We start from the raw sequence: 230,686 nt of genomic DNA on the forward strand, positions 1-230,686 counted from the left end.
AGGTGTAAAGATGATCTACGGAACTATATTACTTGAATCTGATACTGAGCTGTTCATCGCAGCACTAACACAAACACCTGTTTACGTTTGGTCACTAGACCCTCTCGGCGTCTATTATCAAGTAGATTCAGGTTTTATCGTCAAATATACACCCGATGAAGTAAGAATACACAGCGATCGTGAAGAGAATGGACATGTACCGCGATGGTACTCCAGAGATACGACTGAACTCAGCATTCGTTCATAACAAAACGAAACCGCCAGCGCCTGCTTGAAGCAGACTGGCGGTTTTTTCATTCTCCTTCAGAAGGAGATGTCTCCAATCGGGCTACATCCTGATGTTCAATCGGCAACAACACGTCGATCATGGTACCTTTACCAATTGTACTTTGAATGTGCATCGTCCCCTTATGGGCTTCCACAATCTTGAAACACATCATCAGACCGAGCCCGGTCCCTTTCTCCTTTGTCGTATAGAATGGTTCTCCCAACTGTTTCAATCTCTCCTCCGGAATGCCGCAGCCGTTATCCGTTGTGCGAACGAGAATATGATCATTCCCATGCATCGCGACCGTAATCCGAATGTGTCCATCCTTGGGAATCGCTTCAATCGCATTTTTAACCAAATTAATAAACAACTGTTTCAAATGCATTTCCGAACAAACAATTTCCGGGAGGTCCGTCTCAAATTCCAGAAGGAGTTCCGCGTTGCAAAGGACGGCTTGAGTTTCAAGTAGAGCCATTACCGTCTGCAAAATGTCTCTCAGATTACTCCGTTTATAGTGAATCGCTTCCGGTTTTGCAATAACGAGGAATTCACTAACAATGAAATTAATGCGATCAAGCTCCGAGAGCATAATGTCAAAATAATGCTGCTTACCCTTCATATCGCTCTGCAGCAGCTGAAGAAAGCCGCGCAACGAGGTAAGCGGGTTGCGGATTTCATGCGCGAGCCCAGCCGCCAATTGGCCGGCCACCGAGAGCTTGTCGGATTTGCGCAGCAGCTCCTCCGTGCGTTTGCGCTCTGTAATATCCCGCGCAATACCCGCGAAACCGATGATGTCGCCTTTTTCGTTCTTGATCGGCGTCTTGGTCAAGCTCACGTGAACCAGTTGGCCGTCTTTACGCTGCCGCACGGTCTCAAGGCCTGAGATTTGCTTCCCGGCCCTCAGCATATCGTAGATTTCTTTGCGTTGCTCTTCCATGAAATCCGGGTATATAGGCAATCGCTGATCCTTCAACTCTTCCTGCTTCCACCCGAATACGTGCTCGTATGCGGCATTCACCGAAATAACTCTCGCCCTCAGATCGAGCACACAGATCGCATCGGTTGTATTATTGATAAAAGATTCCAGCAGCTCTTTGGTTTCCCTGAGCTCCGTTTCCATTTGTTTACGTTCTGTAATATCCACGCAGGAACCGATTACTTCAATCACTTTGCCTTGTTCAAGAATCGGCCGCAAGGAAGTTAAATAGGTAATTCCGCGGAATGTTGCTTCATAGATCACATTTTCTTCACCGTTCCAAGCTCTTCGGTAATACTTTTCAATATTTGCCGCCATGTAAAACGGCCAAATTTCATATAACCCATTGCCAATAATGTGAGATGGTTTGTACCCGAGCCGATATAGCAGTTCCCCATCGCACAGCGTGTGTATAAATTTCCCCCTCATCTGTCTAAACTTCATCGTCATGCCTTGCTGTCTTCGAACCGTATCATGAAGGTCCTGCTGAGCGATTCGCAGCTGTTCTCGATCTTTGTTATGCTGGGTAATGTCTCTGGCAATGATATACATGCCTTCCATAATGTCATTCACAATGATGGGCACATTTTTAAGCCCGAGAATGATGGTATCGCCATTTTTATGTCTTACGCTAAGCATATAATTATCCGCTTCTTGAAAGATAAGGCTATGGGCTGACGACGCCCCACCGCTCGTCTTGTTCCCCCAAAAGCGTTGGATGGAATGGCCGACCATCTCCATTTCCATGAAACCAAGAATCCTTTCCATGGCAGGATTAATGCTTTTGACCACACCGTTTAAATCACAGGTCAGGATGCCTGCGGGGTTATGCTCGATCAGAGACTTGTACCGCTGCTCGCTTTCGGCCAGCTTGCGTTCCATGTCCGTTCCTCGTGAGATGTCCCTGTAATGAGCAACGAAGTACAAAGGAACACCTGTCACATCACGGACAAGAGACATGCTGCATTCAACCCATACAGCCTTGCCCGACTTATGATTGAATCTTGTTTCAAGTTGAAAGGAACCTAATTTACCAGAGAGCAATTGTTCCATAAGCGCAAACTGTTTCTCATGGTCTTCCAGCAAAGAAATGCGATGAATTTCGGTATATAGCAGCTCTTGGCTGGAATATCCTGTAAGGGCGCTAAAATAATTATTCATTTTTATCCAGAAGCCATTTGGTGAAATCAATGCCATCCCGATCGCAGCGAAATCGAAGGCCGCGCCAAAACTCGGCTCCATATCCGTAATGAGCTTCTGAATATGGTCTGGATATTCACCTTTCTTCCAGTACAGCGGCTTATTCATCATTGTTCCCTATCTCCCATCTTCAAAAACATTTGATGGTTTCCATCACCGTTTGTTGAATTCGACGATTAGCATATTATTCCTGCCTTAGGAACAGTTGGATTAGAAATTATGCACGAAATGTGCCCTCATTGTCGAAGTTTGTGGTAGAATGTAACGGGCTGACGAAGCCTCTTTTTCTCTCAAAACACGAAGTTTATGCTAAGGAGTGACGGCTATGCCTAATATATGGACACACCTCATCTTCGGTCAAGAGCTGCTGACTCAGATGGGGCATCAACACGTTCTGAATGATAAACAGTTGCGTCAAGTTTTCTCGTTGGGCTGTCAAGGACCTGATTTTTTGTTTTATCATAACTTTCTGCCTTGGCAGAAGGATAAGCGGCTTAATCAGCTTGGCAGTCGCATGCATACCGATGCTTGCGGTCCTTTTTTGCTTGAACTTATAGGTCAAGTACAGGGAAGAGGCTTGTACAATCCGGCAGTCATGTATGTGCTTGGCTTCCTAACCCATCACATTTTGGATCGAAATATGCACCCCTACGTCTTTTACAAATCAGGCTTTAAAAAATGGAACCACCAACGCTTTGAAATTATTATGGACACCATCATCGTTAAGCAGAAACGGGGACTTCAAACATGGAAAACACCGGTATGGAAAGAAATTTACGTTGGTGATGCATTTCCGCTTGGCATCGTACCCGCTCTCGCGCATGCAGCTTCTCTTCATTACCCCGATATTGCTGCAAGTTTGACAGAAAATGATTGGAATGATGCTTATCGTGATATGATCCGCGCGCAGCGTTTATTTCATGATCCGAAAGGATTCAAACGCGTGTTGACCCTCGGTCAGATCGCACCTCTTGTCTATACTAAAAAACCGGCTCCGCTCGATTATATGAACGAAGCCAAGGAGGTATGGAACTGTCCCACATCATTAGAAGAAACTTACACGTTCAGCGTATGGGACTTATGGGATATTGCCATCGAAGACGGACAAACCGTCCTGCAGGCTGCAATAGAAGCACTGCAAAACGGTCTCCCCTCTCATTTAGAAGCGCTGCAAGACGTTCTTGGGAACCGTTCCTATGAAACAGGGAAGCCATGCGAGAGTGGACTGGAAATCGTCCATGTACAACCGATCATTTAAAGTTTGGTATCATCCACCTGATCGAGCCATGCTTCGATATGTCCGATTACGGAAGCGACGCAGCCTTCCTTGAATGGAGAAATGAGATCAGCAACGCCAACCAGCTCCGTAAATGATTGACTTCCGCCCTTCTTGCACAGTCGCAGGTAATCCTGCCAAGCTTGCTCCGGATGCTCGTTAGCCCGTTTCCAGAATTGCAACGCACAAACCTGAGCAAGCGTATAGTCGATGTAATAGAACGGGCTTTTGAAAATATGCGGCTGTTGCTGCCAGAAGCCCCCTCTTTCCAGATACGCCTGGTCATCGTATACGCGATGCGGCAAATATTTACGCTCAATCTCGCGCCATACTTGCTTGCGCTCAGTTGGAGTCAGCTCCGGCTGTTCATAAACTCTGTGTTGAAATTCATCGACCCCAACGCCATAAGGAATGAACAACAGCGATTCGCTTAGATGTTTGAATTTATACTTGTCGGTTTCTTCTTCAAAAAATAACTCCATCCACGGCCATACAAGAAATTCCATACTCATCGAATGAATTTCACAAGCTTCCAGCGTTGGGAATATGTATTCAGGCACTTGGTATTCACGACTGCTGTAGCCTTGGAACGCATGGCCCACTTCATGGGTCAAAACATCGATATCCCCTGACGTTCCATTGAAGTTGGAAAAGATGAACGGCGCTTTATATTTACTTATATAGGAGCAATATCCGCCTACTCGCTTGCCTTTCTTCGCGACAAGATCCATTAAACCATTCTCAGTCATAAACGTATAAAACTCGTTCGTTTCGGGAGAAAGCTCTGCATACATCTTGCGGGCTTGTTCTACAATCCACTCTGCATCGCCCTTAGGTTCGGCATTTCCCGTCGCGAAGCCATATTTATCATCATAATAGTGTAGAGCATCTACGCCGATTCTGGATCTTTGACGCTCCTTCAGCTTTGTTGCGGCAGGCACGATATGTTCCAGCACCTGCTTACGAAATGCTTCTACGCCTTTAGCATCATAGTCAGAGCGATTCAAACGAATATAAGCTAGTTCTACAAAGTTGTTAAAGCCAAGCTTTCGGGCTATTTCAGTGCGAATTTTCACCAGTTTGTCGTAGAGCTCATCCAGCTTCGCTTCATTTTCCTCGAAGAATTTATATTTTATATCATTCGCATCTTTGCGCACAGATCGGTCCGTCGATAACTGAAAAGGCACTAATTGCGACAGATTGCGTTCTTCGCCCTCAAACATCAATTTGGCCGAAGCAAGCAGCTTGGAATATTCGCTAGCCAGCTTATTTTCCTGTACCAAATCTTCGACAATTTCAGGTGCAAACGTTTTCAAGGAAAGCTCCGCAATCGTGAACAGTTGTTTGCCCCATTTGGCTTCGAGCTCGCTGCGGTAAGTAGAATGGACCAGTGCACGATAATAATTCGTAATCAACCCTTGATAGAGGGGTTCAATTTCATCGAGAAACTCCTGCTCCGCCTTATAAAATTCATCTGTCGTATCAATCGTATGCCGAATTCGTGCAATCGCTTCCATCGACTCGTGCTCGCCACGCAAGCTGACGATCGCTTCCATCGCCTTATCCTGCTCCGAGAAAGAGCTTGCTTGCTCAAAACGTTCAAGCAGACTGTTAAATTGCTTTTCGAAAGCGGTAAAGCCAGGTCTCTCATAAACAAAGTCTTGGAATTTCATGTGTTACGCCTCCTTATGATAACGGTCAAATAAATTTAACCATTGGTACATATTTACTTTACAATAAGTTGAGTAGGTTGGAAATATGAGAGTAACGAAAAATGCGGGATTTTTTTGAAGTAAAAAGTGAAAATTTTTACACGCTTTATATGTTCGGAATCTGCCAATCAATTTCAGAGCTGCCAAGCTCACGAAGATACTTATTGGCTCTTGAAAATGGCTTGCTTCCAAAAAATCCGCGATAAGCCGACAGCGGACTCGGATGTGGCGATTTGATGATCCGATGTTTGTCCGTATCGATTCGTTTTTGTTTGGCTTGTGCATGGCTGCCCCATAACAGAAAAACGATCGGCTGCTCTCTTTCGCTTAACGTTTGAATGATAGCATCTGTAAAGCGCTCCCAGCCTTTATCTTTATGGGAATTCGGCGTATCCTCGCGCACCGTAAGCACGGTATTCAGCATGAGAACACCCTGTTCCGCCCATTTGACAAGGTACCCGTTATTAGGGATGTAGCAGCCTAAATCCGTGTGCAGTTCTTTATACATATTTTGCAAGGATGGCGGTGTGGGGATGCCCGGCTTGACGGAAAAGCTGAGGCCATGGGCTTGGCCTCTTCCGTGATATGGGTCCTGTCCCAAAATAACCACCTTGGTATCGGCATAACCAGTCAAATGAAGCGCGTTAAAAATATCATCCTTTTGGGGATAAATAACGTTGGCCTGATATTCATCCGCAAGAAATTGTTGCAGCTCCATGTAATATGGCTTTTCAAGCTCCGCTTCTAACAAGGCGGACCAATCATTCTTAAAAATATGCATATGCCTCTCCCTTTAGTGTTACTCTATCTCCGTTCCAAGTTCCCCGGTGTTAGGATCTTTAAGGACTATGCGCCCGTCTACCGATGTACCGTCGGCCAGTACCAGCTTGAGCTTGGCTGTTTTCCCTTTTTGAACAAGCGCTTGAATTTGTGTATCCGTCAGACTTCGTCCGAAGCTTTCTTTCCAGATTACGAACTTACAGCCTTCCTTATAATGCGAGCAGCCATAACCTTTACGTCCCATGAACAGAGTTCCTCCGCAGCCGGGACGCGGGCACGTTGCTAGGTGGCTTGGTGAGCTAGCAGGCTGTTTGGCAGCAGCTTGTGTTTTTCGGCTAGAATCCGTTGCGCCGGTTCCTGCGGTCTCTTCAACCGGCTTTTTCCGTGCTGTTGAGGCAGCACTTGATTTACCCGACCCGCGTTTTCCGCCTTGAGCCGCCGGCGTTTCTCCTTCGAAAGCCGTCTTCGAAGCTCTGGGCTGCACGCGCACTTTATTCACGATCAGCGTGGCGAATTTTTTGACATTCTGCATAAACTGCTCGTCCGATGCCGCGCCTCTGGAGATTTCGTTCAGTCTCCGCTCCCATTGTCCCGTCATTTCCGGTGAGGTTAGAAGCTCGATGCCTGCGCCGCGTATCAATTCAACAGCCATGCGCCCTTTCTGTGTGAGGACGATTTTCTTGCCCTGCATATCCACATAACCGACCTTTTTCAATCGTTCGATCGTGGCCGCACGGGTCGCCGGGGTACCAAGACCGGAGTCCTTCATCGCATCGCGCAGCTCCTCGTCCTCAATCTGCTTGCCTGCGCTTTCCATGGCTTTGAGCAGCGTACCTTCCGTGAAATGCTTAGGCGGCTGCGTATCCTTTTCCTTGACGACCGCATCGCTGCAAATGACGCCGCTTTGCGGATCCACAGAGAAGGGTTCGTTCACTTCTACTTCTTCTTCCTCCTCTTCTTCCTTGTCTTTGCCTTTAGCGCTTTTGGGCTTTTCTTTTTTCTGATCGGCGTAAATGATTTTCCACCCTAGTTGCAGCAGCTCTTTAACTGTCGTTTTAAACATTTCCTGCTCGGCTTCCGTCATGACCGTATGCATTTTGTATTCCGCCGGCGGATAAAACTGCGATAAGAAGCGTCTAACGATCAAATCATACAATTTCTGTTCATCCGGTGTGAGCCCGGTCGCTTTACGGTTCGTCGGAAGAATGGCATGGTGATCTTCGACCTTACTCGGGTTGCAAATGGATTTATTATTTTTATGCACCAGATTGCGGTTGGCTCCTTGTACAAGCTCGTTGTAGGCCGTTCCTTGCAGAGCCGAAAGCGATCTGTGCATTTCCGGTATATTTTGCTCAGTTACATAGTTGGAATTGGTCCTTGGATATGAAATAACTTTATGCTTTTCATAGAGTGCTTGCGCTGTATCCAGCGTCTTTTTGGCGGAAAAACCGAATTTTCCATTCGCTTCCCGCTGCAGCAGCGTCAAATCATAAAGCTTGAACGGATACTCTTTCGTATCCTTCACTTCATAGGAAACAATCCGCGCCGGCTTCCCTTTTACTTTGGCGGCCAGCGCCTCGACCTTCTCCCGGTCGGTCATACGTTCTCCCTGCCACATCCCCTTATAGGTCGTGTCGCCTTGGGTGAAGTAACCTTCCAGCTCGAAAAACTTCAAGGAAGAGAAAGCTTCAATCTGCTTCTGGCGGTCATAAATAAGCGCAAGCACTGGAGTTTGTACCCGTCCTACGGACAGAAGCACATTGTGCTTGGTTGTAAAAGCGCGCGAGCCGTTCATTCCGATAAGCCAGTCCGCTTCACTGCGCGATCTGGCTGCACGCGTCAAATTTTCGTATTCAACGCCGTCTTTCATCGTTTCAAATCCGGTACGGATCGTCTCCGAGGTTAAATCGGAAATCCAAAGCCGTTTGACCGGATGCTGCAGTCCAAGATGTCTTTGAATCAACGAAAAGATATGCTGTCCTTCTCGCCCGGCGTCGCAAGCATTAACGAGCTTGTCGCATTTTTTGGCGAGCTCCGCGATGACTTTCAACTGATCATAGGTGCGCGGATTGGGAACAAGCTTAAACGCATCAGGAATAATCGGCAGATGATCGATGCTCCATTTTTTATATTTAACATCGTATTGATCAGGCTCAGCCAGTTCGATCAAATGACCGATCGCCCAAGTGATGATGTAGGATTCACCTTCCAGATAGGAACGTTTATTGACGGCTTTGGGTTCGATGGCGGACGCAATATTGCGGCCCATATCGGGTTTTTCAGCGATTACTAAAGTTTTCACAAACATACCTCATGTCGAATTTTGCTGTATTCTTTCATGCTCAACTATCTTCTATTCGCTTTTGAAATGCAAAATTCCTCTTTCAAAAATGAATGGACTCAGCCGAACACTGAAAGGTATTTTTTCCCATACGTCGAATTAATGGTATAGACTTTTCATAAGGAGGGCTATGATGGCAAAGCGCGTTCGACTGCTTATCGGCACAAATAAAGGAATCTTTATTTACTCTTCAACGGTGGAAAGACAGGACTGGTCGCTGCAAGGACCTTATTTACCAGGTTGGGAAGCATATAGTGTACTTGGGGATAGCCGATCCGGAAATCTGCTCTATGCCGGAACCTCGCATGCCGCTTATGGAGCAACCATTCGGATATCCAGGAATGAAGGAGAAACGTGGGAGCAAATCGCGGAAGGTCCGCGGTATAGCGAAGAAAGCGGATTTAAGTTAAACCGTATCTGGCAATTAGCGCCTGGTGCCGAATCGGAGCCAGGCACCCTCTTCGCCGGTAGCGAAGAAGCTGGCATATTCGTCAGCCGGGACAATGGTCAGACCTGGAAAGAAATGAACGGTTTGACGAGCCATCCCACCCGTCCGGAATGGTTTCCTGGAGCTGGCGGCATGTGCCTCCATACGATTCTGATCGATCCGAATAACTCACATCGGATGTGGGTTGGCATATCGGCAGTCGGGGTTTTCCGTACGCTGGACGGCGGTCAAAGCTGGCATACCTGCAATAAAGGCTTAAACAGGGTACCTACCGGACAGCCAAGTCCGGAAGTCGGGTATTGTGTGCATAAAATGGTGCTCGACCCTACCAACTCCGATATCTTGTATATGCAGGAGCATCGCGGCGTTTTCAAATCAACCGACGGCGGAGATACCTGGAACTCCATAGAGGAAGGATTGACGCTTCGCGAGGGCGATGCGCCATTCGGATTCCCAATCGCTGTCTCACCCAATGGCGACTTGTTCCTAGTTCCTCTTGAGAGCAGCGAGCAGCGTTCCATGCGCGACGGCAAACTGCTTGTCTACAGAATGGCAAGAGGCGAACAAAGCTGGAAACCAATCGGCGACGTGCTGCCTGAAGAAGAACGCCACGTCAGCGTATTGCGCGACGCCATGTCCGTCGATTCCTTGGAACCATATGGACTATACTTCGGTACAACCTCAGGCGAAGTGTTCTGTTCATTGGATCGCGGCGAAAGCTGGAATCGTCTTCCTGGTCAATTCTCACGTATCCTGACCGTGAAGCCGTGGATCGTGGAGGACTAGTATGCGAATTACAGTCAGCGTCCCCTCCCTGCTTCGGGATTGTACGGGAGGGAACGTTACATTTGATTTGGAAGCGCATACCCTGCAAGATGCAATGGATGAATTATTCGTAATATATCCCATGCTGCGAGTTCATTTATTTACAGAGGCCGGACAAATCAGAAAGCACGTTCTGCTATATTATAACGATACGAATTTGGCTTGGCTGGATCATTTCGACCATGTTCTTCAGCCCGGAGATCAGCTCATTGTTTTTCAAGCTGTCTCCGGCGGTTAATTGATAATTGCAGAACCGACGGTGGTGTATGTCTCACAGCTTGCTATCGTAGAAGTAAATCTGAGCATCAATAGTCTCACTTAATTCAATGATGCCGTATGAGTAGCGCGGCTGCCTTCTTTTGTCGGTTGGCGAGCCTGGATTAAACATGAATATGCCGTCAATTGTATGTTGAAAAGGAATATGCGAGTGCCCGAAAATAACGATATCCGGCCGCTGCGTCAGGAACGCTTCTCGGGCTCTTTCTTCTGTCGTCTTCCGGTAGCCGTCGCCATGGATGAGTCCGATCCTAAATCCGCCTAGCGAAAGCAGCTTCTTATGTCCGAATCGGCCCACGATGTCGGGTCCATCATTATTCCCCGCCACCCCTTCACATGGCGCGATTTGCTCTACAAGTTCTATAACGCGAGGGCTAGTCCAATCGCCTGCGTGCAGAATGAGCTCAACTCCTTGCAAACCCTGGACCAAGGCGTCAGGCAGCTTCTCGACCCGGTCGGATAAATGGGTATCCGAAATGATTCCAATGCGCATATACATCACATCTCCAGCTTACAGTTTTGGACATATTGTATCATATTCGATGTTTGCCCGGCAGTTTGGTACAATGAAACTTACAAACTAGACCTTGTACTGGGGGATCAGCCAAATGAAAGAACCAATCGTCGTGCAAAATAAATTAAGAGAAGCGATGGGACATCTGGAAAAACGGTTCATGGAACGCGAAGAACTCATTCGCGTCCTGCTATTAGCTCTAATGAGCGGCGAAAATGTCCTGCTGGTCGGTCCTCCCGGCTCAGCCAAATCCCAGCTGGCACGGGCAGCCGCTCAATTGTTCGGGAATGAACCATTTTTCGACTACTTGTTAACGCGTTTCACAACGCCCGACGAGCTGTTCGGACCGGTTTCGCTGCAAAAACTGAAGCAGGATGAATATGTCCGGCTGACGGACGGCTATTTGCCCAGCGCACGCTTTGCATTCCTGGACGAAATTTTCAAAGCAAATAGCGCCATTCTCAACTCGCTGCTCTCGGTCTTGAATGAACGCGTCTTCTTTAATGGCCGGAATAAACAGATGACCCCGCTGCTCTTCTTAATGGCGGCTTCGAACGAGCTGCCGGAAGATAATGAACAGTTATCTGCCCTATATGACCGCTTCTTGTTCCGATATGAAGTCGAATACGTGAAACAAATCGCGAGCTTCGAACTGATGTTCGGTGCACCCACCTCATCGATTCCGACTTTATTGTCCACGGATTTGGTTAAGCAAATCAAAGCTCAAGCAGCAGATGTCACCTTGCCGGAGCCAATCATATACATGATGTTTCAGTTGAAAACCGCTTTAGAGGAAAAAGAGTATGTGCTCTCCGACCGCCGCTGGAACAAAATCGGCCACACATGGAAAATATCCGCCGCGATCCATGGCCGCGGCATCGTTAACGTATGGGACACTATTTTGACACCGCATATGCTTTGGGATTTCCCAGAGGATTTAGTCGAGTTGAAAGAAGTGTTTCACGATCTCTTCCAAGAGATGTTGAAAAAGGAAATGGAGCAAGAACTTCCGCTACAGCATTATAATCAGACAGTACGCAAGTGGCTCGATAAAGAAGATGAACTCCATGCCTTTCAATTTAAAAAAGAAGTCGGTGGCGCGCTCAGCAAAGACGCCGCCGAGAGGTTGAAAGCAGCGTTAGAGGAATGCCGCGCCGAATTGGAAGAAACCGCGAGAAGCTTACGCGGAAGACTCATCTCCTGGCAAGAAAAGGAAAACAAACTACCCGAATGGATCGCCTCTCAGTCCGTCTTTCTTCAATATCCTGAGCAGTATGCCGTAAAATTCACGCATCTGCGAATTCAAGGCGAGCGCATCTTGCAATCCGTCCAAGGCTTGTACCGCACATTGTTTGACCGGGAAATACCAGGTATCGTGTATGATTATACGTTATAAGAGGATAGAGCCATGATTATACGCTGTACCCGAGTCGACCGTTATGTCTTTGACGGCTATGTTCACTCCTCCCGCGTCGCTCAGGAATGGATGCGCGAAGCGGTGCGGCAGGCTCCTTGGTTTAACCTGGAGCTGTTTGCCGACTTTTTCATGTGCTTTTATTTAACGAAGCCGGACATCGACGGCACCGTGGAAGAAACGCCGTTTCACCGCTGGCTGGTCATCACACTGCGCAAGCAATACTTTTACGTGTCCATCCATCCCCGAACCGTCGGTCAAGTGAATGCATCCTTCAAAACCGCGCTTAAAGCGCTCATGTGGCTGACCGAATCCTATGAGAAAGAGGTCAAGCGCAGACACAAGGAGCAGCAGCAGCTCGGTGTGGGCATGAAAGATAAGCAGCAGCATACCGGTCAAGAAGAAGCTAAAGTGAGCGAGCGGCTGACGGACAAGCAGATCGAGAAGCTTCGGCTTGTCGGTTATACGCTCCAACAAGGCAAGCGTACCGTTGAAGACAAGCAAGAGGCGATCGACTCCCGTCCTCTCGTCGCCGAAGAGATACGTGCGCTCAAGCAGCGCATCCTGGAGCTGCAAGAAGAGATGCGCACGGAGTTCATGAAGCGCGACAAGCTGAAAGCGAAGCTGCGCAAGGCCGAAGAGGAACTAGGTTCCCGCGAGCGGCAGATGGATCGGATGGCCGCGCGAGAGCTTGCGGCCATGAAGGAGATCGAGGACGAGCTTGGCGACTGGCTTGGCCGGTCTTTGAAGGAAACGCTGTCGCTCGAAGAGGCGGACAGCTTCAATGTGCACGAGCTGGTGCAGGCAAGCCAGCGCCTGGCGAACCGTCGCTGGGGCAGCGAGCTGGGCAAGCTGCGCCGGCAGACGTTCGAGCACTACATGCAGTGGATCGAGAAGCTGAAGAGCAGCAAGGATCTGGTCGCCTTCCTGCAGGAGGTGGGGCGCAATCTCCATCATCTCCGGGTAAAGCGCAAGAAGCTGCGCTCGCCTTACATCCCGGAAGCCTACGATGATTTGCGCCAATCCGGCGACATCGCCCACCTCCTGCCCAGCGAAGCCAGCTTGCTGGCCGATGAGGACTTTGAGCCTTATTTTCTCGTTAAGTGGATGGAAAATAAGCTCATGACCTATAATTACACCGGCTCTCTCGATGAGCCACAAAAAGGTCCTGTCATCTGCATGCTTGATACGTCGCACTCGATGAAAGGAAGTAAGCTAAAGCTGGCACAATTGTTCACAGCAACCTTCGCTTCCTTCACCTTGCTTGAGCGCCGCGACTTTGTTTTGCTGTTGTTTGGAGCTAAGGGCGAGATTGTCGAGCACGCACTCTACCATAAGCGGCCTGATTGGGATCGCTTCTATGCCTTTGCACAGCTTGCTTTTGGCGGCGGCACGAACTTCGACGCTCCGCTAGCGCGCGGGATGGAGATTGTCCAGCACCAGCCACAGTTCCACGATGCCGACTTTGTCATGGTCACTGACGGTGTCGGACAAATTTCATCGGGGGTGCTGCAGAAGCTGAGCACTTTGGGTCAGAAGAAACAATTAAGGCTGCACTCCCTGATCATCGGCTCCGCTCGCCAACACCTGGTTCAAAAGTATGAAATTGTGGGCGTCTCTCACCAGGTGAGGTTCGCAACAGCATGGGATTTCCAAGATCCCGCCAAGGACGAGCTGCTTCTGAATGTGTTTGCTAAACATGGCGTAAACGCTTAGCCGAATGATTAACATCAAAAGTCCCTGTCTGGTTGCTCTTCCGGCAACGAAACAGGGACTTTTTATAATCAGGCTCTTAATAATTCTTTAATCGTTTGCAGCGAGACGCCCGTTTGGTGGTATACCTCCAACATGGTGGCTCGCGGGTTGGTTCGAACGAAATCCTTAACTTTGCGCGTATCCATAAGTAAAAGCTGGGAACACGATTTACAACGCTTCTCGTAGTTGGTTATGATTACTTGTCCACATTGTTCGCAATTGCAAATTGACATGCCGCCACACCTTCCATTTATGCTAAATCCTTATCATCCATAAAATTCGAAATGAAGTACATGTTTTGTGGGGGTGTTAAAAATCAAATTTGAATTTCAACCTGATCTCCAACTTTCAGTTCACCCGGACGCTCAACGTAAGCGACGATTCCTCTCATCTTCTGAGCGAGTTTGACAAATCGATGCGTTAAATCCTTATCTCCATAATGATTCGCAATTTGTTTGCCTGGCCCTGTGCACGGCTCATTTTCCCCTTCACAGACAAGCCCGCCACCGCTGGGTAATACCATACGGATACCCATCGGAAGCTTGGTTAGCTCCGGAATGCCGCTGACGACGATATTGGCACCCAACCACTCGGGTCTGATTTCATCTACGCCTAAACGTTCGGCAATGCCGCGAAGCTCCTCCACTGATACAATACTGAGTTGACGACGATTCATAATCTCGGTACCTTTTGGGTACATGGGCTGACGGGAGTCCGCCTTCGCAGTAACGCCGAAATGACGATCACCTTCAATACCGCCAAAGCGTAAATCTACCTTTTCCAATGCTCTGGTCACGAAAGTTGAAGGATCGTCCGCGATCAGAACAGCCTCTATTTTTGCAAATAAAGCCATGTATACACCTGCCTTATAACTAATTATACATCTTCTGCCAGAAATCCTTCTTTGATCGAAGCCTGATTCTCGGAAGGCCACAGAATGCCATCACGCCAGCCAAGAACGAAGGCCTCGTATCTGCGCTCTTCCGGGAATGTATGGAGGTCACCGAAGTACTTGGCAATAGCCACATGTTGAGAGGCGTGCGCGCGTAATGCAGCAGCTTTCACATCCCAACCCGATTCGGTATCGATCCTAATCGATGGTACATGACCCGCGCTGCGCAGAGTAGCGCTTGCCGCATAGTATAACTTCTTCACCGTAGGACATTTCCCGCTAAGTACCGCCGCTGTCGTCGCCTTGGAAATGGCTACATGGTCGGGATGACCGTTCCCGCCATCCTCTGCAAACGAGAAGATAACGTTCAACTCGTGACGTTGTATGAAAGAAATAACGCCATCTACCAGTTCATCGAAAGAAATATGTCCGAGCTGTCCATCTGGCCAGCCTAAGAATTCGACGACAGATATCCCCAGAATGCTTGCTGCTTCCGTCATTTCCTGCTCCCTGAGCGCCGCCAGCTCCTCTTTGTTCGCTGCTCGTTCGGTCCCTAATCTCCCTGCTTCGCCTCGAGTAGCTATTAGGAGCGAAGGACTTTGCCCTTGATCAGCAAGCTGTCGGATGAGACACGCGCTTAGAAATGTTTCATCGTCAGGATGCGCATAAATAAAGCCGAATCGTGTTGCCATACGTTTTTCACCTGCTCTTTTCTCCAGTACTTCTTTCATAGTACCATATTTAGCTGGTAATGTTTAACATGCAACCACTCAGGTGAAATTGGCCGGAGGATAAATGCGTTCAATATAGTAAATAGCCTTATCCATCGGCATGACGATTTCACTTTGCTCGTACATATCCTTTAATCTCACGGCGTTTAATGCCATTTCGTCCGAGCCGATAAGGATTACGAATCGGGTTCCTTGATCCGAGACACTAGCCAACAGTTTTTTCAGCTTTCGCTTCTCGCTGGCCATTCTGGCGCGAATTCCCGCAGCTCGTAACTCGCTTGTCATGCGAAATGCTTCCCCAGCAGCTTCCTGGCCTAGCGGTACTACAACAGCAAGCGTGCGGCTCCCTTGGCTCTCTCGGTTCCGCAGCATCTCCATGATCGATTCCAAGCCGAACGATAGACCAACCGCCGGAACATCAACATCCTCGCTGCCTACGAGTTGACCGACAATTGCATCATATCTTCCGCCTCCGCCAAGACTGGAACTATAAGCGCAGGTGGCATCCATAATTTCATAAACCGTTCCTGTATAGAAGGACAATCCTCTTGAAAGAAAAGGATCAAATCTACATACCGCACCAAGATCCGTTTGGGAAAGAAGCAGTTGCAGCTCCTGAACTTCCCTAGCTCCACAACTTTGATCAAGCTCAAATATCTCGATCATTTGTTCAAAAGTTGGCTTTTCCTCGTGGATCAGCGTAGCAATTCGAGTCCATACCCAGTCACTCAGCCCTTTTGCAGCAAGCTCATTTTGGACCCCGTCCGCTCCAATCTTGGCTAATTTATCAAGAGTGAGCATGACCGATAGCTGTAAGTCATTCGGCACCCCGACTTTATCAAGCCATTCAGCCAGAAACTTGCGGTTATTCCATTGGATCACAATCGGTATATTTAACTTCACGAATGCTGCCGCCGCAAGGTGCATCAATTCTGCTTCTCCCTCCGGACCTGCGATCCCCATGCAATCGACATCACACTGAGTGAATTCCCTGAGCCGTCCCCTTTTGACCGGACCATCCCGAAATACTTTGCCAATCTCGTAGCGTTTGAAAGGCAGTTGTAAAGCGGGCTGAGAAGCCGCAACTTTAGCAAAGGGAATCGTGAGATCGTAACGCAGCGCCAAATTTCGTTTGCCTTGATCGCGAAGCCGGTACATCTCCTTTAAAATCTCCTCGCCGCCTGCGTATTTCGAAGCCAAAAGCGATTCTTCATTCAGAATCGGTGTTTCCATACTTTCAAAATCATAAAGCTCAAACATTTCCTTGAGCATCGTTTCAACCTTCTGTCTCAGCGTCTGTTCCTCGCCCCAATAATCGTTCGTTCCTTTTACGTTTTGCATCTTACCCATTCCCTTCCGCTCCTTGAGCACGAGATTAAAATAAAAATCGCGCCGGACCTCTTGGTCCCGCGCGATTTGCTATCCCGCAGGGAGGCCAACGCGAAGTGCGCTAGCCCACCCTGATCAGTTACAGGTGTGTGCTAACGCTTTTCAAAATAATGAAATTGTACGAACCTTGAGCGATACATAGGATTCGTCTCCTTCAATTCAATGATTATTCTGATTATAGCGAGTGCCTGTTAGATATGCAACAGACATTTTTATTTTTTAAGCTAATAGCACCTCAATATCGGGGGCAATATCTTCCGGAAGTGTGCTCGCACTATATTGCTTCACGATGTTTCCATTTGCATCCACCAGGAATTTGACAAAATTCCATTCGATGTCGCCCGTCCGATAGGGTTCAGGCGTATGATTGACAAGGTATGTAAACAATGGATGAGCGTGCTCGCCTTTCACATCAATTTTCGCAAATAATGGGAATGTTACGTTATAGTTCAACTCACAAAAGCTTTGTATGTCTTCGTTTGAGCCTGGCTCCTGTCCGGCAAACTGGTTGCAAGGGAACCCTAGCACGACTAGTCCTCGGTCCTGATATTGCTCATACAAACTTTGAAGCCCTCTGTAATGAGGCGTCAGTCCGCAAGCGCTGGCAGTGTTCACAATGAGCAGAACTTTTCCTCGGTAGTCGGCCATCGACTTGGTTGCACCCGTGATCTTTTGCACTTCAATATCGTATAATGACATGGTCTCATTCTCCTTTATATGAATAATTGTCCTCTTCGCCCATTATAGCATGATTTGCCAACGTCTCCCAAACATTCAGCGCATGTGAGTGAAGCTTTCCTATTGCTTGCGGATGTGATATATTGTTTATCTGTTTTATTTCCAGAACATGCTAAATGGAATTCACAAAAAACTCTCTTAGGAGGTAACTGATCTTGGACACAAAGACTCAAAGTGCCTATCAAGAAGAATTGCAAAGGCTCGAACAAACGAGCGCAGAGATTGATCGACAGCTAAACCGCCTTCAGGCCACACCTGTTTATTACGGACCCGACCTGACCGAACAAGCGCTGGAAGTCGCGCGCGAGCAAGGTCGGCATAACTTGACCAAAGCCGTGGAAGAACCTTATTTCGGACGACTCGATTTTCAGGAGACGGGTACCGCAAATGCAACCCCGCTCTACATAGGAAAAGCCGGCGTCGAAGACGAACGCACGGGGCGGCTGCTTGTGATTGACTGGCGGGCTCCCGTGGCGAGTCTCTTCTATTCGTTCACCGGCGGACTTGACGTCGCTTCCTACGATTCACCGGACGGCCTGATCGACGGCCTCGTTTATTTGAAGCGCAACCTTGTTGTGCGCAAACAAATTTTGCAGCGGGTCGTGGACACCTACAATCGGGACGAAGATTCCCTCGCAGTCGGCGATGAATTTCTGCTCTACCGGCTGGGTGAGAACAAAGATAATAAGCTGCGCGATATCGTATCGACCATCCAAGCCGAACAGGATCGCATCATTCGTGCAGCGAAAAATACAGCACTCATCATTCAAGGGGTTGCAGGCAGCGGGAAAACAACCGTCGCCCTCCATCGTCTAGCGTTCCTGCTCTATCAGTATCGCGAGCAAATTCGCGCTGAGCGGATGATTATTTTTGCGCCTAACTCCATGTTTCTCGACTACATTTCCGGCGTATTGCCTGAATTAGGGGTCGGCAACATTCAGCAGAGCACCTTCACCGACTGGGTACTGGATATGCTGGATCAAGAGGTAAAGCTTGCAGATCCTGCGTTGACGCTGCAAACCTGGTTTGCTGTCGGCAGCAAGAGACCGTCCGTTGATGATAATGCGCCAGGTCGATTCAAAGGCTCCATTGCTTTTCAGCAGTATTTGGAAGATTGCCTGAGGCGTTTTGAGGAATCCTATGTTCCCGTTACAGACTTCCTCCCCTGGGAAGGCGCAAAGCTGCCGATTGCTACGATACGCGAATGGTTTTTCGTAGAAAACAAACACTATCCGCTTGCGAAACGTCGCGAACGCGTCATCGCACGGATCAAACGCTGGATGGAAATGCAGCTCGACAAGATCTGGGAGCAAAGCCGGAAGAAAGAGCTGAAGAAAAAATCGTCACAGCGCTTACGTACTTATTTAACAGGGTGGCCGGAGCATACGGCGTTCACCTTTTACAAAATGCTGTTCACTGACACTGGACGTCCCGCAAGCTTGCCTTCTGAGCTGCTCGCACAGATCCCGGAGTCAATCGTCACAGCTTCTGTTAAGCTCTTCAAGAAAAAAGAAGTGCAGCTCGAAGATCTCGCTCCACTTCTGTATATCCATACGCAGCTCAACGGCATTTCGTCGGATCGGATGTTCGACCACGTCGTCATTGACGAAGCCCAAGATTTTTCACCGTTCCAAGTCGCCGTTCTTGATACTTATACGCGCAATCGTTCGTTTACGATACTCGGGGATTTGTCGCAAGGAATCCACGCTTATCAAGGCATTGTCGACTGGAAGGAATTTTCCGGCTTGTTTCAAGAAGATGAAACGGGCTACTTCGAGCTAGAACGCAGCTATCGGTCCACGATGGAAATTATTCAATTCGCCAATTCTGTACTGAAACGAGGCGTTGAACATCCCCTTCTGGCTGTGCCTGTATTCCGAAGTGGGAACAAAGTTCGCGTGCTGCAGACCGATGCCAAAGGCCGTTTGCCGCTTCTCAAGCAAGCCCTTGCATCCTTGCAGCAAGGCAGCTCCAGTACCATCGCCGTTGTTGCACGGACGGAGAAACAAGCCCAAGAGCTGCATGAAGCACTAACGGAAGCCGGCGTCTCCACGAACCTGATCACAGCGAAGCAGCGGGTCTATCGGGGCGGCATTTCCGTACTTCCCGTCTATCTAACCAAAGGGCTGGAGTTCGATGCCGTCCTGCTAATGGATGTCACCGCCCAACATTACGAAGCGACTCTGATCGATGCCAAGCTGCTGTACGTAGGTTGCACTCGCGCCTTACACGAGCTTTGGTTGATCGCTGCAGGTGAATGGTCACCGCTTATCGATACCACAGATACCGAAATCGTAACGACCGAGAATCCACGCTAAAAGAAAGACACGCGTTTGCCTGATGACGAGATCAGACTAGCGCGTGTCTTTTTTAATACAATCGTTTGGTATAGCTCTCATGAAGCGACTTCTCGACTTCCTCCGGCGTCACGACCTCATCCGGAAGTTGAATATGTGCTGCAAGCATATGCGGAATGGAAGGAAGATGTTCGTCGGTTAGCCAAGTGTCCGGTTGCCAAAGCCCCGAACGCTTCAACGCCTTGGCGCAGTGGATATAGCACGCTTCAACTTCAACGCCAATGCCGACAATAGGCACTTTACCCAGTACCGCCATCTCCTCTAATATCGCTCGATCTCGGATAACGCAGCCCCGGCCATTGATCCGGAGCGTTTCGCCGAGTCCAGGGATCAGGAATAGCAACCCGATTCTTGGATTCTCAAGCAAGTTAAGTAAGGAGTCGAACTTCCGATTGCCTGGCCGCTCGGGAATTACAAGGTGTTTGTCATCAAGTACTTTTACGAATCCAGGTGCATCTCCACGGGGCGAAGCATCGCAATTTCCTTGAGAATCCGAAGTCGCTATGACAAGAAACGGAGACTTCGCGATATAGTTACGGCAGTGATCATCCAGCTTCAGGATCGTTTTGTTTCCCGCAAGCTTGCCCGGATATCCGAACAAATCTCTTAACTCTTCTTCCGAATTTACCAGATGGTTAAAGGGATTAACTTGACTCATCATTCACCACTCCTTACCTCTTTCCGCAAGAAAGCTTGAACCATCAATAAGCGACCAGCACGCCGCCCTCTCCAGCATATGTGCCGATAACGGTCCCCATGTTCGAAAACAGAACATGACGAAACGGGTATTTCTCAAGCAGTTGGTTTAGCACGGCCCGTGCCCGCTCCTCACAGTTGCTGTGCGCGACAGCGATTACATCGCGATCGTAATCATGGCGGGTCTCGCCGATTTTCTCAATTAATCGCTTTAGAGCTTGCTGAGTACCGCGAATTTTCTCAATAACTTCAATTGAACCTTCATCGCTGGCTTTCATCAGCAGCTTAATGCCCAGCACAGAAGCCACAGCGCCCCGAACCCGGTCAAGCCTGCCGCCTTTGATAACGTTTTCTAATGTGTCCAAGAAAAAATAAGTGCCCGAAGTATTTACGGATTGCCTAAGCCCGTTCACAATTTCACCAAACGAGACCCCGTTTTCTGCCATTTTAGCAGCCTTATAGACGAGTACCCCTAACCCTAGCGAAGCTGTTTTGGAATCTATTACTTCTATATTCCCTGTGAAGCCATCGTCAAGCAGCATATCTCTGGCCATCATCGCATGATTGTACGTACTGCTTAACCCTGAGGAGAGACAAAGGACAAGAATATCTTGCCCCGCATGTGCTTGCTGATAAGCCGCAAGAAAATGAAGAGGAGACGGACTTGACGTTTTCGGCAATTCGCTCTCTGTTTTCATTTTCGCATAAAAATCGCAAAGCTCCATGTGAGGAGGCATGCATTCCTCGCCAAAATGTACGGATAATGGAACGATGGAGATATCCAGCTCCTCCGCCAGTTTTTTCGGAAGATCGCTGCTGCCATCTGTGATAATCTTGATTGTCGTCATGCTTAAGCTCCACTCGTTATTTATTTTTTGGCGAATATAATACCTACGGTACGGGGGCCGCAGTGGCTGGAGATGACGCAGCCGGTTTCAGTGATATATACCTTTTTCACGCTGGTAGACTGCTCGATCTTGTTCTTCAGGTAATTAGCTTCTTCAGAAGCCATGGCGTGGGTAATGAACATAAATTCCTCGTCCATAAGATCTTTTTGCGCTAAGGCGTTGTTCAAAAGCTGATCCAGCGCTTTCTCCCGCTTGCCTCTCACTTTATCCGTGGGCGTCATGGCCCCGTTAATCACTTTAACCAATGGACGAATTTTCAAGAGACTGCCGATAAAAGCTTGAACGCTAGAGCAGCGCCCGCCTTTATGCAAATACTCCAACGTATCGATGACGAATTCCACTTCAATTTTGGCGGTTAGAGATTCAATCAATGCCCGTATCTCTTGCGCACTCTTCCCTACCTTGGCCGCCTGCGCCGCTTTCAACACAAGCAGTCCGATCCCGGTGGAAAGATTTCTAGAGTCGATAACCGTGATCCTGCCTTCCTCGAATTGAGAAGCTGCAATGGTTGCATTTTGGATGGTAGATGATAAAGCGGACGAAAGTCCAATATAGACGATATCGTCCCCAGCTGCTATATAAGGGGCAAAAGCTTGTTCAAAATCCGTCGGCGACGGCGCAGCGGTTTTGGGCAGCTTTCCCGTTTGATCGACTCTCTGGAAGAGTCTGTCCGGCTTTATGGTGACGCCGTCTTTATATGAATCCCCATCAAAAACTACATAAAGAGGCACGACTTCAATCTGATGAAGTTGTCGCAACTCATCGCTTAAATCGTTCGTGCTATCCGTAAAAATTTGAATCCGAGACATGACCATGACTCCCACCTTGTCGCTGCAAACTTGTCTGAATCTACTATAGGCACACTCTTAGAATTTAGTTTAGTATAATTGATCAGGACTAAAAGCTCAATCCTATAGAAAAAAAGCCAAATAGGCAACATGCGCTACTTGGCTTGTATGTATTTCGTTGCGACTTATTTTAACCCATAGTCCTTTTTTATGGCGTCAAGCTGCTTGTCATCATCAAACTCTTTGATCAAGACATTACCATGCAGGTGCAGCGCTTGTCCGTCTTGCTCATCGAATGAAACGAGTCCTTTCGATAAGTCGAGCGTCTCATTTTGCAGAACCCAGTACTTGGTGGGCTTGTTGTTCGCATCCAGCAGCATCACAACAAAGCTTCCATCCAAACTTTCGCCGTTGTCGGTAATGACGCTCTGCATCCATTTATACGAGCTGATCACATAGCTAACGAGCATCACCAATAAAACAATGCACGATATTCCAATCAGAAGCTCTTTCTTTTTCACATATTTTCCACCTTATATGCATGATAAAGAGAGTGCGTGCACCATTTATTTTAACGCTTTGATCTTGGCTTGAAGCCTTTTCTCGGCCGCTTCGAAAGCTTTAAGTCTTTTTTCATATTTGGTTATTTTCGCTTGATTTTTCGATGTCTTCGCTTGCTCCAGTAATTTCTTCGTACTTTCGATCGATTTTTGGATTTTGGCAAGCTGACTTTCCAGATTTTTTTTCTGGGATTGCACCGTGTGAACCGGTTTGGAAGTATGTACGACTTTGTGAGGGGTTGTTGATTTGGTAGCAGCGAAAGCGGACAACGGGAACGCAGCCATAAGTCCGGTTATCGCTGTAAGAAGCACGATTTTTTTCATTTTTTGTTTAAACACGAATATCCCTCCGATTATTCCTCAATGGTTAAGCGCAATATGAAATTCAGTATAAACCTGGAACATTAAAATTAGATGAAAATCAATGTGATTTTGGTTTAAAGGTAAATAAAAACTCCCCACTGCTATAGCAGGGAGAGTTGAGCAAACCTCATTTTGCTCGGTTCAACCATTTTTTGAAATTCACATACCAACTGTCTTTAAGCATACCGCATTGTCTGGACTCTATAAATTGTTCGACATTAATAGGATTTTCCCACATTGTCATTCATCCCCTTCGTGCTAATCGTTCTTGTTTATAGAACTATCTTAGCACTGAAAAGGAGTCCCATCGTCGGCGTCATGAATGAGTTGGCGCTACGCAAATGGTCTAACAAGAACCAGTGTTGAGGTCGTACGACCAAAGTCGTAGATGGTTTTGCTTGAATGTGCAACCTGGCCAAAGGGATTACGTGCTTATCCCTTTCTTAACAGCATATATGGCTGCCTGCGTCCGGTCAGACAGCCCGAGTTTGCTAAGCAAGTGGCTCACATGGGTCTTAACCGTCTTCTCCGTAATGTGGCACTGAGCGGCAATCTCCTTGTTGCTCTTGCCTTCGGCGAGCAGCATAAGCACTTCGCGCTCGCGCGCCGTCAGGCTGTCGATGCAGGATTCGCCTGCCACGGCAGGTGCTGGCGCTGCCAAATGAGCCATCAACTGATCCGTGATGCGCGGATGCAGCTGAGCTTGCCCCGAGTGCGCGCCGCGAATCGCAAGCACAAGCTCCTCAGGCTGAACATCCTTGAGGAGGTAGCCGTTTGCTCCTGCCCGAATAGCCGGAAGCACGTGGTCTTGATCGGAAAATGTCGTTAGCACGATGACCTTCACGTCCGGATACAGCTGCTTCATCCGCTTCGTCGCTTCGATGCCGTTCATGACAGGCATGATCAGGTCCATAACAACGACGTCCGGTCGGAGCTCCTTCACTTTTTGCAGTGCTTCCTCGCCGTTCGCGGCTTCCCCGATCAATTCAATTCCAGCTTGAGTGCCAAGAAAATACTGCAGTCCTCTTAGAACTACAGCATGATCATCAACGAGTAACACTCGAATAGACATCGATTCTCCACCTTTCTCATGCATTCTTCATAATGGACAAAGGCAAAGCAATTTGAATCAATGTCCCTTTTCCCTTATGGCTTTGAACGACGAACGAACCGCCAAGCGCTTCCGCCCGCTCCCGCATCGTATGCATGCCAAACTTTACATGTCGAATGCGCCGATCTTTGGTAAAGCCGACACCATCGTCTTTAATTTCAAAATAAACGTGATCCGGCGTAGAACAGAGGCTGATGAATGCGTTCTTTGATCGCGCATGCTTAATCACATTGTTGAGCGCCTCTTGCCCGATGCGCCACAACGCCTCCTCCACCATGCGCGGGAGCTCTCTTACGCCTTCCACTTGCGTTGTTATCGTCAATCCGATTTGCCTCCCGTACTGCGCGAGACCGGTTAGCAGCCCGCGCTCTAACCCGGCCGGCCGCAGCTGGAGGATAAGGGAACGCATCTCCGTGAGCGAATTTTGCGATAGTTGCCGAATATCCGTCAGCGCTTCCTTCACAAGCGGCTCCGTTTCGCCAAGCATGCTCTCCAGCCCCCGCGAAGTCAGGTTGAGCGAGAATAGCATTTGACTGACTGAATCGTGCAAATCTCTTGCTAACCGATTCCGCTCTTCGCTGCGCGCCAAATCCCGGCGCTGCTCATATACTCTGGCATTCTCATAGGCGAGAGCAATATGATCGGTAAACGCTCTGGCGACTTCAGCATCAACCGCATCGAAGTACTGCTTCTGCGGGCTGCCAATGAAAAATACGCCGATTGGTTCATCCCGTAAAATAATGGGAACGGCAACACCGGAGCGGATTTCAGGATAAAGCACCTTCGTTTTGGTGTTGGTATTATCCATAATCGGTCTATCAAACCGAATAACCTCCTGCTGCCGATAAGCTTGGGCGATCGGTCCTAGGCTGCGCATCGAATACGAGCTGCAGCACGAATATACCTTGCCATCCATAAATTCCATTCGCGGCGATAAGTTGTCGCCCTCTTGAATGAATACCGTTACCAGCGGGATATCAAAGGCTTCGCCAAATCGTTGGACAGACTCTCCGGCTATTTTTTCAGTCGCCAGCAGCCGTCCTAGCGACCTGGTGATTTCCCCGAGCTTGGCAAAATAAACGGCGCGCTTCTGCTGCTGTCGATACAGCATCGTCCGTTCTATCGCCGTCCCGATCTGAAAAGCGACCGATTGGAGCAGCGCAAGCTCCTCCTCGCTAAAATGCTTCTTCCCTGGAGAAGCCACATTCAAAATACCGAACATCGACTGCCCGGCCCAGAGCGGAATCGTCGCATGATGGCTGACGCCTTCCGTATCTCCAATCGCGATCAGCATTTCTTCTTCCAATCGCTCGCAGCTTAAAATATTAATGGCATGTTTCAGTCTTCCATCCCGGAACCGGTCGATGCACCAGCACGATTTCGCCTTGAGTGGCACCATTTCATCGCGGGCGAGCGCCTGTGGAATCCCTTCTGCAGATAAGCAGGAGTGCCCCAGCTCGGGGTCTTTACTGACTTGAAATATCCAACCGGCTTTTAAATTCGTCAGTTCCAAGAGCTTGGTTAACACTAGGGAAAGCACCGACTCCAATTCATTGGATTGGTTCAGCGTTTCTGCAATAGTTTTCAAAATAACAAGCTCATTCGCGCGGATCTCTGCTGACATTGGAAGCGCCTCCCTTAGAAACCGTAGATGGTCATGCCCCCATCGACAAATAAGGTCTGTCCCGTAATGTAATTCGCTGCGTCTGAAGCCAGAAATACAGCGGGTCCTACCAGTTCTTCGAGCTCACCGACACGAGCAAGCGGCGTGCGAGCTACGATTTCCCCGAGATAAGCCGGGTCGGCAAGCAGCTTTTCCGTCAATGGGGTTTTGAAATACCAGGGACCGATACTATTGACGTTGATCCCAAATTTGCCCCATTCAAGAGCAAGCACTTTGGTCATTTGAATCATTGCAGCTTTCGTTGCCGCGTATACAACTCCGGTTCTCAGGGCAACCTGTCCAGCAACGGAAGCTATATTGATAATTCTTCCATATCCCTGCTCCTTCATCAGGCTGCCTACTATTTGTGAGCATAAAAAAGCGGATTTCAAATTTGTCTGCATGATCCAATCCCATTCTTCATCCGTGACAGCCAGTGCCTGGCTTCGAATGTTCATGCCGGCATTATTGATAAGGATATCGATCCGGCCCGTTTCACGAACCAAACGCTGAACCGATTGTTCAATCTGATCCCTGTTCGTGACATCTGCTACGAAAGGATAAGCTTTGCGTCCAAGCGCGTGAATTTCAGCGGCAACCTGATCAATATCTTCTGCTGTGCGAGCTATGAGCGCAACATCGGCGCCGGCTTCAGCTAGACCGATCGCAAGAGCTCGGCCGATGCCTCTCCCCGCTCCTGTGACAAGTGCAGTGCGATTATGTAATTGAAATGAAGGTAAATACATCGATTCATCGTCCTATCTATATCAAATGGAAAGAAGGCTAACTATATGGATTACTCCGTTCGCGAAGAAAGAGCCAATGCCATCAGTCATGGCATCGGCGTGCTGCTCAGCATCGCAGCTCTCATTCTGCTCATCGTTCAGGCCAGCTTGCGCGGTGACGCTTGGCACATTGTCAGCTTCAGTGTTTTTGGCGTTGCACTGGTTACATTGTACTCCTGCTCCACTTTGCTGCATAGTGTCCGGCACCCGAAATTAAAAGATCTGTTCGAAATCTTGGATCATTCCGCGATTTATTTACTTATTGCCGGCACCTATACCCCGTATTTGCTTGTCACCTTAAGAGGACCTTTCGGTTGGACCTTCTTCGGCGTCATCTGGGGGCTGGCACTCATCGGTATGGTACTTAAAATCTTTTATGTCAAACGTTTCATGATCGTATCGACAATCTGCTACATATTGATGGGCTGGCTGATCGTAATCGCATTTAAACCGCTTTATATGAATTTGCCTTACGGCGGGATCGTGTGGCTTGTTGCAGGCGGCCTCCTTTACACTTTCGGCACTATCTTTTACCTATGGCGGCGCGTTCCTTATCATCATGCGATTTGGCATACATTCGTATTAGCCGGAAGCATTTCACATTTCATTTCAATCTACGGTTACGTGATGCCGAAAGTTTGAGTCCAGCTTTCATCTGATCAGCTGCTGAAGCTGGTCAAACGGCACTGTGCTTTCCACCTGACGAGCGAGTGCCTCATACCCTTGCTCGTTCGGGTGAATGTTATCCTCGGCCAAATAACAGCTGTCATTCCCCACGAAAGCGTCATACACCTGCACTATACAAATATTAGGTTTCTCCAGCTTACGCAAAAACAAGTTGAAACGCTGCACCCAGTAAGCGGCATCCGGTACTTGCGGCAAAGGGTTATATAGACCTATTAATACAATGACACATGGTGTCGATACTTCTTGACGCAAATCCTGTATACGTTCAATCAGCTTCCGATAGTTCGCTTCGTACATTTGCAGCGCAGACTTAAGGTACTGTGGATCATCTTCATAAAAGAAGGGGATAGCCGCTTGGATTAAATCGTTACCGCCAGCCGTTATAGTGATCAAATCCGCCTGCCTGACATGCAGTTGGAGTTCTTGCTCCGATTCAAGCGTTTCCAAAAGTTCTGAAGTTGTCGCACCGTTTGTACCGGCATGATACAAAGTAACAGGCACATTTAACAACTGCTCCACCCATTGTCGGTACAAAGAAACGAAGCCAAGACCAGCCGGATCTCCAAAGCCGACAGTTAACGAGTCACCGAATGCCAGATAATTGATCGTCTTCTCCATCGCTATCCTCTCCTCACACACTGACATATTACCAATGTATGCGCATGCGCCCATTTTGGGCATGTCCCTGCGGGAGGCATTGCGAAGTTTTTCTAAGCCACAATCGGTTGGACAAAGCTTTCGATCTGCGCCTTTTCCGTCAAAGTAAATTGGTATTCGCAATCACAGCCTTCATCTTGTAAGACGATCTGCACAATGTCTCCTTCTTGGTTGCAAATAACGAGAACCGACGGAGCAAGCAGGTCCTCGGGGAAAGATTCCCCATTCTCCATATGAATGCCAAGGTAAATATCCTGCCACTGCCCTCTTGGTTCCATTTCCTTGAAAGATAACGTAAACCGGTGCTCTACGGGTTCTGCGCCATATTTCATCATCGCCATTCTCTCCTTCATCATCTCGGATATGTTCATTTATTGTACCTCAGTGCCCAGAAAAGTGGTAGTTCACCTTCCTTTATACTACAATGAGGTTAAGTACTGATCAATAAAAGGAGCATCCTCTATGAAATCTACGATTGCACAAACGATTGATCTCCATGCCGAGAGATTCAAAGCGATTTCCAGCTTCATCGGAGCTAACCCCGAATTGGGTCATGAAGAATTCCTTGCATCCGCTCGTTTAACCGAAGAGCTGGAGAGCCAAGGATTCCATGTTGAACGCGGAATCTTGGATATTCCAACCTCCTTTCTGGCAACTTTCGATTCCGGAAAGCCGGGGCCGATCATCGCCTTCTTGGCCGAATACGACGCCTTGGCGGATCTAGGCCATGCCTGCGGCCACCACCTCATCTGCATGATGAGCATCGGCGCAGCCGTCGGCCTGAAGTCGGTCATCGCCGAAACCGGCGGGACGATCCGCGTCTATGGCACACCCGCTGAAGAAACAAGTGGCGCCAAAGTGCCTATGGCAGCTGCCGGACTGTTTAAGGATGTAGATATCGCCTTGATGGCGCATCCTTACTACACTTTCGAGAAATCAGGCGAATCACTGGCGATGGACGCCATCCAGTACGAGTTTTTAGGACGTTCCGCGCACGCCGCCGCTCAACCCTATGAAGGCGTGAACGCGTTAGACGCCGTTCTTCAACTGTTTAATTCCATTAATGCGCTGCGCCAGCAGGTAAAGTCCGATGCACGCATCCACGGCATCATCAGCGAAGGCGGCAAGGCGCCTAACATTATCCCGGATTATGCAGTGGCACAATTCTATATCCGTTCCGCTACCCGAACTTATACGAATGAACTTGTCCAGAAGGTGCTGCGGTGTGCAGAAGGCGCTGCGCTCCAAACCGGCTGCACGCTCAAGACGTCGAACTATGAGTTCTCGTATGATGAGCTGCGGACCAATGAAACTTTGTCATCCGTATTTACTAACAATCTATTTGATATGGGCGTTCAACCCGAAGAGATCGAAGTCGGCAAAGATCACGGTTCCCTGGATCTGGGCAATGTATCGATCCAATGTCCGACAATTCACCCATATATCAAGGTCGTTGACGAGAAACACCTGCTGCACACGAAAGAATTCCGCGATTTGGCCATGCAGGATCGAGCGCTGGACAGTATGATCTTTGCAGCTAAGGCATTGGCATATACAGCTTACGATGTATTGGCCAACCCAGAGCTGCTTCAACAAATAAAAGCCGAGTTTGCCGCAAAAGTAAAATAAGTCGCTAAAACTACAAAAAAGACCGATCTACATCGCTGTAGAAAGGTCTTTTTTTGATCGATAGTTAAGCCGTTACATTTGTCGAAGCGTTATGAAATACCTGGGTGCCTGCTCTTCGCGCTTCAAGCCTCGCCAATATGGAATAGAACATAATCATGCCGACGAAGCCGCACAATGCAATAAGCGATGCCATCATCCATGAGGACAAATAACCTCCAAGAATAACGCCTCCGCCGCCTAACAGCATAGCTCCTTTGTACACCATTCCATTTAAAGCCATATAAGAGCTTCTAGCGTGATCCGGTGCAAGATCGCCTAAATACGCTTGTTTGATCGGCACGTACATCAACTCTCCAACTGTCGCTATAAACATCGCTAGAATAAGCAGCCATGGCTGATTGCTATAGGCCAAATAGCTGTAACCAAGTATGTAGCAGGCATATCCGATAAACAGCACTTTGCTGTCGGAAAATCTTCGCATGATGACGCCCATGATGACCGAAAGCACGACAACGAGAACGGTATTTTCAGTTCGAATAAAACCGAGCATTTTCAGCCCGTCAATTTGAAAAGTCTCCTGTCCCCATATGAGAAATGGGACATTCACCATTTCTTTTTCCATACGGACACCGACATAATTCCCCAAATGAAATTCGACGGATACAAGCAGTAGCGAAGCGGCCGTGAAAATCATAAACGTGGAGTCTTTCAGTACGGTTTTATAGTTTGACCACATGGAGTTCGCTTTTGTCCGGCTGCCGCTGATTGCTTGACTTGCCACCGGCTTGTAAACCTCTTCAATGAAGAAATAAGTGATCATCAATGAGATCAACCCTATGACGGATAAGCCGATAAACAGCTCGAACAAGTAGGATTTGAATAAGAACGCACCTGCCAAGCCGGCAATGGCGAAGGACAAATTGTTCATCCAATATGAGATCGCATACATAAATTTGCGCACTCCCGGTGCCGTTACATCAAGCAGCATCGCATCATTAGCAGGCCCATGGATTCCCCAGAACATACTAACCAAAATCATGAGTACAAAAGTAATGCCCGGCGATTCAAACCAAGGGGAGTTGGAAAGCGCCATCCCCAAGAAGGACAGCATCCAGCCGACTTCAGCGGCTAGCATGAGCTTTTTACGGCCAATCCGATCCGCATAATAGCCTCCTATGATGCCTGCCATCAAGCCAGCGATAATTCCCAGAATAACGACTAGACCAGCACTGGTATCCCCCAACTTTCCGGAGAAATAAATAGACATGAACGGAAGAACCATATTGTTGGCGGTTCCCGATAAAAAAGATAAGCCGATACGAATTTTAACGTTGCGATGAAAATCCCGAAACCTCACACTGCACCTCCAATAAAATGATCATGAGAATGAAATAATTAACCTTTGATCAATAAAATCGCAAAAAAAATCTAGGCCACCTCATTGCTTCTTAAAAACATGCCGACCCCAACGAGGAGTAAGCAACCTGCCAAGAGCTGCATCACGGTAATCGTTTCGCCTAACAACACGTACGCCAAAAGAGAAGCGCCGAGCGGCTCACCCAGAACTGTCATCGAGATCGAAGTCGCTTTCATATACTTCAGCAGCCAATTGAATACGTAGTGACCGAATACAGTAGGCACAATCGCCAACAGGAAAAATATGCCCCATTCTTTCACCGGGTAAGCTGTAAATGAAGCGCCTGCGGCCATATTATAAACGGCAAGAACGCCGCCCGCGAACAAAAAGACAAAAAAGCTGTAAACAAATGCGGATACGTGCTCCCGGATACTTTTGCCCAAAAGCATATGCATCGCTACGGCCACTGTACCAAGCAGTGACAACAGATCCCCTTTCAAAGCAGCGCCTGAAAAACGGAAATCTCCCCACCCAATGCAGATAGCTCCAATAATGGCAATCACCATGGAAATCAATGCCGTGCGGCTTGTGTGCTGCCGGTACAAAAGGAACGCGCCTAGCAGAACAAAGATGGGTTCTAAGGTTAAAATCGCTGTTGAACTCGCCACAGTAGTGAAATTGAGCGAATCCATCCAAAATAAGAAATGAAGGCCAAGCCCAACGCCGGAGGCTAGGGTCCGCAACCACTCTTTTAAGCGGATTTGCGAGATTTCATGTCCATAACGCCATAAAAATGGCAGCATGAGCACATTCGTCATGAACAATCTATACATGGCAATAACGGAAACAGGCGCTGATGACCATTTGATAAAGATTGAAGAAAATGAGATGGCTATTATTCCGATAAATAGAAACATAGAAACGGGGATTCTTGTTTTGTTCATTGCATTCATGCTGAAAACTCCTTGGATAAACTGGTAGTCGTTGCCGTATTAGTATATAGGAGGAACCGGTCTTTGCCAACTATTTTCAAACCATGTTCAAAGATTCACAGATTTTGTCGAATTCGCGATCTAATTGTCAAATTTTATATTAAAATTTATGCATACCTCCCACATTTTCATATATAATGAAAACAGAATCAGTGTTTTGTTATCGGAGGTTGCAACATTGACGTCATCTTTCAGCATGGAACGAATGAATAAGCTTGAGCAGGATCTTCATTATACGCAAGAGGTTGTTGGGGTATTAACGGGGCATGCCGAAGTAGCTTTCGTTGTTTGCGATCTCGACAACCGCGTTCAATATAGCAATGAGAAGTTTAGCCGCACCTTTGGCTGGAGCGCCACGGAGCTCCTCGGCTATCCTTTGCCCACAGTTGCTGACGCGGATCGGGAGACGTTCAATGAGCTTCTATCCGCTAATCATTGGAATTTTCATGCGACAGAACATCGTAGAAGATGTAAAGACCAATCAGTACGTGTTGTGAACGAGACTTACACGCCTATTCGTGATCAAGAAGGCATCATAACGGGTTATGCGTGTATTGTATTGAGCCCTGAAGAGGCCAACAAAGAAGTGGAACGGAAACTGACGGAGAGCAGACAACAACTTCAGTCTTTATTCGACAATAACCCGGACGCCGTCATTTCCATGGATATGAACGGTCATCTTACGGGGATGAATCCGGCTACCCATAAATTGAGCGGATATACCAGAGACGAGCTTAGTCAGTTCTCACTGATCTCTTTATGTTTGCCTGAGCACCTAGATCGTTTAAAACAACGTTTCGAGCGTACACTGCGCGGGCGAGCGCAAAACTTTGAAATCGCCATCATACACAAAAACGGTACCCGAGTGGAGCTGAATCTGACGCTCATCCCCATTTCTTATGAAGGTACCATTAACGGTGTTTACGTCATCGCCAAAAACATTACGGAACGCAAACAAGCTGAGGATCTCATTCAATATATGGCGTACTATGACGCATTGACGGATTTGCCGAATCGCCGGCTCTTTGAGCGTAAAGTGATGATGCATATGAATGAGGCGGATGAGAAGCGGTCGAAGATCGCGATCCTGTATTTAGACCTGGATGGGTTCAAATTCATCAATGATTCGCTTGGCCACGGCGTCGGCGATCAAGTTTTAAAAGAAGTCGCAATCCGGCTCAAACGAAGCACGCGAGAACCAGATACAGTCGGCCGCATGGGTGGTGACGAGTTCACTATATGCTTACCTTTCGTCCCGACGTTCGAGGACGTTCAGCCGATTGCCGAGCGGATTTTACATGAGCTTAGACAACCGTTCCACTTGCAGGATCAAGATTTCTATCTAACGGCTAGTATCGGTGTTGCTTTCTATCCTGATCATGGTCACCATGCCGAGATGCTGATGCATCATGCAGATACGGCTCTCTATAAGGTTAAAGAGCACGGCAAGAACCATATAAAGGTTTATTCCAAGGCAATGAACGAAGAAGCGATCCGCCGACAACAGTTGGAAAGTGAACTGCATAAAGCGCTAGACCAGAACGAATTTGTCGTCCATTATCAACCACAGATTGATGTGCAAACGAATAAAATTATCGGTATGGAAGCGCTGGTCCGTTGGGACCATCCGGTACGCGGTCTGTTGTACCCGGGAGATTTCATTGCCATTGCTGAAGAAACGGGTCTCATTGTGCCTATCGGCTCTCAAGTACTCGACATCGCTTGCAGACAATGCAAAGAATGGCATAATGATGGGTTTTCCAACCTGCGAATCGCGGTCAATCTTTCACAAATCCAACTGAGGCAGGACAACTTGGTAGAAACCGTTGCGCATACCCTGCAAAAAACAGGTCTGCCCCCTGCTTCCTTGGAACTGGAAATTACTGAAAGCATAGCCATGCATAATGCGGATTTCGTCGTTGCACAGCTGCATAAATTAGTTGCATTAGGCATCCAGATATCGATAGACGATTTCGGAACCGGATTCTCTTCGCTAAGCTATTTAAGCAAATTTCCGATTCATCGGATTAAAATTGACCGTTCGTTTATTACCAATATTTCCAACAATACCGAATCCGCGATTATCACTTCAATCGTCGGGCTTGCCCAAAACTTGAATCTAAGCGTCATTGTCGAGGGTGTAGAAACGGAGCTGCAGAGAAATGTATTGCCGAAACTTGGATGCAATGAAATGCAAGGCTATTTGTTCAGCAAGCCTCTTCCTCCGGAAGTTTGTGTGCCTCTGCTCCAAAAATGCCGTATATGAATAAAAGCCCTTAGAAATACGCTCAGCATGCGAGCTGCTTCTAAGGGCTTCTGTTTGTTTAATCCAATACAGCACTTATATGTTTGGTTGTTACTGACCAATGCGAAGTATTCCAAATCGATTCTTTATCTTTAAAATAAAGAATTTGCGGGGAAGCGTGCTTAATCCCAAGGTCTTCTGCGATTTGATTGGAAACCGGGCGAGATTCAATGACTTTCACCATGTAATAGTCGACATCGCCATTCGGCTTTCCTGCCAAGTACTCCTCATACTCTTCCATAGCGCTCGCACTTACAGGGCATGTTGTGCTGTGCTTCAGCACGACTGCCGGTTTCTCCGACGAGCGATCCAGGACTTGCTGCCATTCTTCAAGTGTCGTTAACTCTTTCCAAGCCGACATGCGAATATCTCCCTTCCCATCTTAATGAGAATTATTATAAATTAATAGACGCGCTTATGCAAATGAGGATATGCACAATTCGCGCAACCTATTTTCTTGCTGTTATAATGGAAAAAGGTAAGAGTATCCAGCAGCAAAGGAGGCACATATGGTATGCAGCCATCACCACCGATCACCAGACGTGCCTTTCTCAAAAAAGGATTGCGTCTGGCAACCTCACTGATTGCAACAGGCAGCCTTTTCGGCGGTTATTCAGCTTTCCTGGAGCCGCGATGGTACGACCTGACAAGAGTGACGATACCCTTAAGACGTCTGCCAATTGCCTTAAGCGGGATTACAATCGCACATATTAGCGATATCCATATGGGACATCATTTTGAATTAAAGCATCTGGAGACGGTCGTCAATCTCGTTCGCCAAGAGAAGCCCGATCTGATATGTTTTACCGGAGACTTGTTTGATACCGAAATCTCAGAAGATCCTAAAAGAACAAGCAGCTTGCTAGCGACCATGGAAGCGCCGCTCGGCAAATGGTCCGTTCTTGGCAACCATGATCGGCTCGCAGGTAACCTCGAAACGGCTGCCATTCTTGAAAACGGCGGTTTCAAAACCTTGTTCAACGATTACCGAATGATTCGCAGCGGAGGACAAGCGATCCAAGTTGTCGGCGTCGAAGATATGCTGACGGGCAACCCGAATCTGGCTAAAGCCCTCCATGGGACATACAAGCAAGTTTTCACCTTACTTCTATCTCATTGTCCGAATTTCGCAGATATCGCTGCAAATGAATCGATCGATTTGCAATTATCCGGGCATAGCCACGGCGGACAGATTCGCTTGCCGCTGCTCGGTGCCGTTGTAACGCCGCCTCTCGGCAATAAATATGTCAGTGGTCTGCATACTGTTGCGGGCTCCGACCTGCAAATCTATACAACACGCGGGATCGGGACAACAATCTTCCCGTTACGTTTTTTATGCAGACCTGAAATTGCGGTCATTACGCTGAAAACAAGGAACCCCTGAGCGCCTCAACAATGGCCTTCAGGGGTTCAATTATTATTGTCGGACATGTAAAAATTGACGGAATAAGAACACAGCTTTCAACTTTAACAGGTCGTTCACTTTCTTGAAATCAACCTGCAGCAGGTCACTGATTTTCTCTAAGCGATAAGTGACTGTATTGCGGTGAATGAATAATTGCTTGGCCGCCTCGCTGACTTGACCGTCATTGCGGATGAAAACCTCTAATGTGCGAATCATCTCTTGTGAGTATTCGGCATCTTTCTCAAGAAGCGGCCGCAAAATTTTGGTGCAGTAATCCTCCATGACATCGGAAGAAACATGCTGGAACAGATGGGCGAACTCGATCGTTTCGAAATGAAGCACGCGATCCGGCAAACCTAATCGGCTTGCCAGCCGTTGTGTCTCCACACATTCCAAATATGCTTCTTTAAGCGCAATGGGCTTCGATTTCACCGGACTCACATAAAAGGCTACTTCCCCCGTTTCTTCCAAACAAGCCGCATCTCCAGCGTACTTCGCCAGAAGTTGGGACAGTTCTTCCTCCGGAAATCCCTCGGTTTGAATTGCCGTATAGATGGACAGCAGCTGATCCTTCAACACAAAATGATTGGCCCGCAGATTCGTCGACTTGGGATGAGACTCCATATACTGCTTCAACTCTTTGAGTTTCCCGACAGGCGATTCTTCGATAGATGAACAGTCGCTGTCGCGCTTGATTTTGGCAAGGACACACTGATAAGCACCAGTAAAAAGGTTCATGCCGCGCGTTTGTGCCAGCTCCATGAATTCCTCTAGCGGCGCTCCTTTCTCCAAATAACGAAGAAGATTGTTTTGCAGATCGCGAAGCGCCGATGCCTCAATATGAGAACGGAATGTGAATCCCATATGGAAAGCAAGGATGTCAGCCGCCTGTTGGAACAACCCTTCCTCCACATTGGCAAGCAGTACGGCGTCCGGCATGACCAGCAGGCTGCCAAGCTGTTCATCATCCTGCTGAACTAACGCTACGCGGTAAGCACGGTCTTTACCAGCGTGAACCCAGCCCGCTCGACGCTTCCACGGCCAGTTCTGTTGCAGCTGATCGTTTGACCACGCGCTTGTATTATAAAGAATTTGCCCTTTGGCATCCAAGATCGCCATCGGGTATCCGATAATGCCACTGATTAATTGAAACATCGCGACGATGTCGTCCTGTTTCAAGCCGAACTGCATCAGCTTTTTCTGCTTCTCCAGCACGCTTTGCAGCAATTGTGTGTTGCGGCGATATTCCGCGTTAAAAAGTGCATTCATTTGATCAGAAAACGTGAATTGGAACGGCATCTCGATAATGGGAAAATGAAGCCGATCGGCTTCTTCAACAACAATCTGCGGCAGTTCCGTCCAGAACCTCCCCAATTTAATGCCCAGCCCGGCAGCTCCGCGCTCATTTAATTTACGCAGCAAATTAACGGTTTCCTGAGGGCTGTCTTTCATAGCAAAAGCTGTTGTAAAAAGCATTTCCCCGGATTTCGTCCAATCCGCGATATCGGGAGCGTCCATCACATTCACCGATTTGACGATACGCGTTTCTCCTTGTTTGCCGGCGACCAATTTCGCTTCAGTTAAAGGATATATGGTTAAAGCCTCACGGATCGTAAGATGCATTACGTATTCCCCCTCATGCCTTTTTTACGATTATAGGATGAGGTTTCCAAACAGTCAATGATTTTATGTTAGAAAACATGACATTTACGATTATTTAATGAAAATTTCTTGAACAAATCCATCTTTATGTTAGTTAATGTAACATATAAATTTCATTTCAACACAAAGAGGCATGCACCGTGCACGCCTCTTTGTACATAGAAGAGCCAACTAGATCACCCGAAACGTACCTGTACCGATTGTCCCGAGATTGCCCTCGCTATCGGTCACTCGACCTTGAGTTGTAATCATTTTGCGGGATTGATGGACGATTTCCGCAGTGACGAAAAGCTTTCCTTCTTTAAGCGGAGATACGAAATGGACATTCAGGTTCGTTGTCACCACTTTCTCCTCGGGCCTGGCGGTCATGATCACAATCCCCATGGCATTGTCCAACAGTGAAGACAGCACACCTCCATGCACGATCCCGATGAGGTTTAAGTGATGTGGCTTGGCATCCAGAGCGACCGTAACCACACCCGCCTCCATGCTGACGAATTCACAGCCCAGGAAGCCCCAGAATGTGTGCTCTGCCGATGCAGCCAAACGCTGCAGCCTCTGCTCTACTTCCGTTTTTGATACATTCACAGGGTCTCCTCCTCTCTCTATCTCTCTGGTTCAGGGACGAATCTCCGATTGGGCTGCCACTTAAGAAGATTGTTTGTGCTCTTCCTCCAGCAGTTGTCTGCGCAGCACCTTCCCGACCATCGTCTTTGGCAGCGAATCCCTAAACTCGACTCTGCGAGGTACTTTATAAGCAGCAAGCCGTTCACGGCACCAAAGTTCTAATTCCTGTTCCGTCAATAACATGCCCGATTTCAGGACGACAAATGCTTTCACTGTCTCCCCGCGATACTGGTCTGGAATTCCCACGACCGCCGCTTCTTGGATGGCTGGATGCTCATACAAAATTTCTTCGATTTCCCGAGGATAAATGTTGTAGCCTCCGGCAATAATCAAATCCTTTTTGCGATCCACAATGGCAAAGAAGCCATCTTCATCCATCCGTGCCATATCCCCGGTGTACAGCCAACCGTCCCTGAGCGTTAACGACGTCTCACGTTCGCGGTTCCAGTAACCTTGCATGACCTGGGGGCCTCTTATAATAAGTTCCCCAATTTCACCGACCGGCAATTCCTCCCCGCTGCCCGAATGGACCACTTTCGCTTCCGTATCCGGAAACGGGATGCCGATCGTACCGATTTTGCGGAAGCCCCAGATCGGATTGGCATGAGTAACGGGAGAAGACTCCGTCAAACCGTACCCTTCTATTAATCTTCCGCCTGTCAATTCCTCAAAGCGTTCCTGCACCTCAAGCGGAAGCGGCGCTGAACCGCTTACACAAATGTTGATGGAAGAAATATCATAATCCTTAATTCGCTTATGGTTGATTAAAGCCACATACATGGTGGGCGCGCCCGGGAATATCGTCGGTTTCAAATCATTAATCGTATTCAGAATCAAATCGATGTCAAATTTCGGGATAAGAATCAGCATTCCCGCCCGAAACATCGCCTGATTCAGCAATACCGTCAGGCCGAAGACATGAAAACATGGCAGAGCGCCTAAGAAGCGTTCTTCGCCTAATCGCACTTTGTAACACCAATTGCTTGTTTGATACGTATTGGCCACCATATTATAATGCGTCAGCATAACGCCTTTGGATATGCCGGTCGTCCCTCCTGTGTATTGCAGGAGCGCAAGGTCATTTTCAGCATCTACGTCCACACAGATCGGGGATGCCGACGATCCGCGAAGAAACTTTTTGAAATGGCTGACACCATCGCCATAAACGACGTCCAGCTTGGCGCCGTCTTTTTTCATTTTAATCGGATATAACAGATTCTTGGGAAAGGGCAAATAGTCCTTAATTGACGTTACGATAATATGTTTTACTGGCGTTTTATTTTGAGCCTTACGAACACGATCAAACAGCAAATCCAGTGTGACGATAACCGTCGCCCCGGAATCGGAGAGCTGGTGAACCAGCTCCCGTTCCATATAAAGCGGACTCGTCTGGACGACGATCCCTCCCATCATTAACGTACCGAAGTAGGCAATGACCGCCGAAGGACAGTTCGGCAGCATAACCGCAACGCGCTCTCCCGGGCCGATACCCATTCCCTTTAAACCATTAGCGAAACGGTACGAGGCTTCCAGCAATTCTTTGTAACGCAGCGTTTTGCCCATAAAATGAAGAGCAGGCCGATCTGGAAATTTCTTCGCCGTATGAACCAACAAGCGGGCAAGATTATGCTTCGGGTACTCGTAAGTCGGAGCTACTTCATCTGGATAATGGCGCAGCCAAGGCTTTGCGGAACTCATACAAAACCATCCCTTTCAGGTTCTTGAAGTTAGTGACTATACGATGTATTTCTCGCCTTGAATAACACGGGCGGCAATGTCGCGTTTCAATCCAACCGTATTGACGCTGCTGCGTCGGGTCAGCTTCTTCAAAATCGAAAGCTGCGTACGAAGCACATCCCCTTCTTCCATCGTACTAAGCGCTTCCTTGGCATATGCTTCGATTTTGTCAAAAGCTTCGTGAACGAAGACGGTTGTCATTTGAATGGCGTTTTTCGCCTTTTCTTCCCCTGCTTTTTCTATCTGTTTCCATGTGCGAAGGAGTCCGCTCTCCGCAGCGAAAATTTGGATCATCATATCAGCGAGGTTGCTGAGCACTTCTTGATTTTTCTCCAGTGCCATGCCATATTTCTGGACCGCGAGCCCGCCGGCCATTAGGAAGATCTTTTTCGCCATGGAGACGAGATGAGTCTCTTCGGCAAGCGTACCTTCGAATGTTTGGCCTGGTACGAGGGAAAGAAGCTCGCCTTGCAGCGCCTGCGCTTTTTGCAGCAAAGGAAGCTCGCCTTTCATAGCCTTCTTCACTAGCGTCCCAGGGATGAGCAGACGGTTAATTTCATTCGTACCTTCGAAAATGCGGTTAATCCGCGAATCCCGGTAAATGCGCTCCACTTTATATTCTTGAATAAAGCCGTAGCCCCCGTGGATTTGTACGCCCTCGTCTGCCACATGATCCAATACCTCGGAAGCGAAAACCTTGTTGATTGAGCATTCCAAAGCATACTCGGAAATGCCTTTGGCGGAATGCTTGCCGGCATCCAAACTCGTATGATCAATATCCTTTAAAATGCTGTCAAACAATCCGCTCGTTCTGTACACCATGCTCTCCATGACGTAAGTTTGAATATTCATTTCAGCCAGCTTCTTGCCGATTAGCGGGAACTTGGAGATCGGCGTGTTGAACTGCTGACGCGTATTCGCATATTTACTCGATAATTCAATCGTCTCTTTTGCGGCACCGACACAACCTGTAGCCAATTTGAAGCGACCGATGTTAAGGATGTTAAAGGCGATCAAATGGCCTTTGCCCATTTCGCCGAGCAAGTTTTCCACCGGAACGCGGACATCTTCAAAAAAGAGCGGTCGCGTCGAGGAGCCTTTAATGCCCATTTTCTTCTCTTCCGGGCCTAATGTAAAGCCGGGCAGACCTTTTTCGACGATAAAAGCGGTAAAGTCGGTACCGTTGATTTTCGCATAAACGATGAAAATATCGGCGAATCCGGCATTCGTAATGTAAAGTTTGGAACCGTTAAGAATATAATGCTTGCCGTCGTCGGATAGACGGGCCGTTGTTTTGGCGCCGAGCGCATCGGAGCCCGAAGTCGGCTCAGTTAAGCAGTAAGCGGCAATTTTCGTGCCGGTTGCGAGGTCAGGCAAATATTTTTTCTTCTGCTCCGGTGTGCCGAAAAACACGATCGGCAATGTGCCGATACCCACATGGGCACCGATCGAAAGCGCGAAGGAAGAGGCTCTCGCGAGGTTTTCGCTAATGACCGTAGAACTCACCTTATCCAAACCGAGACCGCCATAGATCTCCGGCACGTCCGCTCCGAGCAAACCGAGCTCGCCGGCGCTGCGCATAAGCTTCACCGTAAGATCATAGTCCAGCTTTTCCAGATGCTCATCATTCGGCAGCACTTCGCCATTAACAAATTCGCGGGTCGTTTCCCCGATCATGCGGGTCTCTTCCGTAAAATCCTCAGGCGTTACGATGCTGTGAAAATCCGTATCCGAAATGACGAAACTTCCGCCGATTACTTTGTTTTCCATTTTCATCTCTCCCTGTTTGAATTTAGTATATTTTTGAAGGAAAACCTACCGTTAATTTCGATGTATATAGGGCAATGAGCAAATTAGCAGGAAATTCTCCCGTTAACAGGGCTGTTTTTACCAAAAACTCTCTAACCTGGAGTTTTTAGCTGGAGGAATTCCATGTAAATGAACAAAACGGATTGAACCGGACAAATTAATGGGAGGTTTTCCAGTTATTTTTAGATCAGTTTACCCGCCGGAGATTTATTAGCAACTCCTAGTCCGTTAAGCATGGACTTCGAAGACGCCTGCGGCGCCCATCCCGCCGCCAATGCACATGGATACGACGCCGTAACCGCCGCCTCTGCGCTGAAGCTCATGGATCAGGCTCGCCGTCAGCTTCGCACCCGTACAGCCGAGCGGATGGCCGAGCGCAATCGCGCCCCCGTTTACGTTAACCAGTTCCTCATCTAAGCCGAGCTCGCGGATGATATGCACGCATTGCGAGGCAAATGCTTCGTTGATTTCATAGAGGTTCACTTGGTCTTGCGTGATCCCCGCCATATGCAGCGCCTTCGGAATCGCCTTCACCGGCCCCACCCCCATAATTTCCGGTTCCACGCCGGAAAGGGCGAAAGAACGGAACGTCGCCAGCGGCTTCAGCCCCAGCGACTCAGCGCGCTCACGGCTCATCAGCACCGCAGCAGCTGCGCCGTCGGACGTCTGTGACGCGTTGCCCGCCGTCACCGTGCCGTTCAAGCTGAACGAAGGCTTCAGCTTGGCGAGCCCTTCCACGGACGTATCCGGGCGAACGCCCTCATCCGTGTCGAACGTGTACTTCTTCTCGAACGCCTTGCCGCGTTCGTCGATACCTTTCACGCTCGTAGCCACCGGCACGATCTCATCTTTGAACTTGCCGGCCGCAATCGCTGCAGCCGCCTTCTGATGGCTGCGCGTCGCGAAGCGGTCCTGGTCTTCGCGCGAGATGCCGAAGCGCCTGGCGACCTCTTCGGCCGTATGCCCCATGCCCATGTACACTTCGGGCATGTCAGCCACGATGCCAGGGTGCGGCGAGAGCTTGAAGCCCGTCATCGGGACGTGGCTCATGCTCTCTACGCCTCCGGCGACGATCACCTCCGCGTGACCCAGCATTATGCGCTCCGCCGCATAAGCGATGGCTTGCAGCCCGGAGGAGCAGAAGCGGTTGACCGTGATCGCCGGCACGGTCACAGGAAAGCCCGCATAAAGCGACATTGTGCGGGCGAAGTTCAGCCCTTGCTCGCCTTCGGGCATCGCGCATCCGATGATGATGTCCTCGACATCCTCTTTATTCAATCCTGGAGCACGACGAATCGCCTCCTCCAGCACCGCTTTACCGAGATCCTCCGCCCGCGTCTGGGCGAAGCTGCCTTTCTTCGCGCGACCGACCGCCGTACGCGTAATGGATACAATGACTGCTTCCTTCATCGGTTTCACCTCATTATTCATAATAGTGGTGGTGGGTTAATTGCGAAGCGCTTTCCCTTTGGAGAGCATATACTGCATGCGCTGCTGCGTTTTCGGCTCGCCGCAAAGGCTGAGGAACGCTTCACGTTCCAAATCGAGCATATATTGTTCAGTGACCAGCGTGCCGGCAGGCACGTTTCCGCCAGCAAGCACATGCGCCAATTTATTGGCGATCAACTGATCGTGGTCGCTGATAAAACCGCCTTGGCGCATCGTATAGGCGGCAATTTGCATCACAGCTTTGCCGTTCTCGCCAACGACACGGAACTTTTCTTGCGGCTGCGGCTCGTAACCCGCTTGCTCCATACGCAGCACAGCTTGCTTGGCTTCATAAATCCGATGATCCGAATTGATCACAACTGTATCTTGCGCGCGCATATAGCCCAGCCGCTTCGTATCGTGGCCACTGGTGGACACTTTCGCCATCGCGATCGTTTCAAACACAGAATTGATAAACGGTTGAAGATCTACTTCAGGATCCGCAATGTGCTGACTGGCGCGACGTGCCAATTCTTTACACCCGCCACCTGCAGGGATCAAACCAACGCCAACTTCAACAAGGCCGAAATACGTTTCCGATGAATAAATAATTTGATCGGCCGGCATACAAGCCTCTACACCGCCGCCCAACGTCATCCGATGCGGAGCTGCTACTACCGGTTTGTCGAGTCCTTTCAGCTTCATCATCGAATTCTGGAACAAACGGATGATGCCGTCGACTTCATCCCACTCACCGTCCTGCGCTTCCATGAGCAATAACATGACATTTGCCCCTACACAGAAATTTTTGCCTTCGTTCGCGACGACGAGGCCACGGTAGTTGCTGCGGACTTCATCCACACTTTGCCCAATCATTGTCAAAATATCGGCGCCAATCGCATTGTTCGGCGAATGGAATTCGAGACAGGCAACGCCGTCGCCGATATCGATCAGGCTCGCACCGCTATTGGAGCGAATGACTTTGTTCTGCTGTTTTAATGCCTGCAAGGAAATAAGTTCGGGTCTCGATTCCAGACCGCTGTATTCATTTTTCAAATAATAGAAGGTACATCCTTCACGTTGTTGATAGAAACTTTCGTTGCCTGCAGCAATCCACTCTTTCACCCATAAAGGGACAGTGCTGCCCTCCGCTTCCATACGTTCCACAGAGCGCTTTAAGCCAATGGCATCCCACGTTTCGAATGGCCCGAGGTCCCAGTTGAAGCCCCATTTTAGCGCATTATCGATTTCAACAACTGAATCGGCGATTTCGCCTAATTTTTCGGCGGAATAAATAAGAACCGGTTTTAAAATGTTCCACGCCAGATCGGAATAACGATCTTTCGCGCCAAGCAGTGCCTTCAGCTTCGCAGGCGTCCCCTTCGCTTGCTTGGATGCTTCGAGCGAAGACGAACTAATTTTGCGACTTGTCGTATATGCCATCGTTTTCAGGTCGAGTGCTTGAATCTCTTTACCTGCTTCGGTTTTAATCTTCTTGTAAAAGCCCTGACCTTGCTTCTCTCCGATCCAGCCTTTTTCTACCATGGTCCGCAGAATCGCAGGCGTATTGAAAACCTCTTTCTCTACAGGCTCGGAGAGGAGTTCGAACACATTATTGGCTACGTGGACGAACGTATCGAGACCTACCAAATCGAGCGTACGGAATGTCGCGCTCTTCGGACGGCCCATCGCCGGGCCTGTAACTGCGTCCACTTCTTCGACGGTATACGCGTTAGCGAGCATCTCGCGAAGCGTTACGAGCAGCCCGTAAGTGCCGATGCGATTGGCGATAAAGTTCGGGGTGTCCTTAGCCTGAACGACCCCTTTGCCAAGCTTCTTCTCGCAAAAATCGGTCATGAAGGCAACGATGGCAGGGTCTGTTTGCTCCCCTGGAATCACCTCCAGTAATTTCATATATCGAGGCGGATTAAAGAAATGAGTACCCAAGAAATGCTTTTTAAATTCGATGCCCGCATTCTGGACCATGGCGTTGATCGAAATACCCGACGTATTGGAGGTTACAATCGTCCCATGCTTCCATACCGTTTCAATGCGGCTGAGCAACTGCTGTTTTATCTGCAAATTCTCAACGACTACTTCAATGATCCAATCCACGCCGCCAAGTTTATCCAAGTGGTCTTCGAGATTGCCCGGAGTAATCCGTTCGGCAAAGGATTCGCTGTAAAGCGGAGCTGGGTTCGTCTTTTTCAACTTTTCGATTGCATTCACGGCGAAGCGATTACGAACCTTCGGATGCTCCAGCGTAAGCCCGGCTGCTTCCTCTTGCGGCAGCAATTGATTAGGTGCCATATCTAGAAGCAGAACAGGGATGCCTACATTCGCTAAATGGGCAGCAATACCGGAGCCCATCACTCCGGAGCCGATGACGGCCGCTGTATGGATTGTTGTCATTTTGGGATTGCCTCCTTAGAGTTTTCGTAAGAAAACTTACTTCGTAAGAAATTGCTGAGTTTTTCGCTAGAAAAACTGGCTTCGAAAGCATTAACTATGAGTTTTTCGTAGTACCAAACACCGACAATTCAAGAATTTCAGCGATATCACGCGCTTTGACCTGCTCTTCAACCTCCTTCAACTTGGTGCCGTCTTCCACCATCGTTAAGCAATAAGGGCAAGCCGAGCTGATGATAGTCGGGTTCACGGTTAAAAGCTGCTCGGTGCGCGCCACATTGACGCGCGTTCCTGCCGTTTCTTCCATCCACATCATGCCGCCGCCAGCACCGCAGCACATGCTGTTCTCGCGGGAGCGCGCTTGTTCAACCAGTTCGACGCCCGGTATGGATCGAAGCACGTTGCGTGGCTCTTCATACACTTCGTTGTAACGCCCAAGGTAGCAGGAATCGTGGTAAGTAATGCGCTCACGAACTTCGTGCTGCGGATTCAATCGCCCTTCCCTCACCCATCGATCGAGCAGCTCGGTGTGATGGAATACTTCTGCATCCAGTCCGAATTCCGGGTATTCGTTTTTAAATGTATGGTATGTGTGCGGGCATGCCGTTACGATTTTCTTCACGTTGTACTTTTGGAAAGTCGCAATATTGTCCGCACACAGCTGCTGGAATAAGAATTCGTTCCCCATTCGACGCGGGGTGTCGCCGGAATTTTTCTCCTCGTTGCCCAGAATGGCAAACGAGATGCCGGCTTCGTTCATCAATCTTACGAAGGCACGCGTAATTTTGCGGCTGCGGTTATCGTAAGAACCCATCGAACCGACAAAAAGCAGGTATTCGAAATCGGGGTTTTCTTTCACCGTACGCACCTTTAATTCATCTTCCGGATCAACTTCTTTGACCCATTTCACGCGGTCGTTGCGGCTGATGCCCCATGGATTGCTTTGTCTTTCGATGTTCTGCAAAGCGCGCTGGCCGTCATGCGGCATGCTGCCTTGCGTTAAAACGAGATGCCTGCGCAGATCGATAATTTTATCGACGTGCTCGTTACCGACCGGACATTGATCCTCACAATTGCGGCACGTCGTGCAGGCCCATAGCTCTTCTTCCGTAATGACATCGCCAATCAATTCAGCTTCCAACGGATTTTGTCCGCCATGTCCGGCGAATGCGAAAGCGGGTACCCACGGCGATCTCGACGTGATGGCAGCGCCTTTGTCTGTCAAATGATCGCGCAGCTTCGTTATGAGGTGCATCGGCGAGAGCATTTTCCCTGTCGTATTCGCAGGGCACATACTGGTGCAGCGACCGCACTCCACACAAGAGTAAAAATCGAGCATTTGCTTTTGCGTGAAATCTTCAATCTTACCGACACCGAACGACTCGGCATTCTCGTCTTCCAGATCAAGGGAAGCCAGCTTCCCAACAGGCTCTGAGCGGCGAAGCAAAATGTTGATCGGCGCAGTAATAATGTGGAAATGCTTTGACTGCGGAACATAAATCAAAAACGATAAAAGGATGAGTAAGTGAGCCCACCAACTTATATAGAAGCCAACAGTTGCAGCCGTATGCGACATTCCGCTAAACGCTGTTGCTAATAAAGAAGTGATCGGCGCGAAAGCGGATGTCTCCATCCCTTCACGGACTCTCTCAAAACCGCCGCTCACCAGAACGGAAAGCATCAGAAAGAAAATGAAGAAAATAACGATGCTCGGCTTCCAGCCGCGTTTCAGCCTTTTCAATTTTTCAATATAGCGTCTATATGTGGCGTACCCCATCGCTAACAAGATAAGAGCGACCGTAACTTCCTGAATAAGTGTGAAATAGTCGTAACCTGGAATTGGTAACCCTTGGCCAATTAATCCTTTTAAAATGAGATCTAGCGCGCCAAGCTGCAAAATAATGAAGCCGTAAAAGATAACAATATGCATAATGCCGCTTTTTTTATCTTTCAGCAGCTTAGTCTGGCCGAACACCTGAATGGCGAATTCCTTCAACCGCGCTTTCGCTTCTTTTTTCAAATTCACTGACTTGCCAAGCCTGATGTACAAATAGCGGTGATATACGACTTTTCCGAACAGATAAACCGCATACCCGGTAACCGCAAGGAACAAAATAAACTGAATGAGTGAACCGGCCATTGGGATCATCCTCCTGATCAAATATTTGTTTCCCCATATTCAATTGCATAACCTTTATTAATAAAAGCGCTTTCATTGAGTTTTCGTAAAAAAGCATGTTCTCAGGATCTTAACTCCATTAGCGAAAATGCTTCATGACTTCTTGCTGCCGCCTTACATCAAGTAATAAGTCGTTGACAAGGTGATCTGCGTATTTTATGATGAGAATGAAAAATGAATGAGTATTCATTCACCGATAACTGTATTCTAACACCGAGGTGATCCGCTTGACAAGTAGCAAAAAACCAGACAAATATTACGCGATTCTCGAAGGCGCTTTAAAAGTGTTCGCCGAGCATGGCTACCACAAATCCCAAGTATCGCGCATCGCCAAAGAAGCCGGTGTTGCAGATGGAACCATCTATTTATATTTCAAGAAGAAGGAGGACATTTTAACGGGCCTGTTTCAAGAAAAGCTAGGCGAGCTTGTCGTGAAGTTCAATCAAGGAATTACCGACGAAATGACTGCCAAAGAAGCGCTCCGAAAAGTTTGCGAAATCCATTTCTCGGAATTGGAAGCAAATATCCCACTCGCCTATGTGACGCAAATCGAGCTTCGCCAGAGCGATCTGGGTCTGCGCAAAGAGATCGGTCAAGCGGTCAAGAGATATATTGTCTTCATCGAAAATATACTTGAAAAAGGAAAGCAGGACGGCAGTTTTCGCGCCGACATCGATGTGAAGCTGGTAAGGCTTCTTATATTCGGTGGTATGGATGAAGTCGTGACATCCTGGCTCATTTCCGGACAAAAGTACTCACTAACCGCACAGGTCGGCAGTACGGTTGATTTTTTCATGAGAGGCATCGAGTCATAAGTCCCTTTATATCATGTATATTCAGAAAGGAGCTTGGCTATGGACATTTTTGTATTGGTGAAGCAAACGTTTGATACGGAGGAAAAAATTACACTGCAAGGCGGAGCTGTTGCAGAAGATGGCGTTAAATTCGTGATCAACCCTTATGATGAATATGCGGTTGAGCAAGCGATTCAAATTCGCGACGACTTGGGCGGCAAAGTAACCGTCATTTCCGTTGGGCCTGACCGCTCAGCGGAAGCGCTGCGCACGGCGCTGGCCATGGGCGCGGACGAAGCCGTACTCATCTCCGATGAACGCATACAAGGCGACGAGTTCGAAGTCGCTGAAGTATTGGCTGCGTATCTGCGCGGACAGTCCATAGATTTGCTGCTGGGCGGAAACTTCTCGGTAGATAACGGTGCCGGTCAGGTGGCCATCCGCCTATCTGCCCTGCTTGGCTTGCCGCACGTCGCTTCCATCACGAAGTTGGAACTCGCAGATGGCAAAGCAGTTGCGCACCGCGATGCCGAAGGTGACGTAGAGGTTATTGAGGTGCCGCTGCCCGCTCTGTTCACCGCCCAACAAGGCTTGAATGAGCCTCGTTACCCTTCTCTGCCGGGCATTATGAAAGCAAAGAAAAAACCGTTTCAGCATTTATCCCTAGATGATATCGAAGGCGCGGCAGCAGCCGCTGCAAAGACAAGACGCGTAGAGCTAACTTTGCCGCCGGAGCGGAAAGCCGGGCGCATTCTTAAAGGCGAAATCGCTCAGCAAGTCACCGAGCTCGTGCAAGCATTACGCAACGAATCCAAAGTGATATAAGATACCCCACAAACGAACAATAGGAGGCTATAACCATGCCAAAAACATTTCTCGTTGTTGCAGAAGCTCGCGGCGGCAAGCTTCGTCAAGTATCCTTTGAATCGTTACGCGCTGCACAGTTGTCGGCTGATGCCGGCGATTCAATAGCTGCGGTATTGCTTGGCGGCACCGGAAGCAAAGCTCTTGCCAGCGAACTTGCGGCCTATGGTGCCGGCAGCATCTATGTTGTTGAAAACAGCGCTTTGGAGAGCTATAGCTCTGAAGCGTATCTTCACGCTTTGCTTGCGGCCATTGACACCGTTAAGCCAAGCGCCGTCTACTTCGGCCACACCGCGGCAGGCCGGGATCTGGCTCCGCTGGTCGCAGCGATGCTGGAAGCCGGCCAGCTCTCGGATGTGACGGCTATCGAGCGCAGCGGCGACAGCGTGTTGTTCACGCGTCCGCTTTACGCCGGCAAAGCCGTCGAAAAGAAAGCGTTTACCGACCCGAACGGTACCTGGGTCGTCACGGTAAGACCGAACAACATCCCAGCCCTGGAGCCAGACGCATCGCGTCAAGCCGAGGTCATCGATGTTGACTATCCCGCTCCCTCCCTCCGATCCATCATCCGGGAGGTCGTGAAAAAAACGTCCGGCGCCATCGACTTGGCGGAAGCCAAGATCGTCGTCTCCGGCGGACGGGGCGTGAAGAGCGCCCAAGGCTTCCAGCCGCTCGAAGAGCTGGCGGCCGTCCTTGGCGGCGCTGTCGGCGCTTCCCGCGGAGCCTGCGACGCGGGCTACTGCGAATACGCGATGCAAATCGGCCAGACCGGCAAGGTCGTGACGCCGGAAATCTACATCGCGTGCGGCATTAGCGGCGCCATTCAGCATTTGGCGGGGATGAGCAGCTCGCGCGTTATCATCGCGATCAACAAGGATGCGGAGGCGCCGATCTTCAAAGTCGCCGACTACGGGATTGTCGGCGACCTGTTCGAAGTCGTACCGCTGCTGACGGAGGAATTCCGGCGTTTGCTGCAATAGATACAAGCGAACCAGCCTGCTTTCAGATCTTCAAGATCTGAAAGCAGGCTGGTTTGCATATTGTGCAGATGTTATTTACACCTTCTATTGAATTTCCCGATGCTTATCTTGTACACTTAAAAATACAAAGAAAAGCTATGGAGGAACCGGCGATGCTGCTACCCTATGAAGTTGTAAGTCATTTTTTTGAGAAGGTCCGTTCCGGGCTGGAGCCTGATGCTGCACATCAATACATGGCTGAGCAGGTGTTGGCGCACCAAATGACTGCAGAGAACGAAACAACCGTTCACCGCTCCCCCGGCAACTATGCCGATCACGTTCGAGAGATGATCGAAGCCTACGGAACGTTCACCCTTGAAGTTCAAGAAATGATCTCCCAAGAAGATCGGGTATATGTGCGTTGGAAGCAAACCGGTACACATGTCGGCCAAGTGGACGGCTTCGCCCCGACAGGCAAAGCGATCATCGAGATTGCCAGCGCGGTATACCGGGTAGAACGGGGTAAAATCGTGGAGTATTGGATACAGATCGACCGTGAAGGTATTCGCGTGCAATTAGAGCGGAATGCTTCATAAGCGTTAAGAGAAGCTGTTCCTTGGGTAGGTTGTTCTACTTAGGAACCGCTTCTTTTTATTTCTGTTTCGTCAAAATTCGATTCACTTGGGAATCCAGCCATGCCAAGATATCTTGCATCACTTCATCCCGATTCACTTCATTCAGCATTTCATGCCTTCCGCCAGGGTACAGCTTACTGGTCACGTCCTTTAGGCCCAATGCCTCATACATGCCGACTAGCCTGCGTACCCCTCTGCCATATTCACCAACAGGATCCTCGTCACCGGAAAGCACGAGCACCGGTAACTCCTTTCGAAGTTTACTTACATGATCGGGACGGTGAATCTCCTTCAATCCTTTAAAGAAGTCTCTGAAGTAAACCGAAGTGAATGTAACGCCGCAATAGGGGTCGGCTTCGTAGGCATCAACTTCAGCCGTATCCCTGCTGAGCCAATCCGACGGCGTCCGATTCGGGGCGAGCTTTTTATTATATGCGCCAAATAAAAGTGCCGTAATCAGGTTACTTCGGTGATGGTCGCCCCTGATTGCAGCTTCCAAAGAGGATAAGACAATCCCGGCATTCAACGAAATACCTTGTTTGCCGTTGGATCCGGATAAAATAATGCCTTGAACCTGTTCCGGATGTTCATTCACGTAAGACACCATATAGTGCTGCGTCAAAAAGGAACCCATACTATGGCCGAGTACGAAAAGCGGGAGATCCGGTTCATATAATGAACGAATATGATTGGTAATCCCCCCCATATTCTCCACCATCCGATGAAAACAATCCTTCTCAAATTTGCCCACCCGATCCGGTGAACCTGCCGTTAAGCCATGACCTAAATGATCGTTCGCATAGACGGCATAGCCTTGCTTCGTCAACATGGCGGCAAGCCGCTCATAGCGTGAAGCGGTCTCCGACATCCCATGTGCAATTTGGACAATCGCTTTAATAGGCTTATGCTCCCCCGGCAGCCATTCATATATAAATACATCGGTATCTTTCGAGTCTTTCCAAATAAAGCTCTGATTCTGCATTGGGGACCCCCCGCATCATTTAAGATAATCTAAGTATACTGCTTATTCCCCATGAAAACAGCCCTCTTTCCGAAGAAGGAGGGCATTTTGTACATACGCATGAGCTACGCTTTGTTGGATTGTTTAGTTCCTTTTACTGCAACTAACGAAGACTGGGACGATGCAGAATCGAACCGTTTTCTTTCTGTTTTATCGATTTGCGCGATTTTCCCGTCATGAACGACAATTTGTACCGAACCGTATTCCAACCCGTTTAACATTTGTTTGATTCTTTCCATCCATACTTCATCTAATTCCAATGGCTTCGCCACACCGATTCCTCCACTCTCTAATCAGATCGTCCAGTCATTCCATTCCTTTTTCCTCTTTTGTATAAATGCAAGCCAGTTCACCGTTTTCTCCAGTAAATCTTTTGTCGATTGCGATGTTGAATACGTATGATCAGCCTGATAAATAAGCTCGATGTCACATTGACCTTCTTTGCGCATCCAGAACATTTTTTGGTACAAAGGCGCATAATCAACAGGAATGATTTCGTCGGCAGTCCCGTGGATCACGAGAACATCGCCATTAAATTTGCGTAACTGCTCAAAAGGTTGGTGCTGCGATAATGAATTGAAAAATCGGCTTGTCAGCTGATAACTATGATGATCAATGGTTCCGCCGAGCGGCAATTTCTCATACTCGCTTTTACCAACGATACGAACGATATCATTGTGAGGATGAGCAACTGCGGACCAAAGGACCAGTGTCTTGACGCGGTGATCTTTTGCAGCGGTCAACAAAGCCGTAGCGCCTCCAAGGCTGTGTCCGACTAAGACGACTCTGCTCAAATCGACACAGTCAATCGTCAGCGCGTAATCAATGACGCTCCGCGTCTGATCGATCAACACATCCAAGCCGCCGGCACCATAATCTCCAGTACTTTCGCCGCAACCCCCATAATCAAAGCGGAGGACAAGATAGCCTTGCGAACTGAACTCACGAGCTGCCTTCACAAACAGCCGATCCACACCAATCCGGCTTCCGATAAAGCCGTGACAAATGATGATGAGCGGCCAGCGCTGACAATCCGCTTGAGTGGCTCCTGGTTGATTCGTCGGGTAGTGCAGCGTTGCGGCCAATTCAGCGGTTTCGCTTTGTATTGTGATTGCGTGCTCCATGGTACAGACTTCCTTTCATCAAGTTATAATGAACTCTGACAGCGGCTTCATTCCAGCTCGCAAGAATCGGGTTCTTTCCCCTTATTCATTTCCACCACTTATCGTTTCCAGCGGTAGGGAACGATATCCGATTAACAACACCTCTCCGTGCGTTCAACAAAATTCCATTGAATGAATGAGTTGATTCATCTTCACGCGTGTTATCGTTCTTCTCCGGAGGTCCGGTGGATGATAATAAATAATTCCGATAAGTTTACTAAGGTTTATTTATAAAATAATATTAGCATCACCAAGATTTGGTGTCAATGCTGTTTTCGCTTATTTTCGGAGAGGAGAAATGACGGCCCCATGTTAATCAAAAGAATTGAAAAAACTCCCCCAAGAAGCTCTCATGAGGGAGCCAGCATTTAAAAGAAAGGGTTCAATGTCTCTTCACATGCTGTTTGAACTGATAATAGATGGTGCATCCAATACAATAGCCTAACAAGGCCGCTCCAGCAGCCAGCAGCAGGAATCCGGCGAATATATAGCCAACTGCTACCCAATCTAGAGCAAACGAGAAGAGCGACAGCGTTAAAAATATAACGGCTAGGACATTATTAAACCGCGTTAACTCCTCAGCCTGAGTTTCTGACTTATAGCCCACAGAAGCAAACTGTTTGTATAACCAAACGAATGGGTTCCGCTGCCCGCCGAGCACCAAGCCTATGATCTGAATCATCCATAACAGGGCAATCAACCAGGGCTGAAGCAGCGCAAATGACAAGATAATTAGAACCACAATGCCTGTTTGATTAGCCTTTACAAAAGCGAGCGGCACTTCTTTCATGCTCCGGCCTCCTTTCGACTCTTCTCAGCAGTTATCTGACTAGCCAGTCGTTAATCGCATAGTCCTTTTTCGCCAGTCCTTGATCTACAAGAAATTTCTTGGCCTCTTCCAGCAGCTTTATCCCTTCCTGTGAGGTAGCCTCCTCAGGCCATTGTTCGATCTTAAACGAAGCTTTCACTACATCAAGCGGGTAACCTGATGCTTCCGCATAGAATTTGAAATATTCTTCACTATTTGCGCGAATTTCTTTAATCGCCTTGGATCTGATGTCGTTCCAGAGCTTAGGGAACTTTGGATTTTTTGCCAAATAGTCCTCGGTAACGACAGTAACGCTTGAGCCTTGAAGCGCAGGATGTTTGGCCGCTTCATCAATTGCAACATACCCTTTATTGATCAACAACGGCCCGAATCCGGTCGGATAGGCAAAAGCGGCGATATCGCCGCGGGCGAGCGCAGCTTCAGCATCCGCAGGAAGCAAATGGAGAATTTTCACATCTTTATCCAGCCCCTGTTCCTTAATCAGACTAGTCAAATAGCGGCTCATGTAGGAGCCTTGTGACGTGGCCACCTTTTTCCCTTTGAGTTCGGCTACTGTTTTAGGGCCATCGTTTTTGGCAACCAGCCAAGCGTTCATATTAATTTGTGTTTGGTTAATCAAACGTGTTTTGAGCCCCGCAGCTTTCCCGTTAATCGCAGGCGTATCTCCGTAGATGCCCACGTCCAATGTTCCGGCCGTAATGGCCTCATTCAGGTTCGGTCCGTTCGGAAAGGTGAAATACTTAAATTCTTTAACGCCGTATTTTTTTAGTTCGCTTTCCAGATATCCCTTTGATTGCGCCCAACCTTCAGGACCCGTGATCGTTTTCGTATTATTGGCGGATATAAAACCGATTCGAAGTGTTTCCGGTAATGCGATTTGAGCCTCTTCGGACCCTTTCGCGTTAGCAGGTGCGGATTTATCGCCTTTTGTTCCGCAAGCAGCGAGTACCGCAGTAATCAAAACAAAAATAAGTACTGAACTGATCCATTTCACATTTCTCTTTTTCATAAAGATTCAGACCCCTTCGCGTATAGATATGAATTAATGGGAAGCCCGCATACGTTGAAATATGACATAAGAGCCATCTGCCGATGCTGTTGAACGCCTGCCCTTGCCCCAACCTACATTCTCTTTATAACTGCCTAATAATCCTTGATGAACAAGCGTATCTTCCTGCACATCCGCCGTTTGCTCAGCAAGCGGAGTCACATAAAGAGCATCCGTCGGACAGTATAATTCGCACATAAAGCAGCTCTGGCAGTCGGATTGTCTCGCAATGACAGGGATATCCCCAGCTACAGCTTCAAAGACATTCGTCGGGCAAACAGATACACACTGATTGCAGCTAATGCACCGATCTTTACTCAACAGTTCAATCATGATATTGCCGCCTCCCTTAATGTGGATTGCACAGGTTGTTCAATGAGCGGTTGAGCCCAAGTATGGTCCAAGCCGCCGCTAAAGATCCGATAATGTTGATTAGCGTCTAAGTTCGGGAAATCTTCACGACGGTGCATGCCGCGCGTTTCTTTGCGCTCCAGACCGCTGGTATACATCCATCTCACCGTCGCCGTCATGGCGGCGGCTTCGCGGACGCGAACGATGTTCCCATCGCTTGCCTGTATGCCTTGTTTCAGTTCCTGCCAGAGTTGATTCAAACGGCTAAGCGACGCTTGCAGCCCCTCACCTGTCCGAAACCAGTTTCTGTCATAAGGGAACACTTCGTTCTGGACGGCCTTAATAATTTCCTGCGTATCCGCAGCATCCGATCGCGCCGACGCTTGCTTCGGGATACCGCTGGCTTCCGATAAGCCCCTAGCATTTCGGTTCGACGCATTTGCTCCTTGCTTCAATGCGTAATTGGCGGCAGCTTCGCCCGACCAATAGCCCGAAGACATCGCCCACGCCGCGTTATGACTTCCGCCACCTGTAAAACCTCCGCAAATCAGCTCACGCGTTGCCGCATCGCCGGCCGCGTAAAGGCCAGGCACTTTCGTCGCGCACGTTTCATCGACGATATGAATACCGCCCGTTCCCCGAACCGTACCTTCATAGCGAAGGGTAACCGGGAACTTCTGTGTAAATGGGTCGATCCCAAGCCGATCGAACGAAAGGAAAAAATTCGGCTGCGCTTGGCGCATCGCCTGCTTGACGATCTCGTCCGCTTTATCGATTCTTGCATAGACGGGCTGGGTTAATAGCGTACGGGCAATGACCGAACGACCTCGCTGAGAGCCTGCCCCTTCAATTACCCTGCCGTCTTCATAATAAAAAGTCGCCCATGTGTAGAACGCTGATTTCGTTACCGGCGAGAATGCCGGGGCTAATGAGTAAGCGGTAGAAAACTCCATGCCGGAAAGATCTGCCCCCGCTTCGGCAGCAAGCAGGTAACCGTCTCCGGTAAGTACATTCGTACCTAATGCTTTGCTTAGAAATGCGCAGCCTCCGGTTGCAATGACGACTGAAGTCGCGTCTACTCTCCAGCTCGCTTTCGTCTGATTATTGATGCCAGTTGCCCCGGCAACGCCATGTTCATCCGCAAGCAGCTCCAGTGCCGGACTGTGGTCCAGAATTCGTACGCCGGCTTTTTGAACCTGTTTACGCATCAATTTCATATACTCAGGACCTTGGAGACTTTTCCGATGAGAGGTGCCTGTTTCGTCGACGGGAAACGGATATCCCCAGGCGGCTATCTGATTGGTATTCCTATACGTCTGGTCAAGAACTCGCTTCATCCAACCTCGATCAGCTAAATAACCCCCCAACGCTTCCCTGCTCTTCATCGCTTCTTCGCGCTCATTAGCATTAGGATTCACGTACCAGACTCCGGTGCCCGAAGGCGCCGTCGCTCCGCTTGTTCCGCAGTACCCTTTATCGACAAGAACGACTTTCGCGCCCTCTTTCGCGGCTGTAACGGCAGCCCACGCACCCGAAGGCCCGCCACCGATAATTAGCACATCCGCTCGCAGATGCAAATCAAAGTGACTCATTTTATGTCCTCCCTTTTCCTATTGAGTTTGGATCGTTAAATGGAAAATCCATCAACACTGCTCTTCACAAGCTCATATTCCTGTTTTACCAATAATCGATCCAATATCGTTTTTTCGAAATATGCAAACCCGCTGTCATGCTCTCTTGGACGGGGTAGCGAGATTCGCAGATCCAGTCCGATTTTCCCGTCCTCAATAACAATGACGCGGTCCGCTAAGGCGACAGCTTCGCTCACATCATGGGTAACCAACAGTACGGTAAATTGTTGCTCCAGCCATAGTCTTTCTATAAGCTGCTGCATTTCAATACGGGACAAAGCATCCAATGCGCCTAATGGCTCATCCAGCAACAATAACCTTGGATTTCCCGCCAGCGCTCTAGCCAAGGCAACACGCTGTCTTTGGCCGCCGGAAAGAACAGCCGGCCAGTCCTTCTCCTTATGTTCGAGGCCAACTTGTTGGAGAGCTTCCCGCGCTGTCTTCGTATCCCCGTTTTTCACACCGATACGGACGTTATCAATGTTCTTTTTCCAAGGCAGCAGCCTTGAATCCTGAAACAGCACCCGAGTATCTGGATGGATCCCATTGATCGCCTGCGCATCTACGAGAATCGTACCGCTTGAGGTTTGGTCCAAGCCTGCGATTAATCGGAGCAATGTGCTTTTCCCGCATCCGCTTCTTCCGACGATCGCGATGAATTCCCCCTGTTTGATGTTCAAGTCAATACCGGACAATACTCGTGTCGGTCCGAATGTTTTGCTCACGTTGCGAATATGAAGTTGAACGCCGCTTACTTTATTGCTCATGATCGCTTCCCTCTCTTCTAATTTTTCTGAATATAATTGTGGTGCCATTGTAGCCAACGTTTCTCGCAAAATTTGGCAATGAGATCCGATAACTTGCCTAAAAGCGCATAAAGAATGACGCATAAAACAACGATATCCATCTGCATAAACTCTCTGGCATGCGTTGCCATGTAACCAATCCCGGAATCCGCTGCAATCGTTTCCGCAACAATGAGGCTAAGCCACATGATTCCTAGAGAGAATCGGATGCCCAGCAATATATTAGCCAGCGCACCAGGCAAAATAACTTTGGTAAACAAGGAAAATCCTTTAAGTCCATACACCTTGCCCATTTCGATCAGCCCCGGGTCAACCGAGCGTATACCATGAAACGTGTTGAGATAAATCGGGAATGCGACCCCTAAGGAGACAAGAAAAAGCTTCGAGGTTTCGCCAATGCCAAACCACATAATCACTAAGGGAATCATCGCCAAGTGCGGGATGGTGCGGACCATTTGCACCGAAGAATCGATATAGCGTTCAGCAATCGGAAAAATGCCATTCAGAAGGCCTAACAAGAAAGCGATACTCCCTCCAATGAGAAACCCTAGAAAAGCACGTTTCGTACTGATCGCGACATATTCGAAAATCGTACCGTCTCGAATCACTTGGATAAGCGCCGTTATCACTTCCAAAGGTGTAGGCAAAATTCGTTGCGACAACCATCCCGTCAGTCCAAGCACCTGCCAAAGTACAAGAATCACGATCGGGATCACCCACGGCTGCCAAAACTTGGAGTTGCTAATTGTCGTTCGGTTTCCATGCATTCGAATCCCACTTCCTTTCGATAATAAACACGATAGAAAACAAAAAGACTCCCTACCCTGCTTCATCATGCGAAGCAAGAAAGGAAGTCTCCAGTCGTCTGGTTGACTCGGTTTTTACATATTATAACAATTCACACCTATTTACTTGGATTTAATTTGTTTCCTATCTTATCATTGCTTTTTTCAAGCGTCAACGATAAATTTTCCATGCCAATACTACCTGCAATTATAATTAAATCTGATGAATAAAATAAAAATAGATGATTGACAAAGAAGCCCATCCATTGATATAGTCATCGTATAATTCCAAGTATTTCACTATGATTAATAATTTTAGGTGGTGTAACGTGGGTAACAAAGTGTTAAAAGCTACGGTTCGCTCTGTGCTTATTGGCTATCTGATCGTTCTTCTGTTGCTGCCAATCGGATCCATCTATGTGAAAGGATTTTCACTCGGTTGGGAGCCTTTCTGGAAAGAAGTTACTGGACCTTTAGCCTGGAAATCCATTTTGCTGACTGTCAAACTCAGTATCGTTTCGACTTTGATTGAGGCTGTAGTCGGCAGCATTATCGCCTATGTCCTTGTGCGATATACGTTTCGCGGCAAAAGCATTTTGAACAGTATGGTCGACCTCCCTTTCTCGCTTCCGACTTCAGTGGCGGGTCTCATGTTCCTCACCTTACTGGGGCCAAAAAGCCCGCTAGGCATTTGGCTGGATCACTTCGGCATCACGCTGTTATACAATCAAACTGCTATTATTATCGGTCTTGTCTTTGTCACTTTTCCGTTTGTGATCAGAACCGTTCAGCCACTGCTAGAGCAGCTTGATCCTGCGGAGGAACAAGCAAGCTTTACCTTAGGCGCCGGAAGATTCTATACATTCTGGAAAATCATCTTCCCTGCCATTTTCCCGGGGATTATCGCCGGAAGCATGCTTGCATTTTCAAGATCTCTTGCCGAGTTTGGCGCCATCTCCCTCATATCGGGTAATATCCCCGGTAAAACGATGGTTGCATCGGTTTATATATACGGTGAGACACAGAATTATAATCCGGAAGGCGCTGCTGCGATTTCCATCGTTCTGCTGACATTGTCTCTCGTCATTCTTTGGATCATTAACGTATTAACACGCGGAAAGGGGCGGTTAGCTTGAGAAAGCTTCTGATCGGCATTTCCTTTCTCGTCATCTTCCTTCTCATAATATTACCGTTTCTCGGTATTACGGCTGGAGCTTTCCAGGAAGGCGTCGGTGCGTTCTTCGAATCATTGGTTCGTCCTGAAGCCCTTCACGCCATGTATATTTCACTCATCATCGTTGTTGCTGTCACCCTGCTTAATGCCATTGTCGGCATCTATCTTTCATTGGAACTGGTCCGCGGGTCTTGGATCTCCAGATGGATCAAACCGTTGATTAACGCATTGATCGATCTGCCGTTCGCGGTATCGCCAATTATTGTTGGGTTAATGGTCATTCTTATTTTCGGACCCAACACGGCGCTCGGCACCTTTTTTGAATCTCATGATTTAAAAATCGTCTATGCGCTGCCCGGCATGATTTTAGCCACGATGTTCATTACCTTCCCTTTGATGGTGCGTGAAGTCGTTCCACTATTAGAAGAGATCGGCACCCAGTCGGAAGAAGCTTCTGCAACACTCGGCGCAGGTTCATGGCGTACCTTCATTCAAATTACATGGCCTGCCATTCGTTGGGGCGTCCTTTATGGATTAATTTTAACCATCGCGAGATCACTTGGTGAATTCGGCTCCATTCTCGTTGTATCCGGCAATATCATTAACCAAACGCAAACTGCAACGACGCTTGTGTACCAAGACGCTGAAAATTTCAAGCTGGTTGCGGCCAATAGCCTCGCATTCGTACTTGGACTTATATCGATTGCTATTTTATTAATACTGGAATGGATGAAGCATCGGAGCGAGCGGTTAAGAAGCTAGGTTTCCCAAAATTGATTATGATGCCAGGCTAACGCCTAATCTTATGCTTACGAAGAAAGTTTTCCTACCGAAAACTCTTAGGAGGAATAAACATGCACATCGAGGTCAAGAACCTAAATAAACATTTCGGACAATTTCATGCGATCAAAGATGTCAACTTCAGCATTACAAAAGGTCATCTGGTCGGCTTGATCGGTCCTAGCGGCGGCGGTAAAACATCGATTCTCCGGATGTTATCCGGGCTAGAGAGCCCGACAGCCGGCGAAATCTATTTTGACGGCAAAGAAGCTACCAAGCTTTCCGTGCAAGAGCGCGGCATCGGATTTGTTTTCCAGAACTATGCGCTTTTCAAGCATATGACCGTTTTCGATAATGTCGCCTACGGACTGAAGGTTTTGAAAAAAAACAAAGATTTTATCCACGAACGGGTTACGTACCTGCTTGGATTGATGGGATTGGCGGGCAGCGAGCGAAAGTACCCGCACCAACTCTCCGGCGGGCAGCGCCAGCGGGTCGCTTTTGCCAGAGCGCTTGCACCTGAGCCGCAACTGCTTCTACTTGACGAGCCTTTTGCCGCTATCGATGCGAAAATCCGTAAGGAACTGCGTTTGTGGTTGCGCAACCTGATTGACGAATTCAAAGTAACCACTCTATTCGTTACCCATGATCAAGATGAAGCGATCGAAGTTGCCGATGAGATCATTATTGTGCAGCAGGGTAAAATCGAGCAGCAAGGCAGTCCATGGGAAATTTATACGAAGCCGGCTACCTCCTTCGTCGCCTCTTTCATCGGCGAATCGAACGTGATCCCGCACTATGTCCCACTGCATGGTTTCCCATACTTGCAAGAAATCCAACAAGACGGCAAGTGGCTTCCTGATACGAATGTACTCATTCGTCCTGAGTCAGTTGAAGTCCGCCCTCACGATACCGCTCACCTGGCTACGGCAGGCGAGCAAGGGAAAGTGACGCATGTTCATTTCCGCGGTGATTCCTGGTATCTGGAAATCGAAACAGGTCCGATTAAGCTCTTCGCCTATCAGTCTGTGAAGGATCGGCTTTATAAGGTTGGCGATGAAGTGAACATCCTGATCCATCAAATTTCTGTATTTACGAAGACGGAAAATAAAATTCTTGAAAATCAGGCCAAGCAAGATCCAATGCCTGTTTTTATATAAAACATACGAAGGGGTATAGAAATCATGAAAAACAAAAAAACGTTAGGCGTACTCACAGCAACCTTATTTACGGCAAGTATCGCACTTACAGCTTGCGGGACAACTAGCAAACCGGCAGCTTCTACGGCTCCGGCAGCAAGTGCAGCAGCTACCGCTGCTGCGAGCAGTACGGCGAAAGCAGCTGAAGGCGGCAAAGTTACGATCACAATCGGCGCTTACTCGATCCTGAAAGATTCTTTTGATCAGATTTTGCCTAAGTTTAAAGAAGAATGGAAAAAGAAAACCGGCCAAACCGTAGAGTTTCAAGAGTCTTACCAGGCTTCAGGTTCCCAGGCCACAGCAATCATTCAAGGATTCGAAGCTGACATTGCACCGCTTTCCTTAGAAGGAGATATTCAAAAAATCGTTGAAAAAGGTTTGATCACAAACGACTGGAAAAGCAAACCCCACAACGGAAATATCACGGCCTCAATCGCTGCTATCGGCGTTCGCGAAGGCAACCCTAAAGGAATCAAAGACTTCGCTGATCTAACAAAACCAGGCGTAGAAGTACTGATTCCGAACCCTAGTACTTCTGGCGGAGCGAAATGGGATATCAATGCGATTTATGGCGCGGGATTGAAAGCATCGGAAGCTGCCGGCAAAAAAGATCCGGCCCAAGCAAAGGATCTACTTGCTAAAGTATACAAAAACATTAAAGTACTGGATAAAAGCGGCGCCGATTCCCTCACTACTTTTGATAAAGGTGTAGGTGATGCGATCGTTACTTATGAGAACGAGCTGATCGCCCGTATCCAAAGCGGCAAAAAATACGTAGAAGTTGTTCCGCAATACACAACATCGATTGAGAATCCTGTCGCCCTTATCGATAAAAACGTGGATAAACATGGAAACCGCGAAGCAGCTCAGGCATTCCTTGATTACCTTTGGAGCCCGGAAGCACAAAAAGTATTTGCTGAAAAAGGATTCCGTTCAGTCGATCCAACGATTGCCAAACAATATGAGAAAAATTATCAAACACCACCGGGCCTTTTTGATATCAACTATCTCGGCGGCTGGACGCAAGTGAACAAAGATCTTTACGGCAAAGGCGCCCTATGGGAGACGATCCTTGCTGAAGGCGGAGCGAAATAATACATCACTCATGAGAAAAGAAAAAGCGCGGTTATGACATTCGAATGTCAACCGCGCCTTTTTCTTTGAAAACCTATTTATCTTCCATCCCCATCAAGCAAGTTGCCTAGCCCACCGAGAATGCTTCCTTCTTCTTTTCGTCCACCCGGACCTGCTGCAGAAACGATCCGGTCGGCTAGTCTGCTGAACGGAAGCGTTTGAATCCAGACGCGCCCCGGTCCCCGAAGTGTAGCGAAAAATAGGCCTTCGCCGCCAAACACTGCGGTTTTTATGCCTTTGACAAATTCGATATCGTAGTCTACATCATCCGTCATGGCGACTAAACAACCTGTATCGACACGAATCATTTCACCTGGGCGCAGCACGCGCTCAACGATGGAACCGCCGGCATGTACGAAAGCTAAACCGTCGCCTTCGATCTTTTGCATAATAAAGCCTTCACCGCCAAAAAATCCGGTTCCCAGCTTACGCTGGAAAGCGATGCCCACGGAAACGCCCTTCGCTGCGCAAAGGAAGGAATCTTTTTGGCAAATCAACCTGCCGCCTAGATCCTGTAAATCCATAGCCAAAATTTTACCCGGATATGGAGCGGCAAACGTTACCTGCTCTTTGCCATTATAACTGCGGTTCGTGAAAACCGTCATAAACAAGCTCTCGCCGGTCAACAGACGTTTGCCTGCTCCCAGCAACTTGCCCATAAACCCTTTGTTATCACTGCTTCCATCACCGAAAATGGTTTCCATTTGAATGTTCTGATCCATCATCATCATGCTGCCGGCTTCGGCGACGACGCTTTCCCCTGGATCAAGCTCAATCTCTACATATTGCATTTCGTTTCCAAGAATTCGATAGTCAATCTCATGTGCATTCATTCTTTTCTTTTCCTCCTATTGTGACAACTCCCATATACACTTTGTATACGAGTTGAAGAAAAGATGGTTTCAAATGTCATGAAAATACGATTAAGATAGCATCGAATTCCGTTCCGCTTTGCGCAATTTTCGGGCTTCGTAGCGCGCTTCCGCCGTTTCAAACAATCGCTTCTCTTCCTCTGTCTCCGGGATGATTGCCGGTACCGGGCAAGGTTGTCCCGTTTCATCTAAAGCAACGAAGGTCAGGTAAGACGTGGCCGTTGTCTTCTTTTCCCCAGTGAGCAGATTCTCAGCCTCGACCTTGACATAGACCTCCATTGAACTTCGATGTGTCCAAGTCACAAAAGCTTCCAATTGAATGGCCTCACCGAGCTTCACAGGCGCAAAAAAATCCAAACTATCGCTCGAAGCCGTTACGACGCCCTTTCGCGAATGTCGCATTGAAGCAATAGTAGCAACCTTATCGATGTATTGCATAACGCGACCGCCAAAGACGGTATGATGGTAATTCGTATCGGCCGGTAAAATGATTTCCGTCAACACGGTTCGGGAGAGTCTTGCCGGTTTAGCTTCCACTGTGTATTCCTCCTGATGACTGTTTTTTGAAACCTCTACCGCTTACTCATAGTTAAGCTTAAGCGAACCTGCTGCCTGCTTCGCAAGTTGGCGGGCTTCTTCCACCGTATCCGCACTGCTGAGCGCAACGGCCATCCGGCGCCCTACTTTCGTTTCCGGCTTACCGAATAGGCGAACCTGCGTATGAGGCACCGATAACGCCTCTTCTAAACCGCTGATCGTATAGGAGACGTTTTCCCGGTCTGCTTTCAACGTATAACTCGCACCTGGAGTAAGCAAACGGACACCTGTAATCGGCAATCCCAGAATCGCTCTAGCATGAAGCGCGAACTCGCTCAAATCCTGTGTCGCCATCGTAACCATTCCTGTATCGTGCGGTCGAGGTGAAACTTCACTAAAGTATACGCCCTCTTTCGTAAGAAACAACTCAACTCCATAAAGACCGTAACCGCCAAGAGCGTCGGTTATTGTTTTTGCGATATGCTGAGCCTCTTCAATTTGCTGCTCGCACATCGCATGAGGCTGCCAGGATTCGATGTAATCGCCGTCTTTTTGAATATGGCCGATCGGCTCGCAATACGTTGTTCCTGATACGGAACGCACTGTTAGCAGCGTAATCTCCGAATCGAAATGAATGAATTCTTCGATAATGACACGAGCATTTTTCGCGCGTCCGCCTTCCATCGCATAGTTCCACGATTGTTCCACATCCTCCGGCGTGCGGCATACGCTTTGCCCTTTGCCCGAAGAACTCATGATCGGTTTAATGACACAAGGTGTTCCAATCTCAGCTACTCCTGCCCGCAACTCTTCTAAGCTGTCGGCAAAAGCATATTTGGCGGTACGAAGCTTCAGCGTTTCCGAAGCAAGTCGGCGAATGCCTTCGCGGTCCATCGTCAGTCTGGATGCCGTTGCAGTAGGAATGACTCGATAGCCCTCCTTCTCCAGATCAACAAGCACAGGAGTTGCAATGGCTTCAATCTCCGGAACGATAAGGTCCGGACGCTCTTGCTCGATAAGCGCACGAAGCTGCTCGCCGTCCAGCATATTAATGACATGACTACGATGAGCGACCTGCATCGCCGGCGCATTCGCGTAACGGTCTACGGCAATCGTCTCGATACCGAGTCGCTGCGCTTCGATAACGACTTCTTTGCCAAGCTCGCCGGATCCTAGCAGCATGATTTTCTTTGCATTTTGGGATAAAGGTGCTCCGTACATGAAATGAAAGTCCTCCTTGGAATTAAAAAAATGTAATGAAAGACGGGAATGAATATGAGACAGCCACCGAAGGACTGAGGAGTCCTTTGGTAGCGGGAACCGAGATGATCATTCGGAAAAGGCTGTCGGAATTATACGCTGAATGGTTATGTAGGCTAAAGCCCTTCTAGCCAATTGAGCTGGGTTGGGCTCGATTTCCGTGGCTGTAAGTGCCTTTTTGGGCCTTTCGGGCGGGCTCAAGGCAGATTTCGCTTCTGTAACGCCCAAAATGGGCGCTACAGATCATTTGGAACCCGAAGGAGCTCGTTTTCCGGGCTGTAAGTGCCTTTTTAGGCCTTTCGGGCGGGTTCAAGGCGGATTTCGCTTCTCTGTAACGCCCAAAATGGGCGCTACAGATCATTTGGAACCCGAAGGAGCTCAGTTTCCGCAGTGGCTGTAAGTGCCTTTGAGGCCTTACAGGCGGGTTCTAAAAAAAGAAATGGTAACCCGTTATGTGCCGGGTTTCGATCTGAATCGACATCCTGTTCCATTGTAAAGGATTTAATTGCTAAAAGATAGATTTCAACAACAGTTTGCGCAAAATCGGCGTTAATTGCTGAGGCAGTTCCTCCACATTAGGCACTACGATGCTGCTGCGCCCATACATATTGCGCATCGTTATACGCTGCGTTTCATGCACAGTACCGCTGGCTAAAAAGACGCTAATCACTTCAATGCCTACGCGTCTGGCTTGTAGTACGGCTTCATAAGTGTCGAGGATGCCTGCATCGTTGTAATTCGCTGCCGACGGCTCGCCATCCGAGAACACCAGTAGAATACGCTGCCGTTCCGGGCGCCGCAGCAGCCGGTCTGTCATGCGACGGATCGCAAAGCCGTCGCGATTGTCTTGCTGCGGCTCAAGCTGCAGCAGAGCCGCGCCGCGTCCGGCCGTGCAGGAGGAGCCGAAGTCGACCGCAACCTGGAACAGGTTCGGCGCTTCCTGCTCCGTGACACGGTCGGCGTCTTCCCAGAATCCCACCACCTCGTGGGGGATTCGCAGCTCGCGCAGGGTCTCGTGGAACAGCACGAGACCGAGCTTGGTTTCGTCCATCTTGTCATACATGGACGCAGAGCAATCGACGAGCAGCGCGAACGCCGCGTCGAGTTGGGGCACGGGCGCGCGCTTCTTATAGAAAAGGCGCGGTGCTTCTTGCGTGACGGCTCGCGTCAGCCGCTTGTCGAGCCGCCCAAACAGCCGATCGCCCTGCGGCGCGATCCGCTTCCGCTCCAGCGTGCGCCGAATCGCACGCTGCAAGGGCTTCGCGAGCGGCGCCACGCGCTCGCTGAGGTGCCTGTAGGCGGCCTCCTGCGCAGCAGTCGGCCGCTCAGGCGCCAGCCACGTCGCCGTCGCCGCAGCGTTGACGGCGCCCTCCCCGTGCCCCGCGGCTGCGGGCACGCCGAGGCTTTGGCGCCGCTCGCCGCCGGCGGCGCCGGTGCGCTGCGCGCGCAGCGATCGGCCCTGCGCGATCGCGAGCGCTTGGTCCGCGGCGTCGCCTTCGCGCGGCGCATCGCCGGGCGCGGCCATGCGGGAGCCGCGCTCGAGCTCGAACCGCAGCAAGCCGGGGCTGCGGTCGCTGCTTTCACGGTGCCAAGTCGGCATACGCTCTTGGCCCGGAAGCTGTCGCTCCCCCTTCTTCTCGGGGAGCACATCATCATTAGCGAGTCGTTTCGCCCGCTTCAACTCGCCTTCATAACGCGCTGGCAGCGGTTTCTCCACGCCGCTGCCCGGCTGCATCCAAAAATATTGCGCTTGAGCATCCCGCTCCAGCCAATAGACCAGCGAATCCATTATCGCCTCGCAGCAAGCCGCAACCTCCGTCGTATGTTCTGCCCCCTCAACTTGTTCCAGCAACATATAGATGCCAGACAGTCGGGATACCCATTCCTCATCCTGCACTTCCTGCATGATGGTCCCTTCAACGCCTGTGAACCAGCCATAGATCAGCAGAATGATCGCTTCCGCCTGTTCTCCCTTTTGCAGGTGCATTCGTAATTTATGTTGATAATACGCTGTAAGAATGCGATGCCGATGCTTAAACACACGCACCGTTCCCGGTCGTCGCTTTCGGCATATTCGCTCCAATCGCATATCTTCGCATAACGCAAACAATTGATTAGCAAGCTTCGGGAGGGTCACAGATTGAGCATACGTGAAATAGGCTTTCACAGCTTCTGATCCTGTATACCAGGCACTACCGATGCCTCGCAGGTATACATCGCTTTTCATCCCAGCTATCTTATCCTCTGTGTCAAAATCCCTCCAAAACTGACTTACGGTTATTCGTCCCTCCGCTTCTTCATAAGTAGCGTGAAAAGCTGGCTCGACTTCGAGTTCTTTACGTTGGGTAAACAGGCGAGCCAGATCCACAAGCTGCATGTGGAGAAGGGAATCGATTTTATCATCCAACAAGCTCAATTTGCCGACAAACATACCGTTAGAACAACGTTTCCGCCGTATTCATGACGGCAGCACGTTCCCTTTCATCCTCCAATTTATCGGCGATCGCCCGTGCAACGGCCCGAACGGGAGGTATGTATGCACTCAAATCACAAGCATCCAGCAGCGCACGAATCGAACCTGCTTCATCCGGCAACTGCCCCATCTCAATTAACGTTAATAGATCAGCCGACAATTGTACGAAGATTTTAAGCAGCTTTTCCTCCTGCAAAACGGATTTGCTTCTCAACAACTCCAGCAGTGAAGCGCCTTGCAAATAAGGCACATCTATGGTAACAAAACGGTTCTTCAATGCTTCATTCAGCGGTACCGTACCGATATAACCTTCATTAATGGCCGCGATGACATGAAAATCGGCATGTGCCGTAATGACCTCCCCTGTAAAGGGATTCGTAATCGATCTCCGATGATCCAAAACTCCATTAATGAGCGGCAGCGTCTCCGGTTTTGCCATATTAATTTCATCTATGTAAAGGAAGTGCCCTTTGGTCATCGCCTTCACTACAGGACCGGGAATAAACTCAATGCGAGAGTTACCTTGTTCATCGTAGGTTAATGTTTTAAAACCCAGCAGTGCTTCCGCGTCAAGATCCGTAGAACAATTCACTGCATGCAAAGGCTGACCAAAAAGTGCGGAGATGTGTTCGGCAAGCTTGGTTTTACCTGATCCGGTAGGTCCTTTAAGCAGCACATTTTTGCCTAAGACTAGTGCAATAACCGCATCCTGCAAGACTTCCTCGCGCGGATTCTCAAATTCAGCTGAACCTACCAGCTTGCGGTCTTCTGCTGTAAGTCTCTCTTGGGTATACTGTTTACTTTGTTCTATACGCTGCAATATTTCAGAGGGTATTCCTAATGACAACATAATCATCGTTTCCTTTCCTGATCCCCTAGTATTCCTACTATTTATCAGGCAACCTCTGTTGTCAAGCTTCACCCCAAGGCAGCCAGGGTTCATCTAACACGACATGCGAGTAAAAAGCCATGGGTTTCCCGCATATCGGACATATAGGTTTTGTCGACGCTTCATTATAAACCATGGCCAATCCGTAAGCTGTCTCATAGTTAATCGCTTGAACCACATCGTCTTTATGAACATATTCACAATCCCGGGAACTGCAGTACGCGCGGACCTTGAATCGGTTCATACTTTCGCATCTACGCCAGGGAAGTCCATATTTAAAATGACGGTGAACGCGTCGTCTCCCCTCTGGATGACTTGATATACCTCCACATAGGGCGTATGATATTGATTCTCCGCTTCATTTACAAGCTCTTCCAGCGCTTCACTTAAGGAATCGTTCTCCTGCAGTTTCACTTCCGCAAAATACTGTTTAAGCATTGTTATCCCTCTTCTTTTCTACGATGATAGCTCCATGTTAAAAACCCCAGTTCGTCCTAAGACGACTGAGGAATGAACGGATTAATCCTAATGACGCTGATAAGCTTGAGCATTGGGGCTCATGTATGGATTTTGTGCCGCCTGATTCGCAATCATCTGCTGGTGGACGGCCTGTTCCAATTGCGCGCACATTTGTAAACACTGCTGCATTTGCTGTAAAGCTTGGGCATGGCCTTGAAGCGCATGATCGATCATTTGAACAGCCTGCTGCTCTCGTTGCGCCAATTGTTGAAGCTGCTGTGCATTTTGCTGTTCTTGCTGTCTCATTTGCTGATACATAGCGTTAGCCTGCTGTGTTTGCGCGATCAATTGAGAAATGATTTGCTGGCATTGGCCAATTTGTTGAGCGATTTGATGCACGGTTCTTATTCCTCCTTAGGGTTTTGCATAAATAACAGTTCTAAAACTGCCGCAATTTATTATGCCTAACCTTCCTAGGAATAAACATCAACTTTTACTTTGTCATCAAATTATTTTGGCCTGTCGAGTAGTGGGGGAAAGCGTACTGAATCATTGTATTGAATTCGTTTAAATAAGCGTCCATCCTTTTGTTCTTCCCCTGTTGACCGTCATAGAACAGCATCCGATTGACAAAATGGGGATTTGCTGAAATAAAAATGTTTGCATCCGGATATACGCGGGATATCGTATGTCTGATCGCATTTGCCGTTTCCGAAGGCAACGGTCTGGTTGAAATCCAATCCATTTGAGCTCCGGCTCCCGTAGCAAACAGCCCTTCGCCCTTTTCCGGGTCATTGCTTTTACTAAGCATCTGTTCTTTCTCGTTTATCCCCATCGCCTGCATGCCACCCAGGTCAACCGCAACATAAATGTTACGGTCTGTAATGGCCACAGCCGTATTCCCAACATGAGCGGCCTGGATAATACGGTCTGCTAAATCGCGGTTCATCGACAAGTGGGCGTTCATATGCGCTTTGGTATTATCTAGCGTTGCGGGAGCCATGGTTGGTCCAGGCGATGGATTCACGCTTTTGACTCCAATGGACGGGTTTTCATTATTGCGCGAATCGGCATCCCAACTTCCGACGTTAGGCCGGGTAGAGCCAGCTCCAGCTTCATTACGCGGGCTTCCTTGAGCGCAAGCCGTCATGGTAAAGACCAAGCCGGCTATCAGTACCATTTTGACAAGTCGTTTGTTCACTCTAATCCCTTCCTTCGATTCGTTGGTCCATGCTTCATTATTTCTCAATTCCATCCTTATCCTGCGTATACGCAATCAAAGCGATATCATAACCGAGCTCATGCTTCATCCGCGATTCCAAGTTGCGAAGCTCCTGCAGCAAGTCCTCATGATTACCCAAATCGGCAAAATGATATGACTCTAAACCCATGATTTTTTTTGCCCCCTCTCTTCACATCAATCCATAATGTTAATATGGACAAATGTCCTGATTTTTACCATACAAAGGGATCGAAAGTTTACGTCCGGCGGAAACAAAAAAGAGAGTCACAGTAGTGATACCACGCTGTGAAGCTCTCTTCCAGGTTTTCAACCACTCTGAATTATCCTTTTAAGGATTGAAGCCATTCGGTATAGCACATGCTGCACAATACTTCATAGTGATCTTCGATCCCGTCATTTTGGTAAACCGTAATACTATGCGCCGCATCGGATTCAGTTTCTTTTTCACAATGTTGACAAATGTAATTCATATCTGGTTATTAGCTCCAAACCTATCGGTTTTCATCTTCTTCAGGCACATCATACTTGTTTATATGAGCAGTGATCGCTTCAACAGCTTCATCAACGTTAGTCGTAGCCGGCACTTTTTTCACTTCATCTTCCGTAACATCGTGAAAGTTAAGTCGGTCAGCGTCCTCAGCGGAAAATTGCTTGGCCAATGTGAAACCTCCTCTACATAAGTTCGTTGCTATGATGCGCCTAGGGAAGGAAAGCTATTCGTCTGAATCAAAAAAGCCTACCACCGATATTGAAATCGGTAATAAGCTTTTCTTAGGCTTTGTTAAATATTATTCTTCTTTTTTGCGGGTTTCGTCCAGCTCTTCTAGCAGCTTGCGGACTGAATCCGGGTCGACGGTACCCTGCTCCCGAAACATTTGCAATTTTTGCATGAGATCGGCTGCAATCGCTTCATCCTTCTGGTGCTCAACTTCATGAGCGGGATCAAACCAAATGTAAAAGCCCTCCGGACCATTCCGCAAAAACGGTTTGTTCCAATTCGCCGGGAACTCGAAAGCTTGCTCTCCGAAAACAAGACCTAGCACGTCATCACTGTCAATGGGCAGTAAATGGTGAAACGTTTCCGGTTCTCCCGTATTCGTGAAATCCCGGTGCATATAGGCGTAATGAAGGTAGTGTTCGCCTGTTTCCTGGTCTTTTGCAACTTCATAGCTCTCCAATTCGGTTTGATGAAGCCCCTTGACGGTAATGATTCGAGATTCGAGCGTTTCGGCCGCAATTTTTTGCTGGTGTTGTAAAGATATATCCATCGTTCTAATCCCCCTCTCCAGTTACATTTCCGATCTTTTCCTCGAGCTCTCCGCCAACGCGTGATTGGAGACTGCATTTCTAAGAGAACGTTTGGGGAGCTTCCATTTATTGATTACGGATAACATTCTTAGGATGACAATTAGGACAAATAGAACAGCCAACTGCCAAGCGCCCTGCGCCCAACCTAGACCGACCAAAGCACCGGCCAGCATGCCCCACACCGCATAGATCTCATCTTTAAGCACAAGCGGCTTGCGTCCGGCCAATACATCTCTAATCATGCCCCCGCCAATTCCGGTAAGAACAGCCGCCACGATAATGGCGCTTAGCGGATGGCCCATATTCGTCGCATACAGTGCTCCCTGGATGGAGAAAGCGGCTAACCCGATCGCGTCAAAGAAGGCTTCCCACGTTTTCCATAACCGGATGTATCGAACAGGTAAGAAAAACACAAGCGTCATTGCAAATAAAGCAATTTGGAAGTTGATTCCTTGCTCCCAGAGCAGAACGATTGGCTTCCCGATTAACAGATTTCGGATAACGCCCCCGCCGAAAGCCGTAACGAGCCCAAGTACGTAGACCCCAAGAATATCGTATTCTTCTTCCATGGCAACAATAGCCCCGCTCACCGCGAAAGCAATCGTGCCGATAATGCTAAACAACTCCCAGTTCACTACTTGCAGCTCCTGTCTTCTAGATGTCCCAGTTCAGTTGTACTTCTCGGCCCGTTTGCGACGAACGGTAAATCGCATCCAGGATCAAATTATTGGTGTATCCTGTCATGACTGAAGTAATCGGCGCAGCGCCATCGCGAATACAAGCCAAAAAATGTTTCGCCATACGGACCCGCGATCCTTCATCTCGATCAGGAATGCTTAACTCGACGTCAGCTTCACGATCAAACATTTCCGCCATCAATTTGCCTTTCGCGCCGCGAATGGAAGCACCGCCTTCGGAACCGAGCAGCTGCACATAGGGCTGATTATCGGTGTCGACGAGCGCTGCCCAACTTACATCCAGCGATAAGGTAGCGCCGTTATCCATCTTAATCAGCGCCGTCGCTAAATCTTCAACATCGTAATGACCGTTCCAGTTCGGAGCGCCCCAGGAGCCGATTCCTTTTTTCCTTGGACCGAATTCGGCATACGTGGCTCCATAAACCGATACAGGCTTAGGGTTGCCCATTAAATAAAGCGATAAATCCAGCATGTGAACGCCAAGATCAATGAGCGGGCCGCCGCCGGATTTATCCATTTGCGTAAACCAGGTGCCCCATCCGGGAATGCCCTTACGTCTCACCCAACCCGCTTTGGCATGGTAAATATGACCAAGGGCGCCTTTTTCCGCCTGCTGCTTGACTTGCATTGATAAGGACTCCCAGCGCAATTGGTGCGGGATCATCAGCACCTTGCCCGCTTTGCGTTCTGCTTCCACGATTTGCTTCGCAGATTCCAGATTAATCGCCATTGGCTTTTCGAGCATAACATGCTTGCCGGCGTGGAGCGCTTGTACCGCAATAGGCGCATGCCATTCATTTGAAACCGCAATGACAACCGCATCGATGGAACTGTCTGCTAACAGCTGATCCGTGCTTGCATAGACATTCTCAATTTGATGTTCTTTAGCTCTTGCTTCCGCTAAAGGCAGGTACACATCGGTTACCGCCGCGATTTGCGCCTCCGGAACTTGCTTTAACACTTCCATATGTACATTCCCAATGTTGCCGGAACCGATAATTCCAATGCGAATCGGATGTTGTGCCGTCATTTTCGAATAACCCCCAAAACTTGTTAGTATGCAATCTTTCTTATTATAAATCTGGGGTCCCTTCCCCGCAACAGGAATCCTTTAAAATCAGTGCTAGATTCAATGACGAGTACAATTACGCGTTATTCTTGCAGAATGCGGACAAAATCGATGGAATACATTGATAAGACTTATACTTTTTTAATAGCCATCCACAAACATATCTAACATTTGAAATGTATCCTAAAATCATAAGGCGAAGCTCGAGGAGGGATAAGTATGCAAGCAATATCCATCAAATTCATCAATAAAACAATTCCTGTGCTGAATTACACCCACAAGCATTCTCAGATGGATCTGCTGTCGAAAAAACTGAAGGAATTAGAACTTCATTTTGAATTTCGCAGGAAATTAAAAATGATCTCATTCATTGAGATCATTGGTGATGTAGCGATTTTTAAATATAACGACGGCACCAAATTATACCTTGAAGTTTCTTAATTTTGTATCGGGAAATACTCTTTCCCTAACTGTTCAAGCTCCTGCAGAGAGCGTCGTGCCCATGCCTCCATGTCCGACAGCTTACTGATTTGCGCCAAAAGCGCTCTCTTCAGAGATTCTTGATAGTCAGGCACAACCCCGGCAAAAGGTCGAATCGTCGAGATAGGCATAAGCGCAATTTCTTGAAACGATAACGCACGGCGTTGATGAAAAAAAGCAACCGACGGATCCATGGGATTGTGCAAATCTCCTTGTGTCGGATGATCTTTCACAGCTAATATACGGACGGCGGCTTTTAATGAATGGGTAACCTCCACCACTTCCCCATAGTAAACCCCAGTTTTATACTCAGCGATAACGCGATCTCCTGCTTGAAAAGATCCAGTATTCATTACAAATAACCTCCAACCTCTAAATATTAGGATTGTATTAGCGGCAGTAACCGGCGATAAAGCTCATCCACCGATTGCATGCGGTAAATGAAACGCACGCCTTTCCCGCTTTCAAAAACGACTATACATGGTACACTGCTTATTTGCCATTCATGCGTAAGTTTCGGTAAAAAATTAATATTGCTCTTGGCGAGCGGCAATGTTGGCTGCATCGTTAGAATGATGTTCAGCATACGCTCCGTTACCTTGCACGTTCCACAAAATGGCGTGTACAAAAATACAGCTAACGATTCTGCTTTACCTGGTGTCATTTGTTCCAGCAGATCTTCTTGCGACAGTTCCTTCATGCTAGCCACCTCGTACGTCTAACCAGGTTAAACTTTCCACGGCACAGTCGATCAGCATTGGAAAATCGTCAATATGGCTCTCATCGATTTTACGGCCAAATGACAACGTAATTTGATTCCTGTAACTGCCGGGAGACGATGCCTCAAAGGTAAAAGAAAGCTGCTGGGTTATTTGGGGCCGATGATTCCAAATCGTATGGAGCTGTTTCTCGATGACTGGACATTCCGCTTCCGGATGATGAACTTTAGTGAAAAGCCGCACTTCCAGCGTGCAACCGGGTGTAGCCGCAGGATTTTCCAGAATCTCAGCCGCCAGATCGCTAAGATGCACATGCAGATTGATCTCTGCTTTGCTCGGCCGATACGTTTTCTTGGTAAACTCGATGGCATACGTCCGTGACATCGAAGACAAGTCGATCAGATCCGCCCGCCGAGTCACCAAAATTTCCCCGGCCAAATCCAGATCATACACAGCACCTTCGAGCACGACCTTCACATTCTCATATATCGTGGGATCAAACAAAGGCACACCTTCTTTCATCTTTCCTTTGATTCGATTATACTAAAAATGCGAGTTTAAAAAAGTTCGCTTTTAGAACCGAGAAGGTTGGGCGAACTCCGGAGAAGGAGGAACGGAGCGTAGTGGACCGGACTTCCCGGATTCGTTCAAGATTCGATGCTGATTTACATCCTGATTCATCATCGTTATAAAAGTGAATTTTTTAAACAACCTTTGAAAGCATATCACGTAAAGAAGGTGTTACATTGTCAGACAAGCCCGAAGATCAGCTCACGGAGCAAGCAGGTCAGAAAAAAGTTAGCTTAGCTGATGCGATTAAGCAAAAACTCGCTCAGAAGAAAGCGGAGCAAGCCGCTCAAAAAGCAAACCCTAAACATGGCGGATTAGGCAATCAAACGGCTAAAAGCCAAATGACAAAAAAAGTAAACAATCAACGTCGTCGTACCGGCGGCAGCTAGTAAAGACGTAAAGAGCGCCCTGATAAGTATCGGATCAGGGCGCTTTTTGCATTTGTACACTTAAGTGTAAAGGGTTTCGCGCTGTTTTTTCACATCTTCGCTGTCCAGGTACTCGTCGTACGTAATCATCTTATCGATAAGACCGTTTGGCGTAATTTCCATCACGCGGTTAGCGATCGTTTGGATAAATTGATGGTCATGGGAGACGAACAGAATCGTACCGTCGAAATCGACCAGGCCGTTGTTCAACGCGGTAATGGACTCCAAATCCAAATGGTTCGTCGGCTCATCGAGAATAAGCACGTTTGAACCGCTAAGCATCATTTTTGAGAACATGCAGCGTACTTTTTCGCCTCCGGAAAGGACATTTGCTTTTTTCAGCGCTTCTTCGCCGGAGAACAGCATGCGGCCTAAGAAACCGCGCAAGAAAGACTCATCCTGGTCTTTGGAATACTGACGAAGCCAGTCAACCAAGTTCATATCCACGTTGAAATAATCTTGGCTATCTTTAGGGAAGTATGCCTGTGAAGTTGTTACGCCCCATGTGTAGCTGCCTTCGTCCGCTTCCAACTCGCCCATAATAATTTTGAACAGTGTCGTTTTCGCGATTCCATCCGGTCCGACAAAAGCGACTTTGTCCCCTTTATTGATCGTGAAAGTGAGATTATTCAGCACCTTCACTCCATCAATTGTTTTCGTAAGACCTTCAACTGCAAGCAATTGCTTACCGGCTTCACGCTCGGATTTGAAATTGATAAACGGGTACTTACGGCTTGATGGCTTAATGTCTTCAAGAGTAAGCTTTTCAAGCTGTTTTTTACGGGAAGTCGCTTGTTTCGACTTGGAGGCGTTCGCGCTGAATCGTGCAATGAAAGCTTCCAGCTCTTTACGCTTCTCCTCGGTTTTCTTGTTCGCATCGCGGGCAAGACGAAGCGCAAGTTGACTGGACTCATACCAGAAGTCATAGTTACCGACGTACATCTGGATTTTACCGAAATCGATGTCTGCGATATGCGTACACACTTGATTCAAGAAGTAGCGATCATGGGATACCACAATAACCGTACCTTCAAAACGAGCCAAGAAATTCTCTAACCAGCGAATCGATTCCAAGTTCAAATGGTTGGTAGGCTCATCGAGGAGCAGAATGTTCGGATTACCGAACAATGCTTGAGCCAAAAGTACACGAACCTTCTCATTGCCGTCAAGATCTTTCATTTTCGTATCATGCAATGAGGTTGGAATACCGAGACCAATCAGTAGTTCAGCCGCATCCGACTCCGCCTGCCAGCCGTCCAAATCCTGGAACTCGCCTTCCAGCTCAGCCGCTCTCATCCCATCTTCTTCAGAGAAGTCTGCTTTCGCATAAATCGCATCTTTCTCTTCCATAATTTTATACAAGCGGGCGTGGCCCATGATGACTGTTTTCAGTACTTCTACTTCGTCAAATTCATAATGATTTTGTTTCAAGACCGCCATTCTTTCGCCTGGCGTAATGCTGACTTCACCAGTATTCGGCTCAATCTCACCGGAAAGAATTTTTAGAAATGTAGATTTCCCCGCGCCGTTCGCACCGATCAGACCGTAACAGTTGCCTGGAGTAAATTTAATATTGACGTCCTCGAAAAGCGCTCTTTTGCCGTAACGAAGCGTCACGTTATTCACATTAATCATTGAGAATACATACCTGCCTTTATATTAGTTTGATTCTATTATACCATATATAGGGACCTTTGTTCGGAGAAGAAAGTCTCTCCTTTTTGGGACCTTTGTTCGGAGAAGAAAGTCTCTACTTATTTCGTGCTATTTCTTCGACAAGCTCGGATAAATATGTCCAGCGCTCCATTGCTGTTTCCAGCTCTGCAGCCGTTGTCTGCTCTTCTTCGTACAGATCCCGAACGCGGTCAAAATCGCTTCCTGCCGCTTCAATTTGCTTCTTCAAATTTGCAGCCTTTTCCTCTAACGCAGCTATTACACTCTCGATTTCGTCCCATTCTTTCTGTTCTTTAAACGTGAGCTTTTTAGGGCGAGTTCCGGTTCCGCTTGCTGGGTTGGACGTTGTTGGAGTGCTTGCAGTAGCGGTGCTTGACTTCGTTGAAGCTATGTTCTTCACGGTTTCCTTGCGCGCTTGCTCCGCTTCTTCCTCTTGACGCTTCTCCTCCAAATAATCGGAGTAATTGCCGATGAACGGTTCGATTCGACCATTCCCTTCAAAAGCAAACAGATGCGTACACGTCCGGTCCAAAAAATAGCGGTCATGGGAAACTGTGATGACCGCTCCGGGAAAGCTCTCCAGATAGTCTTCCAGAATCGTTAACGTTTGGATGTCCAAATCGTTCGTCGGCTCATCAAGGAGCAGCACGTTAGGCTCGCCCATCAATGTGCGCAGCAAGTAAAGTCTGCGCTTCTCTCCCCCGGACAATTTGCCGATTGGCGACCATTGCAGCGTTGGCGAGAAGAGGAAACGCTCGAGCATCTGCGCTGCCGAAATGGATTCTCCGTCGGCTGTGCGAATGACCTCCGCCGCTTCCTTCACGTACTCGATGACGCGCATCTTTTCGTCCATTTCGACATTCTCTTGCGTATAGTAGGCCAGCTTGACCGTTTGGCCGGTCTCGATTGTGCCGCTGTCGGGCTGGATACGCCCGGCAAGCATATTCAGCAGCGTCGACTTGCCGCTGCCGTTCGATCCGATGATGCCGAGACGATCATTAGGCATCACGATGTAGCTAAAGCCGCTGATGAGCGGCTTCCCGCTTGTGAAAGCTTTGGTGATGGCTTCCAGCTCCATCACCTTTTTGCCCAGGCGGCTGCCGGCCAGCGCCATGTCGAGCTTTTCCGCGGGACCGTCGACCTTGCGGTCCCGGAGTTCTTCGGCGCGCTGAATGCGCGCCTTTTGTTTCGTCGTGCGCGCCTTCGCGCCGCGACGGAGCCAAGCGAGCTCGCGGCGCAGCAAGTTCTGCCGCTTGTCTTCGCTGGCGGCTTCGGATTCCATCCGCTCCGCCTTCTTCTCGAGGAACGCCTCGTAGTTGCCCTCGTAGCTGTAGATCTTGCCCCGGTCCAGCTCGAGGATGCGGTTGGTCACCCGCTCTAGGAAGTACCGGTCATGCGTAACGAGCAGCAAGGCGCCGCGCCACTTGCCGAGGAATTCCTCGAGCCACATGGCCGTCTCGTTGTCGATATGGTTCGTCGGCTCATCGAGGATGAGCAGATCGGCGGGCTGGATCAATACGCGAGCCATCGCCACGCGTTTGCGCTGACCGCCGGACAGCTGGCCGACGGGCTTGTCGAAGTCGCTGATGCCGAGGCGCGTCAGCACGGTTTTGGCGAGGGTGCTGGCTTCCCAGGCACCCTGCTCCTCCATGCGCTGCTGGGCTTTGAACAGCCGTGCTTGTTTGGTCTCGCTGGAGGTGTCCAGCTCCAGCTCGACAAGGGCGCGCTCATAGTCGCGAAGCGTCTGCATGAGCGGCGTATCGCCGTGGAATACCTGCTCAAGAACCGTGGAGTTCGGATCGAACTCCGGGTTCTGCGGCAGGTATTCCACCCGAAAATGGTTCGCGTGCACAAGCTTGCCGCGATCCGCCGTTTCCAGTCCCGCCAGCAGCTTCAGCAGCGTGGACTTGCCTGTGCCGTTCACGCCAATGAGGCCGATGCGCTGCTTCTCGTTCACCGTGAACGAAATGTCATCGAACAACACTTTATCGCCATAAGTTTTCGTTATATTCAGTGCGCTTAGAATATTCATGCTTGAGCCGGCTCCATGATATAGGCCGCGAGCAGAGCAGCCGTATTCACTACTGCATCCATATGCGTTCTCTCCATGCTGTGTGACGCGTGAACACCCGGACCAACCAGCGCAGCGCGAATGTCGCGACCGCCTCTTAAGGCCGCGGACGCGTCGGATCCGTAACGTGGATAAATGTCCACTGCGTAACCGATTTGCAATTTCTCGGCCAGTTCAACCATTTTTGAAGTCATCTGATAGTCATACGGACCGGAAGAGTCCTTCGCACAGATAGAGACATCCCGCTCGCTGCCGCTAAGATCGTCGCCAAGCGCCCCCATATCTACAGCGATCAGCTCAGTTATCTCTTCCGGGATGAATGCGGAACCATGACCGACTTCTTCGTAGTTAGAGAAGAAGAGTTTGACCGTATATGTAGGTTTAACTGCTTCTTCTTTTATCCATTTCAAGAGTCCAAACAGGGAAGCAACGCTTGCTTTATCATCCAAATGCCGTGATTTCACAAACCCGTTTTCTTTGATCTGCACGCGCGGATCGAAGGAAATGTAATCGCCAACGCGAATGCCCAAGGCTTCGACATCCTTCTTCGATTTCACCAGCTCGTCTATTCGAACCTCCATATTGGCCTCGTCACGCTTAAACTCTCTGGCATCTTCATAGACGTGTACGGAGGGACGAGAAGTCAAGATCGTACCATCGTAAACGCGTTCATCACGTGTATGAATTTGCACATATTCATTTTCGATCGCGCCCATCATGAAACCGCCCAGGTAGGTCATTTTAAGCGTGCCGTTTTCTTTAATCGAGCGAACCATGGCACCAAGGGTATCCACATGAGCGGAAATGCCGATCACCCGGTCATCCCGCTCGCCGGGAATCGTTACAATTCCGCACCCTTTATTCGTATAAGTAAGCTCGTAGCCTAGCTTATTTACCTCATCTTCAACTTTCCGCATAATGTGATGCGTGTAACCCGTAGGGCTCGGAGTCCGCAGCAGCATGTCGAGTATTTCCGTCATATAGGCTTGATTCAGTTTCGTTTTCAAACGGGATTCCTCCCTTATCATAGTATAAGTCCTCTTTAACACAGTGTTTAAAAAGTCCGCTTTCAGAATCGAGAAGGTTGGACGAAATCCGGAGAAGGAGGAACGGAACGAGATGTGAGTACCGGACTTCCCGGATTTCGTCCAAGATTCGACGTCGAGTTACTTCTTGAATTACTTCGTTATGAGATAAACCTATATCGAAGTCATTCGAAGATGTTCGACCGCGTTTAGATGTAGGTTTATTCGCCAATCAGAATGTAATTCTGATGTGGACAAAGTGGACTTTTTAAACTTCCTATTGAACACACAAAAAACAGTGCAGCCTCTTCTAAGGATACTACACTGTTTTCCAGCGTTTTTCAAACAGGATTAGCTTTCAAAATCGACACAAACCGAGGTTCCGTCCAAGACGGATTTCATATGAACCTTCACTTCCTCATGAAGCGGATGCGTGTCATACGCTTTTAAATCTTCAAGCGAATCGAATCTGGTTATCAATGCGATATCATAGGATCGATCCAGGTGCAGAACATCAGTACCTACTTCAATGTGCTTCAGAACCGGAATTTTCCCTTCCATATTGGTTAGAACCCGTTTGGTGGCTTGTACAGATTCCGGACTCCGATCTTTCAGTTTAAACAATACAACATGTGTTAACATATATTCTTTCCCCCTACTTTGCTACTTTCGCTGACCATGCTTCCACATCCCAAACTCTCGTTACCCAACCATCATAAAAATCAGGCTCATGACAAACAAGCAGGACCGTTCCTTTGTATGCTTTCAAAGCACGCTGCAGTTCTTCTTTAGCGACTACATCCAAATGGTTCGTCGGCTCGTCAAAAAGCAACCAATTGCTTTCCCGCATGAGCAGCTTGCAGAGTCTTACTTTTGCTTGTTCTCCTCCGCTGAGCATGTTCAGTGGGCGTGTGATGTGTTCGTTTTTCAAACCGCAGCGTGCCAGTGCTGCTCTTACTTCATGTTGGTTCAAGGAAGAGAACTCATTCCATACATCGTCGATCGGTGTGATGCCGGCTGCTTTTACTTCCTGCTCGAAGTATGCTGGAGATAAGTAATCTCCTCGGTAAGTTTTACCGTTAAACGGGTCGATTTTACCAAGAATCGTTTTGAGCAACGTCGATTTACCGACACCGTTGCAGCCCACGATGGCGATCTTTTCGCCACGTTCAATCGAAACATTCATTTTGGGCAGTAACGGGCGGTCGTAGCCGATTTCCATATTTTCCGCTTCAAAAACGATTCTACCGCTCGCTCTGGATTCCTTAAATACGAAGGTCGGCTTCGCAGCTGTTTCAGGGCGGTCAATACGCTCTATTTTCTCCAACTGCTTCTGACGGCTTTTCGCGCGACTCGATGTTGAATAGCGAGCTTTATTTCGTTGAATAAAATCTTCCTGCTGTTTGATATATTCCTGTTGTTTTTCGTAGGCTTCGATGTGCTGATTTTTGTTGATTTCCGCCATATCGAGGAACTTTTCATAATTCGCCGTATAGCGAGTCAGCTTCGTAAATTCCAAATGATATACAACATTTACAACTTCATTCATGAATTCAGTATCATGGGAAATCAGCATGAAAGCGAATGGATAATCTTTGAGATAGTTTTTTAACCACTCAATATGATCGACATCCAAATAGTTCGTTGGCTCGTCCAGCAGCAGGACGGTCGGCTTTTCCAATAATAGCTTTGCCAAAAGAACTTTCGTTCGTTGCCCGCCGCTTAACGCCGTTACGTCGCGATCAAGGCCGATTGCGTTAAGACCGAGGCCATTCGCCATCTCTTCAACCTTGACATCAAGTAAATAGAAACCGCTCGCCTCCAGACGCTCTTGAATTTCGCCCATTTCTTCAAGCAAAATTTCAAGCTCCTCAGGTGAGGCGTCGCTCATCTTCTCCGTAATGTTCATCATTTCTTTCTCCTGCTCATACAGAGGCAGGAACGCATCACGAAGCACATCACGAATCGTTTTACCGGGTGTCAAAACAGAATGCTGATCCAAATAGCCATAGTGAACCCGAGGGGTCCACTCCACCTTGCCTGTATCCTTAAGCACCTTACCGGTCAATATATTCATCAGCGTGGACTTCCCCACGCCATTCGCTCCAACTATACCGACACGTTCGCCGGCGAGTAGGCGGAATGAAACATTTTTAAATAAGGTACGATCTCCGAAACTGTGACTTAAATCTTCAACTGTCAAAAGACTCATCTTGTAAACCCGAACTCCTGTCTGTTTAAGGATACCAGTCATTCTTTAACGTCTCATTATAACATCGCGAGTAACAGACAGGGAATAGTCAAAAACTGTCGAGAACGCCTCTATTCAATTTTTTAAGCTTAATCTCGCAAATCTGTTAAATCTTTTACAAACAAAACTCGATCTTCGCCAGGCGATTCATAGTCAACAGCTATCGATGAAGAAAATCCCATTCTTTGATGGAATAATATCGAATTTTTGTTGACAGGCGAAGTTATACAACGAACCGTATTGCAGCCATGGCCACGCACCTTGTTAAAAAATAATTTATAAAGACGCCGCGCAAGTCCGTTTTTCCTGAATTCTGGATGAACCCCGACAAAGTGAATATACGCTTCGTGGCTGTGAGTTTGAGAAATGAACCCAACCAAGAAGGATACAATTTTACCATCATGTTCAATCACAAAACTTGTGTTCTGAAAATGCTCAAAAAATAAGCGCGGCAAAAGTTGCGTCATTTGACGGCCACCCCACCAATCGTTCAGAACAGATATGATTTCAGTATAATCGGTCTCTTGTAAGCAACGAACCTCCATTTCGTAATACCCTTCTTTCCTAATTAAATTCCCGAAAAGTGATCTCAGATCGGACAATTCGTATGACATCACCCTCTTGAAGCGGATAAGCTTGATAAGCCACCAGCGCTTCTCCGTTCAAAAAAGTTCCGTTCGTTGAACCCAAGTCTTTGATCCCAAACTTGTCGCCATCTTTCATAATTTCAACGTGCAGTCTTGAAACGCCTGACTCGTCCAGAACGAAATCAACCTTCGCCTCTGACTCCCCCCTGCCAATAAGAAAACTATTGCTCTCTAATGCAAAGGTTTGGATGCCCCCGTCCCCCATCACTTCTAATAGGGCTCCTTGTGTCCGTTTCAGCTTATTGCCTAAAAATACAGTGACATTCGGTTTGGAATTGCCGAGTAAAGTCGTATGCATATGAAGTTTCTGGTAGTGATCTTGAATATTTAAAGATTTGAGAATTTGAGGCTCTTCCAAATAATGTCCCCTATTCCCTTCTCCAGCAGAAGCAGAATAAATGTCAGAGCTCTTTACAGCATTATACCAAGGAATTCCTCTAAACTTCATCACAAACCATAAATCTGTAAATAGCAGTGTCAATCCCAGTGTGATACGAAACATTGCCGAAGAGGGATACGCCAAATAATTTTGCCATAGAAAAGCCGTTAACAGTAAACATGCAACTAAGAAGATGATCTGTGTTCGTTGAGTGGCTTCAACAAACGAAAATGTACCTCGAACGCTACCGCTCCTACCCTTTTCCTCCTGAACCCCACCCCTATAAAATAACGCATCTTCATTTCTATTCCAGAGAGATTTAGGCAAACCGTTTTCAGGCTCGTTTAACAATTCCTTATATGGTTCCTTTTGCATCTCTCTTGACTCTTCTTGTAATAATTCTTTATTCGGCCCCATTTTATGGTTAGCTGGCAACTCAATAGATTCAAATTTGTTTGAATCACCTTCATCCATCAAAGTAATAAGCTTCTGTCTATAGTCCGTCAAATCTCGATTCTGTGAAAGCTGTTCCAACCATATTGCCATCGTTCGCTGATCTGCATCCCTCACCTTATCGGCAAGCTGAATCTTAAACGATTCTAACGCACCTAGAACGGAGACTTCCTCATTTTCATGATGAAGAGGCACGTAGGTCAAATATACATCTGACCAGTCTGTGCCAATATATATAAAATTATCTTTTAAGACATACCCATTTTCATGCAGCATGTAATTCCTGCTTTCTTCCAGCGTGCAAACAATGGTATAAAGGACTTTTGCAAACTGTAAACATGTAAAACCTTCCACCTTTAACACATGGGAGAGCATACGCTTAGAATTCAAATTGTAGAGAAGGCTGATATGAAAATCTACTTCCTTTACTTCCAGCGGCAATAGATGAGGTATCGTGTTCGCTTCCAGCATGCGAAGTTGCAGCCCGGAAAGCTCTTCCGGCTTAATTCCTTTTTCTCTGTATAGCTCCATATAGTGGCCATGACGGTATACAAAATCGTAGCGAAGTCCGAAGATTTCCTGGTTCAATGCTCCACCTCTTTCATTTAAAAACTTCATACCAAGCCAACATGACTGCCGGGGCCACGGCGTACATGAATGGGAATTTCGTATTATTTTGACGCTTCAAATTCAAAAGGGTTCCCTTATCTCCAAATGCGACAATAGAAATAAACCAGCTAGCGAATTTGTGGCCTGTTGTAGTCACTTGCCTTCGAATCAACAGTAAGCATAGACCGATTACACCGGCAAACAAAATCGCATAAATGATGCATTGAAGAACAAACGTAACTCCCATTAAAGCACCAATAGCAACAAAAAGCTTCACATCCCCAGCACCGAGAGCCCCGAGTAAATGTAGCAGAAATAACAAAGTAAATCCTGTCACAGCCCCATTCAAGGTGAACATCAGACCATTCCAACCTTGGGTCGACACGTGGAAAAAGAAGCCAACTAACGTTCCAGACAGCGTTAGCACATTAGGGATTATAGACTTGCGAGCATCCGTGATAAAAGCGATGCCGACTAAAAAGAATAAAATCAGATGAATCAAATAAACCCTCCTAAGAGAATCCGTCATTTTACCAGTTTATTTAAGGCTAAGCACCAACCCATGCTCGTTCAAATGCTTTCTTTTTCAAAATGATCATTTTACTAATAAATGGCAGTGGAAACTTATATTCAATTTGAGCTTCAATGCCAAAGAAAGCGTTACCCGAACGTTCCATGCTCGGCAGTGTTACCGAGATGACTTTGAATTGATCTTTTCGAATCGTAGCGCTGTCGCAAAAAGCATAAGCAATGGGAGTGAATGCTGCATTAATTCGCGGTTTTACCGTTTGATCGTAAAATTGGTCGATCTCTTCCTGGGCTTCTCCTTCCCCTTGCCTGCGCTTTTCCTTTTCCCATTTAATTAGCTCTAGCAGCGAGTCCGGAATATAAGCAGCGTACTCATCAGCTAAGTCTTCAGCGCCGACTACCTTGTCTCTTGCGGACTTTACACGATCAACGGCTGAATTAATCATTTCCGACACCCGGCTTTGATCGTAGTGAGACTTTGCTTCTTGAACCAGCAGTCGTACGGGATATAGTTGACCTGCTATTGACTTGGTTGCTTCGGTAACCCCTGCTTGCAACGCCATTTCCATTACAGCAAGTTGGATGAAAAGGATTATTCCTACCACAAAGGCTAGAAAAAATGGCAGCACTAAAGATGCTTCCAGAACGATCCCCCCTTGCTGGTCGCTTCTAAATTTGCGTAGCATACGCCCTCCGATTATCCTTAATAGGACATTGCAGCTGTACTAGTGATTTGACAGCGATTTCCCACTACTTTGCAGCCTAATAACCCAGAACCTTCCATCAGCTTCATCATTTGAGGGATGAACCAAACCCTTATACTACTTGCTGCAATTCCTTGTACATATGTAGTTTCGTGAATCAGGTCTTTGCCCGTTTGCAACTCAATGAGTGCTTGCATTCTCGCCATTAACTTGGTGTTGTTGCTGTGCAGCAGCAGAAAAATTCGCAAATAATCTTTATAGTTCAAGCTTAGCGCTGAAGAAGTTAATTTTGCGGACAACTCGACAGACTCACCTTTGACCAGCTTGTTCATATCTTGAAATGCTTCGAAGGCTCCCTCAGCAGCGGCAGCCAACAACACTAGAAACGGTGAACCGATTTGTAGCAGCTCTTTTTTCGGATCAAGAAGTGCTTCTACCGTCCGGATCGCCATTCGAAAGGAAAACATTTCCGCATAAGCCGAAGAAATATTGGCTGCGCATGAAGAAAATCCATAAAGCAAGTATTCTACTTCTTGGTTCCCTAATACATGTGAGCCAGGGTCAATGAGCTCGTTCGATCGTTTCGGCTGACCGGAAGGATCTTTTTCAACCCCGTACGTTCGGTAATTGAATTTCGTTAAAGCAAATTCATTCACGTAGAGTTCATTACGCATCGTCGCAGCAGCTTGATTAAACGCTTCCAGCATGCTCATTGCTTGAAGGCTCACTGGTTCCGGTTTCTCCAAATCAAAGGCTACTTCACTGCCAATGACTGTTTCTTGAGCGTTCGCCTCGCGGTATTTTTGATAAAAGCCCTTTTCACCCTTAGCCTGTCCCTCACCTTGCAATCGTTTATATAATTCACGGTCCCCTCCCTGCTCACCTAACAAGGTGCACCCGCCAATGGATTGCTTTGCTTGATCCAGCACCGTTTGGATTTTATTTTTCTGCTCGCGTTTACTTGTCACAACCGTTTCATTTTTGTCCATTCTCACTTTTTCTAAGACACTTTGTTTCGTGTAAAATTCATTCGATCGAGTCCCATATGCATCGTTTGCACCATTAGCCTTGCTCGTATTGTCTGGCGTATACAGATAAACGGAGTTCACGATCTCTTGAAAAGCGCTAAAGAGCGCAGAAATACTGGCTACAGAATTTTGATAGTTATAGAAATAATCATCCCCGATGATGACCACACTTTGAAAAGCCTCATAAGCTTTAGACGAGCTACTCTCAGAACGCTGTTGAATAACATTCAGTTTATCCCGGATTTCATCATTTTTCTGCTTCGCTTTGCGCAAAGCAGGTTCAATGGTTTGTTGTAGCTCCCGAATCATATTTCCATTTGCAGATACTTCCAATTTCGTTGCCGAAAGCAATTCTGCATACTTCATTATTAACCCAAGAAGTCTTTCGAGTTCATTTTGTTGCTGCACAAGTTCTTGAGCCTGCAATTCCAGCTCTCTCCTGGACTCCAAAATCGATTGAATACTCGACCATGCCTGTTCACCTGCTTGACTTAAGGAAGCTATAGTCATATTCAAATTTGCTATCGAATCCCTAACTGATTTCAACTGTTCCTTCACATTCGCTAAATTGCTTCTCACTTCGTCAATCGTATGAATTCCAATCTGGGCCGCTAAATCGTCTAATTCAGCAATTCGCGTTACATAATATTTATGGTAACTCGAAGTTTTTGCATGCAGCTCTTCGCTGCTTTTCCATGCTTCATCTAACTCTTTTTCTCTCTGCTCTAACAATTTATCTAGTGCTGCTGCTTCCTTTGAAAACTGGGATCCCTGTTGAAAGGGCACCTCCGTACCGCTCTTACGGAACTTATCCGTAATCTCAAGCATAAATTCAATAGGAGCCTTGATTTTCATGTCCTCTAATATCTGTCGTTCAAAGATTACATGACTGGCCATCGAATAAACTGGCGTTACACGCAAATCCTTATCCACCGGCTTATTATCCACGTAATGAAATCCACCTGAAGATACGTTGCCAGACAGGTTATTCGCAAACACCTCTTGAAAAATGCGCTCAGCTTCTTCTTGCGTTAAACCAAGGCCATATAAACCCATCCTTTGAAGCTCTGGATCGTAAGCAGACATCACAGACCTGGAGGCAGCTTTGACCGCTGATTCATTTTCTTTTTCCGCGAGTTTGATTCTCGCGAAATCGATCAATACAGCTTGGAATAAAAATATGGGCACAATAATCAAGATTAGATACACAGATACTGCGCCTCTTTCAGAGCGAATAAATGATCGCATAAACTCCCCGCTTACTAATTATGAATGACCACGACAATTCCTTTACGTTCAAGCTCCTTTCGAAACTTATCCGTCGGTACCACCTTACCCTCTACCTCTTTTTTAAAAAAATGCCATACAACCCCTTTCACTTGCGTACCTTGTTCGAGAAGTTCCGCATCCTTGGGCATCTGTTCTTCCCGAAGCTGGGTTTCTGTGACATTGTAGAAAGCTTGGTGGGCAATACCCTGTGCGTCGAGAGCATCGATTGTCCTGCTTTTGCCAGACGGTGTTGTCAATACTACTTCCATGCCCCCAACGAGAGATTTCAAGTAAGTGGCCGCTTGGCGCTCGGTTTTAATCGTTACCCCAGGTCCTGATAGTTGATCTTGTGCTGGTTCAGTAAGTGCTTCTTTTGCCTTCTGAGGCGATATTTTTCCTTTGATCGCTTTGATGTAGGTGCGAGTTATATCTGTCAGTCGGATTAGCTCAACGGATTCCACAACATGGGAAGCCGCTCGACCCTTTGCCTGTTCCGAATCGAACCATCTTTTTATGAAGGGCGGCATAAAGAAAGGTTTATTTAAGATGACCTCTATCCTGCGATCAAAAATATAGTTCGTAAACCGAGCAGTCCCTGTAATACCCATAGGCAATGAAGATGACGACTTAGCAAGCTTATTTTCAACCTTACCGTCGATTGTCCCCCTGGACGAGGGAATCGCTACTTCTGTTGAACCCCGTGATAACAATAGACCGAACAGATCAGTCACGCTATCTTGTGTCAAACGCCAGTAAAGACCATCCGTTTGACTGGGGTTAAAATTTCCGGTCACAAAATCCTTATAACTATTGTCCCATGTGAAAGCGAGGCGCTCTGCAGTTGTGCGTGCAACTTGCTGAACAAAAACTTTCTGATAAACGTACATGCCTACAAACAATAGGGTGACCGTGCAAAGCAGGATTATTGGAAACACAAGCGAGGCCTCTATCGTGAAGCTCCCTTGCTCACTTTTTCTCAGTTCTTGGATGGACGGTCTTTTAAGGCGCACAGCTTGTTGTAGGGCCCGGCACACAGGGTGTTACCGTGCTGTTATCCTTAAGATCCGTATTGGCATCTCCAATTAATTTTTGGAACCAAGAGACGATCCATTTTCTAAAAATGATCGCTATCGCAACGAGAACCGCAACGATCAATAAAATTTCCAAAGTACCCAGACCCTCTTCGTCCTTCCAGAACGTTTTCAGCCAATCTAACGATTTTTTCATTACGGATTCCTCCTAAAATTCGCTTATTGTTTCATCATTAATAATGCTGGAGCGGCAACGATGATCATTACAACGACGAATATGAGCACCATGGGAAACACCAGTTTGGATGATGCTTCTTCGCCAAGCGTTCGAGAAAGTGATTTTCGTCTTTGCCATAGATCCAATGAAAGTGCTTGTAATGCCATTACAAATTCGCTTCCTCCACGTTTATAATTCAGCAGAAGTGTCGATGTAAAAAGCGATACCTCGTGCAGTGCACAACGTTTGCTGAAATCTTCCATGACTTTCGGAAAAGACACGTTCATTTCTAACTCATGTACCGCTTGGGCTAACTCTTTTAATAAAGGCGTTTCAACTTTATGCTTTTGTGCTTCGACACAATGTATCCAGGCACGGTTAACGGTCTCTCCTGCATTCACGAGAAGTACGATCGTATTAAGTACTTCCGGAAGTTGAAGGATCATATGCTGCTGCTTTTTTCGAATTTTGGTATCCAGATCCCTTACCATGAGCGCAGGTACGAGCACAGTAACAATGAAACCAAATCCGATTAAGTTTATATCTCCTCCTGTGAGAGCTGATAATAATGAAAAAAGGAGCATACAAGCACTTGAAGCTGAGATGAGCTCCGCACAAAACATTTTGCTGCCATGTATGGCGAAACTTCTTCCATAAAGCGTAATCAGCTTATGATGTATTTTCGCTGTAAAATCAGGGAAATTCTCCATCAATTGCAGCTGGTCTACAATCAGAAGGCTTAAGGGCAGCAGCCATTTGAAGCGGAATGGATACGAATTCTCTTTAAGAAACCGGTGGTTACGCTTATAACCAAACAAGAATAATAGCAGATAAATAATAGCTTCAACGATGCATACAGCTGTGATCCACATGCTACACCTTAATATTCATAATTTTTTGGGTAAGCCCATAGCAGAAGGCCAGAAGTATCAAACTTACGGTCATAATAAGAACGCCGCTGCCTGTATAAAGAGGGTCCATGTATTCCGGTGAAGTAAAGGCAAGCACAGCTACAATCACAATTGGCGCAAAACTCAGCACTCTGGACTCAAATCTTTTCTGTGCAATCATGACCGCGATATCCTGCGTAATTTCTAGCTTTTCCCCTATTACACCAGCCGTACGTTTCATAACTTCGACCAAATTGCCCCCAGTCCGCTTACAAGTAAGAAAAACGTCCGTAAAGCTGTTCACATCATCCAGATGGCTGCGATCGGAGAAATTTTTCAATGCCGCCTCAATGGGTTCACCATTCTCTACCCTTCTGCAAATGATACTAAACTCCACAACGATAAGGCAGTTAGGATCTGGATAAAGTACCTTTAAATCCACAAGTGCTTCTCGAAAAGCGGATTCGATAGATTTCCCGGCTGTCATAGCTGAGGATAGACAACTTAACGCTTGCTTAAACTGAACATGAAGCTTGTTCTTCCGCAATCGAATCAATTGTTTTCTGCGAAATCGTGGATAAAGGAAGCCTGCAGCGCCTAATGCCAATGCAAGAAAAATACTTTTATAAAACACATAGCCAACTCCAACAGCTGGTAGAGCAAGCATTAAAATAGCTGTAATCCTTTCTTTTGATGTAAGCTGATATTCATTGTAGTCCAAGAGTGTAGAAGTTCTAGTCAACGACTTCACCTGCTCGAACCTGGGTTCTTTTAACGTCTTTTCACCATTTCTTTTCTCCAATTTTAAAAGTAAGAACCAACTACAAACGCCTACGAAAAGCACAATCAGCGCCATTCTCAACCGGTTGCACCTTCTCTCTCAGCCGTGCGGAACCAAGCTGGCAGCCGCTTGCCGGCCATTTGAATTTTGTACATGTTATGAAGGCTATTACCTGTATAAACAAGCTTACCGATTACTTGCTGATCTTCGGTTACACCATGGTCCTCAAATAAGAAAAGCGGATTCAATTGTACTTCGCCATTCACCACGCCAAGAACCTCATGAATTTCTGTCACTTTACGTGTACGGTCGCGAATACGACTCAGATGGATCATCACATCAAGTGCCGAGGCGATTTGCTTTCGAATGACCTCTACAGGGAGAGCAGCCCCGCTCAAAACCATGGTTTCAAGTCGGCTAAGCATATCCATTGATGAGTTAGCGTGACCCGTACTGAGCGAACCATCGTGGCCTGTATTCATTGCTGCCAGCATATCAATCGCCTCAGCCCCACGGACCTCGCCAACGATAATGCGATTAGGCCGCATACGCAATGAAGAGCGAATGAGGTCACGAATTGTGATCTCACCTTTGCCTTCCGTGTTGGCATTGCGTGTTTCCATCCGGACTATATTCGGAACAGTTTGGATTTGCAGTTCAGCAGAATCTTCGATGGTTATGATTCTTTCATCGGATGGAATCCAATCACTCAGAGCATTCAAAAATGTCGTCTTTCCTGAACCGGTCCCACCACCAATGAACACGTTGCAGCTCGATTCAACCATCGTCTGCAGCAATTCTGCAGCCTGTTCAGTGATGCTGCCCATTCGGATCAAATCCATCATGTGCATCGGCTTTTCCGGAAACTTACGTATCGTGATCGTCGGGCCTCCAAGCGACGCCGGCGGCAGTACGACATTAACCCTAGAACCATCCTTTAGTCGAGCGTCGACAATGGGCGATCCTTGGTTCACAATACGGTTGACTTTAGCAACAATAGTCTGAATGAGGTCCTCCAGTTTCTCCTCGCTTTCAAATGAATAAGGATATCGTTGTACAGCCCCTTTTTGTTCAATAAAAATGTTCTCATGCCCATTGACCATAATCTCTGAAACTGTCGGATCATCCAGCAGCGGTTGAAGTACATCTAGCCCCCGAAACGAGTTGAATATTCGCTTCACACCTTCATGTATCTCACTCGAAGTCCATTCTTGTTCCGCAGCTATGGAGAATACAACTTCTTCGATCAGTTCCATCAATTGCGCATCACTCACGGTGCTCGAAAGATCCAGTCTCTCTTTGATTTGCTGCTTCAAACTGACAAACAAAGTCTGGTTCATGAAGCTGCTGCTCCTTTTACATTCAAATCGCGCGCCGTAGAATCGGAGACATAAGCATGGAACATTTCATAAACCTGCTCTGAAAATAAAACCGATTGCCACACTTGCTCGGGTGAATGCACATTTTTCCACTCAGGAATATATGGCAGATAACCTTTAATGGTGTTATTTCCCAGAACTGATAAGTCGTTCATTAGCTTACCTGTATATTTATTGACCACATAATGTAAATTCGGTAGATTTCCTAACTGTTTGTGCAAGGCTTTAGATTTATATAAATCGTTCAAATCATCGAGCAAGATCCACAAGATATGATCACTTAATTCTAACGCCTTGAGGATCCTAGGATGAACGGATGCTTCCAAATCCACGATCATATAATCGTATTGATTTAACCCTATTAGGGCTTCGATGAAGAGTCGAACAGCTTCACCAGACATTTCCTGCATTTCTCGGATTTGATCTTTCGGAGTCATATAATCAATTCGAAACCGGGGATCGTGAGATTTAAGCAGCGCAAGCTTAGGTCCCAACAGTTCAGGCGTACTTTTCAAATAATACAAAATTTGCGAAAAATGAGCCGAATCTCCTTGCAGCCACAACGAGGCTGAGCTTACCGACTCCAGACTTAAGTAAAATATGCGTTCGCCCCGAAACGACAGCTGCTTTGCCAAATGAATAGCCGTCATGGACTTCCCGCTGTTGCCGGCACTGCCATAAACGGATAGCACCTGCGTATTTCTCGCTCCATGAACTCCACCTGCTTTTTGCTTTTCCCAATAAAAAGCGATGATACGGGAAAGCAGTTGATGCAGAGATTGGTAGCGATACAAAAACGGAACCTTTGTCTCGGCATCGCTCGAACTGGCGATGTTTTCACTTAAAATCATTTTAATTAATGAAGTACAATGGTTCTTAAGTTCCGGAAAATAAACTTCCGACAATAACAAAATACCTTCGCATGGAGGACTATCGAGCAGCTCCATCACGAATTCCAACTTGGTGAACAGCTTCACCTGAAGTTTGTCGGCAAACTCCGAATGACGAATGAATGAAGCCAACCGTTCGGCATAGACCACGTCGTCATCAAGAACAAAAAGTTGAATTTTACCCATCATATCCTCCTTTACTGGCAAGAAATTATTATGAAGTAAATACCATTGCATACAATCCGCTGCCGATTAAAACAACACTGATAATCGCCAGTACGATGGCAATACGGGTTGTCGTTGCAGAATTCATGCATCACTCTCCTATGCGATTTTCAATAGAAAAGACAAAAACAAAAAAAGCACTCACTGATTGAAGAGAAAAAATCTCAACGATCAGCGGTGCTTCCGCTTTTGTCATATTAAAGTATCCAAATTATACCACGTTCTACCAAAAAATCAATCCCTATTATTCCCAAGGATATTTCATCGTGAAGAAACCTGCAAGTTTCTTGCTTTCTTCCCTGCGAATTCGGCGAATTTCCGCACGATGAGGCGCGGACTCGTGAAGTTTCGTTTCTTCTTCCGTTTCAGGCGCAACTTGCGGAACTTCCACTGGCTTTTTATTTTCATCCAGCGCTACGAATGTAAGAAAAGATGTAGCCGCAATTCGGCGAGCTCCGGTCTTCAAATCCTCAGTCACTACCTTCACAAATACTTCCATTGAGCTCTTGCCTGTCCACGTCACAAACGATTCCAGACAGACGGAATCCGACGTATGGATCGGATACAAAAAATCGACCGAATCCGTCGAAGCCGTCACAACGGATCTTCGGCAATGTTTATGCGCTGCGATCGAAGCGATATCATCGATGTACGACATCAGCTTCCCGCCAAACAACGTATTGTGATTATTCACATCTGTTGGGAAAATTCTCGATGTTTTAAAGCATCTGGATTCTCTTGCAAATCTTTTTTCCATCAATTACAGCCCCTCTTCTATTTATCTCTCTTTGTATCATAACATACTTGATGGAATGATTACCCGTACTTTTTAAATAGGGAAAACATGGTCTTCCTAGCCATATATCGTTTTTTCTGCAAAATGGCATCTGGTAAAATTTGTTTGATCAAGGGAGCTAGCGAATTCTCCAATTTCACCAACACCTGTTGTTCATCTTGAATACATTCCCCTTTCCAAACGGCACGCATGACATCCGCATAAGGTATTTCGGGAATCGTACATAATGGGGCTTCCGGCAGTGAATCCACCCATTCTCTGTGTAAACGCCCAACATCAGCCCGATTGGCTACAAAATGTACCTTCTTACCGCGTTTACGATATAACTCAAACAGTGCCAAGTGTGCCCTTGAGCTCGGCCTGTTGCATTTACCTGGAGAGGCATCGAGCACCACGATGATTTCGTCAGCACTGTGGCAAAGCTCTTGAACTGTGCAATCTCCCCATGCTGTCGATACGTCCATGAAGACGATTGGCTTTTTGATACTGTGTAAAAGTTTATATGAATCCGCCGGCTGCCAAGTCTCCTTGAAACCTTCAGGATGTAAAGGCACCCAAGTCGTAAAGCCGCTTGTCCACGTTGTTGTATGTATGGCTGTAAGTTCGGTTAATGCCGTAGAAACAAATGAATAATCTTTCGGCGCTTTTTGATCGCCATAAAGTAGCATATACAGATCCGGTTCAATGACCGGATGTTCGACAACGGCATTAGGAATCTGCATGGCATGCAGGATTCGGGCTAAAGAAATCGCAGTAAATGTCGACCCTGCACCGGCAAATAAACCTCCAACTACAATGAGTTTGTCCGGAATTGCTTCAGAGACTAATGTTGGATCAGCCTGAATGCGTTCTTGACGGCCTCCTTGACTGTTTCTACTTTCCGTCATCTCGGAAGACAAAACACGTAGCCGATGTTTAACCTCCAAAGCTGACTGGCAGCGGTCCTGCGGCTGCTCTTGGAGAAGCATTCGGATGGTTGAAGTTAAAACTTCCGGGAGTCCTTTTCGAAGTTGTTCGATAGGCTGCTGAGTTATATAAGCAAACTGCCCCCCTGATAGCAGGTAATAGAGCATCGCGCCAAGCGTAAACAAATCAGAGCGGGCATCTGTCTGCGACCCAAGAAACTGTTCGGGTGCCGCAAAGCCAATCGTGCCGATCTGCATCGTATCCGACTGTTTCCCTTGCGAATAATGCCTGGCAACACCAAAATCAATTAACCTCACCTGATCCTGTTCGCCCAGCATCACATTTGCCGGTTTCAAATCGCGATAGATGATCGGCCGAGGCTGAAAAGTATGCAGATAGTGAAACAAATCGCATACTTGAATCGCTATGCCTATAATTTGCGAAACGGGCAGTTGACGCCTTTTTTCCTCAAATAAGTCTTGTAATGTCGGACCTTGAATATAGTCCATAACCAAGAAACTGCTGCCATCATCCGTTGTAAAATAATCCACCAACTGCGGGAGCTGCGGATGTTGAAGCCTTGCAAGCATCTCTGCTTCCTCCAAAAAGAGACCCGGATCTGCTGTTCCCGGTAAACACTCCTTTACCGCCCATTTCTTCCCTTTCAGCTTCAAATCTTCAGCTAAATACACATGCCCCATACCTCCTTGACCGAGCAAGGAATGAATCCAATATCTTCCCCCAATACTTGTTCCTATTAATTGCTGTCTGCGCTGTACAATAAACAAATCGCCCCCTTATCAGGTAAGAATTACCTTGATTATAAGAGGGCTCCCAACAAAAATCTACAACATTTTTCCAATTTCTATGTTTTTTGCAAGTAAAGCGTTAATTCCTCACGATTGTGGAACAGTTGCTTGGCTTTGATCAAAAAGAGCGACGGCTCGAACAATTGCATAAGCTCACGGATCGTTTGGAAAGGCTTCTTATGCATAAGTTTCACCGTAATTATTGCAGTTCCTCCACTTTGGAGAGCATAGAGTAAGTCTGCAACGAGCCGCCCCATTTGACGCGGACTCCAGCTCATATCGCAAACAAGCAAATCAAATTCATCCTGACGCAGCTTCACGTCTCCGGCATTTTTCTTATGAATGGTAAGCATCGGATGGCCATATAAACTCGGGTGCATAGCTGCCGGATCAATGGCAGTCACACGCAACCCGCGTTCCAATAGAAAGGACGTCCAGCCACCAGGAGCTGCACCGATATCAAGAGCTGCTCGCGCATAGCTGAAATCAAGTCCAAAACGCTGTTCGGCCTCAAGGAGCTTGAACTTCGCACGTGAAATTTGGTCGTCTTCCTTATGAAACCGGATCGCACCACCCGACCAATCGGACAAGTTGTCCGAAGGTTTGGAAATGCCGGCGAACAGCTTGTTCGCGCTAATGTATACCGAAATAATCCGGTCCGACTGCCGAACGACTGGCTCTGATTGCAACTCCCTAACAATCACTTCATCCAAAGCAGCCTTAACGGCAAACGGTGCGAAAGGTACGTTAGCACGTTCTTCTTTCCTGACTTGTACGGCTATTTTTTCACCAGAACCCATCAGCCCAAGAGCAGAAGCTTGTCCAAGCCAAGCCTTCAAATGATTTAAATCCATCTCCGAACGACTCAACTCCCATTCATGATGAACGGGCTGTACGTGTCTAAGAAAAATGGGTTCTTGTTCTTTTATCGTGGTTAAAACCTCGTCGATATCAATAGGCACTTCGAACATGAAAACTTCCGTCGGCACCAATAACGTAAACTTGGCCACAGGAAACAATCTGCGAATTTCTTCTTGCGCATATTGGGCGAATCCGTGATTTGAAGTGCCGATACATTTTGCTAAAATTGTCATAGCCGCATCCTTTAGAGGTAGTTTAAAAAGTCCGCTTTGATAACGAGGCTTTACAGAAAGCGGTGTCAACATCGAATCTTGAACGAATCCGAGAAGTCCGGTACTCTCGTAGCAAATCTCTACGCTCCGTTCCTCCTTCTCCGGATATCGTCCAACCTTCTCGGTTCTGAAAGCGGACTTTTTAAGCTCTTAATTTATGTAGTCTACTATCTGGGTTCAATAACTTTGATCCAAGGTCGATCTTGGAACCATTCCAATGTGATATTCACCCCAAAAGCTCGATGCACATTCTCTGGCGTCAATACCTCTTCCTTACGCCCTGCGGCAATTAACTTACCTTCTTCGATGAGTGCGACGTGCGTAAATAAGGGAATGATTTCCTCAATATGGTGAGTCACGTATACGACCATAATGTCTTGTTGACTAAGATCATTAATATCAGTCAGCAGCCGTTCTCTCTCGTACAAGTCCAAACCTGCAGCGGGCTCATCCATAATGAGAATCGAAGGCTTCATCATGAGCGAGCGGGCGAGCATGACCTTCTTACGTTCCCCTTGTGAAAGAGTGCCAAGCGGTTGATCGGCCAGATGAGGAATACGTACCCGCTTCAACATTTGAAGCGCACGTTCTTTGACTTCTTGCGGTATTTCCTGATAAAAACGCAGGAAGGCATACTCCCCGGTCGCAACCACTTCCCATACGGGATCGGTGAGATTAAGCTTTTCGAACAGCGATTGGGAGATATACCCGATCTTCTTCCGTACTTCTCTTACATCACACTGACCATAGCGGTTACCCAGTACTTCTACCGTGCCTCGGCTAGGGAATTCGTAGCCATTCATCATTTCCAGTAATGTAGTCTTCCCAGAGCCGTTACGCCCTAACAAAACCCAGTGCTCGCCTGGGTTCATTTGCAGATTCACATCCTGTAGAATATGCCGTTCTTGACGAATAAAATGAATGCCGGATAATTGGATCATAATTGAATCGATTCCTTTCGTTTCCTAACCGCTATTATACGTTCCCTGGGCAATTTGCCATAGCATATCATCCGGAATACGGCTTGGATATAGCTTCATTGTATCAGGCTTTGCGGAGTAGAGCATTTGGTACATATTTGAGCAAGCTGATGTGCTTGAAGTATGAATATAGATGCTTTGGGGGTAAACTCGCTTTTGAATCATCCATAGCACAACATCCATACCCGTTTGCTGCGTTCCCCAGCCGAGATCATGATCTAATGACAGAATATCTACTTCACACGTATCCAAAAGCATGATGCACTCTTCCGCGTTTCTAGCTAGAGTAAAGCCTTGCGGACAAGGGCGCAGATCATCTAAATAAACGTGAATCATCGCGGATCTTCCTTTCCTGCCAATGATTTTACATGCAAAATTTCATCCCGGTGGGTCCCATCGCCGGCTGTTTGCGTTTCTAAAACGATGGGAATATGTTGCAGTTGTCTGGAAGATAACAATTGCCGCATGGGGGCGTCTCCTATGTAACCAGCTCCAATGTTCGCATGCCGATCTCTCCGGGAACCATAAGGATGGACGGAGTCGTTGAGATGGATCGCTTTCAAGTACGGGAGGTAATCCAATCTTCCCGCCCTTGCCTCCAGTTCCTTCCAGCCATCACCGCTCCACATTCCACTTGCAAAGGCATGGCACGTATCCAAACAAAAACCTATTTTTCCCGGTTGTTCGCAAAGTTTCCGTACCTGTGCCATCTCTTCCAAAGTCAGCCCAAGTTGAGCGCCTTCCCCGGCTTGATTTTCAAGCAAAATCAGAGATGTACCGTTATATGCACGCGTAGCGCTATTCAAACATTGTATTATATTTTTGTAGCCTTGTAACGGGTCTTTTCCTACATATTTGCCAAAATGCACCACAAGACCTACAGAACCGCAAGCATCGGTAATTTCCAAACCGTTAATTAAGAGCCTCACCATAATCTCTCTATCTACGTCTTCAACTGCAGGATTCAACGGATAAGGGGCATGGCCTATGGATAATATTCCATGATCCCGGCAAAATTGCGCGCATGCTTCGGCATCACGAAGATTAAAAACCTTGGTAGAAAGACTTCTCGGGTTCATCGGAAAATACTGAAAAGCATTCGCTCCAATGGATAATGCAGTCTTGGCAGCTCCAATATATCCACATCGCGTACTAACGTGAGAGCCAATAAACATGCATGCCTAGCCCCCTTAAACCTGACAATTCGCACAGTAAAAGCATTTGCGACTTGAGACCTCATTCTTGATAAGCGGATGCCCGCATCGCACACAAGGCTCCCCTTCCCGGTCATAAACCCGGCATCTCTCATCAAATCCCCCGGTTAATCGATCACCGATAAACAGTGGAGATTCCATATAGCCGCCGAAGCTAATCGCTTCGAGCAAAACGGTCCGCATGGCTTGGTACAGACGATTCAGCTCCTCAAAGTTGAGGGAAGGAACTTTGCGAGTCGGTAAGAGCCCGGCGTAAAAACAAATCTCATCCGAGTAGCAGTTTCCTATGCCCGATAAGACGGCCTGATCCACCAATGTTACTTTGAGATTGCTTTTCTTTCCTTTGAGGGCTTGTTGAAAATGTTCAAAAGTGAAGCCGGAATCGAGAGGCTCCGGACCTAGCTTACTTAAGTGAGCCTCCAGGTCAGAAAGAGCATGCAAATGCAAATAACCTAGTCGCAAACCGATAAAATAAAGAGTTTTTGAGTCGAAATGAATCTCGACCTGCGTCGTCCGGTCCGGTTTCTCCTCTTCTGTACCGTAAAACATCCAACCGCCAAGCATGAGATGAAGAAGCAACACGTCTCCGGTAGCTAACAGAAATAGCAAATGCTTCGCTCTACGATCGATCCGTACGATACGGTTTCCTGTCAGCGCTTGAACAAAACGCTCAGGTTCCACATTCAATGACTTTGGCCGTGAAACTTCGGCACCTGTAATAGTTCCCCCTTGGATCAGAGGGGTCAATTGCTGACGGTACGTTTCCATTTCCGGAAGCTCAGGCATGCTGCTTACTCCTTGCCGTTTTCTTCCTTGTATGTCCAAATTATTGGGCTTGTAAACTTGTTCGTCGGTGCGGAAAAAAGAACCGGTTCAAAGTTAAATCAAACCTTCGCTGACATATACCGGCTTCAAACGGCGCGGTTTCGCTGCTTTGGATTGCGATCTGTTGGCAAGTTTAATTGGAGACTCTGGGCGCTCCATCTTTTGCAGCTTTTCTTTCAACCGCCGAATACGCTTTTCCAATGCCTCTTCGGCTTCCATATGCTTACTGTCGCTACGCTGCAGGGAACGCCTGCGCCATAGCTTAGCCCATGCTTCTTCGGCAAAAAAGAGCGCTTGTCGCACATTTTTCTCACGGTGTTCATAGTACATCGCCAATTCAACGTATGGCTCCAATTGGAGGGCGATGCTAGCATGTTTGGCTTCGACCCATCGCTTCCACAGCTCGACGGCTCGCGGGTAAACGCCTTTTTTCTTATATAAGGAAGCCAGAAGCAAAAGGGCTGATTCTTGATCGGAATGGGTAAAAGACGCTGGAGATTGGGATGTTCGCATAAGTCTTGCATACAGCTTATCAAGAACAAGGTCCGCTAATACCGATCTCCCCATCTTATCCAGCCATAGCCCTGTTCGATAGTGTTCATCAAGGTCAATTGATCCTAATTCTAAATTCATATCTACATCTGATTCTATATCTAAATCTACATCTGAACCTAAATCTGAACCCAAATCTAAGTCTGTTTCGTCTTTTATCCAGGCCGAACCGCCCAGCAGCTTGCCAAAATGTATCGATAACGCTGCCAAAGTTACAATATCGTGTTCATTATGAACGAACACTCCCTGAAGTACAGATGGATCTTTTTCAGCCAAGTATTGAAAATAAAGCGCCGGCGCCATGGAACCGGGAACATCATCGATACGTTCGAATCCGAGCCGGCTTTCCTCGACTTTGCTGAGCCGGCATGACGGCAAAGCGTTTCGCCACAAGCTGCGTGACGGGTATAGAAGATCAAGCTGCAGTAGATCAGAATCGTCCAGTTGGAGTCGATTGAGTACATAGCGGTTCTTCAAAATCGGCCAATCAAACGTACGGCCGTTATACGAAACAAGATGTGTAAAGCGGCTAAGCAGCTCCTGCAGATAAACAAGCATCGCATACTCTTCTGCAGGGTTGCGGATCAAGAGCTGTTCCACGATGAACAGCTCTCCGCTGTAATAGCCGATGCCGACGAGAAACGGCACGTTGCCTGCCCCGACGCCAAGTCCGGTCGTCTCCGTATCGAAGAAGAGCAGCTCTTCGATACGGACCACGGCGCCGGCGTCGTGAAAACAGGACAGCTGCTGCACATGTTCGGCGAGCTCGCTCAGCCGATACTTGCCGTGCGCGCTGTCCGCGCCGTATGTCCGGCGCCGCATCACGAACGAGCCCTCAGGGCTCGTTTCGACATGGGCGCCGAGCTGCGCCCACTCGACGCCCGCCATAGGCTGGGGCGGCGGAGCCGCAGGTGCCGCCTCGGGCCCCCGGAGGCGGCTGAGTCGCTCGCGGAGCCCGCTCATCGGGCACCTCCTTCGAGCTGCGACAGCAGCTCCAGGGCGAGCTGCTTGCCGAGCAAGCCGACCTCTTCGATCGGCCCGACGCAGGCCGGGCAGCCGCTCAGGCAGCCGCAGACGGTGATCAGGCTGCGCGCTTGATCCATAAGCTGGCCGTGGACTTCGTACAGCCTCTCGCTCAGACCTACGCCGCCCGGATAGCGGTCGTAGAAAAACACGGTCGGCAGCTTGTTATGCACGGCGCGAACCTGCGGCACGACCCGAATATCCATCGGGTCGCACATCAAATAAAGCGGCGCAATATGCGCCAGCACATTTGCGATGCCGAGCAGCGCATGCTGCATATCGTTGGCACTTCGGCCTGCCGACATCGATTCATCGAACGTAAACCAGTACGAGCTCGTATGCAATTCTTCTTCCGGTAATCTGATAGGTCCAGAACCTATGTTCTCGTGTGTTTTCAGACGAATTTTTTTGAAAATCGTCGGTTGCGCATTGACGGTGACTTCGCCTAGTTGGCGGAGCAATCCTCCGGAGCTTCCTTCTCGATTCACATGCAGCACCTTTAACTGAACCGCTAGACTAGCGTCTGTGAAGTAATCTACGTTCACTTGACGTACGTACGCCTTCTTTTCCTCATAGTCCAACTTCTCCACCTGGAATTGGATACCTTCATGGATATAAATCGCTTCTTCATGAATGAGTGTCGGAGCGCTGAAGCGATCGCATTCTCCGATTACGCGATGGCCATTCGTCATATCAATGATTATAAAGTTCTCCTGTGCTGCCGAGCGCAATGAGATGTTATGAGCTGGAAAGGATTGCTCCATCCAATACCAGCGGTCCTTCACCTGGTGAAGGACCTGCTCCTCAGTCAAAAACTCCAAAATATCCGTAAGCTTCTCTTCTCCGAAACTCTCATTCGCTTCAAATGGAAGCTCATAGGCTGCACATTTCACATGATCCACAAGGATAATCAAGTTGTCGGGATGAATGAGCGCCTGCTCAGGCGGGCGCTCGAAAAAATACCGCGGATTCTGGATCAAATATTGATCCAGCGGATTGCTGCTCGCGACGAGAATCGTCAGCGAGGTCTCCTGCCGCCGTCCGGCACGCCCGGACTGCTGCCAAGTACTGGCTATCGTGCCTGGATAGCCGTTGAGCACGCACGCTTGCAGCTGGCCAATGTCGATGCCCAGCTCCAGCGCGTTCGTGCTGACGACGCCGCGGATCTCTCCGCTGCGCAAGCCTCTCTCGATCTCCCGTCGCAGCTTCGGGAGATAGCCGCCGCGATAGCCGCGGATCGATTTGCTGCCCAGCTCATGCGCGATGAGCTCTTGCAGATAGGTCAGCAAAATCTCCACGCGCACGCGGCTCCGTGCAAAAACAATCGTCTGGATCCCGCTTCGCAGCAGGGTTCCCGCCAATTTGCGCGTCTCCAACACCGAGCTTTTGCGAATGCCTAGCTGCTGGTTCACGACCGGCGGGTTATAGAAGACGAAATGCTTTTCGCCGGCCGGAGCTCCGTTATTATCGATAAGTGTTACACTTTCTCCAATTAGCCGTTCGGCATGCTCCTTCGGGTTGTCAATCGTCGCCGAAGCGCAAATAAACTGCGGATTCGAGCCGTAGAATCGACAAATTCGCTTTAGTCTGCGAATCACATTTGCCACATGGCTGCCAAAAACGCCGCGATACGAATGAACTTCATCGATCACGATGTAGTTTAAATTCTCGAACAGTTTTACCCACTTAGTATGATGCGGCAGTATTGCAGAATGAAGCATGTCAGGGTTCGTTACAACGATGTGCCCTGCATTCCTAATCGCTTGCCGTACCGTAGGCGGCGTATCGCCATCATAGGTATGCGTCTTAATGTCGACTTCCATGAAATCGACCATCTCCTGCAGTTCCGCCACTTGATCCTGCGCGAGAGCTTTGGTCGGAAATAAATACAATGCCCGCGAAGCGTCATTTTCAAGAATTTTTTGCAGCACAGGCAGGTTATAACATAGCGTTTTTCCCGATGCCGTGGGTGTTACCGTGACCACATGATTGCCGTTAGTCACCTCTCGAAACGAGTCTGCTTGGTGCGTAAATAAACGATGAATATGTTTATGCCCAAGCGCAGCACGAATACCCTCGTGCAATCCCGCTGGAAATTCAGCCAGCTTCGGATCGCGCGGGGGTATTGTATGCCAATATGTAACCTGAGACATGATCTCAGGGGATTTACGAATCCAGTCTATCATTTCTGCGATGGAAGAAACCTTGCCTGTTAAAGGATTCATGAGTCGAATCTCCTTACACCTAGTTTCTTCTATTTTACAGAATATACGTTCGTGTGTCTACATGAGTTCAGATGAATCATCATAATCGTACCTGATCTCATCGTGCTCTGCATGGGTCACCCGCGCATGTCTACTTAAAGCTTGCTCAGCACTTTCCTGCAGCTTCAATAGAACTTCCTGATAATCCCGGATCCGGTGTTTTTCATGCTCATATTTCATCGCCGTTCTCAATGCTCGCTCTATAATCGTAACGTCTTGACTTGTAAAATTCACCGTCGATTCGCACCTCTTCTCGGCACATCATATCCTCACAACTAGTTTTACCTAATTAATGGGCAAACATACAACTCTTGCAAATTAGTCGAGATTCGTATTCAATGGTAAAATCAGCTAAAATAAATAAGAGTTGAACAATAAAAGGAGGAATCCAGATGAACCATTCCTTACCCGCAGAAGTTGAAAACCGTCGCCAACCTGACCACGAGATTAACCCCCAATTTTTAACGCGCTGGTCCCCGCGTTCCTTCAAGGACCAGGAAGTACCGGAGGACGTTTTGTTAAGCCTCTTTGAAGCGGCACGCTGGGCTCCGTCAGGCGGAAATTTGCAGCCATGGCGCTACATTGTTGCACGTACGGCTGAAGAACGGGCCAAATTTCACACCTTTATCGCTGCTGGAAATCGTGAATGGTGCGAACAAGCCCCTGTACTTGCAGTTGTGATCTCTAACACACAAACTGCGAATGGAAATCCGAACTCCTCGCACGCATTTGATGCGGGAACCTCCTGGGGTTATCTCGCATTAGAGGCGGCCAACCAAGGCTTAATCACACACGCAATGGGTGGTTTTGACAAAGAGGCTGCCCGGACAACACTTCAAATACCGGCTGACTACGACATTCACGCGGTCATAGCCATCGGCTTCCGCGGTCCGGTCGAAGCTTTGGCGGAGAAGTTTCAGGAACGTGAGGTGCCTTCTATTCGGAAACCGTTAAGTGAGTTCGTGTTTTCAGGTGAGTTCAGACAAAGTTAATCAAAATTGTGAGCCAACCCTGCTTACATTCAATTAAAGCCGCCTTAAATTCTTCGATTCCGAAGATAAAGGCGGCTTTCTTTTGAAATCTAAGACGGTCTAGACAATCCGCCTCGTTCTCGCTCCCAAATCGCTAAAAGTTTAGGACAAATCCAAGCAATGAATAAGGAAAGGATCACACCTGCAATCACATCTACTCCATAATGAATCCGTAAGTAAATGGTTGCCGCAATGATGGATATCATAACAGGGACATACAGCCACACCCATCTTCTAGCATATTTCTTGACAACGATTAACATGATGATGGATATACCTGTATGCAGACTCGGAAATGCGTCCGCAGCCGGCACAAATACTTTTCTATCTAGCATCATAGCTGTTAATCCGCCAAGCTTGCTTGAATAGGTGAACGTAAAGATAGGGCCGATAGCAGGCACTACTATATAAATAAGATAACCGACATAGAAGGTTGTTAATGCTGCCGTCGTGTATTCTAGCAAGGCTTTACGGCCATAGAGCCACATAAGAAAAATGGTACCGTATGTAAAAGCAAACCAAGAAAGGTAGGCTGCACTTAAAGTGAGAGTCAGTGGGGTGTTATTGATAAGTTCCAACCATTCTGCGGGTTGTTTACTAAAAAAAAGGACTTTATCCCAGTCCTGTAATAACGAATCCTGCAGAGGCAATCCACGCGCTGAAATATAATGGATGACTGCTTCGAAGGATACCAGCATGACCAAAAAGGAAGCCATCACACGGCATAACAGCCTTGCCTGAATTGCAAAAGAACCCTTTTTCACACATATCGCCGCGACAAAAAACACGATCATCAAAAAAGTTATGCTCAGTGTAATGGGTCCAGCCGTCCAAGCAATATGAATGATCTCATCTATTAAACTCTCGTCTTCCAGTCCAACCCCATATATCATTGACAAAATTACCAGCATTGCAATGCTGATTATTTCATGAACTTCCAGGTTGATAATATGCCGCTTTAGCTGCCTCCACATTTTCCTAACTGCCTTCCTCTCCATACTCATGCATCTGGATAACCCGGCTTAATCTAGCTATCATGATGGATAGAGTCACTTTCAACATATAATACACACTCTTGTAAGTGTAAATGGACGAACTGCCGCCTTCTCGCGCTTTCATCACGACAGGTACTTCTTTAATTTTCAACCCTAAACGATGGGCAATCACTATAGATTCAGGTTCTGGATAATCATTGGGATAATGTTTGGCAAAATATTGTATCGCTCGTCTGCCGAAAGCCCTGAAGCCGGAAGTAGGATCCGTGATCTGAATGCCGCTGATCATGCGGATCAGATGTTGAATATACAATATTCCCACTCTTCTGGTGCGTGTAGATTGAAACCCTTCGTATTCAATGAAACGGGATCCAATTACAAAATCGTATCCCTCTTGCGTAATCGGAGCTATTACCTTGCTAATAAAGTTAGCGTCATGCTGCCCATCCCCATCGATTTGGATCGCGATATCGTAATTGTGCTGCTCTGCATACATATATCCTGTCTGCACGGCCCCTCCAATGCCAAGATTACAGGCAAGGTCAACGATTTTAATGTTCTTCTGCGTCCTTGCGAGTAGCAAGGTTTGATCGATCGATCGGTCATTAATAACGAGAATATCATAGTTACCGGCGCTTTTAATGTTATTAATCGTTTTTATAATATTCTCTTCTTCATTAAATGCAGGAACAATAATGAGAATCCTCATAGTTCGTCCCCCCCCTGTCCAGTTATCCGCTAATTGATTGGCCGCCTATGCCAGTTGGAGTATAAGCAGCATTTGGATTTAAACTCCATCTGACTTCAAAATGATGTTTAGAATGAAATAAATATTGCTCAACCGTGGTGAAGCGAAATTCTTTTAAAAGCTTCTCCAGCTTTCTCTCACAACTACCGACTTGATAGTAATGGATAAAATAGTCTCTCTTGGACAATGCCTCTAATCTCGGCTGATCTGGATCAATCTCTCTTGGATGTAAATAAAAAATGACAGGAAGACCGGATTTATTCAATGTACGAAACATACGACGAATCAATAAGTACGGAAGAAACCGAAAGTAAAACCCTCCCGAAAATGGGATATTCTTTCTCCCAAGCTGTAGAGTTGATGTAGGAAATTCCAGCATGCTGCCCTCATGAAAATTCATTTGAAACGGCACTCTCGGCGCGTCAGGAATCCCGTAAAGAAACGTCTTAACGGGAAAGATGCTGGCATCATACTCTATCCCATTACGTTTTAAGACCGAGAACACCCATGGTGTTTCATGTTTTATTGACCAAGACGGCGCTCGATATCCCTTGGGTTTATGTCCGATCGCAGACTCGATACAGGCAATCGACTTCTGCAAATCTTCTTCAAATTCACGTTCTGTTTGCTTGTAAATCAACTGATGTCCATATCCATGAGAAGCAATCTCGTGCCCTTTTTGATGGATAAGACGAATGAGTTCGGGATATTTTTCAGCTATCACGCCAAGTGTAAAAAAGGTTGCTTTTGCATGATGTCGTTCGAACAGTTCCAACAGCTTATTCGTATTACCAATGACTCTCTCTTCATAATCCCGTCCAGATTCAAACAAGTTATCTTCATAATTCGCATGGTACCATTCCTCCAGGTCGATGGTAAGAACATTCTCCACAATTATCGCCTCCTTCAAGTCTAGCTGAATCATTCCTCCTCAACGTCGGATTAAAAAATTCCAGGTTGTTCTGGGATTCATACAATAACGAAGAGCCGAGAGGACAAAGCCCGCTGTAGGCCACGGATCTTTCTTTGAGATGATATCGTCCGGCAATTGACTTGACCAAAAAGGCGGATCCATTTTTTTCCGTTCAGGGTTAGTCAAATAGTGCAGGATGTCCCCTGGTAACAAGGCACGCCCTTTCTGCCCCAACACATAGGAGTCAACAGGTTCCATATCCACCCCGTTCATCCACTGAAATGTAATCCAGGGAAAATCGACGCCGCTGCAAATCGCCAGATGAACGGAACTCCAGAACCGAGGATTAATCTCCATGAACTGGGGTTTTCCGTTACGGGGATCAATCATGAATTCAACATCTGCGACTCCAACCCAGGAAAGCTCGTTCATTAAAGCAAGGGAGTAGGCAAGAAGCTCCGGGTATTCAACGCTTTCACGAACTGTACTTGGACCACGGTCTGCAGGGAAATTCCTAACTTCCCGTTGCACAAATGAGGCTTTTAATTGATGCTTGTCGTCATAACAAACACATACGTCGAATTTGGGCCCAAGCGGGATAAATTCCTGGATGAGCGGATTCGGAAATTGCTGATGAATGGCTTGATACTGCTCAATGAGTTCGGTCTCATTGTTTACAAAACGAATACCTCTAGAACCGGAACTTTTTCTAGGTTTAATCGCAAGCGGAAACTGTAATGTACGAACAATTTCCAGTAATTGATCTTTATCGACCTTCTTTGTTGAAAAAAAAGGTTCAACGGTCTCAGGGCAAGGCACTCCTACTTTCTTAGCCAGCTGAGCCGATCGCCCTTTATCGCCCGCTATGAAGTATCCATTCGTTGGAGGCAGCGTAAACAAGCACAGCGGCTCTAGAACCTGGCGATAATGAATCACCGTTTCCATAGTGTCATCATCCATCACAAAAACAATCTTCACTTGCTCCCGCTGGATCGTACGGATAAGCCATTCAATAAATTGCTCCTGCTTTGTTACAGGGTCAGGATACACCAATGCAGCGGAGCAAAATTTCGAGAAACCGCTAGTATGCCAAGCATGCTTGTCAGCAGCAATAACCCGCACGCCTCTAGAACCTAACGAACGCGTTACCGCCAGTGTTTTGCTTGTAATACCGTTAGTACATAACACTGTGCTCACCAAGCCACCTCCATCGCCTTCATATCGTTTGTCAATATCCGATGATAACCATCAAATTTCGACTTTCACGCTACAAAAAAAATTGTTTATATACACTTTATAGGAAGATCGGCTCATTTACACCACTTACATATTGGGAAGGCGCTTCATAGATCAAAAAACCATTCTTTTTCGCCTCTTGTCTGGCCAAATCTCGATTTACACCATCCTGTGAGGACTCCTTTTCGAGCAGCAGCAAAATTTTGATGCTTCGCTCATTAGCAATTTGAACTAATCGGGATACGGTAAGATACGTCCATTCCTTGGCTTCAGAATCATTAAAACGGGGATTTTCCCAGCAAATACCGTCAATCCATTCAGCCGTACGCATACACAGTTGATTCAATCCGTTATTCTGCACGATGACGCTATTCGGATGAATAGAACGGATTGCTTTGACTAGTTCGACTGCCTCTTCAAGCTGTTTACCTCGTTGAAAGTGCGGAATCTCCGACATCTCTACATTTCCGATAGTGTCCAAGAATAGCCCTTGGTAATTGCTTATTTTTAATAATCGGCCAATCCGGTGAAATAATAGTCCCTGCCATCTTCTTGAGCTTAAATCCAACAAATACGTGCCAAATGCTTCGTTTTTGATCTTTATACCATTCTCGTTTTTAAGAAAGTCATCCTCGCTTAAATATCGATAATCGGGGTCATAATCAGCAATTTCCATCATGCTCAAGTAAGCCAAAATAACGTTATTTGCAGCCTGCATGACCATTAAATCAGACTCCGTTTGACCACCAGGCTCCAAGATAGCCACATCAAATCTGCACAACGAATCTACTTCGCCATAACCGTAATAAAGTCCATAATTCAGGGCATTTTTGAATTTCTCTCTAGCCTGGACATTCATCTAATTACCGCCGATCTTGTCATAAATTCTGTACGAACAAAGCAGGAGGCACATGACTTTCCATGTGAACTACAGAGGTTTCCTTCGACCTCCCAGCAATTCTTTCGACTTCCGCTGCTACTGCTCATATATACTGGACAATGCTCACAGATGCTAGAAGGTACGCAACACATCTCCCAACAATTTCCTAGAGATCTGTCATTAAATTGCGGATCTAATCGCTTTCTTTGATACCATTGAACCAGTGCATCGACGACCTGCTTGTCCAATTGAGTTCCTGTTGCGGAAACTAGCATCTGCAAGGCTTTATCAAAAGTAAGCGGATCTCTTTGTTTACGACCATTGATTTTGGCTAAAAACGTCTGAACTACAGCTAAAATACGTGCACCAGTAGGAATTTCCGCCCCACGTAATCCGGCAGGATATCCGGCACCGTCCATTCGTTCATGATGAGACATAATATAAGATGCAACTCTTTTATTCCCGGTGGTTATACTAATGATGGATGCGCCTACTTCGGAATGCAGCTTCATCATTTCATACTCTGCCTCCGTATATTTTCCTTCTTTTTGATAAAGATCGGCAGATAACCCAAGAACGCCAATATTACTTAAATATGCTGCAAGCGCGATATCTCGAATTTCGTCATCCGGAAGACCCAATTCCTTCGCGATGATAATCGAATATCGGCTCATCTGATCTGAATATCCTATTGTGTAGGGATTTAAGTTGTCCATCATGCGAGCGAGCTTTTTAAGAATTTGAATGTACACTTTGGACAAATGTTGAATTGGGGCCTGGGCCTCAACAATCTCTTTTAGATCATAAGCAATCATCGAATAGGAATTTATATCAAGTGAAACACTATTTTGAAACAGAAACACAAGAAGTCCGTGATGGCCAATTTGAGTAATCGCAATTGCTTGTGTTCCCTGAGCTGCAATAATGGATGGGAGTTCATAGAATGCGGCTTCTCCTTGTCCGATTACCACACTCTCTCTACCCTCGACTTGCGACCTGATATATTGATGGAACGATTCATCCCGTGACAATTCCATTCGAACATCCGACGCTAACCCAATTGCAGTTGCAATTTGCCATCGAGTAGGCAGCTTTTCCAGGTAGATAGCACCAAAGGCTCCGATTGCTTTAAGACTAGCTTTTATCATAAGATCTAGTGTACTTCTGGGATCAATGGCTACATCACTAATGTTTTGAAGCGCCTTACCCGAAGCCACAACGACATCAACTTGGTTACGCATATTTTCTGAGAGAATTAACTCCGGTAATACATATTGTATCTGCTTCGCTAATTCATCGATGGCTTTGACCGTCTTACCGCTAACTTTGCGGACAGGTCCAATACGTACAGCCCCTATTCCTCCAAGCGGTACAATAAACAGAGGGACTTCTCCCTCGTCAACCGTTTGAGGCATACTAGGGATCGACACCGTATTCAATGAAATAGGCGGCATATAAGCTTCCTTTTTATAAGCAGCTAATCCGCTATAAGACGGCCTGACCTTGCCAAAATCCGTATCGCTATGCCTAACACCTTTTAAAACGTATTGCTTATTCTTAGCGTCAAAGATATAGAAAGCGTAAACGGGAGCATCAATTAACGTTCCAATCCGCTCCAACAGGTAATCTATGTTCGTTTCAATTCCTCTTGCGGCTTGGACATGTTCCAGAAGGAGATTAGCCCGATCCCCTCGTGCTCTTAGCGACCGTAATCGTCGTATCTGCCAAATACAGACCATCAATGTCGATAGAAACAATATCCCTAGTCCGATCGCTTCAAAAAGAGCGTATCGTTGGACGATATCGTAAATGTTAGATTTTGTTGTCATGTTGATGGTCCTCCTCCTTACCGCCCTCCACTTTCTGTAAAGCTACATGTTGGGCTAGTTGTTTCACTTTTTCGTTCAATACTGAAATTTGGATGGATTGATGAAGTACGATGATTAATAAAATAAGTGCTGAAAATAAGAAAAGCAGTGCTGGCGGATAATCGACACCAATTTTTTTAGCAGTCCAATTTAATAATGATGGAAACGCTGAGATCAATAAGATACCGATGGCTCCTGACAGCCAAAGCAATGTGTTTCTCTCATTAATTTTTTTCTTAGCAAGCAAAAACATGACGATACTGGCAAAACTGCCCCCAACCAGCAAATAAACGATCCTTAACAGATTGATATCCCCCATACTTAGCGCCCCTTCCAGCCGGAAATGCTTATCAATTTGAATTTCCGCAAAGCGGCATAATAGACAACAGCACAAGTTCCGAATGCGCAGGCTAGAAACAAAATACGTACGGCAATACCGCTGCTTGCTGTCAGATGACTCCAAGACAAGGAGAATAGAATAAGCAGTAGAAATGGAATTGTATTGGCAAGCAACAAAGTCTTTATTGGATTAATTGCCGTTCGAATAGCAATGTTCAACTCGCCGGATAAAAGCAGCAAAAACATCAACGCACTTACCGTCGCCCCAATTGCAGCGCCATAGCCCAATCCCGCAGCACCAATAGCGTCCTTTAGCCGATAATCCGCAATAATATTGACTATGGTGGACACAATCGTAACTGCTAGTGGTATCAGCATGCGTCCAGCAGCTATATAATATCGTAAGCATATGGCAGAAATCGATAGTCCAATAATTGAAAGAGCATAACCTTTAACGATCTCGGAAGTGATTTGCACGGAATGCTCATCAAATGCACCGCGCTGAAAAAGGATAGATACGATAGGGATTCTCAAGAAATAAAGAAATAATGTCGTTGGCAAGGTCACTAGTAAAATATCTTTAAAAGAGCTTGCTAGCGTGACTTTCAACTTTTCTTTACGATTCATAAGCAAGTCTTGAGATATCGATGGGAGCACGACTGAATAAATGGCCGATACAAAAACCCAAACAGGTAATTGCGAAAGCCGAAATGCATAATTTAGCCCGGCAATCGTCCCAGTCCCCAAGTTGGCTGCCAAATTTCTTTCTACGAAATAAACAGTTTGGCTGGTGGCTAAAATAAATAAATAGGGTGCGAATATTCTCCACAGTTGACCATGATAGGTACGATCAGCCACAGCTGAGGAGCTAACTTGACGGTCCTTCACTGATCGAAACGGTTTCTTTCGCCATACCTGGGACCATACGGCTCCAGCCATGGCTACAGTACCGAATAGCAGGCTCCAGGAAACCAGATAAACCGTCTGAAGTCGGTTCAGTTCCAATATCATGCAAACAGTCAGAGTCATCACGGTCAATACATGAGAGACAAGCGGCGCTGCCGCTGGTACCGAAAAGTTTCCTGAAACTTGAAGCAATGCGTTTGCAATTGCGAAAACCGGGAACATGACGATCGATGGAAGCAGCACCCGCATTAGCGAAGCAGTTAACTTCCCAAGAGTGGATGTGTCTGATCCGGCAAGCAAAGCTGCTGCCGTATCACTGTAAGCCCATAATATTAGCCAAATGGCTAAGGCAATAAGGCAAAATATGAAAGTCAAATTACGTATTAGCTTTGCGAATTGCACTGGTTGATATGCAGAATATGCCCGGGCGAACACTGGGACACAAGATACACCTAGTGCGTAAGCTATCAGATTATTTCCAACGGTATCAGGAAGGAAAAAAGCTAGTGTCAGACTATCAGCCTCTAGGGAAGTACCGAAGTTGGTCGCGATCAGAACATCTTTTAAAAAGGCTAAAATCGCTACACAGCCGTTCAAAAGCGCAACGATCCCAACTGTTCCGAACAAAAATGCTTTTACCTCCAACCGCACCCCGGCTAACTTCGCCATAATAGTCAACACGCTCCCTCCTTCCTAGCTCCAAATTTTGTTGATAACATCTTTTCTATCTTGGTCCCTATGCAGATGATATACGATAAAATTATCATCCTCGTAGTAGATCGAGAACGAGTTATCATTCGCATGTGCTTCCCGATAGCTTTGTATCCAAGCTTTTAGTTGGGGATATTGTTTCTCGTAATCGTCATAATTGTGTTTTTCGCTTGATGTATCGCTTGTGTCTTGTTTAAATATGTTTTTTTCGTAATAGATGAAAATATCGGGCGCAGTTTTCGTATCATATTTATCTTCTCCGAATTTTGTAAGAGGAGCTTTCTGCGGATCATAAACCCCCAAAAAATAAGGATCGTATTTATCTAAATACATATGATTACCGGAACCGAGTACTAAAGCGTATTCCTGTACCCTAGGCGAAACAATCAAGTATTGTTTATATTCTCTTGAAATATTCATGTACTGCTCAACAGCCGCATCGGCCTCCATTTTATATGGAATGATAGGTTTGACCGGAACATATATAAGGGAGACAACCGTAGCCGCGATACAGAGCCCAAGTTCTATCTTTTTTTTCATTTTCAGCTTGTACAAAACAAGGAATATCGTATGCCAACTCATCCCAATAATAAAGGGAATGCAAAGCACCCATACGTCGAACGATCTTCCGGCAACAACCTCCAGATGTGTAATCGGTCCGCCATAGTAGTAAATGAGAAAAGTTCCGAAGACAAACAAGCTGCTAAACAGATAGGGCAGTCTCGACAAGCGGTTTCCCCTCATAAATATCCCTTGAAGAAGTACGATAGCTCCAGATACCAGGGCTATCTTCTCGACGAAATTCACACTCGGACTAGATATCTCCGGCAATCTGGTTACCAAATATGTACCTGTGCTAGAGTGTACCTCTACATGGAACAATTTCGACATCACATAAGGAATTACCGCTACCAACATGGAGATGACTCCAGCCAGCGCCACATACAAAGCTCTCGAATTGTGCAACCGTTCGTTTAAGAGCAAGTACAGGACGAGCATGATCCCCATCCCTGTACCAAGCCACGTAAAACCAACCAAATGGACTAATCCTACAGTCGATGTGCCGGCCAAAGCTGTCCATAGCGCTTGTTTCTTTCCAGTTCGTAAATAGACGTTGTAAAAATATAGCGCTGGCAGAACAAATACAAACGCAAACTCTTGTGAATTTGTTGCAGCTTGACGGTCATATGCGGATGAAGCAAAAAGCGGACCAAGCAAGCCATAGATGATCGAAGCAGCCATTCCGGCATACGTGTTTTTCGTAAATCTGGATACGACAAAATATAAGCCTGCTTGAATGAGCAATATATTAAATGGGCCCATGTATTTCAGAATGTATATCGCATTGATGTCCGCGAATTTGAATATCGTATCCAATATGATGTAAAATCCGGCGGGATAAAAACCGTCCGGAAACAAGATGCGCATATCTATGAATTTCATGAACTTTAACGTTACGTTGCCGTCTGACATGCCGGGAGCCGGGCTTGTAAAAGCGTCATAAAACCGAATATACCCGGAGATTCCGATAATGATTAAAAAAAGTATGACCGTGATTACACGCGTAACAGATACATTTTTCCCGCCTGTAAATATACGTTTCCTTTGCTCCCCGCTCCATTTCGCTCCGATTTGACGAAGTGAATATAGGCCTTCGAAATAATCGTAGATTCTTACATTCCATTTGTTGCTCGATTGCATCTTTTCTTCAGGAGATTTTTCAGCTATGAATCTGTAAAAGGCAAGTAACAGCATAATCGTAGTAATGGACAGAAACTCAAACAATTTTGTCACGACCAGGATATAGCCGATGACGATAAAGATAGGTACGGTCCTTAAGACATTGCCCATAAAGTTTTCCAAATGATCCAAACTGTCTTTTTTAAAGAGAAGTTTAGGGTATAACACCAAGAGCAGCGAAAATGCAAGCAAAAAATGAAGCATATGATACAACTGGTTCCAAGGTTGCGCATACATGTAGTCGGCACCTCCCTTGCAGCGGTTTCTTTACGACGCAACGTATAAGTAATAATCCAGATTACGTAATACACGTACTACATTTTTAGAAGAAATGACCAAGAATACTAATGACCCCGTAATTAAACCTACCACTGCGAATTCATACCCCCACCATCGGGTGCAAAGAAATCCAACGACAATATTCAATACCATCGCCGGCCAAATCGCTTGAATGGCCAGTTTCGGCTGAGAAAGCGAGAAAAGGATAACTGCATTCATCAGTGCGATAGCAACAAATACATAAGCAACCAAAGCCCATAAGAAAACTGAACGCGTAAGAGGATCCGAAATGAGAATCCTGCCTACATCCGAAGGAAAGCGAGTCGTTACATAATGAGTAATGAGAAAAACAAAAACAGCACTTAATATAGCGATAAGGCTAACTAGGATCATTCTCTTCCAATATTGCTTGACATACAAACGGTTCATGTTCTCTGATTCGTATGCCCAGAACGCTTTTTGGCTCGTCTGGATGTCATTCATTAATTTATTTAAAATCACTTCACTCATACCCATCGGAATGATCAGTACGAGTAAGGCGAAATCAAGTCCAAGTTCATAGTAACCGCGAAATAAAATAAAAAACGGCATATAGTTCTTGTCATGCGTAGACCAAGCAAGAATTCGATCTACATACAGAAAAGTAAAATACAAAGCGCCATATACGAAGTACGGCAAGGTAGAATAGATCGTAACTGACATTTTGGGCAGCTTAGGAGCAATCCCTTTCTCCCCTTTTTGCTCGGCTTTTTTAAAATAGTAAACAACCAAAGCCAGACTGATAACAGAAACTATTAATAAGGAAACCAATTGAGCAACAATAATTTTATCTATACCGAATATTGCTGTAATCACATAAACAATCCCAATGCCGGCCAGCAGTAAACCGGTGAATGTAAGCTCTTTTTTTAAAATATACATCACTGTTACAGATAACCAGATAGCATTCAGAAAAAAATAATATAGTATAGCGATTGTTAACAAATCAAACGGTAACACTTGAATGAACATATTGAATATATACAAAAAAATACAGATGATAATACAAACAACGAAGCCCCAAAAAATAAAATAAAAAGTGACCCGCCGCGCCATATTATAATACCCTTGGATAACATAAAAAAAGCCTCGTCTTGCTATCGCCTGGGTGAAACCGCCCACCGTTATGAAACTGAGAACAGTACCTACACCAATACTTGTTGCTAGCTCAACAGATAAATTTTCATACGACCATAATGAAAAACGCAACGTCAGCATGGAAAGGACAGAAAGTGCCATCGGTAAGGCAAAAATAACTCCGCGTAAAAAATTCCTTGATAACTCGATAATAATTTCAGTAAGCGTATATTGCTGAACCTTGGCAAAAGGGGTGAATAAAATTTTTTGTTGCATCTTCTGCCATAGAATTTGGGCTAGCTCAAAAACATCTTCAACACCAAATCGTTCCGCAACACGCTCATCGTTCAATCCCATTGATTCCAGAATAGCTGCAATTTCATATAAATCCTCGGGTTGAAGATGTTTGTTAAGTACCGCATCCAGCAGTTCGTTCAGTGCTTGTTCTTTATCGTCAACGGATTTTAATGATAACGCCGTTTCCACAACTACTCACCTAATCCTGAAATCGTCATATTAACTATCAATTCGGCTAATTTACCTTCACGTTGTGCGCGGCGAATGACTTCTTCCGTAATAATTGCCTCTTTAGCTATGATGAGTCGTCCCTGCCTGTCCAGAAGATTCTCACCGGCAGTTTTTCCAACAATATAATTTTGCTTGATTTTGCTGATTTCTGAGTTATCGGGTTCCTGAAAATATTCTTCTTCCATCGATGATGGCTTTTCTTCAAAGGCTTGCAGTCCCGCAGCAACCTCAACTTTATAACTCGTCTCTACAGGATCGGGTATAACAGGTTTAGAATCAAAATGCTGTTGCTGAGGGATTCTGGGCATCTCCGTATACAACACGGAGTCACCACCATCTACATGTACAATCCCCTCATCCAAATAATCATCCGCATCCCCCCAAAATCCATTCGATGTACGGTTCACTGATTGCTGAACCGATCTCGGCGAGAGTTTTTTGTCCAATGACTGTCCATAACTTTTGGATGGCATTTCTTGTACATCAACAGTTAAATCAGATTGCGCAGGCTCAAGCGCAGGTACCTCATGTTCCGATTCTTCAATCAAAAGATTGGTTTCATGGGTTTGCCCTTCTTCATCAGCTGGTAATTTATGTTCATCTAACTCTTCAACCTGGCTGCTAGAATCTCTATTTGGTAATGGAACAACCTTCAGTGTTGGTCTGATATGTGGGGCATCAATCAATGGATTTAAATCAGATTCATCTGTTTTTTGAATGGTTTGCTCTAATAAATCCTTCGTTCTCTCTTGACGCTGACGTCTACGAAGTTCGTTGAGCTCCTCACTTAACTGCATATTCTTCCGGCTGGCGCTCGTTACTCGCTCTTTTAACTCTTGCAGTTCTTTCTCCTGGAGATCGTGAAGCTTCTTAAGAAAAAGATCAACGGATTTTTTATGAAGTCCGAACGGCACTGTTTTCCGATATTCTTTTCCCATCCGCTTAACCTCCTCCTTATTTGGCTCTTTTCCGTTCCATCGTTAACGGAATTTCGGGCTGCTCACTCCGGTTCTTTGGCTTTAATTGCTCCTGATGTGTCTTCTGTAGCAGCCCCTCCAGCTCCTTTCCGATTATAGCGTGTTCACCGAGCTCTTGTTTTCTAAAAGCGATTTCCTCGAGCATGCTTTGATTCATTTGATTTAATTCCAAAAGCTCGGCTTCCAAATCACTTTTCGTCTTCTCAAATTGTAATTTCATCGCAGCTACATGCTTTTCTACTTCCTTTGAGCCGTATCCGAATAAAGATCGTCTATGACTAACTCTCATAACTACCCCCATCTTTCTGTTCTTTGCCTAGGCAGGCTTAAGCTGCCCGGCAAATTGAAGAAGAAGTTCGTATTTTTCCATTTCATTAATGGCCTGCTCATGCTCTCCAAGTTCCTTATAGGCGTACGCGATCTCGAGGAGCAATACTGGCGTAGAGGTTGATGCCTCATGCTCGGCAATCGCAGAACGGAATTGAACAATGGCTTCTCTGTAAAACCCGTTTAGCAGCAATGCGTAGCCCCTCTCGATAAATAGTTTTTGCTTTGCACTTTCCTTGAATCTTTCCACAGCGGTATTCGGGATCGGCTTTGCCTTTTCAACAAATTGTTTGGATGAGGCTGCCTCCGCATAAGATCTTGAATCGACCGCATCTTTCGCACCAACAGCAAGCTTGATATAACTTTTTAAATGTAATTCCAATACTCTATCCAGTGTAAAGAAATTAAGTGCACGTTCCTTGCCCTCTTTGCCCATCGCTTCGCGAAGCTCGGGGTTTTGCAGCAGTCTTATTGTGCCTTCGGCCAATCCTTCCACGTCGAAAGGTGTGACTAAAATACCTGTATGGCTCAATGCTTCCTTAATACCGCCAACATCCGTAGCCACGACCGGTTTGGCCGTCATCATCGCTTCTACGACCGAATATGGGAAAGCTTCAGAAATACTGGATAGGACAATCACATCACCACTTTGATAAGCAGCAGCCATATTGCTCGTATGTCCGGCAAAAGTAAACATTTGTTGTAAACCAAGCTGATCTCTAAGCTTCACGCACTCCTCATAATACTCGGGTACGGAAACAGAACCGTAAACAACATACTGAACCTCTGGAACATGGCGACGTACAATGTCCGCAGAACGAATCAGGGACAAAATATCCTTGATGGGATCAATTCGTGCAACGGTTACAACAGTTAGCGGTCCGGTTTTAACGCCAGGAGCTTCCTTAAAGATCCGTTGATCAACCCCATTGTAGATCACTTCAATATTCTCCGGCAGTACATCAAATTTACGCTCCCAGCGGGTATTGTAATGACATACAGGAGATACCTGATCCGCATATGCATAGTTCATGCTGGTTACAGTATGAATCATACGTATTAGGAAAGTATTCAGAAATGAAGAATAATCTCTTTTTGCCAGAGATAAGTATTGTTCTCTTAAATAAACGCCATGTTCCGTTAATAAAAATGGCGTTTTATGTTCAAGTTTAGCGATTACACATGGAATTCCGCAAAAAGCGGCTGCAGACGCATGACTGACATGCGCTTTAGGAACAGGAGTGTTCACAATATTAAAAAATCGATAAATCCATCCCAAGCTTTGAATTAAACAATAGATATCTGGTTGACCAAAGCGATTTTTGGGATCATCGACTGTCTTGCGAATAATGCGTTTAAAGGTATCCCAGGTAAGTTCAGATTTGAAACTTAACTTAAAATCGTACTCTTGAAAATAATGATATAACGACAACAACGTTTGCCCGAATTGAATCGGTTTTTTTTCTAAACTAACGATTTCTTGAATGAGTTCTGTAAAAAGCGGTATAAATTTTTCTTTAATTGCCGTTTCATTCGTTCGTCTCTTAGCCAAAAATGACTGCGAAAATGGAGTCTTTAAGTGTTCACTAGGTTCTTCGGTTCCCCACAAAGGCATTTTAACCAGTTCTGTTTCCCCTGGCAGCTTAAATTTTTGCGTAACAAATGGATCCATAAGAACGCTATAGATAACATAATCGACCGACTTTAATTTATGAATTAGAATATCACACCAAGTACTCACTCCCCCCTGATGAAAGGGGTAAGTCCCTTCCGTGGAGAGCATGACGACTAATTTATCATCCATTGCTTTCACCCATCTGTTTATGTCATTCTTTTTAAAACGATTAATTATTCATATCTTTGAACACAAAGACGGTTCATTCACCTGCACTGGATTCAGAACCGTTGTAATATGATCTTGATTCGATACCATCCCTAGTTTGTTTGGAAAGTTTCCGCTAACCCATCCATCAACGAATAATTCGGCCGCCAGTCAAGACATTTAGCTGCAAGATTATTATCTAATCGGCTATGCTGAATATCTCCTTGTCTGCTAGCTTGATAGACTGGTTCCATGTTTATTTTGGATAGATCACATAGGAGACTGAATAGTTGATTAATACTCGTTTGTGTGTTCGTTCCGATATTAATAGCCAATCTGCTGCCTTTAGTTAAAGCGCATAGATTTGCTTGCACTACATCCTTTACATAAATGAAATCTCTTGTTTGCTCACCATCACCATGTATGAAAGGATTCTTACGAGCTAATAGTTTATCGATAAAGATAGAAATTACCCCGCCCTCCCCTTTCGGGTCTTGTCTAAGTCCATATACATTTGCATATCGTAAAATCGTGTAGTCCAACCCATATAACTGCGAGTAAACTTCTAAGTAATGTTCAAAAGTATGCTTGGAAATGCCATAACAAGACTGTGGTTTGATCGGATGCAACTCAGTTATGCCTAAAAATTCTGGGGCACCATATACGGCAGCTGACGACGCATAAATGATTTTACGCACATTGTATTTTCGGCTTAATTCAAGTACTTGCAAAGAACCGATAATATTAATATTCGAATCTCGGATCGGATCTTGCATGGAAAACTTCACATCGATTTGAGCAGCATGGTGGATCACGACTTCTGGTTGAAACTGTTCAAACACATCCTCTAACTGTTGATCACTAATGTCAACATGATAGAACGCCGCGTGTTCGTTTAAGTTTTCACTTTTACCCGTGCTTAGATTATCAACAACAGCTACCTGGTGTCCTTCTGCGATGAGTTCATCTGTAACGTGTGAGGCGATAAATCCGGCACCGCCGGTAACAAGTATTTTCATTTAGTCCACCAGACCTAGTTCTATTTACCTATATAATATCATTTGAATATTGGGTCCTACAAGATGTAGATCAATAATTTCGATCAGAAATTGCAAAAAGGTTGACTTTATGTTCAATTATACTTGAAATGGCTTTATTTTTCATATGGTAACAGTTGCTTTCTAAGTAACTTATTGTTTGCCAGCCAAAATATCGAATTTTCTCTACTCTCATAATTCGACATGTTAAAAGTATGATCCTCTAATAAACATTAATACTATATCGAATTTTGTCTTTTATGAAAACAAAAAAAGCCCCCGAAGGAGCTAAACAATTTTCACACATAAGGTGGGTCCCACGCCTTCTTATCCCAGCCAAGCGTGTCGCTGATTACGTTCATGTCACGATCCAGCTGCACATTCACGCCGAACGGCAGTTTGTGTTTATGCCAGAATCGTACATCGCGCCATTGTACCTCATAGCCGTCTTGCTTTTCTTTCCAGCACACGTGGATACGCTGGGCGAAGTGCAGGAAAGCGCGGACGCCGTCTGTGGCCAGTGTTGCCTGGACAATAGGGTGCGATTCACTTTCAGTATAATCCGTCCGGCGATATTCCTCCTGGATCTGCACTTGCCCAAAACGAATAACGCCAAGATAAAAGCTGTCATTGCTTTCGAGGACGAACTGCCAATGAAACCAGCTCAGCCCTGGAATCAGATGACAGATACCGTCGCGACCCAGTTCGCTTTTTACCCGGTTAACTAAGTTATAACGCTGCAGTGAACGGATAGCAATATACACAAAGGTTATACCATAAATCCAGGCAAAGATTTCTCCGATCAAGCTTTCACTGCTTCCACGCCAAATTAATAACCACAACAAGGCACCTATCGCATGAATGCCAAACAAGAAAGGTTCATAGAGACAGAGAGTATCGAGGTGGAACCATTTTTTTGAAAAAGGACGAAAACATTGGACACCATACACATTAAATAGGTCAAGGAACACATGAAATACGACAGCACCGAATGTCCAAAGGTAGAGGCTGAACAAATGCTCCCAAACGCCAAAAATCGCGGCGATCGGCATGCTGAGGACGATCGGCCAGAGAAATAAGGCCGGCAATGAGTGCGTGATTCCCCGGTGGATTCGAACGTAGCTGGCATAACTCTTCAAACGTGCAACTGTGTCAAAATCAGGCGCATGCGAACCGATTAATGTCCCGGCAAGTATCGCATGGGCAAGCGCAGGCTCGTGAGCTACAGCGGGTTCCAAACAAGCCAATCCTGCCAGTGTAACGCCAAACAATAAGTGGCTTCCTGTATCCATGGGTCGTTCACCTTTCCCTTTCTATGATGTTATCCTGCTGCATTTGAAGTGTGCACCCTACTCTCGGCATCATCAGTACTAACGTTCACGCCGAGTAAGTGAGCTTTTTCCCAACGTTCATGCGCATTAAACCAGTAAAACCACTCAGAAGGCAGCTCCTTAATGACGCGCTCCATGAAGAAATTGAGCTTCTGATTCGCTTCCGCACGTCCAGCCCGCGAAAATTGTTCATACAGATACATGGGCTGCTCGAAGACAAGTCGGTGGCGGAATCCTCCCTTTACTCTGTGTCCGTAAAAAGGTACGAGAGGTACTTGATTCTCCAGTGCCAGCATCGCCGCGCCTTCAGGCGTCCGGGTGAGTCTGCCGAACAAACGCGAGAGAGGAAAAGTTGGACGCCAAAAATCCCCCAGAATAAAGAGCACGCCTCCACTAGACAAATGTTTTTTTAGTGCGCGATACATTTCCAGCGGAGGTGTATGATCATAATCGAGGCCCTTGCAGCCCATCGCCTGGAATTTCAAATAGAGCGGACGAAGCTCCGGACTGCCGGCAGAGGCAATTGTCAGGCAATCATATTTGCGGGTCAGATACCAATAATAGTAAAAAAAGTTACCCACATGCGGCGTATATACGATGAACCCTTTACCCTGAGCCCGTTTCTCGGCTTCATGCAAGTTCGCTTCGCCTTGGACTTCAAACAAGGAGACAGCATCGTTCTCCATGCGATATGACCGAAACAAAATCTCATAGAGGGTTAACACTAAATTTCGAAAATAGTTCAAACTGTTTCGTTTTAAACCCCTTGAAGACATCGCTGCCAGTAAATCGCTCATATTTCGTTCAATGCGTTTACGAATGCCATTTCTAGCTCCCCAAAACAGCAGACGCGCAACCATAAAACATAGCCCTGTGATGAGCCAGCCAGGCATATAACTGAAGCACTTCGATAAGCGCCGCAGCAACGCTTCATTCGTAGTTAATTTCGCGATCCAATCGTACAATCCGGCCCCTCCTTCAAGATATAATGAGTGTTTAAAATGTCCGCTTTCAGAACCGAGAAGGTTGGACGAAATCCGGAGAAGGAGGAACGGAGCGAGATGTGAGTATCGGACTTCCCGGGTTCGTTCAAGATTCGATGAATTACTTCGTTATGAGATAAACCTATATCGAAGTCATTCGAAGATGTTCGACCGCGTTTAGATGTAGGTTTATTCGCCAATCAGAATGTAATTCTGATGTGGACAAAGTGGACTTTTTAAACTACCTTATCAGGCATTTAAGAAGTGGCGCTTGTACCTGCGGGTTACTCGATCCTTTTGCAAAATGATGAAGAAATCGACAGTTTCAAATAGTTCATCATAAGCCGGATCTCCGCCAATCTCCGCTCCGAGCCACTGATAGCCCTTCATCAGCGGAGGCAATTTGCGGAACACTTCTTTCTCATTGCATTCGGATTCGAGAACCTCAAGGCCAGGAATACGGTGCGACGCCAAAGGGCGAATGCCAAAACGGTCCGTCAATACTTGCTTTTGTCGCAGCATCGTATAGATCAAGTTTAAATCGTGAAGATTGTTCATGTGCACACTGGCACAGCCAATCAAATACGAATAATTCCGCTCGCTAATATAAGCAGCAATGCCCTCCCATAACAGCTGAATGGCTTTACCGCCGCGGTATTCAGGGGCGATACAGCTCCGTCCAAGCTCTAAGGTTTGACTTTTAAAGGAGGCAAACTCGGTCAAATCAAATTCAGTTTCAGAGTAAAATCCGATACCGGTAAGAGCACGGTCTCCAGGCAGCAGCCTGTACGTACCCACGACATGATCCGTTTCCAGATCCTTGACGATCAAATGATCACAGTACGTATCATAGACGTCTTTCTCCAATCCTTCCTCATTCAGCATCCGCATATTTTTCTCTTCTTCCACGAAAACTTCATACCTTAAACGCATAGCTTGTTCAATTTCTAGTGCGCTTGTCGCAAGCATGACAGACAGCTTGGAATGCTGCGGCGCCGTATTCAGAAGGATTTGACTCATCTTCCTCACGCCTTTCTACGGGATCTGATATCTCAAGAGTAGCAGAGGTTTATTAAGCGATCGTTTTCGTGCTGTTAAGCTTTTGTAATGTTTTTACAGCTGTCTACAAAAACAAAAAACAGAACTCCGCTAAGAGTTCTGTCTGCCATTAATGTTGCAGCAACCAATAAATCGGAATAAAAAGAATTGAGGTCAGAATGCCGCATATCCCCATCGATAAACCGCTGAAGCTCCCTTGCACCTCAGAGTCCTTCAGCACCTTGGCCGTTCCGATTCCGTGAGCAGCTGTTCCGATCGCGATGCCGATGGAGATGTCGTCACGAATTCGAAACCACCGTAAGATCCGAGTACCGAACATGCTGCCGAATAAACCGGTCAACGTTGTTAATACAGCCGTTAGCTCAGGGACACCTCCCAAGTGTTGGGCGATTTCGATCGCAATTGGCGAACTAACGGATTTAGGCATCATGCTCAGCATAATCGACTGACTGCCGCCAAGAAGACCTACGATTGCAGCACTAATCGTAATCCCCGTCAGAGACCCGGCTAGCACGCTGAATAGAACACGTTTGTAATTCTTACGTATCAACGGTGCATATTTGTAAAGCGGAACACCGAGCGCCACCGTTGCAGGTCCCAATAGAAGCGTCAACATATCGGCACCCCGCTTGTAATCTTCATATGGGATATGCAAGCAGACCAACAAAACGATAACAAGCCCGGTGCAAACAAAAAGCGGATGCAGAAATCGCCAGCGCTGATAAAGCAAATTAGCTATCGCATAAGCCATTACACTCACCGAGAGTCCGAATATAGGATGCTGGATGAAGCTATTTCCCATGGGTAACACCTTCTTTCGGAGCCCCCTTGTGAAGCATGGATGCCACCAAGCCCGTCACAATCAGTACAGCAAGTGTCCCCCCGACGATACCGCCGCAAATCGATAACCAGCTCGTACCAAGCAATGGCGCAAATGCAATAACACCTACCGTAAACGGAAGAAAAAATAGCATCATATGACTCGTTAGGAATGACGCGGTGCTCTCCACCCATTTCAATTTAACCAGTTTGGCGAATAAAGCAGCGGTAAACAGAATAAGCCCAATGACATTGCCAGGAAGAGGCACGTGCAGGCTTATTTGAATCCCATAACCTATGAAATTAAACGCAAGTAATATAGCAAATCCTAGCATAGCTTCTCCATTCCAGCTGCAATCGGCACTACCCGGAGTCTTTGCAAGCGTTTCTGATTTCTCTCAACATAACATAAAAAATCGAGGACATGAAGATGGAAAGCAGAAATTCTGCAAGTGTAATTCCCATACCATTCACCCCTAATTACGCACTTTTGGTTAGTGTATGAAGGAAATCTTAGAAACTTGACTGTTTTTTCCGTATATTCTTTCGGGCTCCGTGGAATTGTAATGAAGGGTTTAATTCACTGCATGAAGGAGGGAAACACGAAATGGCTAAGCCTGATAACCGTGAAAATAATCCGGCACGTTTGCAGAATGCGATCGATCACACGATAGCCAACCTGCACGAAGCTGAAGATTATTTGGACGAGCATGCGGATGAGATTTCCGCACAAGATAAGCAAAATATCGAAGCTAAGAATGAGCGCCGCAAAGAAAGCATCAGCGGTTTCATTGCAGAAAAACGTGACGAACAGAACAGCCAGTAAATAAAAGACAAGGAACCCTTCCATTTGATAAGGAAGGGCGTTAAAAGAATCCCCTGTTTGGTTGCTTCATAGCAGCGAGGCAGGGGATTCTTAATGTTAACGAAACATAGCCCATAACTTGATTAGATGAAACATATTGGAAGGATCAATTTTTTGCGCGATGATAAAATCCACAATTTGATTCGCCTGGTTGCCAACAAGCTTTTCGCCAAATATACCGGCCGCAAGACCGAGCAAACGCATCACTTGGGTCCGATTCTGCAAATCAGCCTTTGTAATCCCCTGAAGCAGCATTTGGATGCGTTCCTTTATTTCAGGATTATTCAATTTAAACTTTACGCGTTCCACCAAGGCCGGATCAATCCCATATTGTTGATAACTCATGCGCATACCTCCGATCAGCGTCATGTTCTTATCTTATGAGCGATTGGCCTCAAACTTGACACGAGAGCCCATCCATAAGGTAGAAATAATATCCATATTTTAACATAATAAACAAAAAAACAGCCACCGGCTCTCGGCAACTGTTTTTATCCCAAGCTCAACTACATATTCATGACAATGACAATAACGCAAACGGCGTTTAAAGCAATAAGCAGTGGCATCCCGATGACAAAAGAGGTATGTTTCGTCTTGTGCCGCCAGGCTCGCATACCGAGCCAGCCACCTATCCCACCACCAAGGGCTGCGAGTGTAAACAACCGCTTCTCCGGTACCCTGCGTCCGCCTTTCTTGGCCTGCCCTTTGTCGTGTCCCATTTCTATAAACGTAACGATATTGATCAGCAGCAAATAACATAGAAAATAAGTCAAATTCCGTACACCTTCGTTTCTAACAAAATAATAAACCTATTATCATATTAAAATCGAATGGGAATACGGTCAATTTTTATTTATATTTCCGTAATTAACTCCAGTTCCACAACGGTTGACCGCTGATCCGGCAGCGGATAACTGGAAGACTCCGGTTTCGCGAAATTGAAGAAGGCATCGTCCGGATACTGCGCGGCATTCCAAGGCCGGCTCAAGAAGAGCTCCGAACCGTCCGAAAGCAGTCTGGCTTTCTTCACCTTTCCAGCTAATCCATTCAAGTTAATTGGACCAACATTTTCTTCAAACAAATGGGCGTATAGCAAGTTCCCCCTTTGCGTATACCGGCCCCATTCAGGTTTCGGCCAAATTGCCTGCCCACAACCATAGATACTGGAGCCGTTTTTCTGCATCCAGTCTCCGACCTCAGCAAGAATGTCTAAAGACTCCTTCGGTATCTCTCCCATTGCATTCGGACCTACATTCAATAGCAGGTTTCCGTTCTTGCTCACGCACTCCACGAGCTTCCGGATCACAGTAGTGGCTGATTTATATTGGAAATCTTGGGCTGCGTATCCCCAATTATTGTTCAAAGTGATACAAGCCTCCCACGGAAGCGAATTTCCCTCGTGATCCGTTACACCTTGCGGCGGAATAATCTGCTCAGGTGAAGCAAAGTCACCCGAATAGCTAAGCGGAGTGTTCGAATAAATGCTGCCGCCTTCCTCCCCGCTTGCATCCAAGCGATTGTCCACGATCATATGCGGCTGCAAAGACCGAATCATCGTCATCAGTTCAGATGCCTTCCACGTTTCCCCTTTCATGTGATCGTAGGAGAAATCAAACCACATAATATCAAGCTTGCCATAGTTCGTTAGCAGCTCACGCACTTGTCCGTGCATATAAGTCACATAACGCTCAAAGGTTTCCGGATTTCGGGAATAACTTTCGTTATCCCTCATCGGATGAATGCGATCTCCGTATGCCGGATAATCTTCATGATGCCAGTCCAGGAGCGAATAATAAAGCCCTACCTTTAAGCCTTCCGCACGAAACGCTTCAATAAATTCCCGAACCAAATCACGTTTTGCTTTTGTATTCGTTGATTTGTATTCTGTGAGAGCGCTGTCAAAAAGACAAAATCCATCATGATGTTTCGCCGTCAATACCGCATATTTCATTCCCGCTTGTTTAGCCGCACGCGCCCAAGTCGCAGGATCATACCGGACAGGATCAAATTCATCAAAATAGGGTTGATAATCTTCAACCGAGATTCGTTCAACGCTGCGCACCCATTCGCCTCTTGCAGGAATCGCATAAAGCCCCCAATGTATAAACATACCGAATCGATCCTTCAAAAACCACTTTGTACGCTCTGTTCTTTCCTCAACAAGGGGATGTTTGTTCGTCAATGGTTTCACACCTTTCATCATTACGTGCATTTTCATACATACAAATGCGACTTCACAAGTTCAGTCTATCAAGGCTATGCTATAATAAACAGGTATGAAACTAACCTCTAGCAGGATAAAATTAACATTTTAACAATTTGGGAGAAACAAAATGATCCATTCACAGCAAACTACTTTTTTAGCTGATCTCCTTCAAAACCTTCAGATCCATGTACTCGAAGCTCATCTTACACAGTGCACGCGTTCATGGAGGGAATTTGATTTTACACCTGAATACAACAAGCTTTATTGGATTCTGGATGGGGAGGGTTGGGTGAAAGCCGACAATAGAGAACTTAGCCCCGTACACGGCCAGTTATGCCTGCTGCCTGCACATACGCTACAATCTTACGCCGCGATCAGTGAACGTCCCTATTTAAAATATTGGTGCCATTTCACTGCGCATATCGGTTCTTTCGATTTGTTTCAATGGTTGGACATTCCTTTGTTCATCCAAGTGGGAAACGCTGAGCAAATGACAGCATGGTTCAAAGAACTTACCGCTTTGTTTCACGAACCCACCCTAACCTCCCGGCTGAGGCAAAAAGCTATTGTGCTGCAAATTGTATCGACTTATTTGGAAGCGGTTCCGGTACAAATATTGCAAAAACGCACCGATGAAATGGACCGGCTCGGCCAACTGCGGCAATTCATCGAGCACAATCTGCACAAAAGCATCACCTTAGAACAAATGGCTAAATCCGTTCACCTTCACCCCAATTATTTAATCAAGTATTTTAAAAAGCACTTTGGCATGCCACCGGCCAAATACATGCACCACAAACGGATCGATAAGGCAAAATTTCTGCTGACGACGACTTCGCTGAGCATGAAAGAGATCGCCGAACAGACCGGTTATGAGGATACGAATCATTTTACGAAAAGCTTTCGTAAAGACACCGGCTTTCCGCCGACAGAGTATCGGGTGAATGTGCGAGGATGATGAATGAGAAAAACGCTAGAATGAACTGATCAGGATCAGCTCATTCTAGCGTTCTTTGAGTTTAGCACACTCGCGGTCACCTTGGAGTTCTTGGAGCCTCAAGAGCCCTCGAGACACGGCTTTAAGGCGGTTTTTCCGTCTTAATTAGCTCGTTTTCGGGATACTTGCTGAATTAATACGATTATCCCGTGTTAAAATCGTGAATACTGAAGATTTCCACTATTGACCCATGTTTAACGCTGTTTTTCCGTCTTAACAAACTCGGTTTCAGCATATCAGCTGCTTTAAGAGGGTTTTTCAGCGTTATTGTCGCTGCTAGGTGCTCAACTAGTCCAAAACCTCGCTGTCAAATACTTGCGCGCGCTGTAAGTAAGCCCTAAGAGGCATAAACGACGCTCCGGTCCAAAAAGTCGAATCGCCAACGAGCTCAGCCGCATCGTCGCGCGCCTGTTCCATGATTTCGAAATCGACCATCATGTCTGCGATACGAAAATCGGGCAGACCGCTCTGCTTCGTCCCGAAAAAATCGCCCGGTCCGCGCAGCTCCAAGTCGCGCCGAGCGATCTCGAAGCCATCGGACGTTTCCGTCATCGCCTTCATGCGCTCTTTGCCGACCTCCGTCTTCGGGTCGGCGATAAGCACGCAGAAGGACTGATGCTCGCCGCGGCCGACCCGCCCGCGAAGCTGATGCAGCTGTGACAGGCCGAAGCGGTCGGCGTCGTAAATCACCATCAGCGTGGCATTGGGCACGTCCACGCCAACCTCGATGACCGTGGTCGATACCAAAGCGGATACATTGCCCTCTTTGAACTCGCGCATGATCGCTTCCTTCTCCTGCGCGCTCATTCGTCCGTGCAACAGGCCAATCCGCATCTGAGGAAAATGCTGCTGCAGTTGGATATGAACGTCGATGGCATTCTGCACATCGAGCTTGTCCGACTCTTCGATAAGCGGACAGATGACGTAAGCCTGCCGCCCCGCCGCGACTTCGCGCTGGATGAAGCCCAGCACACGCTCCAGCATCGAATGCTGAACGGCGTATGTCTTGATCGGCTTCCGCCCTTTCGGGAGTTCGCGCAGCGTCGATACGTCCATATCGCCGAACGCCGTAATCGCCAGCGTACGCGGGATTGGTGTCGCCGTCATCGTCAGCACGTCAGGGTTCATCCCCTTGCGCCGCAGAATGCTGCGCTGATTCACCCCAAAGCGGTGCTGCTCGTCGGTGACGACAAGCCCCAACTGGCGGAAGTACACGTCCTCCTGGATAAGCGCATGAGTGCCGACGATGACGTCGATCATGCCCATTTGCAGGGAGGCTAGTATATCCCGCCGTTGGCGGTCCGTGGAGCTGCCCGTCAGCAGCGCCACTTGCAGACCATAAGGCTCAAACATCTTGTCAAGCGAGCGCTTGTGCTGCTCGGCGAGAATTTCCGTCGGCACCATGAGCGCTCCCTGGTAGCCGGCTTTTACCGTCGCATAAAGCGCTATCGCTGCGACGACAGTCTTCCCCGCTCCGACGTCGCCTTGGAGCAATCGGTTCATGCAGTACGGCTCCTGCATATCGTGCAGGATCTCGCCGACGACCTTCTTCTGCGACTCCGTCAGCTGGAACGGAAGTGCGCGCACGAAGGCTCGGACAGCAGGCAGATCCACCTGCTGTTTCGCCCCGTCCGCGCGGCTTCGCGTCACCGCGCGGTAAGCTTGCAGCTTGAGCTGGAATAGGAACAGCTCCTCGTACACCATGCGCCGACGCGCCTGCTTGCCTTCATCCACACCGCTTGGCGTGTGGATGACGGACAGCGCCTTGCCGCGCGGCATAAACCCGTACCGGCTGACTAGCTCTGCCGGCAGCACCTCAAGGATTAAGGCGCTGTACTGCGTCAGCGCCTGCCCTATCGCCTTACGCATCCACTTTTGCGTAATGGAGCCTGCAACCGAATACACCGGCTGAACGGTGCCGGTTTTAGATGCGCCTTGTCCGGGGAACTCCGAATCGGACACGCTCATTTGCCTGCGCTTGCCATCCCACTTGCCGGTGAGTACGATCTCCTGCTGCGGTCGCAAGCGGTCTTTCAAGAAATGGCGGTTGAACCATACCGCCGTCAACAGAAACTGATCGACCATCACCTTGCAGGATAGCCGGGATTTGCCGCTGTAACGCTGCAGCACCGGCTCCCCAATAATAACGCCCTGTACCGTCACCCGGTCGCCGTCTTTTACACTTGCTAAATCCCGTACCGTATAGTCCTCGTAGCGAAACGGGACATATTCCAATAAATCCATAACCGTAAAAATGCCCATGGCATTTAGCTCAACTGCTTTTTGAGCGCCAATGCCATGGACTTCGCGTACTGCACACTGATTCAAATCCATCCTGCTACACCTTACTCACGAAAGCTGCGATCGTCCCAGGACCGGCATGTGCACCGATGACAGGTCCGAGTGTGATATAATCCACATGCAGCACAGTAAAGTGCTGGATAATAACCTCACGCAGCTGTTCCGCGCCTTCCAAATTATTCGCGTGCGCGATATGGAGCGTTTGAATGCTGTCCCCTGCCAAATCTTCCGCCAGCAGCTCCAGGATTCGGGCAATCGCTTTTTTGTGGCCGCGAACCTTTTCAATAGCTGCGACCTCTCCCTCCGAATCAATCGATAGAATCGGTTTAATGTTCAGCAAAGAACCTAACAAAGCTGATGCCTTGCCGATTCTACCGCCTTTTTGCAGAAATTCAAGCGTATCCACTAAAAAATAGATGTAATAGTTCTCTCTCATCGTTCGAACCAATTGCAAAATTTGATCCGTGCTTTGCCCCGACTGAGCAGCTTTCGCAGCCGCAACAACGAGCGCCCCGATCCCATAAGAAGCAGATCGAGAGTCAACCACATGCACCTTGCCCGTGGAATCTTCAAGCATAGTAGAAGCCAGCAGAGCAGACTGATAAGTCCCGCTAAGGGCTGATGACAAATGGATGGAGATGACCTCGGTATCGGGCTCTTCCAGCAGCCTGTGGTACAAATTCAAAAATTCTGCCGGAGAAGGCTGTGAGGTCCTAGGGAAATGTGCAGAAGTTCTCAGTTTCTCGTAAAATTGATCCGACTGCAAAGTCACCGCATCCAGGTATTCTTCACTGCCAAAATGTATCTTCAGCGGCACCATCTCGATGTTCAGCTCTTGCCTTACTGCGAGAGGAATGTCCGCTGTACTATCAGTTACGATCCGAACTTTACTCAAACAGGGGTCACCCCATTTCAATTTTTACTACTCCACCGAGAACAAATAAGCGTATAGGGGCTGTCCGCCCGGATGAAGTTCAATTTCCATTTCCGGATACATTTCATGAATAAATGCTTCCAGCTCTATGGTCTCTTCCTCTTTAGCGTCTTCTCCGGTAAGGATCGTAACGATTTCATTGCCGTCCTCGATCATTTCCTGAAGCAGCTTTTTGCAAGCGTCCATCAAGCTCGGTTGAGAGCTGACAATGCGCCCATCTTGGATACCGATAAAATGGCCCTGTTTGATATCAATGCCATCCATGTTCGTATCCCGCACGGCGTAAGTGACTTGGCCCGATTTTACGCGCTTCAATGAATCGTTCATAGCTTCCGTATTGGTCGCCGCATCCGCCTTCTCCTGGAACGCCAGAATAGCTGCGAGCCCCTGCGGAATGGATTTGGACGGGATAACGACAAGCGTCTTACCTTCAACCAACCCAGCTGCTTGTTGCGCAGCTAAAATAATATTTGAATTGTTTGGCAGCACGAAAACAGTTTCCGCATGAATGCTATTCACTGCATTAACGATGTCCTCCGTACTTGGATTCATTGTCTGTCCGCCGGAAAGCACGACATCGACCCCGACACTCGTTAAAATATCAGTTATGCCGCCGCCAAGCGCCACCGCAACAAAACCATAAGGTTTGCTAGCAACGACAGGAGCGTTAGGAACGACGATGTCTACTGCAGCCTCTTCCGGAGCCGCATACCCAACAGCTGCATCTTCCAATATATGTGAATGCTGATCGCGCATATTTTCAATTTTGATACGGCTTAGAGCCCCGTAATTCATTGCCTGGTTCATCACTTCACCCGGATACTCGGCATGAATGTGGACTTTCACCAACTCGTCATCGGCTACGACAAGAAGAGAATCTCCCAGCTTGCTCAACTGATCTCGAAAAGTGTTCTCTTCGAACGAGAATCCTTTAACTTTGCCAGGCTGAATCGTCAACATGAACTCCGTACAATAACCGAATACGATATCTTCCGTAGCCAAATGAGCTTGTGCGGGAAGTAGTGCATGAGCTTCTTTAGCCAAATTAATCGCCGGTACAACCGATACATGATCGAGCGTCGTATCCATTGTTGCATATTCATCGCTAATATCGGCAAGGCCGCCGTTCAGTGCAGTAACAAAGCCTTCATAGACACAAACTAAGCCTTGTCCTCCCGCATCAACGACACCGACCTGTTTGAGCACAGGAAGCTGCTCAGGCGTTCTGGCGAGGGCTTCCTTCGCTTTGCTCAGCACTTCCTGCATCAGATCCACCAAGTCTCCGCCGCGTCGATACTGCACCGCATGCTTAGCCGCTTCCTTCGACACCGTCAAAATGGTACCTTCCACAGGTTTGACAACCGCTTTATATGCTGTTTCTACGCCTTGCTGCAAAGCTGCCGCAAATTGCTGTACGTTCACAGTCTCCAAATCATGCACGTGCTTCGCGAAACCGCGAAACAGCTGCGACAAAATAACGCCTGAGTTTCCTCTTGCGCCCATCAGTAACCCTTTAGACAACGCATCAGCGGCTTTCCCAATATGAGAGGATGGCTTCTTTTTCAGTTCCTCCACCCCGGAGGTGATTGTCAGATTCATGTTGGTGCCGGTGTCTCCGTCGGGTACAGGGAATACATTTAATCCGTTAACCTTGTCTACATGTCGGCGAAGGTTATCTGCACCCGCCAAAACCATGGCAGTGAAGTCATTTCCATTTATTGAAATAAAGCGCTTACTCAAAGCGATTCTCCTTCCTGGGTATCGGGGCTTTTACTTAGCAACACGAACGCCTTGCACAAAAATATTCACGTCGTCCACTTGAAGTCCAACAACTTCATTTAAAATATATTTAACCTTGGTTTGCACATTACCCGCGACAACGGATATCTTAGTGCCGTAGCTGACAATAATATAAAGATCGATTTCGAGTCGCTCGTTTTCTCGACGTACTTCGACGCCGCGGGTCAAATTGTCCCGGCCAAGCAGTTCTGCGATTCCATCCTTCAGCTGTTTTCTAGTTGCCATACCAACAAGTCCATAACAATCCAAGGCAGCAGATCCTGCCAGAGTTGCAATTACTTCATTGGTAACGGTAACTTTTCCGTATTCGGTCGTGATCTCAATCGGCATGATTCAACAACTCCTTCGAGTTTCCTTAGTTTCGCGCTGGCAAAACTTAACTCTCTATGTATGGATTATGGACTAATCTTCATTGTACTATAACATAATAAATAAATAAACGGCAAAAAAACAGGCATTTCGTTGACTAGGTCGCTCGCGCTATGCTATTATATCTAAGTATGTTTTTGCGGTTTATTAAAAATAATTTAAAACCGAGATGAAATTTGAGGAAAGCTGTCAAGTCAAGCTTAGGCTTGCCACCCAGGCTGCTTTGTATACTGCCGAAGGAGGTGTCATACATGTCCCGCAAATGCTTTATTACAGGTAAAAGTCCAGGCACTGGAAATCACGTGTCCCACGCTAACAATAAAAACAAGCGTACTTGGGGAGTTAACGTTCAAAAGGTTCGCATCCTCGTTGATGGTAAACCTAAACGTGTTTACGTAAGCGCTCGTGCGTTGAAATCCGGTAAAGTGACTCGCGTTTAATCGCGGCAAGCTGTTGCGATTTTACACTTGCGAAGCAGTGTAAAATCGTCAACTAATAGACAAAAAGCACCTTTAAGGTGCTTTTTTTGCATTTCTGGGTCAAGTATGGTGCCAGCCTAGTTTTTGCTAAACGTATTAAGCACGGCCTTCACGAATCCACCCAAAAATTTTGGTAGTTTGATTGTGTAGAACTTCATACCCTACCCCTCCTTAGCGTTTTCGCAAGAAAACTTACTTCGTCGCTCCGAGTTTCGCAAGCAAACTTTCATCTTCAAATTAGCTCGAGATTACCTGGTTACTTTATTGCGCAAGATTAAGTTTCACAGGTCGCATCACTGCTCCTCAGCATCGTTACAACAGTATATGCCCGGACCGTAAAAAAGTGCCTTCTATTTACTCGCTCCCTTAAAAATCGCTTCGCTTCCAGAAAGCAAAAAAAGCTACAAGAGCGTATCACTCTTGTAACTATATGTATGCGGCTTCTATGGGGTTATGCTCATATGCGTGTAAAGCGCAGAACCTAAACTGAAAATAAAGTATAGAACAACAGAAAGCACGATAAACCATATGCGAAGTCCTATTTGCTCGAACCGGCGGAAAAATCGAATACCCGCATACAGAGCTCCCAGAGAAAACAAGAATTTCGACATATCATGTATGTTCGTATAAAGCGTCAGCAGCACTCCGCAAATGAGGCTGTAGATGAGCAACCAGAGAATTCTCATCCGTCCCCCGCTCCCCTCTTACCCGCGAATTCGGCTTATGACCTCAGCGCGGTTATGCTGCCCATAAATGGCGTTACCTGCAACTAGCACGTTTGCCCCGGCATCCACCACCTGACGCGCCGTGACCTCATTAATGCCGCCGTCTACTTCGATATGCAGATCCTGCAGACCCTTGGCATTCGCTTGGTCCCGCAAAGCACGAATTTTGTTCAGCATACCGGGTATAAATGCCTGCCCGCCAAAGCCTGGGTTGACTGTCATGATCAATACCAAATCCAACTGTTCGTCAAGCACGTGCTCGATCATCGAAATTGGCGTTGCAGGGTTCAACACGACACCCGCCTTGATGCCGCTTTGCTTAATCAAATGCAGCGTCCGGTGCAGATGCGTACACGCTTCTACATGAACGGAAATCAAATCGGCTCCTGCTTTCACAAAATCCGGAATATAGCGATCCGGCTGCTCAATCATCAAATGTACGTCAAGCGGCAGCTTGGTTATCGGGCGAATGGCGTCAACGACTAGCGGGCCAATCGTAATATTCGGCACAAAATGACCATCCATTACATCCACGTGTATCCAGTCCGCCCCCCCAAGCTCCACTTCCTTAATCTCTTCCCCGAGCTTAGCAAAGTCGGCTGATAAAATCGAAGGTGCCACGTATACCATCCGTTTAATACCTCCTCTTCCGATCCTTCATTTCATTTAAAAACAAGAGGTAATGATCATACCTCGAAGCAGCTATCGTCCCTTCGGAAACGGCTTCACGCACTTTGCAGTTCGGTTCGTGCAGATGCAGACAACCTCTGAATTTGCAGCCATCCGCAACCGCCGCGAACTCCTTAAAGCAGCCGCCCAGGTCCTCCACCTCCAGCTCCATAAAATCCAATTGGCTGAAGCCGGGGGTGTCCGCCACAAAGCCGCCATCTTCTAGAGGAAGCAGCTCCACATGACGTGTCGTATGCTTTCCTCTGCCCAGGCGCTGACTGATAGCGTTCGTTTCCAGCTCCAGCCCGCTGATCATTTCATTAAGCAGTGAAGATTTTCCGACACCGGATTGTCCGGCAAACACACTAACCGTCCCCTTCAAACGCTGCTGAATCGCCTCAACGCCTTCGTGCAGTTTCGAACTCGTCATCAAAACATCATAACCGATTTCTTCATATAGTTTGCTGATCCGGTCCAACTCAGAAATCGTCATTTCTTTGGGCGCAGTAGATTCTCCATTCGCGAGCAAATCGCTTTTTGTAAAGCACAGCAGCACATCTATGCCTGTATGCTCAATATGAACAAGAAATTTGTCAAGCAGTTGCAAATTCAGAACAGGCTCCGTGACCGCGAAGACGAGTACAACCAGATTCACATTGGCAATCGGCGGCCGGATGAGCTCCGACGTTCGAGGGAAGAGTTCGGTCACCGTTCCTTCCCCGTTCTCCGTCAGCTCGTAAGTCACTTGATCTCCGACAAGCGGAGATACATTTTTTTTCTTGAAAACACCTCGCGCACGGCACGTAATCGTGTCCGCAGTTCGGAGATCCGCCCCTTCGGGCAAAACATAGTAATAGCCGCTTAATGCCTTAACAATAACTCCCTGTGGCATTAATTGCCTCCTCCATTGCCTGGTTTGGAGGCGTTGCCGCCCGTCTGCCCGCTGCCGGTGCCGCCGGCTGGAATTGCCGGTCCGTTGTTTTGCTGCTTAGGCGATCCTCCTGGGGTAGGAGATGGATTCGGTGAAACGGTCTTGCCATTTTTTTGATCCAAGTAATCTTGGTATGTGCGAGTAATCGAGTTCACCAGGTTGTCGCCTTCTTTGATCAGAATCACAGCCTTTTTATCCGGAGAAACGATGACTTTAACATCCAGATTTTGCGGTTTCGATACTTTTTCCGTTTTATATTCAAAGTTGTCGTATTGGGCATCACTAACGACGATTTTGAACTCAGAATCCTTGCCTTCCTCCGTCGGTTTAACAGGGATGCTGACATTCAATTGTCCGGCATCTTCAGGTAATCCGTCGCTGATGACAAGGCTGGTGATTTCTGACCCCGCCGACACGTCTTGATTTTTCCGATAAGGAAATTGATCGATGACTTTCCCTTTCGGCTGTTTATAAGTTTTCTCACGAGTAATGGCATTAACGGCAAGCTTAAGATTCAGCTTCGCAATTTGATCTTTTGCGTCTTTTTCGGTCATTCCGACAAGGTCAGGCATTTTGAAAGATTCCTTAGCCTTACTTACGGTAAAGGTGATTGCCGCCTTTTCCACTTCAAATTCTTCGCCGACCAGCGGCGTTTGCTTTTGAACGATGTCAGGCGTATCCTCGGTTGTTCCCGGGACAATCGAAATTTGCTCATCCTTGATACCGAGCGCTTGAAGTTTCAACTTCGCATCGTTAATTTTCTGCCCAACAAAATTTTCCATTTTTACTTTAGGAACGCCGTCACTGACGTATAAAGTTACTTTCGTTCCTACATTCATTCTCATCCCGGACGGGTCTTGCCGAACGACGGTGTCTTTCGGCAGTTTGCTGACCGTATCATGCTCAATGGTCCATCCCAACTTCGCAGCTGTCAGATCAGCTTGCGCCTGAGTAAGCGGTTTGTTAACGACATTCGGAACATCAACGGTTTCGATCGCAAACATATTTTTCACATACCCGACCAAATACCACATGCCTCCTAGGATGATGAGCAAAATGACGATCCAGATCGTTGGCTTGATCCAACTGTTTCGCTTGGCTGCTTGCGGTTCTTCGCGTCCCGCCGGCGTTTCGAACTCATCGTCCTTGAAATCGCCAAGCTGGTTTGGACGAATAGCCGGCATGACCAGCGTTCGCTCCTCATCCATACCATCTGCATCCCAGAACGCGACCTTTGGTTCATTCCTGCGATCCGCACTGAGGCATGTATCCAAATCCGCCATCATCTGCTTCGCCGATTGATATCGTTCTTCCGGCTTTTTACGCATCGCCTTCAAAATAATATTTTCCACGCTCTGCGGAATTAAAGGATTAACTTTGCGAGGCTCTTCGACATCTTCCTGCAGATGTTTGAGCGCTACGCTGATCGGACTTTCTCCAAGGAACGGCAATCTGGCCGTTAACATCTGGTACATGACGATGCCAAGCGAATACAAATCGGATTTTTCGCCCGTATTCGTCCCTTTTGCATGCTCCGGGGAAAAATAATGCACCGATCCGACAACGGACCCGGTTTGCGTTATCGTTGAAGAAGTCGCTGCGCGGGCAATACCAAAATCCGTCACCTTGACGCGGCCATTTTTACCGATCAAAATGTTATGCGGTTTAATATCGCGGTGAATAATTTCATTATGATGGGCGTGATCCAACGCGTCAGCGATTTGGCTGGCGAAATGGACTGCATCTTCTACTTGCAAAGGGGCTTTTTCCTTGATCAAATCGTTCAAGGTCGTGCCCTCTATGTATTCCATCACGATGTAATGAACTTCGCCTTCTTGCCCGACGTCATAGATGCTGACGACATTCGGATGAGACAGTGAAGCGGCTGCTTGAGCTTCTCTGCGGAAACGACGTATAAACTCTTCGTCATGCACATACTGCGAACGCAGCACTTTCACGGCGACTTTGCGATTAAGTAAGAGATCATGCCCTTTATACACCAAAGCCATGCCGCCTCCGCCGATTCTCTCCAGTATTTCATAGCGGCCTCCAAGCTTTTTACCGATCAACCCTCATCACCCCTTTTCTTCGTCTTCATCATGATCGTGTGCCAGTAAAACTACCGTTACGTTATCATCTCCGCCCGCATCAAGCGCGCGGCGGATTAATAAATCAGCTGCTTCTTCCAAGTTTTTGTTGGACTTGACGATGTGCCAGATGTCACTGGATTCCACGAGTCCGCTGAGACCGTCCGAGCAGATAAGAATCTTATCCCCCGGCCGCCAAGCATATTCATACAGATCAACCTCTACGCCGGGTTCTGTGCCTAACGCACGGGTGATCCAGTTTCGTCTTGGATGATGATCAGCTTCTTCAGGCGTAATTTGACCGTTTTTGACCAGCTCATAGACGAGAGAATGATCTTCAGTCAGCTGCGTGATGGCCTCGTTGTTAATTTTGTAAGCCCGGCTGTCGCCAATATGTCCAATAATCAAAAGCTCTTGAGAAACGACAATCGCGACGACCGTCGTCCCCATACCATGATAATTTTCCTTCTGGGAGGCGAATTCATAGATTTTCTCATTCGCCATCTCAATCGCATGCTTCAGTGCCTGCTTACATTCTTCCACGGGCATTCCCCAATGGATCGTTTGCAGCTGAGCTTCAATGAATTCGATCGCCATTTGGCTGGCGATGTCCCCGGCTTGATGTCCCCCCATGCCATCGGCAACGATGGCCAGAGAAAGTCCATTCAGTTCTTGATGAATGGCGGCACGGTCCTCGTTAACTAACCGAACCTTGCCGATATCGGTACGGCTCACCATCTTCATCCCGATTTCACCTCATTACTTGCTCTCCATATGCTTGGCCCTTAGTTGTCCGCAGGCGGCAGCAATATCGCTACCTTGTTCACGGCGTATGGTCGCATTAATTTTGCCCTTCTCGAGAATGCGTTGGAACGTAAAAATATCGTCCCTGGGTGTGCGTTTGAAGTCGCGTTCAGCCACAAAGTTAACCGGAATCAGGTTCACATGGCTAAGCGGCATTTCCTTCAGCACCCGCGCCAGTTCTTCGGCATGTTCAGGCTGATCGTTCACTTCACCCATTAACGCATATTCAAACGTAATTCGCCGGCCCGTCTTGGCGATGTAATACTTGCAGGCTTCGATCAAATCAGCAAATGGAAATCTGCGGTTGACCGGCATCAATTTGGAACGAAGCTCATCGTTCGGCGCATGAATCGAGATCGCCAAATTCACCTGTAAATTCTCGTCCGCGAACTTGTAAATATTCGGCACGATGCCGCTTGTCGATACCGTAATATGACGCTGGCCGATGTTAAGCCCCTTCGGATGAATCATGATGCGCAGAAAATTCATCGTCGCTTCATAATTCTCAAACGGTTCGCCAATCCCCATGATGACAATAGAACTGATCCGTTCTTGTTTTTCGTCAAGCAGCTTTTGCGCTTTAACAACCTGGGCGACAATTTCGCCCGGACGCAAATCGCGCTTGAGCCCGCCTAGTGTAGATGCACAGAATGTACAGCCGACGCGACAGCCCACCTGCGTAGTTACGCAAATGCTATTACCGTAATTGTGCTTCATGACAACGGTTTCGATCGCGTTCTTGTCTTCGAGTTCGAACAAGAATTTGACGGTACCGTCCTGCGATTCATACTTGGCGATCTCGGTCAGAGTCACGAACTCGAATTGATCTTTGAGTTTATCGCGCAGCGTCTTCGGCAGGTTCGTCATCTCATCAAAACTAAATACCCGCTTAATATAGAGCCAATCAAAAATTTGCCCGGCGCGAAAGGAAGATTCGCCGTTCTCTTTGACCCAGCTTTGCCACTCATCCCAGTTTAAATCATAAACGAATGGTTTTTCTTTCTCATATGGTTTCATTGACATCTCATCACAACCTGTAGTTATTTCGTATATTTTTATTGCTCATCTTATCTATTTTATCACAAAAAGGGGACGAACACACGTCCCCGTGTCATTCATACTCGATTCGGGCCGTCAAAGATTGAAGCTGGATTCATCGCGACTCAAACGCCGGTTTCACCAAGCATCCTACACAAAATGCAGGTCGCCAATACGAAGCTCCCTAAGATCGCTTACGAAGACGCGCGATGAAGAATCCGTCGGAATGATACTGCTGCGGCAAAATCTGCACCATGCCGGATGCTGCCGCCTTTGGATCAATGCCAGCGAAGGCTCCCTCAGGCAGCGACGCAAGCTCAAATTCATCATGATCGGCGAGGAAACGCTCGATCATGCCCTCATTCTCAGCGTGCTCGATCGTGCACGTGCTGTACACCAACACGCCGCCGGGTTTCAGCAGGCGATGGACCTTGCTCAGAATAGCGTGCTGCAGCTCGCTAATCTCTGCGATTTCCGCTTCCTGCTTGGCCCACTTCAGATCCGGCTTGCGCCGGATCACGCCCAGCCCTGAGCAGGGAGCGTCGAGCAGAATGCGGTCGAACGACTCCGCCGCAAAGTGCTCATTCAAATTCGCCGCATCCATGACCAGCGTCTGAATGGACTTCAGTCCAAGACGCTCCGCCTGGTCGGCGATCAGCTTCTGCTTGTGCTCATGCAGATCACAAGCCCAGATCTGACCCACATCGTCCATTTTCTCGGCGATGTGGGCCGTCTTGCCGCCCGGGGCGGCACAGCAGTCCAGCACCTTCATGCCTGGACGCGGATCCAGAGCCTCGGCGACGAGCATCGAGCTCTCGTCCTGGATCGAGAAGTCCCCTTGCTGAAAGCCGGGGACTAACGCCATGTTCCCGGCCCCGTGCACCAGGATGCCGGCCGGGGCCAACTGCGACGCTTCCGCGTGAAGGCCGCTCGCCAGCAGCTGCTCCAAGAGCTGCTGGCGGCTTCGGCGCCTCGCGTTCGCGCGGATACTCACGTGCGGCGGCTCATTGTTCGCCGCACAGATCTGTTCCGTCAGCTCGGGCCCCAGCTGGCGGATCCAGCGGCGCACGAGCCATTCCGGATGGGAATGGCTCAGCGCGATGCGCTTCACGTCGCCGAGCGCAGCCGGCAGCGTGAGCTCGTTTTTGCTGCGAAGGACAGCCCGCAGCACGCCGTTAACCATCCCCGAGATGCCTTGATGCCCTCGGCGCTTGGCGATGTTGACCGCTTCGCTGACGACCGCATGGTCGGGGATGCGGTCCAAATAGTAAAGCTGATAAAAACTAAGCCGCAGTAAGCACCTTACCCACGGCTCCAACTTTCCGAGCCCTTTGCTGACAAAGCGCTCCAGAAAGAAATCGATTGTATTTTTACGTCCGATCGTCCCATAAACAAGCTCTGTCGCCAGTCCTGCGTCAGCTCGTTCCAGCGCATGTTTTTGCAGCGTTTGGTTGAGCAGCAGGTTGCTGTAGGATTGATCCTCTTCCACGCGAACCAGTACATCCAGCGCCGCTTCGCGGGCAGAACGCTTAACAGCGCTGCTCTTCGCAGCGCTTGGTGATGGCTTGGAAGCAGAGGGCTTGCGGGCCCCTTGCGGCTTGTGGTTAGGTCCGGTTTGCGGACGGGTTGGTTTTTGCGTAGCCAAATGCAATACCTCTTTTTATATAGTTAATTACCTAATACGGTACCGTCTGGTATCTTGATGCCACGGATGAATTCCGATACTTGCATGGCTTTTTTACCCGAAGGTTGAATCTCCGTAAGCCACAGCGTTCCGTCTCCGGTCATGACCTCAAGTCCGAGCTCGCTGCTGTTCAGAACCGTGCCGGGCGTTGCGCCGCCAGCTTGTTCCGAGCTGCGTCTCTTCGGCTGATCTGCCTTCGGATTCGCGCTCGCCCAAACTTTCATCACATCCCCGTTCCAGAGCGTATAAGCGCCCGGAAAGGGGTTCAAGCCGCGAATTTGATTCCAAATTTCCAACGCGGAACGCGACCAGTCGATCAGCTCATCTTCCCTGCGGATGTTTGGTGAATAGACGGCATCCGCTTCGTTTTGCGCAACAGCTTGCAAACGTCCTGCCAGCAAATCCGGCAACGTACGCTTCAATAGATCCGCGCCGGCTATGCTCAGCTTTTCAAACATCGTTCCTGTCGTATCGGTGTCTTCGATGGCAACTTCCACTTTGCTGATCATATCACCGGTGTCCAAACCTTCGGCCATGTACATGATCGTGACTCCCGTTACTTGTTCACCGCGCAGGATGGCATGATGAATCGGAGCGCCGCCCCGATATTTCGGCAGCAAAGAGGCATGGATGTTGATACAGCCATATTCCGGCAGTTCCAATACCGACTTTGGTAGAATCTGTCCATATGCAGCCGTAACAATCAAGTCCGGCTTCAATTGACGCAGAACCTCGACGGAATCGGCATGGCGCAGCTTCTCCGGTTGAAGCACGGGAATCCCGTGCTTTTCCGCTTCCACCTTTACAGGCGGCGGCGTCAAGACGCGTTTGCGTCCTTTCGGCCGGTCCGGCTGCGTCACAACAGCTGTCACGTTGTACCCTTCCTCCAAGAGCAATCGCAAAGAGGGTACCGCAAAATCAGGCGTGCCCATAAAAATAATGTTCACTCGTCTTCTTCCTCTTCTTCGCTTGTATACGTTCTGGTCGCCAAATCCGTAAACAGAACACCATTCAAATGATCGATTTCATGGAAAATACAGCGCGCAAGCAGCTCTGTCCCCGTAATCTCAATCGGATTGCCGTGACGGTCCTGTCCTTTGGCCGTTACGTTCATCGGTCTGCTGACATCCCCGCGAATCCCTGGAATACTCAAGCAGCCTTCCGGCCCGATTTGCTCCCCGCTGGATGTGACGATTTCCGGGTTTACCATTTCGATTAAGCCGCCATGCTCATCTCCGCAATCCATCACAATCACGCGTTTTAAAATACCGATTTGCGGAGCAGCTAAGCCTACGCCCTCAGCATCGTACATCGTGTCTGCCATATCGTCGAGCAGCTTATGCAGATTGGCATTGAATTTAGTAACGGTAATCGCCTTCTCCCGCAGTACAGGATCCGGATCTTTAACAATAATACGAATAGCCATAACGTGCACCTACCTCTGAAGTCTTCTCTATGATTTATATAGTTTACATCAAATATTGCGGGTCGACATCGACGCTGATTTGCAATTTTTCCTTCGCTGAACGTTCTTCAAACCACGCAACGGTTCGGCCAACAAGCTCTGAAGCCTGAGCTTCCCCCCGATATTTTACCACGCATTGGAATCGATATCTATCTTTGATTCGGGAAATTGGCGATGCAACAGGCCCCAAGACGTCCATACTGAACGTATCAGAGGATGCTGCCATGTTCGAAAAGAGATCAACCGGCCTGTTCATTTGCTCTTGCGCAAGCTCTTTGAGCCTGGTCACAAATGCCTCCGCAGACCGCACCAATAAAGGTACTTCTTCATGAGAAAAAGTGATGAGAATCAACCGGTGATACGGTGGATAATCCAAATTTGCCCGGATATCCAGTTCATGCTGCGCAAAAGCCATGTAATCATGCTGACTCGCACATTGTACACTGTAATGCTCGGGTGTATAGGTCTGTACAAATACTTCTCCTAGCTTTTCATGACGTCCTGCCCTGCCGGCAACCTGCGTCAATAGTTGAAACGTCCGTTCCGCCGAGCGGAAATCAGGCAAATTAAGTACCGTATCTGCTGCAATAACGCCCACCAGCGTCACATCGGGAAAATCCAATCCTTTGGCGACCATCTGGGTACCGAGCAGCACATCGGCCTGCTTTTCACGAAACATCGTCAGCCACTTTTCATGGGAACCTTTTTCAGTTGTCGTATCTACGTCCATCCGAATGACGCGAATACCGGGAAACAGTTTACCGAGTTCCTCTTCCACACGCTGTGTTCCCGTCCCGAAATGACGGATATGCTCCGATGTGCAATTCGGACATTGTTTGACTTCCCGTTCGGCATAACCGCAATAATGACATCGCAGCATACGCGAGCTTTGGTGGTAAGTAAGCGATATATCGCAATGCGGACAACTGGAAACGAATCCGCAGGTGCGGCACATAACGAAAGTGGCATACCCGCGCCGGTTGAGCAGCAAAACGGTCTGTTCTTTCTTTTGTAACCGTTCTTCGATAGCTTTATACAGGGATTTGCTGAACATCGAGCGATTTCCGCTTTTCAGCTCTTCACGCATATCAACAATGTTAACCGTCGGCAATGGTCTGCCGGCGACTCTTTCCTTCATCGTTAACAGTCGGTAAGGCGGATTCACTACGTCACGGGTACGCATCGTTTTCTGCATGCTCTCGAGAGACGGCGTTGCGGAACCCAAGACGACGGCAGCGCCATGCTGTTTCGCCCTTTCAACAGAAACGTCCCTTGCGTGATATTTCGGACTTTCCTCTTGCTTGTAGGAAGATTCGTGCTCTTCATCTATGATAATGAGTCCAATTTGAGTAAAAGGGGCAAAAATGGCCGAGCGAGCGCCGATGACCACTTTGACTTGCTTACGGGTGATTTTTCGCCACTCATCGTATCGTTCACCGTTCGACAAGCGGCTGTGAAGCACGGCGACCAGATCACCGAACCGACCTTTAAAACGCTCCACCATCTGCGGTGTCAACGAAATTTCGGGTACCAGCACGATGGCTTCTCTACCTTGATCGAGACATTCTTGAATTGACTGTAAATAGACCTCCGTTTTTCCGCTGCCGGTTACCCCGTGAAGCAGAAATACTTCATGTCTTCGCTCTGCGACGCTTCTTCGAATTTCGCTGAAAACACTGCTTTGCTCCTCGGTCAAAGGAAGCGGCTTCGTACGTGCGAAAGAACGCCCTGCATAAGGGTCGCGCAGCACTTCGACTTCTCGCAGCTCAATCCAACCGCGGTCCGCCAAGCTTTTAACAGTACTAGCGCCTACCTGTACCGTCTCCATCAGTTCCGTGAGCCGAATCGCATGCGGATGCTCGAGGAGGTACCGCAGTACATCTTGCTGCTTGTTCGCCCTAGCCGGCAGCTCGTTAAGCGCTTCTTCCAAGCCCTTGCCCCCGTCCGGCGGAAACACCGTCAGCGCCTTCTTGGTCGCCATGCGGTCTTTAACCACCTGGACTTCCGCAAGGACGCCACTGGATAAGAGCTGCTTAATGAGCAATCCCTCGTGAGCAAAACGCTCCATCAACGTTTCCATCGGTACAGTTCCCTTTGCACGTACAAAGCTAAGGATCTCCTGTAAATCGGGCAGGTTCAATTGCGATTGCTCGCTAGTTCCATTTCCAATGGAGATGGCTCGTTCGTATTTTGCTTTTAGAGCAGCAGGCAGCATCGCCTGCAATGCCGTGACCTCGTGGCACAAGTACATCCGGCTGAGCCACCTGCCGAGTCCGACAAGTTCTTCGGTCAGAGGCGGAACCAGATCCATCACGTTCTGAATCGGTTTAATCCGCTTGGCATCCATGTTCGTTTCTTCGCTTAATTCAATGACGAATCCTTGCAGAACTCGGGGGCCAAAGGGCACGCCGACACGGCTGCCTACTTCAACCCATCTACGCAGGGCAGCAGGAACTTCATAGTCAAACGCCCGATTGGTTTGCTTCGCTGGAACATCAACAATGACTTTCGCATACATCCACATTCTCCTTCGAGTTTTGCTTCAGCAAAACTTGTTTCCTGAGCTAGAACCACGACAATCAAGATTGCATGCGCTCCGCCGCCAACTCCAGCAGCCGGCGCGCAACATCTTTTTTGCTTTGTAAAGGCAAGGCCTCGACTAGCCCGTTTCGATCAAAAATCCTGACCACATTCGTATCCCCGCTAAAGCCTGCGCCTTCTTGGGATACATCATTTCCAACGATAAGGTCGCAGTTTTTACGCTTCAACTTATCAAGCGCATGCTCATCCAGACGTTCGGTCTCAGCAGCGAAACCGACAACAAACTGATCTTGTTTCAGCGTACCGATCTCCTGCAGAATGTCTGGATTTTTGACCAACTCCAACGTGAGCGAGTCTGCTTTCTTTTTTATCTTTTGCTCGGCTACGACAGCCGGCCGATAGTCAGCGACTGCAGCCGCTTTAATAATGAGATGAGCCGTTTCCAATCGAGCCATGACAGCTTCTCTCATATCCAACGCGGACTGTACAGGAACGATCTCCACCCCCTCTGGAGCTGGTAAAGCAGTTGGCCCCGTCACCAAAGTGACGCTGGCTCCCATCCGTACAGCTTCCTCTGCGATCGCATAGCCCATTTTTCCGGAGGAGTCGTTGGTGATGTAACGAACCGGATCGATCCGTTCTACAGTGCCTCCCGCAGTCACAAGAACACGACGTCCTCGCAGCAATCCGCTACCGGCAAAGTGTTGCAGGGCCGCAGCTACAATTTCTTCAGGCTCTGCGAGTCGCCCCTTTCCGACATAACCGCATGCGAGCTGACCTTCTCCCGGCTCAATAAAACGCACGCCGCGACTCCTTAGCGTTTGCATGTTTCGCTGCACTGCCGGATTAGCATACATGTGCACATTCATCGCTGGCGCCACCCAGATTGGCGCCATGGCCGCTAGCAGCGTTGTGCTCAACATGTCATCGCCGAGACCGAGTGCCAATTTGCCGATCATATTTGCCGTAGCTGGCGCAACAAGAACAAGGTCGGCACTGTCTGCCAAGTTAATATGCGAGACGACTGAGGGATCTTTTTCATCGAAGGTATCGACAAAAACATGATGGCGCGATAACGTCTGGAATGTCAGAGGCGCCACAAATTGGACCGCTGACTCCGTCATAATGACCCGTACCTTGGCACCAGCCTGTGTAAGTTTACTCGTCAGCGCAGCAGCCTTATAGGCGGCAATGCCTCCACATACGCCAAGTACGATCGTTTTACCCTGCAGAACACCCATGGAGCATCCTCCTAAATTCCCCCCACAAAGTGAAGTACGGCTTCGAAGCTTAGGACTTTGCGGGGAGCCCCAAAATATGATGAGTAAAAAGAAAAAAATAACAACCGCTAGGGTTGTCAGGGGAAGCAGTTATTTCACGATTTCTTTAGACTGAATTTTCTCGTAAGCGATGTAGTCACCATAAAGTTCTTCTAAGGCAACGCCGACTTGTTTATGGGATTTTTGTCCTCTCAAATCGGATTTGGCTCCGTCACGCAGAAGTCTTGCTCTCTTTGCGGCAGCTACTACCAACGAGTACTTGCTGTCAACCTTATCAAGAAGCTTATCAATTGAAGGATATAACATGTTTAGTTCACCTCACCAATCCATTGAATGACTTTCGGATACATGCGATCTTTTTTGCAATGTTCGGCAGACAGAATCGCCTGTATTTTGGAACAAGCGGTTTCTACACGATCGTTGACGATGGCATAATCATAATGTTCCATCAAGCGGATTTCATCCACAGCGACCGACATACGGCTTCTTATCACTTCGTCAGTCTCCGTCCCCCGCGTGACAATGCGATTCTGCAGCTCATCGAGCGAAGGCGGGAGCAGGAAGATGAAAACACCTTCCGGAAACTTCTGTTTCACCTGCAAGGCGCCCTGCACTTCAATTTCCAGAATGACGTCTTGACCTGAACGGAGCGTATCTTCAACAAAACGACGGGGCGTTCCATAGAAGTTGCCCACATATTCAGCCCACTCCAGCACTTCATCGGTTTCTATAAGCTGCTGAAATTGTTCGCGAGTCTTAAAAAAATAATTGACGCCATCCACTTCCCCTTGTCTTGGGGCGCGCGTGGTTGCTGAAACGGAGTAAACAATATCCGGCGAACACTGCCGCAAGGCCGCACAGACGGTTCCCTTGCCTACACCGGACGGACCGGACAATACAATTAAAATGCCTCTCTCACGATCGAGAGTATTCGTATTACTCGTCATGATCATCGTCCTTGTTGGAAAGTCGATGCGCTACCGTCTCTGGTTGTACCGCCGACAAAATCACATGATCGCTGTCGGTGATAATAACGGCACGGGTTCTTCTACCATATGTAGCGTCAATCAGCATGTGACGGTCACGTGCTTCCTGAATGATTCTCTTGATCGGCGCCGACTCCGGACTGACGATCGAGATAATGCGGTTCGCCGATACGATATTCCCGAACCCGATATTGATTAATTTGATAGCCATTCAACTTCCTCCTCGCGAAGCCTCATGCCGCTTCACTCGATATTCTGTATTTGTTCTCTCATCTTCTCCAGCTCTGCTTTCATGTGAATGACTCTAGTCGTGAGCTCAGCATGATTCGCTTTGGAGCCGATGGTGTTCACTTCGCGATTCATTTCTTGAATCAAGAAGTCGAGCTTGCGTCCCACAGGCTCATTGCCTTCCAGCAATTGATCGAACTGCTGGAAATGACTTTGCAGCCGGGTCAGCTCTTCGTCGACATTCGAACGATCGGCGAATATCGCAATCTCCATAGCCAAACGCTGTTCATCCACGGGCGTTTGCTCTTGCATAAGGGATTGAATCCTGCCACTGAGCTTGCCGGCATAATCTTGGACCACATGCGGAGCAAGTGCTTGAAGTTCCGTATGGACGCGCTTAAGCTCGGTCAGACGTTCACGGATGTCCTGTTCTAGAAATGCCCCTTCCCTAAGCCGCATGTCAGATAAACGGGCTACAGCCTCTTGCAGGCAGGCACACAGCTCCTTCTCGAACTGTTCGTCAGGATCGGTGCGCTCTTCCTTCATTTGTACAAGGTCGGGAAGTTTCAATACATCTTGAAGCTCAAGGTTCTCTGTGAAGCCGTAGCGCTGCTTCAATAGCTCCGCTGCTTGTAAATAAGCATCGGCTAAAGCAAAATCCACGGTCACATTTCTGGATGAAACCGCTTCGCGCTCAGCGGTAATAAAGACGTCGACGCGCCCTCTTTTTACCGCTTGCAGCACAGTTTTCTTCAAAGCGTCTTCAAAAGCCGCCCATTCCTTAGGCAAACGGACAGCCACTTCACAATACCTATGATTGACCGATTTGGCATCGATAAATACCTTGTATCCCGCAAAAGAACGATTCGCTTGTCCGAACCCGGTCATACTGCAAATCATCCTGATCACATCCATTAACCTATTTTAATTCATTTTGAAAGTGGGTACAAGTGGAAATCACAGCGATTCGACTTTTCCCATACATACTTCGTCAAGTCTACGCACATCTCATATAGCAGGAACGGCGTCATCAAATAGATCCCGTTAAAATACGGCATGGCCGCATCCAGCAGTTCTTTGGCGATTTCAACGCCCATCGCACGGCCCTCTTCTCCCTTGAGACCGTTCATGCGGCTCCTCACTTCATCCGACAATTGAATGCCGGGAACTTCATTATGAAGGTACTCCGCGTTCCCTCCGCTAGCCAGCGGTGCGATGCCGATGAAGATCGGGACATGAAGATGCTTGGTTGCTTCGTAGATTTGCTCGATTAATTTTGCGTCGTAAACAGGCTGTGTCATGATGTAATCGGCGCCCGCCTCGATTTTTCGCTCCAAACGCTGAACGGCTTTATCCAAATGCTTCACATTCGGGTTAAATGCAGCGCCGACAACGAAGTTCGCTTTCTGTTTCAGCGGCTTGCCGGAGAAAGCGATCCCTTCGTTGAGCTGCTTAATCATGCGGATGATCTCGAATGAAGTGAGATCGTACACCGATTTGGATCCGGGCAAATCGCCGAACTTGGCAGGATCGCCGGTTACGGCCAGCACATGATCAATGCCCAGCGCGTGAAGGCCCATGAGATGGGACTGGGTCCCTATCATGTTGCGGTCACGGCACGCGATATGGATCAGCGGACGCGCGCTTAAGCGTTCCTGCACGAGGTAGCCGAGCGCAAGGTTGCTCATGCGCGTCACAGCGAGCGAATTGTCGGCCATCGTAATGGCGTCGACATGAGCGTCCTGCAGTGCTTTCGACCCCTGCATGAATTTATCGATGTCGAGATCCCGCGGGGGATCCAGCTCGACGATGACGGTTTTGCGCTGCTTCACGATGTCCAGCAGCGTTGGTTTGGCCGCCGGCGGCGCAGGCTTAGCCGGCTCCGGCTCGCTCACGCGCACCGCTTGCGGGTGCGCGTCGGCGGCGCCTAGCGCCGCCGGGACGTAGCCGCTGAGCGCCTTGGCGACAGCGGCGATGTGCTCCGGCGTCGTGCCGCAGCAGCCGCCGATGAGGCGCGCGCCTAAACGCGCGAAGCGCAGCGCGCTCTCGGCGAAGTACTCCGGCGTCGCCGCATACGTGTACTGCCCGTCGACGTAGTCGGGCAGCCCCGCGTTCGGGAACGCCGAGAACGGCACGCCGGCGAGCGGCGTCAGCTTCTCCATTGAGCGGAGAATCCCGTTCGGGCCGACGCGGCAGTTGAAGCCGATCACGTCCGCACCTGAGTCGCGCAGCCGCTCGAAAGCCTCCTGCAGCGGCACGCCGTCCTGCGTGCTGCCTGTCCCTTCATTTGCAAATTGGCAAATGACCGGCAAGCTGCTCATGCTGCGGATAATCCGCAGCGCTAGCTGCAGTTCTTCCAGATCGTAAAACGTCTCCAACAGCAGCCCGTCCACCGGGGAGTCAAGCAAGACGCCGATCTGTTCACGAAGCGATTGCTCCACATCGGCGGTGCGTACATTTTTACGCTTCCCTGCACGTATAGAGCCGATTGCGCCAACCACATAAGCATCGTTACCTACTGCTTTCCGTGCCAGTTCTACTCCTGCCCGGTTGATCGCTTCAACATCGCTCTCGAGCCCATACTTCGATAGCTTTTCACGATTCGCCGAAAAAGTATTCGTTTCAATAAGACGAGCACCTGCCTCAAAATAGCGGCGGTGCACGCCTTCCACCGTTTCCGGTCGCAATAAATTCAATTCTTCATAGGAAATGCCGACGGGAAATCCCATCTGATATAAATAAGTCCCCATAGCGCCGTCGCCGGTCAAAATTTCCTGCTGAAGCGCCGTGCGAAGATCCGATTTCATGATAAACTCCCCACCCACTAAAAATGTAGTTTTACTGTATCACAAAACCAGGCTGATATTAAGGTGAACGTTTATCAATTTTTTTTATACTTAAAACTCGATCTAAAGCGTTCCCTTAAACACTTCTTCCGCAGGTCCTGTCATGTAGACGTGATTATCCGCTTCATCCCATTCGATGAAAAGATCTCCGCCTTTCAGCGAGACCGTGGCCTTGCGGTCCGTCAACCCGTTCAAAACCGATGAAACGAGAGTCGCGCACGCTCCTGTTCCACAAGCCAAAGTCGGTCCCGCTCCTCTTTCCCAAACACGCATGTCCGTATGCTCGCGATTGGTCACGGTTACGAATTCGACATTGGTTTTACGGGGAAATAACGGATGAACTTCCAGCTTAGGCCCCCATGCGGCAAGATCGAAGTTCACCGCGTCATCCACGTAGATTACACAATGCGGATTACCCATGGAAACAGCTGTGAATCGGAATTGCCGTCCTTCCACTTCAATCGGGTAATCAATCACTTCCGCCTGGTCGATCGTCGTCGGCACTTGAAGGCCGCCCAAGATCGGCTGTCCCATATCGACGCGAACCGTCGCCACTTTGCCGTTTCGAACGTTCAGCTGCACTTTTTGCACACCCGCGCCCAATGTCTCGACGGTAATTTCTTCTTTATCGGATAATCCATAATCGAATACATATTTGGAGACACAGCGGATCGCATTTCCGCATTGCTCCGCCTCGGAGCCGTCGGAATTGATAATACGCATTTTGAAATCGGCATTTTCGGAAGGAAGAATAAAAACTAAACCATCGGCTCCGATGCCAAAGAAACGATTACAGTATCGGATTGCAAGTTGATCCACACCGGCAGGCAGTTCTTTCTCTCCGGCTACAACGATAAAATCATTGCCAAGTCCGTGCATTTTTGTGAAATTCATTGTAATCAGCACTCCAAATAAGTGTTTTAGCCCTTATCATAGCGTAAAACGCCAAATATGCATAGTGTTTCGGGCGTAAAAAATCCCCCAAAAGTGACCCTTAACCTTCGAAGCATATACCGATTACTTTTGGGGGAGCCCCCGTTTATCCACAAAATTGTGCTTCGCATAATTTCCTATACAGCAAAAAAAGCCGAAGTCCACCCTAAGGCTGCTTTCGGCTTTTGTAAATTCATCTATCTGAAACTTGGTTTTGAATTAAATGAAACGGAACGAGGGCGTTTGTTTTTTTTCGGCGACAGCACACTGCCAAGTCCCATCAAGAATGTCGGGATGCCAGCAGCTACCAGAACGAGAATCCATTCTTTCCATCCGAGAGGTACGGTTTTGAAGATCGGTTGCAATTGCTCAACATACATAACGGCAAGCATCAGTATGAGCGAAGAAAGTACAGCGAAAACCAAATATTTATTTTGAATGGGATTGCGGTGGAAAATGGAGCGTGAGCTGCGGCAATCGAACACGTGAATGAGCTGCGCCATAACGAGTGTTGCGAAAGCAACGCTTTGCGCTCTAAGCAGCGTCTCTGCATCGTCAGGATTGCTCCTGAGGATGAACCAAAAGGCGCCAAGCGTACACACGCCAATCAGAATACCGCGAGAAATGATTTTCCAACCCAACCGTCTTGCAAAAATGTTTTCTTTCGCTGAACGCGGCATCTGCTGCATCAAATCCTTCTCGGCCTGATCGACACCGAGCGCCATCGCTGGAAGTCCGTCTGTTACGAGGTTGACCCATAAAATTTGAATCGGCACGAGTGGTAGCGGCATGCCCGCCATCATCGCAATAAACATGGTCATAATTTCGCCGACGTTCGAGGCGAGTAAATAGCGTATGAATTTGCGGATATTTTCGTAAATGCCCCGCCCTTCTTCAATGGCGGCAACGATCGTTGAGAAGTTATCGTCACTCAAGACGAGGGAAGAGGCTTCTTTCGAAACGTCGGTTCCCGTAATCCCCATTGCAATGCCGATATCCGCCGCTTTGATCGCGGGCGCATCGTTGACGCCATCTCCTGTCATGGCAACGACATGGCCTTTGCGCTGCAGCGCCTTCACGATGCGAAGCTTATGTTCAGGCGATACCCGTGCGTAGACATAGATATCGTCGACTCTTGCTTCCAGCTCTTCATCCGACAGTTGTCCAAGCTGTTGTCCGCTCATGCTAATGCCGTTTGACGGAATCATCCCGAGCTGTTTGGCGATAGCTTCTGCCGTCGTTTGATGGTCCCCGGTGATCATGACCGTCTTGATTCCTGCCTTACGGCACTTGGATATCGCTTCCCTCACTTCTTTGCGAGGCGGATCGATCATGCCCGTTAAACCGATGAAAACAAGCCCATTTTCCACGTCGTCATATTCGTCATACCGATCGCTGCTCTTGAGATCCCGATATGCAAGACCCAATACGCGCAGCGCATTTTTGGCCATACCTTCATTAGCAGCCATCACTTTCTGCTTTAGCGTCTGCGTAAACGGAATCACTTTACCATCCCAAAGAATATAGCTGCAGTGCTGAAGCAGCACGTCCGGAGCCCCCTTGGTACAGGCCATGCGCCCTCCATCGTAGGAAACCAGTACGGACATCCGTTTTCGTTCGGAATCAAAAGGAAATTCCGCAATACGATTAAACTGCTCACTGAGTGTTTCGAATGTGATACCGCTTTTGGCGCTCAGTACGACCAGAGCACCTTCGGTCGGATCCCCTTTAATATTCCACAGCGACTCCGGTTCTTTGCCCTCTTTGCCGTCTTTGCCGTCTTTGCCTTTCTTCCGCTTCTGCTCCTGCTTCTCTTCCACTAACGTCGCATTGTTGCATAGGACGGAAACTTGCAGCAATTTGTGCAGCATTGGATTTTTGCGAATATCTGCACTTTGCCCCCCGACATGAATGTCGCCAATCGGGGTATAACCGTCACCGGTCACTTCCATGACCTCGCCGCCCACCCACAGATGAGTAACGGTCATTTTATTCTGCGTTAATGTTCCTGTTTTATCGGAGCAAATGACGGACGCACAACCAAGCGTCTCCACAGAAGGAAGCTTGCGCACGATCGCTTTCCGCTTGATCATCCGCTGCACGCCAAGGGCGAGCGCGATAGTTACAATCGCAGGCAGGCCTTCAGGAATGGCCGCTACCGCCAAACTTACTCCGGCCAGGAACATGGCATATGGCGGTTGTCCATGCATAATGCCTGCAACAACGACAAGAATCGTTAGAGCAATGGCAACGATGATAAGTATTTTCCCAAGTTGTTCCAGACGATGCTGCAGAGGCGTCTCCATGGATTCCGTATTTTGAATTAAATCTGCGATTTTACCCATTTCAGTGTCCATGCCCGTTCGTACGACAACGGCTTTGGCGGTTCCTCTGGCCACCATTGTTCCCATAAAGCCTAGATTGCGTTGATCTCCGAGCGGGATATCGGCATTCGGCAAAGCTTCCGTCATTTTGCTGACCGGAACAGATTCACCCGTAAGGGCTGACTCTTCGATATAAACGCCATTCGTTTCCAAAAATCGAATATCGGCCGGAACGCGGTCTCCGCTTTCAAGCATTATAATATCGCCTGGCACTAGATCACGAGCCGGTATTTGATGAACTGCATTTTCCCTCCATACCTTCGCATTCGGGGCTGACAGCTCTTTAAGTGCACGTAAGGAACGCTCTGCCCGGAATTCCTGGACAAAGCCAAGAATACCGTTCATCATAATAATGATCACGATCGTGATGGCGTCCAAATATTCCCCAAGCAGCCCGGAAATGAGGGTGGCCCCCAATAAGACCAGCACCATAAAATCTTTGAATTGATTCAGAAACAGCGTAATCGGGGAGACGCGCTGCCCTTCTGAAAGTTCGTTTCGGCCGACCTCAGCCTGCCGTTTCCAAGCTTCTTCCCAGGGCAGCCCTTGCTGCATGCTCACCTGCTGAGACTGCAAGACTTCCTCCGACGTCATCTGGTACCACTTGTTCTGACTCATCCGCCCTTCTCCCTCCCAATTCCCACTTGATCTCGCCTTTCAAATTCATCATGGGTCAACCTCTATTACGTATTTGTATTCAGACAAGCCGGATAATATCACTTGAATCATCTTTCGGCCCGAAATACACTTAAGTTTTTGCCAAAAGTATGGCATGATAGAAGTTAGCACGGTTTTCAACCTAGAATGGAGTTGTATGCATCATGGCATTAGACGGACTTGTCCTTCATGCGATTGTTCACGAATTGCAAGCGTGTGTAGGAGGCCGAATTAATAAGATTCATCAGCCCACAGACAATGATGTCGTTCTGCAAATTAGAGCGCAAGGGCAAAATATTAAGCTTCTGCTTTCAGCGAATCCTACATATCCCAGGGTTCATGCTACCGAGCAACAATTTATGAATCCCGTAGAGGCACCTATGTTCTGCATGCTGCTTCGCAAGCATTTTGAGGGCGGTGTCATAGAAGCCGTAGAGCAAGTGGGCTTGGAGCGTATCCTTCGCATTCAGGTGCGCCACCGCGATGAATTGGGGGATATGAGCAGCAAAATCATCGTTATTGAAATTATGGGACGCCACAGCAATATCATTCTGATCGATCCGCTAACAGACACGATCATAGACGGCATTCATCATGTGACTCCATCTATCAGTTCTTACCGTATTGTGATGCCAGGAAGCAAATACGTATCGCCACCCGAACAGGATAAGCTGAATCCATTGCATGTGGATAGGGCAACATTTCTTAGCATCTTCGAAGCGCCTGCCTCAGAAGAGCCTGAGCAGCGAATTGTAGCTGCATTTAGCGGTTTAAGCCCTTTGATTGCAAAAGAAATTGTGTATCGAGGCCGAGTAAAAGCAAGCCACCATCATGGCGAGGCACTATTGCCATCGTTATGGCAAGCTTTCGATGAAGTCATGGAATCCGCACGCCAGCACGCGTATGACCCGGTTATTGTGGAGCACACGGGAAGCAGCAAGCTTTTTTTTGCGATGACGCCTTTGACCCATCTTGAAGGGACTTCACTTTCATTCCCGACGGCCAGCGCTTGTTTGGAGCAATTTTACGGAGATAAAGCCGAAAGGGATACAGTCAAGCAGCGCGTAGCGGATCTGCTCCGGTTTTTACAAAACGAGAAAAACAAAAATGTTAAGAAACTGGAAAAACTGCAAGAGACGGTGGAAGAATCAAAAGACGCAGACAAACACCGGATTCTAGGGGAGCTGCTGAACGCTTCCCTTCATTCCATCAAAAAAGGCGATAAAGAGCTGGAAACGATCAATTATTACGACGAGGAACAAGCCTCGATCCGCATTCCGCTGGATCCGCTACTTTCGCCTTCGGAGAATGCCCAACGCTATTTTAAAAAATATACGAAAATGAAAAACAGCACAGCGATCGTGGAAGAACAAATCGAGCAAACCCATCAAGAAATCGCCTATTTAAACTTGCTCTTGCAGCAGCTTGGCGTAGCCTCCTTACAGGATGTTGAAGAAATTCGCGACGAATTGATGGAACAAGGGTACTTGCGTGACCGCAACAAGAAACAGCGCAAGAAGAAAAAGCAGGATAAACCTGCATTAGCGTGTTATCTATCGAGTGATGGTACTCCGATCTATGTCGGTAAAAACAATACTCAGAATGAGTATTTAACGAACCGACTAGCCGGATCTATGGACACATGGCTGCACACGAAAGATATTCCTGGTTCCCACGTTGTTATTCGCAGCGACAGCTTTTCCGATGAAACACTTCTGGAAGCGGCGCAATTGGCCGCCTATTTCAGTCAGGCGAAGCAATCGAGCCAGGTTCCTGTCGATTATACGTTTATCAAACACGTTCATAAACCAAATGGCTCTAAACCCGGATTCGTCATTTATGTCAATCAAAAAACCGTTTACGTGACACCGGATGAAAGCAAAATCAAGCAGATGAAAGTCACGGTGAAATAGAAAAAAACAGCTCCTTGGCTTCTGGCAGGGGGCTGTTTTTGCGTTCGTTTATCGGGTCAAATAACCATTTCAAGTTCATGAACCGCTCTGCCAATGGACAAATAAGTGAAACCTAACTTGCTCATTTCCTCCGGTTCGAACATATTTCTGCCATCGATAATGATGGGCTGCTTGAGCAAATCTTTCACAACATTGTAATTCAATTGCCTTATCGGCTCCCACTCAGTCGCAATGACCATGGCATCTGCATGCTCGAGCGCATCATACGGATTCGTGTGCAAGCTCACATTGGATAGCAAATGTAAAGCGTGCCCTGTTGCAGCCGGATCATAGGCGGAAATGGTTGCGCCGAGCTTTTGTAAGGCAGCAATAATATCAAGCGCTGGAGCATCGCGAAGATCGTCCGTATTCGGCTTAAAGGACAGGCCCATGATGGCGATTCGCTTACCGTCCAAATCTCCTAACGTCCGTTGAATCTTGCTAACGAAGCGCTCCCGCTGCAGTTGATTGACTTCAATGACAGCACGCAAAATTTTGAAATCATAATCTACGTTCTGAGCAATTTTTAATTGCGCCCTCGTATCCTTAGGAAAGCAAGAACCCCCATAACCAATGCCCGCGTTCAAAAAATGAGGACCTATGCGGCGATCCAGCCCCATTCCTTTCGCGACAAGCCGAACATCGGCTCCTACCTTTTCACATACATGAGCCATTTCATTGATGAAGGAAATTTTTGCCGCCAGAAATGCGTTCGACGCATATTTGATAAGTTCAGCACTTTCACGGTCGGTCATGAGCAGTTCTGTTTGAATCGAGGCATGAATGGAAGCAATCCGAGCACCGGCTTCAGCATCTTTTGAGCCGATAACAATCCGGTCCGGGTGAAAAGTATCGTGAATCGCTGAACCCTCTCTCAGAAACTCAGGATTCGAGACAACGTGTATCTGAACATGCCGCGGCGCAAGCTCCCGAATTTGTTGTTCGACCCACCTTCCGGTACCTACGGGTACTGTGCTTTTCATCACAATAATCTTAGGGGAGGTCATATGGGGGAGCATGCTTGCAATGACGCTGCGAACCTGTGACATATCCACATCACCACTGTCTAAAGTAGGCGTCCCGACAGCAATGATAATGACATCAGAAACCCTCACAGCTTCATCCAAATGAGAAGTAAAAGAAAGGTGGCCAGTGCGCAAATTGGCAGCGACTAGTTCGTGTAAGCCAGGTTCAAAAATGGGGATGTCGGCTTGCTGCAGCCGTACGATTTTGTGCTCATCGCGATCGACACAAATGACTTGATGCCCCATCGCTGCATAGCAGGTGCCCGAAACTAACCCTACATAACCTGTACCTATAACCGCAATGCGTTCGACCATCCTATCCTACCTCCCAAGTTTCAATCCTGCTTCTCTATTTCAATTCCCATTGACGCATCAATGACAATAGATATGCTTTCACTTGGTCCTGTAAATCCGGACGCTGCAAGGCCAATTCGATGGTTGCTTCAATATAGCCGATCTTGTCGCCGACATCGTAGCGTTTCGCCTTCATCAGATAAGCAGCCATTTGCTGTTCTCTATTTAGCACGCGCAGCGCGTCGGTTAATTGAATTTCGCCGCCTCTTCCCGGTTCTTGGTTCTCGAGGATTTCAAAAATCTCCGGCTGTATAATATATCTGCCGATGACCGCCATGTTGGAGGGCGCTTGATCACGATCAGGCTTCTCGACCAGATCTTCAATCAGTTTGTAACCATTAAGACTTTTGGACGGGGATACAATCCCGTATTTGCTCACATCTTCCCATGGTACTTCTTGTACCGCGATGACGGAGGTTCCGGTCATCTCGTAGATGTCTATCATCTGCTTAAGCCCTGGCGGAGTCGATTGCAGAATATCATCACCGAGCAACACCGCAAACGGCTCATCTCCGATAAATTTGCGTGCAACCAAAATGGCATGACCAAGTCCAAGAGGCTCCTTCTGGCGAATATAATGGACATCTGCCAAGTTCGAAACGGATTGCACAATTTCGAGCAGCTTGGTGCTTCCTTTTTCCTCCAGCATCGTCTCGAGTTCAACGGATTTATCAAAATGATCTTCAATGGCGCGCTTGTTACGGCCTGTAACAATGATAATATCTTCAATGCCGGATTCAATCGCTTCTTCCACGATATATTGGATGGCAGGTTTATCAACAATCGGCAGCATTTCTTTGGGCTGCGCTTTCGTCGCGGGAAGAAACCTCGTTCCGAGACCTGCTGCAGGAATGATCGCTTTGCGAATTTTTTTCATAGACGCTGCTCCTTCTTCTGTTGTAGGCTTCTCAGAACGTCGATTCCTATTTTTCTAGCACCGATCGGAGCATGGAACACCACGCCCCCGCGTTCGCCATGAAAGTCGGAACCGGCTGTAATTAGAAGTCCGTAGCGCTGCGCGAGTTCCAAATACCTGGTCTCATCTTCTGGCGTGTGGTCGGAGTGGTACACTTCAATCCCATCCACTCCTTGCCATATGATGCCTTCCACCAGCTCATCGTCGTGATAAATACCGGGATGTGCAAGAACGGCAGCCCCGCCCGCTTCATGAATCCACCCAATCGCCGTTGCCGGCTCGATCCGCGGCGGATTCGCATAAGCAGCAGCCCCTTTGCCCAGGTACCGTTCAAATGCCTCGCTCACGGATGCGACATAGCCTTTTTTTAACAGTACGGCTGCAATATGCGGCCTTCCGACCGTGTCGCCTTTCGTTTTGACATTCTCCACTTCACTAAGCACTTCGTCCATGGTAATGCTAAGGCCGAGCTGCTGCAATCGTTCGATGATCATTTCGTTACGACGATCCCTTGTTTCTCTAAGTGACTCTAATCTTTCCAGAAATCGAGCATCGTACACATCTATGTAATAGCCCAGCACATGAATATCCTGATTCCGGGCAACGGTACTGATTTCAACGCCGGGAACAACTTCTATGCCTAATTTACGCCCTTCCTCGAGCGCCTCTGCTATTCCCGAAACCGTATCATGATCGGTTATCGCTATAGCGCCCAAACCGGCTTCGTACGCCATTTGCACATTTGCCGCCGGCTTTTGCGTCCCATCCGAAGCCGTCGTATGCGTGTGCAGATCCGCTTGTGTTCTCAGAGACATGATATGTTCCCCTTTCTTTATCGTAGATGCTATGTATAAACGCACCATTAAACGAACTGCATATTTATGTAAAAAGTAAAGTTACAACCAGCGGCTCAAATCTTCCTGACGTAAAAAGGTCATAAAGCTCACCGCGGAAATCGGTAAAAGCGTCGAGCTCAAATAAATCGCGTAGAAGCTCCGCTCAAAGGAAATATTCTTAATCTGTTTCACTTTGAATAAGCCGAGCGTAACCTCATGCTTAACGGACGATTGCGACAAAATGGATATCCCGAGCCCCGCCTCGACGGCAGATTTGATCGCCCCGGTACTGCCCAGCTCCATGACAATCTTCATGCCGCTGTAGTCCATCTTACAACGGGTCAATTCCTCTTCCATCACTCTTCTCGTTCCCGAGCCTTGCTCCCGAAGGACAAATGGATATTTCAACACTTCATCAAATGTGACCTCCTCCAGATCAGCTAATGGGTGATCCGCGGGTACGATCAGTTTAAGCTCGTCACTGAGAATCGCTTCCGTATGCACATCAGGATGGTGAATCGGTGCCTCAACGAGCCCGAAATTCAATTGGTGCCCAAGAACCTCGTCCAAAATTTGCGTCGTATTCATGACTTTCATCGATACTGAAATATTCGGATAATCTTTGCTGAAGGGACCGAGAAGCCTCGGCAATATGTACTCGCCCATCGTTAAGCTGGCCCCAAGCTGGAGCCTGCCTTCAATCATCTTCGTGAACTTCGACATCGCCACATCCGTTTCACGAATCAGCTCGATGCTTCGCTTGGCAAAAGGCAGGAGAGCGCGCCCCGCTTCGGAAAGCTCGATTTTTTTGGTACTGCGGTGAAAGAGTTTAACGCCGAAATAGTCTTCCAGTGACTGTACCTGCATCGTTACCGCCGGCTGTGTCATATGAAGCGAAGCAGCCGCATGAGAGAAGCTGCCTTTCTCCGCGACCGTAAAGAAAATATGTAGTTGATGAAAATTAAGTGCCATCGTCCCCCGCCTCTCTTTGTTCCATTATATGAAAATCCGCGATTAGAGTCCATTAAGCGATAAATCAGCCAAACGTGTAAGGCTCCACGATATTCAAGTACAACAAAAAGAGTATGCCCATTCGACCGGGCATACTCTAACAAAGAGCATAACATTATCTGCGCTTACGGCTGTTCTTTATCAAAGTCATTCGGCGAGAGTGCCTTAACCATGAGTAATACGACTTCAAGTCTCGAAGCTCAATCGTTTCGGACATTCTGCCCAAGAATGTGACGATGATCATTTTATGAAGCGGATTGCCAACAATGTCCGTTTCGTGTTCCAGATGTGAAAATTCCGCAACGACGACAAGATCTTCATCAATTAAATATACATCTTCCTCATTGCGGTAATACGGCATGATTTTATTATTTTTCAGCTTTTCCCAGAGAAAAGCACAAATCTCTTCCAGCGAACCGTTTTGTTCGGATACACGATCACTCCATCTCAGCTTGGCATGATTCGTGATCACGATATCCGCCACTTTCTTGTCGCCTAATTGTACGAAAAATGGTTCGTAAGTACTCCATCTCCCCATCACCTTGTCTTTCATGATCACAACCCCTCTCCTACTAAAATGAGACCGAATACCTATTCCCAATACGTTGTAAGTTTTATTTTACTTGATTATATCTTTTTTTTCCATGTAAGAATATATAAAATTATTAATTATTATTTGTGAACTCGCAAAAAAATGCTTATTTTCTAAAAATTCAAACAAAACAGAAAAAAGAAAAAAGCTTCTTCCGAAGCTTTCGTTTTGCACTGCAGCCTCAAAGGGTGTAAAATCTAGTTTTGTCCGGCATATTACTACTGTATTCAGTTTTGATTTCGTTGCGATATGAACGCTCTATTTTCTTTACATAAGGGAGCTTTTGAAGATTTCGTATCGTCTCATCTAATTTACTGGCATGTATATAAAGGACGGCATAATTCATTTTTTTGGATATGTAATGGAGAGAACCGAATCGTTCCAGATTTCTGGCCGCTTTCGTATCGTTCACCCAAACAATTAATCCGCTGCGCTCGATCATCATGATTTCTACCTCTTTTCAATTATCCTTATAGGGAGCGAAACTGACACATGAAGCCATCAGACCCGATTGTCCGCGTCTTTCGCGGCGCTATTACGGAAAGCATTCACCGCTTTCATCTCGCGGTAGTTAATACCGAAGGGACGCTGCTGCACCAGGCTGGCGACCCGCACCTGCTTACCTTCGCCCGTTCAACGGCGAAGCTCATCCAAGCGCTGCCGGTCATCGAATCCGGCGCGGCTGACCATTTCGGCCTCGGTGATGCCGAAATCGCACTTTGCTGCGCTTCCCACAACGGGGAAGCCGAGCATGTGAGCACGGCCCAAGGCATTCTGGGCAAGCTCGGTTTTACGCATGAGCACCTGCAGTGCGGCGCTCATGATCCTTATCATGCGCCGACAGCGCAAGCGATGCGCGAGAAGGGCATTGCTCCGACTACGCTGCATAACAACTGCTCGGGCAAGCATTCGGGTATGCTGGCGCTTGCAGCGCACCTGCATGCCGCTCCTGAAACGTACATGAGCATTCAGCATCCCGTTCAGCAGTTGATGCTGGAAGCGGTGTGCGGCATGTCCGGAGTTCCCAAAGACCAGATGCACCTTGGCATCGACGGCTGCGGCGTTCCTGTCTTTGGCATGCCGATCGATCGGCTGGCACTGGCATTTGCACGACTAGGTTCACCGGCTGCGCTGGCTGAAGCACGTGCAAGCGCTTGCCGGAGAATTGTCGCCGCGGTGCAAAAATATCCTCAATTCCTCGCCGGAAGCGATCGCTTCGACACGCGATTAATCGAGGTAACAGGCGGGAGAATCGTTGGCAAAATGGGCGCCGAAGGCATCTTTGCACTCACGATTCCCGAGCAAGGCATAGGCTTCGTCCTCAAAGTCGAAGACGGCAATCAACGCGCCATGTATCCGGCCGTCGTTGAAACGTTGAAGCAGCTAGGCCTGCTCAAAGAATCCGAAGTGAGCGCACTTGCTTTCTTTCATACCCCGGCAGTCCATAACTGGCAGGGAACTGAGGTCGGACGCATCCAACCTGACTTCAACTTCCAGCCATAGAACTTGTTCAACTCGCACTCATATTTAGCCGCAATTGCCGCTGCAGCTTCCACCGGAGCTGCAGCCTTTGCCGGTTGGCAGCGGATTATTGCTCGGTACTTTGATAGATTCAGATACCGCATGTGCGATTGTTGAAGAAACGGTAAACAATAAATCGTCCAGGCGGTCTTCAGCTTCCTTAAACCGGCGAACAGCTTCTACTGCATTCAACTTTTCTTGCACTTCATTCACTGCAGCCAGAGCTTCGTGGTAGCTCGGATGATAATGCCCAAAACGTTCGCATTCCTCAAACAACTCTTTCTTTTTCGCGAATACCGCTTTCAGAGCGTGAACTTCCTCACTTTTCTCCATAACGGACTTCCAATATAAATAATCTGCCACTTCCGCAGAGGAATTAATCATATCACCCATGTCGTAAGCTTGCATGAGTACTGCTGACATATCCAGCGTATCCATTTCCATCGTATTCATACTGCGATCAACATCCTTCCTCTCTAAGAGTATAACATTCTCTATCATACCACAGTTCTTAAAATAAGTGTTTAAAAAGTCGGCTTTTCTTCCCTTTCTTCATCGTTAATGCCAGGCAAAATAAGTTTCATCTCTTCCCAATCTTCACTTTTCAAAATAATCTCCTGATGCGCCTCCATCCCAATCAGCATCCAGCCTGATCGTTCTTCAAGGATAGCACGCGGAATTATGAGCCGATTGCTGCCTTCTTTACGCAGGCGTAAGCAGCTTTTCCATTCGATGGCTTTACGAATCATCTCTTTGCGCGTAGACCCGTGATAGTCTCTGAATTCTTTTAACCATAAAGCGGGAATGTCTTGCATGTCGGGATATAAATCGTCCCATCTCGGCAGCGCAGAGTCAATTTCATACAGCTGAATCGTGTCGCGGGAGTAAAACAAACCTTGAGGCTTCGCTGGTTTATCAGCATTTTCCGCTGAATCCGATTGTCTAGAGGGCGATGACAAGCTCTTGGCGTCAACCTCATGATCAGCGATATTTCGTGGGTGATACCCCATTTGCTCCAGATATTTACGAAGCGCCGCGAGTTCATCCCGCTTCACAATAAAATGAGAATCGCCTACACGATTTTGCAAATAACCGCTACATTTTTCATTTCGTAAAAGGACCTCGGCAATCTCTGCCGACTCGCAGCGGAGCAGCATCACTTCTTCGAACTGCAGTTTGCCTGATTGCTGATCCCACTGCTTCAAAGTAATTTCAACATGCTCAGGAACCTCATAAAATGCGTGTATATGCAGAAACCGCAAGATTTCATCGCAGCTCGATCCATTTTCCAATGCGCGATGGAAACTTGCTTTTGTGATCCGATAGGTGCGAACAAGATCAGAAGATTGGAGATCGGCAAAAGACGCGATTTGCCACTCGGTATTAAGCGACACATGTGGAGGCAGCAGCAGCTCAAAATCGGGCTGTACATAAATGGAGCGTTCATTCTGCAGATCCGTCGTAACACTTGTCTTCATTTCCTTGATTTCTACAACGCTTCTCTCGAATGGAACGGGAATCAAGTAACGAAACCATGTGCCTCCTACCCCATCGTCGCCAATGTCCAGCCAACGAAATGCGCATAAAGGCTTGATCCATTGGTCCATCAGCGCATTTCGAACAGCTGAAAAACCGGGTTGAACACTTAAAGTGGAACATTGATGAATCGCGGCTACAACATCGTCCAAACTAAACCATTTATAGGAAGCGGCACGCTCCATCAGCGATATTCCATGCTGTAACCAAACAGGCGCGGGCACCAATATTCGACGCCAAATGGCGTACAATTCTGCTTGCTGTACCTCATACGGAAGATGGAGCCATGTAGTCAATGCTTCATGATCCAGCCGGTAACGATCGCCAACGTGAACCAATACTTCGAGACGAATGGCCATTTCAAGCAATATGGCTGTATTTTCATCATAAGCATCCCGGAATGCATACGAGAGTCCAGTTGCTTGCAGTATTTCTCTTGATATTACAAACTGCTCTGACAGTTTCTGAAGTTGCTTTTTATGTAAAGTACCTTTTCCTGTAAGCGGTAAACTCGGCTGCTTGGAGCAAGCTGAGATAAAATGAAACAATTGCTGAGCAAGCCCTCTTGCACTAGTTGGTGCAATATCCTTGAGCTCCATCTCCCGATCATCCGCGTTTGTTCGAATCTGAATTTCCGGGTATAGAAGTTCCTGCCATGCACTAAATCCATCCTCCGGGAGCACAAACAACTGCTCTCCCCACGCTTTTCGGAATGCTACGATCACGCCCAGCTTTCTTAGCCCTATAAGCCCAACAGCTACTTCAGCTCCGGCCATGCGAGTATCAGCATGTTTGTCTAAAGTTTCTTTGGTAAACGGTTCACAACCGAATGTGGAGAGGATCAGGCGGAGCAAGTTAATTTCAATCATCGACATTTGCCGAACCAGTATCACTAAGTTCGCTTTAACCGAGAGCAAGTTTGTTAAGCTTTGTCCTTGATTCATCATGTTTCGGCACCAAGCCTGTTCAGAGATGAGCGCCGACAAGGTAGGGGGCATTTTCTTAAAGATGTGCTCGTATCTCATCGCGTCCTCCTTCCTGTCCGATTTGGTATTGCCTCCATGGGCTGATGCTGTATTGGTATCCTTGTTCAACGAGGAACAGTTGCCGCTTGATTGCAAAATCCTGCTCCTTCGTATCTTCACTGATTAAGGAATAGAACACGGCCGCATTCGCACCGTTTCGCTTGGGGCGAAGAATTCGTCCTAGCCGCTGAGCCTCTTCTTGTCTGGAGCCATAGCTCCCGGAAACTTGGATGGCTACAGCCGCATCAGGCAGATCCACGGCAAAATTAGCGACCTTGGACACGATCAGCAGAGGGAGGCTCCCTTCTTTAAACCGCTGATACAGCTTCTCGCGTTCATCGTGCGCCATTCCACCGCTTATCATTGGTGCCCCCGTATGAGCTGAAATTAGTTCCAGTTGGTCAATATACTGCCCAATGATCAAGGTTTGCTCGTTCGCATGCTGCTTTAACAAATCATCGATGACCTGAAGTTTAGCCGCATTTTCTCCTGCGATTCGAAACTGCTGTCTTGCGCCTGAAGCGCTATATCGCTCACGTTCATGCGAAGAAAGCGGCACTCGAATTTCCTTACAAGCGACCGTCGCAATCCAGCCCTTGGACTCCAGTTCTTTCCATGCCATCTCATACCGCTTGGGGCCCACCAAAGAGAATACGTCATCTTCTCTGCCATCTTCACGAACTAACGTAGCCGTTAAACCGAGTCTGCGCGTCGCTTGGATTTCTGCCGTAGCCCGAAAAACCGGAGCTGGCAATAAGTGAACTTCATCGTAAATGATGAGCCCCCATTCCCTTTCACTAAATAGACGGAGATGAGAGAACTCGTCCTCTTTCTTCCCACGATGAGTCAAAATCTGATAGGTTGCTATCGTAATCGGCCGTACTTCCTTACAAACCCCGTTGTATTCTCCCACCTGCTCTTCAGTCAGGCCTGTTTTTTCTAAAATCTCACGTTTCCACTGACGAACTGAGGTTACATTGGATGTAAGAATCAATGTCGCACAGCTGCATCTGGCCATCGCGGCTATGCCCACAATCGTCTTCCCCGCTCCGCACGGAAGCACCAATACACCGCTCCCGACGCCCCTGCCATCACCGATGCGCTGAAACGCATCAACAGCATGCTTCTGATAGTCTCGCAGTTGAAAAGGCATTTCAACATCTGCCTCGTTGTCAAGAAGCGGAATACGGACGTATTCCCCTTTACGATAAGCGGCCATGTCTTCTACGGGATATCCCAGCTTCGTCAGTTCCTGTTTAATGAGACCGCGATACACCGGCGAAATGGCGATAGCCCGCTCTCCACGGGCATCCTGTAAATAGCTGCATATGGAATCGTAAGCGCTGATCTCTTTTAGCACCACAGTATCATCACTGACTAAATACAACTCGCGGCCTACATTTTCCAAGCGCAGCAGGCCGTATCGTTTTGAATATTTGCGAATGCTGCTTATTACCCCGGTTGGAACGTCGAATTTGGCGTGTTTTTGCAAAAAAGCAGTCATTTCATCAACGCGCATGCCTGCAGCCGTGGCATTCCATAGCGATAAAGGCGTAATCCGATAAGTATGAAGATGTTCGGGGCTTTTTATCAGATCGGCGAAACGGGATAATGTGTTGCGAACGGAGTCAAATTCCATATGATGCGTCTCAAGCAGTACGGATAAATCACTTTGTACGATCAACGGTCTTGCAGGATCCCAATTCATACGTTGGCCACCTCATCAGAGTTTTGCTTCAGCAAAACTGGCTTCGTAAGCATTCACTTAGCGTTCTGCTAATTAGCAAAACTTACTTCGTAAGATCTGCTTTTCCTAGTATGAAAGGAAAGCACTTGATTTAAACATTAGAGCCGTGCTAACGTCTATCCTATACATTGGAAGTTGGGAGGTGCATCATGAGAATTTGGGTCGTTGCGGCCAGCCTGCTGCTTCTTGTCATGGTTACAGCCGGATGCTCAAGTCAATCAACAGCAACGCCGGGACGTGAAAGTGCGAAGGTGGAGCGCATCGTTGACGGCGATACATTAGAGGTTACGCTGAATGGCAAAAAGGAAAAAGTGCGGTTAATCGGTGTAGATACGCCGGAGACGAAGAAACCGAACACACCGGTTATGTTCTATGGCAAAGAAGCCAGTGAGTATACGACGAAGCGGTTATTGAAGCAAACTATCGAACTCGAATTTGATGTTGAAAAGCAGGACCCCTATAAACGCTTGCTAGCGTACGTTTGGATCGGGGATGAGCTTTTTAACCGCACTTTGGTTCAAGAGGGTTATGCACGCATGGCAACCTTTCCTCCGAATGTGAAGTACGTCGATTCTTTCAAAAAAGATCAAGAAGACGCCAGAAACAAAAAGAAAGGTCTATGGAAAGATTACGAGCGTGCTTTCGATACGAAAAAATGATTTTCGGATCGAGGCAAAAAAAGAGCAGTCAGCAACACGCTGAACTGCTCTTTTTTTACTTAATGTCTTTCGATTACTCCACTTGTACTGCTTGCTGTTGAGCAATTAAGCATAGCTCGGCCGCTTTGAACGCATGCTCTTGCGTCATCGCATGCTCCGTGCGGTTAATGCAGTCTAAAATCAACTGGCCGAAGAAAGGAAAGCCTACTTGTCCATGCAGGCTATAAAGCTGCTCCCCATGCTGGTTGACCAGATATAACTGATCCCCTTCAGGGTCCCGCGCCACATCAATATATTTTCGGAGTTCAATATACCCTTCAGTTCCTAAAATGATAGTCCGCCCGTCACCCCAAGTACCTAGTCCGTTAGGCGTTAGCCAATCGACACGGAAATAATTCGTCGCCCCGTTATCGCCGATTAGCGTTGCATCGCCATAGTCCTCCAGTTCCGGATAATCCTTGTTATGGTAATTCGCCACTTTACTGCTTACTACTTTCGCATCCTTGCAGCCAGCATAGAACAAAAATTGTTCAATTTGATGGCTTCCGATGTCGCAAAGAATACCGCCATAATTTTTCTTTTTGAAAAACCAGTCGGGCCGGGAAGGGGCATTAAGACGATGCGGGCCGAGTCCCATCACTTGCACGACGCGTCCTATCGCGCCCTCTTGAATAAGCTGACCGGCAAAAACAGCGCTTTCCACATGCAAGCGTTCACTGTAATAAACAGCATATTTACGGCCGGTTTCTTGGGCTTTCGCCTTAGCTGCCGCAAGCTGATCGAGCGCGGTAAAAGGCGTTTTATCCGTAAAATAGTCTTTGCCATGATCCATCACACGAAGACCTAAAGCTCCGCGCTCAGACGGAACTGCGGCTGCAGCAACAAGCTTTACATCAGGATCTTGCAAAATCTCCTGCTCCGATTCGGCGGCTTGAACTTGCGGATACTTTTGACGAAATGCCGCCACTTTCACAGGGTCCGGATCATAAACCCATTTCAACTCAGCCCCGGCTTCCAGCAGACCGTTGCACATTCCGTAGATGTGGCCGTGATCCAGCCCTATCGCCGCAATCATAAACTCTCCTTTGTTCACAACTGCATTCGGTTTTCCTTTAGGTGCGTAATTCATTCCATCGCTCTTTTGCATGGCTGACCTCCATTTTTGCGTTTCAAGATCATTTAGTGGGAACCTTTTACTTCTAAAGTTTGATACGTCGCTTCTTTCTTAACGTTGGATTGCTTTATTTTTTCTTGCAAATGCTCATAGAATAATTCTTCATCAATCGGGAGATCCACCCAATTATCCGTCCATGTGGAAAGGAGCATCGCATTCGAAAGCATCAGTCCTTTAATGCCCTCTTCACCTGGAGCAACGAGCGGAGTGCCGTGGAGAATGGCATCCACCCAGTTTTGCGTTATGCCTTTGTGCCCTGTCTCTTTGCCTTCAATTGGAATCTCACACTTCCAGCATTCCGGTTGTCCGAAACCGCCTTGGTAAGTCTCATTGAATTCTCTTTCGGAAACTCTTAGTCTCCAGAACGTTAGTTTGCCGTCCTCGATCACGATTTTGCCGCGGTCCCCGGATAATTCAAAGCGGTTCGTTCCCGGCGCTTCCCCGGTTGTAGTCACGAATAAGCCCGTTGCGCCATTCTCATATTCCACAAATGCAGTTACATCATCTTCAACCTCAATATCGCGATGTTTGCCAAAGTAGCAGAAAGCGCGCACTCGTTTGGGCATCATATCGATGGTCCACTGCCATAAATCCAACTGATGAGGATCCTGATTGATCAGCACGCCTCCGCCTTCTCCTGCCCATGTAGCCCGCCAGCCACCGGAATTATAGTAACTTTGGGAGCGGTACCAATTCGTAATAATCCAGTTCGTTCTGCGAATTTCCCCGAGCTCGCCTGAAGATACGAGATCTTTCAGCTTCGTATAAAGCGGATTCGTCCGCTGGTTGTACATCATGCTAAAAACTTTTCCCGATGCTTTGGCAGCATCGTTCATTTGTCGAACCTGCTTGGTATATACGCCGGCAGGCTTTTCACATAACACATGCAAACCGTTCTGAAATGCTTTTATTGCCACTTCCGGATGATCATAATGAGGTGTCGCAATGAGAACGCCATCAATTTCGTCTGAAGCAAGAAACAAATCGAGATTGTCGAATAATCGGACCCCTTCGCCAAGGTTTTCTTTTGCCCATTGCAAACGATCCGGTCTTGTTTCACAAATAGCCGTCAGTTCAGCGCCTTTTACTTCATTGTTGACCAAATAATTGGCATGTCCAGTACCCATATTCCCAAGACCAATGATGCCGATCCGCACTTTTTCCATGTTTACGCCACCTTTATAATTGTAATTCGAATTCCAGCACATAAGCACATGTTCACTGTAGCATATTTGGTTAGGCATCATCTTGTCGCGGATTGACTACCTTATTGCGAACTTTGACAGTTACTTCTTTTCATGCAATAAAGTCCCCCAAAAGTGACCCTTAACCTTTGAAGCATATTCCGATTACTTTTGGGGGAGCCCCCATTTAACCGCAGCTTCGCAAATTTTCTGTACAACAAAAAAAGACCGGTTTCCCGGTCTCTTCTTCGACGTAAACGATATTATTTGCTTCCAACCGGCGTCTTGTCGACAGAGATTTGGCTTAAAGCTTCGCCGGCTTCATCATCATAGATGCTCCGAACTGCAAGGTCGCCGATCGCGACAACCCCGACTAGTTCGCCGTTCTCAACGACCGGTAGGCGGCGAATTTGTTCCTTGGCCATGATTTTTGCCGCCTCATCGACCGTCGTATTCGGGTCAATCGTCGCAACATCTTTGGATATGACCTGATCAACAGCTGCAGATCCGGATCTCTTCTCGGCATAGCCGCGGATCACCAAGTCACGGTCGGTGACAACGCCTATTAATTTCTTGCCTTCAACAACCGGTACAAATCCTATATCGTGCTGTTTCATTTTCAGTGCAATTTCGAATACATTATCTTGCAAAGTAACCGTGACGCAATCTTTTGCCATGATATCTTTTACTGTTTTGCCTGCCATATCCGTCATTCCTCCTCAGATTATCGTAAGGATTCAGATTTCTTGCCCGGGGTTACAAACCCACAGAAACCTGCTTCAATGTTAGACTCTGTTGAAAACGGAGAAAAGATTCATGCCATATAATCCAAAGCCATGCCGAGCAGGAGTCTTGCTGAATTCAGCATTGAACGTTCATCAATATCAAACTTCGGATGATGGTGGGGATGTATGATCCCAGCCTCTTCATTACCTGCGCCGACAAACATATAACAGCCTGGTTTCTGGTGCAAATAATAGGAGAAGTCTTCTCCGGCCATAATAAGCGGAGACTCATGTACGGCTTCCTCACCGAACAGTTCCGTACCAACTTTGAAAAAACGTTCCGCTTCATTCATATCGTTGACAACCGGCGGGTATCCCATCTTATAGTCGAACACATAGGAAGCTTGAAACATACGGCAGGTCGAATCGGTAATTCGCTCCATGCGTTCCTTTACATCTTTTTGAAGTCCGGAATTAAATGTTCTTACCGTTCCGCTTAATGTGCTCGTTTCGGCAATAACGTTAAAGCTGGAGCCCGCATGAAAAGAGCCAATACTGACTACACAAGGCTCGACCGGATCCACTTGTCTGCTGACGATTGATTGAAGATTAACGACTAATTGAGAACCGACATGGATACTGTCGACCGCTTGATGCGGCAAACCGCCATGTCCGCCTTTTCCTTGAATGCGAATCGTAAATTCGTCAGGCGCGGCCATCATAGGTCCCGCTTTGGCGAATACGTGCCCGACCGGAAACGGGGTCCACAGATGTACGCCAAACACTGCATCTACGCCTTCAAGCGCGCCATCTTGGATCATAGCATTTGCCCCGCCCGGTGTCGTCTCTTCCGCATGCTGAAAGAGAAATACGAGGTTGCCTTTCAGCTTCTCTCGGTGTTGACTCGCCACTTTGGCAATGCCGAGCAGCGTTGACGTATGTGCGTCGTGACCGCAAGCATGCATCACCCCGGAGACGAGCGAACGGTAAGCACTGTTTTTCTCGTCTTGAATCGGGAGAGCATCCATATCGGCTCTTAAAGCAACTGTAGGACCTTGACCAGTGCCGCGGAGCAGCCCGACAACGCCGTTCCCGCCTACCTGCGTACGAACTTCAATACCCCAACTGCGCAAGTGATTGGCTACAAATTCCGCCGTGCGATATTCATGAAATGAAAGCTCAGGGTTTTGGTGTAAATACCTTCTCCACCCTACCATCTCTTCAAAACATTGCTGTAATCCGATCTCGAATTCGTTCATTGGGATAATCCTCCGCCATCCTTAGTTCTCGCGCTTTTTCACTATAAGCTTAGTAGTTTTACCTATTCTACCAAATTCACGGCCGCATTTCATCTGCAAAGTGCCATCAAATAGTTGAAAATACAGTTTGCTCTTGACTTGCAGAACCATTAGAAACATACTATCATGAATTAAGAATGCATACGTACAATATGGAGGCGTTAAACAGTGATTATTGAAACAAATGGCTTAAAAGGCTTAAAAAGCGACCTTGCTCATCTGGACGAAGTCACAACCAAGCTTGGATTCGTTCGTTGGCAGTGGGAGTACACTCGCGCGACTTACGATCTCAAAATTGAAGATAAAGCTGGCAAAGCCGTCTATTTCCTGCGCGTGAACGCTCGTGTAGAATCCGGCAAATTAGAATCCCCTTATGCGGTTCTTTATCTGGAAGATGCTTACATAGGAAGAGAAACTTTCCCTCACGGTCTGGATTACAACTCACCGGTACCTGATTCCGTGATGAAAATTTCCAACCAAAAATTAGCGCAACTGCAACAATTACTAGCGGAATAAGCGGGGAATCGGCATGAATCCCGCTCGGAGAGGAACGCCGGATTTTCTGTTATTATTTTTGACTTTAGTTCTTGTCTGCTTTGGACTGGCTATGGTGTTCAGTGCCAGTTCAATGACAAGCGCCTACAAGTGGGCTGATCCATGGTATTTTACCAAAAAGCAGTTGATCGCTGTTGGCTTGGGCTCGATTCTCATGCTTTTTTGCATGAACATCCATTATACCAAGCTTAAAAAACTGGTTATCCCTGCTTTCTTTGTTACCGTTGTCTTGCTCATCTTCGTTATTTTTACAGAAAAAGCAAATGGAGCTGCAAGTTGGTTCAACATCGGAAAATTTGGTATCCAACCAACGGAGTTTGCCAAATTGATAGTCATCCTTTATCTGGCTTCTCTGATCAGCAATAAAGAAGAGAAGTTCCGGGATTTCAAAAAGGGGCTGCTCCCCGCCCTGCTTATTGTCGGATTTGTCAGCTTGTTGATCATGCTGCAGCCGGATCTCGGCTCTTGTATGATCCTGCTCGCTTGCTCGGCAATCGTCATCTTCGTAGGCGGTTCGAATTTAAAGCACATCTTCACGCTAGGGGCAGGCCTTGTCGCCATCTTGGCGATGGTCGTCACGATTTATTTACTCAAAAGCAGCACTTCAGGTGATGGAGGCAACTATAGAGTACATCGTTTGACATCGTTTCGCGATCCTTTTTCCGATCATTCAAACACAGGTTACCAGGTCGTGCAATCCTTATATGCATTCGGGCATGGCGGATTGACTGGGGCCGGGTTCGGTCAAGGGATTCAAAAGCTTCATTATTTGCCCGAAGCGCATAACGACTTTATCTTCGCCATTATCGGAGAAGAACTTGGCTTCGTGGGAAGCTCTCTTTTCATTCTGATCTTCTTGCTCTTTATCTGGCGAGGCATACTCGTTGCCGTACGCAGCCCGCATATGTTCGGCATGGTAGCCGGTGTCGGCATCATGGGGATGTTCGCTTTCCAAGCGGTCATCAACATCGGTGGCGTAACGGGAACCATTCCTTTGACCGGCGTGACGCTGCCCTTCATTTCTTCAGGCGGATCCTCGATGATGGTGTGTCTGATCAGTATGGGCATCCTGCTTAGTATTTCACGCGAACAGACACACAAAACGGATGCTCCCAGCAAAAAAAGACCCTAATCGAATCATTTCGATAGGGTCTTTTTCCTTATTTAACCCGGTGCGGGTCGTCCAACACTTCTTCTTCCCTAAAAGCTACGCCTTCCACTTTCACGTTAACCTCAACAACGGACAGCCCTGTCATATTCTCAACTGCTTCCCGAACGTTCTCCTGAAGATCCCGACATACGTCCTGAATCCGGGAACCGTAGTTAACGATAACTCGAAGATCGATGGCCGCTTCCACTTGACCAACCTCTACGGAGACGCCTCTTTGCACGTTTTTACCGCTTAGACGCTTGGCCAAACCCTCCGAGATGCCTCCGGACATGCCTGCAATTCCTGGCGTTTCCAGGGCTGCAAGTCCTGCGATGGTCGATACTACGTCATCAGAAATACGAATTAAGCCGGTTTGATTGTCTTCGGACATACGGATCAACTCCTAATATAGAGATCTTTGAGCAAAGCGTAAAGTCTCTCCGCTCTTGTATAAATCTATTGTAATAAGTTCAAAAGATGAAAGCAAGAATTGTGCAATTTTGTGAGAGAATCGAATTTACTTTACAAGCCAAAATCTGTATATTTAAAGAAGTCAAAAAATGCCACATCTCATTTTTCGAAGTCGGAGGGTTCAAGTTGAAAGGAAAGTTATTTAATGTGGGTTTAATCGTCACCTTTGCACTTAGTGCATTGGCGCATTTTATGAATTGGAATCACACGCTGCAATTCATCATTGCTTCCATAGCGATCATTTTTGTGGCGGGCTTTCTCGGTAAAGCTACCGAAAGCGTAGCGCACTATGCGGGTGAACGCGTTGGGGGATTTCTGAATGCAACCTTTGGGAATGCAGCCGAATTAATTATTGCGATCTTTCTCGTCAAAGACGGACTCTTCGATGTCGTAAAAGCCAGTTTGACAGGCTCGATCATCGGAAACCTGCTTCTTGTGCTAGGCCTTAGTGTATTCGCTGGAGGCCTGAAGTTCAAAGAACAGTCCTTTAATGTGAAACTTGCCTCACACAATTCGTCGCTCATGCTTCTCGCTGTGATCGCGCTGTTCATCCCAGCTGTTTTTGCCGGCAGCCTAACTACCAAAGAAACGTCATCTATGAGTATGATCGTTGCGATATTACTCGTAGCCGCTTATTTGCTCTGGCTCCTGTTCTCGATGGTTACACATAAAAATGTGCTGGCCGACGAGGTTGTTGAGCATGGTGAAGCCGCTTGGTCCAAGTCAACCTCCATCCTCTTTCTCATTCTGGCTACCGTCATGGTTGCCTTTACGAGCGAATGGCTGGTCGGAACCTTGGAAGAGGTCACGCATAAATTCGGTCTCTCTGAACTGTTTGTCGGAGCTTTCCTCATTGCCATTATCGGTAATGCCGCCGAGCATAGCGCAGCTGTTATGATGGCCCTGAAAAATAAGATGGGCGCAGCTGTTGAAATCGCGATCGGCAGCTCCTTGCAGATCGCTCTGTTCGTTGCTCCCGTGCTCGTACTCGTCAGCTTCTTCGTGGGAGGAACGCCGATGAATATTGTTTTCTCCACCTATGAGATTGCAGCCATTGGGGTCGCTGTATTCATCACCAAGTCCATCTCACAGGACGGCACAACAAATTGGTACGAAGGATTGCTTTTGCTTGTTGTCTATATCATATTGGGTGTTGTTTTCTTTCTGGTCTAGCCCTATCGCGCAATTTAACAAATCTCACCTACAAAAAAAAGTAACCCCTCGTTGGGTTACTTTTTGGCATTTAGCGCCTCATATAGCTGAGCAAGGTTCCGCTCCAACTTACTGAGAATTTGTTTACCTGTCATTTCGGCAACGAGCCCCGCACGGATGGCAAAATCAATTTCTCTGGAAAGTCCGTACATTTGCGTATCGAGCACTTCCTCATACAGCGGACATTGACGAGTTGTCAAATTCTCCATCTGCACTTCGATCAGCTTTTCGATTTTATCTGCATCTTCCTGAAGAAGACTAAGCGCTTTTTGATTCAAATTAAGCATTAGATCAGATGAAGACATTCCAACTTTCCCCCCATACGCTAAGTCATCCGTCCTTATATGATCTATATTAAGCGAAATTGCTCCAATATACAAGAGAAGGTACCCTCAGAGATTCTGAGAATACCTTCTTTTACATTCGGCTATTCTTCTACAATGTTAACGCCCAGATTGTGCTTGGAGAATACTTCAGCCATTGCTTTTTTCGCTTCATCTGCATCAGGACCGTGTACATGAAGATCGTAATTGCTGGAGCTTAGCAAAGTTGTAAACAAGCCCAGAATACTTTTCACATCGATATACTTATTATCATACTGGAGTACGATAGACGATCTGAATTTGTTAGCAGTTTGTGAAATTTCAACGATAGCAGCATTATTAGCACTTGGCATATTACATTCCTCCATTTAATTACAAATAAAATCGGTCGCCTTGCTTCCTATATGATAACTTGGAAAGGTGGGATAACGCAACAACAAATTTCCTTCATTCTCCATTCGGAAAGCCTACTTCCTACTCGATGTAAGCACTTTCTTCACAGCGTTACCAATCAGGATCAAAACAACGAAAACAACCAAAAGGAGCAAAAGCCTTCCCTTGTTTTTATGGAAATGAAACAAATCATGAGCAATCATCGATTCCAAAAAAACGATCGGCAGCTTTCCGATCAAAGTGCCCCAAAGAAATTGGATAAATCGGACGCGCGTAAGACCTGCGGCAAAATTAATCGCTGAAGAAGGAAGAACAGGAATCAATCTGCCCAGCAGTACATATAAGAAACCATGTTTCTCCATCCGCTTGCTGAACTGGGAAACAAGAGGGAGCTTCTCCAACTTCTTTTCTACCCAAGCATGTCCATAATAACGAGCAAAATAAAAAGAAGCAACCGCCCCTAGGCAGGACATCGTATAATTTACAATAAACCCCCATTTGATTCCGAATATCGCTACATTCGTCCCAGCAATGAGTACAAAGGGAATAAACGGAAAAAAGGTTTGCAAAACAACTAACGCCATACCGATCCATTTGCCTGTCCAACCAAGAGCCCTCAAGTGCTCGGATAATTGCCGCATATTGGTATGTGTAAGTTTAACGCCAATAGGGTTATAAAAGAAAAAATAAACCAAACCCACCACGAAGATGAGCACGATTGCAATTTGCCAAATTCGGCTTTTTTTCATATACGACAAATTTCGACCATCCTTCCCTTAGATCCAATTATTGTACCATGTTAGAGAAGGTTCAGGAAGAGGAATTTGGATTCGCGACTGATTCCCTTCCATATGAGCTTTTCCATTCAATGGCGAAAATATGAGAGCAATGAGTAGACGAAAAAAGCACTGTCCTGAGACAAGTGCTTCTTAATCAATTAGCCGGCCTTAATTTGGTTTCGCCCGTTATTCTTAGCTTGATACAGGGCCATGTCCGCCCGGTAGAAAAGAGATTCCACGCTAATCTTATCCTCTTCCCAATTCCAGTCGGACACCCCGCATGAAACAGTAACCTGCGGGCTCGTCTCTTGTTGGACGCGATGGCGGATACGCTCTGCGATTCGAAGTGTTTGATCTTTGGCCACTTGCGGCAAATAGACAGCCAGTTCTTCCCCGCCCCACCTTGCCGCGATATCGCTGTCGCGAATGCATGATTTAATGATTTGACTAACTTGAATCAATATTTTATCGCCAACTTGGTGACCATACGTATCATTAACTCTCTTGAAATTATCGATGTCTACGACAATCAGCGACCCGCAGAAATCTTTTTTCTGCATTAAATTGGCTTGTTCGTCCAAGTAGTGCCGCACGTACAATCCAGTTAAATTATCCGTAATCACCATACGCTTCACTTCGGCGTGTAGAGAGGCGTTCGACATCGCAAGCCCAATGTGGCCGGATAAAACTTGCAGCAGCTTATAGTTATCGTAAGAAAAAAAATTCGGCTTGCTGTGAACAACAAGAATAACACCTACGACTTCTCCATTCACAAGAATCGGCGAGCCGATCAGTGATCTGGATCCGGTTAATTGCATTAGCTTCGAATTCACTTTGGAACTTGCCCAGTAATCACTAATAATGGTCGGTTCCTTCGATTTATAAATAAGTCCCGAAAAGCCCTGATCGATCGTGAAACTCTCATGGAACATCGCGGGAAGATTGCTCGCTTGAACAATTAACTTTTCATTCTTTTGATCGATTTGCAAAATGCAGCTGTAATCAGCGCTAAATATGTCCAAAAGCTCGCTAGAAGCGAAATTATAAATTTCATTCAGCCGCAAGCTTTGATTCAACTGCTTTGTAATTTCGTTTATAAGACGAAGCTCGTTAATAAGCAAATTTGATTGCTCATAAAGTTTGGCGTTTTCAAAAGCTGAACCCGCTGTATCGGCCAGTAATGAAATGAACTGCAGATCGGATGCATGTATCAAATCATGCTCTGACTGCAGGTACAAAACGCCATATACGCCCTGTTTGCCGGACAACGGGACAGCGATATTGCCGGCGCTCGGCCCCACTAAATCTGAGGTAGGTTCGAAAATCAAATGCCCTTCCATAAAGGCGCGAGTGCAAATATCATCTTCTAAACTTTGAAAATTCAACGGCTTTACACTTAAATTCTTACTATCGTTATCCTGCGAGAGCAGCAAATCCACTTGAATCTTGGGATACACACTATGAATGCTCTCAATGACTTCGGTTAATACCGAATCCACATCGATTTTGGCGTGCAGCTTTTTTGACGCTTCAAATAATACGTCCTGATTCTTGGACTGCCGTTCGCTTTGCCTGTTAATTGTCAACATGCGTTCATATTTACGCCTTTCAATGGAAACCTGTAGACTGCCGTGGAAAGAAATAACGAGGCAGTAGAGCAAATTTGCAAGCTCATCAGGCTCTCTAAGCGTTTGGGAAAATAGTCCTAAACATCCGAGTAGATTGCCACCTGCATCTGACAACGGAATTGCTGCGCCTGAGAACGCTTTTAATTCGTTTGCAGCCATTTCATCACCGCGCATGAACTGAAATATCGGTTCGTAAGCGCAGCTTGTAATCGGATTGGGTCTTCTAACATTTGAGCCCCAAATGGTTCCAGGCAGAAGCAATTGATTACCAAAAGTACAATCATTTGCGAAAGAACCCGCCACATTCAAAGCCGAATCGACGCATAACATCGCGGTTTGAGGCGGAATCATCGCTTGGCCGGCACTTCCGATCCACTCGTTAAAAGCGTCTTGCAACGCCTTAAGAGGATCATTCCCCATATCGGATAATGCGGTAGAAAGAACAAGTCCTTGACGAAAGAAATCTTCGAAGTGCTTCGCACGTCTATGCTGTTGGTTACTACGAAGTAATTCGCTCATAGGCTTCTCCTTTACCGGCAAACTAGCAACCCAATGTCTATTTCTATGATCTTTACCTAATTAATAATACTATTTTTCTGTGCTTATTGCACTATTTTTTCGAAAGGAGTCGAAGGATTGAGACTTGACACGGTAGGCTCTTTTTTATAAAATTAGAAGTCGAGTACAAACATGATATCGGTGAAAGCCATTTGTGATCACCCTCACTGATTTTGCTCCTGCCAAGACAGCGGCTGAACTACTCTTGCCAGGGAATCCTACCTATCGATTCGTAAGCAAAATCGGGCACATGTCTTCACCCTGACACCCAGAGCTTTTACTAACTAAATGTGAAAAAGAAGGAGTTTTTCCTAACATGGCACGTTATACAGGTCCCAAATTTAAATTAAGCCGTCGTCTTGGCATTTCCTTGAGCGGCACTGGTAAAGATTTGAAACGCCCTTTCCCTCCAGGTCAACACGGCCCAGGACAACGTAAAAAATTGAGCGGCTACGGCGTTCAATTGCAAGAAAAGCAAAAACTGCGCCACATGTACGGTTTGAACGAAAAACAATTCCGCAACCTGTTTGACAAAGCTTCCAAGCTGAAAGGTATCTCCGGTGAGAACTTCATGATCTTGCTTGAAAGCCGTTTGGACAACTTGGTTTACCGTCTTGGTCTTTCCAACTCCCGTGCGGGCGCTCGTCAATTAGTCGCTCACGGTCACGTAACTGTAAATGGCAAAAAAGTAGATATCCCTTCCTACATCGTTTCTACTGGCGACGTTATCGCGCTTCGTGAAAGAAGCAAAGGTCTCTCCGCTGTGAAAGAAGCTCTTGCAAACCGCAACTACTTGCCAACTTACCTGGAGTTCAACGAGTCCAGCGTAGAAGGTAAATACATCCGTTTGCCAGAACGTTCTGAACTGCCACAAGAAATTGACGAGAAACAAATCGTCGAGTTCTACAGCCGTTAATCATAAACCCCTTAGGGATTTCCCTAAGGGGTTTTCTTTTAGTCTTTTGCCTATTTAGCAAATTGAATGAGGTAATAATTCTTTTTACCGCGGCGGACAATCAAGTACGATTCGCCTAGCTTGCCAAGTTCGCTAGCATTCGCTTCTACTTGCGTAATACGCACCCCATTTACCGTAACGGCTCCGCTTTCAATATCTTGACGCGCTTGACGCTTGGAAGGCGCCGCTCCTACCGCAATCAACAAATCGACTAAGGCGATGTCTTCTTGTTCGAGTGTCGTCGAAGGCACATCCTTGAATGCCTCTTCAATTTCGGTACGAGACAATTCTTGTATATTACCGCTAAATAAAGCGGCTGTAATGTTTAGCGAGCTTTGCAGCGCTTCTTCCCCATGCACCAACTTGGTAACTTCGCGCGCCAACACTTTCTGTGCCTCTCTTTTTTCCGGCTGTTGCTTCACTTCTTGCTCTAACCGCTCTATTTCTTCATGACTAATGAAGGTGAAATATTTGAGGAAGCGCACGACATCATTATCGTCGGTATTTACCCAGAACTGGTAGAATTGGTACGGCGACGTTTTCCCGGCATCCAGCCAGACCGCTCCGCCTTCCGTTTTACCGAACTTCTGGCCATCGCTCTTTGTAACAAGCGGCAGGGTGACGCCATAAGCGCGATTGTCCGTCGTTTTACCGATCAGCTCCAGCCCGGCTGTAATGTTACCCCATTGATCGCTGCCGCCAATTTGCAAGGAACAGTTTTTCGTTTGGCTCAGTTTCAGGAAATCGTAGGATTGTAAGATCATGTAACTGAATTCTGTAAAGGAAATGCCTTTTGTAATCCGGGAATCCACGGAATCCTTAGCAAGCATGTAGTTCACAGTGAAGTTTTTGCCCACATCACGCAGAAACTCGATCACATTGAGCGAGCCGAGCCAATCGTAGTTGTTAACAAGCTCTGCTGGGTTGCCCGACTGTTCTGAGAAGTCCAGAAAACGCGACAATTGGCTCTTAATGCTTTGGGACCAGGCTTCTACAACTTCAGGTCCGTTAAGCGTTCTCTCATTTGCCTTACCGCTCGGATCGCCGATCAAGCCTGTTCCCCCGCCAACAAGCGCCAGAGGAATATGTCCGGCAAGCTGAAAGCGTCTTAATGTCAAAATTGGAAGCAAACTGCCGATATGCAAACTATCCGCTGTCGGGTCAAATCCGCAGTATAAAACGACTTTCTCCTCACTCAGCTTTTTATCGAGACCCTCCCGATCTGTAATCTGATGCAGCAAGCCGCGAAACTCCAAATCCTTTAAAATACTCACTTTCATCCATCTCCTTTTCTAAAAAAAAATGCAAAAAAGCCTTCTCATCCACAAAGGGACGAGAAGGCATAACTCGCGGTACCACCCTAATTAAAACAGCTGCTGCGTACTTTTATAACGAGAACGTTAGAATCGTACAAAGCCGACCATTTTCACTCCAGAACCGGTAACGGGGCTTACCCGGCGAACACTACTGCCGCAGCTTAAGTTGCTGCAGGTTCCCATTCGCTGCTCAAGACCGTAATTCACTAACATGCAGGTACCGGTTCGCACCTTCCACCGGCTCTCTGAAAGCATCCGCACACTACCTACTGCTGATCCATCCACGCATTTGTTAAAAGTTATATCATAGCTTGCTAATGTTGTCAAACCTATCGGGAGCCTGCTCTCTTTCATCATTACCGCAAAACAGGCAGATATGGTATACTATTACCGTTCATGTAAGGAGGAAATTGGAACTTATGCGCAATTTTTTTGCAAAATGGAATCGCCCCTGGGTGAGAACAACGTTCAAAGTAACGTGGATTACCTTAAAGTGGACTTTGATTACGGCTTTTCTGGCCGGATTGGTAGGCGGCTTCGCGGCATTCGGATATGTAAGCGCTCTGGTCAAAAAAGACCCCGTACGCAGCCAAGAATCGATTCGCCAGCAAATGCAAGAAAATGCCGTCACGGGCTTTGCTTACTTCAATGATGACAACGTCATCGGTCAATTACGAACGGAGGAAGACAGACGTCTCGTCGCGCTGGCTGACATTCCGCAAGTAGTTCTGGACGCTGTGTTGTCTATTGAAGACAAAGACTTCTACAATCATCGGGGCATTGATTTCCGCGGCCTTTACCGCGCAGTTACACAGAAGCTGCTCAATGAGGAAGTACAAACTGGCGGAAGTACGATTACCCAACAGTTAGCCAGAAGGGTATTCCTTACATTAGACCGCGACGATGGCCGAAAGGCCCGGGAGATTCTGCTCGCACTGCGAATGGAACGGCTGATGTCTAAAGATGAAATCCTGCTTGCCTATCTGAACAAAATTCCGTACGGAAACGGTGCAACCGGGTATAACCTGTATGGAATCAAGGCCGCAGCCAAAGGCTTGTTCGATATTGACGATCTGGACAAACTGAACGTTGCCCAAGCGGCTTATCTGGCCGGGCTGCCGCAGTCGCCTTCGCAATACTCGGCATTCACGAGCAAGCCATCTTTCGATGATGACAATTTCAAGCGGGCTGTCACGCGTCAACAGCTAGTCCTAAAGCGGATGTTGGAAGAAAAGAAAATCACGAACGATCAGTACCAAGAAGCATTAAAATTTGATTTAAAGGCTTCCATGCCGGCTCCTTCGCAGAAAGCTTACACGACGTATCCTTATCTGATGATTGAGACCGAAAGAGAAGCAGCGGATATCCTGCTCAAAATTCAAAAACCGGATCTCGATCCCAAGAAAGATCAAGCTGCGTATAACGAAGCGCTCAAAGGTATACAAGCGCAGCTGCTGCGCGGCGGATACCAGATTTATACGACCATTGATAAAACGATCTATGATTCCATGCATGAAATTTCGGGCAATGCGAAAAATTTCGCTCCGAAAGATGATAAAAAAGGCATCGAGCAGGTCGGCGCCATTATGATCGACAGCAAATCCGGCGCGATCAAGGGCATGATTGAAGGGCGAAATTTCTTTGATGAGCAGCTCAATCATGCGACACAAGCTTTCAGACAACCGGGGTCAACGATGAAACCGATCGCCGCATACATACCAGCGTTAGAAAAAGGAGCCATCCAGCCTGCCACGGTCGTGGACGATGTGCCTATCATTCTGAAAGACGGCGTTAAAGGATTCCATCTGCCGGAAAACTGGGACCATAAGTTTCATGGATTGATGACCGCTCGAAGAGCTTTGAATCAGTCCTACAACATCCCTGCGATCGACCTGTTTCTGAACAAAGTCGGCATCAATGACGCTTGGGATTTTGCCAAGAAACTAGGCATCACTTCCATTCAGAAGGAAGATTACTACGCGCAAACCGGCGTCATCGGCGGACTAAGCCGCGGTACTTCTGTGAAAGAATTGACGGGTGCTTATGCGTCCATTCCAAATAAAGGCGTCTTCAATGAGACATTCATGATCCGTCAAATCAAGGATACGAACGGTAAAATTATTTACGAGCACGAGCAAAAACCCACACAGGTCTATTCCGAACAGTCCGCTTATCTCATTACCGATATGATGAAAACGGTCATCAGCCAAGGCACAGCTACTGACTTGATGAAAAAGTTTAAGTCGTACGGTAAAATTGAAATTTCCGGGAAAACCGGTTCGACGCAAGACGACGCCGATGCCTGGTACATGGGCTTCACACCGGATATTACAGTAGGCGTATGGATCGGTTATGATCAACCGGTCAACAAATTAAGCGCCAAGACGCTTCAGACTTATCACGCCAAAGATATTTGGGCGCTCATCATGAACAGCACCATTGAGCAAAAACCGGAGCTCTTCCCGAATAAGACATTCGCGAAGCCGGATGGGATCGTGTCGGCAACCGTGTCCAGTCTATCAGGCAAACTCCCGAGCGAATTAACGACCAAGACCGACAATCTGGTCACCGATATTTTTAACAAAAAATATTTACCCACCGAAGAAGATAATGTCATGATGAACGCGAAAATCAGCACATACAACGGCCTGAATTATCTTGCGCAAGACGGTACGCCTGCTGATTTCGTGCAAGAGAAGACGGTTATTAAACGCCAGAAATCGATCAGTCAACTGCTAAAAGAAGTGGATGAAGCGATGAGCAAGCTTCCAGAGAAAAGCAGAAAGCCGATCGATAATTACAAACCGCTCGATTATGACGATGATGCCCCTTCGGAGGTCGATCCTCGCGTCGATGACGGCAAACCACCGGTAACGCCTACGACCGTTGTAGCAACCAAATCCGGGGATACGGCAGTCATAACGTTCCAAGCAAGTCCTAGCTCTGATCTAGTCGGTTACCGTCTCTACCGCTCGGACAATCATGGCGGCAAATTCCAGCTTCTCGGCGGTAAAGTCGTTCTGGCAGGAGCTGAGACGAAGTTTACCGATCAGGTCCCTGCATCCAGTTTAATGGGCTATTACGTAACTGCGGTGGATGTTGCCGGTAAAGAATCTGCGCCAAGCCGTACAGCCTATACGGATGGAAGTTCGCTCGACACGTTGTTCGTCCCCCCTGTGGACGGCAGTCAAATTCCCGGAAATCCGAACCCGGGAACTGATACTAACAATGGAGGAAGCGGCTCTGAGGGCTCTACAGGCGCTGGAAGCGGCAGCCATGGCGACGAAACCGGCAGCAAGGCCAAAGACCTCCCTGCTGCTCCTACGGGCATCAAAGCCAAGGAAGACGGCGCAGGCCTTGTGCTGACTTGGAAATCGAACGCCTCTAAAGACAAAGTAAAGCAATACAACGTCTACTACAGCGACAAAGAAAAGGGCACATACACCAAGCTCGGCTTTGTAAAAGATGCCACTGAATATCACTATTACGCGACAGCCTACAATGGCTATTACAAAGTAACGGCCGTGAACGACGCAGGGGAATCCAAACCTTCTGCTGCAATTGCTTATAACAACTAATGGATCAAGGACCCGGGTAACCGGGTCTTTTTGTTCAGTTTAGAATGTTTAATCCTTTACAGAACTTAAAGCGTTAAGGATACCTTTTCTAAGAAATTCGGGGAATGTTTAATAAAATGGTGACAAACGTATTTAAACGCTATTCAAGGGTCATGGTTCACTTTTTTTGAACTAAATATGGAGCGAGTTAGAGTTGTAAAGCATGTGAAGGGGAAATGAAGTCGCGTCTATAACGATGTTTTGAATGCTTACAGATGAGAATAAAAGCAGTATTGTGCGCTGAGCGAAGCTGGAACGATGATTATCATCGTAAGAGACGGGTGGGGATGTTGTCATCGTGTCTGAAACGATATTTTTCATCTTTGCAGACGAGAAGATGGAATATCGACAAAGACAAGTTTGATCCCAAAACGTACGGCTTTAGATAAGGATCTGCCCATCGGCCAGATTTTCTCATTAAGGCGCCGAACGAATAGAAAATCCCTCTTCCTCCGCATGATGCGGTAAAAGAGGGATTTTTACAAGCCTTATAGGTATTAGTCTTCGATCGTGGACAAATCGCCAGTCGGCAAGTTGAGCTCCCATGCTTTGAGGACACGGCGCATAATTTTACCACTGCGCGTCTTTGGCAGTTTGTCTTTAAATTCGATCTCACGAGGCGCTGCATGTGCAGAAAGCCCTTCTTTGACGAATTTGGATATATCCGCTTTCAGCTCATCCGATGGGGAGAAGCCTTCGCGCAGAGCGATAAATGCTTTAATAATCTCGCCGCGCATCGGGTCCGGCTTACCGATTACACCTGCTTCAGCTACGGCCGGATGTTCCACCAGCTTGCTCTCCACTTCAAACGGTCCAACGCGTTCGCCAGACGTATTAATCACATCGTCCACACGGCCTTGGAACCAGAAGTATCCATCTTCATCTTGATAAGCGGAATCCCCGGATACATACCAGCCCGCCAGACGGAAATACTCTTCATACTTCGCCGGATTGTTCCATATTTTGCGCATCATCGACGGCCAAGGTGTTTTGATGGCCAAATTCCCCATCCGGTACGGAGGAAGTACATTGCCGGCGTCATCGATAATTGCCGCTTCCACACCTGGAATCGGACGACCCATGGAACCCGGTTTAATAGCCATAGAAGGATAATTGCAGATCAATTGCCCGCCCGTTTCCGTCATCCACCAAGTATCGTGAATACGTTGATTGTATACTTTAAGTCCCCAACGAACAACTTCCGGATTGAGCGGTTCGCCTACGCTAAGTACGTGACGAAGCGAGCTAAGATCGAATTGTTTAACGACATCGTCACCGGCGCCCATCAGCATGCGGAATGCAGTCGGAGCGCTGTACCAAACGGTTACGCCATATTTTTGAATCGTATTGTACCAATCTTGAGGACTGAAACGTCCGCCACGAATGACATTCGTAGCTCCATTAAGCCAAGGTGCGAAAATGCCATACGAGGTGCCGGTAACCCAACCGGGGTCCGCTGTACACCAGTAGATATCATCCTCTTGAAGATCCAATACAATTTTCCCTGTATAATAGTGCTGAAGCATGGCGTTATGCACATGGAAAACGCCTTTTGGTTTGCCCGTTGATCCGGATGTATAATGAATGATAAGTCCATCTTCACGATCCACCCACTCGATATCCAGCTCTGAAGAAGCGCTCTCCATTTGCTTGAAGAAATCCACTTGCCCTTCGCCAAGTTCGATATCTTGACCGACTAAAATGACGTGTTTCAAATGAGGAAGATCGCTTACAGGAACGCGGGATAACAAGCTTGGGGTTGTGACAATCGCAACCGCTGCGCTGTCTTCCAGACGGTCTTTGACAGCCGTTTCCATAAAAGCTTCGAACAATGGGCCTACGACGGCTCCCACTTTAATCGTACCTAAAAGCGCATAGTACAGTTCCGGGGTCCGTGGCATGAAAATGAAAACGCGCTCCCCTTTGCTAATGCCCAAATTGCGCAGCACGTTGCCAAACTGATTTGATTTCGCTTTCATTTCTCCGAATGTAATGGCTTCCTCGCGCTGATTGTCACTGTAGTACAGAGCAATCTTGTCCTTTTTGGAGGAATCCGCATGACGGTCGATCGCTTCGTAGGCTAAGTTGATCTTGCCTGTTTCAGACCAGGAAAAGTGCTGCTCGATCTCTTTCCAATCAAACTCTGCACGAGTTTGCTCATAATTTTTCATGTTTGGGTTAGGCGATACCGCCTCAATGAGTTCGACTTTCATTTGATCCATGTTCGTAAAACCCTCCTCACAGTTTTAAAACGTTTTCATTTTAGTGACTTTTTCGCGCAAAATGTGACCGCTTTTTGACATATTCTATTATATCATAATGGGAAATTTTCGCCTATGCCCAATTCAGCATTTATTTCCAGTGAAATGTGGTAAGATAGAAGTTGACCTTATTTGGAAAAGGAACTATTCATCATGTTGTTTTTTAAAAGGAGAGCTAAGGTTATGCAGCATATCAAGAGGTATCACACGCAAAGCTTTCGCGCTGCTCCGAATCAACCAGAAATCGTCATCGAAGGACCTGTTTCGCCGGAGTGCTTGCAGGAGCTTACGATGCATGTCAAATTAGATGCCTTTCGCAAACCTCAAGAGCAGCTTGAGGCTTTAATTGAAATCGCCCAGCTGCCGGAAGGTCGCATTATATTAGCGCGAGATGGCTCAACGATTGTCGGTTATGTTACGTTTCATTATCCCGACGAAATTGAACGTTGGTCGCAAGGCAACATGCAGGATCTGATTGAACTAGGCGCCATTGAAGTGGCTGACGATTATCGCGCCATTGGCTTAGGTAAAAAGATGATCCGCCTCGCCTTTGAAGATGAGCAGCTCGAAAATGTGATCTGCTTCACTACAGAGTATTATTGGCATTGGGACCTGGAAAACAGCGGTTTGACCGTCTGGGAGTACCGTCAAATGATGGAGAAGCTGATGAAATGCGTCGACATGGTTTGGTTTGCTACAGATGATCCTGAAATTTGCTCGCACCCGGCAAACTGCCTGATGGTTCGGATCGGCAAAAAAGTGCCGCTCTCCTCTGTCGAGCAATTCGACCGCATTCGTTTTCAACAGCGTTTCATGTATTGATTGTACCGATGGGTTCAGCATCTTTTAAATAAGTCTGGTTAGCTTCATGGGGGAGTATTGGATATGAAAAAGAAGGAATCTAGTCCCGTCTTCATCTACGATGATCAGGAAATACAATATAAGTTTAACGAAGATCACCCGTTCAACCAAGACAGGCTCCTCATGACCGTCGACCTGCTGCGCAAAGCCGGCGCGCTCCCTGACAGCGCGCTGAGATTGCCCCGGCCCGCTAGCGATGCGGAGCTGCTGAGGGTACATGCCCCCGCTTACATCGAAGCTGTGAAAGCGCTTAGCTGCGCCGTGCCGGAGGATCGCTGGCTTCAAGAAGCGGCACGCTTCGGCCTCGATACCGACGACACGCCGTACTTCGCCGGGATGCACGACATCACGGCGAAGGTCGTTGGCGGCTCCATCACCGCAGCGGAGCTGGTGATGTCCGGCGCCGCCTCGCACGCCCTCCATCTGGGCGGCGGGCTGCACCACGCCCTGCGCAGCAAGGGCGCGGGCTTCTGCGTCTACAACGACGCCTCGGCGGCGATTGCGCATGCCAAAGAGACGTATGGCGCGAAGGTGCTGTACGTCGATACCGACGTGCATCACGGGGATGGCGTGCAGTGGGCCTTCTACGCCGATCCCGAAGTATGCACGCTGTCCATTCACGAGACGGGGAAATATTTATTCCCCGGCACGGGAGCCGTGAACGAACGCGGCGAAGGCGACGCGTTCGGCACGAGCATTAACATCCCGGTAGAGCCGTACACCGAGGATGAATCATGGCTGGAGTGCTTCGGCGAGGTGCTGAACGAGACCGTCGCCCGGTTCCAGCCGGACGTCATCGTCTCACAGCATGGGTGCGACGCCCATGCCTTTGACCCGCTCGCGCATGTGCACTGCTCCATGCGCGTGTACAAAGCCATGCCCGAGCTGATCCACTCCCTTGCGCACCAATGGTGTGAAGGTCGGTGGATTGCGCTCGGGGGCGGCGGGTACGACATCTGGCGTGTCGTACCACGGGCTTGGAGCCTGCTCTGGCTCGTCATGAGCGAGCAGGCTCTCGTGCAGCAGCTGGATGCGCAGCCACAGCTGAAACTGCCCAAGGCGTGGTTAGACGCCTGGCAGGGCAAGAGTCCGGTCCAGCTGCCAGAAACGTGGCTGGACCCTGTGGAGGCTTGGGCGCCGATTCCGAGGCGGCAGATCATCACCGAAAAAAATCGGCAAACGAAAGAAATTGCCATGATGTACTTAAAATGATTTCGTTTACCTTTCTTAAGACAAAAGCTCAGGATCGCCGCCAAACCGGCATCTCCTGAGCTTTTTCGCCCTTTTTAATACGATTACAGTTGTTTCACGATATCCTCAACCATCTTGTACGAATTTTCCGAAGCTTGCACCGTGAACTCGGCGAAGTTCACATGAGCCGAACCATCCGCTTTATCCGACATGGAACGGATGACCACAAAGGGAATAGCATGCATAGAGCATACTTGAGCAACGGAAGCGCCTTCCATCTCTACGCAAGCACCATCCAGTTCTTGGTGAAGCCCGGCAACAACTTCGCGGCTGGCTATAAACTGATCGCCAGACAGTACTCTTCCCAGTTTCACTTTTCCTGCAAACAGCTTTTCACCCGAAGCTACAGCAAGTTCAACAAGCTGACGATCCGCTACAAATGTGGATTTAGCTTCGTAAGGAATAACACCCCGCGGAAAACCAAGCGCGGTTACATCCATATCATGCTGCAAGCACTCATTGGATACGACGATGTCTCCGATGTTCAATTCCGGATCAAGAGCCCCTGCCACGCCGGTAAAAATAATGGCTTCAACTCCAAATTCAGCTATCAGTATTTGCGTAGTTACAGCTGCATTCACTTTGCCTACACCTGTACGGCATACAACCACTTGTTTGCCGAAGTATTCGCCTTCATGAAACGTGATTCCCGCTTTTATCGTCTCTGTCACCTGGCTCATGTGGGAGAGCAACAACTGTATCTCTTCGTTCATCGCTCCGATGAGCGCGATTTTGCTCCAAGTCATGTTTAACCATCCTCTTTTCCTTCTTTAAATGAGAAAACCTCTATCGCGTTAGCCCCTTCAGGAGCGCCCGCGTGTAGAGGTTCGTTCTGATGCAGCAACTTGCATCATGAAGACTGCGCCACCGAATGACGGTGAATAATCTCATGCGGCAAAATAACTTGCATGTTATCCGTCGACTCTTTGTTCATCAATTTGGTCAGGAGACGCATCGAAACGGCGCCGATGTCATACATCGGTTGAGCGACTGTCGTTAAAGTCGGTCTTACCATAGAGGCCATACGGATGTTATCCACACTGATAACCGCAATATCTTGCGGAACTCTCAGACCATTATCTTGGATCGTATGAATGGCGCCAATTGCCATTTCGTCCGTTGCCGAGAAAATTGCAGTCGGCCTAGGCGATAGCTCCAGAAAATGTTTCACTGCATCCACACTGGACTCGTATCGGTAATTCCCGACACGCACATACTCGTCACGAACAGAAATACCTGCAGCTTCCAAAGCTTTCTTGTAGCCTTGATAACGGGCATAACCATTCGCCGGATCCTGTAATGTACCGGAAATCATCGCGATTTCACGGTGACCGTTAGCAATCAATACATTAACAGCATCGAATGCCGCTTTCTCATGATCAATGTCCACGGAAGGCATCGTTTGGTTTTCGTCTTTCGTTCCACACAGTACAACAGGCACGGAAGAAGTCCGGAACGCCTGAATGTGCTCTTCGGTTACAACGCCACCCATGAACAGCAGGCCATCGACCTGTTTTTCAAGCAAGGTGTTGATTACACGAATTTCTTTTTCTTTCTTCTTATCCGCATTACACAAAATGATGTTGTAATGATACATATTCGCGATATCTTCAATTCCGCGCGCCACTTCAGCGAAAATAGAGTTGGAAATATCGGGAATGACAACACCGACCGTTGTCGTTTTCTTACTTGCAAGACCTCTTGCCACCGCATTTGGGCGGTAACCTAGCCGTTCAATCGCTTCAAAAACTTTTTTGCGTGTTTGCGGCTTCACGTTCGGATTGTTGTTAACAACCCTGGAAACGGTCGCCATCGAAACTCCTGCTTCTCTAGCTACATCATAAATGGTTACGGTCACGGTTACTCTCTCCATATTCAAAAGTATTCTGCGATCCTAGCATATTACAGTTATGATACGACAAATTCAGGCATCTTGCAATGAATATTGAAAATGCTTTGAAAATAATTTTACAGATTTTCATAAACTTTTTCAAATGCAGCCCTCAAAGAACAAAAAACCAACCTCCAGGGAGATTGGCCATACACGTTCTATGTCGAAATTGTACTCTGCGTAATTTGTGACAACCGCTTGCGAATTTCTTCCGTCCAAGGTTCATCGCCTAGCGATTGGGCGAGCAGCAGGATGTCCAGAAGTTCGTTGATGCGCTCCTCAACGATCTTTTCCATGGAATCGTTCATGTGCTCTTTTTCCGTCACTTTGAGCAGCAAATAGGCAATTTCCGATAGCTCATGGAAAAAGAATTGCTGCTTCTCAGGCTTACTACCCAGCTTTCCGATTAATCCGGTCAATTCGGGTTTAACATGAGGGACAACTTCACTTCTGCCGCACGCTTCACATGAATAGATAGGCACGTTTTCAATGTCGACTTTGTTTTGATAAATCACCGTACGCAGACGAAGGTTCATCGTGCGTCCGCACTTGCAATACTTTTGCATCCTAAACACTCCTTCATGACAGGCGGCCTGTACACACTTTGCTTGTACTATGATATTCTACTATATCGGTCGATTTCCTTCCGAATTATGAGTAGTAGTTTTTGCCACCTATGGAAGTCGGATGCTAGATTCACTGCTAGTTGACGTATTTCACAAGCTCATCCACGAAACGCTTTGAAAATGCCGGAAGATCCGGCGGGCGACGCCCTGAGATGATGTTCCGGTCGACGACCACTTCTTCATCGACCCAAATGGCTCCCGCATTTTCGATATCGTCGCGAATGCCCGGCGTCGAAGTCATGGTGTAGCCTTTCACGATTTTCGCAGAGATCAGAACCCAACCGGCATGGCAGATTTGTGCGATCGGCTTCGTATCGGCGTGGAACTCCTTGGTCAGGCGAAGCACATCCGGATAGCGGCGAAGTTTATCCGGAGCCCAGCCGCCCGGAACGTAGAGTCCGATATAATCGGATGAAAGAACTTCGTCAAACGCATAATCCGTTGTAATGGGTACGCCATATTTGCCATGATAAACGGTTTTCGCCCTAGGTCCAACGATATCTACAACAGCTCCAGACTCCCTTAATCGTAGAACTGGGTACCACATCTCCAAATCTTCAAATTCCTCATCCACGAATGCCAATACTTTTTTACCTGCTAATTCCAATTCGATTTCCTCCTATTGTTCACTTTGGGCCCCCGCCTTTGCAGGGTTACAGTTTATTCGCCTGAAAAACTTGTGTCAGAAACATAAGCTGCCGACGCCTCAACGGCTTGTTCCGTTTGAGCAAGCAATGTGCTGATTTGCTCACTTGTTTTACAGGTTAAAATTTGATCGACCAGCTCTTTGCATTTGTTAGCATCGCTTGAAAGCAATCGATGTTTGACCTGCAGCAGCGATTGTACGGAAATGCTGAGTTCTTCGATGCCAAGGCCAAGCCAGATCGGCAATGCCCGGATATCCCCGGCCATTTCCCCGCATACGCCGACCGGGATGCCGACGCGTTTGGCTGAATCTATGACATGTTTCAATAGTCTGATAACAGCGGGATGATAGGGATCATATAAATGCGCGATGTTCTCATTCATGCGATCCACAGCTAACACATATTGAACGAGATCGTTGGTACCAATGCTAATGAAGTTTACTTCACTGGCCAATACGTCTGCGATAAGCGCCGCGGCCGGAACTTCAATAGTCAATCCGACTTCTATGGAGGCATTGTAAGGAATCCCTTTCTCGCTCAGCTCCTGCTTCGCCTCTTCCAGCATGGCTTTTGCTTGGCGCACTTCGCTAAGAGAGGTCACCATCGGATACATGATCTTCACCGGACCGTAGCTGCTAGCTCTTAAAATCGCTTTGAGCTGAGTCATAAACAAATCTTTACGGTCCAATGAAATACGAATGGCCCGGTAACCCAAGAATGGGTTATCTTCCTTAGCCAGCGGCAAATAATCCAGCTTCTTATCGCCGCCGATATCAAGGGTACGTATGATAATCGGCTTACCTTGCAATTGCCTTACCGCATGGCTGTACACTTCGAATTGCTCGTCCTCGCTTGGTAATGAATCACGATCCATATACAAGTACTCGGTTCGAAACAGACCTACGCCAGACGCACCGTTGCGCAAAACTTGATCGATTTCCATTACGGAGTTCATATTCGCATGAAGATTCACAAGTTTATGATCCAAAGTCATTGGAACGACATCCGCTATTTCCTGCAAGCTTTCTTTGAATTCGAGCCAATTGCGCTTACGCGCCTTGTATCGCTCAATTGTCGCCTGATCCGGATTAATATAGAGCGTGCCTTCTTGACCGTCAATAATGAGAAAATCACCGTTCTGAATCGGTCGAAGCAGCTTGCCCTCAAGCCCCAATACATAAGGAACTGACATTGCCCGAGCCATGATAGACACATGGGAATGCGTTCCGCCGAGGATCGTAAGGAGGCCCAGCACTTTACTTGGATCCAGATGCGCTAGCTGCGAAGGTGTCAGTTCCTTGGCCACCAGGATGTAGGGATGATCGATTGGCGGAACATTCGAGCTGGTATCACCGAGCAGATGCTTTAACAACCTGTTCCCGACATCTTTGATATCGAGCGCCCGCTCCTTCATGTATTCGTCGTCAATGAGGTTGAACATCCCGACAAACTTATCGATCACTTCTTTTACTGCAACCTCTGCCGCTTTGTACTGCAGCTCGATAATGCCTTGGATTTCATTCATGAAAATCGGGTCTTCCAATATCGCTAAATGCGCATCAAAAATATACGATTGATCTTGCCCGACGACTTCCTTAATCTCCTGTTTGATGAGCTCCAGCTCATCTTTGGATGAACGAATGCCATCATACAGTCGTTCGAATTCATAGGCCAAATCCGTCACATCAATCATTTTCTCGGGAAAATCCCACTCCCAGGTTGGGATAACAAACGCTTTGCCCATTGCGATCCCTGAAGAAGCTCCTATGCCTCTGATCATCCGTTAGTCCCCCCCGACGTTTTAGTAGGCTTTAAGACGACGGACATCACGGAACCTTGGCCTTTTTTGACTGCTTTAAACGGAGCGAAGCTCCAAGACTTCACAAGATCCGGATTCGTAATAATCATAGGTGTCGCCAATGATGATGCAAACTTTTTCACCTTATTCAGATTGAATTTAACGAGTAATTGCCCCGGCTCCACGCGATCGCCTTCTTTCACCACCGCAGTGAAGCACTTGCCAGGCAAGCTTGCTGTATCAATCCCAATATGAAGCAGAACTTCCAATCCTTCATCCGTCAAAATACCGAGTGCATGCATGGTCGGATAAATATGCATAATGATACCGGACACCGGCGAAACCAACTCCCCTTTTTCCGGGAAAAAGGCCACTCCGTTTCCGACCAAGCGTGAAGCAAAGATGCGGTCCGGCACTTCCTCAATCGGAATCATTCTTCCCTGCATCGGGGAATTGAACAGCACCACATGGATGTCTTTGCGCAATACTTTCATAATTTCTTCACGAATCAGCTCTGAGAATGTTCCAAACACGACCTGAACATTGCCTCCCCCAAGACGTATGACGCCTGCCGCTCCCAAATGTCGTAATGCCGTGATGTCCATCAGACGATCGTTGACAAGGGTAAGTCGCAGCCTGGTTATGCAGGCTTCAATCTTCTTAATATTGTCTTTCCCACCGAGTGCTTGCAAAATAAGCGGAGAACGGTAAGGAATATCCCCCGCCCATTCTTCCAAAGATGAGCCTTCCTCCCTTCCGGGCGTCGGAATTTGAAATCGCCTTATGGCCCATCGGAATAAGAAATAGTACAACAGGCCATATACAAGCCCGATCGGTATTAATAATAAACCATGATGCGATAAGTGCAGATTAATCACATAATCGATAGCCCCGGCTGAATAGGAAAAACCATGTTGAATGTTAAGATAATAAGCAATCCACATCGCAACTCCCGATAAAAGGGCATGAATCACAAATAAATAAGGAGCAACAAACAAGAAAGCAAATTCAATAGGCTCCGTAACCCCTGTGAGAAATGAGGCTAAAGCCGCCGTAAGGAATGTCGCTTTAATCTTCGGCTTCAAATCCTCCCGAGCCTCTCCGATGATGGCAAATGCGATGGCTGGCAGGGCAAACATCATAATGGGATAAAGTCCCGCCATATATGTACCCGCAGTTGGGTCACCGGCAAAGAACCTAGGTAGATCCCCATATACCATACGGCCTGATGGCGTCGTATACGCACCTACTTGAAACCAGAAAAAATTATTCAAAATATGGTGTAAGCCCGAAGGTACAAGTAATCTATGAGCAATTCCGTAAAGGAAAGCGCCAAAACCACCCATTCCGAGCAGCCAACCGGACAGTTTCCCCATCCCTAATTCCAGATAAGGACCGATACCAATCATAATATAAGATACAATTAAGGTAGCAAGACCCATCACCAGCGGAACAATGCGGGGGCCTCCAAAAAATTGGATATATTCCGGAAGCTTTATCTCTTTAAAGCGATGATAAATAATGGCAGACAGAAGACCTATCAAAATCCCGCCAGGCACGCCGAGTTGAAAATCGTTTCCTAACTGATGTTCGATTAATCTGGTGAACATAAAATATCCAAGCATTGCGGATAATCCTGCAATGCCGGCGCTCTCTGTCAGACCGAGTGCAACACCTACAGCAAAAATAATCGGGATATAGTCAAAGACCGTATTACCCGCTAACAGCAGCATATCCCCGAAGCTGGAAGCATGTATCGCATCCCATGGCAAATCACCTAGACGAAGCAGTACAGCAGCAATCGGAAGTGCAATGGTAGGCAGCATTAAAGAGCGGCCGAGCTGTTGTAGATTCCCCATCCAGTTCAAACGGTTGCTACCTCCTTAAAGTTATCTAATTCAAATCGTATAGCTTGTAAGCCTGTTTGTCAAAAAAAAATAAGCAGGTCGGCGATCGACCTGCTTATCGGCACTTCGGCGGACTTTCCGATCTTAAAACGAGGAATTGTAACCGAACTGTTGCCCGCTCTGTCCAAATTGATTAAACGATGAGATACCTTGGGAACCAAATCCGGTTTGACCTTGGAAAGATGCTTGGGTTGGGTTCGAAGAATCTGAACGGAGATAAGCATCATGACCAGGTTGGTTGCCACGGTAATTGGCTGTATGAAATGCATTTGGCGATACCGCGGTTTGTCCATAAGATTGGTTGGACTGAATCGCATTGCCATATTGGCTGGTGCCGGTAAATTGCTGTTGCGTGTTTTGGAATGCAAATTGAGATGGATTGGTGCCGTATTGGCTGTTATTCAGGTTATTAAAGGAAGAATAACCCGTTTGAAAACCGGATTGAGTAGGCGTGGAAGAATCGGACCGGTATTGAGCGTCATGGCCTGGCTGGTTGCCACGGTAGTTTGCTGTGTGAAATGATTCCGGAGAAGTTGCTTGTCCCCAGCTTTGATTTGTTTGTACCGCACTTTGTCCATATCCTTGGCTCGCTTGTCCAGCATTTTGTCCATAGAAGGACTGAACAAATCCTACAGGTTGATATTGCTTTTGACCCGCTTGATACTGAGAGCTTAGACCTTGTGTACCCTGAAGACCTTGGGTCCGGCCAAAAGACGAAGATCCATAGCTGCTGAAGTTGTTGTTATACACGTGTAAATCCTCCTCTGATTTTTCATCTTGTTTTAGCCCCATTGGGGAACCTTTTTTATTCTCTCCGCTTGCTCTATTTTTATTTACATAACCGCAGATGATTTCAACATTTTGGACCTAATTGAAATATACATACCGGTTCGTTTCGGGAATGCTAAATGACGGGAAGATTACCCGGTAAAATACTAAACTTTATATACATATAAATTGACTATGTAAAGATAAGTGTGCCATAATCTTCTTGTACCTTCATTTTCTAATAACGAGGAGTGACGACGACATGTCTTACGATGTTATTATTATTGGAGCTGGCCCAACCGGTTCAAGTGCTGCCTTATTCACAGCAAAGGCGGGCAAGAAAACGCTTGTCATTGATAATGACCAGAGCGTTACTAAACGAGCTTGGATTGAAAATCACTACGGTGTTGAGGCTATTACTGGACCGGACCTCGTAGAAATCGGGAAAAAGCAAGCAGCAAAATTCGGAGCTGAATTCGTTCAGGGCAAAGCAACCCAATTGGAAAAATCGGGTGAAGGCTTCCGTGTTGCAACGGAAAATGGAGAGTATGAAGGTAACCATGTTATCCTCGCGACAGGACTTTCCGTAGAACTTGCTGAAGCTGCCGGCATTAAGACAAAGCCAGGCACCGAGCCGCGAATCAAGTCGGTCGTCGACGTAGATTCTCAAGGAAATTCCAGCTTGAAAGGCGTATGGGCTGCCGGTACAACTGGAGGCGTCAGTATGCACACCATCATTACTGCTGGTGATGGCGCTAGAGTCGCTATCAATGTGATTAGCGAAATTAATGGCGAACGTTACGTCGATCATGACATACTGAAAGCTTAATTAATTAAATAAAACAAAAACCGCTCCGCACTTATTTTCATAAGGACGGAGCGGTTTTTAGTTGCGATCATTTAATGATTACGAGGATTCAGGATAGCATCCTCGACTTTAATGCATCGATCCATAATGACTTCGAGTCCTGCATCGCCGGCAACACGAGCCGCTTCGTCGTTCACGATATCCAGCTGAAGCCAGAACACTTTAGCTTTGATCTTCACTGCTTCTTCCGCGATAGGTACGACTTGGTCCGCGCGTCGGAACACATTGACGATATCGACGGGTTCCGGAATATCGGAGAGGGAAGCATAGCTTTTCTCTCCTAAAATTTCAGTTGCGTTCGGATTTACAGGGATGATGCGGTATCCCCTGCTCTGCATCGCAGCCGCAACCATGTGAGAGGTGCGGTCAGGATTGTCGGATAATCCGACAACAGCAATATTGCCGGCCCCTGCCAGAATTTCCTTAATGTGTTCACGGGATGGGTTTTCGAAGGCCATCGTAATTCCTCCTAAGAGTTTTCGTAGAAAACTAGCTACTTAAGCATTTACTTTTCCAAATACGTCAATCCCTGTTTTCCCATGGCGGTCCAGCTCTCGATGAATTGTGCTTTATTCACTTTGAATTGTTTGTTGCCGCTGAGCGGGTCATTCAAGAAGACGTTCTCTTCATCATATCCTACCAATAAAACCGCATGTTCAGCAAATGAAGTTTGCAGAGGCCCAATTGGCGTATCCCAAGTCACCCATTTATATGGAACGTTAAAATCAATCGTCGTCCAAACGATGACCGGAATTCCTCCTGCTACTTGAGCTTCATACATATCAAACGATTCACCGGTGACATCAATAGCGGTTGGGATATACGTTTTCAGCAGTGGGAACAATCCAGAATGATAGATGCCGAACCCTCTTTGTTTGCGGGTCACATCCCCGACAAAGCCTGTATTCGGATTTCCCCAGTACGCGATTGAGCCGTCTGCATTCAGAGTTACCGGTGTAGGATCTTTAGGCATTTCGTCTGCAAGCTGCAACTTCGTTTTATCTATTCCTTTGAACTGCAGGAGCATGGTCAAGCTCGTTATTTCACATCCTGCCGGCAATTCGGGCAATTGCTTGAAAACTGGCGCATCAATGATTGCTGATTTTAGCTTTTCCCGGACTGGTTGCGGTGTCGCCTCGATTGCTTTAACCTGCTTTACTGGAGCATGAACATTTACCGCGGAGCCTGCCGCGAATAGGGCAGGTTCTTTACCTGTCGCTTTCGCGTAGAGCAGAACGGCAAAGACACTGCTTGCAAACACAAGCCCTCCAACGAGAAACAATCCAAACGTCACCTTTAATCCTTGCCAAATAATCCTCATGTTGATTCACCCGTTCGTTGTTTTGAAAATGCCTACTCACTCACAAGTTCAACCTGAGCACCGATGGAACGCAAATGATCAAAATATTGCGGGTAAGATTTCGCTACGTGATGGGCATCCTTAATGATCAAGCCCTTTTTCGAACGAAGACCTACGACAGTAAGAGCCATAATGACACGGTGATCGAAATGCGCATTAATCTCGACTCCGCCTTCAACCCCTTGCGGCTTCCCGTGCACAATGATCTCACTTTGGCGTTCTTCTACATCAGCACCCGCTTTGCACAGCTCGTTCAAATAATCCGTGATCCGGTCACATTCTTTATAGCGTAAATTTTCGACATTATAAAAACGTGAAGTTCCCTCTGCAAACACAGCTGCAGCTACCATTGCAAGAACAGCGTCTGTGAAGTGATCGCCGTCAAACTCTCCTGCAACTAACTTCTGATTGCCGCGTACATGGACAACTCCTTTGTCATGAGTTAAATTCACGCCCATCGCGCGAAGTACATCCACACATGCTTTTTCGCCTTGCTTGCTATTCTCTTCAAGTCGTAATACTCGCACATCCGAATTCGTAACAGCTGCCGCTGCGAGAATCGCCGCCGAGCCCGGATAATCGCCCTGTATGACATATTCCTTAGCTTGATAGGATTGACGACCCGAAATACGGTAATGCATCAGATCATCGCTGGCGTGAATGATAATTCCTGCCTGTTCTAATACTTCCAGCGTTTGACCGACAATAATTTTGGATTTCAAATCGTGCAAGACTTCAATCTCGCTATCCTCTTCCAACAGAGGTGTCATAAATAACAGAGAGCTTAAGAACTGTGAGCTTACATTACCTGAGACGGTTAGTTTGCCGCCTCGCGGTTGACCACCTTTTATTGTTATCGGCAGACGACCGCTAGAATGTTGTACCTCAATGCCCATTTGTTGCAAAGTTTCAATTAAATCGTCGTGCGGACGTTTGCCTAATGATTCCGGATAAGTATTAACGAAGGTTAGATCAGGACAAAATGCCGCTATTGACATCAAAAACCGCAATACCGCACCCGCATTGCCAACATTAAGCTCGGACACATGCTTCGGATGCTTGCCAAAACCGGTGATCACGATTTTCTCTTCATCTTCTTCAATGATAGCTCCAAGATCACGTATACAGCGTCTCATCGCGTCGCTATCCTCACTATGCGCCGGATAATAGATAGTGCTTGTCCCCTCTGCAAGCGCCCCGATTAAGAGATAACGTGTCGTGTAGTTTTTGGACGAAAGTGCGTTGATTTCGCCCTGTAGTTGGGCAGTAGGCTTCACAATAGCTCTCATGTGGTTGATCTCTCCTAAACTTATAAATTATATGTAATATCCAATAAACGCTAAACAAATACCGCCTGTATACGTCAGGAACGTGTAGAGCAGCCAAGCCTTTATGTCCCCGGCACGCAATTGTTTTAGACTCTCCAGCTTTAATGTAGAAAAAGTAGTAAAAGCCCCCATAAAGCCGGTTCCAATCAGCAGCTTCCAGTCGTCGAACGAGTGGTAGCGCATCAACCAGCCGAGTAAAAAACAACCCGAAAGATTTACAGCCAGTGTACCATACGGAATAGAACTTGGGAACCTTTTGGCGACGTATCCAGCAAGCAAAAAACGGCTGATCGCTCCAATAAATCCACCAATCCCGACCAAACATACAGGCCACATCGATGCGATCATGAAGGATGCCCTCCCGATCTTGCGGTCTCTCCTAAACGAATCCCCAGCCATGTAAAAGCAAGTCCTCCCCACAAACTGCCGCCAATATAAAGAGCTGCGAGGAAAAAATGGCCCAACTTCAACATGCTGACCGTTTCATAGCTGAATGTGGAAAATGTTGTGAATGATCCGATGAATCCTGTAGTCAAAGCGCTCCGGAGCTTAAGCGGCAGCGGCAACCAATCCGCAAAAGCCAAAAACCCTAATAGCAAACACCCTAAAAAATTGCAGATCAGCGTTCCCCAGGGAAAAGCCGACGGCGATGCGGGATTCCACGCAAGCGAAAGCATATATCTGGCAAGAGCACCGAAAATTCCAGCAACGCCTATGTAGACTATTGTCAACGGACGCTCCCCTTTCTACACGATTAAAAAGGTTAAAAAAGCTACTAATTAACCAGTGGTTTGACATCTACACCAATTCTTTTTATCATTACTACAATGGGACTTCTTCCCAACCTTATTGAAGCCAGGAGGCCATGCTTTGGATACGATATTACCATCCGAAATCAAAGATAGACTTAGCCGCGGTGAGCAGCTAACGATTATTGACGTCCGCGAAGACGAGGAAGTGGCTGCAGGTATCATTCCGGGTGCCAAGCATATCCCGCTGGGTCAACTGCCAGAGCGTCATACCGAGATCCCCCAAGCCGATGAAGTCATTCTTGTCTGCCGAAGCGGCAACCGAAGTGGACGAGCGCTCGGATACTTGGAATCGTTAGGCTATAAAGGCCTTAAAAATATGACTGGCGGTATGCTGGAGTGGGAGGACTAAGCTTTAAGCTTGTCCCTCTCCCGCCAACCCTGATCTGATTAGAATTTCCTCCACAATTTGCTCAGTTGTAAGATTCGTGGTGTCAATCATCGTATGTGCAAAGTCGTATGCATGTTTCCGCTGTTCGAGCAGCGTGTACACGCGATCTTCTAAGTTGCCTTGCAAAAGCGGCCGGTTCCGGTCGTTCTTAACACGCTGTATGACGGCTTCCGGCGATGCCTGTAGAGCGACTACAAAGCCATGATGAAGCATGACCTCTCTGTTGCCTTCAGCCAGAACAGCTCCGCCGCCGGTTGCAATGATTTGACACTGACGAGCTAAAATATGTTCCAGCGCTCTGCTCTCCAAAGCGCGAAAATAAGCTTCCCCATGCAAACGAAATAATTCGGAAATCGTCGTCTGCTGCTCTTCCTCAACAACTGCATCCGAATCTTGAAATGTCCAGCCTAGACGCTGAGCCAACTTTTGACCTACCGTCGATTTGCCTGTCCCCATGAAGCCTACTAGCACGATATTGCTTGTTGTCACTTATGATCCCCTTTTCCCATTGCGATACATGCAAACTTTCCCAACATCATACCACATGCAGCCAAGTCATGAATACAATCCGTCAAAAAAACATATAGTAGTGTGAATAAATTCCAGCACGAACAGTTAAGAATGGAACTAAAAGACCACATGCCGACAAGGAGAGATGGAGCTTTGAACCATACTGTCGCCTATCCGAACCACACTAAAGGCAAACTGGAACAAATCTTGCACCCGAGCTATCCGCTTTGCAAAGACGATGTTGTCTGGATTCTGGAATTTATTAAGAAAAAAGTGGCTGAAGAAGACCCTGATCTTCAAGGTCTTGCTCAACCACGCTTAATGAGAAATTTCCGGTATTTTGCCGAGGTCGCCATGATGCTGATTCACAGGCGTAACGGCTTCGATCAAGAAGCGGATCGTCTGAAAATGTGGCTGCGAGAAGCAGCATACGGCCTAAATGAGGAAGCTTAAACATACGCCAAGCCGCTTGGTCTCCGTTTCAATAGCCGTCTCTTAGTTTTCCATCCAGTTGAAATGGAAAGATCCTTCCTTGTCCACACGCTGGAAAGTATGCGCGCCGAAATAATCGCGTTGTGCTTGCAGCAGGTTAGCCGGCAGTCTTTCCGTACGATAGCTGTCATAATAGGCAAGCGCGGATGCAAAGGAAGGAACCGCGATACCGCGAGTAACGGCTTCTGCAACGACTTGTCTCCAAGATTGTTGATAGTTATCAACAACGCCTTGGAAGTAAGAATCAAGCAAAAGATTTTTCAGCTCAGGATTACGATCGTACGCATCCTTGATGTTTTGCAGGAATCTGGCGCGAATAATACAGCCGCCGCGGAAAATCATGGCGATGTTCCCGTATTGCAAGTTCCATTTATATTCTTCAGAAGCAGCACGCATCTGTGCAAAGCCTTGCGCATAGGAGCAAATTTTGCTTGCGTACAGCGCTTGACGAACCGCTTCGATAAATGCTTTGCGATCTCCTGTAAATGCTGGAGCAGCAGGCCCTTTGAGTACTTTGCTAGCCGCAACGCGTTCTTCTTTCATCGCTGAGATGAAGCGGGAGAACACGGATTCCGTAATGATGGAAAGCGGTACGCCGAGATCCAAAGCGCTTTGGCTGGTCCATTTTCCTGTTCCTTTTTGTCCTGCGGAGTCCAGAATGACATCGACCATCGGTTTGCCGGTTTCAGCATCGTATTTAGTGAAGATATCTCTGGTGATTTCGATCAGGTAGCTGTCGAGCTCACCGTTGTTCCATTCTGTGAAGATTTCATGAAGCTCCTCCGTACTTACGCCAAGCACGTCTTTGAGCAATTGATAAGCTTCACAAATAAGCTGCATATCGCCATATTCGATACCGTTGTGCACCATTTTCACATAATGTCCGGCACCGTCAGGTCCGATATAGGTACAGCAAGGATCGCCGTTTACTTTGGCTGAAATAGCCGTAAGAATCGGCTCGACGAGTTTATATGCGTCTTCTTGGCCGCCTGGCATAATAGACGGGCCTTTTAACGCACCTTCTTCACCGCCGGAAACGCCTGTACCGACAAAACGGATGCCATGCGCTTCAAGTTCTTTGTTACGGCGCTGCGTATCTGGAAAGAACGCGTTGCCGCCATCTATTAAAATGTCGCCTTTGTCCAGATGAGGGAGCAATTGATTGATCGTATCGTCCGTTGGTCCGCCTGCTTTGACCATGATCAAAATTTTACGTGGCACTTCAAGAGACTGTACGAATTCTTCAATACTGTATGTACCTGCCAGGTTTTTACCAGGGGCTTCTGCAAGAAGCTCTTTTGTTTTTTCAGGAGAACGGTTGTAAACTGATACACTGAATCCTCTGCTTTCGATGTTCAGTGCCAGGTTTTTCCCCATGACCGCTAGACCGACGACACCAATTTGTTGTTTAGCCATCTCTCTCATACACCCTTCCGATAAATAATTTTGTTTAATAAAAGTTAAAATAGTCCGCTTTCAAAACCGAGAAGGTTGGACTATTTTAACCTCCTTCTAAATCGTCATCGCGCCGAAACCGCCGTCCACTCTAAGAACAGCCCCCGTCACAAAGCTGGAAGCCTGCTCAGAAGCAAGGAACACCGCAGCACCTTGCAGCTCTGCCGCTTCACCGAATCGATTCATCGGCGTATGCCGCATGATGGATTCGATGCGCTCAGGCGATAAGATCTTACGATTCTGCTCCGCCGGGAAAAATCCGGGAATGATCGCATTAACGCGTACACGGCTCGGAGCAAATTCACGGGCTAAATTTTGCGTTATATTATTGACGGCCGCTTTGGAGGCTGAGTAAGTGAATACGCGGGAAAGCGGAGGATCCGATGATACCGACGAAATGTTGATGATGCTTCCGCCTTCTCCCCGCTCCACCATATATTTCCCAAACACTTGGCAAGCTAACACGACGCTTTTCAAATTAACCTCCATAATAGAATCCCATTCTTCCATGGAAATGTCAAAGAAAGGCGTAGCGCTATTTTTGCCGGGACAGTTCATAAGAATATCCACGCTGCCGGACCAAGCAAGGACTTCTTTTAACAATAACTCCAAATCCTCGCGTTTGGTCGCATCCGCTTGGAAGATATGGGCTTCGCCGCCAGCAGCTTCAATACTCTGACGCACTTGCTCGCTCTTTTCCTGGTTGCGGCCTACAACGGCCACTTTTGCTCCGTGTCCGCCTAATGCTAGTGCCATGGATCCGCCAAGGGTGCTGTTGCCGCCAATAATAACTGCTGTTTTACCTGTAAGATCAAATAAGTTCATCTAACTCATCCTCTCAAATATGAAATTAAGATTGAGGACTCGTGAGGTGCTGCTGTCTGAAGGCGGTTATCGCATCGAATTGATCTTTTAACTGATGATATACGTTTGAATAAATAGATGTCAATTGTTTATAGACGCGATATTCGCTTTCATTTACCTCATGAGCCATTCCAACTTGAATCCAGTTGTGTGCGTGCGATAAATCTTGAATCTCGCCCATAGCGAGTAGACCTAGCAAAGCTGCTCCTATACCGGAGCTTTCGATGGAATCCGGAACCGTAACGGATGTGCCGATCATGTCCGCCATCATCTGGCGCCAAAACTCAGATCGCGCAAATCCGCCGGATGCTCGAATCTCGGTGGCTGGGCCCATAAGCCGTTCTAAAGATGTCGCAACGGCATGAATGGAGAACATCACACCTTCCAAAGCGGCACGGATCATATGCTTCTTCTGATGACTGAGTGAAAGTCCAAAATAAACGCCTCGGGCATTGGCGTTCCAGTAAGGCGCCCTTTCACCCGAGAGGAGCGGCAAAAACAATAAGCTATCGGAGCCGGCAGGTACTTGAGATGCTAGCTCAGTTAAATAGTCATACGGATCGACGCCTTGCCGTCTCGCTTCCTCCGCTTCTAAAGTCGCCACTTGGTCTCTCACCCAACGGAAAACAATACCGCCGTTGTTGATAGGCCCACCAACGACCCAGAAATTCTCCGTGAGGGCGTAGCAGAACAGCTTGCCTTCGGGGTCCGTTTGCGGCTTGGAGACGACGCTGCGGACCGCTCCGCTTGTCCCGATCGTAACGGCGACGACGCCTGGCTCAAATGCGCCAACGCCGAGGTTGGCGAGCACCCCATCGGAGGCGCCGACTACGAAAGGCGTGTCAGCGGCAAGCCCCATAGCTGTGGCGTATTCCGGGCTTAGTCCCTCGATGCGGAATGTCGTGGGCACCAGCTCCGAGAACTGCCCTCGCGTCACGCCGGCTAAGGTCAACGCTTCCTCGTCCCAATCGAGCCGTTCGAGGTTGAATAGCCCCGTGGCGCTGGCAAGCGAGTGATCGATGATAAACCGGCCGAAAAGCTTCGCAAACACAAATTCTTTTATCCCGATGAATTTATATGCTTGGCTCACGAGTTCCGGCATGTGATCACGGAACCACATCAGTTTGAGCAGCGGTGACATCGGATGAATCGGTGTGCCGGTGCGGGCATAGATTTGTTGGCCTAAGCCGCTGATCCTTAGTTGTTCCGCATAGTCCGCACTGCGATTATCCGCCCATGTCACACAAGGTGTTAGCGGATTGGCTTCAAGGTCCACAGCGATAAGGCTGTGCATGGCGGAGCTGAATGAAACGCAGAGCACTTCTTCGGCGCAAATGCCCAGCTTGCGAACGACAGCGCCGATGCCCGCTACAACGGCTTCGAAGATTTGTAAGGGATCCTGCTCGGCTCTGTCGGGAGCCGGAGTATTCAGCGGATACTCGATCGAGTGCGAAGCTTTCACACGCCCCTCCCGATCGATGAGCAGCGTTTTCAAACTTGTCGTGCCAATGTCCGCCGCTAACACATAAGGCTTAGTGGCTGTCAGATCTGTCATTGCGAATATTCCCCTCTGTATCGAATTGAAGCTCGTACGGTTCTGACAAAATTTCAATATCCAGATGCTGGCGGGCAGCATCAAGCAGGTTAACGGATATCTCAATTTCCCCGAGATGAAGCGTATCCTGGATGCGAACAAGCTTACATGTGGTGTAATCCAGAATGTTGCAAGTCTTGATAGCCGCTTTCAACGCATAGTAATCATTCTCCAGCGTTGTAGCGAGCTTGGTAGGGGCGCAGACTGTCGAGGTCAGTCCGTTGGCGTAAGTGACTTCCAGGTTCGTCTTATCGACCAGCCGCTGTGTTGTGAAATCAGCAGTACCCACACCATTCGCGTTTCCTTTTGTTTCTGGAGTCAAGTCCAAAACGACCATTTTGGCCACTTCCGGACCGCCATGCGCATAAGGCGTCGGATAACGCCCGGTGACATTGGGATCCATGCCGTCCCCGCTAATGTTTTTGCCGATATAGTCGATAACAAGCACATCAATTTCATCGAATAAAATTTTGGGCAACCGCGATTTCGCTTCCACAAGCAGCTCTTCTTCGCGAGCTTCAATTTCTGCCGCAGGCAGCACCTCTACGCGGCATGTTTCGTCGTAAGCATTTTCTACAAGCGCCACGCCGAATACGATGGGCAGCTTCTCGATCATAATTGAAGCCATGGCAGGCACATTCTCTGCCATATACTTGAAGCCGAGCTGGTGGCAGGCTTCAGCCCCTTTTTGTTTGCCAAGTCCGATCGCAATCATCTTCATGATGCCGCTTTCAATTCGTCCGCGGAAAGCAGTATGCGGTTTCACACGGTTGATCACAACAATCGCGTCCGCCTCGGACGCAATTCGATCTACATAAACGGGCAAGCCATTCGGCAGCTGATCGATCTGCACGACTTCCATAGACGATCGGATCGGCGCTCCCATGCTTGCCTCTGTTATACCGAGATGCTGCAGGACTTCTGTTTGTCCGGCTGCCGTAGCGCCTCCGTGGCTTCCCATGCAAGGCACGATGAAGGGATGCGCGCCTCTCGCTTTAATCGCATCCAAAGTTGTTTTCGTGAAGCCCGCGATGTTGGCGATCCCACGGCTGCCTACAGCTACAGCCACATGCTGTCCCGGTTCAATGCTTTCCATGACGCCGCTGCCGGCAAGTTTAGCCTCAAGCTCCTTCTCAGGATGCTCCAAACGGGTTTGGTCAAATTTTTGCCGGATTTTTACCATTTGCGGTATCGGAATATCTTGCAACAGCTCTCTGAGAATGCTCATCGATTTATCCCTCTTTCCCCACTAAATTCAGTTGTCGTACAGATTCCCGTACAATCAGTTCTGTGCGCAGAAGCACTTGCTCGGTTGCCCGCTGCTTGTTTTCCATATTGCCAAGAAGACGAATGGCGCCTTCTTTGCTGATTTGCTCAATCGGTCTGCGCACCGTCGTTAGAGCGGGAGTCACATAAGCGGCGAAAACCGTATCGTCAAAACCGACCACCGAGATATCGCCAGGCACGGTCAACCCTGATTCCGAGATCGCTTTCATAGCGCCAAGCGCCATCTCATCATTACAGCAAAATACTGCAGTCGGCCGATCCTCATGTTTTAAAAATTGCTGCATGGCTTGATGACCGCTCTCCAAATCGTATAAACCTGGATAACGATGTTCCGGCTTAAGCGTAATACCATGATGGACCAAAGCCCTCTCAAAACCTTCCTTCCGGTTTTGGGCGGATTTAAATCCCGCGCGCCCCTCAATCAAGGCAATTTTACGATGTCCTTGCCCGATTAAGTAGGATGCAGCCTGAAACGCTCCATGCTCTTCATCTGAAAGAACGTTCAATACGCCAAAAGTATCTACAGGTCGGTTCAATACAACAAGCGGAATCCCTTTGTCGGCTGCGTGTTCGATAAAAGGCTGATCATCGTCGCTTTGGCTGACGACAATGATGCCGTCAAAGCTTTTGCGCGTGATGGAGTGAAAACTGGTATAATCCTCAATTCCTTTGACAATGAGCTGATACCGGTCTTGAATGACGCTATTCACCCCGCGGATTGCTTCATAGAAGAAGCCCGCCGAGGTACCGTTACTCAGCGTTGTAAAAAAGAGACCCAAGTTATACGAACGATCCAGCACCAGACTTTTCGCGCTGAAATTGGGCGTATAATCCATTTCCTCCGCGATGGCGCGAATCCGATCCTTCGTCTCCTCATTGATCAGCGGACTATCGTTCAGCGCCCTGGAAACAGTCGTATGGGAAACTCCCGCCAGACGAGCAATATCTTTGATCGTAACGCTCATAACTTCACCTCTGAGAACAGAATAACACGTTATGCACACGTTAACAATAGCCACTTTTCGCATAAAAGAAGCTCCCCTCACAGGGAGCTTCCGAATAACGTCTTATTTAAAGAAGTTTGGCAAGTACGGCTTATTCTTCTCCAGCATCTCTTCCATCAAAATCTTGGCTGTACCAACGGAAGGCACCAGCGGATGATGCACAAGAGCTTGTAAAACGAGGTCTCTATTCCCTTGAACCGCTGCTTCAATGGTTAAGCGCTCGTATGTTTTGACAGCATGCATCAGCCCTTTTACATGCTCAGGCACTCTGGTTAATCCCATAGGTACCGGTCCTTGCCCGGTCACCACGCAGTTAACTTCGATGCAAGCGTCCTTCGGTAAAAAGTCGATCACATTGTTGTTCATCACATTCAGCGTTTGAATGTCCCGCTTATCGTTGTACAGAGAGTCCATCAGATTCACGGCTGCTTCCGAATAGTAGGCTCCACCGCGCTTCTCCAGTTGCTTCGGTTTCTCCTGCAGATTCGGATCCTTATAAAGCTCGAACAATTCGTCTTCGACCCGCTTCACGACCTCAGCGCGTGTACCGTTCTCCTTCTGAGATTGAAGCTGCTCTTGCAGCATAACATCCGTCATATAAAAATATTTCAAATAGTAGGATGGCAGGGACTGAAGGGAACGTAGAAAGTCAGCGTCCCATTCGCTTGCAGGTACGTTCTTGCCGCTAAATTCTTCTCTCCGATCAAGAAGATCAGCTAATTTATCCTCGCCTCTGATTTCGGCGCGCGTCACCCAGTGAAGATGATTCAGACCAACGAACTCGGTATAAATTTGCTCGGCCGTCGCCTCGTATTTCTTCATAAGCCATTTGTGCAAACCGATAGGTGCATTGCAGAGTCCGATACTCTTCACTTTGGAATACTTGTGAATCGCTTCCGTCACCATACCGGCAGGGTTCGTGAAGTTGAGCAGCCACGCATTCGGGCTGAGTTCTTCAATATCCTTACAGATATCAAGGAGTACGGGAATAGTGCGAAGTGCTTTCATCATTCCGCCAGGGCCGGTCGTTTCCTGACCGATCACGCCATATTTGTTCGGGATATGTTCATCCCATTTGCGCGCCTCCAAAAGTCCTACACGCATTTGTGTCGAAACGAAATCTGCATGCTCTATCGCTTTTCTGCGATCCAATGTCAGATGAACCTCAATTGGCAAACCGGACTTTTCAATCATTCTTTTCGCTAAATTACCGACGATCTCCAGTTTATGTTTGCCTTCCTCCACATCCACAAACCAGAGCTCCTTCACAGGCAGCTGTGCATATCTTAAAATAAATCCTTCCACGATTTCCGGCGTATAGGAAGAACCTCCGCCAATAATTGCAATTTTGAGCGCATCTCTCATTCTTCTCACATCCTAGTCTCGTCTAATAGTTGAATAGTCTGATAATCGGACACTGATTTAAGCTTCTCATAAGCTTCAGTGGAAACGGAGTCTCCGGCAGCTTCCATCGCCATCCAAACGGCTCCGACCACTGGTTCGACATTCAACTTAACCAGCGTCGCGTAGGGTGCGACCTCGTTAACTGCCTTTTCGACATAAGCTTCAACGAACGTACCCGCGCCTCTTGCCAATATACTGCCCGCCAGAACGACGTTGAATGTTTCTTGTTCCATTTGGAGGCGTTTAATTACGGCCGTAGCCGACTTCCCAAGCTCTTCGCCTTGAACTCGCAGAATGCGAAGCGCCACCTCATCGCCTTGTTGTGCCGCTTGGAACAGCAATTTCGCCGTATTCAGCGGTACGGATTTGTCATGATCCAAAAAGTCGTCAAACATCTCCTTCACCGTGCCATAGCCAAGAAAATTTAGCATCAAATCCGTCAACAATGTCGGCTGTTCTCTGCCGTCCCAAGCTCGGATGACGGAGCGAAAAGCTTCTACGGAGAGTGTTCCGCCGCCGCCAAAATCGCCGAACTGATACGTAAAGCCGCCGCATTGGTAAAACTCGCCCTGCCGATTTTTCCCCGCGCTGTTCGTTCCGCTTCCACAAATGAGAACGATGCCTAAGGGCTCGGACGTCCCGGCTCGCAAAGCAACCATCGTATCGCAATCAATGGCGTACCGAGGAAATCCCAGTCCGCCAATTAGCGGACGGAGAATTGTATAATCAATCGGTCGATCTGCGCCAGCAAGGCCAAAGAAGGCATATTCAATATCGCTGAGGGCAAGACCCGTTTGGTGCAGCGCCATTTCAACGGAGTTCGTTATATTCGCGCGTGCTTGCTCAGCACCTAATTGATGATTGCCATTCCCGCTGTGCCCCTTACCGACTATTTTTCCGTTTTCATCTGTAATTAGCGTATAGGTCTTGCTGCCTCCTGCATCCACACCCAAATAATATTTCATTCTTCCAACTCCCGTATGTCCGTCATCTCTAGTTTTGTTTGAATCCCGTTGATTCTCGAACAATCAATTCAGGCTCCAACTGCACGGTTATGTTTCGTTTAGCAGTCCCGTCAATCCATTTCAACAAAATATCGACGCCCTGCTTACCCATCTTATCCGCCGGTTGCCGGACAGTTGTTAACCTGGGACGAAATTCCGCTGAAAAGATCTGATCATCGAATCCGACAACGGATACGTCACTCGGAACTCGATAACCTTCGTTGCTTAGCGCATTCATAACGCCAAAAGCCGTTAGATCGTCTGCAGCAAATACTGCACTTGGCAGTTTTCCCGATTGAATCCAGGCGCTTGCTGCCTGATAACCGGATGTGATGCTAAAATCGCCCTGCTCGATCCAAGAAGCCTGTAATCCCGCATCTTGCATAGCGTCTATATAACCTCGTTGTCGTTCAATACTACTTAAAAAGCGCTTTTGGCCGCTGATATGGGCAATTTCTGTATGTCCGAGATCAATTAAATGCTTCGTGGCCTCGTAACCACCTTTATAATTATCCACAATGACCGATGAAACGGACGGATTGATGTGTTGGTTATCCAGCAAAACGAACGGAATTTTCTTCTTCTTTAACTCCATTACATATTCATCTTCATGAATGGGCGAGAGCATGATGACGCCATCGACCCGATCTTCCTGGAACATGGAATGATGAAAAGATGAGAACACATCTGTAGAAACGGACAGCGCCAGGAAATAGCCTTTTTCTGCAAGTCGATCATTAACTTCCTTAACGACTGCATCCAGGAATGAATCGTTCAAAGTAGTAATGGCGAGCCCTATGATTCCGGTCTTGCCACGTGCCAAGCTGCGTGCAGCTGCGTTCGGATGGTAATCCAGCTCTTTCATGGCCTGCAGGACTTTCTGCCGATTCTTTTCTCGCACAGTACCTGCCTGATTAATGACTCGTGATACGGTAACAACTGATAATCCGCTTTTTTTGGCAACGTCAAAAATACTTACTTTCATCGGGAAACAACGCTCCTCCCCCAGATTTTCTCGGCAATGATTCTCCATCCCTAAAAGTTATATCGCTTTAACTTTTGGAGCGCACCTCCCCCTATAAAGTTCACTCGATATGTATTCTTAACAAGCATTGCTATTAGTAAGGTCTCAAAAGTTAAAGCACTTTAACTTTCATGTGTTGATTATATACGATGTGCATCTTGTTCAACAAGTATCTTTTTACAAAATAACGCAAAAGAGAGACCGTATCTAGATACAGGCTCTCTTTTTATTTGACTCCAATATTCATTTTCACATCTCCAATAAGAGCATTTCTTGTCTCATTTCCACCAGCTTCAGTTTGCTTTCCAGTACGGCTTTCTGATCACCTGCCGCGATAGCGTCTTGGAGCGTAGCTAATTCGTAGTCGATTTCCATACGCAATATCGGAATCCGTTCGTCGGTCCGTTTGGATCGCAGCGCTTGCATCACTTCTTCAAGTGTCACAGTGGGCTCCTTCTGATACAGCACTTTATGCTCGATGCCGCTTATCTCCACCATGCGAATAATTTCACCGAACATAATATTCTCAATGAGAATTTGCCGATCTTTAAACCTTTTTACCACCGCGTGCCCGCGTGTATCGCCAATCAATTTTTCCATCATTTCGGCAAGCTTCTCATCCTTGAAGGAGTAATTGCCAACAATTTTATATTTCTCACCAATTCGTTCGAACTTCAGCTTGATCAGCTTACGGCCGGTGCGAATCGAAATGATGAATTGCAGCTCACTCTCGTTCCAATACAAAGAATAACCTTCCTGAATAAGTGCTTTGATGAAATTCCGGATTAGCCGGCGATCAAATCGTAACTCTAGGTTGCAATACTCCACTTCATGACTCTTACTCACGGCAATCCCCTCCATATCGAATCCCTGCATTTTATTTAAATATTCAGACAACTTATCCTCTTACCCTTATCTTATTATGAATTCTATGTTTTAGCAACTTGGATTATTGACATTTTTTTAAGCAAAAGCGTACAAAAATAACTGGCGCCTAAGAGATCGCGGCCCCAGCCCAATTTTGTAAATATTCCCACTTCTTCTTTAGTGCCAGCCCCAGAAAAAGCCGTCTCTTTCCCATGCCGCTCTCCCGCCATGCAATTTCTTAAACGCTTTTTTCACATCTTTTCCAATAGCCTGATTGCCGTTCTCATTTACGTAGATGAACGATTCCCCAAAAGTTCGGCTAATATAATCGACAGCATCCTTTTGATATAAAATGCCGGCTGATTTTAATTCTTGAAACATCCATTCCGCTACATCATCTGCTGTATTAGGCATGTTCGCTGCCCTCCATTTCAGTCAACTCATCCTCACATTGTAACATAAACCATGATTTTTTTTCATATTAGGTACAAGAGCACAATCACAAAAGCACTTCCCAATAGCCCATTCATTCCTAGCCGCATAACCATATGCTATCTCGTAACTCAATTAGATCAAGACGAAAGGGTGAAATTCAATGAGCTATGGAGCAGCGGGTGTAGGTGTTGGATATACATCATCGGCGGCAATTTTGGTTCTTTTCATTTTGTTGGTAATTATCTCTAGCGCTTTCGTTATCTAATTTATTTCATAAATATGAAAGGGCAAGTCTGCAACTTAGCAGACTGCCCTTTTATTTGTGCGCTTAACTGGCTTCGGTTTTTCAGAACTAAGACTATCCTACTTTTGAAGCAGCTTTTTTATTTCCGCCAATTCTCCGCTCACTTCATTTCTAAAGCTTGAAAAGTCTGCTTCTATACGATGTAAATGCATTTGCATGTCATTAATTTCTTGCTCCGCTTTATAATTAATTGAGAAGTCAATAACAGTTTCTCGTTTATCACGTGCTGACTGTCGGTTTTGACTCATCATTATTATTGGCGCTTGGAAAGCGGCGGTAAACGACAAGATCAAATTCAATAGTATAAATGGCGGCTCATCAAAATGAATCACCTTGGTTAGCGCTAAAGTGTTAATTAGCATCCACAATACCAAAAAGACACTAAAAATAAAAATAAATTTCCAACTTCCTCCAAAGGCAGCTACTTGATCCGCAATCCTATCGCCACGTGTAGTTCTTTTGGCGTATTCATTCTCTAAATGCGATAAGATATGTTCTTCATAGTCTGCTACTAAGCGATTAATTCTAGTACCGTAATCTCTAAGCGCTTCATCGATTTTCATTTCTTCCACAAGTTCACCCCACTGATTTAGTGTTCGTATAAAATTCGACAAAAACCAATCATATCCCTTTCAAATCTACAAGAAAAGCACCATCCACACTTGAGTTCGTCACATCGTTTTTCCACTCTTTTTAGACTATTTGGAAAAAATTGACGAAACGAGTCGTGGTATCATAACATAGATGTCGGGGAGGATTGAGAAAAATATATGAAGAGAAAATTATTGGCATTAACAATTACTGTTGCATTGATGGCTAACACAGCAGTTGCATTTGCAGCACCATCGTCTGGTGGGAGTTCTCCAAGTACATCGTCGAGAACCGGATCGTTTTCGTCGAATTCAAATTCTAGTACGAAAACAAGCCCTTCTACAAGTACTAACTCCAGCAGTACAACGAAATCAAGCCCGTCAACGAGTACAAATTCATCAAGCAGCTCAAGTTCCAGCAGTGGTTTCTCAGGTGGAGCAAGCAGCAAATCAACGATAAGCGGAAATACAACAGCACCTTCTGCCGCACCATCATCAGCTCCATCGAGCACAAGTTCATCTTCAGGATTCAGTGGTGGAGCTTCTAGCAAAACTACAGTGCCAAGCACAAGCAGTACTGCCCCATCAACAAGCTCAAGTACGTCATCGGGTTTTAGTGGAGGCTCTTCCAACAAAACAACTGTACCGAATACACCGAGTTCAAGTAGCTCGAACAGTGTTTCAACTGGTTTCCAGCGCCCTTCGAGTGCAGTAAGCGGAAGCAAAGTAAACCCTTATTCAGGGAAAACCTACTATGGTGGTAGTGCATATTATAACGACCTACCAAGTGGATCTCGTGCAAGCAGTTTCTGGCCCACTGCGGGAGCTTTTGCCGCTGGAACAATGATGGGGTCAATGCTTCACCCATGGGGCGGTTATTACGGAAGCCCAACCGTAGGTTATGTGCATCAGCCATTTTCAATCTTAGCTTTAATCGTTGACTTTCTTGTATTGCTATTCATTATTTGGATCATTGTCTTTTTTATTAGAAGAGCAAGTCGAGAAGACTAAAGAGTTTTAAAAATATGGATGAAGTAGTTGAGTATGTAAGTTAGTACTCAACTACAAAATTTTAATGTCTCTTCACTTGGTTGATAAATGCTATTTTTCATCTTGAACAGTAACAAATTTCTCAAAAGCCTTGTCAAAATCTTCCTTCGTCTCTGCTTGTTTGTAGGAAAATACCCCGTTAGCATCTCTAATCTGATGTTCTTCAAGATCAATACATTCATAGAAATTTATAATGTCAAGCGGTGAACCTTCGACAACTAATTCAATTCCTCCTTTTCTCCTAGGTGAAACTAAATATGCTTTTTTGTACTTTGAAGAAGATGACTGAAATAAGATAAACTTCCCTTTTCGTGTCATATAGTCAAGTATTTCAGGATAATTATTTTTAGTTCCGCATGGTAATTTAAACGAGGACATCAATGGCATATAAAGTTCAACTCCAATATTTAATTTGATCAATTGCTCCTCAATAATACCACATTTAATGATCCAATTAGCCTAAAGGATTTAAAATCCGATTATCTTCCTAGATCGATGAAGCAAAGAAAAAAGATGGGGCTGTTTAAAAATAGGAAATGACTCATACCTTTCAGGTACCTATATATCGAATTATGTTGTAAGTATAGTCATAAGAACTAGTCACATTGACACTACCACATTTATCCATTTTATTATAGAGTTTACAATAAGACGACTTGTACAAAGGCGGACACCTTACTGGAAAGGTGGAGGCTGCAAGCATGGATATATTTCAATCTCTCTCAATCATGTTTGCGTTTGGGTTGTTCATACTCACATTACTAACCTACATTGACAAGAGGAAATGATCTGAATTGGCAATAGTTTTGGTTTGAAACCATACTAATTAAATCCGCCAATTACAAGCCGCCGTACAAGTCAGATCATTTCATATGATCTGACATTTTTTGTTTACGACGAACCAGACCAACGCTGAGAAACACAATAAAAAAAACCTGAGGCTGCGCCTCAGGCCCTTGTCTAATGACGTACATTTGGGAACGAACTTGTCTTTGTCAATCCGCCATCTTTTCGTTTGCAAAGATGAAAAATATCGTTCGAGACACGATTGAAGCATCCCCACTTGTCTGTTACAATGATAAACATCTTTCCAGCGTCGCTCCGCATACAAAACTTCATTTTTTCTCGTCTGTAAGCATTCAAAACAATTCAAAACATCGTTAGAGACACGACTTCATTTCCTCCTCACCACTGCAACGATGAAAAACACCTTTCCAGCTGTGCACGTGCTGTTTGTTGTTGTACGCTTTGCACCTACACCACGAGGCAAATTCCGAATACTTTGCGGGGACCCTATGGGAAAGAAGTTTTTATCGCCACTAGGAAAGTTTGATATGACATCTCTTCACCCTACTTCTGGCTCCCCAGGCTTTAAAATCACCGAACCGACCCCAAGCAAAATCAATCCGAACAAGGTAAGAATGCCCATGTGCATCCACATCTCGGATAACGTCTGCCCCGTTGCCATGCGTTCTATGGCGTCTATCGCCCATTTTTGCGGTACAAAGTTAGCGATCTTTTGCATCCATTCCGGCATGATGCTAACCGGCCAAAAACATCCGCCAAGCATGCAGGTTGGGGTTATAACAATCGAGTTGATAATGTTGATATTATTAGCATGTTTGACTACACTTGCAATCGTACACGCAATTCCCATACACGCCAGCAAGAAGAATTCCAAAATAATGAAATGTGACAAAAACGGCAGTCCGTAGTTATAGTTGGTTGCATATCTCGTGATTAGGAGGATGACCAGAACTTGTAAAGTGCCCACAAGGAAACTGCCTAAAAAATTACCGAGTACAATCTCTATCGATCTGACAGGCGCCGTAAACATACGAGCCATCGTGCGCTGTCTACGATCCTCCATGATCACACTGACCGTATTACTCATTAAGCCCATCATAAACAGCAGCATAAAGCCGATCACAATACTCATGCCCGAATTGATATACAAATTATAATCGGTGATGGTTGCCTTCACCTGGTGCTTCTCCATTTGAACAATCGTCTTTTCTACGGCATCCGAGAGCGCAGTATCCTGAAGCCCTAAGCTCTTTTGCAGTTCGATAAAACCTTGATAGCTGGACATAGTGCTGTCTATGTTAAGCTTCAGTGTGAATGTGGCCTCATTCAAGCCGATCTGGAACAAATCCACTTGAGCCAATGAGCCTTTCATCATCGTCTCGCTAAATCCTTCAGGGATCAGCATAGCCGCACTCACTTTTTGCTTGACTACGTGTTCTTTTAAAGCAGCTTCTGATGAAGCTTCAGTAAATTGATAATCAGGCAAAATGGATAGTTCGCGGATTAAATGAGCTCCTATTGGCCCGTGATCCATATTCATATATTCAATATTGACTCTCTGCGTCTGTTGCTGTCCAAGAATGCCTATGATGAGAGAGACGACTGCTGCCGGCATAACGATATAGATGAGAAAGCCTTTTTTCTGCAGTAGTGTCCGGCGCAGCATATTTAGCGCTATATAGAAACTATTCATGGTATCCCGCCTTTCGATAGACGATTAATGCAATCGCCAGAAGACCGGCCGCAATCGCGCTCAACATCCAAACATGATGAACGATAACCGAGTTGTCGCTCCCAAGCATAATCCGCAGGATCCCCTGCATCCCCCAGTGATTCACTGTGAATTTACCCAAGTTTTTCAATAAACCATCTGGAAACGGTGAAAATCCACCGCTCAGAAACGTCATCACCATAATGATCATTTGAAAAATCATATTGATCGTCTTTATCGATCCGGACATCATCATAACCAGTATCGCAAGACTCATCGATGCCACGATGACCATCATACAAACAAGAATGAGCATCACAAACGAGTGCCCCCAACTCACTCCATAAAGCCATATCGTTGCTATAATGATAACAAAAGCTTGGAGCAGCGCGATCCCTGTATTTCCGAGCACTTTGCCAACCAAAATCCGAACATTTGAAATAGGCATGGAATTTAAACGCGAAAGCGTATGAGATTCCTTTTCGCTCTGCAAACCAATCGCCGTAGACATGCCCGAGTACAACAAAAACATAACGAGCATGGAAGCCGCATAATACTGCGTTGCGGTATAGGTCTCATCCATGTTGCTCAACTTTCCGACACGCACATAGGATGCCGGATCAGCCGGTTTATGAAAAACGAATTCAGCTTGACTTTTTCTGGCTTCCATCGCAGCGGGATCAGCGGTAATGAATATCGCCTGGATTTGATTCGCTTTTTCCAAGAAGGAACGGAGCGTCATTTGTGCGATGAGGTTCTGACCGTAATTTTTGCCGGGAATCATCTCCCACTGAGCTTCTTTTCCGGAAAGTACCTGCGTACTGAAATCAGCAGGAATGATCAGGGCAAACTCGGATTCACCCGTTTTCACACGATGAACGGCTTCATCCCTTGTAGAAACGGGGGTCGCATTCAGAATCCGTTTCATTTCCGGCGCATCCAGAAAGCTTTGAAATTGGGCGCTTAAAGATCCGGTATCCGCTTGAATAATATCCACCTTTACCGGTTTCAACTTTTGATCCTCAATTTTAAATGCATTCGCCAATGCCGATCCTAATATGAAAATAAGTAAAAGCGGCATCAGAAATTGAATGGCTAGCACATATCGCATTCGCAGCATGCGCAGCATTTCGTACCAAGCGATAATCCATATGGTCATGGCTCACTCTCCCTAATCCCGCAAGGTTCGACCGGTCAACGATAGAAACAGAGCTTCAAGATCCGGCTCCACTTGAATGAGCGATACGATTTTCACCTGATGCTTAGATAAAATAAATAAGATGTCCTGTAAATAAGCTTGCGAGGAAGCAAGCATAATTTCGATCGTTTGATCTTGGAGCGTGACTTTCTTGATCCGCGGATGTTCTCTGAGTTCTTGAATCGCTGCCTCCACGATGTTCGCGGCTTGAATGATAATCTTATTGTCTTGTGCCACTTTGCCCCGAAGTTCCTCCTGAGTTCCACAAGCGATCAGATGGCCGTGATCCATGATCCCGACTCTTGTGGAAATAGCAGATACTTCCTCCATATAATGACTTGTATAAATAATCGTAGAGCCCATGCGGTTCAATGCGCGAACTGACTCAAGAATATGATTGCGGGACTGCGGGTCGATGCCCACTGTCGGTTCATCCATAATAATCAACTTGGGATGATGCATGATGGCGCAAGCAATGTTCAATCTTCGTTTCATACCGCCTGAAAAAGAATTCGGCTTATGTCCGCTCCGATCCGATAATCCGACAAAGTCCAGCGCTTCCTCCACCCGATTTTTTAGAAGCTGCCCGCGCAAACCATACAACCTTGCAAAAAATGTTACGTTTTCTTTCGCAGTTAGCCCTCCGTAAATTGCCAATTCCTGGGGAACAAGACCGATTCTTCGTTTCACCTCTATGGGTTGATTGGCGACGGATAGCCCGTCTACGTACATCTGCCCTTGATCGATTTGGAGCAAACCGCTCAACATCTTGATCGTGGTACTTTTTCCGGCGCCATTCGGACCTAACAGACCAAAAACCTCGCCCTCCTGAATCGTTAAATTCAGATGATCCACCGAGATATGGTTGTTGTATCTTTTCACGACATCTTTAATTTGAATAAAGCTCATAATATCCTCTCCTCAGAGTTTCGCGTAGCAAAACGCCTTCCATTGTTGTTCATGAAATTATTGTAACTGACCAGCCGATCTATCACAGGTAGAATTAGTCATCTTCCAATATGACAAAAGTCATCTAAGACCAATTCATCAGATCCACCTTTTAAAAATTGTGCTATAATTTGCGTAAACCAGCTGGAAAAGGACGGGAAAAGATTGACCGCATTTCTGCCTCTTACGCGTTATATGTTAATACTCATCCCGGCAATAGCTTCTATGTATCTAGAAAACTATGCCTCATATGGGAGATTCGTCTTTTGCACCCTGCTGCTCATTTGGATCGCAGATCTTCGCAGAACTGCTTGGCTAGCGTCTTATTCTTTTGTCATTTTGCTGATCGAAATCGGGTTTGGCGCTTGGATGAGCTATACTTATGGAGGTCTATTATTCATAACGTTCTATTCGACTCAGCTCTCTTATGTCCAACTTGCAGGAAGTCAATTTCGTTACGTTTGTCTAACGCTTCAACTCATACTCTTGAATATTACCATGCATGGACAACCCGCGAGTCATTATGTCATCGCCAACCTAATCTTCATAGCGGTCACGCTCCTTCTTTTGCAGCTCCTTTTCACTGCGCAAAATAAAGAGGAAGTGGAGATGGTATACGATCGACTGCGCAGAAAGCACTACGAGCTCGACGAAGCTCGCATGCAGTTGATCGATTATGCCCGCAAGGTTGAGAATATCGCACAAGCCGATGAACGCAACCGCATCTCAAGGGATATTCATGACGATCTAGGGCATAAACTCATTCGCTTGAAAATGATGATGGAGGCAGGCATCCGAATCCTTCCGACCCAGCAGCAGCAAGGGATGGATATGATGCTCTCCGTTCGCGACCAATTGACGGAAAGCATGGAGCTGCTCCGATCGACGGTTCGCCGGTTAAAGCCGGACGAGGAAACGATGCAATCGTATTCATTAAATAGGCTGATCGATGAGTTAATTCGGGACAGCGGCATCAAGGTCGATGTGGAGATGGAGGGCATGCCCTATGCCCTTTATCCGAGCTTGGAATTTATACTGTACCGCAACGCCCAAGAAGCCGTCACAAATGCAATACGACACGGCGCTGCGACGCAAGTGCGGATTCAATTATCTTACGAGTCCAAACAAGTTACAATGAATATCTCCAATAATGGGACGCTTCCTCCCGATACGAGCATAAAGGGCTTGGGGATCAGCGGGATGGAAGAACGCGCGAAGCTCATTGGCGGTCAGTTATTTGTTAGCGTCGATGAAAGGTATAACGTGACTACGGTCTTGCCCACCTATCGTCCCGCTCAATCCATTTAAAAAGGAGTTATCTGCTACATGATTCATGTACTCATTACCGACGACGATCCATTTATCCGTGAAAGTTTAAAATTAATTATAGGCCTGGACGAGGAAATAACCATTGTCGGCACGTGTACCCATGGCGAGGAAGCGTTGGATTTCATACAAGGCGGCACAAAAGTAGACGTTGTCTTGATGGACATACGCATGCCCGTTTGCGACGGTGTGCAGGGCACGCTCCGCATCAAACAGTCTTTCCCGCACGTTGCCGTCCTCATTCTCACGACATTTGACGATGATGAATTCATCGTTCAAGCTCTGCGCAATGGAGCGAGCGGGTACCTGCTTAAAAATATTTCACCTGACCGGATTATCCAGGGCATTAAAACCGTCCATCAAGGCAACTTGCTGATCCACCCCGATATTGCGAAAAAATTGACTTCGTTTATCAACCATAGTCCAAACACACCTAAAGAAGCACCAAAGCCAATCACCGCTTTCGGATTAACGCCTACTGAGCAAACAGTTGTAATCAAAATCTCAGAGGGCCTCTCGAATAAAGAAATCGCCCAGGTTTTATTCCTGAGCGAAGGTACGGTTAAAAATTATATTACTGAAATTCTAAGTAAACTTAACTTGCGCGATCGGACGCAAATTGCCATATTCTATTTAAAAAGTCAATCAGGTGCCGGGGCATAATTATTGAACCCTGGTTACCTGAATGTCTTCTTTCGAAGAGCTGCCTACGACATAATCCATTGTGCTGTTCATCGACATTACCTTCGTAAGTTTCAGAGTAGTTCGATAAAAGTGCCCGTTCTCCGTCAATAAATAACTGTAGGTGTTCTCTTCCGGCAGAGCATCCACGATAATTGGTGATGTCATATAGGGCACGTTATTGACTTGATAAAAACGAAATCCGTCTACGTATTCTTTAATAACTTTGCGTTTCAGGTCATCCGTCTCTCCTGTAATGACAAGCGGTTCATTCATGACATAAGATATCTGCGGTGTCTCTTTCCACCTGGTTTTTATCTCTGCTTCGCTAATATACAAGTCCCCGGTATACTTTTCTTTGGCTTTGCGCAAACCTTGTGTATCAATGCCCATCCGCTCCATATCCTTCAAACGATAGTACGTTTGATCCGTCATATTCGTTAATACGGGATAGGTAGCTCCGAGATAGTCCATATACTGCGCATACGGAGATTGCAGCACAATTTCCGTATAGTTTGTATCATTGCCTTCTGTCGGCTGTTGAGGATTGATTCGGCTATTGATATAAATGGTTTTGTTGCTGTCCTTCCAGTTCACCACCGCACCCAAATACGTGCTGAGCTCTTTGACCGGCAAATAACTCGAATTATTATAAATTAATGGCGGATTCGCCAGCTTCACCTGCTGGCCGTTAACGACAACGTTGAAATCGTTGCGCAAATACGCATCCACGCGTTGAATCAAATCTTGAGCGTACACACCCGCCGTGAAGCATGTACCCATCAAAGTACCGATTATTGTAAGTTTTGACCATTTTGGCATGCTCATCTTCATAATTTCTCCCGTCTTCGATAAATAGCACTTCTCAAAAACTTTCGCCAAAATTTGATAAATTTCCTTCTTTTCTCAGTAAAATGGATCCAATGACCTAGATCCTCTTGACTCAAAAGGTGCCATGCATTGCGAGAAAGGTCGATTTGCTTTAGAATTATTTTAAATAGGAGCTAAGAGAGGAATTGAACTAGATGACTTTCAACGGATTTACTTCACACGATTTTGATACATTTGCTATAGAGGGCTTGGATGGCAGAATGGAAGCAATTCGCGAGCGCATACAACCCAAATTCAAGACACTTGGAGACTCGCTCTGCGCGGATCTCACTCTCCTTTCCGGCACGGAAATGTTTCTGCACATTGCCAAACACGCCAGGCGCACCGTTAATCCGCCAGTAGACACGTGGATGGCGATTTGCCCGAACAAACGGGGGTACAAGCAGGTTCCCCACTTCCAGGTCGGCCTTTTCGACGATCGTGTTTTTTTATGGCTTGCCCTTATCTATGAGCTCCCGAATAAAAGCCTGATTGCCACGAGATATATGAAAGAAATTGATCGCCTTCGTAAGGAGCTCCCTTCCGATTTCGTCATCTCCTTTGATCATATGAAAAAAGATACCGCTTCTGTATCCGAGCTTGATCGAGCTGGGTGGCAAACAGCGTTAACCCGTTTCCGCGATGTAAAAAAAGCGGAACTGCTGATCGGCAGAAACTTGGCTTCCACAGACCCCATGCTGACCAAAGGCGCTGAATTCGAGCAACTGGTCAAACAAACGTTTGAGACATTGCTGCCCCTTTATCAGATGGCTGTCGGTGTGCAATAAAATTTATGCTGGCTTAAGGTTCCTTTTAAGTAAAATTACCCCCTCCTGCACAGACTAAGTCCTGTAATTCCGAATCTTAACCGGAAAGGAGGGTTCCCATTGAACCAAGTTTACTTAAAAAAATTGGTCGTTAGCACCTTCGCTCTTACCCTCGTGCTTGGCGGCAGCTCGCTTTATGGTTTTGGCCACGCTGCTGCTGCTCAAACTAGCAGCGTGGAGACGCAGCTAAGTGCGAACAATCAGCAAAAGGGCGAAAATAGTGATGGACGTCATGGCCGAAAATGGCCAATTGTCGAAGAATCTGCTTCCCTGCTGGGCATCGATAAAGATGCGATGGTGAAATCGCTGAAAGACGGCAAAAGCATCGTTCAAGTTGCGGCGGAAAAAGGGATGAGCGAAGCTGATCTGACGGCCAAGCTGCAGCAGATGCGCACTAGCAAAATTGAAGCGGCTGTGAAAGACGGCAAGCTGACGGCCGAACAAGGCGAGCATATGAAGCAAAAGCTCGGCGAGCACTTGAAGTTTATCTTGAACGAGAAAAACTTGTTCGAGCATGCGGATGGACGGGGCAAGTGGCACAAGCACGGATTAAAGCCTGATCCGGAGAAATTGGCCAAATCGCTAGGAATGAGTATGGATGAGATGCGTGCCCAGCTTAAAGCCGGCAAGTCGCTCACGGAAATCGCCCAATCTAAAGGAATATCGAAAGACAAATTGGTCGCAACGATTAAAGAACAGCTTACCCCATCAATTGAGAAGATGGTTGACCGCAAGAAACACGCTGAGTAATTCAGGTACCTTTAAGCATTAAATCGAAAAAAACTATCCTTGCAATTATGCGGGGATAGTTTTTTTGTTAATAAAATGAGTGATTACTCACTTCACATATTTGTCTTTTCGCAGTAAAATGGAATTATCTATAAAATATGAGTGATTACTCACTTTTATAAGAGAGGTGCTGTAACGATGATGACGGACATATCGATTCACGTCCAAGGAGTTAGTAAACAGTTTGGCGAGAAAGTTGTGCTTCAAGATATTACGTTGGAAGTTCCGAAGGCTCGTATCTTCGGGTTGCTCGGTCCTTCAGGCTCCGGCAAAACGACATTGGTCCGCATGATCGCCGGCATTGACACTCCAACTGCTGGGACTGTTCACGTTCTTGGCGAACGGATGCCACAGCTCCGCATGTTGTCCAAAATCGGCTACATGGCGCAGTCGGATGCGCTGTACGCAGAGTTGACTGCATTTGAGAATATGGAGTTTTTTGCGACATTGTACGGATTGATCGGAGTGAAACGAAAAAAGCGAATTCAAGAAGTTATGGAGCTTGTTGATTTGAGCGAGCATTTGAAAAAATTGGTCTCCAACTTTTCCGGTGGGATGAAACGAAGATTATCTTTGGCAATTTCGTTACTCCATGAGCCTGGCGTGCTAATTCTCGATGAACCGACGGTCGGGATCGATCCTGTGCTGCGAAAATCCATCTGGGAGGAGTTATCGAAGCTGAGCGCTCAAGGCACAACCATTCTTGTGACAACTCATGTTATGGATGAAGCGGACAAATGCCATCGGCTTGGCATGATAAGGGACGGCAGGCTGACCGCTGTTGGCACACCGGCTGAACTGAAACAAGCGACTTCCTCCGCTACCATTGAAGAAGCATTTCTTTACTACGGGGGTGTTAGGGGATGAGAATTCGCGCCATTGTCATTCGTATTTTGCGGCAGTTTTTCCACGATAAGCGGACGCTGGCTATGATGCTTGTGGCTCCGATGCTGATTTTATTCATGATGTCACTCGTATTTAACGGCGATACGTATGTACCGAAGATCGGCGTCGTCGATGTTCCTGCCCCACTCATTCAGAAATTGCAGGACCAGAATGCCAAAGTCACCGTATATACGGCGGAGCAGGCACAAAGCGAACTGGAAGCAACGCGATTAGATGCTGTCATCAGCTTTAGCGGCGGCGTGCCACAGATAAAACTGGAAGGCAGCGATCCGGGTAAAAATAAAGCCGTCCTTTTTTTGCTCCAGAAAGTCGTGCAGAGTACGACAGGAACAGCACTAAACGCTCCACAGCCCGCAGTCAGTTATTTGCACGGATCGGCCGATATGGCTGCATTTGATAATTTCGGCCCGGTGCTGATCGGATTTTTCGTTTTTTTCTTTGTCTTCCTGCTCTCTGGCGTATCCTTCCTGCGCGAACGTACCGGCGGTACGCTGGAACGGCTCCTAGCCACACCGCTTCGCCGGTGGGAGATTGTCATCGGCTACATTTTGGGCTTCGGCATTTTCACCCTGCTTCAAGCCACCCTTATCGCCTGGTTCGCGACCAGTGTACTTGGCTTAATGCTTGTCGGCTCCTTTTGGTACGTTCTTCTCATCACTGTACTTCTGGCGCTTGCCGCACTTTCCTTAGGAACCCTGATATCGGCGTTTGCCAATAATGAATTTCAAATGATTCAATTCATTCCGCTGATCATTGTACCGCAAGTATTCTTCTCCGGCTTATTCAGCCTGGATACGATGTCCGTCTATCTGCGCTGGATTGGCGTCATTATGCCGCTAAAATATGGGGCTGAAGCACTTCGGAATATTATGATTCGCGGAGCCGGCTGGGATCGGATCTGGCTCGATGTCCTCGTGCTGGCCGCTTTCACCTTATGTTTCATGATACTGAACATCGTAGCGCTTCGAAAGCACCGTAAGATATAATGAGAGCATCAAAGGAGGTGAATGCAATGCCCGACACAGAGCCATGGCTGAGCGAACTGCTGCGCATCAACGATGAAGAAGAAAAAATGACGGACAAACAAATAAGAATCGTTCAAGCGGCTGTGGAAATTTTCTCTGAGAAAGGGTTTGCGGGTTCCTCGACCAGTGAAATCGCGCAAAAAGCGGGAGTAGCCGAAGGTACGATCTTTCGTCATTATAAAACGAAAAAAGAGCTCCTTCTCTCTATCGTTGTGCCCATTATGACAAAACTGATCGCACCGTTCGCGGTCAAGGATTTTACAAAAGTTTTGGATGCCGATTATCAAAAAGTAGAGGATTTCTTACGGGCCGTTACGCTGAACCGTATGGAATTTGCCCGCAAACATTTCCCTATTCTTAAAATATTTCTGCATGAGATCCCCTTCCATTCGGAGCTCAAAGAGAGTTTCAAAGAGAATGTCGCGAAGTCCGTGCTTGAACGCGCCTATAAAGTCATTCGTCATTTTCAAGCTGAAGGGCAGCTTGTTGAACTGCCTCCAGCTACCACGATGCGTTTGATTGCATCAACGATTATCGGGCTTATCCTGTCCCGATTCCTGCTAGTACCGGAATCGGAATGGAATGAACCGCAGGAAATCGAGTACACGATCGATTTCATTATGCACGGCTTGGCGCCGCGCAAGCCGTGAAACCTCGCCGGCTCATGCATGAAAAAAAGCTGTACACCCGCTCCTCTCAGAGGAGCGGATGTACAGCTTTTTTGAGCATGTCAGGCGGCTTGCTGGACCGCGTTCTGACGGTCCAGGAGCACGAAACGCAGCAGCAGCAGTGTCGCTGCCAGGCAGAGCGCGCCGCCGATGATGAACGGCAGCGAGTGCGCTACCGCGAAGACCGCTCCTCCGAGGAGCGGGCCGGCGATGCGGCCCAGGCTGTCCATCGAGGAGCTGAGGCCTGTGGCAACGCCCTGCCCGACCTTCGTCCGCTGTGTAATCAGCGACGTCACACAAGGGCGGATGAGCGCGTTGCCGGCGCCGAAGATCGAAAGATACAGCGCGGCGGTAAGCACGCTGGATGAGTACAGCAGCAGGAAGAAACCCGCTGCCGATAATAACAAGCCAATCGCGATGACTCGTTGCTCGGCGCCGTTTTTGACCAAGCGTCTAACGACGCCGCCCTGAATAAGGGCGCCAACGATGCCGCTGGCCAGGAACATCATGCCAATATCAAAAGGTGTGGCGCCG

At 47.4% G+C, this 230,686-nt stretch carries 222 protein-coding genes and 1 other annotated feature (1 of these 223 only partly in view); of the genes, 46 read left to right on the forward strand and 176 right to left on the reverse strand.

Annotation, left to right across the window (positions count from 1 at the left end; genetic code table 11):
• Positions 1-293: 293 nt before the first annotated feature.
• Entirely contained in the window at positions 294-2,555 is a 2,262-nt protein-coding gene (locus ACFQZT_RS23430) for a PAS domain S-box protein (protein ID WP_379303681.1), read from the reverse strand.
• 214 nt (positions 2,556-2,769) lie between these two features.
• Here ACFQZT_RS23430 and ACFQZT_RS23435 point away from each other — a divergent pair, with 214 nt between their 5' ends.
• Complete coding sequence (locus tag ACFQZT_RS23435) at positions 2,770-3,702, forward strand: zinc dependent phospholipase C family protein (RefSeq protein ID WP_379303683.1); 933 nt, start codon at positions 2,770-2,772, stop codon at positions 3,700-3,702.
• Here ACFQZT_RS23435 and ACFQZT_RS23440 read toward each other — a convergent pair.
• From ACFQZT_RS23440 to ACFQZT_RS23450, 3 genes are all read right to left on the reverse strand, one after another.
• Positions 3,699-5,393: a M3 family oligoendopeptidase gene (locus tag ACFQZT_RS23440; RefSeq protein ID WP_379303685.1), complete on the reverse strand. Its 1,695-nt coding sequence runs from the start codon at positions 5,391-5,393 to the stop codon at positions 3,699-3,701. The genes ACFQZT_RS23435 and ACFQZT_RS23440 overlap by 4 nt on opposite strands.
• A gap of 145 nt (positions 5,394-5,538) precedes the next feature.
• A complete protein-coding gene (locus tag ACFQZT_RS23445) occupies positions 5,539-6,213 on the reverse strand; it encodes a uracil-DNA glycosylase (protein ID WP_379303687.1) in 675 nt (224 codons plus the stop codon).
• Positions 6,214-6,231: 18 nt separating this feature from the next.
• Positions 6,232-8,514 (reverse strand): type IA DNA topoisomerase, encoded by a 2,283-nt coding sequence (locus ACFQZT_RS23450; protein ID WP_379303689.1) that lies wholly within the window; start codon positions 8,512-8,514, stop codon positions 6,232-6,234.
• 169 nt (positions 8,515-8,683) lie between these two features.
• On the opposite strand from ACFQZT_RS23450, the gene ACFQZT_RS23455 reads away from it, so the two are divergent.
• Positions 8,684-9,787: a WD40/YVTN/BNR-like repeat-containing protein gene (locus ACFQZT_RS23455; protein ID WP_379303691.1), complete on the forward strand. Its 1,104-nt coding sequence runs from the start codon at positions 8,684-8,686 to the stop codon at positions 9,785-9,787.
• Position 9,788: 1 nt separating this feature from the next.
• Positions 9,789-10,064, forward strand: a complete 276-nt coding sequence (locus ACFQZT_RS23460) for a MoaD/ThiS family protein (RefSeq protein WP_379303693.1) — start codon at positions 9,789-9,791, stop codon at positions 10,062-10,064.
• A gap of 33 nt (positions 10,065-10,097) precedes the next feature.
• Here the strand turns inward: ACFQZT_RS23460 and ACFQZT_RS23465 are convergent, their stop codons facing one another.
• Entirely contained in the window at positions 10,098-10,595 is a 498-nt protein-coding gene (locus ACFQZT_RS23465) for a metallophosphoesterase family protein (RefSeq protein WP_379303695.1), read from the reverse strand.
• 115 nt (positions 10,596-10,710) lie between these two features.
• On the opposite strand from ACFQZT_RS23465, the gene ACFQZT_RS23470 reads away from it, so the two are divergent.
• A complete protein-coding gene (locus ACFQZT_RS23470) occupies positions 10,711-12,012 on the forward strand; it encodes an AAA family ATPase (RefSeq protein ID WP_379303697.1) in 1,302 nt (433 codons plus the stop codon).
• Positions 12,013-12,024: 12 nt separating this feature from the next.
• Positions 12,025-13,746, forward strand: a complete 1,722-nt coding sequence (locus tag ACFQZT_RS23475; RefSeq protein WP_379303699.1) for a vWA domain-containing protein — start codon at positions 12,025-12,027, stop codon at positions 13,744-13,746.
• Positions 13,747-14,101: 355 nt separating this feature from the next.
• Here ACFQZT_RS23475 and ACFQZT_RS23480 read toward each other — a convergent pair whose 3' ends face one another.
• From ACFQZT_RS23480 to ACFQZT_RS23495, 4 genes are all read right to left on the reverse strand, one after another.
• The gene (locus ACFQZT_RS23480) at positions 14,102-14,638 is read right to left on the reverse strand and encodes an MOSC domain-containing protein (RefSeq protein WP_379303701.1); all 537 of its coding nucleotides are present in this window, start codon (positions 14,636-14,638) and stop codon (positions 14,102-14,104) included.
• Between the two features lie 23 nt (positions 14,639-14,661).
• On the reverse strand, positions 14,662-15,369 hold the full coding sequence (locus ACFQZT_RS23485) for a PIG-L deacetylase family protein (RefSeq protein ID WP_379303703.1): 708 nt from the start codon (positions 15,367-15,369) through the stop codon (positions 14,662-14,664).
• 78 nt (positions 15,370-15,447) lie between these two features.
• Positions 15,448-16,758 (reverse strand): histidine--tRNA ligase, encoded by a 1,311-nt coding sequence (locus ACFQZT_RS23490; RefSeq protein WP_379303705.1) that lies wholly within the window; start codon positions 16,756-16,758, stop codon positions 15,448-15,450.
• A 258-nt stretch (positions 16,759-17,016) separates the two neighbouring features.
• Entirely contained in the window at positions 17,017-17,496 is a 480-nt protein-coding gene (locus ACFQZT_RS23495; RefSeq protein WP_379303707.1) for a glutathione peroxidase, read from the reverse strand.
• A gap of 194 nt (positions 17,497-17,690) precedes the next feature.
• Between ACFQZT_RS23495 and ACFQZT_RS23500 the strand changes: the two genes are divergently transcribed.
• Positions 17,691-19,853 (forward strand): HelD family protein, encoded by a 2,163-nt coding sequence (locus tag ACFQZT_RS23500; RefSeq protein ID WP_379303709.1) that lies wholly within the window; start codon positions 17,691-17,693, stop codon positions 19,851-19,853.
• Positions 19,854-19,905: 52 nt separating this feature from the next.
• Here the strand turns inward: ACFQZT_RS23500 and ACFQZT_RS23505 are convergent, their stop codons facing one another.
• From ACFQZT_RS23505 to ACFQZT_RS23540, 8 genes are all read right to left on the reverse strand, one after another.
• Positions 19,906-20,550: a pyridoxamine 5'-phosphate oxidase family protein gene (locus ACFQZT_RS23505; protein WP_379304191.1), complete on the reverse strand. Its 645-nt coding sequence runs from the start codon at positions 20,548-20,550 to the stop codon at positions 19,906-19,908.
• 43 nt (positions 20,551-20,593) lie between these two features.
• Complete coding sequence (locus ACFQZT_RS23510) at positions 20,594-21,436, reverse strand: DegV family protein (RefSeq protein ID WP_379303711.1); 843 nt, start codon at positions 21,434-21,436, stop codon at positions 20,594-20,596.
• Between the two features lie 20 nt (positions 21,437-21,456).
• Entirely contained in the window at positions 21,457-22,305 is an 849-nt protein-coding gene (locus ACFQZT_RS23515) for a DegV family protein (RefSeq protein WP_379303713.1), read from the reverse strand.
• A gap of 164 nt (positions 22,306-22,469) precedes the next feature.
• Entirely contained in the window at positions 22,470-22,805 is a 336-nt protein-coding gene (locus tag ACFQZT_RS23520) for a hypothetical protein (RefSeq protein ID WP_379303715.1), read from the reverse strand.
• 45 nt (positions 22,806-22,850) lie between these two features.
• A complete protein-coding gene (locus tag ACFQZT_RS23525; protein ID WP_379303716.1) occupies positions 22,851-23,183 on the reverse strand; it encodes a coiled-coil domain-containing protein in 333 nt (110 codons plus the stop codon).
• 448 nt (positions 23,184-23,631) lie between these two features.
• A complete protein-coding gene (locus ACFQZT_RS23530; protein WP_379303718.1) occupies positions 23,632-24,279 on the reverse strand; it encodes a response regulator in 648 nt (215 codons plus the stop codon).
• A gap of 16 nt (positions 24,280-24,295) precedes the next feature.
• On the reverse strand, positions 24,296-25,942 hold the full coding sequence (locus ACFQZT_RS23535) for a GAF domain-containing sensor histidine kinase (RefSeq protein ID WP_379303720.1): 1,647 nt from the start codon (positions 25,940-25,942) through the stop codon (positions 24,296-24,298).
• 14 nt (positions 25,943-25,956) lie between these two features.
• Positions 25,957-26,727, reverse strand: coding sequence for an SDR family NAD(P)-dependent oxidoreductase (locus tag ACFQZT_RS23540; RefSeq protein ID WP_379303722.1), 771 nt, complete (start codon positions 26,725-26,727; stop codon positions 25,957-25,959).
• Between the two features lie 45 nt (positions 26,728-26,772).
• Here ACFQZT_RS23540 and trhA point away from each other — a divergent pair, with 45 nt between their 5' ends.
• A complete protein-coding gene (trhA, locus tag ACFQZT_RS23545; protein WP_379303724.1) occupies positions 26,773-27,408 on the forward strand; it encodes a PAQR family membrane homeostasis protein TrhA in 636 nt (211 codons plus the stop codon).
• Between the two features lie 9 nt (positions 27,409-27,417).
• Here the strand turns inward: trhA and ACFQZT_RS23550 are convergent, their stop codons facing one another.
• Together ACFQZT_RS23550 and ACFQZT_RS23555 are read right to left on the reverse strand one after the other, a co-directional pair.
• Positions 27,418-28,071 (reverse strand): SGNH/GDSL hydrolase family protein, encoded by a 654-nt coding sequence (locus tag ACFQZT_RS23550; protein WP_379303725.1) that lies wholly within the window; start codon positions 28,069-28,071, stop codon positions 27,418-27,420.
• A 92-nt stretch (positions 28,072-28,163) separates the two neighbouring features.
• Complete coding sequence (locus ACFQZT_RS23555; RefSeq protein ID WP_379303727.1) at positions 28,164-28,481, reverse strand: hypothetical protein; 318 nt, start codon at positions 28,479-28,481, stop codon at positions 28,164-28,166.
• A gap of 91 nt (positions 28,482-28,572) precedes the next feature.
• Here ACFQZT_RS23555 and ACFQZT_RS23560 point away from each other — a divergent pair, with 91 nt between their 5' ends.
• A complete protein-coding gene (locus tag ACFQZT_RS23560; protein ID WP_379303729.1) occupies positions 28,573-29,739 on the forward strand; it encodes a M20 family metallopeptidase in 1,167 nt (388 codons plus the stop codon).
• A 64-nt stretch (positions 29,740-29,803) separates the two neighbouring features.
• Here the strand turns inward: ACFQZT_RS23560 and ACFQZT_RS23565 are convergent, their stop codons facing one another.
• Both ACFQZT_RS23565 and ACFQZT_RS23570 read right to left on the reverse strand, forming a co-directional pair.
• A complete protein-coding gene (locus ACFQZT_RS23565; RefSeq protein WP_379303731.1) occupies positions 29,804-31,096 on the reverse strand; it encodes an MFS transporter in 1,293 nt (430 codons plus the stop codon).
• Positions 31,097-31,167: 71 nt separating this feature from the next.
• Positions 31,168-32,049 (reverse strand): DMT family transporter, encoded by an 882-nt coding sequence (locus tag ACFQZT_RS23570; RefSeq protein ID WP_379303733.1) that lies wholly within the window; start codon positions 32,047-32,049, stop codon positions 31,168-31,170.
• A 217-nt stretch (positions 32,050-32,266) separates the two neighbouring features.
• Between ACFQZT_RS23570 and ACFQZT_RS23575 the strand changes: the two genes are divergently transcribed.
• Positions 32,267-34,354 carry a sensor domain-containing protein gene (locus tag ACFQZT_RS23575; RefSeq protein WP_379303735.1) on the forward strand — a complete coding sequence of 696 codons (2,088 nt, stop codon included), beginning with the start codon at positions 32,267-32,269 and terminating at the stop codon, positions 34,352-34,354.
• A gap of 58 nt (positions 34,355-34,412) precedes the next feature.
• Here ACFQZT_RS23575 and ytxJ read toward each other — a convergent pair whose 3' ends face one another.
• Positions 34,413-34,754, reverse strand: coding sequence for a bacillithiol system redox-active protein YtxJ (gene ytxJ / locus ACFQZT_RS23580; protein WP_379303737.1), 342 nt, complete (start codon positions 34,752-34,754; stop codon positions 34,413-34,415).
• Between the two features lie 153 nt (positions 34,755-34,907).
• On the opposite strand from ytxJ, the gene ACFQZT_RS23585 reads away from it, so the two are divergent.
• On the forward strand, positions 34,908-35,777 hold the full coding sequence (locus ACFQZT_RS23585; RefSeq protein WP_379303739.1) for a metallophosphoesterase: 870 nt from the start codon (positions 34,908-34,910) through the stop codon (positions 35,775-35,777).
• 33 nt (positions 35,778-35,810) lie between these two features.
• On the opposite strand, the gene ACFQZT_RS23590 is transcribed toward ACFQZT_RS23585, so the two are convergent.
• From ACFQZT_RS23590 to ACFQZT_RS23620, 7 genes are all read right to left on the reverse strand, one after another.
• Positions 35,811-37,421: a PucR family transcriptional regulator gene (locus tag ACFQZT_RS23590; RefSeq protein WP_379303741.1), complete on the reverse strand. Its 1,611-nt coding sequence runs from the start codon at positions 37,419-37,421 to the stop codon at positions 35,811-35,813.
• Between the two features lie 210 nt (positions 37,422-37,631).
• Positions 37,632-38,048 (reverse strand): PaaI family thioesterase, encoded by a 417-nt coding sequence (locus ACFQZT_RS23595; protein ID WP_379303743.1) that lies wholly within the window; start codon positions 38,046-38,048, stop codon positions 37,632-37,634.
• A 60-nt stretch (positions 38,049-38,108) separates the two neighbouring features.
• On the reverse strand, positions 38,109-39,785 hold the full coding sequence (locus tag ACFQZT_RS23600) for a long-chain-fatty-acid--CoA ligase (protein ID WP_379303745.1): 1,677 nt from the start codon (positions 39,783-39,785) through the stop codon (positions 38,109-38,111).
• 36 nt (positions 39,786-39,821) lie between these two features.
• Positions 39,822-41,594, reverse strand: a complete 1,773-nt coding sequence (locus tag ACFQZT_RS23605) for an acyl-CoA dehydrogenase family protein (protein WP_379303747.1) — start codon at positions 41,592-41,594, stop codon at positions 39,822-39,824.
• Positions 41,595-41,861: 267 nt separating this feature from the next.
• Positions 41,862-43,043 carry an acetyl-CoA C-acyltransferase gene (locus tag ACFQZT_RS23610; RefSeq protein ID WP_379303749.1) on the reverse strand — a complete coding sequence of 394 codons (1,182 nt, stop codon included), beginning with the start codon at positions 43,041-43,043 and terminating at the stop codon, positions 41,862-41,864.
• A gap of 36 nt (positions 43,044-43,079) precedes the next feature.
• Positions 43,080-45,473, reverse strand: a complete 2,394-nt coding sequence (locus tag ACFQZT_RS23615) for a 3-hydroxyacyl-CoA dehydrogenase/enoyl-CoA hydratase family protein (protein ID WP_379303751.1) — start codon at positions 45,471-45,473, stop codon at positions 43,080-43,082.
• Between the two features lie 94 nt (positions 45,474-45,567).
• Positions 45,568-47,610 carry a (Fe-S)-binding protein gene (locus tag ACFQZT_RS23620; protein WP_379303753.1) on the reverse strand — a complete coding sequence of 681 codons (2,043 nt, stop codon included), beginning with the start codon at positions 47,608-47,610 and terminating at the stop codon, positions 45,568-45,570.
• Between the two features lie 266 nt (positions 47,611-47,876).
• Between ACFQZT_RS23620 and ACFQZT_RS23625 the strand changes: the two genes are divergently transcribed.
• The 4 genes from ACFQZT_RS23625 to ACFQZT_RS23640 all read left to right on the forward strand — a co-directional run bounded on the left by ACFQZT_RS23625 (position 47,877) and on the right by ACFQZT_RS23640 (position 50,862).
• Positions 47,877-48,464, forward strand: coding sequence for a fatty acid metabolism transcriptional regulator FadR (locus tag ACFQZT_RS23625; RefSeq protein ID WP_379303755.1), 588 nt, complete (start codon positions 47,877-47,879; stop codon positions 48,462-48,464).
• Between the two features lie 39 nt (positions 48,465-48,503).
• A complete protein-coding gene (locus tag ACFQZT_RS23630) occupies positions 48,504-49,268 on the forward strand; it encodes an electron transfer flavoprotein subunit beta/FixA family protein (protein WP_379303757.1) in 765 nt (254 codons plus the stop codon).
• A gap of 35 nt (positions 49,269-49,303) precedes the next feature.
• Positions 49,304-50,287, forward strand: coding sequence for an electron transfer flavoprotein subunit alpha/FixB family protein (locus ACFQZT_RS23635; RefSeq protein WP_379303759.1), 984 nt, complete (start codon positions 49,304-49,306; stop codon positions 50,285-50,287).
• A gap of 152 nt (positions 50,288-50,439) precedes the next feature.
• On the forward strand, positions 50,440-50,862 hold the full coding sequence (locus ACFQZT_RS23640) for an ester cyclase (RefSeq protein WP_379303761.1): 423 nt from the start codon (positions 50,440-50,442) through the stop codon (positions 50,860-50,862).
• A 55-nt stretch (positions 50,863-50,917) separates the two neighbouring features.
• Here the strand turns inward: ACFQZT_RS23640 and ACFQZT_RS23645 are convergent, their stop codons facing one another.
• From ACFQZT_RS23645 to ACFQZT_RS23685, 9 genes are all read right to left on the reverse strand, one after another.
• The gene (locus tag ACFQZT_RS23645) at positions 50,918-51,883 is read right to left on the reverse strand and encodes an alpha/beta hydrolase (RefSeq protein ID WP_379303763.1); all 966 of its coding nucleotides are present in this window, start codon (positions 51,881-51,883) and stop codon (positions 50,918-50,920) included.
• A 104-nt stretch (positions 51,884-51,987) separates the two neighbouring features.
• The gene (locus ACFQZT_RS23650) at positions 51,988-52,194 is read right to left on the reverse strand and encodes a YezD family protein (protein ID WP_379303765.1); all 207 of its coding nucleotides are present in this window, start codon (positions 52,192-52,194) and stop codon (positions 51,988-51,990) included.
• 21 nt (positions 52,195-52,215) lie between these two features.
• Complete coding sequence (locus tag ACFQZT_RS23655; protein ID WP_379303768.1) at positions 52,216-53,046, reverse strand: alpha/beta hydrolase family protein; 831 nt, start codon at positions 53,044-53,046, stop codon at positions 52,216-52,218.
• 421 nt (positions 53,047-53,467) lie between these two features.
• Positions 53,468-53,875 (reverse strand): DUF4395 domain-containing protein, encoded by a 408-nt coding sequence (locus tag ACFQZT_RS23660; RefSeq protein WP_379303770.1) that lies wholly within the window; start codon positions 53,873-53,875, stop codon positions 53,468-53,470.
• Positions 53,876-53,906: 31 nt separating this feature from the next.
• Positions 53,907-54,923, reverse strand: coding sequence for an ABC transporter substrate-binding protein (locus tag ACFQZT_RS23665; RefSeq protein WP_379303772.1), 1,017 nt, complete (start codon positions 54,921-54,923; stop codon positions 53,907-53,909).
• Positions 54,924-54,956: 33 nt separating this feature from the next.
• Positions 54,957-55,295 (reverse strand): 4Fe-4S binding protein, encoded by a 339-nt coding sequence (locus ACFQZT_RS23670; RefSeq protein WP_379303774.1) that lies wholly within the window; start codon positions 55,293-55,295, stop codon positions 54,957-54,959.
• The gene (locus tag ACFQZT_RS23675; RefSeq protein WP_379303776.1) at positions 55,292-56,905 is read right to left on the reverse strand and encodes an FAD-dependent oxidoreductase; all 1,614 of its coding nucleotides are present in this window, start codon (positions 56,903-56,905) and stop codon (positions 55,292-55,294) included. Before ACFQZT_RS23675 ends, ACFQZT_RS23670 begins: the two co-directional genes overlap by 4 nt.
• A 35-nt stretch (positions 56,906-56,940) precedes the next feature.
• The gene (locus ACFQZT_RS23680; RefSeq protein WP_379303778.1) at positions 56,941-57,711 is read right to left on the reverse strand and encodes an ATP-binding cassette domain-containing protein; all 771 of its coding nucleotides are present in this window, start codon (positions 57,709-57,711) and stop codon (positions 56,941-56,943) included.
• Positions 57,712-57,728: 17 nt separating this feature from the next.
• Positions 57,729-58,517, reverse strand: a complete 789-nt coding sequence (locus tag ACFQZT_RS23685; protein ID WP_379303780.1) for an ABC transporter permease subunit — start codon at positions 58,515-58,517, stop codon at positions 57,729-57,731.
• A 347-nt stretch (positions 58,518-58,864) separates the two neighbouring features.
• On the opposite strand from ACFQZT_RS23685, the gene cysT reads away from it, so the two are divergent.
• The 4 genes from cysT to ACFQZT_RS23705 all read left to right on the forward strand — a co-directional run bounded on the left by cysT (position 58,865) and on the right by ACFQZT_RS23705 (position 62,783).
• On the forward strand, positions 58,865-59,671 hold the full coding sequence (gene cysT / locus ACFQZT_RS23690; RefSeq protein ID WP_379303782.1) for a sulfate ABC transporter permease subunit CysT: 807 nt from the start codon (positions 58,865-58,867) through the stop codon (positions 59,669-59,671).
• Positions 59,668-60,471: a sulfate ABC transporter permease subunit gene (locus tag ACFQZT_RS23695; RefSeq protein WP_379303784.1), complete on the forward strand. Its 804-nt coding sequence runs from the start codon at positions 59,668-59,670 to the stop codon at positions 60,469-60,471. The genes cysT and ACFQZT_RS23695 overlap by 4 nt, the downstream gene beginning before the upstream one ends.
• A 92-nt stretch (positions 60,472-60,563) precedes the next feature.
• Entirely contained in the window at positions 60,564-61,649 is a 1,086-nt protein-coding gene (locus ACFQZT_RS23700; RefSeq protein ID WP_379303786.1) for an ABC transporter ATP-binding protein, read from the forward strand.
• Positions 61,650-61,673: 24 nt separating this feature from the next.
• Positions 61,674-62,783: a sulfate ABC transporter substrate-binding protein gene (locus ACFQZT_RS23705; protein WP_379303788.1), complete on the forward strand. Its 1,110-nt coding sequence runs from the start codon at positions 61,674-61,676 to the stop codon at positions 62,781-62,783.
• 77 nt (positions 62,784-62,860) lie between these two features.
• Here ACFQZT_RS23705 and ACFQZT_RS23710 read toward each other — a convergent pair whose 3' ends face one another.
• The 13 genes from ACFQZT_RS23710 to ACFQZT_RS23770 form a co-directional block, all read right to left on the reverse strand.
• On the reverse strand, positions 62,861-63,655 hold the full coding sequence (locus tag ACFQZT_RS23710; protein WP_379303790.1) for a TIGR00266 family protein: 795 nt from the start codon (positions 63,653-63,655) through the stop codon (positions 62,861-62,863).
• A 90-nt stretch (positions 63,656-63,745) separates the two neighbouring features.
• Positions 63,746-64,231 carry an acyl-CoA thioesterase gene (locus ACFQZT_RS23715; RefSeq protein ID WP_379303792.1) on the reverse strand — a complete coding sequence of 162 codons (486 nt, stop codon included), beginning with the start codon at positions 64,229-64,231 and terminating at the stop codon, positions 63,746-63,748.
• Between the two features lie 42 nt (positions 64,232-64,273).
• Complete coding sequence (gene purT / locus ACFQZT_RS23720) at positions 64,274-65,452, reverse strand: formate-dependent phosphoribosylglycinamide formyltransferase (RefSeq protein ID WP_379303794.1); 1,179 nt, start codon at positions 65,450-65,452, stop codon at positions 64,274-64,276.
• Between the two features lie 547 nt (positions 65,453-65,999).
• Complete coding sequence (locus ACFQZT_RS23725; RefSeq protein ID WP_379303796.1) at positions 66,000-67,922, reverse strand: nitric oxide reductase activation protein NorD; 1,923 nt, start codon at positions 67,920-67,922, stop codon at positions 66,000-66,002.
• 4 nt (positions 67,923-67,926) lie between these two features.
• Entirely contained in the window at positions 67,927-68,820 is an 894-nt protein-coding gene (locus tag ACFQZT_RS23730) for an ATP-binding protein (protein ID WP_379303798.1), read from the reverse strand.
• A 273-nt stretch (positions 68,821-69,093) separates the two neighbouring features.
• Positions 69,094-69,291 (reverse strand): hypothetical protein, encoded by a 198-nt coding sequence (locus tag ACFQZT_RS23735; RefSeq protein WP_379303800.1) that lies wholly within the window; start codon positions 69,289-69,291, stop codon positions 69,094-69,096.
• 87 nt (positions 69,292-69,378) lie between these two features.
• Positions 69,379-69,711 carry a hypothetical protein gene (locus ACFQZT_RS23740; RefSeq protein WP_379303802.1) on the reverse strand — a complete coding sequence of 111 codons (333 nt, stop codon included), beginning with the start codon at positions 69,709-69,711 and terminating at the stop codon, positions 69,379-69,381.
• A gap of 94 nt (positions 69,712-69,805) precedes the next feature.
• On the reverse strand, positions 69,806-70,513 hold the full coding sequence (locus tag ACFQZT_RS23745; RefSeq protein WP_379303804.1) for a hypothetical protein: 708 nt from the start codon (positions 70,511-70,513) through the stop codon (positions 69,806-69,808).
• Positions 70,514-70,550: 37 nt separating this feature from the next.
• Complete coding sequence (locus ACFQZT_RS23750; protein ID WP_379303806.1) at positions 70,551-70,703, reverse strand: hypothetical protein; 153 nt, start codon at positions 70,701-70,703, stop codon at positions 70,551-70,553.
• Positions 70,704-71,046: 343 nt separating this feature from the next.
• The gene (locus ACFQZT_RS23755) at positions 71,047-71,214 is read right to left on the reverse strand and encodes a hypothetical protein (protein ID WP_379303808.1); all 168 of its coding nucleotides are present in this window, start codon (positions 71,212-71,214) and stop codon (positions 71,047-71,049) included.
• A gap of 129 nt (positions 71,215-71,343) precedes the next feature.
• Positions 71,344-71,823, reverse strand: a complete 480-nt coding sequence (locus ACFQZT_RS23760; RefSeq protein ID WP_379303810.1) for a hypothetical protein — start codon at positions 71,821-71,823, stop codon at positions 71,344-71,346.
• 21 nt (positions 71,824-71,844) lie between these two features.
• Positions 71,845-72,498: a trimeric intracellular cation channel family protein gene (locus tag ACFQZT_RS23765; RefSeq protein WP_379303812.1), complete on the reverse strand. Its 654-nt coding sequence runs from the start codon at positions 72,496-72,498 to the stop codon at positions 71,845-71,847.
• Positions 72,499-72,517: 19 nt separating this feature from the next.
• Positions 72,518-73,591 carry a Gfo/Idh/MocA family protein gene (locus tag ACFQZT_RS23770; RefSeq protein WP_379303814.1) on the reverse strand — a complete coding sequence of 358 codons (1,074 nt, stop codon included), beginning with the start codon at positions 73,589-73,591 and terminating at the stop codon, positions 72,518-72,520.
• Positions 73,592-73,849: 258 nt separating this feature from the next.
• On the opposite strand from ACFQZT_RS23770, the gene ACFQZT_RS23775 reads away from it, so the two are divergent.
• The gene (locus tag ACFQZT_RS23775) at positions 73,850-74,071 is read left to right on the forward strand and encodes a hypothetical protein (RefSeq protein ID WP_379303816.1); all 222 of its coding nucleotides are present in this window, start codon (positions 73,850-73,852) and stop codon (positions 74,069-74,071) included.
• Here ACFQZT_RS23775 and kapB read toward each other — a convergent pair.
• From kapB to ACFQZT_RS23790, 3 genes are read right to left on the reverse strand one after another with little or no spacing between them, the layout of a single operon-like run.
• Positions 74,068-74,463 carry a kinase-associated lipoprotein KapB gene (kapB, locus tag ACFQZT_RS23780; protein WP_379303818.1) on the reverse strand — a complete coding sequence of 132 codons (396 nt, stop codon included), beginning with the start codon at positions 74,461-74,463 and terminating at the stop codon, positions 74,068-74,070. The two genes, ACFQZT_RS23775 and kapB, sit on opposite strands and share 4 nt — an antisense overlap.
• 26 nt (positions 74,464-74,489) lie before the next feature.
• A complete protein-coding gene (locus ACFQZT_RS23785; RefSeq protein WP_379303820.1) occupies positions 74,490-74,810 on the reverse strand; it encodes a thioredoxin family protein in 321 nt (106 codons plus the stop codon).
• Position 74,811: 1 nt separating this feature from the next.
• Positions 74,812-75,333: a hypothetical protein gene (locus ACFQZT_RS23790; RefSeq protein WP_379303822.1), complete on the reverse strand. Its 522-nt coding sequence runs from the start codon at positions 75,331-75,333 to the stop codon at positions 74,812-74,814.
• A gap of 242 nt (positions 75,334-75,575) precedes the next feature.
• On the opposite strand from ACFQZT_RS23790, the gene ACFQZT_RS23795 reads away from it, so the two are divergent.
• The gene (locus ACFQZT_RS23795; RefSeq protein WP_379303824.1) at positions 75,576-75,788 is read left to right on the forward strand and encodes a hypothetical protein; all 213 of its coding nucleotides are present in this window, start codon (positions 75,576-75,578) and stop codon (positions 75,786-75,788) included.
• A gap of 60 nt (positions 75,789-75,848) precedes the next feature.
• On the opposite strand, the gene ACFQZT_RS23800 is transcribed toward ACFQZT_RS23795, so the two are convergent.
• The 26 genes from ACFQZT_RS23800 to ACFQZT_RS23925 form a co-directional block, all read right to left on the reverse strand.
• Positions 75,849-77,462 (reverse strand): ABC-F family ATP-binding cassette domain-containing protein, encoded by a 1,614-nt coding sequence (locus ACFQZT_RS23800; RefSeq protein ID WP_379303826.1) that lies wholly within the window; start codon positions 77,460-77,462, stop codon positions 75,849-75,851.
• Positions 77,463-77,577: 115 nt separating this feature from the next.
• Positions 77,578-79,533 carry an ABC-F family ATP-binding cassette domain-containing protein gene (locus ACFQZT_RS23805; RefSeq protein ID WP_379303828.1) on the reverse strand — a complete coding sequence of 652 codons (1,956 nt, stop codon included), beginning with the start codon at positions 79,531-79,533 and terminating at the stop codon, positions 77,578-77,580.
• On the reverse strand, positions 79,530-80,579 hold the full coding sequence (locus ACFQZT_RS23810; RefSeq protein ID WP_379303830.1) for a M42 family metallopeptidase: 1,050 nt from the start codon (positions 80,577-80,579) through the stop codon (positions 79,530-79,532). Before ACFQZT_RS23810 ends, ACFQZT_RS23805 begins: the two co-directional genes overlap by 4 nt.
• A gap of 369 nt (positions 80,580-80,948) precedes the next feature.
• On the reverse strand, positions 80,949-81,239 hold the full coding sequence (locus ACFQZT_RS23815; protein WP_379303832.1) for a Dabb family protein: 291 nt from the start codon (positions 81,237-81,239) through the stop codon (positions 80,949-80,951).
• 13 nt (positions 81,240-81,252) lie between these two features.
• On the reverse strand, positions 81,253-82,809 hold the full coding sequence (locus ACFQZT_RS23820; protein WP_379303834.1) for an ABC-F family ATP-binding cassette domain-containing protein: 1,557 nt from the start codon (positions 82,807-82,809) through the stop codon (positions 81,253-81,255).
• Between the two features lie 128 nt (positions 82,810-82,937).
• Positions 82,938-83,393, reverse strand: coding sequence for a GNAT family N-acetyltransferase (locus ACFQZT_RS23825; RefSeq protein ID WP_379303836.1), 456 nt, complete (start codon positions 83,391-83,393; stop codon positions 82,938-82,940).
• Between the two features lie 19 nt (positions 83,394-83,412).
• Positions 83,413-84,915 (reverse strand): DUF6382 domain-containing protein, encoded by a 1,503-nt coding sequence (locus ACFQZT_RS23830; RefSeq protein ID WP_379303838.1) that lies wholly within the window; start codon positions 84,913-84,915, stop codon positions 83,413-83,415.
• Positions 84,916-84,928: 13 nt separating this feature from the next.
• Positions 84,929-85,438 carry a prepilin peptidase gene (locus tag ACFQZT_RS23835; protein WP_379303840.1) on the reverse strand — a complete coding sequence of 170 codons (510 nt, stop codon included), beginning with the start codon at positions 85,436-85,438 and terminating at the stop codon, positions 84,929-84,931.
• A gap of 46 nt (positions 85,439-85,484) precedes the next feature.
• A complete protein-coding gene (locus tag ACFQZT_RS23840) occupies positions 85,485-86,150 on the reverse strand; it encodes a TadE/TadG family type IV pilus assembly protein (RefSeq protein WP_379303842.1) in 666 nt (221 codons plus the stop codon).
• A gap of 17 nt (positions 86,151-86,167) precedes the next feature.
• On the reverse strand, positions 86,168-88,405 hold the full coding sequence (locus ACFQZT_RS23845; protein ID WP_379303844.1) for a hypothetical protein: 2,238 nt from the start codon (positions 88,403-88,405) through the stop codon (positions 86,168-86,170).
• 53 nt (positions 88,406-88,458) lie between these two features.
• A complete protein-coding gene (locus ACFQZT_RS23850) occupies positions 88,459-89,499 on the reverse strand; it encodes a TadE/TadG family type IV pilus assembly protein (protein WP_379303846.1) in 1,041 nt (346 codons plus the stop codon).
• Complete coding sequence (locus tag ACFQZT_RS23855; protein ID WP_379303848.1) at positions 89,465-89,692, reverse strand: Flp1 family type IVb pilin; 228 nt, start codon at positions 89,690-89,692, stop codon at positions 89,465-89,467. The genes ACFQZT_RS23850 and ACFQZT_RS23855 overlap by 35 nt, the downstream gene beginning before the upstream one ends.
• Before the next feature lie 23 nt (positions 89,693-89,715).
• Complete coding sequence (locus tag ACFQZT_RS23860) at positions 89,716-90,585, reverse strand: type II secretion system F family protein (protein ID WP_379303850.1); 870 nt, start codon at positions 90,583-90,585, stop codon at positions 89,716-89,718.
• 1 nt (position 90,586) lies between these two features.
• A complete protein-coding gene (locus ACFQZT_RS23865; RefSeq protein WP_379304193.1) occupies positions 90,587-91,459 on the reverse strand; it encodes a type II secretion system F family protein in 873 nt (290 codons plus the stop codon).
• Positions 91,460-91,461: 2 nt separating this feature from the next.
• Positions 91,462-92,724, reverse strand: a complete 1,263-nt coding sequence (locus tag ACFQZT_RS23870) for a TadA family conjugal transfer-associated ATPase (protein WP_379303852.1) — start codon at positions 92,722-92,724, stop codon at positions 91,462-91,464.
• Positions 92,721-93,842 carry a P-loop NTPase family protein gene (locus ACFQZT_RS23875; protein ID WP_379303854.1) on the reverse strand — a complete coding sequence of 374 codons (1,122 nt, stop codon included), beginning with the start codon at positions 93,840-93,842 and terminating at the stop codon, positions 92,721-92,723. The genes ACFQZT_RS23870 and ACFQZT_RS23875 overlap by 4 nt, the downstream gene beginning before the upstream one ends.
• Positions 93,843-94,122: 280 nt before the next feature.
• Positions 94,123-94,635, reverse strand: a complete 513-nt coding sequence (locus ACFQZT_RS23880; RefSeq protein ID WP_379303856.1) for an acyl-CoA thioesterase — start codon at positions 94,633-94,635, stop codon at positions 94,123-94,125.
• A 59-nt stretch (positions 94,636-94,694) separates the two neighbouring features.
• Positions 94,695-96,368, reverse strand: a complete 1,674-nt coding sequence (locus ACFQZT_RS23885) for a protein kinase domain-containing protein (protein WP_379303858.1) — start codon at positions 96,366-96,368, stop codon at positions 94,695-94,697.
• 77 nt (positions 96,369-96,445) lie between these two features.
• Complete coding sequence (locus tag ACFQZT_RS23890) at positions 96,446-97,483, reverse strand: SAM-dependent methyltransferase (protein ID WP_379303860.1); 1,038 nt, start codon at positions 97,481-97,483, stop codon at positions 96,446-96,448.
• A 206-nt stretch (positions 97,484-97,689) separates the two neighbouring features.
• Positions 97,690-98,463 (reverse strand): ABC transporter ATP-binding protein, encoded by a 774-nt coding sequence (locus tag ACFQZT_RS23895; protein WP_379303862.1) that lies wholly within the window; start codon positions 98,461-98,463, stop codon positions 97,690-97,692.
• A 24-nt stretch (positions 98,464-98,487) separates the two neighbouring features.
• Positions 98,488-98,838 (reverse strand): cyclic-phosphate processing receiver domain-containing protein, encoded by a 351-nt coding sequence (locus tag ACFQZT_RS23900; protein WP_379303864.1) that lies wholly within the window; start codon positions 98,836-98,838, stop codon positions 98,488-98,490.
• The gene (locus ACFQZT_RS23905; RefSeq protein ID WP_379303866.1) at positions 98,835-99,677 is read right to left on the reverse strand and encodes a deoxyribonuclease IV; all 843 of its coding nucleotides are present in this window, start codon (positions 99,675-99,677) and stop codon (positions 98,835-98,837) included. Before ACFQZT_RS23905 ends, ACFQZT_RS23900 begins: the two co-directional genes overlap by 4 nt.
• A gap of 15 nt (positions 99,678-99,692) precedes the next feature.
• Entirely contained in the window at positions 99,693-100,502 is an 810-nt protein-coding gene (mutM, locus tag ACFQZT_RS23910; RefSeq protein WP_379303868.1) for a bifunctional DNA-formamidopyrimidine glycosylase/DNA-(apurinic or apyrimidinic site) lyase, read from the reverse strand.
• Between the two features lie 93 nt (positions 100,503-100,595).
• Entirely contained in the window at positions 100,596-102,056 is a 1,461-nt protein-coding gene (locus ACFQZT_RS23915) for a ribonuclease H-like domain-containing protein (protein WP_379303870.1), read from the reverse strand.
• Complete coding sequence (locus tag ACFQZT_RS23920; protein ID WP_379303872.1) at positions 102,053-104,341, reverse strand: DEAD/DEAH box helicase; 2,289 nt, start codon at positions 104,339-104,341, stop codon at positions 102,053-102,055. The genes ACFQZT_RS23915 and ACFQZT_RS23920 overlap by 4 nt, the downstream gene beginning before the upstream one ends.
• A 57-nt stretch (positions 104,342-104,398) precedes the next feature.
• The gene (locus ACFQZT_RS23925) at positions 104,399-104,614 is read right to left on the reverse strand and encodes a hypothetical protein (RefSeq protein ID WP_379303874.1); all 216 of its coding nucleotides are present in this window, start codon (positions 104,612-104,614) and stop codon (positions 104,399-104,401) included.
• Positions 104,615-104,772: 158 nt separating this feature from the next.
• Here ACFQZT_RS23925 and ACFQZT_RS23930 point away from each other — a divergent pair, with 158 nt between their 5' ends.
• Positions 104,773-105,372 (forward strand): nitroreductase family protein, encoded by a 600-nt coding sequence (locus ACFQZT_RS23930; RefSeq protein ID WP_379303876.1) that lies wholly within the window; start codon positions 104,773-104,775, stop codon positions 105,370-105,372.
• Between the two features lie 89 nt (positions 105,373-105,461).
• On the opposite strand, the gene ACFQZT_RS23935 is transcribed toward ACFQZT_RS23930, so the two are convergent.
• The 19 genes from ACFQZT_RS23935 to ACFQZT_RS24025 all read right to left on the reverse strand — a co-directional run bounded on the left by ACFQZT_RS23935 (position 105,462) and on the right by ACFQZT_RS24025 (position 126,360).
• Entirely contained in the window at positions 105,462-106,385 is a 924-nt protein-coding gene (locus ACFQZT_RS23935) for a phosphatase PAP2 family protein (RefSeq protein ID WP_379303878.1), read from the reverse strand.
• A gap of 4 nt (positions 106,386-106,389) precedes the next feature.
• On the reverse strand, positions 106,390-107,115 hold the full coding sequence (locus ACFQZT_RS23940; protein WP_379303880.1) for a glycosyltransferase family 2 protein: 726 nt from the start codon (positions 107,113-107,115) through the stop codon (positions 106,390-106,392).
• 22 nt (positions 107,116-107,137) lie between these two features.
• On the reverse strand, positions 107,138-108,046 hold the full coding sequence (locus ACFQZT_RS23945) for an XrtA system polysaccharide deacetylase (protein WP_379303882.1): 909 nt from the start codon (positions 108,044-108,046) through the stop codon (positions 107,138-107,140).
• A 39-nt stretch (positions 108,047-108,085) separates the two neighbouring features.
• Positions 108,086-109,264, reverse strand: coding sequence for a carboxylate--amine ligase (locus ACFQZT_RS23950; RefSeq protein WP_379303884.1), 1,179 nt, complete (start codon positions 109,262-109,264; stop codon positions 108,086-108,088).
• A 97-nt stretch (positions 109,265-109,361) separates the two neighbouring features.
• Entirely contained in the window at positions 109,362-110,162 is an 801-nt protein-coding gene (locus ACFQZT_RS23955; protein ID WP_379303886.1) for a hypothetical protein, read from the reverse strand.
• Positions 110,159-112,012, reverse strand: a complete 1,854-nt coding sequence (locus ACFQZT_RS23960) for an HD-GYP domain-containing protein (protein WP_379303887.1) — start codon at positions 112,010-112,012, stop codon at positions 110,159-110,161. The genes ACFQZT_RS23955 and ACFQZT_RS23960 overlap by 4 nt, the downstream gene beginning before the upstream one ends.
• On the reverse strand, positions 111,996-112,370 hold the full coding sequence (locus ACFQZT_RS23965) for a DUF2304 domain-containing protein (RefSeq protein ID WP_379303889.1): 375 nt from the start codon (positions 112,368-112,370) through the stop codon (positions 111,996-111,998). The genes ACFQZT_RS23960 and ACFQZT_RS23965 overlap by 17 nt, the downstream gene beginning before the upstream one ends.
• Before the next feature lie 2 nt (positions 112,371-112,372).
• Complete coding sequence (gene murJ / locus ACFQZT_RS23970) at positions 112,373-113,977, reverse strand: murein biosynthesis integral membrane protein MurJ (RefSeq protein WP_379303891.1); 1,605 nt, start codon at positions 113,975-113,977, stop codon at positions 112,373-112,375.
• Between the two features lie 12 nt (positions 113,978-113,989).
• Positions 113,990-115,984: a hypothetical protein gene (locus ACFQZT_RS23975; RefSeq protein WP_379303893.1), complete on the reverse strand. Its 1,995-nt coding sequence runs from the start codon at positions 115,982-115,984 to the stop codon at positions 113,990-113,992.
• Between the two features lie 30 nt (positions 115,985-116,014).
• Entirely contained in the window at positions 116,015-117,628 is a 1,614-nt protein-coding gene (gene pelG, locus ACFQZT_RS23980; protein WP_379303895.1) for an exopolysaccharide Pel transporter PelG, read from the reverse strand.
• 2 nt (positions 117,629-117,630) lie between these two features.
• Positions 117,631-118,608 carry a hypothetical protein gene (locus tag ACFQZT_RS23985; RefSeq protein ID WP_379303897.1) on the reverse strand — a complete coding sequence of 326 codons (978 nt, stop codon included), beginning with the start codon at positions 118,606-118,608 and terminating at the stop codon, positions 117,631-117,633.
• 16 nt (positions 118,609-118,624) lie between these two features.
• Positions 118,625-118,936, reverse strand: coding sequence for a hypothetical protein (locus ACFQZT_RS23990; protein WP_379303899.1), 312 nt, complete (start codon positions 118,934-118,936; stop codon positions 118,625-118,627).
• A 27-nt stretch (positions 118,937-118,963) separates the two neighbouring features.
• Positions 118,964-120,778: a GT4 family glycosyltransferase PelF gene (pelF, locus tag ACFQZT_RS23995; protein ID WP_379303901.1), complete on the reverse strand. Its 1,815-nt coding sequence runs from the start codon at positions 120,776-120,778 to the stop codon at positions 118,964-118,966.
• 131 nt (positions 120,779-120,909) lie between these two features.
• Positions 120,910-121,815 (reverse strand): NAD-dependent epimerase/dehydratase family protein, encoded by a 906-nt coding sequence (locus ACFQZT_RS24000; protein WP_379303903.1) that lies wholly within the window; start codon positions 121,813-121,815, stop codon positions 120,910-120,912.
• Positions 121,816-122,132: 317 nt separating this feature from the next.
• On the reverse strand, positions 122,133-123,125 hold the full coding sequence (locus ACFQZT_RS24005) for a metal-dependent hydrolase (protein WP_379303905.1): 993 nt from the start codon (positions 123,123-123,125) through the stop codon (positions 122,133-122,135).
• Positions 123,126-123,154: 29 nt separating this feature from the next.
• Entirely contained in the window at positions 123,155-124,129 is a 975-nt protein-coding gene (locus ACFQZT_RS24010; protein WP_379303907.1) for a lysophospholipid acyltransferase family protein, read from the reverse strand.
• 267 nt (positions 124,130-124,396) lie between these two features.
• Complete coding sequence (locus ACFQZT_RS24015) at positions 124,397-125,167, reverse strand: GNAT family N-acetyltransferase (protein ID WP_379303909.1); 771 nt, start codon at positions 125,165-125,167, stop codon at positions 124,397-124,399.
• Between the two features lie 148 nt (positions 125,168-125,315).
• The gene (locus ACFQZT_RS24020; protein WP_379303911.1) at positions 125,316-126,008 is read right to left on the reverse strand and encodes an LrgB family protein; all 693 of its coding nucleotides are present in this window, start codon (positions 126,006-126,008) and stop codon (positions 125,316-125,318) included.
• Positions 125,998-126,360 carry a CidA/LrgA family protein gene (locus ACFQZT_RS24025; RefSeq protein ID WP_379303913.1) on the reverse strand — a complete coding sequence of 121 codons (363 nt, stop codon included), beginning with the start codon at positions 126,358-126,360 and terminating at the stop codon, positions 125,998-126,000. The genes ACFQZT_RS24020 and ACFQZT_RS24025 overlap by 11 nt, the downstream gene beginning before the upstream one ends.
• Before the next feature lie 272 nt (positions 126,361-126,632).
• Between ACFQZT_RS24025 and tlp the strand changes: the two genes are divergently transcribed.
• Positions 126,633-126,851, forward strand: a complete 219-nt coding sequence (tlp, locus tag ACFQZT_RS24030; RefSeq protein WP_379303915.1) for a small acid-soluble spore protein Tlp — start codon at positions 126,633-126,635, stop codon at positions 126,849-126,851.
• Positions 126,852-126,947: 96 nt separating this feature from the next.
• Here the strand turns inward: tlp and ACFQZT_RS24035 are convergent, their stop codons facing one another.
• The 3 genes from ACFQZT_RS24035 to ACFQZT_RS24045 form a co-directional block, all read right to left on the reverse strand.
• The gene (locus ACFQZT_RS24035; RefSeq protein ID WP_379303917.1) at positions 126,948-127,235 is read right to left on the reverse strand and encodes a stage VI sporulation protein F; all 288 of its coding nucleotides are present in this window, start codon (positions 127,233-127,235) and stop codon (positions 126,948-126,950) included.
• Positions 127,236-127,396: 161 nt separating this feature from the next.
• Complete coding sequence (locus ACFQZT_RS24040; protein ID WP_379303919.1) at positions 127,397-127,663, reverse strand: DUF1294 domain-containing protein; 267 nt, start codon at positions 127,661-127,663, stop codon at positions 127,397-127,399.
• A gap of 80 nt (positions 127,664-127,743) precedes the next feature.
• Complete coding sequence (locus tag ACFQZT_RS24045; RefSeq protein ID WP_379304195.1) at positions 127,744-129,090, reverse strand: alpha-L-fucosidase; 1,347 nt, start codon at positions 129,088-129,090, stop codon at positions 127,744-127,746.
• A 133-nt stretch (positions 129,091-129,223) separates the two neighbouring features.
• Here ACFQZT_RS24045 and ACFQZT_RS24050 point away from each other — a divergent pair, with 133 nt between their 5' ends.
• Positions 129,224-130,054 carry a helix-turn-helix domain-containing protein gene (locus ACFQZT_RS24050; protein ID WP_379303921.1) on the forward strand — a complete coding sequence of 277 codons (831 nt, stop codon included), beginning with the start codon at positions 129,224-129,226 and terminating at the stop codon, positions 130,052-130,054.
• 327 nt (positions 130,055-130,381) lie between these two features.
• Here ACFQZT_RS24050 and recG read toward each other — a convergent pair whose 3' ends face one another.
• From recG to ACFQZT_RS24070, 4 genes are read right to left on the reverse strand one after another with little or no spacing between them, the layout of a single operon-like run.
• Positions 130,382-132,427 carry an ATP-dependent DNA helicase RecG gene (gene recG / locus ACFQZT_RS24055; protein ID WP_379303923.1) on the reverse strand — a complete coding sequence of 682 codons (2,046 nt, stop codon included), beginning with the start codon at positions 132,425-132,427 and terminating at the stop codon, positions 130,382-130,384.
• A 4-nt stretch (positions 132,428-132,431) separates the two neighbouring features.
• Positions 132,432-133,289 (reverse strand): DegV family protein, encoded by an 858-nt coding sequence (locus ACFQZT_RS24060; RefSeq protein WP_379303925.1) that lies wholly within the window; start codon positions 133,287-133,289, stop codon positions 132,432-132,434.
• Between the two features lie 27 nt (positions 133,290-133,316).
• Positions 133,317-135,068 (reverse strand): DAK2 domain-containing protein, encoded by a 1,752-nt coding sequence (locus ACFQZT_RS24065; RefSeq protein WP_379303928.1) that lies wholly within the window; start codon positions 135,066-135,068, stop codon positions 133,317-133,319.
• A 30-nt stretch (positions 135,069-135,098) separates the two neighbouring features.
• The gene (locus ACFQZT_RS24070) at positions 135,099-135,458 is read right to left on the reverse strand and encodes an Asp23/Gls24 family envelope stress response protein (RefSeq protein WP_379303930.1); all 360 of its coding nucleotides are present in this window, start codon (positions 135,456-135,458) and stop codon (positions 135,099-135,101) included.
• Positions 135,459-135,748: 290 nt separating this feature from the next.
• Between ACFQZT_RS24070 and rpmB the strand changes: the two genes are divergently transcribed.
• A complete protein-coding gene (gene rpmB / locus ACFQZT_RS24075; RefSeq protein ID WP_134754871.1) occupies positions 135,749-135,937 on the forward strand; it encodes a 50S ribosomal protein L28 in 189 nt (62 codons plus the stop codon).
• Positions 135,938-136,053: 116 nt separating this feature from the next.
• On the opposite strand, the gene spoVM is transcribed toward rpmB, so the two are convergent.
• From spoVM to ACFQZT_RS24170, 19 genes are all read right to left on the reverse strand, one after another.
• On the reverse strand, positions 136,054-136,134 hold the full coding sequence (gene spoVM, locus ACFQZT_RS24080; protein WP_014652194.1) for a stage V sporulation protein SpoVM: 81 nt from the start codon (positions 136,132-136,134) through the stop codon (positions 136,054-136,056).
• Positions 136,135-136,419: 285 nt separating this feature from the next.
• Positions 136,420-136,662: a hypothetical protein gene (locus tag ACFQZT_RS24085; RefSeq protein WP_379303932.1), complete on the reverse strand. Its 243-nt coding sequence runs from the start codon at positions 136,660-136,662 to the stop codon at positions 136,420-136,422.
• 18 nt (positions 136,663-136,680) lie between these two features.
• Positions 136,681-137,331 (reverse strand): ribulose-phosphate 3-epimerase, encoded by a 651-nt coding sequence (rpe, locus tag ACFQZT_RS24090; RefSeq protein WP_379303934.1) that lies wholly within the window; start codon positions 137,329-137,331, stop codon positions 136,681-136,683.
• Positions 137,332-137,335: 4 nt separating this feature from the next.
• Positions 137,336-138,262, reverse strand: a complete 927-nt coding sequence (gene rsgA / locus ACFQZT_RS24095) for a ribosome small subunit-dependent GTPase A (protein WP_379303936.1) — start codon at positions 138,260-138,262, stop codon at positions 137,336-137,338.
• Positions 138,262-140,370 carry a Stk1 family PASTA domain-containing Ser/Thr kinase gene (gene pknB / locus ACFQZT_RS24100; protein ID WP_379303938.1) on the reverse strand — a complete coding sequence of 703 codons (2,109 nt, stop codon included), beginning with the start codon at positions 140,368-140,370 and terminating at the stop codon, positions 138,262-138,264. The genes rsgA and pknB overlap by 1 nt, the downstream gene beginning before the upstream one ends.
• Before the next feature lie 6 nt (positions 140,371-140,376).
• The gene (locus ACFQZT_RS24105) at positions 140,377-141,132 is read right to left on the reverse strand and encodes a Stp1/IreP family PP2C-type Ser/Thr phosphatase (RefSeq protein WP_379303940.1); all 756 of its coding nucleotides are present in this window, start codon (positions 141,130-141,132) and stop codon (positions 140,377-140,379) included.
• 15 nt (positions 141,133-141,147) lie between these two features.
• Complete coding sequence (gene rlmN, locus ACFQZT_RS24110; protein WP_379303942.1) at positions 141,148-142,215, reverse strand: dual-specificity RNA methyltransferase RlmN; 1,068 nt, start codon at positions 142,213-142,215, stop codon at positions 141,148-141,150.
• Positions 142,216-142,414: 199 nt separating this feature from the next.
• Positions 142,415-143,875, reverse strand: a complete 1,461-nt coding sequence (gene rsmB, locus ACFQZT_RS24115) for a 16S rRNA (cytosine(967)-C(5))-methyltransferase RsmB (RefSeq protein WP_379303943.1) — start codon at positions 143,873-143,875, stop codon at positions 142,415-142,417.
• 23 nt (positions 143,876-143,898) lie between these two features.
• The gene (gene fmt, locus ACFQZT_RS24120; protein WP_379303945.1) at positions 143,899-144,861 is read right to left on the reverse strand and encodes a methionyl-tRNA formyltransferase; all 963 of its coding nucleotides are present in this window, start codon (positions 144,859-144,861) and stop codon (positions 143,899-143,901) included.
• Positions 144,858-145,340: a peptide deformylase gene (def, locus tag ACFQZT_RS24125; protein ID WP_379303947.1), complete on the reverse strand. Its 483-nt coding sequence runs from the start codon at positions 145,338-145,340 to the stop codon at positions 144,858-144,860. Before def ends, fmt begins: the two co-directional genes overlap by 4 nt.
• Before the next feature lie 43 nt (positions 145,341-145,383).
• Positions 145,384-147,897, reverse strand: a complete 2,514-nt coding sequence (priA, locus tag ACFQZT_RS24130) for a primosomal protein N' (protein WP_379303949.1) — start codon at positions 147,895-147,897, stop codon at positions 145,384-145,386.
• 61 nt (positions 147,898-147,958) lie between these two features.
• Entirely contained in the window at positions 147,959-149,161 is a 1,203-nt protein-coding gene (gene coaBC, locus ACFQZT_RS24135) for a bifunctional phosphopantothenoylcysteine decarboxylase/phosphopantothenate--cysteine ligase CoaBC (protein ID WP_379303951.1), read from the reverse strand.
• Positions 149,162-149,290: 129 nt separating this feature from the next.
• Positions 149,291-149,506, reverse strand: a complete 216-nt coding sequence (gene rpoZ, locus ACFQZT_RS24140; RefSeq protein WP_188173105.1) for a DNA-directed RNA polymerase subunit omega — start codon at positions 149,504-149,506, stop codon at positions 149,291-149,293.
• A 2-nt stretch (positions 149,507-149,508) separates the two neighbouring features.
• Complete coding sequence (gene gmk, locus ACFQZT_RS24145) at positions 149,509-150,147, reverse strand: guanylate kinase (protein WP_379303954.1); 639 nt, start codon at positions 150,145-150,147, stop codon at positions 149,509-149,511.
• The gene (remA, locus tag ACFQZT_RS24150; protein ID WP_009672664.1) at positions 150,137-150,397 is read right to left on the reverse strand and encodes an extracellular matrix/biofilm regulator RemA; all 261 of its coding nucleotides are present in this window, start codon (positions 150,395-150,397) and stop codon (positions 150,137-150,139) included. The genes gmk and remA overlap by 11 nt, the downstream gene beginning before the upstream one ends.
• Positions 150,398-150,429: 32 nt before the next feature.
• Positions 150,430-151,302, reverse strand: coding sequence for a YicC/YloC family endoribonuclease (locus ACFQZT_RS24155; protein ID WP_379303956.1), 873 nt, complete (start codon positions 151,300-151,302; stop codon positions 150,430-150,432).
• A 41-nt stretch (positions 151,303-151,343) separates the two neighbouring features.
• Positions 151,344-153,221 (reverse strand): bifunctional homocysteine S-methyltransferase/methylenetetrahydrofolate reductase, encoded by a 1,878-nt coding sequence (locus tag ACFQZT_RS24160; RefSeq protein ID WP_379303958.1) that lies wholly within the window; start codon positions 153,219-153,221, stop codon positions 151,344-151,346.
• A 102-nt stretch (positions 153,222-153,323) separates the two neighbouring features.
• On the reverse strand, positions 153,324-154,154 hold the full coding sequence (gene dapF / locus ACFQZT_RS24165) for a diaminopimelate epimerase (RefSeq protein WP_379303960.1): 831 nt from the start codon (positions 154,152-154,154) through the stop codon (positions 153,324-153,326).
• A gap of 236 nt (positions 154,155-154,390) precedes the next feature.
• Positions 154,391-157,195, reverse strand: a complete 2,805-nt coding sequence (locus ACFQZT_RS24170) for a calcium-translocating P-type ATPase, SERCA-type (protein ID WP_379303962.1) — start codon at positions 157,193-157,195, stop codon at positions 154,391-154,393.
• A 203-nt stretch (positions 157,196-157,398) separates the two neighbouring features.
• Here ACFQZT_RS24170 and ACFQZT_RS24175 point away from each other — a divergent pair, with 203 nt between their 5' ends.
• Positions 157,399-159,147: an Rqc2 family fibronectin-binding protein gene (locus ACFQZT_RS24175; protein ID WP_379303963.1), complete on the forward strand. Its 1,749-nt coding sequence runs from the start codon at positions 157,399-157,401 to the stop codon at positions 159,145-159,147.
• A gap of 56 nt (positions 159,148-159,203) precedes the next feature.
• Here ACFQZT_RS24175 and ACFQZT_RS24180 read toward each other — a convergent pair whose 3' ends face one another.
• From ACFQZT_RS24180 to ACFQZT_RS24205, 6 genes are all read right to left on the reverse strand, one after another.
• On the reverse strand, positions 159,204-160,526 hold the full coding sequence (locus ACFQZT_RS24180) for a UDP-glucose dehydrogenase family protein (protein WP_379303965.1): 1,323 nt from the start codon (positions 160,524-160,526) through the stop codon (positions 159,204-159,206).
• A 34-nt stretch (positions 160,527-160,560) separates the two neighbouring features.
• On the reverse strand, positions 160,561-161,442 hold the full coding sequence (galU, locus tag ACFQZT_RS24185; protein WP_379303967.1) for a UTP--glucose-1-phosphate uridylyltransferase GalU: 882 nt from the start codon (positions 161,440-161,442) through the stop codon (positions 160,561-160,563).
• Positions 161,439-162,296 (reverse strand): PHP domain-containing protein, encoded by an 858-nt coding sequence (locus tag ACFQZT_RS24190; protein WP_379303969.1) that lies wholly within the window; start codon positions 162,294-162,296, stop codon positions 161,439-161,441. Before ACFQZT_RS24190 ends, galU begins: the two co-directional genes overlap by 4 nt.
• 81 nt (positions 162,297-162,377) lie before the next feature.
• On the reverse strand, positions 162,378-163,289 hold the full coding sequence (locus ACFQZT_RS24195; RefSeq protein ID WP_379303971.1) for a selenium metabolism-associated LysR family transcriptional regulator: 912 nt from the start codon (positions 163,287-163,289) through the stop codon (positions 162,378-162,380).
• Positions 163,290-163,443: 154 nt separating this feature from the next.
• The gene (locus ACFQZT_RS24200) at positions 163,444-163,881 is read right to left on the reverse strand and encodes a hypothetical protein (protein ID WP_379303973.1); all 438 of its coding nucleotides are present in this window, start codon (positions 163,879-163,881) and stop codon (positions 163,444-163,446) included.
• A 220-nt stretch (positions 163,882-164,101) separates the two neighbouring features.
• Positions 164,102-164,365: a YlbG family protein gene (locus ACFQZT_RS24205; protein ID WP_379303975.1), complete on the reverse strand. Its 264-nt coding sequence runs from the start codon at positions 164,363-164,365 to the stop codon at positions 164,102-164,104.
• Between the two features lie 47 nt (positions 164,366-164,412).
• Here ACFQZT_RS24205 and ACFQZT_RS24210 point away from each other — a divergent pair, with 47 nt between their 5' ends.
• The gene (locus tag ACFQZT_RS24210; RefSeq protein WP_379303977.1) at positions 164,413-165,423 is read left to right on the forward strand and encodes an asparaginase; all 1,011 of its coding nucleotides are present in this window, start codon (positions 164,413-164,415) and stop codon (positions 165,421-165,423) included.
• Positions 165,424-165,447: 24 nt separating this feature from the next.
• Here ACFQZT_RS24210 and ACFQZT_RS24215 read toward each other — a convergent pair whose 3' ends face one another.
• The 3 genes from ACFQZT_RS24215 to ACFQZT_RS24225 all read right to left on the reverse strand — a co-directional run bounded on the left by ACFQZT_RS24215 (position 165,448) and on the right by ACFQZT_RS24225 (position 169,710).
• Entirely contained in the window at positions 165,448-165,894 is a 447-nt protein-coding gene (locus ACFQZT_RS24215; protein ID WP_379303979.1) for a YlbF/YmcA family competence regulator, read from the reverse strand.
• A gap of 71 nt (positions 165,895-165,965) precedes the next feature.
• Positions 165,966-168,002, reverse strand: coding sequence for a helicase-associated domain-containing protein (locus tag ACFQZT_RS24220; RefSeq protein ID WP_379303981.1), 2,037 nt, complete (start codon positions 168,000-168,002; stop codon positions 165,966-165,968).
• Positions 167,980-169,710, reverse strand: a complete 1,731-nt coding sequence (locus ACFQZT_RS24225) for a DNA repair helicase XPB (protein ID WP_379303983.1) — start codon at positions 169,708-169,710, stop codon at positions 167,980-167,982. Before ACFQZT_RS24225 ends, ACFQZT_RS24220 begins: the two co-directional genes overlap by 23 nt.
• Positions 169,711-169,898: 188 nt before the next feature.
• Between ACFQZT_RS24225 and ACFQZT_RS24230 the strand changes: the two genes are divergently transcribed.
• Positions 169,899-170,408, forward strand: coding sequence for a thermonuclease family protein (locus ACFQZT_RS24230; protein ID WP_379303985.1), 510 nt, complete (start codon positions 169,899-169,901; stop codon positions 170,406-170,408).
• 73 nt (positions 170,409-170,481) lie between these two features.
• On the opposite strand, the gene ACFQZT_RS24235 is transcribed toward ACFQZT_RS24230, so the two are convergent.
• The 4 genes from ACFQZT_RS24235 to ACFQZT_RS24250 form a co-directional block, all read right to left on the reverse strand.
• Positions 170,482-171,555: a Gfo/Idh/MocA family protein gene (locus tag ACFQZT_RS24235; RefSeq protein ID WP_379303987.1), complete on the reverse strand. Its 1,074-nt coding sequence runs from the start codon at positions 171,553-171,555 to the stop codon at positions 170,482-170,484.
• A gap of 32 nt (positions 171,556-171,587) precedes the next feature.
• Positions 171,588-172,748: a Gfo/Idh/MocA family protein gene (locus tag ACFQZT_RS24240; protein ID WP_379303989.1), complete on the reverse strand. Its 1,161-nt coding sequence runs from the start codon at positions 172,746-172,748 to the stop codon at positions 171,588-171,590.
• A 281-nt stretch (positions 172,749-173,029) separates the two neighbouring features.
• On the reverse strand, positions 173,030-173,470 hold the full coding sequence (locus tag ACFQZT_RS24245) for a CBS domain-containing protein (protein WP_379303991.1): 441 nt from the start codon (positions 173,468-173,470) through the stop codon (positions 173,030-173,032).
• Between the two features lie 110 nt (positions 173,471-173,580).
• On the reverse strand, positions 173,581-174,750 hold the full coding sequence (locus ACFQZT_RS24250; protein WP_379303993.1) for a M20 family metallopeptidase: 1,170 nt from the start codon (positions 174,748-174,750) through the stop codon (positions 173,581-173,583).
• Between the two features lie 207 nt (positions 174,751-174,957).
• Here ACFQZT_RS24250 and ACFQZT_RS24255 point away from each other — a divergent pair, with 207 nt between their 5' ends.
• Positions 174,958-175,305 carry a YugN family protein gene (locus ACFQZT_RS24255; protein WP_379303995.1) on the forward strand — a complete coding sequence of 116 codons (348 nt, stop codon included), beginning with the start codon at positions 174,958-174,960 and terminating at the stop codon, positions 175,303-175,305.
• Between the two features lie 13 nt (positions 175,306-175,318).
• On the forward strand, positions 175,319-176,476 hold the full coding sequence (ftsW, locus tag ACFQZT_RS24260) for a putative lipid II flippase FtsW (RefSeq protein WP_379303997.1): 1,158 nt from the start codon (positions 175,319-175,321) through the stop codon (positions 176,474-176,476).
• A 28-nt stretch (positions 176,477-176,504) separates the two neighbouring features.
• On the opposite strand, the gene ACFQZT_RS24265 is transcribed toward ftsW, so the two are convergent.
• Entirely contained in the window at positions 176,505-176,885 is a 381-nt protein-coding gene (locus ACFQZT_RS24265) for an Asp23/Gls24 family envelope stress response protein (RefSeq protein WP_379303999.1), read from the reverse strand.
• Between the two features lie 206 nt (positions 176,886-177,091).
• On the opposite strand from ACFQZT_RS24265, the gene cax reads away from it, so the two are divergent.
• A complete protein-coding gene (cax, locus tag ACFQZT_RS24270; protein WP_379304001.1) occupies positions 177,092-178,138 on the forward strand; it encodes a calcium/proton exchanger in 1,047 nt (348 codons plus the stop codon).
• 56 nt (positions 178,139-178,194) lie between these two features.
• Here the strand turns inward: cax and ACFQZT_RS24275 are convergent, their stop codons facing one another.
• The 4 genes from ACFQZT_RS24275 to ACFQZT_RS24290 all read right to left on the reverse strand — a co-directional run bounded on the left by ACFQZT_RS24275 (position 178,195) and on the right by ACFQZT_RS24290 (position 181,819).
• On the reverse strand, positions 178,195-178,482 hold the full coding sequence (locus ACFQZT_RS24275) for an Fpa/YlaN family protein (protein WP_379304003.1): 288 nt from the start codon (positions 178,480-178,482) through the stop codon (positions 178,195-178,197).
• A 122-nt stretch (positions 178,483-178,604) separates the two neighbouring features.
• On the reverse strand, positions 178,605-178,853 hold the full coding sequence (locus ACFQZT_RS24280; protein ID WP_379304005.1) for an HPr family phosphocarrier protein: 249 nt from the start codon (positions 178,851-178,853) through the stop codon (positions 178,605-178,607).
• Positions 178,854-178,967: 114 nt separating this feature from the next.
• A complete protein-coding gene (locus ACFQZT_RS24285; RefSeq protein ID WP_379304197.1) occupies positions 178,968-179,642 on the reverse strand; it encodes a TVP38/TMEM64 family protein in 675 nt (224 codons plus the stop codon).
• Positions 179,643-179,830: 188 nt separating this feature from the next.
• The gene (locus tag ACFQZT_RS24290) at positions 179,831-181,819 is read right to left on the reverse strand and encodes a sensor domain-containing diguanylate cyclase (RefSeq protein ID WP_379304007.1); all 1,989 of its coding nucleotides are present in this window, start codon (positions 181,817-181,819) and stop codon (positions 179,831-179,833) included.
• A gap of 355 nt (positions 181,820-182,174) precedes the next feature.
• On the opposite strand from ACFQZT_RS24290, the gene rpsD reads away from it, so the two are divergent.
• Positions 182,175-182,774, forward strand: a complete 600-nt coding sequence (gene rpsD / locus ACFQZT_RS24295; RefSeq protein WP_379304009.1) for a 30S ribosomal protein S4 — start codon at positions 182,175-182,177, stop codon at positions 182,772-182,774.
• Positions 182,775-182,824: 50 nt separating this feature from the next.
• On the opposite strand, the gene tyrS is transcribed toward rpsD, so the two are convergent.
• Positions 182,825-184,087 (reverse strand): tyrosine--tRNA ligase, encoded by a 1,263-nt coding sequence (gene tyrS, locus ACFQZT_RS24300; protein ID WP_379304011.1) that lies wholly within the window; start codon positions 184,085-184,087, stop codon positions 182,825-182,827.
• Positions 184,088-184,138: 51 nt separating this feature from the next.
• Positions 184,139-184,422, reverse strand: a binding site (T-box leader).
• Positions 184,423-184,548: 126 nt separating this feature from the next.
• Here tyrS and ACFQZT_RS24305 point away from each other — a divergent pair.
• Positions 184,549-187,707: a transglycosylase domain-containing protein gene (locus ACFQZT_RS24305; RefSeq protein WP_379304013.1), complete on the forward strand. Its 3,159-nt coding sequence runs from the start codon at positions 184,549-184,551 to the stop codon at positions 187,705-187,707.
• A 536-nt stretch (positions 187,708-188,243) separates the two neighbouring features.
• On the opposite strand, the gene acsA is transcribed toward ACFQZT_RS24305, so the two are convergent.
• The gene (gene acsA, locus ACFQZT_RS24310) at positions 188,244-189,968 is read right to left on the reverse strand and encodes an acetate--CoA ligase (RefSeq protein WP_379304015.1); all 1,725 of its coding nucleotides are present in this window, start codon (positions 189,966-189,968) and stop codon (positions 188,244-188,246) included.
• Positions 189,969-190,190: 222 nt separating this feature from the next.
• Between acsA and ACFQZT_RS24315 the strand changes: the two genes are divergently transcribed.
• Together ACFQZT_RS24315 and ACFQZT_RS24320 are read left to right on the forward strand one after the other, a co-directional pair.
• Complete coding sequence (locus ACFQZT_RS24315; protein ID WP_379304017.1) at positions 190,191-190,829, forward strand: GNAT family N-acetyltransferase; 639 nt, start codon at positions 190,191-190,193, stop codon at positions 190,827-190,829.
• Between the two features lie 63 nt (positions 190,830-190,892).
• The gene (locus tag ACFQZT_RS24320) at positions 190,893-192,080 is read left to right on the forward strand and encodes an acetoin utilization protein AcuC (protein ID WP_379304019.1); all 1,188 of its coding nucleotides are present in this window, start codon (positions 190,893-190,895) and stop codon (positions 192,078-192,080) included.
• Between the two features lie 83 nt (positions 192,081-192,163).
• Here the strand turns inward: ACFQZT_RS24320 and ACFQZT_RS24325 are convergent, their stop codons facing one another.
• From ACFQZT_RS24325 to ACFQZT_RS24355, 7 genes are all read right to left on the reverse strand, one after another.
• Entirely contained in the window at positions 192,164-192,865 is a 702-nt protein-coding gene (locus ACFQZT_RS24325) for a 5'-methylthioadenosine/adenosylhomocysteine nucleosidase (RefSeq protein ID WP_379304021.1), read from the reverse strand.
• Positions 192,866-192,969: 104 nt separating this feature from the next.
• Positions 192,970-193,977: a catabolite control protein A gene (gene ccpA, locus ACFQZT_RS24330; RefSeq protein ID WP_379304023.1), complete on the reverse strand. Its 1,008-nt coding sequence runs from the start codon at positions 193,975-193,977 to the stop codon at positions 192,970-192,972.
• Between the two features lie 191 nt (positions 193,978-194,168).
• Positions 194,169-194,576 carry a hypothetical protein gene (locus tag ACFQZT_RS24335; protein WP_379304025.1) on the reverse strand — a complete coding sequence of 136 codons (408 nt, stop codon included), beginning with the start codon at positions 194,574-194,576 and terminating at the stop codon, positions 194,169-194,171.
• Positions 194,577-194,712: 136 nt separating this feature from the next.
• Positions 194,713-195,243, reverse strand: coding sequence for a type 1 glutamine amidotransferase domain-containing protein (locus tag ACFQZT_RS24340; RefSeq protein ID WP_379304027.1), 531 nt, complete (start codon positions 195,241-195,243; stop codon positions 194,713-194,715).
• 53 nt (positions 195,244-195,296) lie between these two features.
• Positions 195,297-197,063 carry a phosphoenolpyruvate--protein phosphotransferase gene (gene ptsP, locus ACFQZT_RS24345; RefSeq protein WP_379304029.1) on the reverse strand — a complete coding sequence of 589 codons (1,767 nt, stop codon included), beginning with the start codon at positions 197,061-197,063 and terminating at the stop codon, positions 195,297-195,299.
• A complete protein-coding gene (locus ACFQZT_RS24350; RefSeq protein WP_379304031.1) occupies positions 197,060-198,949 on the reverse strand; it encodes a glucose PTS transporter subunit IIA in 1,890 nt (629 codons plus the stop codon). Before ACFQZT_RS24350 ends, ptsP begins: the two co-directional genes overlap by 4 nt.
• A 123-nt stretch (positions 198,950-199,072) precedes the next feature.
• Positions 199,073-199,738: a hypothetical protein gene (locus tag ACFQZT_RS24355; protein ID WP_379304033.1), complete on the reverse strand. Its 666-nt coding sequence runs from the start codon at positions 199,736-199,738 to the stop codon at positions 199,073-199,075.
• A gap of 280 nt (positions 199,739-200,018) precedes the next feature.
• Between ACFQZT_RS24355 and ACFQZT_RS24360 the strand changes: the two genes are divergently transcribed.
• Complete coding sequence (locus tag ACFQZT_RS24360; RefSeq protein WP_379304035.1) at positions 200,019-200,585, forward strand: NAD(P)/FAD-dependent oxidoreductase; 567 nt, start codon at positions 200,019-200,021, stop codon at positions 200,583-200,585.
• 71 nt (positions 200,586-200,656) lie between these two features.
• Here the strand turns inward: ACFQZT_RS24360 and ACFQZT_RS24365 are convergent, their stop codons facing one another.
• The 5 genes from ACFQZT_RS24365 to crcB (ACFQZT_RS24385) are packed head-to-tail and all read right to left on the reverse strand — an operon-like array spanning position 200,657 to position 204,043.
• Positions 200,657-201,082 (reverse strand): CoA-binding protein, encoded by a 426-nt coding sequence (locus ACFQZT_RS24365; protein WP_379304037.1) that lies wholly within the window; start codon positions 201,080-201,082, stop codon positions 200,657-200,659.
• Between the two features lie 47 nt (positions 201,083-201,129).
• On the reverse strand, positions 201,130-201,945 hold the full coding sequence (locus tag ACFQZT_RS24370) for a C39 family peptidase (protein WP_379304039.1): 816 nt from the start codon (positions 201,943-201,945) through the stop codon (positions 201,130-201,132).
• A 32-nt stretch (positions 201,946-201,977) separates the two neighbouring features.
• Entirely contained in the window at positions 201,978-203,273 is a 1,296-nt protein-coding gene (gene aroA / locus ACFQZT_RS24375) for a 3-phosphoshikimate 1-carboxyvinyltransferase (RefSeq protein WP_379304041.1), read from the reverse strand.
• 27 nt (positions 203,274-203,300) lie between these two features.
• Complete coding sequence (crcB, locus tag ACFQZT_RS24380) at positions 203,301-203,660, reverse strand: fluoride efflux transporter CrcB (RefSeq protein ID WP_379304043.1); 360 nt, start codon at positions 203,658-203,660, stop codon at positions 203,301-203,303.
• A complete protein-coding gene (gene crcB, locus ACFQZT_RS24385; RefSeq protein WP_379304045.1) occupies positions 203,657-204,043 on the reverse strand; it encodes a fluoride efflux transporter CrcB in 387 nt (128 codons plus the stop codon). Before crcB (ACFQZT_RS24385) ends, crcB (ACFQZT_RS24380) begins: the two co-directional genes overlap by 4 nt.
• A gap of 139 nt (positions 204,044-204,182) precedes the next feature.
• On the opposite strand from crcB (ACFQZT_RS24385), the gene ACFQZT_RS24390 reads away from it, so the two are divergent.
• Positions 204,183-204,473, forward strand: coding sequence for a rhodanese-like domain-containing protein (locus tag ACFQZT_RS24390; RefSeq protein WP_379304047.1), 291 nt, complete (start codon positions 204,183-204,185; stop codon positions 204,471-204,473).
• Between the two features lie 3 nt (positions 204,474-204,476).
• Here ACFQZT_RS24390 and ACFQZT_RS24395 read toward each other — a convergent pair whose 3' ends face one another.
• Positions 204,477-205,001 carry a shikimate kinase gene (locus ACFQZT_RS24395; RefSeq protein ID WP_379304049.1) on the reverse strand — a complete coding sequence of 175 codons (525 nt, stop codon included), beginning with the start codon at positions 204,999-205,001 and terminating at the stop codon, positions 204,477-204,479.
• Between the two features lie 150 nt (positions 205,002-205,151).
• On the opposite strand from ACFQZT_RS24395, the gene ACFQZT_RS24400 reads away from it, so the two are divergent.
• Complete coding sequence (locus tag ACFQZT_RS24400; protein WP_379304051.1) at positions 205,152-205,475, forward strand: hypothetical protein; 324 nt, start codon at positions 205,152-205,154, stop codon at positions 205,473-205,475.
• 42 nt (positions 205,476-205,517) lie between these two features.
• On the opposite strand, the gene gndA is transcribed toward ACFQZT_RS24400, so the two are convergent.
• The 10 genes from gndA to ACFQZT_RS24450 form a co-directional block, all read right to left on the reverse strand.
• On the reverse strand, positions 205,518-206,930 hold the full coding sequence (gndA, locus tag ACFQZT_RS24405; RefSeq protein ID WP_379304053.1) for an NADP-dependent phosphogluconate dehydrogenase: 1,413 nt from the start codon (positions 206,928-206,930) through the stop codon (positions 205,518-205,520).
• A gap of 96 nt (positions 206,931-207,026) precedes the next feature.
• Positions 207,027-207,794 (reverse strand): SDR family oxidoreductase, encoded by a 768-nt coding sequence (locus tag ACFQZT_RS24410; RefSeq protein WP_379304055.1) that lies wholly within the window; start codon positions 207,792-207,794, stop codon positions 207,027-207,029.
• Between the two features lie 25 nt (positions 207,795-207,819).
• On the reverse strand, positions 207,820-209,388 hold the full coding sequence (gene gntK / locus ACFQZT_RS24415) for a gluconokinase (RefSeq protein WP_379304057.1): 1,569 nt from the start codon (positions 209,386-209,388) through the stop codon (positions 207,820-207,822).
• Complete coding sequence (locus tag ACFQZT_RS24420; protein WP_379304059.1) at positions 209,366-210,655, reverse strand: nickel pincer cofactor-dependent isomerase, group 22; 1,290 nt, start codon at positions 210,653-210,655, stop codon at positions 209,366-209,368. The genes gntK and ACFQZT_RS24420 overlap by 23 nt, the downstream gene beginning before the upstream one ends.
• A gap of 4 nt (positions 210,656-210,659) precedes the next feature.
• On the reverse strand, positions 210,660-211,679 hold the full coding sequence (locus ACFQZT_RS24425) for a LacI family DNA-binding transcriptional regulator (protein WP_379304061.1): 1,020 nt from the start codon (positions 211,677-211,679) through the stop codon (positions 210,660-210,662).
• Positions 211,680-211,781: 102 nt separating this feature from the next.
• Positions 211,782-213,083, reverse strand: coding sequence for a 6-phospho-beta-glucosidase (locus ACFQZT_RS24430; RefSeq protein ID WP_379304063.1), 1,302 nt, complete (start codon positions 213,081-213,083; stop codon positions 211,782-211,784).
• A gap of 5 nt (positions 213,084-213,088) precedes the next feature.
• Positions 213,089-214,087 carry an N-acetylglucosamine kinase gene (locus ACFQZT_RS24435; RefSeq protein ID WP_379304065.1) on the reverse strand — a complete coding sequence of 333 codons (999 nt, stop codon included), beginning with the start codon at positions 214,085-214,087 and terminating at the stop codon, positions 213,089-213,091.
• A 28-nt stretch (positions 214,088-214,115) separates the two neighbouring features.
• On the reverse strand, positions 214,116-215,111 hold the full coding sequence (locus tag ACFQZT_RS24440; protein WP_379304067.1) for a LacI family DNA-binding transcriptional regulator: 996 nt from the start codon (positions 215,109-215,111) through the stop codon (positions 214,116-214,118).
• Positions 215,112-215,399: 288 nt separating this feature from the next.
• Positions 215,400-215,996: a hypothetical protein gene (locus ACFQZT_RS24445; protein ID WP_379304069.1), complete on the reverse strand. Its 597-nt coding sequence runs from the start codon at positions 215,994-215,996 to the stop codon at positions 215,400-215,402.
• 198 nt (positions 215,997-216,194) lie between these two features.
• On the reverse strand, positions 216,195-216,431 hold the full coding sequence (locus tag ACFQZT_RS24450; RefSeq protein WP_379304071.1) for a DUF6953 family protein: 237 nt from the start codon (positions 216,429-216,431) through the stop codon (positions 216,195-216,197).
• Positions 216,432-216,612: 181 nt separating this feature from the next.
• On the opposite strand from ACFQZT_RS24450, the gene ACFQZT_RS24455 reads away from it, so the two are divergent.
• Complete coding sequence (locus tag ACFQZT_RS24455; protein ID WP_379304073.1) at positions 216,613-216,717, forward strand: YjcZ family sporulation protein; 105 nt, start codon at positions 216,613-216,615, stop codon at positions 216,715-216,717.
• A 98-nt stretch (positions 216,718-216,815) separates the two neighbouring features.
• Here ACFQZT_RS24455 and ACFQZT_RS24460 read toward each other — a convergent pair whose 3' ends face one another.
• The 3 genes from ACFQZT_RS24460 to ACFQZT_RS24470 form a co-directional block, all read right to left on the reverse strand.
• Positions 216,816-217,319: a DUF1003 domain-containing protein gene (locus ACFQZT_RS24460; protein ID WP_379304199.1), complete on the reverse strand. Its 504-nt coding sequence runs from the start codon at positions 217,317-217,319 to the stop codon at positions 216,816-216,818.
• A gap of 170 nt (positions 217,320-217,489) precedes the next feature.
• A complete protein-coding gene (locus tag ACFQZT_RS24465; protein WP_379304075.1) occupies positions 217,490-218,071 on the reverse strand; it encodes a hypothetical protein in 582 nt (193 codons plus the stop codon).
• Between the two features lie 376 nt (positions 218,072-218,447).
• Positions 218,448-218,816, reverse strand: coding sequence for a hypothetical protein (locus tag ACFQZT_RS24470; RefSeq protein WP_379304077.1), 369 nt, complete (start codon positions 218,814-218,816; stop codon positions 218,448-218,450).
• Positions 218,817-219,097: 281 nt separating this feature from the next.
• On the opposite strand from ACFQZT_RS24470, the gene ACFQZT_RS24475 reads away from it, so the two are divergent.
• A complete protein-coding gene (locus ACFQZT_RS24475; RefSeq protein ID WP_379304201.1) occupies positions 219,098-219,184 on the forward strand; it encodes a putative holin-like toxin in 87 nt (28 codons plus the stop codon).
• A gap of 557 nt (positions 219,185-219,741) precedes the next feature.
• Here the strand turns inward: ACFQZT_RS24475 and ACFQZT_RS24480 are convergent.
• Genes ACFQZT_RS24480 through ACFQZT_RS24490 form a run of 3 tightly spaced genes read right to left on the reverse strand, consistent with a single transcriptional unit; the run spans position 219,742 to position 223,021 of the window.
• The gene (locus tag ACFQZT_RS24480) at positions 219,742-220,896 is read right to left on the reverse strand and encodes an ABC transporter permease (RefSeq protein ID WP_379304079.1); all 1,155 of its coding nucleotides are present in this window, start codon (positions 220,894-220,896) and stop codon (positions 219,742-219,744) included.
• Complete coding sequence (locus tag ACFQZT_RS24485; RefSeq protein WP_379304081.1) at positions 220,889-222,073, reverse strand: ABC transporter permease; 1,185 nt, start codon at positions 222,071-222,073, stop codon at positions 220,889-220,891. The genes ACFQZT_RS24480 and ACFQZT_RS24485 overlap by 8 nt, the downstream gene beginning before the upstream one ends.
• 12 nt (positions 222,074-222,085) lie before the next feature.
• The gene (locus tag ACFQZT_RS24490) at positions 222,086-223,021 is read right to left on the reverse strand and encodes an ABC transporter ATP-binding protein (RefSeq protein ID WP_379304083.1); all 936 of its coding nucleotides are present in this window, start codon (positions 223,019-223,021) and stop codon (positions 222,086-222,088) included.
• Positions 223,022-223,225: 204 nt separating this feature from the next.
• On the opposite strand from ACFQZT_RS24490, the gene ACFQZT_RS24495 reads away from it, so the two are divergent.
• Positions 223,226-224,368, forward strand: a complete 1,143-nt coding sequence (locus ACFQZT_RS24495; protein WP_379304085.1) for a sensor histidine kinase — start codon at positions 223,226-223,228, stop codon at positions 224,366-224,368.
• Between the two features lie 18 nt (positions 224,369-224,386).
• Positions 224,387-225,049 (forward strand): response regulator transcription factor, encoded by a 663-nt coding sequence (locus ACFQZT_RS24500; protein WP_379304087.1) that lies wholly within the window; start codon positions 224,387-224,389, stop codon positions 225,047-225,049.
• Here ACFQZT_RS24500 and ACFQZT_RS24505 read toward each other — a convergent pair whose 3' ends face one another.
• Positions 225,050-225,895 (reverse strand): stalk domain-containing protein, encoded by an 846-nt coding sequence (locus ACFQZT_RS24505; RefSeq protein ID WP_379304089.1) that lies wholly within the window; start codon positions 225,893-225,895, stop codon positions 225,050-225,052.
• Between the two features lie 197 nt (positions 225,896-226,092).
• On the opposite strand from ACFQZT_RS24505, the gene ACFQZT_RS24510 reads away from it, so the two are divergent.
• The 5 genes from ACFQZT_RS24510 (at position 226,093) to ACFQZT_RS24530 (ending at position 230,134) form a co-directional block, all read left to right on the forward strand.
• Positions 226,093-226,725 (forward strand): YktB family protein, encoded by a 633-nt coding sequence (locus ACFQZT_RS24510; RefSeq protein WP_379304091.1) that lies wholly within the window; start codon positions 226,093-226,095, stop codon positions 226,723-226,725.
• 99 nt (positions 226,726-226,824) lie between these two features.
• Positions 226,825-227,514: a hypothetical protein gene (locus tag ACFQZT_RS24515; protein ID WP_379304093.1), complete on the forward strand. Its 690-nt coding sequence runs from the start codon at positions 226,825-226,827 to the stop codon at positions 227,512-227,514.
• 180 nt (positions 227,515-227,694) lie between these two features.
• Entirely contained in the window at positions 227,695-228,420 is a 726-nt protein-coding gene (locus ACFQZT_RS24520; RefSeq protein WP_379304203.1) for an ABC transporter ATP-binding protein, read from the forward strand.
• Positions 228,417-229,445, forward strand: a complete 1,029-nt coding sequence (locus ACFQZT_RS24525) for an ABC transporter permease (RefSeq protein ID WP_379304095.1) — start codon at positions 228,417-228,419, stop codon at positions 229,443-229,445. The genes ACFQZT_RS24520 and ACFQZT_RS24525 overlap by 4 nt, the downstream gene beginning before the upstream one ends.
• 26 nt (positions 229,446-229,471) lie before the next feature.
• Positions 229,472-230,134 (forward strand): TetR/AcrR family transcriptional regulator, encoded by a 663-nt coding sequence (locus ACFQZT_RS24530; protein ID WP_379304097.1) that lies wholly within the window; start codon positions 229,472-229,474, stop codon positions 230,132-230,134.
• 80 nt (positions 230,135-230,214) lie between these two features.
• On the opposite strand, the gene ACFQZT_RS24535 is transcribed toward ACFQZT_RS24530, so the two are convergent.
• On the reverse strand, positions 230,215-230,686 hold the final stretch of the coding sequence (locus tag ACFQZT_RS24535; protein WP_379304099.1) for an MFS transporter. It continues 698 nt past the right edge of the window; 472 of the gene's 1,170 nt are visible here — the last part of the coding sequence; its start codon lies off the right edge, out of view; it ends in the stop codon at positions 230,215-230,217.

This window comes from Paenibacillus sp. GCM10027628 (genome assembly GCF_042676385.1).
Lineage (GTDB): Bacteria > Bacillota > Bacilli > Paenibacillales > NBRC-103111 > Paenibacillus_E.

What these genes read in the sequence shown, in the direction of transcription:
- ACFQZT_RS23905 (WP_379303866.1), bottom strand. Translation starts at nt 99,677, where the DNA reads ATGTTTATTGGCTCTCACGTTAGTACGCGATGTGGATATATTGGAGCT.
- ACFQZT_RS23515 (WP_379303713.1), bottom strand. Translation starts at nt 22,305, where the DNA reads ATGTCTCGGATTCAAATTTTTACGGATAGCACGAACGATTTAAGCGAT.
- ACFQZT_RS24480 (WP_379304079.1), bottom strand. Translation starts at nt 220,896, where the DNA reads ATGAATAGTTTCTATATAGCGCTAAATATGCTGCGCCGGACACTACTG.
- ACFQZT_RS24410 (WP_379304055.1), bottom strand. Translation starts at nt 207,794, where the DNA reads ATGAACTTATTTGATCTTACAGGTAAAACAGCAGTTATTATTGGCGGC.
- ACFQZT_RS23665 (WP_379303772.1), bottom strand. Translation starts at nt 54,923, where the DNA reads ATGAAAAAGAGAAATGTGAAATGGATCAGTTCAGTACTTATTTTTGTT.
- ACFQZT_RS24000 (WP_379303903.1), bottom strand. Translation starts at nt 121,815, where the DNA reads ATGAAAATACTTGTTACCGGCGGTGCCGGATTTATCGCCTCACACGTT.
- ACFQZT_RS24105 (WP_379303940.1), bottom strand. Translation starts at nt 141,132, where the DNA reads ATGAAGATGGTGAGCCGTACCGATATCGGCAAGGTTCGGTTAGTTAAC.
- ACFQZT_RS23620 (WP_379303753.1), bottom strand. Translation starts at nt 47,610, where the DNA reads ATGGCCGGTTCACTCATTCAGTTTATTTTGTTCCTTGCGGTTACCGGG.
- priA (WP_379303949.1), bottom strand. Translation starts at nt 147,897, where the DNA reads ATGTATGCGAAAGTCATTGTTGATGTTCCAGCGAAGCAAACCAATCGG.
- ACFQZT_RS24455 (WP_379304073.1), top strand. Translation starts at nt 216,613, where the DNA reads ATGAGCTATGGAGCAGCGGGTGTAGGTGTTGGATATACATCATCGGCG.
- ACFQZT_RS24200 (WP_379303973.1), bottom strand. Translation starts at nt 163,881, where the DNA reads ATGAAAGACAAGGTGATGGGGAGATGGAGTACTTACGAACCATTTTTC.
- rlmN (WP_379303942.1), bottom strand. Translation starts at nt 142,215, where the DNA reads ATGTCAATGAAACCATATGAGAAAGAAAAACCATTCGTTTATGATTTA.
- ACFQZT_RS23550 (WP_379303725.1), bottom strand. Translation starts at nt 28,071, where the DNA reads ATGGAGAAGACGATCAATTATCTGGCATTCGGTGACTCGTTAACTGTC.
- ACFQZT_RS23935 (WP_379303878.1), bottom strand. Translation starts at nt 106,385, where the DNA reads ATGTGGAGGCAGCTAAAGCGGCATATTATCAACCTGGAAGTTCATGAA.
- gntK (WP_379304057.1), bottom strand. Translation starts at nt 209,388, where the DNA reads ATGACAGATCTGACAGCCACTAAGCCTTATGTGTTAGCGGCGGACATT.
- ACFQZT_RS23800 (WP_379303826.1), bottom strand. Translation starts at nt 77,462, where the DNA reads ATGATTAATGTGAATAACGTGACGCTTCGTTACGGCAAAAGAGCGCTT.
- ACFQZT_RS23920 (WP_379303872.1), bottom strand. Translation starts at nt 104,341, where the DNA reads ATGAATCCTTTAACAGGCAAGGTTTCTTCCATCGCAGAAATGATAGAC.
- ACFQZT_RS23640 (WP_379303761.1), top strand. Translation starts at nt 50,440, where the DNA reads ATGCTGCTACCCTATGAAGTTGTAAGTCATTTTTTTGAGAAGGTCCGT.
- ACFQZT_RS23960 (WP_379303887.1), bottom strand. Translation starts at nt 112,012, where the DNA reads ATGACAACAAAATCTAACATTTACGATATCGTCCAACGATACGCTCTT.
- ACFQZT_RS23710 (WP_379303790.1), bottom strand. Translation starts at nt 63,655, where the DNA reads ATGAATGCACATGAGATTGACTATCGAATTCTTGGAAACGAAATGCAA.
- gmk (WP_379303954.1), bottom strand. Translation starts at nt 150,147, where the DNA reads ATGACGAGTAATACGAATACTCTCGATCGTGAGAGAGGCATTTTAATT.
- ACFQZT_RS23610 (WP_379303749.1), bottom strand. Translation starts at nt 43,043, where the DNA reads ATGAAGGAAGCAGTCATTGTATCCATTACGCGTACGGCGGTCGGTCGC.
- ACFQZT_RS23685 (WP_379303780.1), bottom strand. Translation starts at nt 58,517, where the DNA reads ATGCATGGAAACCGAACGACAATTAGCAACTCCAAGTTTTGGCAGCCG.
- ACFQZT_RS23540 (WP_379303722.1), bottom strand. Translation starts at nt 26,727, where the DNA reads ATGTATTTACCTTCATTTCAATTACATAATCGCACTGCACTTGTCACA.
- ACFQZT_RS24190 (WP_379303969.1), bottom strand. Translation starts at nt 162,296, where the DNA reads ATGTCTCTGAGAACACAAGCGGATCTGCACACGCATACGACGGCTTCG.
- ACFQZT_RS23660 (WP_379303770.1), bottom strand. Translation starts at nt 53,875, where the DNA reads ATGAAAGAAGTGCCGCTCGCTTTTGTAAAGGCTAATCAAACAGGCATT.
- ACFQZT_RS23440 (WP_379303685.1), bottom strand. Translation starts at nt 5,393, where the DNA reads ATGAAATTCCAAGACTTTGTTTATGAGAGACCTGGCTTTACCGCTTTC.
- ACFQZT_RS24235 (WP_379303987.1), bottom strand. Translation starts at nt 171,555, where the DNA reads ATGCAAAAGAGCGATGGAATGAATTACGCACCTAAAGGAAAACCGAAT.
- ACFQZT_RS24195 (WP_379303971.1), bottom strand. Translation starts at nt 163,289, where the DNA reads ATGGCACTTAATTTTCATCAACTACATATTTTCTTTACGGTCGCGGAG.
- ACFQZT_RS24245 (WP_379303991.1), bottom strand. Translation starts at nt 173,470, where the DNA reads ATGGCAGGCAAAACAGTAAAAGATATCATGGCAAAAGATTGCGTCACG.
- ACFQZT_RS24420 (WP_379304059.1), bottom strand. Translation starts at nt 210,655, where the DNA reads ATGAGCATTCTCAGAGAGCTGTTGCAAGATATTCCGATACCGCAAATG.
- aroA (WP_379304041.1), bottom strand. Translation starts at nt 203,273, where the DNA reads ATGAGAGCTATTGTGAAGCCTACTGCCCAACTACAGGGCGAAATCAAC.
- ACFQZT_RS24035 (WP_379303917.1), bottom strand. Translation starts at nt 127,235, where the DNA reads ATGAGTTATCAACAATATGGGATTGATCCGGCCTTGGTGGAACGCGTA.
- ACFQZT_RS24525 (WP_379304095.1), top strand. Translation starts at nt 228,417, where the DNA reads ATGAGAATTCGCGCCATTGTCATTCGTATTTTGCGGCAGTTTTTCCAC.
- rpmB (WP_134754871.1), top strand. Translation starts at nt 135,749, where the DNA reads ATGTCCCGCAAATGCTTTATTACAGGTAAAAGTCCAGGCACTGGAAAT.
- ACFQZT_RS24160 (WP_379303958.1), bottom strand. Translation starts at nt 153,221, where the DNA reads ATGAAATCGGATCTTCGCACGGCGCTTCAGCAGGAAATTTTGACCGGC.
- ACFQZT_RS23605 (WP_379303747.1), bottom strand. Translation starts at nt 41,594, where the DNA reads ATGGAAAACAAAGTAATCGGCGGAAGTTTCGTCATTTCGGATACGGAT.
- ACFQZT_RS24450 (WP_379304071.1), bottom strand. Translation starts at nt 216,431, where the DNA reads ATGCCTAATACAGCAGATGATGTAGCGGAATGGATGTTTCAAGAATTA.
- kapB (WP_379303818.1), bottom strand. Translation starts at nt 74,463, where the DNA reads ATGAATACTGGATCTTTTCAAGCAGGAGATCGCGTTATCGCTGAGTAT.
- ACFQZT_RS23940 (WP_379303880.1), bottom strand. Translation starts at nt 107,115, where the DNA reads ATGAGGATTCTCATTATTGTTCCTGCATTTAATGAAGAAGAGAATATT.
- crcB (WP_379304043.1), bottom strand. Translation starts at nt 203,660, where the DNA reads ATGATCGCATCGATGTGGCCTGTATGTTTGGTCGGGATTGGTGGATTT.
- galU (WP_379303967.1), bottom strand. Translation starts at nt 161,442, where the DNA reads ATGAAAAAAATTCGCAAAGCGATCATTCCTGCAGCAGGTCTCGGAACG.
- ACFQZT_RS23750 (WP_379303806.1), bottom strand. Translation starts at nt 70,703, where the DNA reads ATGGGTTTAGAGTCATATCATTTTGCCGATTTGGGTAATCATGAGGAC.
- ACFQZT_RS24365 (WP_379304037.1), bottom strand. Translation starts at nt 201,082, where the DNA reads ATGGCCTTCGAAAACCCATCCCGTGAACACATTAAGGAAATTCTGGCA.
- ACFQZT_RS24500 (WP_379304087.1), top strand. Translation starts at nt 224,387, where the DNA reads ATGATTCATGTACTCATTACCGACGACGATCCATTTATCCGTGAAAGT.
- ACFQZT_RS23585 (WP_379303739.1), top strand. Translation starts at nt 34,908, where the DNA reads ATGCAGCCATCACCACCGATCACCAGACGTGCCTTTCTCAAAAAAGGA.
- ACFQZT_RS23840 (WP_379303842.1), bottom strand. Translation starts at nt 86,150, where the DNA reads ATGCTACGCAAATTTAGAAGCGACCAGCAAGGGGGGATCGTTCTGGAA.
- ACFQZT_RS23725 (WP_379303796.1), bottom strand. Translation starts at nt 67,922, where the DNA reads ATGTTTGTCGGCAAATTGAGCTTGTTGGATGATAAAATCGATTCCCTT.
- ACFQZT_RS24320 (WP_379304019.1), top strand. Translation starts at nt 190,893, where the DNA reads ATGAAAAAGAAGGAATCTAGTCCCGTCTTCATCTACGATGATCAGGAA.
- ACFQZT_RS23555 (WP_379303727.1), bottom strand. Translation starts at nt 28,481, where the DNA reads ATGAACATATCCGAGATGATGAAGGAGAGAATGGCGATGATGAAATAT.
- ACFQZT_RS23815 (WP_379303832.1), bottom strand. Translation starts at nt 81,239, where the DNA reads ATGTTAACACATGTTGTATTGTTTAAACTGAAAGATCGGAGTCCGGAA.
- ACFQZT_RS23475 (WP_379303699.1), top strand. Translation starts at nt 12,025, where the DNA reads ATGATTATACGCTGTACCCGAGTCGACCGTTATGTCTTTGACGGCTAT.
- ACFQZT_RS24050 (WP_379303921.1), top strand. Translation starts at nt 129,224, where the DNA reads ATGATCCATTCACAGCAAACTACTTTTTTAGCTGATCTCCTTCAAAAC.
- ACFQZT_RS23485 (WP_379303703.1), bottom strand. Translation starts at nt 15,369, where the DNA reads ATGGCAACACGATTCGGCTTTATTTATGCGCATCCTGACGATGAAACA.
- ACFQZT_RS23675 (WP_379303776.1), bottom strand. Translation starts at nt 56,905, where the DNA reads ATGAGTCACTTTGATTTGCATCTGCGAGCGGATGTGCTAATTATCGGT.
- ACFQZT_RS23465 (WP_379303695.1), bottom strand. Translation starts at nt 10,595, where the DNA reads ATGCGCATTGGAATCATTTCGGATACCCATTTATCCGACCGGGTCGAG.
- ACFQZT_RS23705 (WP_379303788.1), top strand. Translation starts at nt 61,674, where the DNA reads ATGAAAAACAAAAAAACGTTAGGCGTACTCACAGCAACCTTATTTACG.
- ACFQZT_RS24225 (WP_379303983.1), bottom strand. Translation starts at nt 169,710, where the DNA reads ATGAATTGGGATCCTGCAAGACCGTTGATCGTACAAAGTGATTTATCC.
- ACFQZT_RS24530 (WP_379304097.1), top strand. Translation starts at nt 229,472, where the DNA reads ATGCCCGACACAGAGCCATGGCTGAGCGAACTGCTGCGCATCAACGAT.
- rpsD (WP_379304009.1), top strand. Translation starts at nt 182,175, where the DNA reads ATGGCACGTTATACAGGTCCCAAATTTAAATTAAGCCGTCGTCTTGGC.
- ACFQZT_RS23805 (WP_379303828.1), bottom strand. Translation starts at nt 79,533, where the DNA reads ATGAATATTCTAAGCGCACTGAATATAACGAAAACTTATGGCGATAAA.
- ACFQZT_RS23890 (WP_379303860.1), bottom strand. Translation starts at nt 97,483, where the DNA reads ATGACAATTTTAGCAAAATGTATCGGCACTTCAAATCACGGATTCGCC.
- tlp (WP_379303915.1), top strand. Translation starts at nt 126,633, where the DNA reads ATGGCTAAGCCTGATAACCGTGAAAATAATCCGGCACGTTTGCAGAAT.
- ACFQZT_RS24510 (WP_379304091.1), top strand. Translation starts at nt 226,093, where the DNA reads ATGACTTTCAACGGATTTACTTCACACGATTTTGATACATTTGCTATA.
- trhA (WP_379303724.1), top strand. Translation starts at nt 26,773, where the DNA reads ATGGATTACTCCGTTCGCGAAGAAAGAGCCAATGCCATCAGTCATGGC.
- ACFQZT_RS23680 (WP_379303778.1), bottom strand. Translation starts at nt 57,711, where the DNA reads ATGAGCAATAAAGTAAGCGGCGTTCAACTTCATATTCGCAACGTGAGC.
- ACFQZT_RS23985 (WP_379303897.1), bottom strand. Translation starts at nt 118,608, where the DNA reads ATGGGAAAAGAATATCGGAAAACAGTGCCGTTCGGACTTCATAAAAAA.
- ACFQZT_RS23645 (WP_379303763.1), bottom strand. Translation starts at nt 51,883, where the DNA reads ATGCAGAATCAGAGCTTTATTTGGAAAGACTCGAAAGATACCGATGTA.
- ACFQZT_RS24475 (WP_379304201.1), top strand. Translation starts at nt 219,098, where the DNA reads ATGGATATATTTCAATCTCTCTCAATCATGTTTGCGTTTGGGTTGTTC.
- ACFQZT_RS24015 (WP_379303909.1), bottom strand. Translation starts at nt 125,167, where the DNA reads ATGAGTCAAATCCTTCTGAATACGGCGCCGCAGCATTCCAAGCTGTCT.
- ptsP (WP_379304029.1), bottom strand. Translation starts at nt 197,063, where the DNA reads ATGATCAGAGGCATAGGAGCTTCTTCAGGGATCGCAATGGGCAAAGCG.
- ACFQZT_RS23770 (WP_379303814.1), bottom strand. Translation starts at nt 73,591, where the DNA reads ATGACGGCACAACATCCGATTCGCATTGGAATTATCGGTTCCGGCAAC.
- ftsW (WP_379303997.1), top strand. Translation starts at nt 175,319, where the DNA reads ATGAATCCCGCTCGGAGAGGAACGCCGGATTTTCTGTTATTATTTTTG.
- ACFQZT_RS23875 (WP_379303854.1), bottom strand. Translation starts at nt 93,842, where the DNA reads ATGATGGGTAAAATTCAACTTTTTGTTCTTGATGACGACGTGGTCTAT.
- ACFQZT_RS23570 (WP_379303733.1), bottom strand. Translation starts at nt 32,049, where the DNA reads ATGAATGCAATGAACAAAACAAGAATCCCCGTTTCTATGTTTCTATTT.
- rsgA (WP_379303936.1), bottom strand. Translation starts at nt 138,262, where the DNA reads ATGCCACAGGGAGTTATTGTTAAGGCATTAAGCGGCTATTACTATGTT.
- ACFQZT_RS23480 (WP_379303701.1), bottom strand. Translation starts at nt 14,638, where the DNA reads ATGGCTTTATTTGCAAAAATAGAGGCTGTTCTGATCGCGGACGATCCT.
- ACFQZT_RS24425 (WP_379304061.1), bottom strand. Translation starts at nt 211,679, where the DNA reads ATGAGCGTTACGATCAAAGATATTGCTCGTCTGGCGGGAGTTTCCCAT.
- rpoZ (WP_188173105.1), bottom strand. Translation starts at nt 149,506, where the DNA reads ATGTTATATCCTTCAATTGATAAGCTTCTTGATAAGGTTGACAGCAAG.
- ACFQZT_RS23785 (WP_379303820.1), bottom strand. Translation starts at nt 74,810, where the DNA reads ATGAAGGAACTGTCGCAAGAAGATCTGCTGGAACAAATGACACCAGGT.
- ACFQZT_RS24505 (WP_379304089.1), bottom strand. Translation starts at nt 225,895, where the DNA reads ATGAGCATGCCAAAATGGTCAAAACTTACAATAATCGGTACTTTGATG.
- ACFQZT_RS23490 (WP_379303705.1), bottom strand. Translation starts at nt 16,758, where the DNA reads ATGGGTAAGATGCAAAACGTAAAAGGAACGAACGATTATTGGGGCGAG.
- ACFQZT_RS24240 (WP_379303989.1), bottom strand. Translation starts at nt 172,748, where the DNA reads ATGGAAAAAGTGCGGATCGGCATCATTGGTCTTGGGAATATGGGTACT.
- ACFQZT_RS23930 (WP_379303876.1), top strand. Translation starts at nt 104,773, where the DNA reads ATGAACCATTCCTTACCCGCAGAAGTTGAAAACCGTCGCCAACCTGAC.
- ACFQZT_RS24180 (WP_379303965.1), bottom strand. Translation starts at nt 160,526, where the DNA reads ATGGTCGAACGCATTGCGGTTATAGGTACAGGTTATGTAGGGTTAGTT.
- ACFQZT_RS23435 (WP_379303683.1), top strand. Translation starts at nt 2,770, where the DNA reads ATGCCTAATATATGGACACACCTCATCTTCGGTCAAGAGCTGCTGACT.
- ACFQZT_RS23590 (WP_379303741.1), bottom strand. Translation starts at nt 37,421, where the DNA reads ATGCATCTTACGATCCGTGAGGCTTTAACCATATATCCTTTAACTGAA.
- ACFQZT_RS23855 (WP_379303848.1), bottom strand. Translation starts at nt 89,692, where the DNA reads ATGAAAAAATCGTTAGATTGGCTGAAAACGTTCTGGAAGGACGAAGAG.
- ACFQZT_RS23460 (WP_379303693.1), top strand. Translation starts at nt 9,789, where the DNA reads ATGCGAATTACAGTCAGCGTCCCCTCCCTGCTTCGGGATTGTACGGGA.
- spoVM (WP_014652194.1), bottom strand. Translation starts at nt 136,134, where the DNA reads ATGAAGTTCTACACAATCAAACTACCAAAATTTTTGGGTGGATTCGTG.
- ACFQZT_RS24370 (WP_379304039.1), bottom strand. Translation starts at nt 201,945, where the DNA reads ATGAGGATTATTTGGCAAGGATTAAAGGTGACGTTTGGATTGTTTCTC.
- ACFQZT_RS24440 (WP_379304067.1), bottom strand. Translation starts at nt 215,111, where the DNA reads ATGAAAGTAAGTATTTTTGACGTTGCCAAAAAAAGCGGATTATCAGTT.
- ACFQZT_RS24325 (WP_379304021.1), bottom strand. Translation starts at nt 192,865, where the DNA reads ATGACTTGGAGCAAAATCGCGCTCATCGGAGCGATGAACGAAGAGATA.
- ACFQZT_RS24290 (WP_379304007.1), bottom strand. Translation starts at nt 181,819, where the DNA reads ATGAGCGAATTACTTCGTAGTAACCAACAGCATAGACGTGCGAAGCAC.
- ACFQZT_RS24070 (WP_379303930.1), bottom strand. Translation starts at nt 135,458, where the DNA reads ATGCCGATTGAGATCACGACCGAATACGGAAAAGTTACCGTTACCAAT.
- ACFQZT_RS23560 (WP_379303729.1), top strand. Translation starts at nt 28,573, where the DNA reads ATGAAATCTACGATTGCACAAACGATTGATCTCCATGCCGAGAGATTC.
- ACFQZT_RS24205 (WP_379303975.1), bottom strand. Translation starts at nt 164,365, where the DNA reads ATGATGATCGAGCGCAGCGGATTAATTGTTTGGGTGAACGATACGAAA.
- ACFQZT_RS23965 (WP_379303889.1), bottom strand. Translation starts at nt 112,370, where the DNA reads ATGGGGGATATCAATCTGTTAAGGATCGTTTATTTGCTGGTTGGGGGC.
- ACFQZT_RS24275 (WP_379304003.1), bottom strand. Translation starts at nt 178,482, where the DNA reads ATGTCTTCATCTGATCTAATGCTTAATTTGAATCAAAAAGCGCTTAGT.
- ACFQZT_RS23900 (WP_379303864.1), bottom strand. Translation starts at nt 98,838, where the DNA reads ATGATTCACGTTTATTTAGATGATCTGCGCCCTTGTCCGCAAGGCTTT.
- ACFQZT_RS23615 (WP_379303751.1), bottom strand. Translation starts at nt 45,473, where the DNA reads ATGACAACAATCCATACAGCGGCCGTCATCGGCTCCGGAGTGATGGGC.
- gndA (WP_379304053.1), bottom strand. Translation starts at nt 206,930, where the DNA reads ATGGCTAAACAACAAATTGGTGTCGTCGGTCTAGCGGTCATGGGGAAA.
- rpe (WP_379303934.1), bottom strand. Translation starts at nt 137,331, where the DNA reads ATGGTATACGTGGCACCTTCGATTTTATCAGCCGACTTTGCTAAGCTC.
- ACFQZT_RS24335 (WP_379304025.1), bottom strand. Translation starts at nt 194,576, where the DNA reads ATGCAAAAGTATTGCAAGTGCGGACGCACGATGAACCTTCGTCTGCGT.
- ACFQZT_RS24400 (WP_379304051.1), top strand. Translation starts at nt 205,152, where the DNA reads ATGCCGACAAGGAGAGATGGAGCTTTGAACCATACTGTCGCCTATCCG.
- ACFQZT_RS23760 (WP_379303810.1), bottom strand. Translation starts at nt 71,823, where the DNA reads ATGGATATATCTTTACAACACCAGCAAAAAATTGCGGCCGAAACGCTC.
- acsA (WP_379304015.1), bottom strand. Translation starts at nt 189,968, where the DNA reads ATGGATCAAATGAAAGTCGAACTCATTGAGGCGGTATCGCCTAACCCA.
- ACFQZT_RS23455 (WP_379303691.1), top strand. Translation starts at nt 8,684, where the DNA reads ATGATGGCAAAGCGCGTTCGACTGCTTATCGGCACAAATAAAGGAATC.
- ACFQZT_RS23895 (WP_379303862.1), bottom strand. Translation starts at nt 98,463, where the DNA reads ATGATCCAATTATCCGGCATTCATTTTATTCGTCAAGAACGGCATATT.
- ACFQZT_RS23730 (WP_379303798.1), bottom strand. Translation starts at nt 68,820, where the DNA reads ATGATTATGTTGTCATTAGGAATACCCTCTGAAATATTGCAGCGTATA.
- ACFQZT_RS24020 (WP_379303911.1), bottom strand. Translation starts at nt 126,008, where the DNA reads ATGGGAAATAGCTTCATCCAGCATCCTATATTCGGACTCTCGGTGAGT.
- ACFQZT_RS23915 (WP_379303870.1), bottom strand. Translation starts at nt 102,056, where the DNA reads ATGAGCGGGCTCCGCGAGCGACTCAGCCGCCTCCGGGGGCCCGAGGCG.
- ACFQZT_RS24215 (WP_379303979.1), bottom strand. Translation starts at nt 165,894, where the DNA reads ATGAATACGATGGAAATGGATACGCTGGATATGTCAGCAGTACTCATG.
- ACFQZT_RS24490 (WP_379304083.1), bottom strand. Translation starts at nt 223,021, where the DNA reads ATGAGCTTTATTCAAATTAAAGATGTCGTGAAAAGATACAACAACCAT.
- ACFQZT_RS23655 (WP_379303768.1), bottom strand. Translation starts at nt 53,046, where the DNA reads ATGGAGCACGCAATCACAATACAAAGCGAAACCGCTGAATTGGCCGCA.
- ACFQZT_RS23535 (WP_379303720.1), bottom strand. Translation starts at nt 25,942, where the DNA reads ATGTCAGCAGAGATCCGCGCGAATGAGCTTGTTATTTTGAAAACTATT.
- ACFQZT_RS23510 (WP_379303711.1), bottom strand. Translation starts at nt 21,436, where the DNA reads ATGACGACAATCAAGATTATCACAGATGGCAGCAGCGATCTTCCGAAA.
- ACFQZT_RS24085 (WP_379303932.1), bottom strand. Translation starts at nt 136,662, where the DNA reads ATGAGAATTCTCTGGTTGCTCATCTACAGCCTCATTTGCGGAGTGCTG.
- ytxJ (WP_379303737.1), bottom strand. Translation starts at nt 34,754, where the DNA reads ATGTCGGCTTGGAAAGAGTTAACGACACTTGAAGAATGGCAGCAAGTC.
- ACFQZT_RS23820 (WP_379303834.1), bottom strand. Translation starts at nt 82,809, where the DNA reads ATGAGTCTTTTGACAGTTGAAGATTTAAGTCACAGTTTCGGAGATCGT.
- purT (WP_379303794.1), bottom strand. Translation starts at nt 65,452, where the DNA reads ATGTACGGAGCACCTTTATCCCAAAATGCAAAGAAAATCATGCTGCTA.
- ACFQZT_RS24485 (WP_379304081.1), bottom strand. Translation starts at nt 222,073, where the DNA reads ATGACCATATGGATTATCGCTTGGTACGAAATGCTGCGCATGCTGCGA.
- ACFQZT_RS24360 (WP_379304035.1), top strand. Translation starts at nt 200,019, where the DNA reads ATGTCTTACGATGTTATTATTATTGGAGCTGGCCCAACCGGTTCAAGT.
- ACFQZT_RS23880 (WP_379303856.1), bottom strand. Translation starts at nt 94,635, where the DNA reads ATGGAAAAAAGATTTGCAAGAGAATCCAGATGCTTTAAAACATCGAGA.
- ACFQZT_RS23700 (WP_379303786.1), top strand. Translation starts at nt 60,564, where the DNA reads ATGCACATCGAGGTCAAGAACCTAAATAAACATTTCGGACAATTTCAT.
- ACFQZT_RS24520 (WP_379304203.1), top strand. Translation starts at nt 227,695, where the DNA reads ATGACGGACATATCGATTCACGTCCAAGGAGTTAGTAAACAGTTTGGC.
- ACFQZT_RS24265 (WP_379303999.1), bottom strand. Translation starts at nt 176,885, where the DNA reads ATGTCCGAAGACAATCAAACCGGCTTAATTCGTATTTCTGATGACGTA.
- ACFQZT_RS24460 (WP_379304199.1), bottom strand. Translation starts at nt 217,319, where the DNA reads ATGAAAATCGATGAAGCGCTTAGAGATTACGGTACTAGAATTAATCGC.
- ACFQZT_RS24280 (WP_379304005.1), bottom strand. Translation starts at nt 178,853, where the DNA reads ATGCCAAGTGCTAATAATGCTGCTATCGTTGAAATTTCACAAACTGCT.
- ACFQZT_RS24175 (WP_379303963.1), top strand. Translation starts at nt 157,399, where the DNA reads ATGGCATTAGACGGACTTGTCCTTCATGCGATTGTTCACGAATTGCAA.
- ACFQZT_RS23865 (WP_379304193.1), bottom strand. Translation starts at nt 91,459, where the DNA reads ATGGCGCTGATTGTGCTTTTCGTAGGCGTTTGTAGTTGGTTCTTACTT.
- ACFQZT_RS24250 (WP_379303993.1), bottom strand. Translation starts at nt 174,750, where the DNA reads ATGAACGAATTCGAGATCGGATTACAGCAATGTTTTGAAGAGATGGTA.
- pelF (WP_379303901.1), bottom strand. Translation starts at nt 120,778, where the DNA reads ATGGATGATAAATTAGTCGTCATGCTCTCCACGGAAGGGACTTACCCC.
- ACFQZT_RS23860 (WP_379303850.1), bottom strand. Translation starts at nt 90,585, where the DNA reads ATGTGGATCACAGCTGTATGCATCGTTGAAGCTATTATTTATCTGCTA.
- remA (WP_009672664.1), bottom strand. Translation starts at nt 150,397, where the DNA reads ATGGCTATCAAATTAATCAATATCGGGTTCGGGAATATCGTATCGGCG.
- ACFQZT_RS24305 (WP_379304013.1), top strand. Translation starts at nt 184,549, where the DNA reads ATGCGCAATTTTTTTGCAAAATGGAATCGCCCCTGGGTGAGAACAACG.
- mutM (WP_379303868.1), bottom strand. Translation starts at nt 100,502, where the DNA reads ATGCCTGAGCTTCCGGAAATGGAAACGTACCGTCAGCAATTGACCCCT.
- ACFQZT_RS23600 (WP_379303745.1), bottom strand. Translation starts at nt 39,785, where the DNA reads ATGAGTTCCGCAAAGCCTTGGCTGCGCCATTATCCAGATGAAGTAGCT.
- ACFQZT_RS24315 (WP_379304017.1), top strand. Translation starts at nt 190,191, where the DNA reads ATGCAGCATATCAAGAGGTATCACACGCAAAGCTTTCGCGCTGCTCCG.
- ACFQZT_RS24220 (WP_379303981.1), bottom strand. Translation starts at nt 168,002, where the DNA reads ATGAGATACGAGCACATCTTTAAGAAAATGCCCCCTACCTTGTCGGCG.
- ACFQZT_RS23735 (WP_379303800.1), bottom strand. Translation starts at nt 69,291, where the DNA reads ATGCTTAAACAGTATTTTGCGGAAGTGAAACTGCAGGAGAACGATTCC.
- ACFQZT_RS23505 (WP_379304191.1), bottom strand. Translation starts at nt 20,550, where the DNA reads ATGAGTCAAGTTAATCCCTTTAACCATCTGGTAAATTCGGAAGAAGAG.
- ACFQZT_RS23955 (WP_379303886.1), bottom strand. Translation starts at nt 110,162, where the DNA reads ATGAATGTCCAGGCTAGAGAGAAATTCAAAAATGCCCTGAATTATGGA.
- ACFQZT_RS24435 (WP_379304065.1), bottom strand. Translation starts at nt 214,087, where the DNA reads ATGAAATATTATTTGGGTGTGGATGCAGGAGGCAGCAAGACCTATACG.
- ACFQZT_RS24025 (WP_379303913.1), bottom strand. Translation starts at nt 126,360, where the DNA reads ATGCTAGGATTTGCTATATTACTTGCGTTTAATTTCATAGGTTATGGG.
- ACFQZT_RS24230 (WP_379303985.1), top strand. Translation starts at nt 169,899, where the DNA reads ATGAGAATTTGGGTCGTTGCGGCCAGCCTGCTGCTTCTTGTCATGGTT.
- ACFQZT_RS23870 (WP_379303852.1), bottom strand. Translation starts at nt 92,724, where the DNA reads ATGAACCAGACTTTGTTTGTCAGTTTGAAGCAGCAAATCAAAGAGAGA.
- dapF (WP_379303960.1), bottom strand. Translation starts at nt 154,154, where the DNA reads ATGAATTTCACAAAAATGCACGGACTTGGCAATGATTTTATCGTTGTA.
- ACFQZT_RS24045 (WP_379304195.1), bottom strand. Translation starts at nt 129,090, where the DNA reads ATGAAAGGTGTGAAACCATTGACGAACAAACATCCCCTTGTTGAGGAA.
- def (WP_379303947.1), bottom strand. Translation starts at nt 145,340, where the DNA reads ATGGCTATTCGTATTATTGTTAAAGATCCGGATCCTGTACTGCGGGAG.
- ACFQZT_RS23990 (WP_379303899.1), bottom strand. Translation starts at nt 118,936, where the DNA reads ATGAGAGTTAGTCATAGACGATCTTTATTCGGATACGGCTCAAAGGAA.
- ACFQZT_RS23635 (WP_379303759.1), top strand. Translation starts at nt 49,304, where the DNA reads ATGCCAAAAACATTTCTCGTTGTTGCAGAAGCTCGCGGCGGCAAGCTT.
- ACFQZT_RS23670 (WP_379303774.1), bottom strand. Translation starts at nt 55,295, where the DNA reads ATGATTGAACTGTTGAGTAAAGATCGGTGCATTAGCTGCAATCAGTGT.
- ACFQZT_RS23975 (WP_379303893.1), bottom strand. Translation starts at nt 115,984, where the DNA reads ATGTATGCGCAACCTTGGAACCAGTTGTATCATATGCTTCATTTTTTG.
- ACFQZT_RS23445 (WP_379303687.1), bottom strand. Translation starts at nt 6,213, where the DNA reads ATGCATATTTTTAAGAATGATTGGTCCGCCTTGTTAGAAGCGGAGCTT.
- ACFQZT_RS23430 (WP_379303681.1), bottom strand. Translation starts at nt 2,555, where the DNA reads ATGATGAATAAGCCGCTGTACTGGAAGAAAGGTGAATATCCAGACCAT.
- ACFQZT_RS23630 (WP_379303757.1), top strand. Translation starts at nt 48,504, where the DNA reads ATGGACATTTTTGTATTGGTGAAGCAAACGTTTGATACGGAGGAAAAA.
- ACFQZT_RS23470 (WP_379303697.1), top strand. Translation starts at nt 10,711, where the DNA reads ATGAAAGAACCAATCGTCGTGCAAAATAAATTAAGAGAAGCGATGGGA.
- coaBC (WP_379303951.1), bottom strand. Translation starts at nt 149,161, where the DNA reads ATGGGTGTTCTGCAGGGTAAAACGATCGTACTTGGCGTATGTGGAGGC.
- ACFQZT_RS23775 (WP_379303816.1), top strand. Translation starts at nt 73,850, where the DNA reads ATGCAAGCAATATCCATCAAATTCATCAATAAAACAATTCCTGTGCTG.
- ACFQZT_RS23530 (WP_379303718.1), bottom strand. Translation starts at nt 24,279, where the DNA reads ATGTCTATTCGAGTGTTACTCGTTGATGATCATGCTGTAGTTCTAAGA.
- ACFQZT_RS23825 (WP_379303836.1), bottom strand. Translation starts at nt 83,393, where the DNA reads ATGGAGGTTCGTTGCTTACAAGAGACCGATTATACTGAAATCATATCT.
- ACFQZT_RS24005 (WP_379303905.1), bottom strand. Translation starts at nt 123,125, where the DNA reads ATGGATACAGGAAGCCACTTATTGTTTGGCGTTACACTGGCAGGATTG.
- ACFQZT_RS24170 (WP_379303962.1), bottom strand. Translation starts at nt 157,195, where the DNA reads ATGAGTCAGAACAAGTGGTACCAGATGACGTCGGAGGAAGTCTTGCAG.
- ACFQZT_RS24155 (WP_379303956.1), bottom strand. Translation starts at nt 151,302, where the DNA reads ATGACCGGGTTCGGACAAGCGAATCGTTCTTTTGCGGGATACAAGGTA.
- ACFQZT_RS24430 (WP_379304063.1), bottom strand. Translation starts at nt 213,083, where the DNA reads ATGAGAGATGCGCTCAAAATTGCAATTATTGGCGGAGGTTCTTCCTAT.
- recG (WP_379303923.1), bottom strand. Translation starts at nt 132,427, where the DNA reads ATGGATTTGAATCAGTGTGCAGTACGCGAAGTCCATGGCATTGGCGCT.
- ACFQZT_RS24210 (WP_379303977.1), top strand. Translation starts at nt 164,413, where the DNA reads ATGAAGCCATCAGACCCGATTGTCCGCGTCTTTCGCGGCGCTATTACG.
- ACFQZT_RS24285 (WP_379304197.1), bottom strand. Translation starts at nt 179,642, where the DNA reads ATGAAAAAAAGCCGAATTTGGCAAATTGCAATCGTGCTCATCTTCGTG.
- ACFQZT_RS23495 (WP_379303707.1), bottom strand. Translation starts at nt 17,496, where the DNA reads ATGTCATTATACGATATTGAAGTGCAAAAGATCACGGGTGCAACCAAG.